The following is a 178,491-nucleotide window of genomic DNA, read 5'->3' as shown; positions in this document are numbered from 1 at the left end:
CACCCCGCGTCGATCGCCGCGAACACGTACTTCGGCTGGAAATGAATATCCGCGATCACCGGGATCTGCGACTTCCGCGCGATCGTCGCCAACGCGTCCGCGTCATCCTGCGTCGGACACGCCACCCGCACGATCTGACAGCCCGACGCCGTCAGCTCCGCGATCTGCTGCAACGTCGCGCCGATGTCCGACGTACGCGTCGTCGTCATCGACTGCACCGAGACAGGGGCATCCCCGCCGACCGCCACCGACCCGACCTGGATGCGCCGCGAGACGCGACGCATCGCCAGCGGCCGGGCCGGCGGCGTGGGGAGCCCCAGTGAGACCGGCTCTCCGTGCCTGCTCATCACGTCACCCGCGGTTTCCCTGCACGGTCTCGCGGACCGCGCGCAGCGACTCCTTGAGCGAGCCCATCGTCGCGAGGACGGCGGTCGGCTCGTAGCCGCAGTGCGCCATGCAGTTGGCGCACCGCTCGTCCTTGCCGCGGCCGTACTTGCTCCAGTCGGTCTCCTCGACCAGCTGCCGGTACGTCGGCACATACCCGTCGCTCATCAGATAGCAGGGCCGCTGCCAGCCGAAGAGTGAGTAGTTGGGGATCGCCCACGCCGTGCACGGGAAGTCCGCCTTGCCCTCCAGGAAGTCCAGGAAGAGCGGGGAGTGGTTGAGCCGCCAGCGGCGCCGGTTGCCCCCGGAGAACGCCTTCTTGAAGAGCTCGCGGGTCTGCTCGACGCCCAGGAAGTGCTCCTGGTCGGGCGCCTTCTCGTAGGCGTACGCGGGCGAGATCATCATCTCGTCGACCTGGAGGTCGTCGTTGAGGAAGTTGAGCACCTCGATGATGGTCTGCGGGGTGTCGGTGTTGAAGAAGGTGGAGTTGGTGGTGACCCGGAAGCCCGCCTTCTTGGCCGCCTTGATCGCCTCCACCGCCTCGTCGAAGACGCCTTCCTTGGCCACCGACTCGTCGTGCCGCTCGCGCAGCCCGTCGATGTGCACCGCGAACGCGAAGTACGGGGACGGGGTGAACTTCTCCAGCTTCTTGCGCAGCAGCAGTGCGTTGGTGCACAGGAAGACGTACTTCCGCTTTGCCACCAACTGCCGCACGATCTCGTCGATCTGAGGGTGCATCAGCGGCTCGCCGCCCGCGATGGACACCATGGGGGCGCCCGACTCCAGGACCGCCCCCACCGCCTGCGCCACCGGCATGCGCTGCTTCAGGATCCCGGCCGGATGCTGGATCTTCCCGCAGCCCTCGCACTTCAGATTGCAGGCGAAGAGCGGCTCCAGCTCGACGATGAGCGGGAACTTCTCACGCTTGCGGAGCTTCTGTTCAAAAAGATAGGTCCCGACCCTGATGGACTGACGAAGCGGCATGGCCATCTGGCTCACCTCCTGGGGAGCGGCAAAGAACGGTGCCATTCAAAGAAAGCGGGAAGGACGGCACGAAGAACGCGGAAGGCTGATATTCCCCCGCGCACCGTGCCGATCCGGACGAGTTCATGTTCCGGAGCGTCCACGACCACCCGGACGGCCGCAACCGGACGGACTCCGGCCCCGACCGCGCTCCACAGCGTCGCCGCGGACTCCATGTCCACGGCGATCGCCCCGGTCGCGCGCAGCTCCGCCCGTTCGTGGCCACGCACCACGTGGTCGGAGCCGATGAGCGGGCCGGTGTGCACGGTGCGGCCGGGCAGCGCCGAGCTCAGCGCCTTGGCCAGCACCTCCGTACCCACGCAGGCGGTGGTGCCGCGCGGGTCGCGGGTCTCTTCGGCGACGACCAGGTCCCCGGGGTGCATCCCGGGGGCGAGGCCCGCGCAGAAGCCGGAGGCGATCACGGCCGCCTCCCGGTTCGCCGCCGTGCCAAGGCCGCGCAGCACGGCCCGCTCGGCGGCTCTGGGCCCCATGCCGCTGCGCAGCACGGTCACCACCTGGCCGGGGGTGCGGCCCCGGCCGCCGCTGCGCAGCGCCAGTTCCTCGATGGTGAGGGCACAGGCGACCAGCAGCGGTACGGGTTCCGGGGCAGGAGGGCGTACGTCCATCACTTCCCCTTGGGGCCACTGGGGGAGAACGGTTCTCCATGGACATAGCGGCCGAGCGCGGTGAGCGGGAACACCTGGCGGTAGAGGTGGTAGTTGATCGAGAAGTCCCAGGGGAAGCCGGTCCCGGTGAAGTACGGCTCGTCCCAGGAGCCGTCCTCGCGCTGGGTGGTGGCGAGATACGCGATGCCCCGCCGGACCGCCGCGCTCTCCCGCTCCCCCGCCGCGAGCAGCGCCAGCAGCGCCCAGGCGGTCTGGGAGGCGGTCGAGGCGCCGTGCCCGATCCACTTCTCCTCGCGGTAGGAGCGCAGGTCCTCGCCCCAGCCGCCGTCGTCGTTCTGCACCGACTCCAGCCAGCCGACGGCCCGGCGGATCGCGGGGTGCGAGCCGGGCAGTCCGGCGGCCGTGAGCGCCGGCACCACCGAGCCCGTGCCGTAGACGTAGTTGACGCCCCAGCGGCCGAACCAGGCGCCGCCCGCCTCCTGTTCGGCGAGCAGCCATTCCATGCCGCGCCGCGCGCGCGGCTCGTGCGCCTTGCCCTCGACCGCCAGCATCTCCAGCACATGCGCGGTGACGTCGGCCGACGGCGGGTCGATGACCTCGCCGAAGTCGCAGAACGGCAGCCGGTTGGGGAACGGGCTGGTGTTGTCGGCGTCGAAGGCGGCCCACGCGCCGTTCTTCGACTGCATGCCAAGCGTCCAGCGGGCCGCGCGCCGGATCGCACCCTCGACCCGCTCGGGGTCCGGATGGCGCACCCGGCGCAGCGCGAGGATCACCTCGGCGGTGTCGTCGATGTCCGGGTAGTTGTCGTTGTGGAACTCGAACGCCCAGCCGCCGGGCGGCAGTTGCGGCTTGCGCACGGCCCAGTCGCCGGGCCGGACGATCTCCTCGCCGAGCATCCAGTCGACGGCCTTGACCAGGGCCGGATGGTCGGCGGGCAGCCCCGCGTCGGCGAGCGCGATGGTGGCCAGGCAGGTGTCCCAGACCGGCGACTGGCACGCCTCGATCATCCGGGCGCCGTCCTCGCGCCACACGGCGAACCGGTCGAGGGATTCGAGCCCCGCCCGCATCACGGGGTGCTGCAGGTCGTAGCCGAGCAGATGCAGGGCGATCACCGAGTAGACGGCGGGCGGCTGGATCCCGCCCCAGCAGCCGTCGTTCTCCTGGCGCTCGACGATCCAGCGGGCGGCCATGTTCATCGCGGTACGGCGCAGTGCGCGTGGGGCGAGGCGGTGGTAGACGTGCAGCGCCTTGTCCAGCCGCTGGAAGGCGCCGTCCCAACTCGCCACGGGGGCGGGCTTCCTGGCCGGGTTGGGGTCGCGCGCGTCGGTGTGCAGCTCGTCGAGCGCGAAGGGCGCGGGCCGTACCGGCCGCTTGGCGGAGACGACGGTCAGCGGCACGATCGTCTGCCGGGCCCAGCAGCCGAAGTCGTAGATGTTGAGCGGGAACCACTTGGGCAGGAAAAGCAGCTCGGGCGGCAGCTCCGGCAGGTCGTCCCACTTCCACCAGCCGAACAGGGCGAGCCAGATCCGGGTGAAGACCCGGCAGGCGGCGATCCCGCCCTGGTGGCGGATCCACGCCGAGGCCCGGGCCATGTGCGGGTCGTCCGGCCGGTCCCCGGCGAGCCGCAGCGCCACATACGCCTCGACGGTGGCGGAGAGGTCGGGCGGGCCGCCGTAGAAGGTGGCCCAGGTGCCGTCCTCGCCCTGCTCGCCCCGGATGAAGAGCGCGGCCGCGTGCACGGTCTTCTCGTCCTGGATGCCGAGGAACTGACGGAGCAGCAGATCCTCGGCGTCCATGGTGACGTTGGTCTCCAGGTCGCCCTTCCACCAGCCCATGGCGTCCTGGCGGCCGAGCAGATGCTCGGCCCCGCGTTCCGCCGCCCGCCGGGCGGCGTCCCATACCTCGTCCGCGCCGGGGGGTGGATCGGTCCGTTCGCTGGCCGCGGCGGCCCGGGGCGACGGGGCCCCGGTGCTTCCGTCGGTCGTCGCTGTCATGGCTTCCCCTTAATGCAAGTGCAGGTGCTGACTTCTGCTGTGCTGGGGTCTCCGTCGGATGCGCGGCCCGCCGAGGCGGGCCCGATCCGGCGACGTCGCGTCATATGGGAATGGTGATCATCTCTTTCGTACGACGACGAAGTCGGCCAGCGCGGTGAGCTGGGCCCGTACCTGCTCCGGCATGTCCACCCGGCTCAGCGCCTCGATGGCCACGGCGTGCTGGCGGCGGGCCTCCTGCGAGGTCCACTCGCGGCCGCCCGCCTCCTCGATGAGGGCGGCCCGGGTGGCGAACTCCTCCTCGGAGAACGTGTCGAAGTCGTTGCTCTTGGCGTCGGCGGCGAGCAGTTCGCCCAGGCGCTCGGAGGCCGGGCCGCCCGCCGCGAGCGCGGCCACCACCGGCAGGGACTTCTTGCGCTGGCGCAGATCGCTCCAGGTCTGCTTGCCGGTCGCGTCGGGGTCGCCCCAGATGCCGAGCAGGTCGTCGACGGCCTGGAAGGCGAGGCCGAGGTGGTAGCCGTACGCCTCCAGGGTGTCGGCCGTCTCGTCGTCGGCGCCGCCGAGCACCGCGCCGATGGAGCAGGCGCAGGCGAGCAGCGCGCCCGTCTTGTTGCCCTCCATCTCCAGGCACTCCTCGACGGTGACCCGCTCGCGGTGCTCGTAGGAGATGTCCTGGGCCTGGCCGTCGATGAGCTTGCGGCTCGCGGTGGTCAGCCGGCGTGTCGCCCGGCCGGCCTCGACCGTGCCGAGTTCCAGGAGCACCTCGTTGGCCAGCGCGAACAGCGCGTCGCCGACGAGGATCGCCTGCGCCGGGCCGTGCACCTTCCACACCGTGTCGCGGTGGCGGCGCTGCTCGTCGCCGTCCATCAGGTCGTCGTGGAGCAGCGAGAAGTTGTGGACGAGCTCCACGGCGACCGCGCCCGGGATCCCCACCTCGGGCCGGGCCCCGGCCGCCTCGGCGGACAGCAGCGCGAGCGCGGGCCGCACGGCCTTGCCGCCGTCGCCGTCCGCCGGGTTGCCCTGGGCGTCGATCCACCCGAAGTGGTAGGCGGCGACGGTGTCCATGGGGGCCGCGAGCCGGTCCACGGCCGTACGCAGCACCGGTGTGGACAGCGCCCTGCCGCGCTCCAGAAGCGCGGCGACGTCCACGGTGTCGACAGCCGATTTCGCCGAAGGCACAGTCGGCACGGTCTCTCCTCTTGTTCCAGTGCTGCTAACGGTCATGCCGCCTCCTGAAGCGGATGGGCGTGGGAGCGCCCGAGCACGGCGAGGGCCGCGCCGGCGGCGCTGAATCCGCTGCGTACGGCGCCCTCCATCGTCGCGGGCCAGCCGGTGGCGGTCCACGCGCCGGCCAGGTAGAGACCGGGGGCGTTGGTACGCGCCGTCGGCCGCAGCCGTCCGACGCCGGGGGTGGGGGCGAACGTCGCTGTCCGCTCCCGGGTCACGAAGAAGTCCCGCACTTCCGCGCCGCGCGCGGCGGGCAGCAGCCGTTCGAGCTCGGGCAGGTACTTGGCGCGCAGCGCGGCGACCGGCTCGTCGATCTCGTCCTCGGCGGCCGACTGGGAGACCGCCAGGTACTGGCCGCCCTTCCCGTCGGCGCGGCCCCCGAGCCCGGAGGACTCGGTGCGGTCGAAGACCCACTGCACGGGGCTGCCGAGCGCGGCGAAGAACGGCTGCCGCAGCACCTTGCGGTCGTAGACGACGTGCAGGTTGAGGATCGGCGCGGTGCCGATGTCGAGGAGCTTGCCCGGGTCGTCGAGCGCGCCGTAGGGCAGCAGGTCATGGGCCTCGCGCTGCGGTACGGCGAGGACGACGGCCTCGGCGTCCAGCGTCTCGGCGCCGGTGCGCACCTGCCAGGTGCCGCTCTCGGTACGGGTGACGGAGTCGGCCTTGGTGCGGGTCTCGACGCGGACCCCGGCGGCCGCGAGCGCCTTGCGGGCCAGCGTGTCGTGGAGCTCGCCGAGCGGCACATGGGCCCAGCCGATGTCGGCCGCGCCCGGCTCGGAGAGCAGCCCGGTCTTGAAGACCATCGCGGCGAGCCCGAGGGAGGCGTGCGGCGCGGTCGCGTTCAGGGTCGCGACCCCGACCAGGTCCCACAGGGCCTCGATGGCGCGGGGCGACTGGCCGTGGCGGCCCAGCCAAGTGGCGAAGTCCACGCCGTCGAGCGCCGGGTCGGCCGGGTCCAGGCCCTTGAGCGCGAGTGCGGCGCGCCCGACGGAGGCCCGCTCTGCGAGCGAGAGGTGCGGATAGGTGGCGAGGCTGCTCGCCAGGTGCAGCGGCACGGGCAGCGCGGTGCGGCGCAGCCGGCCCAGGCGCGGCCCGCCCGGGCGCGCCACATCGAGGACCGGCACGTCGAGGCGGCGCTGCAGCGGCGCGAGCCCGGCGCCGCCGACCCGGTCGAGGAACCAGCGGTAGGCCGTGCAGCAGCGCAGATACACATGCTGCCCGTTGTCGACGGTGAGCTCGCCGCGCCGGAACGAGAAGGCGAGGCCGCCCAGGCGCGGGCGGCCCTCGACGAGGGTGACGCCGAGTCCGGCGTCGGCCAGTTCGAGCGCGGCGGTGATGCCGGCGAGTCCTCCGCCGACGATCACCGCGCGGTCGGGCTGCGGGGCTGTCATACGCCCTCCCCTCCGGTCGTGCCGGTGTCGTGCGCGCGGCGGACCGTTGCCCTCATGGACGCGGTGGGATAGCGGAGGGTTCCGCACCTTCTGCGCGTAATGCTCCTCGGCCGCACGTCCAGGTGCCCATGGGCCATCAGGCGCGCCTCCTGGCGGTCTGCCGGGAGACGGTACGGGTGTCGAGCCCGGACAGTCCGCGTACGGCGACGTACGCCTTCTCCCGGCCCGGCAGCGAGACCCGGCCGCGCAGCACGGCCTCCGGGTCGCGCTCGATGCGGTCGAGCAGGCGCCGGTAGATGCCGGCCATGGCGGCCACACAGGCCCCGCTGCGCCGGTCGAGCATCGGCAGCAGCCGGTAGCCCTCGGCGAACAGGGCCCGGGCGCGCCGCACTTCGAAGTGGACGAGCCCGGCGAAGTCGGAGCCGGGCGGCGGCACCGGGGTGTGGAAGCCCGCGGCGCAGCCGAACTTGGCCAGGTCGTCGGCGGGCAGATAGGTGCGCCCGTTGCCCGCGTCCTCGCGAACGTCCCGGAGGATGTTGGTGAGTTGGAGCGCGAGCCCCAGCGTGTCGGCGTACTCGGCGGCGCGCTCGGCGCCCGGTGCGCCCGGTTGTGTACCGAACACGCCCAGGGAGAGCCGGCCGATCGCGCCGGCGACACACCGGCAGTAGACCTTCAGGTCGTCCCAGGTCTCATAGCTCTCGCCGCGCACGTCCATCAGGACGCCGTCGATGAGCTCGTCGAGGCCGCCGAGCGGGATCGGGAAGCGGCGCGCCGCGTCGGCGAGCGCCACCGCCACCGGGTCGGTGTCGTCCTCCTCGACCGCGCCTTCGGCGATCTTGCCGAGCAGCGCCCGGGTGTCCTCCAGCCGCTGCTGCTTGGCGTCGGCGGGCAACGTGCCGTCGCCGATGTCGTCGACCCGCCGCGAGAACGCGTAGAGGGCCGACATCGCCTGCCGCTTGTCGGTCGGCAGCAGCCTGATGCCGTACGCGAAATTGCGCGCCTGCTGCCCGGTCACGGCCTCGCAGTAGCTGTACGCGGCCTGTACCGGCGGGGACACGTGTGCGTGTGGATCCACGGTCCGACTCACCCCTCTCTACGCGCTCTACGCAACACGGCTCCCACTTCGCGCAGCAGACTGGACTTGGTGGGCTTGGGCGGTCCAGGGAGTACGTCGTGGCCGGCGGCAGCGACCGCGTCGAGCGCGGCGCGTCCCCCGGCCACGAATCCGGCCAGCAGCAACCTGAGTCTGCCGTGGACGCTACCCACCAGAGAGGTGCCTTCATTCAGCAACTGTCCGGCGCGTTCCGCTTCGAACGCGACCAGGGCGCGCACCGACGCGCTCCCGTGCGCGGCGGCCAGGTCGGCCTCCGTCACATGAAAGCGCCGCATGTCCTCGGCGGGCAGATAGACACGGCCCTGGCCCAGGTCCTCGGACACGTCCTGGAGGTGCTCGACGATCTGCAGCGCGGTGCAGACGGCGTCGGAGCGGCGCACCCGCTCGGGGCTCTCGGTGCCGGTGATCGCGAGGACCAGGCGGCCCACCGGATTGGCCGAGAGCTCGCAGTACGCGAGAAGGTCCTCGTAGGTCTCGTACCGCTTGACCTGCTGGTCCTGCCGGTTCGCGGCGATCAGCCCGAGGAACGGCTCGGGGCTCAGGGCGCGGCGGCGGACGGTCGGCTGGAGGGCGAGCAGCAGCGGGTGCCGCGGCGTGGCGTCGAAGACGCGACGCAGATCGGCCTCGAAGGCGTCCAGCATGACGAGCCGGTCGTCGGCGTCGGCCGGGGCCACGCCCAGGGCACGGGCGTCCGCGCCGCCGGGCGCGAGGTCGCCGTCGCCGATGTCGTCGACCAGGCGGGCATAGCCGTACACGGCCATCAGGTCGTCGCGCCACGCGCGCGGCAGAAAGAAGGGGGCCACCGGGAAGTTCTCCGCCGTGGCCTTGTCGAGCGTGGTGCGCGAGGGGGAGTCGGTGCGCACGTCCCGGACACCTGTCACCGGGGACCGCCCGGTACGGAAACGGCGGAGGTCTCTCGTCGTTGGAGATTTCCCGTAGCCATTGCCGTCACATCTCCCGTTCTACACCGCCGACCCAAAATACCCCATTTCGGACACGCCGCCGAACCTCCCGAGTGGCGGACGGCTCCCGCGAGGGGCGCCCGGGGCACTCCCGCCCCTCCGTCACGATCAACACCGGTACAGCTTACGTTGTACAACGCCTGACAACACGTCGGGGTGTTGCGCGCATTACAAGAACACTTCAATCCACGCCAACCTTCCCCCGACGCAGGCGACTTGACGCAGCCTTGACATTGCCGGCCCGCCCCCCGGGCCACCCCGGGGGACGCGAAGGCCCCCGCCGGGGTTGATCGACGGGGGCCAAGGCCTGTGACCGGGTGTCAGCGACCCGTCTCCTTCTGGTACGCCTTGACGACTTCCTCGGTGGGGCCGTCCATCAGGAGCTCGCCCCGTTCCAGCCACAGCACCCGGTCGCAGGTGTCGCGGATGGAGCCGATGCTGTGGCTGACCAGGAAGACCGTGCCCGCGTGCTTGCGCAGCTCGCGGATGCGCTCCTCGGAGCGGATCTGGAACTTGCGGTCACCGGTGGCCAGCGCCTCGTCGATCATCAGGACGTCGTGGTCCTTGGCCGCGGCGATGGAGAACCGCAGCCGGGCCGCCATGCCGGAGGAGTACGTCCGCATCGGCAGGGTGATGAAGTCGCCCTTCTCGTTGATGCCGGAGAAGTCGACGATCTCCTCGTAGCGCTCCTTGATCTCCTCGCGCGACATGCCCATGGCCAGGCCGCCGAGGATCACGTTGCGCTCACCGGTCAGCTCGTTCATCAGCGCCGCGTTGACGCCGAGCAGCGAGGGCTGGCCGTTGGTGTACACCTTGCCCTTGGCGGGCGGCAGCAGCCCCGCGATGGCCCGCAGCAGGGTCGACTTGCCCGAGCCGTTGGTGCCGATCAGACCGATCGCCTCGCCCCGGTAGGCCGTGAACGAGACACCGCGTACGGCGTGCACCTTCCGCATGCCCCGGGACTCGCCCTTGTCGCGCCCGACCATCCGGCTCAGCGCGGCGGTGGCGCTGCCCCGGCCGCCGCCCGCTCCGTTGACCGTGTACACGATGTGTACGTCGTCGGCGATGACGGTGGGAATGCGCGCGCCGCTGTCGTCGGCGATCCGGTTGTTGTCCTCAGCCACGGCCGTACTGCTCCTCTGCCTTCCAGAAGTACACGAAGCCCACGACACCCACGGCCAGCGCCCAGCCGACCGCCGCCACCCACACGTGCGGCGGCAGGTTGTGGGCGCCGTATCCGTCGATCATGGCGTACCGGGCCAGGTCCATGTAGACCGCGGCCGGGTTCACCTGGAGCACCTGGGCGAGCCAGTGCGGCTTGCCCTGGAGGACCACCTTGATGCTGAACATGACGCCGGACGCGTACATCCAGGTGCGCAGGATGAACGGCATCAGCTGGGCCAGGTCCGGGGTCTTGCTGCCGAGCCGGGCCATGATCAGCGCGAGGCCCGTGTTGAACACGAACTGCAGCCCGAGCACCGGCACCATCAGCAGCCACGACGCCATCGGCTTGGTGCCGGAGGAGACCACCACGAGCACCAGGACGATCATCGAGAACAGCAGCTGCTGGAGCTGCTGGAGCGCGAAGGAGACCGGCAGCGAGGCGCGCGGGAAGTGCAGCGCGCGCACCAGGCCCAGGTTGCCGGAGATCGCCCGCACGCCCGCCATCACCGAGTTCTGCGTGAAGGTGAACACGAACACGCCCGTCACCAGGAACGGGATGTACACGTCGGACGCGATGCCCCGCTTGGCGTTCATCAGGATGCCGAAGATGAAGTAGTAGACCAGCGCGTTGAGCAGCGGGGTGGCCACCTGCCAGATCTGGCCGAGCTTGGCCTGGCTGTACTGGGCGGTCAGCTTCGCCTGCGAGAACGACAGGATGAAGTGGCGCCGGCCCCAGAGCTGGCGGCAGTACTCGGACAGCCCCGGCCGGGCGCCGCTCACCGACAGCCCGTGCTTGGCGGCGAGTTCCGCCGGGGACAGAGTTGTGTCACTCACAAGTGGAAACTTTCGCTTTCAAAGAGGTACGCGCGATGACCCGGTGCGCCCGGGCCCCGGTAGGGCCCGGGCCGGATGTGCTCTGCGGTTCGAGACTGTCAGATCACCGGCGGACGGCACAGCCGGGTCAGCCGCCAGACCGTGCGCCACCGCATGGGGCGGCGCGGTCCGCACGGGGTGGTCCAGCCCTCCTTGAAGCCGCCGAACCACGCCTTGAGCGCGGGCCCCGACGGCTTCCGGGCGAGCGTGAGGAGCAGCCACACGCCGAGGTAGACGGGCACCAGGAGGGCCGGCAGATTGCGCCGGGCCAGCCAGACCCGGTTGCGGGCCACCATCCGGTGGTAGACCGCGTGCCGGGACGGCGCCGTCGTCGGGTGGTGCAGCACCATGTCCGCGCGGTAGTCGATCATCCAGCCGGCGTCGAGGGCCCGCCAGGCCAGATCGGTCTCCTCGTGGGCGTAGAAGAACTCGTCCGGCAGCCCGCCGACCTCGGCGAGGACCTTCGTCCGTACGGCGTTGGCGCCGCCCAGGAAGGTCGTCACGCGCGAGGAGCGCATCGGGTCGGCGGCGCGCAGCCTCGGGACGTGGCGGCGCTGGGTGACCCCGGTCTCCGGGTCGGCGATGCGGAAGCTGATGATGCCGAGCTCGGGGTCCGCCGCGAAGGCCTGACGGCACAGCTCGGCGGTGTCGGTGTTCGGCAGCAGGCCGTCGTCGTCGAGGAAGAGCAGGATGTCGACCTCGGCGCCGGACGGGCCGAACGCCTCGATGCCGACGTTGCGCCCGCCCGGGATGCCCAGGTTCTCGGGCAGCTCCACGGTCCGTACACCGGCCGGGACGTCCGGCACCGGGGCGCCGTTTCCGACCACGACGACCTCGACCGGGTCGCCGTCCTGCTTGGCCACCGAGTCGAGCAGCGCGCGCAGCTCCTCGGGGCGGTTGCCCATGGTGATGACGACCGCGCCGACCTTCAGCGGGGCGCTCACTTGAGCCTGCTGGAGGCGAGGATGGACACCAGGTGCAGCACGCTCTGGAGCAGCGCGATGCCCGCGAGGACGGCGACGCCGAGCCGCGAGAAGAACAGGTCGCCCCGCACGTGGTCCACGATCGCGAGGACCAGGATCAGCAGGGTCGCCTCGATGCCCATGACCAGCCGGTGGAACTTGAGCGCGCCGGCGGCCCGGCGGGCCAGCGCCATGCCGGACGAACGCGGCTCGGACGCCGCCTCCTTGACCGGCGGCATGCCCTGCTGGTGGCGGGCGACGCCGACCAGGTCGGTCTCGGACTTGATCAGCACGGCGCCGAGGGCGGCCAGGGTGCCCAGGAAGGCCCACAGCCAGTCGATGCGGCCGGTGCCCCAGATGTCGGCGGCGCGCAGCCCGAAGCCGACGAGGACGGCGGCGTCGAGCACATAGGCGGCGACCCGGTCCACGTAGACGCCGACCATCGAGTACTGCTTCTTCCAGCGGGCGACCTCGCCGTCGACGCAGTCCAGGAGCAGGTACACCTGCGCCATCACGACGCCGAGCACGGCGCCCCAGATCCCCGGCACGAGCAGGGCCGGGGCCGCGAAGGCGGCGGCGACGGTCATCACGTAGGTCAGCTGGTTGGGCGTGACCCGCGTGTTCACCAGGTGCCGGTCGACGCGCAGGGAGACCTCGCGCATGTAGAGCCGGCCTCCCCAGTGCTCGCCGCTCCGCCGGTCCTTGACGCCCGGAGGGTGCACGACCGGGCGGAGTTCAGCTACCGATGGCTTTTGCATAGTCGGCGTATGCGTCCTTGATCTGGTCTGCGGACAGGTTGAGGTGTTCGAGGACGGTGAAGCGTCCGGGCCGGGTCTGCGGGGCGTACTCGACCGCCCGCACGAACTCCGCGGCCGAGAAGCCGATGTCCTCGGGGCGTACGGGCAGGTGGTGCCGGCGCAGCACCTGGGCGAAGAGACCGGCCTGCTCGGTGGCGCCGCGCAGATGCATGGCGAAGGCGGCGCCCAGGCCCACCTGCTCGCCGTGGAGCGCGGAGCGCTTGGGGTAGAGCAGGTCGAAGGCGTGGCTGATCTCGTGGCAGGCGCCGGACGAGGGGCGGGTGTCCCCGCTGATCGACATGGCGATGCCGGACAGGACCAGCGCCTCGGACAGGACGGTGAGGAACTCGTCGTCGGCGGTGGTGCCCGGGTGGCGCAGCACCGACTCGCCGGCCGTGCGCGCCATGGCGGCCGCGAGGCCGTCCACCGGCTCGCCGGTGACCCGGTGCGACAGCTCCCAGTCGGCGATCGCCGAGATGTTGGAGATCGCGTCGCCGATGCCGGAGCGGACGAACCGGTCCGGGGCCTCCCGGATGACGTCGAGGTCGATGACCATGGCGATCGGCGTGGGCACGCCGTAGGAGCCGCGGCCGTTGTCGTTGTCGAGAATGGAGACCGGCGAGCAGATGCCGTCGTGCGACAGGTTGGTGGCGACGGCCACCATGGGCAGCCCGACCCGCGCCGCGGCGTACTTCGCCACGTCGATGATCTTGCCGCCGCCCAGGCCCACGACCGCGTCGTACCGCTTGCCCTTGATGTCGTCGCCGAGCCGCACCGCCGAGTCGATGGTGCCGTCCGCGACCGGGTACCAGTCGGCGCCCGGCAGCACCAGCGCCAGCTTCTCGCTCAGCGCCTGGCCCGAGCCGCCGCTGACCGCGATCGCCAGCTTGCCGGAGGCCGAGATCCGCTGGTCGGCGAGGAGGCCGGCCAGATCGTCCAGGGCGCCCCGGCTGATGTCGACGACGACCGGCGACGGAATGAGCCGGGTCAGTACCGGCATGCGATCTCACGGCCCTTCGCGAGGTCGTCGTGGTTGTCGATCTCGACCCACGAGACCTCGCCGATGGGCGCCACGTCGACGGTGAAGCCGCGGTTGACGAGCTCCTGGTAGCCGTCCTCGTAGTAGAGGTCGGGGTCGCGCTCGAAGGTGGTCTTCAGCGCGTCGGCCAGCTCCTCGGCGGCCTCCGGCTCGATCAGCGTGACGCCGATGTACTCGCCGGTGGCGGTGGCCGGGTCCATCAGCTTGGTGATGCGGCGCACGCCCTCGCCGTCGGCCGTGATCACCTTCATCTCCTCGTCGGCGAGGTGCTTCACCGTGTCGAGGGCGAGGATGATCTTCCGGCCGTGGCCGCGCGCGGCCAGCAGCGTCTTCTCGACGGAGACCGGGTGCACGGTGTCGCCGTTGGCGAGGATGACGCCCTGCTTCAGGACGTCACGGGCGCACCACAGGGAGTAGGCGTTGTTCCACTCCTCGGCCTTGTCGTTGTCGATCAGCGTGAGCGTGACGCCGTACTTCGCCTCAAGGGCTTCCTTGCGGGCGTACACGGCTTCCTTGCGGTAGCCGACGACGATCGCGACCTCGGTGAGGCCCACCTCGGCGAAGTTGGCGAGCGCGATGTCGAGGACGGTCGTCTCACCGTCGACGGGCACGAGGGCCTTCGGAAGCGTGTCGGTGTAGGGGCGCAGACGCCGTCCTGCACCGGCTGCGAGTACGAGGCCGATCATGCCGTTTCTCCTTCGTCATGTACTGCTGGTGCCCCGGAGGACACCCAGAAGCGGATGGACTCCACGAGCACCACGAGCGCGACGGCCACCGCGAGGGCGGTGAGCGCCAGGGTGAAGTCCGTGCCGCGGGCGGCGAGGGTCGCGGCGAGCACCGCGACCACCAGCGTCCGCCCCTCGTGGCCGCCGGTCAGGCGCACCAGCCAGCGCGGCGGCGCGCCGGAGCCGCCCTTGATGCGGTAGACCGTGTCGTAGTGATGGTAGGCGACCGCCGCCACCAGTCCGAAGGCCGCGGGCAGCGCCCCCTTCACATCGGAGCGGGCGGCGAGGATCAGGACCGTGCCGTATTCGGCGGCCCGGAAGAACGGCGGGACGAGCCAGTCGAGGGCGCCCTTGAGGGGGCTGCTCACGGCGGCGCCGGCGAGGATCGCGTACCCGGCCGCACCGACGATCACGTACGGGCCGTCGAGGTCCGCGGTGAGCGCGGGGACGACCACGGCGGCCGCGCCGAGCAGGGCGAGGACCGGCGAGGTCCACGCGCCACGGAGCCGGAGCACCTTGGCGGACAGCTCGGCGAGCGGTCCGTTGTCGGCGAGCTCCACCAGGGCCTGCGCGGCCCGGTCGGTACGGGTCGCGCGGCGGGTCAGCGAGCGCAGCACGCGCCCGGCCGTGGTGTAGCAGGCCGCGAACGCGCATCCGATGAGCAGCACGTAGAAGACGGTGCGGGGGGTGGTCACGGCGGTCAGGACCGCGATCATCGCCCAGCGCTCGCCGATCGGCAGCACGATCATCCGGCGCACCCAGACCGTCCAGCCGACCGAGTCGAGCTTGTCGGAGAGGGCGGCGGTGGGACTGGTGTTGGCGGTGGCGTCGTGGTTGGACTCGTTGAAGGAGAAGTCCACGACGTGGCGGCAGGTCTGGAGCACCATCGCGCCGAGCGCGAGCGCCCACACGTCATCACTGCCGCCGCCCCGGGCCGCGCCCAGCGCCAGGCCCGCGTAGTACGCGTACTCCTTGGCCCGGTCGAAGGTCGCGTCCAGCCAGGCGCCGAGCGTCGAGTACTGCAGCGAGTAGCGGGCGAGCTGCCCGTCGGTGCAGTCCAGGACGAAGGAGAAGAGCAGCAGGACACCGGCCGCGACGAAGCCGGCCCGGGTCCCGGTCGCCGCGCAGGCGGCCGCGATCAGCGCGGTGAGCAGCGAGGCGGTGGTGACCTGGTTGGGGGTGAGACCCCGGCGGGCGCACCAGCGGGCGATGTAGCGCGAGTACGGGCTGATGAAGAAGGTGGTGAAGAACCCGTCGCGGGACTTCACGGCGTTGCGCAGCCGGACGGCCTCGTCGTCCACGGCGTCCACGGCCTTGCGGGCGGCGAAGGCGGCCTCGGGCCCGGCGGGCACGGTGGCCACCAGCGAGCCGAGCTCGGGGCGGTGCACGGCGACGCCCCCGTCCTCCAGGGCGGCGGCGACGCGGTCGGTGAGGACACCGGACCCGGTGGCCGGGGCGTTCACGGCGACCGAGGCGCCCGAGGCGGCGGGCTCCGGGTGCCCGGCGAGGTCCGCCAGCACGCGCGCGAGCGCGGGGCGGGCCTGGGCCTGGACCGTCATGGCCCCGTCGACCGCCGCCGCCGGGAAGCGCGGGTCGGTCAGGGCGAGGCGCAGGGCGTGCGTGTGCCCCACGAAGTGCGGGTCGACCAGGGCGACCCGCTCACCGGGCGGGACCTCGGCGAGCAGGCCGGGCAGGTCCTCGGGCCGATGGGCGGACCGGACGTCGAAGCCCAGCGAGCGCAGCTCGGGTCCGAGCTGCGACCCGGGGACCATGAATCCGGTCAGGATGGCGGTCGACAGACGAACTCACTCCTTGGAGCTGACATGGCTGACATGGCTGACTGGCACGGCTGATGCCCGGCGGCCCGGCCCGGCACTGGCGGCGGGCGGCACGTCGGCAGAGGCTATCGGGAGGCTATCGGATGCGGGGAACCGGGAGTTCATCGCCTGTTTACGCCCCGATCGGGCCCTGCGGCCGGGGGGCCGGCCGCGTGGATCATCATCGTCGATCAAGAGCGCGGCCCACAAACCGCCCCCCCTCCTCGCGACGGCCGTCGGGCCGACACGCCCGGCGGTCCCGTCCGACACGCCGACCCGCGGCGCCTCGACGCCGTCCACACGTATGACGTTTCCGCAGGTCAGAGCGGATGACAACGGTGTTCAGTGCCGTGTTGCCCGATACCCCCCGCCCGTAGTTCACTGACCTCTCGTAGGCGGATCACACAACCATGCAAAGAGCCTGAGAGGTGGCCTTCCATGGGGACCGGGCACAACCACGGACATGCACATGGCAGACCGGCGCCCACCGGGACGGCCGCCGCCGCCTACAAAGGGCGGCTGCGGATAGCGCTGTGCATCACGCTGGGCGTGATGGTGGTCGAGGTCTCCGGTGGGCTGATGGCCGACTCGCTGGCGCTGGTCGCCGACGCCGCGCACATGGCGACCGACGCCCTGGGCCTCGCGATGGCGCTGCTCGCGATCCACTTCGCCAACCGCCCGGCCGGTCACAACCGGACATTCGGGTACGCCCGCGCCGAGATCCTGGCCGCGCTCGCCAACTGTCTGCTCCTGCTCGGCGTGGGGGGATACGTCCTGTACGAGGCGGTTCAGCGGTTCGTCGAGCCGGCCGACACCTCGGGGCCCACAACCATCGTTTTCGGCCTGATCGGTCTGCTCGCCAACATGGTCTCGCTCGCGCTCCTGAGCCGCGGCCGGCAGGACAGCCTGAATGTGCGCGGCGCCTTCCTTGAGGTCCTGGCGGACGCGCTCGGCTCGGTCGCCGTCCTGGTCTCGGCCGCGATCATCATGACCACCGGCTGGCAGGCCGCCGACCCGATCGCCTCGATCGTGATCGGACTGATGATCGTCCCCCGTACGGTGAAGCTGCTGCGGGAGACGCTGAACGTGCTCCTGGAGGCCGCGCCCAAGGGTGTCGACATGGCCGAGGTGCGGGCGCACCTCGTGGCGCTGCCGGGCGTCGAGGACGTCCATGACCTGCACGCCTGGACGATCACGTCGGGGATGCCGGTGCTCTGCGCACATGTGGTGGTCGACCAGGAGGCGCTGGACACGGTGGGCCACGAGAAGCTGCTGCACGACCTCCAGGGCTGCCTGGGTGATCACTTCGATGTGGAGCACTGCACGTTCCAGCTGGAGCCGGACGGCCACGCGGCCCACGAGGCCGGGCTCTGCCACTGAGCGGTGCGGCCCGCCCGTACCCCCCGGGCGGGTGTTCGATGATTCCGCTTCGGTCCTGCTGGGCACGATTCATTCTTCGACGCGGTGGCGCGCTCGTGACGCGTGCGCGGTGTTCCGATGGACGACGCATTACGGACATGCGGTGCCCGTCGAAGTGCGAAGACGCCGCTTTTGTACGGCAGACTTGGCAGCCGAGGACCGAAGCGAAGGATGGTTATGCCGACCACACCAGCCACTACGGCGAACAGCTCGTCGAACGGGACCGCCGAAGAGATCATGCTCGAACTGGTCGACGAGAGCGGCAATACCATCGGCACCGCGGAGAAGCTCTCCGCCCATCAGGCCCCCGGTCGGCTGCACCGCGCGTTCTCCGTCTTCCTCTTCGACCCGTCGGGCAAGCTGCTGCTCCAGCGCCGCGCGCTCGGCAAGTACCACTCCCCCGGCGTGTGGTCGAACACCTGCTGCGGGCACCCCTACCCCGGCGAGTCCCCGTTCGCCGCGGCCGCCCGGCGCACCTACGAGGAGCTGGGCTTCTCGCCCTCGCTGCTGGCCGAGGCGGGCACGGTCCGCTACAACCACCCCGACCCGGAGTCGGGCCTGGTGGAGCAGGAGTACAACCACCTCTTCGTCGGCCTGGCGCAGTCGCCGCTGCACCCGGACCCGGAGGAGGTCTACGAGACCGCCTTCGTCTCGCCGCAGGAGCTGGCCGCGCTGCACGAGCGGGCCACGTTCTCCGCGTGGTTCATGACCGTCCTGGACGCGGCCCGGCCCGCCGTGCGCGAGCTCACAGGGCCTGCCGCGGGCTGGTGACCCCGCCGGCCACCGGGCCCAGCGGCAGCGCCACCCAGATGATCTTGCCGCCGTTCGCGGTCTGCTCGACGTCGCAGGACCCGCCCGCCTCGTAGGTGATCTCGCGGACCAGGAGCAGCCCGCGCCCGCCCGTCTGCGCGTAGTCGGTCTCCAGCGCCTTGGGGCGGTAGGGGTGGTTGTCCTCCACCGAGACCCGGATCCACTCCGCGCCGATCGCGACCTCGACGGCGACCTGCGGGGAGAGCAGGGCCGCGTGCTTCACCGCGTTGGTGACCAGCTCGGAGACGATCAGCAGCAGCCCCTGCACCAGATCGTCGTGGACCGGGACGCCCTGGCGGTGCAGCAGATCGCGCACGGCATGGCGGGCCTGCGGGACCGAGGCGTCGACCGCGGGTGCCGTGAAACGCCAGACGCCCTCGTACGGGAGCGGCCTGGCCGGCACGGTGTCGGGTGGCACGCTCCCGCGGATCTCCATGTTCCGGCACCACCCTCGCACTCGGCTGTCAGGCTCTTGGTACCGAGTGTTGGGAGTGTCATGGTCCGGACCGGGCGACTGAACTGAAGTCAGCGTCTATCGACGCCTTCTGATCGCCATCGACCGCGGATGTCACTTCTCAAAGCGGCCCTGATCACCGTCTGACGGCTTTGCCATGGCTTGCGGGGGTGTTTGCGGTACGGAATCCGGAGCTTCCACTTCCGCGCCGGAGCGCGCCGGAGCCACCAGGCCCACGATCCGGCGGCCGGTGAGACCGAGCCCCAGCAGCCCCAGACCGTCGAAGAGCAGGGCGAGCGAGAAGAAGCAGCCGATCACATAGCGGCTGCTGCTCGGCCAGTTGCCGAGCACCAGGATTCCCAGCAGCACGTCGAACACGCCCTGCACCAGCGTCCAGCCCATCTGCGGCCCGCGCACCACCACACTGCCCGCGAGCCGGAAGACGCCGCCGGTCAGGAAGAGCAGCGCGGCGAACATCGTCAGCGCCTCGGCGCTGCCCTCGGGGCGGCGGATGACCACCACGCCCGCCGCGATGTTCAGGGCGGCGACCACCACGCCGAGCCAGAAGTAGTTCGTGCCGCGCGACTGGATCGCGTGCAGCAGCCCGATCACCCCGCCGACCAGCAGCAGCCAGCCGAAGAGCAGCATCGAGGTGAGGGTCGCGACCCCGGTGTAGACGAGGCCGACGAGGCCCGCGGCGACCAGGATCGCGCCGAGGACGGTCAGCCGTCCGAAACTGCGGCTGAGCTTTCTGCTCCGGCGTGCGCTCTCCGGTGTGGGCACGGCCATCAGCGTCTCCTTCACGGCTTCACCGGGCGGCCCCCTCTTGATCATAGGAGCGGTACGGCCGGATAGCATCCGGCGCATGGAGCCGCAGCTGGAGCACACCGTGGCGGGCGGCGTGGCCACCGTCGTCATCAGCAACCCCGCCAAGCGCAATGCCATGACGTCCGGGATGTGGCGGGCGCTGCCCCCGCTGCTCGACACCCTGGCCGCCGACCCCGCCGTACGGGCGCTGGTGCTGACCGGGGCCGGGGCCACGTTCTGCGCGGGCGCCGACATCTCCTCGCTGCGTGCGCCCGGGCCCGGCGAGGACCCCCAGTCGCTCGCGGTACGGGCCGAGGAGGCGCTGGCGGCGTTCCCCAAGCCGACGCTGGCGGCCGTGCGCGGCTACTGCGTGGGCGGCGGCTGCCAGCTCGCGGCCGCCTGCGACCTGCGGTTCGCGGAGGAGGGCGCCTCGTTCGGGATCACGCCCGCGAAGCTCGGCATCGTGTACGCGTCGTCCTCGACCCGGCGCCTGGCCGCCCTGGTGGGTCCCGCGACCGCCAAGTACCTGCTGTTCTCGGCCGAGTTGATCGACGCGGAGCGTGCGCTGCGCACGGGTCTGGTGGACGAGGTGCTGCCCGCCGGTGAACTGGACAAGCGCGTCGCCGAGTTCACCCGGATCCTCACCACGCGCTCCCGGCTCACCCAGGCGGCGGCCAAGGAGTTCGCGAACGGCCGGACCGACCGGGACGCGCACTGGACGGAGCAGGCGCGCGGCAGCGGCGACACCGCCGAGGGCGTCGCCGCCTTCCTGGAGCGCAGGACCCCGCGCTTCGAGTGGACCGCCTCGGGCTGAGCCCGTATCTACTTCAGGACCAGGTGGCTCCCGGCCCGCAGCTTCTCCACCAGCTCGGCCGGGGCCTTCTCGGGCGAACCCGCGTCGTACGGCGGCTGCGGGTCGTACTCGGTCAGCAGCTGCACGGCCTGCGCGAACTCGTCGCCCGCGATACGGCCTACCAGGGTGAGCCCCATGTCGATGCCGGAGGAGACCCCGGCCGCGGTGACGTACTTGCCGTCGATGACCACGCGCTCGCCGGTCGGCTCGGCGCCGAGCGCGGCCAGATCGTCGTAGGCGAGCCAGTGGCAGGTGGCCCGGCGGCCGGTCAGGAGCCCGGCCGCGGCGAGCAGCAGCGAGCCGGTGCACACCGACGTCGTCCAGGTGGTGGTCGCGTCGACCGCGCGCAGCCAGCCGGTCAGGGCCGCGTTGTCGATCATGTCCCGGGTGCCCGGGCCGCCGGGGACCACCACGATGTCGGGGCGGGCCACCTCGGCCAGGGTCTTCTCGGCGACCAGGTGGAGGCTGCCCTTGTCGTTGGCGACCGGGCCCGCCTGCTCGGCGACGAAGACGACCTCGGCGCCGGGGAGACGGCACAGCGTCTCGTACGGGCCGATGGCGTCCAGGGCGGTGAAGCGGTCGTAGAGCAGCACGGCGATCTGCATGGGGTTCCTCTCGACGAAGCGGTGGGTCGGAGCCGACCGCGGCGTGAGCCGGGCCGGGGTCGGCCCGGCGACGGGCCGGTCAGCGGGCGGGGTGGAAGCGGCGCCGGTACTCGGCGGGCGCGGTTCCGAGGGTCTTCACGAAGGCGCGGCGCATCGCCTCCGGGGTGCCGTAGCCGGACGCGCGGGAAATCTCCCGCACCCCGTCGGCGGTGTCCTCCAGCAGGCGCCGGGCGTGTTCGACGCGGACGCGCTCCACGTACCGGCCGGGCGTCGTGCCGGTCTCGGCCTGGAAGGCGCGGGCGAAGTGGCGGGGCGAGAGCCGGGCCCGGGCGGCCAGGACGTCGACGGTGAGGTCGGCGTCGGGGTGCTCGCTGATCCACTGCTGCACCTCGCGCAACGGCTCGCGCCGCGCGGTCTGGGCGGCGAGCTGGGCGCTGAACTGGGCCTGGTTTCCCGGGCGCCGCAGGAACACCACCAGATGCCGGGCGACGGTGAGCGCGGCCTCGCGGCCCAGGTCCTCCTCGACGAGGGCGAGCGCGAGATCGATGCCCGCCGTGACGCCCGCCGAGGTGGAGACGTTTCCGTCGCGTACGTAGATGGGGTCCTGCTCGACGGTGACCTTCGGGTGTCTGCGCGCGAGGTCGTCGCAGTACGCCCAGTGCGTGGTCGCCCGGCGCCCGTCGAGCAGCCCCGCCTGCGCGAGGATCTCGGCGCCGGTGCACACGGAGACCAGCCGCTCGGCCCGGGGCCCGTGCTCGCGCAGCCAGGCGACCAGCCGGGGATCCGGGGCGCGGGTGCCCTGGCCGCCCGGCACGAGCAGGGTGTGCGGCACCGGCGCGTCGGCCAGGGAGCCGTCGGGGACGAGGGTGAGCCCGCTGGTGGCGCGGACCGGGGCGCCGTCCAGGGAAGCGGTACGGATCACGTAGTAACCGCTGGCATCCCCGGCGGCGTATCGGTCCGCCCCGGCGAAGACCTCCACCGGGCCGGAGACATCGAGGCTCAGGACGTCCTCGAAGAGGACGACGAGCACGGTTCGCTGCGCCATGCACCTGATTCTTCGCGGTGCCGGTCATGTCCGCAATGACGAACAGTCCACCTTTCCTGCCATGACCCCGCAGGGGTTCACGACGTACCGACCAGTCGGTAACCTGCTGGTATGACGTCTCTCCCGCCGCGCGCCGGCCGCCGCTGTCACCACTTCGTCAACCCGCTGCACTCGACCGTCTACTTCTCCCCCGACTACGACAAGGAGCTCGCGGGGATCGGTGTCGAGGACCCGCGCGCCGCCTACTTCGCGGGCCGCGCCGCCGCGCTCGGCGCGGTCGGCCCCGGCACGGTCACGGCCACCTTCTACAACTTCAACCACGAGCTGGTCGCCCGGCACGTACCGGCGGTGTGGGACATCGCGTCCCCCGAGGACGTGCTCGCCGCCCGGCTGCGGGCCGCCGACAGCACGCTGCGGCGGCTGCTCGGCGAGGAGGCGGTGGCCTCGGACGAGATGGCCGAGGCGGCACGGCTCGCGCTGCGGGCCGCCGAGGGCTGCACCCGGCACGCCCGGCCGCTGTACGCCGCCCACGCCGATCTGCCGGTGCCCGAGGAGCCGCACCTGGCGTACTGGCACGCGGCGACGCTGCTGCGCGAGCACCGGGGCGACGGCCACCTCATGGCGCTGCTCGACGCCGGGCTCGACCCGCTGGAGGCGCTGGTCAGCCACACCGCCACCGGCAAGGGCATGGCGCCGCGCTGGATCCTCGGCACCCGCGGCTGGCGGCGCGCGGACTGGGACGCGGCGGTCGCCCGGCTGCGCGAGCGCGGACTCCTGGACGCCGACGGCGAGTTGACCGGGGCGGGCACGGCGCTGCGGGAGGACGTGGAGGACCGCACGGACCGGCTCGACCTCGCCCCGTACGAACTGCTCGGCGAGGCGGGCGTGACCCGGCTGACGGAGCTGGCCAAGGGTTTCCTGATGACGGCTCTGGCAGCGGGCGCGTTCCCGGCCGACCTGACCGGCAAGGGCTGATCGGCGATTGTCGGTGCCGCCTGCCACAATGGCGCCTCAAGCTCATCGAGAAGGCGGTACGGGATCGTGACGACGTCCATCGAAGGCAGGATCGCCGGGGAACTCGGCGTACGGGAGCGGCAGGTGAAGGCCGCCGTCGAGCTGCTCGACGGCGGGTCGACCGTGCCGTTCATCGCGCGCTACCGCAAGGAAGCGACCGAGATGCTCGACGACGCCCAGCTGCGCACCCTGGAGGAGCGGCTGCGGTATCTGCGCGAGCTGGAGGACCGCCGCACGTCTGTCCTCGATTCCGTACGGGAGCAGGGCAAGCTCACCGAGGAGATCGAGCGCCAGATCCTGGCCGCCGACACCAAGGCCCGCCTGGAGGACATCTATCTGCCCTTCAAGCCCAAGCGGCGCACCAAGGCGCAGATCGCGCGCGAGGCGGGCCTTGAGCCGCTGGCCGACGGGCTGCTCGGCGACCCGTCGGTCGAACCGCTGGCGGCGGCGGCCGCGTTCGTGGACGCGGACAAGGGCGTCGCCGACCCGGCGGCCGCCCTTGAGGGCGCCCGCGCCATCCTCACCGAGCGCTTCTCCGAGGACGCCGACCTGATCGGCGAGGCGCGCGAGCGGATGTGGACCAAGGGCCGGCTCGCGGCGAAGGTGCGCGACGGCAAGGAGGAGGCGGGCGCCAAGTTCGCCGACTACTTCGACTTCACCGAGCCCTTCACCGCGCTTCCCTCGCACCGCGTCCTCGCCATGCTGCGCGGCGAGAAGGAGGAGGTCCTCGATCTCGTCCTGGAGCCGGAGGAGCCGTCCGACACGCCCGGGCCGTCGGCGTACGAGAACATGGTGGCGCGCCGGTTCGGCATCGCCGACCGGGGCCGCCCGGGCGACAAGTGGCTGGCGGACACCGTCCGTTGGGCCTGGCGCACCCGGATCCTGGTCCACCTCGGCATCGACCTGCGGCTGCGGCTTCGGACGGCCGCCGAGGACGAGGCGGTGCGGGTCTTCGCGTCCAACCTGCGCGACCTGCTGCTGGCCGCCCCGGCCGGCACGCGCGCGACGCTGGGCCTGGACCCCGGGTTCCGTACGGGCGTGAAGGTGGCCGTCGTCGACGCGACCGGCAAGGTCGTGGCGACGGACGTCATCCACCCGCACGTCCCGGCGAACCGGTGGGACGAGGCGATCGCCAAGCTGGCGCGGCTCGCCAAGGAGCACGCGGTCGAGCTGGTCGCCATCGGCAACGGCACGGCGTCCCGCGAGACGGACAAGCTCGCGGGTGAACTGATCACCAAGCACCCGGAGTTGAAGCTCACGAAGGTGATGGTCTCCGAGGCGGGCGCCTCGGTGTACTCGGCCTCGGCGTTCGCCTCGCAGGAGCTGCCGGACATGGACGTGTCGCTGCGCGGCGCGGTCTCCATCGCGCGCCGCCTCCAGGATCCACTCGCCGAGCTGGTGAAGATCGACCCCAAGTCGATCGGTGTCGGCCAGTACCAGCACGACCTGTCCGAGGTGAAGCTCTCGCGCTCGCTCGACGCGGTCGTGGAGGACTGTGTGAACGGGGTGGGGGTGGACGTCAACACCGCGTCCGCGCCGCTGCTCTCGCGGGTCTCCGGCATCGGCGCCGGGCTCGCCGAGAACATCGTGGCGCACCGCGACGCCAACGGGCCGTTCCGCTCCCGCAAGGCGCTGAAGGACGTGGCGCGCCTGGGCCCCAAGGCGTACGAGCAGTGCGCGGGCTTCCTGCGGATCCGGGGCGGCGACGACCCGCTGGACGCCTCCAGCGTGCACCCCGAGGCGTACCCGGTGGTGCGGCGGATGGTGAAGACCTCGGGCACCGAGGTCGCGGCGCTGATCGGCAACACGGCGGTGCTGCGGTCGCTGCGGCCGGACGCGTTCGTCGACGAGACCTTCGGTCTGCCGACGGTGACGGACATCCTGCGCGAGCTGGAGAAGCCGGGCCGCGACCCCCGTCCCGCCTTCAAGACGGCCTCCTTCAAGGAGGGCGTCGAGAAGATCGGCGACCTGGAGCCGGGGATGGTGCTTGAGGGCGTGGTGACGAACGTGGCGGCGTTCGGCGCGTTCATCGACATCGGCGTGCACCAGGACGGGCTCGCGCATGTCTCGGCGCTGTCGAACAAGTTCGTGAAGGACCCGCGCGAGGTCGTGAAGCCGGGCGACATCGTCAAGGTGAAGGTCATGGACGTCGACGTCCCGCGCAAGCGGATCTCGCTGACGCTGCGGCTGGACGACGGCGCCTCGGGCGGCGAGCCGAAGCGGGGTGAGCGGCCGCCCCAGCAGCGGCAGCAGCGCCGGGGTGGCGGCGGGGGTGGGGGTGGCGACCGCGGTCGTCAGACACCCCCGCCCGCGAACGGCGCGATGGCGGACGCCCTGCGCAAGGCGGGCCTGCTGGACCCGAAGGGCCGCCGCTGAGCGCTCCGCTGTTGCCGCTGCTGGGCCCGCCCGCACCCCGGCCCAGGGCGGTCGGTCAGCTGCGGACCGTGCGTGACTGGGCGCGCGGTTCCCCGCGCCCCTTGACGGGTGCCCGGCGGGCGCTACGCCTCCAGGGCCACCGGGCCCGACGTCGTCCGTTCCGCGTTGCGGCGTGTCTTGGCCCAGCCGTTGCGGCCTCGGGCCATGCGGACGAAGGCGCGGGCGGAGACGATGAACAGGTGGTACGCGTACAGCCACAGCGCCACGCCCCACAGCAGCGCGGTCAGCCGCGAGGCGTCCGGGGCGTGGTCGCGGCGGTAGACCGGGCCCCACAGCACGAACGGGCCGATCGCCAGCGCCGCCAGGATCAGGGTGAGCGGCCACAGCACCAGTGACCCGAGACCGCCCAGCACCAGCATCGCCACGCTCAGCGCGAGGGTGAGCAGATGCGCGACCGGCTGGCAGAACGTGTACAGCGTCTCCAGCACCCCGCGCCCGCTGTAGTGGCGCGAGGAGATGATGCGCGGGGCGTAGCGCACGCACTGGAAGTTGCCCTGCGCCCAGCGGGTCCGCTGGGTCAGCAGGCGGCGGGCGTGCGGCAGTCCCTCCTGGGAGACCCAGGTGTCCGCGATGTGCGTGATCCGGAAGCCCGCGAGAATCATGTGCAGGCCGAGTTCGTAGTCCTCAAGGAGCGCGCCGCGCTGCCAGGGGCGCCACTCGGCGTCCGCGATCCGGTCGAGCGCGGACAGCCGGGTGAACTGACCGTTCCCGCCGAGCCCCACCGAACCCGTACGGCGGCGCAGCAGCTGCATGCCCGCGTTGGAGACCGCGAACTCCATGTCCTGGACACGGACGAGCAGCCGGGCGAACGCGTTCAGGACGCGCCCGCGCTCCGGCAGCGGGCGCGGGTCGTCGACGTTGCGCATCCGCACGCCGACCTGCACCCCGCCGATCTCCGGGTCCCCGAACGCCTCCGGTCCCGAGACGAGTTCCAGGGCGCGCGGGTCGAGCCGCCCGTCGGCGTCCACCACGCACACGACGACCCTGCCTCGGTCGACCCCCTCCGGCAGGAACTCACCGAGCTGGTCGTACGCCGCGTTGAGCGCGTCCCCCTTGCCGGTACGGGCCTCGGGGCGCACCCGGCGTACGAGATGGACCCGGCGGTCGTCCTCCGCGAGCGCGGCGACGATCAGGCCGGTCCGGTCGTCGCTGTCGTCGTCGATCACCCACACATGGGCAGCGGGGAAGTCGCCTCGCAGCTGACCGACCGTCGCCCCGACAACGGCCTCCTCGTCCCGGCACGGCACGAAGAAGTGCCAGTCCAGGACGGTCGGGTCACCGGCTTGTGTCGCCGGGCGGTTGACGTACGAGCGCCGGGCCCCGGCCCAGTAGAGAAGGAAACAGGCAAGGAGGGCGAAGGGGAAGAGAAATATGAGCAGGCTGTCGAACACGGGGGGCTTTCGGTGTCGGATTCGGAAGACAGGTGCGGCCAGGCGGCCTTCGGGGGTACATCGGGGCGCCCCATAGGGGCGCGGGGCTGTGACATGTGCGGCTCCGCCGCGATGGGGGTCCCCCCTGTTCAAGCGGAGTCGAGAACTTGGGGGAGCGACCAGCCACGGACGGTCCGCAGCCGAACGACCACGCCTCCCAGCGGAGCGTCAGGCCGCCGCCGCGTACGTCGTCGCGCCCGACGACACCAGCCGGGTCAGCAGCGCGACGATCCGTCGCGACGCCAGCCCGTCCCCGAACGGGCTCGGCAGCGCGGCCAGCCGAGCGCGCCCGCCCGCGCCCAGCGCCAGCCGCTCACGCGCGGCGCGCCCGAGCTCGGGGCCGGGCGCGACCAGGGTCGCGAAGTCGGCCATCGCCTCCGGGCGTTCGGTGGAGTTGCGTACCACCACCAGCGGGCGGCCGAGTACGGTGACCTCCTCCTGGACTCCCCCGGAGTCGGAGACGAGCAGGGCCGCGTGCCGGGCCAGGGCCAGGAAGTCGCGGTAGCCGAGCGGCCGGGTCACCCGCAGCGGGGCAAGGAGCGCGTCGAGGCCCGCAGCCTCGATACGGGCCCGGGTGCGCGGGTGGAGCGGGAGCACCACCGGCACGTCGGCGGCGAGCGCGGCCAGCTCGGTGAGGATCGCGCGCAGAGCCACCGCGTCGTCGGTGTTCTCGGGACGGTGGACCGTGGCCAGCACGAAGCCGTCGGGGGTGAGACCCAGGCGCTCCAGGTGCGCGAACCGCTCCTCGGTGTCCGGGAGTTGGCTGTGGACGGCCTCGACCACCGTGTTGCCGGTGATGTCGACGAGGTCGGCGGGGACGCCCTCGGCCAGCAGGTTCTCCCGGTTCTGCGGGGTCGCCGCGCAGAGCACGTCGGCGAGCCGGTCGATCAGGACGCGGTTGTGTTCCTCGGGCATGTTCCGGTCGTGGCTGCGCAGCCCGGCCTCGACGTGCACGAGCGGGATCGAGCGGGCGTTGGCGGCGAGCGCCCCGGCGAGGGCGGCGTTGGTGTCGCCCTGGACGACCACGGCGAGCGGCGGCTCGGCCAGGAACAGCGCGTCGAGCTGGGCGAGGCCCGCGGAGATCTGGACCGCACGGGGCCGGCCGCCGATGCCGGTGAGATAGGTCGGCTCGGGGATGCCCAGATCGGTCAGGAAACGGCCGGACAGTTCCTCGTCGTAGTGCTGCCCGGTGTGCACGACATGCGCGGCGGGCCCGAGGAGGCGGATCAGCTCGGTCAGCTTGACCAGCTCGGGGCGGGTACCGAGGACGACGGCGATGCTGCGGGGCGGCAGGACGGACAAGGAGAGCTCCAGGGGCGGACCGGCGGGGACTCCAGCAGGCTCGCCGCCGACCGTTGCCCGCCCGGCTGGCACTCGGTTGCCCTACGGTTGCGGTTGCCGCCGGAAGAAGGATTCGGGACCTTCGGCCCCACCGACCCGGGACCTGTGCCTGGGACCTTCGCCCGCATCCGGACCGCCGTAGGACCCGTACAACCCGTACGAGCCCTGTGCGGCACCGGGCGGCCCTGCCGGCTCAGACGCCCCCCGGCTCCCGCTCCCCCCGATACCGGTAGCCCATCCCCCGCACCGCCTCGATCGGGTCGGTCTCCAGGCTGCCCGCCGCCTGCTGGAGTTTGCGGCGTACGCGCAGCACCGCGAACTTCACCCGGTCGCGCCCGACGCCCTGCGGGTCGTCCCAGACCTGGTCGAGGAGCTGGTCGGTGGTGACGACGCGGCCCCGGTTGCGGACGAGGACCTGGAGCAGCCGGTACTCGATGTCGCTGAGCCGTACCTCCTCGCCGAGCCAGACCGCCGAGCGCCGCTCGGGCACCAGGCGCAGCGACTCGTCCTGGGCCGTGCCCGCCCAGCGCGAGGTCGAGGCGCGCCTGAGCAGCGCCTCGACCCGGGCCACCAGCTCGTCGTTGCCGAACGGTTTGGGCAGATAGTCGTCGGCCCCGGCCCGCAGCCCCCGTACCCGGTCGCTCTCGGCCCCGCGCGCGGTGAGCAGCAGTACGGGCAGGTCGGTCATGTCCCGGGTGCGCTCCAGGACCTGCCAGCCGTCGAGCCCGGGCAGCCCGATGTCCAGCAGCATCAGGTCCGGCGAGTCCGCGAAGAGGCGCCGCAGCCCCTCCCGGCCGTCGGCGGCGGCCACCACCTCGTATCCGGCCCGGGTGAGCAGCACCCGCAGCGCGGTCGCCACATCGACGTCGTCCTCCACGATCAGGATCCGGGTCATGGCGCCTCCCCGGCGGCCCCGGTGTCCGTGGGGCCCGCGATCGGCAGATGGACGGTGAACAGGGCGCCCCCGCCCGGCGCCTCGGCCACCGACAGCTCGCCGCCGTGGCGGCGCACGATGTCCCGGCTGATGGTGAGGCCGAGGCCGGTGCCGGGGAAGCCGCCCGATGCGGCGTTGGGGGCCCGGACGAAGCCGGAGAAGATCTCCTCGCGGTACTGCTCGGGCACCCCGATCCCGGTGTCCGCGACCGTGATGCGCCACGTGTCGCCCGCCGCCTCGGCCGCGATGCCCACGCGGCCGCCGGGCGGGGTGAACTTGGCGGCGTTCTCCAGGAGGTTGTCGAGCACGTGCTCCAGGCGGTGCTCGTCCCCGTACAGCGGCGGTCCCGGCGTACAGCTGAGCACGGTGAACAGACCGGCCTCGGCCAGCGTGGACATCCGGTCGACGACCGCATGCTCCAGCATCCGCGCGATGTCCACCTCGCCGAACTCCAGGCGCAGTTGGGGCTCACGCATCATCGTGGTGTCCAGCAGCGTGGTGATCACGGTCGCCATGCGGGTGGCGTTGCGGCGGATCGCTTCGAGGAAGGCCAGCTGGTCGGGGTCGAGCGAGCCGGAGGCGGGGTCGGCGAGCAGTTCGCAGAAGCTGATGATGGAGGTGAGCGGGGTGCGCAGATTGTGCGAGGCGGAGGCCAGGAACTCGTTGCGCCGGCGGGCCAGCTCCGCGAGCGCCGCGTTGTCGCGGTGGAGCGCGTGCTCGCGGCGCTTGGCTTCGGTGATGTCCTCGGCGGTCCACAGCGACCCGAAGGGCTCCCCGCCCGCGTCGTACAGCGGCTCCACGTCGCGCCGGATGACCCGGCCGTCGGTGAGCGCGATCTCGGCGGCGCGGTGGACGCGGCGCGCGGCGATGGCGGCGGTGCCCTCCACGATCCAGACCGGGCGCTCGGCGAAGTGGTCGAGGACCGCGTCCACCACGGGCTCCAGCGGAGCGCCGGGCGCGTAGGCGACCCGCCCGGCCAGTGCGAACATCTCGACGAAGCGGCGGTTGACGGCGACCACGTGCTCGTCGCCGCCCTGCACGATCGCCGCCCGGGGCAGTGCCTCCAGGACGGCCTGAAGCCGGTCGCGCTCACGGTCCACGCCAGCACGGTACGCGCGGATCACCGCTGGTCGGCGGCGCCGCGCGTCCATCCGCCGGACACCCCTCCGGTCGGCCGACCGGGACTGCGCCCGTGCCCGCTCTCGCCGCCGTCGGCGGAGGTCAGTGCTCGGTCACCTTGCCGTCCGCCACCTCGATACGCCGGGTGGTGCGCACCGCGTCCAGCATCCGGCGGTCGTGGGTGACAAGCAGCAGCGTGCCGGTGTACGAGTCGAGGGCGGACTCCAGCTGCTCGATCGCCGGGAGGTCGAGGTGGTTGGTCGGCTCGTCGAGGACGAGCAGGTTGACGCCCCGGCCCTGGAGCAGGGCGAGCGCGGCGCGGGTGCGCTCGCCCGGCGAGAGCGAGGTGGCCGGGCGCAGCACATGGTCGGCCCGCAGGCCGAACTTGGCCAGCAGGGTGCGCACCTCGCCCGGCTCGGTGTCCGGGACCGCCGCGCAGAACGCCTCCAGGAGCGATTCCTCGCCGACGAACAGCCCACGGGCCTGGTCCACCTCGCCGACGACGACGCCGGAGCCGAGCGCGGCCTGGCCCGCGTCGAGCGGGAGGCGGCCGAGGAGGGCGGCCAGCAGCGTGGACTTGCCCGCGCCGTTGGCGCCGGTGATGGCGACGCGGTCGGCCCAGTCGATCTGGAGCGAGACCGGGCCGAAGGTGTAGTCGCCGCGCCGGACCTCGGCGTTGTTGAGGGTGGCCACCACCGAGCCGGAGCGCGGCGCGGTCGCGATCTCCATGCGCAGCTCCCACTCCTTGCGGGGCTCCTCGACGGTGTCGAGCCGTTCGATCATGCGCTGGGTCTGGCGGGCCTTGGCGGCCTGCTTCTCGCTGGACTCGCTGCGGAACTTGCGGCCGAGCTTGTCGTTGTCCCCGGCCTTGCGGCGGGCGTTCTTGACGCCCTTGTCCATCCAGCCGCGCTGCATCTGGGCGCGGCCTTCGAGGGCGGCCTTCTTGTCGGCGTACTCCTCGAAGTCCTCGCGCGCGTGCCGGCGGGCGGTGGCGCGCTCTTCGAGGTACGCCTCGTAGCCGCCGCCGTACAGCGTGATCTGCTGCTGGGCGAGATCGAGTTCGAGCACCTTGGTGACGGTGCGGGTGAGGAACTCGCGGTCGTGGCTGATGACCACGGTGCCGGCCCGCAGCCCCCGGACGAAGGACTCCAGGCGCTCCAGACCGTCCAGGTCGAGGTCGTTGGTCGGCTCGTCGAGCAGGAACACGTCGTAGCGCGAGAGCAGCAGCGAGGCGAGGCCCGCGCGGGCGGCCTGGCCGCCGGAGAGCGCGGTCATCGGCTGGTCGAGGCCGACGGTGAGGCCGAGGGAGTCGGCCACCTCCTCGGCGCGCTCGTCGAGGTCGGCGCCGCCGAGGTCGAGCCAGCGCTCCAGGCTCTCCGCGTACGCGTCGTCGGCGCCGGGCGCGCCCTCGACCAGCGCCTCGGTGGCCGCGTCCATGGCGGTCTGGGCGGCGGCGACGCCGGTGCGGCGGGCGAGGAAGGCGCGCACGGTCTCGCCGGGGCGCCGCTCGGGCTCCTGCGGGAGGTGCCCGACGCTGGCGCCCGGCGGGGAGAGCCGCAGCTCGCCCTCCTCCGGCGTGTCGAGCCCGGCCAGCAGCCGGAGCAGGGAGGACTTCCCCGCTCCGTTGGCGCCGACGAGCCCGATGACGTCGCCGGGGGCGACGACGAGGTCGAGCCCGGCGAAGAGCGTGCGGTCGCCGTGTCCGGCGGCGAGGTCCTTGGCGACGAGGGTGGCAGTCATGAGGTCTAGATCCTACTTGCGTGCCAAGGCCGCCACGGCCCGGTTCTCCGCCGCCCCGGTGCGGGCGGCGCGGCGGACCGTTTCAGCGCACGACCGCCGTCGTGATCACTCCGCCCGTGGTCCGCGCCACCAGGAAGGACTCCCCGCGCAGGACGTGCGCGTCCAGCGGCACGTGGTGGGTGCCGGGGTCGAGGGTCGCGTCCAGGACCTCCTCGGTGTGGACGCGGTGCAGCCGGTCCAGGCGGTACGCGGTGAGGCGCACCCGGCAGGTCGCGCCGACGGTGAGGCGGGCCTCGTCGGGGGTGGCGAGCAGCCGGGTGAGCCGGCGCTGGGCGGGCGGGGTGCGGTCCAGGGCCTGTTCCAGCTGGGCGACGAGCAGCGGGGTGATGGGGGCCAGGCCGATCACATACGCCGGGTGCGCGTGGGCCCGGGCGAACGCGGCCCGCACGGCGGCGCGTTCGTCCTGCGGGACTCCGCGCCCGAACGCGACCGCCCCGTACGTCATGAGCTCGTCGGGCATCGCGTCGCTCACGTCGTGCGCGATGTCCGCGCCTATGCCGATGGAGCGCAGGGCCGCCGCGAGCTTGCCGAGGACGGCCGCGCGCGCCCCGATCAGCAGGACCCGGCGCCGGGGCGGCTCGTCGGCGAGCAGCTGCTCCAGGGCCGCCCGGTACTCGTCGGCGCGGAAGCGGAACGGCCCTATCCCGTGGTAGCCGTTGCGCTCCAGGTCGGGCAACGGGGCGGTCTGCCAGGCGAAGTCCCGCCAGATGATGTCGTCGCCGAGCCGCTCGATGACCGCGGTGACCGCGCCGCACGCCAGGTCCTCGCACTCCGGGCAGGCGTACACGACGTAACGCCCGTTCGCGAGCGGCGGGTCGGTCTCCAGGAGCAGGCTGCGCACCTGGGCGCCGAGGATCGCGGGCGGCACATCGGAGGCGAGCGGCGAGACGGCGTCCAGGTCGGCGAGTTGGAGCAGCAGGGGGCGGCCGTTGACGACGAAGTCCATGAAGTCGCGGTGCAGTTGCGGTGATCCGTTGCCACAGACGTCGCCCGCCCGCATCGCGGGGGCCAGTCCGAAGGTCGCGTACGCGGCAGACATATCCCCAGTATTCCCACCTTGTGGCTGTTCCGAGCACGGCATCACCCATTCCGCTACCGTCCCGTCATGAGCGACGAGGCGATCGTGGTGGGTGGCGGGATCATCGGTCTGACGACGGCGGTCGTCCTGGCGGAGTCGGGCCGCGAGGTCCGGGTGTGGAGCCGGGATCCGATCGGCGGGACCACGTCGGCGGTGGCGGGCGCGCTGTGGTGGCCGTACCGGATCGAACCGGCCACGCAGGTCGGCGAGTGGGCGCTCACCTCCCTGCGGGTGTACGAGGAGCTGGCCGCCGAGCCGCAGACGACCGGGGTGCGGCTGGTGGAGGGGCTGCACGCGGGGATCCGGCTCTCCGAACTCGGGCCGTGGGCGGCCGAGGTGGACGGGCTGCGCCAGTCCGCGCACGGCGTGCACGTCCGGGTTCCGCTGATCGACATGCCGACGCACCTGGAGTGGCTGCGCGCGCGTCTGGAGGCCACCGGCACGACGGTCGAGCTCCGCGCGATCGACCGGCTGCCCGACGCCCCGCTCGTGGTCAACTGCACCGGACTCGGCGCCCGCGGCCTGGTACCCGATCCGCGGGTGCGGCCGGTGCGCGGCCAGTTGGTGATCGTGGAGAACCCCGGCATCAACGAGTGGTACACGGCCGTCGACGACTCCGACGCAGGCACCTATTTCTTCCCCCAGCCGTACGGACTGCTGCTCGGCGGCACCGTGCAGGACGACGCGTGGGACCTGGCCCCCGATCCCCGGACCGCCGAGGAGATCGTGGCGCGGTGCGCCCGGGTGCGCCCCGAGATCGGCGGGGCGCGGGTGCTCGCGCACCGGACGGGGCTGCGGCCGGTGCGGGACGGGGGCGTGCGGATCGAGGCCGAGGCGACCAGGTCCGGTGGTGTGCTGGTGCACAACTACGGCCATGGCGGCGCCGGTGTCACCGTCGCCTGGGGGTGTGCGCGGGAGGCGGCCGCGCTGGCCGCCTCCCGCACTCCTCTCCATTGAGAACCCGTATCAGCGGCGCTGAACGGGTTCGGCCGCCGTCAGCCCGTACTGCGCCCGGCCGTCGAGGAGCAGCGGCACGACGCCCCGGTGGCCCCGACGACCAGTGCGCGGGCCCTCATCGGTCCCCCGGGACCCGGCCGACCGAGGGCGGGACGGTGACGCCGGTCGGACGCGCGAGGTGCGGTGCGAGGTGCGGCGGGGTGCCGGTGGTGGCCCGCCTGAACGCTCCCGCACCGCCGACCAGCGGCAGTTTCGCCCAGGTGTGCGCCAGGTCGACAGTGAGCGTCGGGGTGCTCGCGGGCGGGTCGATGAGGTCCTTGTCGGTGCCCGCGACGATCAGCGCGAGCCGGTGTCCGGCCGGGACGACGTGGTCGGTGGCGTGCAGGTCGAGGGTGATCGTGTACGGCCGGCCCGGGGTCAGCGGCTGCCCGGTGCCGCCCGCGTAGTGGCCGAGGTCGGCCCAGCCCCGGCTGAACACGGTGTAGTCGACGGCCTTCTTGTCGGCCGAGGTGACCTTGTAGCAGGCGCTGTCCCCGGTCGTGCTCACGCCCCAGCAGGTGCGGTCGGTGCCGGTGAGGATGCCCTCGCCCGCGCCGCCGTAATTGCGGATGGTGTCGGGGCCGAGGTCGACCAGGACCGCCGAGAGGTGGGCGCTGGTGGTGGTCGGGGTCGCGGTGACGGTCACCTTGGAGGAGCCGGACAGCCGCAGGTCCTGGGTGAGCGGCCCGGTGACGAATCCGGCCTTCTCCGGGGTCGACCGGTCCACGGTCGCGGACCAACCGCTCTCGTCCAGCTGCGGGTTGTCGGTGAACGTCTCGCTCGCACCGGCGGGCGCGGGGCTCAGCCCGAGGCCGCCGACGCCGGGCGCGGAGCCGTTCGCCGGGCGCAGCACGGTGTTCCGGGTGCCCACCGGCGGCCAGACGGCGTCGGTGGACCACTGGTCGGGGTGGCGCTCGACGTCGGCCATCGGCGCGCGCTCGATGCCGTTGTCGTAGCCGAGGAGGTAGTGGTCGAACCACTTGTGCAGGGTGTCGACCCAGTCGGCGCGCCGGTAGTCGAACGGGTCGACGTGCCCGGTCTGGGAGAGCCAGATCTTGCGCTCGACGCCGTTCGCCGCGAGCGCGTCCCACCACTGGCCGAAGTTCTTGGTGCGCACGTTCAGGTCCTGCATGCCGTGCACCACGAACACGCTGGCCTTGACCTTGGAGGCGTCGGCGACGTAGTCGCGCCCGCTCCACAGCGGCGTCCAGTCGCCGTTGCGCGGCGCCCCGTCGACGAGTCTCTGCTGCACGGCGCCGCAGTGGGCCTGCGCCTCGGGGCTCTCCACGTAGTTGGAGAGCCAGTCGGGGCCGGAGTCGTAGAGCGGGGCGCCCTTGGCGAAGTAGTAGTCGTACCAGGAGGAGATGGAGCTGATCGGCACGATGGTCTTCAGGCCGTCGACGCCGGTGGCGGCGACCCCGTTGGCGATGGTGCCGTCCCAGCTCTTGCCGATCATGCCGGTGCGGCCGTTGGTCCAGTCGGCGCCGACCCGCTGGGTACCCGTACGGGTGGTGTAGGCGCGGGCGCGTCCGTTGAGCCAGTCGACGACCGCCTTGGCCGACTGGACGTCCGAGGGGCCGCCGATGTCGACACAGCCGTCCGAGCGATTGGTTCCGGACAGGTCGACGCCGACGAAGGCGTAGCCGCGCGGCACGAAGTAGTTGTCGTAGAACAGCGGCATCTGGACGACGTGCCCTTGCGCGTCGTACGTCTTGAGCTGGCTCTCGTTGCCGCGTCCGCAGCAGGCGTAGTACGGCGAGGCCTCCAGGATGACCGGAACCCTGCGGCCCTGCTGTGCGGCCTCGCGCGGGCGGACGATGTCGACGGCGACCCGGTCGGCCTTGCCGTCGCCGTCCGCGTCGAGCCGGGTGTCGACCCAGACGGACTCACGGATGGCGTTCTCGTACGAGTAGACGGGCCTGCTCTCCTTGGCGCGGGCGGCCTGGGCGCCCACCGGGGAGACGAACAGGGCGGTCAGGGCGGCCGCGACCGCCATCACGAGCAGGCGCCCCCAGTGGGGCGACCGGCGCGAGCTGTTCCTCTGCGATCTGGACCTCATGCGGGTGGACCGCGCAGCAATCGGCATGGGCGGACGGTACTCCCGTCAACTCCCGTGCAAAAGAGGGCAGGCGTGGTCCGAATGAGGGTCGAGTCGAGCAAGTCAACATGTCGGCGCAATGGCGATCGTGTGACAGCAGGGGCCATGGACATGACCGGCGCGACGGGGGCTGAATAGGGTCCCAAGAGATCGTTCACATCGACGACTTGGAGCACTCGTGCACCGCAAAATCATCGCCCCGAGCGTGCTCGCCGCGTCCCTGCTGCTGGCGATCCCGGCATCCGCGACCGACTTCACACCGGGCGCCCCGGGTATCGGCGACCCCTACTACCCGAACAGCGGCAATGGCGGTTACGACGTATCCCACTACGACCTGAGACTGAAGTACCAGCCCACCACCGACCTGCTTGAGGGCACGGCGACGATCCTCGCCACCACCACCCAGAACCTCTCCCGGTTCAACCTCGACTTCGGGCTCCAGGTCAACGAGGTCCTGGTCAACGGCGCCAAGGCGAAGTACGCCAAGTCCGGCACCCAGGAGCTGGAGATCACCCCGGCCGCGCCGCTGGTCAAGGGGAAGTCGATCTCGGTGGTGGTGAAGTACGCGGGCAAGCCGTCCGAGCTGAGCATCGGCGGCTACACGGCCTGGCACCGCACCCCGGACGGCGGTGTGGCCGCGCAGGAGCCAGACTCGGCCGTGTGGTGGTTCCCATCCAACGACCACCCGCTGGACAAGGCCACCTACGACGTCTCGGTGCTCGTGCCGGACGGCACCCAGGCGATCAGCAACGGCACGCTCCAGTCGCAGAGTTCGAAGCTGGGCTGGACGCGGTACAACTGGCGCTCCAACAAGCCGCAGGCCAGCTATCTGGCCACGCTCGCGATCGGCAAGTTCGACATCACGACGGACACCACGGCGAACGGCCTGCCGATCATCAACGCGTACAGCAAGGACCTCGGTGACAACGACGGCGCCGCGCGCGCCAGCGTCGAGCGCACCAAGGAGGTCGTCGAGTGGCTGAGCAGCCTCTACGGCCCCTACCCGTTCAACTCGGTCGGCGGTTACGTCCCCAACGTGACCTCGGGCTTCGCCCTGGAGACGCAGACCCGCCCGTACTACAGCCCCAAGCAGTTCGCGAACGGCGCCAACGTCTCGGTGGTCGTCCATGAGCTGGCCCACCAGTGGTACGGCAACAGCGTCTCGGTGAAGGGCTGGAAGGACATCTGGAACAACGAGGGCTTCGCCCGCTACGCCCAGTGGCTCTGGTCGGAGAAGGAGGGCGAGGGCACCACGCAGGAGCTGGCCGACTACGTCTACGCCCAGCACCCGGCCGACGACCCGTTCTGGCAGGTCAAGCCGGGCGACCCGGGCCCGGACAACCAGTTCGAACTCCCCGTCTACGACCGGGGCGCGCTCGCCATCCAGGCGCTGCGCAACACGGTCGGCGACAAGGCGTTCTTCGCCATCCTCAAGGGCTGGCCGACGGCCCACCAGTACGGCAACGCCAATGTGGGCGACTTCGAGCGGTACGCCGAGCAGATCTCCGGCAAGCCGCTCGCCGGGCTCTTCGACACCTGGCTGTACCAGCCCTCGAAGCCGGCCGTCTCGGCCGCCAAGAAGGCGAACCTCGTGGCCCGGACCGCCGGTACGCCGGTGGCCCAGCCCAAGTCCTGGAAGAAGATCGCGGAGACGAACGACATCCACGCCCACCGCTGAGGCGGGCCCCTGATCCGGTGGGCGGGCGCGGCCGGGAAGCCCGCGCCCGCCCACCCCGCGCGCGGCGAGCACGCCCTGCTCGGCCGGGCGGCGCGCCACTACGCTGTACGCGGCGCCCCGCCCGGCGCCGCCACGCCGCCCGCGAGGAGCCTGTGCCTTGACCGAGCAGCACACCGCACCCCACATCGACCCGCGCCCGGGGCCGAGGCCGACGCTGGAGGCCGTCGCCGCGCGCGCCGGGGTCTCCCGGGCCACGGCGTCCCGGGTCATGAACGGCGGCGCGGGGGTGCGGCCCCCGCTGGTGGACAAGGTGCGCCAGGCGGTCGAGGAGCTGGGGTACGTCCCCAACCACGCGGCCCGCACGCTGGTCACCCGGCGCACCGGCGCGGTCGCCGTGATCATCGCCGAGCCGGAGATCCGGATCTTCTCGGACCCGTTCTTCTCGCAGCAGATCCGGGGCATCAGCAAGGAACTCACCGCCCACGACACCCAGTTGGTGCTGCTCATCGTGGAGGGGCCGGGCGACTACGACCGGATCGCGCGTTATCTGGCGGGCGGACACGTCGACGGCGCGCTGGCCTTCTCGCTGCACACCGACGACCCGTTGCCCGCGATCGCCCGCAGGACCGGGATACCGACCGTGTACGGAGGCCGTCCGGGCTGGCCGACGGCGCCGGGCGAGCGGCCCGTCCCGTATGTCGACGCCGACAACCGCGGCGGTGCCCGCGCGGCTGTGCGCCATCTGCTCGCGCTCGGCCGCACCCGCATCGCCCATATAGCGGGCCCGCGCGACCAGACGTCGGCGACGGACCGGCTCGACGGCTTCCACGACGTGCTGCCCGACACGGACCCGCGCCTGATCGCCGAAGGCGCCTTCACGGTGGAGAGCGGAGCCCGGGCGATGGCCCGACTGCTGGACCGGCGCCCCGACCTGGACGCCGTGTTCGCCGCGAACGACCTGATGGCGTCGGGCGCGCTCGGGGTGCTGCGCGAGCGGGGCCGCCGGGTGCCCGAGGACGTCGCCCTGGTCGGCTTCGACGACATGCGGACAGTCGCCGAGGCGACGGATCCACCGCTGACGACGGTACGTCAGGACATCGAGGGCATGGGCCGCCTCATGGCCCGGCTGCTGCTGAGCGGACTGGACGCGGGCGGCACGACGAGCCCGGAGCCGGTCATCACCCAGACGGCGCTGGTGCGGCGGGCGTCCGCGTGACGGGTCACGCGGGGTGCTTGCGGGCCCGACGGGCCCGCGCCCTGGCCCGGCGGGCGAGCGGCAGATAGCGCAGCCGCTCGGGCAGTACGGGCACGACCGCCCGCACCACGAGGCCGAAGCGGCGCAGTGCGCGCTCCTGGGCGTCGGTCCATTCAAGACCCATCGCCGCGCGCGCGTCCGGCGGCAGGAAGCCGATGGTCACGAACCGTCTGAAGCGCGCGATCGGCGGCAGGAGCAGCGGCCACAGCAGCCGCAGCAACAGCCGTACGGGGAGCGGCCCGAGGGCGGGTGCCGGCACATCCGGATGGAGCGAGACCAGCTCCTCGACCACGGCGTTCGACCCGATCTCGGCGTCGAGCACCTTGCGGTAGTACGGCCAGAACTCCTCGATGCTCTGCGGCATGTCCCGGTCGTGGATGCCCAGGACGCGCCCGACCTGAAGCCACTCCGCGTACATCTGCCGCTCCTGCGCCTCGGTGCAGGGACGGCGCAGGTACTGACGGCTGTAGGCGAAGACCGGGTAGCCGGTGGCGTGCACCCACGCGTAGTTGGCCGGGGTCAGCGCGTGGTAGCGGCGGCCCCGCGCGTCGGTGCCCTGAATGGACCGGTGCAGCTCCCGCAGCCGGCGCCCCTCCTCGGCCGCCGCCTCGCCCCCGTACACCCACAGCTGGAGCGAGCGCAGCGAGCGCTCACCGCGTCCCCAGGGGTCGGTCCGGAACACGGAGTGCTCGTCGACCCCGGCGCCCACGGCGGGATGGGCGACCTGGAGGGCCAGGGCCGCGGGGAGCGTGAGCAGCACCCGCACGTCCCCGGCGAGGCTCCACAGCACTCCGCCCGGCGGGGGCGGGGCGGGGTCGGCGGACGGGCTTTCGATCATGCATCCAGGAATACCAGATGACTATCGGGGCGCGAGTTTCGGATGATCGGTGTCGGGGAGCCAGTCGCGCCCCGGCCGGTACTCCAGCCAGCGCCGGGCCCGACCGGCCTCGGCGAAGCCGCGCAGCAGGGTGTCGAGGCGGGGGTGGCGGGACGACTCCCGCCAGGCCAGCGACCAGGCGTACAGCGGTGTCGGCTCGACGAGCGGGATCGAGCGCAGGCCCGTGTGGTCGGGCAGCGGCGCGTCGGCGGGGAAGACGGTGAAGCCCTCGGGGTCGGCGCTCAGGCCCCGGGCGAGGTGGTCGAGGCCCAGATTGGGGCCGTCGTGGCGCCGCGTGACGCCGAACTCGTCGGCGAAGCGGCGCAGGAAGTCCAGGCGGCTCAGCTCGGCCGGGCACCACAGGACGCTGTCGCGCAGATCGGCCGGGCGCACCGCGTCGGCCCCGGCCAGCGGGTGCGAGGGACCGACGACCACGTCGACCGGTTCCAGACGCACCAGCCGCTGGGTGAGTCCCGCGTCGCGGCCGTCGGGCAGCGGGTGCACCCGGCCGAAGCCCAGGTCCGTGTCCCCGCGCAGCAGCGCCCGCGCGACCGACGGCCAGTCCCGCCCGGGGCCCGGCTCCCACCGCACGGCGTCGAGTGCCTGCACCGCGTCGGCGACCGTGCGCATCGGCGCGTACAGATGCCCCCAGGTGTCGATCCGTACGGCCGGGCCCGCGTCCGTCACCGCCGCGACCGCCCGCTCGCCCGCCGCCAGCGCCTCGCGCGCGGCCGGCAGGAACCGCTCCCCCGCCTCGCTCAGCCGGATGCCGCCCTGCCGCTCGAAGAGCCGTACGCCCAGCAGCTCCTCCAGGCGCGCGATGCGCTTGGACAGCGCCTGCTGACTGGTGTTCAGCTCTTCGGCGGCCCGCCCGAAGTGCAGGGTCCCGGCGGTCGCGGCGAAGGCGCGGACCAGGGCGAGGTCGAGGTCCATGGCGCCGACCTTATGCGACAACCCTTCGTTGTCGATCACGCGGTCCGGTTGTTGGCCGGGCCCCCCGGCCACGCGATCGGATGGTCCCCGACGCCGGAACAGACGGCACAACAGACGCAGGAACAAGAGCCACCGAGGAGCTGACCACGATGAAAGCGTTCGTCGCGACCGGAGACCCCGCAGAGCCCGTCGTGCTCGCCGACGTCCCCGAGCCGACACCGCGCCCCGACGAGGCGCTGGTGAAGGTGGAGGCGTTCTCGGTCAACCGGGGCGAGACGTTCAAGCTGGAGCGGCCCGTCCCCGGCGAGCGCCCCGGCAAGGACATCGCGGGTCTGGTGGTGCAGCCCGCCGCCGACGGCAGCGGACCGTCCGGGATCACGCGGGTCGTCGGCCACCCCATGGCGGGCGGCTGGGCGGAGTACGTGGCGGTGCCGACCGGCGCGCTCGCCGAACTGCCGGACAGCGTCCCGGTGCTCCAGGGCGCGGCTCTGCCGCTGGCCGGGCTCACCGCGCTGCGGCTGCTGCGCGCCGCCGGACCGGTGCTCGGCCGACGGATCCTGCTGACCGGTGCCTCCGGCGGCGTGGGCCACTACGTCACCGAGCTCGCGGCCGCCGCCGGGGCCCGGGTCACCGCCGTGACCAGGGACGCCGAACGCGGCGCCCGGCTCGCCGAACTCGGCGCCGCCGAGATCGTCCACGACGTCGCCGAGGCTCGGGGCCCGTACGACGTCGTCCTTGAGTCGACCGGTGGACCGGCTCTCCCTGCCGCGCTCGCGCGGCTCGCCCGGCGCGGCACGCTGATCTGGTTCGGGCAGGCCAGCCGCACCCCGGTGACGCTCGACTTCTTCGACTTCTTCAGCGGGCCCGAGTCGGCGACCATCCGCCACTTCCACTACCTCGACGCCGACACCCGCCTCGACGACGACTTGGCGGCCCTTGTCCGGCTGACCGCCGAGGGCCGTGTGCACCCCGAGATCGGCCGCGTCACGGACTGGGCCGACACCGCGACCGCCCTCACCGACCTGCGCGAGCGCCGCATCCGCGGCAAGGCCGTCCTCACCCTGTCCTGAAACAGAGCGATCGAAGGAGCACCACCATGACCACCACCGACCCCCGGGCCGTCGTCATCCGCTACGTCGAGGCCGTGCGCGACGGCGACGCCGACGTCATCCGCGACAGCTTCGCCGTGGACGCGACCTGGCACTACCCGGGCGACCTGCCCATCTCCAAGGTGTGGCGCGGCCGCGACGCGATCATCGACGACTTCCTGGGCGGCATGGGCCCGCTCCTCGTCCCCGGCACCATGGAGATCGAGCTGGTCGGCACGATCGCCGAGGGCGAGCGGGTGGTGGCCGAGTGGACCTCCAGGGCCAGGACCGTGCACGGCGGCAGCTACGACAACCGCTGCCTCGGCATCTTCACGGTCCGCGACGGCAAGATCGTCTCGGTCGTCGAGTACGCCGACACCCGGCACGTGGCCGCGACCCTCTTCCCGGACCATGCCGCCCCCGCGGATGGCTCCCGGCCCCTTTCACAACAGTGGTGAGACAGCAATACTGTTGAACCGGATCGACCGCGAACCGGGGAATGAGGCACAGCCATGGCGACCGAGACCGAGGAGCCGACCCTCACGGTCGACGAACTGGCCGCGCGCGCCGGGGTCACCGTGCGCACCATCCGCTTCTACAGCACCAGAGGTCTGCTCCCGCCGCCGTCGATCGGGCCGCGCCGGGTCGGGCACTACGGCCCCGCGCATCTGTCCCGGCTCGCCCTCATCGAGGAGTTGCAGCACCACGGGATGACGCTCGCCGCGATCGAGCGCTACCTCCAGCAGCTGCCGCCCGACCTGAGCGCGCACGACCTGGCGATCCACCGCGCCGTGGTCGCCTCCTGGGCACCGGACACCGCCGAGGAGACGACCCGGGCGGAGCTGGAGCGGCGGGCCGGGCGCGCCCTGTCCGACGTGGACGTCGACCGGCTGGCGGCGATGGACGTCCTGGAGCGCACGCCCGGGGAGAGCGACGCGTTCCTGGTCGACCCCGGGCTGCTCGCGCTGGGGGTGCAGCTCCTCGACGTGCCGATCGCGCACGAGACGATCCTGGCGGCGCGGACCGTGCTCGTGGACCACACGCGCTCGGCCGCGCACGAGCTGACCCGGCTCTTCCGGGACGAGGTGTGGAACCCGTACCGGGAGCGGGAGTCGGACCCGGACCATGTGGCCGCGATGAAGTCGCTGTCGGCACATATGCAGCCGATGGTGGTGCAGGCGCTGGTCACGGCGTTCCAGCGGTCGCTGAAGGAAGAGCTGAGGGCGGCGTTCCGGGCGGAAGGCGAGCAGGGCGAGCAGGGAGCGTGAGCCGAGTGAGGGCCGGGGATCCTCTCCCCGGCCCTCACCCCTCACCCTTTACGCGTCGTCGAACCTCACGCGTCCGCGTAGCCTCACGCGTCCGTGAACTTATCGCCCCGCTCCGCCTTCTCCACCAGCAGCGCCGGCGGCAGGAAGCGGTCGCCGTAGCGCTCGGCCAGTTCGCGGGCGCGGGCCACGAAGCCCGCCGGGCCGCCCTCGTAACCGTTGATGTACTGGATCACGCCGCCCGTCCAGGCCGGGAAGCCGATGCCCATGATGGAGCCGATGTTGGCGTCCGCGACCGAGGTGAGCACGCCCTCCTCGAAGAGGCGGACGGTGTCCAGGGACTCGGCGAAGAGCATCCGCTCCTTCATGTCCTCGAACGGGATCTCCGCGCCCGGCTTGCCGAAGTGCTCGCGCAGCCCCGGCCACAGCCGTACGCGCTTGCCGTCCTCGCCGTACTCGTAGAAGCCCGCGCCGCCGCTGCGCCCGGGGCGGCCGAACTCGTCGACCATGCGGTCGATCACCGCGTCCGCCGGGTGGCCGGGCCAGACGCCGCCCGCCTCCTCGACCGCCCGCCGCGTCTCGTCGCGGATCTTGCGCGGCAGGGTGAGGGTCAGCTCGTCCATCAGGGAGAGGACCTTGGCGGGGTAGCCCGCCTGGCCCGCCGCCTGCTCGACGGACGCGGGCTCGATGCCCTCGCCGACCATCGCGACGCCCTCGTTGATGAACTGGCCGATGACCCGCGAGGTGAAGAAGCCGCGCGAGTCGTTGACGACGATCGGGGTCTTCTTGATCTGGCGGACCAGGTCGAAGGCGCGGGCCAGCGCCTCGTCCCCGGTGCGCTCCCCCTTGATGATCTCGACGAGCGGCATCTTGTCGACCGGCGAGAAGAAGTGCAGGCCGATGAAGTCGTCCTGGCGGGTGACGCCCTCGGCGAGCCGGGTGATCGGCAGCGTCGAGGTGTTGGAGCAGAGCAGCGCGTCCGGCTCGACGATGTCCTGGATCTCCTGGAACACCTTGTGCTTGAGCTCGGTGCTCTCGAAGACCGCCTCGATGACCGCGTCGCAGCCCGCCAGGTCGCGCGGGTCGGCGGTCGGGGTGATGCGGGCGAGCAGTTCGTCGCGCTCGGCCTCGGTGGTGCGGCCCCGCGAGAGCGCCTTGGCGAGCAGCTTCTCCGAGTACGCCTTGCCCTTCTCGGCCGCCTCCGGCGACACGTCCTTCAGGACGACCTCGATGCCGGCCCGAGCGCAGGAGTACGCGATGCCCGCGCCCATCATGCCCGCGCCGAGGACGGCGACCTTGCGGACCGGGCGCGGCTCGATGCCCTTGGGGCGGCTGGCCCCGGAGTTGACGGCCTGGAGGTCGAAGAAGAACGCCTGGATCATGTTCTTCGCGGTCCGGCCGGTGACCAGCTCGGTGAAGTACCGGGCCTCGATGGTCTGCGCGGTCTCGAAGTCGACCTGGGAGCCCTCGACGGCGGCCGCGAGGATGTTGCGCGGGGCCGGGTAGGGAGCGCCGTTGAGCTGCTTCTTCAAGTTGGCCGGGAACGCCGGGAGATTGGCGGCGAACTTCGGGTTCGACGGGGTGCCGCCCGGGATGCGGTAGCCCTTGACGTCCCAGGGCTGCTGGGACTCGGGGTGGGCGTCGATGAACGCGCGCGCCTTGGCCATCATCTCCTCGGGCGTCGCGGCGACCTCGTGGACCAGCCCGTTCTCCAGGGCCCGCCGCGGGGTGTACTGGGTGCCCTGGAGCAGCACCTTCAGGAGCGCGTCCGCGATGCCCATCAGGCGTACGGTCCGGGTCACGCCGCCGCCCGCCGGGAGCAGGCCCAGGGTGACCTCGGGCAGGCCGATCTTGGAGCCGGGCGCGTCGAGCGCGACGCGGTGGTGGCTGGCGAGCGCGATCTCGTAACCGCCGCCCAGTGCCGCGCCGTTGATGGCGGCGACGACCGGCTTGCCCAGGGTCTCGATGCGGCGCAGCGCGTTCTTGATGGCGGTACCGGCCTCGAACGCCTGCCGGGCGTCCTCGGGGCCCACCTGGATCATTTCCTTGAGGTCGCCGCCCGCGAAGAAGGTCTTCTTGGCGGAGGTGTAGACGATGCCCCGGATGGAGTCCTTCTCGGCCTCGGCGCGGTCGGCGATCGCCGCGATGGAGTCCTTGAAGGCCTGGTTCATGGTGTTGGCGGACTGGTTGGGGTCGTCGAGGACGAGGGTGACGACACCGGTCTCGTCCTGTTCCCAGCGGATGGTCGTGCACTCGGTCATTGCTGCTGCTCCGTAAGGGGGTTGGCCAGGAAGAGGACGGTCAGAGACGCTCGACGACGGTGGCGATGCCCATGCCGCCGCCGACGCACAGCGTGGCCAGGCCGTACCGCTGGTCGCGGCGCTCCAGCTCGTCGACGAGCGTGCCGAGGATCATCGCGCCGGTGGCGCCCAGCGGGTGGCCCATGGCGATCGCGCCGCCATTGACGTTGATCTTGTCGAGCGAGAGCCCCATGTCGCGGGCGAATCGCAGCACCACACCGGCGAACGCCTCGTTGATCTCGACGAGGTCGATGTCGTCGATGGTCAGCCCGGCCTTGGCGAGCGCCTTTCGGGTGGCGGGGGCGGGGCCGGTGAGCATGATCGTCGGCTCGGAGCCGGAGACGGCGGCCGAGACGATCCGGGCGCGCGGGGTCATGCCGTAGCGCTCGCCGACCTCGCGCGAGCCGATGGCGACCAGGGCCGCGCCGTCCACGATGCCCGAGGAGTTGCCCGCGTGGTGGACGTGGTCGATCTTCTCCACCCAGTGGTACTTCTGCAGCGCCACCGCGTCGAAGCCGCCCATCTCGCCGATGGCGGCGAACGACGGCTTGAGCGCGGCCAGCGAGTCGGCGGTGGTGCCGGGGCGCATGTGCTCGTCGTGGTCGAGCACGACCAGGCCGTTGCGGTCCTTGACAGGCACGACGGACCGGGCGAAGCGGCCGTCCTTCCACGCCTCGGCGGCCCGTTCCTGCGAGAGCGCCGCGTACTCGTCGACGTCGCGGCGCGAGAAGCCCTCGATCGTGGCGATGAGGTCGGCGCCGATGCCCTGCGGGGCGAAGTTGGTGTCGAAGTTGGTCATCGGGTCGGCGAACCAGGCGCCGCCGTCCGAGGCCATCGGCACCCGCGACATCGACTCGACGCCGCCCGCGAGCACCAGGTCCTCCCAGCCCGAACGGACCTTGGCGGCCGCCAGGTTGACGGCCTCCAGGCCCGAGGCACAGAAGCGGTTCTCCTGGACGCCCGCGACCGTGTCCGGCAGTCCGGCGGCGATGGCCGCGATCCGGGCGATGTCGGAGCCCTGGTCGCCGACCGGGCCGACCACGCCGAGGACGATGTCGTCGACCGCCGCCGGGTCGAGGTCCGGGAAGCGGTCCCTGACCTCGTGGATCAGCCCCACGACCAGGTCGATCGGCTTGGTTCCGTGCAGGGAGCCGTTGGCCTTGCCGCGCCCGCGCGGGGTGCGGATCGCGTCGTACACAAACGCTTCGGTGCTCACTGATAAGCCTTTCAAGAGGGGTTGTCCGAGCGGGGGTCAGCCGAGCAGGGAACGGCCGATGATCTCCTTCATGATCTCCGTGGTCCCGCCGTAGATGGTCTGGATGCGGCCGTCGGTGAACGCCCTGGCGACCCGGTACTCGCTCATGTAGCCGTAGCCGCCGTGCAGTTGGAGGCAGCGGTCGGCGACGCGCTTTTGCAGTTCGGTGGCCCACCATTTGGCCATCGAGGCGTGCACGGCATCGAGTTCCCCGTTCGAGTGATCGACCACGCAGCGGTCGAGGAACGTACGGGTGACGGCGCACTCGGTGGCCATCTCGGCGATCTCGAAGCGGATGTGCTGCTTGGTGGCCAGCGGCCGCCCGAACGCCTCGCGCTCCTTGACGTACGTCGTGGTGATCTCAAGGAGGTGCTCGGCGGCGGCGATCGCGGCGACCGCGATGCTCAGCCGCTCCTGCGCCAGGTTGGTCATCAGGTGGACGAAGGCACCGTTGAGTTCGCCGAGCAGGTTCTCCTTCGGCACGCGTACGTCGGTGAAGAACAGCTCGGCCGTGTCCTGGGACTTCTGGCCGATCTTGTCGAGGTTGCGGCCGCGCTCGAAGCCGGGCGTGCCGCGCTCGACGACCAGCAGCGACAGGCCGTGCGCGCCGCCCTCGGGCGTGGTCTTGGCGACCACGATCACCAGGTCGGCGAGGATGCCGTTGGAGATGAACGTCTTGGAGCCGTTGAGCAGCCAGTGGTCGCCCTTGTCCTCGGCGGTGGTGCGGATGCCCTGGAGGTCGGAGCCCGCGCCCGGCTCGGTCATGGCGATCGCGGTGATCAGCGAGCCGTCGCAGAACCCGGGCAGCCAGCGCCGCTTCTGCTCCTCGGTGGCCAGCGAGGTCAGATAGGGCCCGATGATGTCGTTGTGCAGCCCGATGGCGAGCCCGGCGGCGCCCGCCCGGGTGAACTCCTCGGCCAGCACGGCGCTGTAGCGGAAGTCCGCGTTCCCGCCGCCGCCGTACTCCTCGTCCACGGCGCACCCGAGCAGCCCCTGGCGCCCGGCCGCGAGCCATGCCTCGCGCGAGACGATGCCGTCCTTCTCCCACTGCTCGTAGTGCGGCAGGACCTCCTTGGCGAGGAAGGTACGGACACTCTCGCGGAACGCGTCGTGCTCGGCCGTGAAGATCTGCCGCTTCACCTGTCGTTCTCCTCTGTGGACGGGGTGTTCGGGGAGGGGTCGAGCTCCGGCACGTCCCAGTCGCGGGCGACCTCGGCGGTGTCGGCGCCCGGCAGCGCGGGCGGGCGGCGCAGCGAGCCCGGGGTGCGGGAGAAGCGCGGCGCGGGCGCGGGCTGGGTGATGCCGCCGTGCTCGGCGAAGGTCCCGCGCGCGGCGAGATGCGGATGCGCGGGCGCCTCCCGCATCGAGAGCACGGGCGCCACGCACGCGTCCGAGCCCTCGAACACCGCCGTCCACTCCGCCCGCGTACGGGTGCGGAACCGCTCGGTGACAGCGGTGCGCAGCTCCTCCCAGCGGGCGAGGTCCTTACGGGCCGGGGCCGCCCCCTCGATGCCGAGCAGCCGTACGAACTCGTCGTAGAACTGCTGCTCAAGGGCGCCGACCGCCATGTACTGGCCGTCGGACGTCTCATAGGTGCCGTAGAAGGGGCAGCCGCCGTCGAGCAGGTTGGCGGCGCGCCGGTCCTGCCAGCCGCCGGCCGCCAGCATGCCGTGGATCATGGTGGCGAGATGGGCGGCGCCGTCGACGATCGCGGCGTCCACGACCTGGCCCTCGCCGTGGGCGCGCGCGTGTTGGAGCGCGGCGAGGACGCCGACGACGAGATAGAGCGAGCCGCCCGCGTAGTCGCCGACGAGGTTGGCGGGGACGGTCGGCGCCTCGTCCGCCTTGCCGATCATGCCGAGGGTGCCGGTGACCGCGATGTACGCGATGTCGTGCCCGGCGCGGTGGGCGAGCGGGCCGTCCTGCCCCCAGCCGGTCATCCGCCCGTACACCAGCTTCGGGTTCCGGGCCAGGCACTGATCGGGCCCGACCCCCAGGCGCTCGGCGACGCCGGGGCGGTAGCCCTCGACGAGGATGTCGGCCCGCTCGACCAGGTCGAGGACGCGGCGGGGGCCGTCCTCGGCCTTGAGGTCGATCAGCACGGAGCGTTTGTTGCGGTTGGTGAGGTCGTACGCGGGGTCGATGGCCAGGCCGGGTCCGCCGGGGCGGTCGACGCGGACCACATCGGCGCCGAGGTCGGCCAGGAGCATCGCGGCGAACGGGCCGGGGCCGATCCCGGCCAGCTCGACCACCCGCACACCGGCGAGCGGCCCGTTCCCTGTCGTTGCCATCATGCCCCCAGCACTGTGACACAACTGATGTAACAGCAGTGATGCTAAGAACACGTTCCAGTTCGCACAAGCCCCTGCGCGAGCAAGCGCTTGGTTTTCTCCCGCCTCCTTTGCCCCCTTGATCACCCGCGACGCCTCTTCTCACGCTAGGGTCTGCCACCGACAACGGCGCGGGAGCCCGCGCCGGAGCGAAGCGGAGGATCACCTTGGAGCGGACGGCCAGGCCGTACGACGTCGTGCTGTTCGGGGCGACGGGGTTCGTGGGCACACTGACGGCGGAGTATCTGGCCGCGCACGCGCCGCACGGCTGCCGCTGGGCGCTGGCCGGGCGCTCGCTGCCCAAGCTGGAGCGGCTGCGCGAACGGCTCGCGGCGATCGACCCGGCCTGCGCGACGCTCCCGCTGCTCACCGCCGACTCGGGCGACCCGGACTCGCTGCGCGCCCTCGCCGAGTCCGCCCGCGTGGTGGCGACGACCGTGGGCCCGTACGTCTGGTACGGCGAGGGCCTGGTCGCCGCGTGCGCCGAGGCCGGGACCGACTACCTCGATCTGACCGGCGAGCCGGAGTTCGTGGACACCATGTACGTACGCCATGACGCGCGCGCCCGGGAGACCGGCGCCCGGCTCGTGCACGCGGGCGGGTTCGACTCGGTGCCGTGCGACCTCGGTGTGTACTACACGGTCCAGCAGCTCCCGCAGGACGTGCCGCTGCGCGTCGACGGCTTCCTGCGCACCTCGGCGACCTTCTCCGGCGGCACGCTCGCGTCGGCGCTCAACGCGATGGGGCGCGGCCCGCAGCAGCTGCGGGCGGCCCGCGAGCGCCGGCTGCACGAGCCGCGCCTGGTCGGCCGCCGCGCCCGCGCCCCGCTGGGCACCCCGCACTTCAGCCGCGAGACGGGCGCCTGGGCGCTGCCGCTGCCGGTCCTCGACCCGACCGTGGTGGCCCGCTCGGCCGCCGCGAACGACCGTTACGGCCCGGACTTCCGCTACCGCCACTTCGCGGCCGTGCGCCGACTGCCGCTGGCGCTCGGGGCGGTGGCCGGGGCGGGCGCGGCGTTCGGCGCGGCCCAACTCCCCGCCGTACGGCGGTGGCTGATGAGCCGTTACGAAGCGGGCAGCGGACCGGACAAGGACAAGCGCGACCGCAGCTGGTTCTCGCTGCGCTTCGTCGGCGAGGGCGGCGGACGCCGGGTGTTCACCGAGGTCTCGGGCGGCGACCCGGGCTACGACGAGACGGCCAAGATCCTCGCCGAGGGCGCGCTGTGCCTCGCCTTCGACGAACTGCCGTCGGCGTCGGGCCAGTTGACGACGGTGGCGGCGATGGGCGACCCGCTGCTCGAACGGCTCCAGGCGGCGGGCATCCGCTTCCGGGTGGCGCACACGCGCTGACGCACGACGGGACGGTGACGACAGGCCCTACCCCGCCATGAGCACGGTGCGCAGCGCCTCGCGGCAGAGCGCGTCCGCGCGCCGGGTCGACTCGGGCAGCCGGAAGTGCGGGGTGAGCCGCAGGACGTGGTCGCAGGCGTTGTCCAGGCCCACCCGGTGGCCGACCGAGACGAACACCGGCTTGACGGCGTCCCGGGTGCGCAGCGCCCGCCCGACCTCCTCACCCCGCTCGTCCACCAGCGGCGAGCTGTCGCCGCGCCGGGCGCCGGGCTGCTCGTAGGTGAACGTGAACGGGTTCTTGGCGACGCCGATCACGGGAAGACCGGTGAGGACGCCGAGGTGGGCGGCGAGGCCGAAGCGGCGGGGATGGGCGAGCCCGTACCCGTCGCAGACCACAAGCCCCGGACCCGTGCGCAGCGCGTCCAGGGCCGCGAGGACCGTCGGGATCTCCCGGAAGGCGAGCAGCCCGGGGACGTACGGGAACGCCACCCGGCCGACGGCGGTGGACTCCTCGACCACCTCCAGGGTGGCCGCGTCCAGGGCGACGGCGGCCGCCGCGACGACGTCCCGTTCGTCGTCGTACGCCACGTCGACGCCCGTGACCAGGCCGGCGCCGGGCGGCGGCCCGGGCTCGTCGAGCACGACGCGGCCGCGCAGTTCGTCCTGCACGGCCAGGGCCTGCGACTCGTCCGTGGGCCAGCCCTCGGGGATCTGTGTGAGCGTCACCATGACGCCACCCTAGACACCCGGTGATCGGGGAAGTGCCCCGGAGTAGCCTGGCGATCATGTTCATACTCGACCTGACGTACACCGCCCCCCTCACCCGCGTCGACGAACTGCTCGCCGAGCACGTGGCCTGGCTGAACGAGCAGTACGCGGCCGGTGTCTTCATCGCCTCCGGCCGCAAGGAGCCCCGCGAGGGCGGGGTCATCCTCGCCGTCGGGGACGACCGCGCAGCGATCGAGCGGATCACGGCGACCGACCCCTTCCACGTCAACGGCGTGTGCGCGTACCGGATCACGGAGTTCTTCGCGACGAAGACGGCGCCCGAACTGGCCGTGTACCAGGAGGAGTTGCCCACGATCTGAGCGGGCTTACCGGAGGGCCATTAAGGGGCGCGGGGCAGTGTCATTGTGCGGCTCCGCCGCGATGGGGGTCCCCCCTGTTCGAGCGGAGTCGAGAGCTTCGGGGCGCGACCATCCCCCAAGCTCTCAACTTCGTTCGAGCAGGGGGGACCCCCATCGCACGGTCCGCAGCCAATTGACCGCACTCCCGGGGCGCTCACCGGGCGAGCCGCGCCACCCGCCCCTTCTCGCCCGCGGCCCAGCAGCCGCCGTCGGGGGTGCAGTCGACCGTGTCGTACGAGCCGGTGTCGACGGTCCGCCAGGTGCGGCCGCCGTCCGTGGTCAGGTCGGTGCCGGTGGGGCCGACCGCGAGCGCGGCCGCGCGGCTGTGCGGCAGCCAGGCGACGCCCGAGCGGTAGGCGGCGACCGGGCCCGCCGCCGGTCGCCAGTCCCGACCGCCGTCCCCGGTGAGCGCGGCCGCGCGGGGCGAGGGCTGCCCGGCGCGGTAGTCGCCGCCGACCGCGATCCCATGCCGGCGGTCGCGGAAGGCGAGCCCGAAGACTCCCCGCGCCGGGTCGCCCGCCGGGATCGTCGACTCGGCCGCCGTCCAGGTCAGGCCCCGGTCGGCGGAGTGCAGCACGCGCGCGGTGGCGCCGCCGCCGGTCGCCAGCCACGCGTCGCGCGGCCCGGAGCTCACCAGGCACTGGCCGCTCGCCGCGAAGGCCGCCTCGCCGGGCTGGGCGGCCGGCATCCCTGCGCTCGGCAGCACCTTCCAGGAGCGGCCCCCGTCGGCGGTGGACAGGATCCGGTACTTGCCGTCGACCGGGTCGCCGACCGCCAGGCCGTGGCGGTGGTCGAAGAACGTCAGGCAGTCGTAGAACGCCTTCGGGTCGGTGTTGCGGAACGACTCGGTCCAGGTGGCGCCGCCGTCCTCGGTCCGGTAGACCCGGGACGCCTCGCCGTCGCCGATGGCGAGCACCACGGCCCGCCGGGCGTCGAAGGCCCGTACGTCCCGGAACTCCAGCTGCCCCGCGCCCGGCGGCGAGACGTTCCGCCAGTCGCGGCCGCCGTCCACGGTCCGCAGCACCGTCCCCTTGGATCCCGCCACCCACGCGGTGCTGTGGCTGACCGTCGAGAGCCCGCGGAAGCGGGCGTCGGTTCCGGTCCCGGTGAGCTGCCACGTCGGCGCGGAACGGGCGCTGTCGCGGGCGTCACCGCCGTCGTCGTCCTGGCCGTGCGCGTGGGCGGGCGCGGTCAGCGCGGCCGCCAGGGCCGCTCCGCCCAGCGCCACCGACAGCAGTCGTCTCGTCTTCCCCATGGGCCTCATGGCGCTGGAAGCTAGCCCGCCCGGCGAGGCGGCGTCCAGAGGGCGAAATTCGACCGTATCGCCATCAATCCGGAGCGCGTTAAGCACCCGGTAAAGGCGGACGGTGACGCACCGGCAAGTAACGCGTACGTAGCGATCAGGTGACACAGGTCACCCTTCGTCGGTGTGCACGCAACCGTGTTTTCTGCCGTCTTCGTGAACAGCAGGAAGAGAAGTACCCGGTCGTGAGGTTAGGGGAGCAGGGCGTTGTCCACTGTCATCGAGCAAGCCGTCGAGGCCCGCCTGATCGCTTCCGACCCCCGGGTGCAGATCGTCCCCGCGACGCTCGGCTACGACCGCGAGGACCCCTTCGCCGTACGGATGATCTTCCCCGCACCGGCCACGCTCGAAGGGGTCGAGGTCTCCTGGGCGTTCGCCCGCGAGCTCCTCGAAACGGGCCTGGAGACGTCGGCCGGGATCGGTGACGTCCGGGTGCGGCCGTACGGCTTCGACCGTACGGTCCTGGAGTTCCACGCGGCGGAGGGCACCGCGATGGTGCACATCCGCACCTCCGAGCTGCGCCGCTTCCTCAAGCGCACCCAGCTGCTGGTCCCGGTCGGCCAGGAGCACCACTACCTCGACCTCGACGGGGACCTCACGGAGCTTCTGCGCGACGCCTGTTGAGCCACGTCGGCGCCTTCGGCCTGCTTCCCTCAGCGTCTCGAAATAAATGATTTGCGGGCGCCCGCGCCCTGTCGTAGGTTCGTCATGGCCCTGTTGTCGTCGATCGGAGTAGGACGTTGCTCGTCTGAGGCTTGCTGAGACACCGTTTCGCGCACCCTTCCGTGTAGCGCGCGCGGTGGCCATGCCTCCGAGCCGTCCCCCCGACGACCAGGGCCTTCTTCATGCCTTCATGCCCTGACCGGTGTCTCAGTTCCCCGTTGCCCTGCCTCATGTGCCCTTCCCCGCAACCGGGAGACATTTTGTCTACTTACTCCGCGTCCTCGACGCACATCAGCTGTGCCGACCTCTCCTTCGCCTGGCCCGACGGAACCTCGCTCTTCGACGGCCTCCAGCTGTCGGTCGGCCCGGGCCGCACCGGCCTGATCGGCCTCAACGGATCGGGAAAGTCAACGCTGTTGCGGCTGCTGGCCGGTGAACTGACACCCGCCGACGGCCGGATCTCGGTGGCGGGCGAGATCGGCTATCTGCCGCAGAACGTGACCCTGGCCACCAAACTCCGGGTCGATCAGGCACTCGGTATCGACCGGGTCCGGGCCGCGCTGCACGCCATCGAGTCGGGCGACGTCCGCGACGAGCACTTCGCGACCGTCGGCGACGACTGGGACGTCGAGGAGCGGGCCCGGGCCGCGCTCGGCCAGCTCGGCCTCGACGGGATCGGGCTCGACCGGACCATCGGCGAACTCTCCGGCGGCGAGTCGGTGTTGCTGCGGCTCGCCGCGCTGCTGCTGCGCCGCCCGGACATCCTGCTGCTCGACGAGCCGACCAACAACCTGGACCTGAGCGCCCGCCGACGGCTGTACGAGGCCGTCGAGGCGTGGCCCAAGGTGATGGTCGTGGTCAGCCACGACCGCGAACTGCTCGAACGCGTCGACCAGATCGCCGATCTGCACGACGGCGAGGTCGCCTGGTACGGCGGCAACTTCTCGGCGTACGAGGAGGCGCTGGCGGTGGAGCAGGAGGCGGCCGAGCGCACGGTCCGCAACGCCGAGGCCGACGTACAGCGCCAGAAGCGCGAACTGGCGGACGCGAACGTCAAGTTGGCGCGGCGCAAGCGCTTCGGCCAGAAGAGCTACGAGAACAAGCGGGTGCCGAAGATCGTCGCCAACGGCCGCAGGAGCGAGGCCCAGGTGTCGGCGGGCAAGCACCGCATCCTGCAGACCGAACGGCTCGCCCAGGCCCGGGAACGGCTGGGCGACGCGGTGGAGGCGGTGCGGGACGACGACGAGATCCGCGTGGAGCTCCCGTACACCAAGGTCCACCCGGGCCGGACCGTCCTGACCCTGCGGGGCCTGCGACTCCCGTACTCGCAGCGGCTGTTGAGCGATCTGGACATCCACGGCCCGGAGCGGATCGCGCTGGTGGGCCGCAACGGCGCGGGCAAGACGACGCTGCTGCGCGCGCTCGCCGGGCAGCTGGAGCCGGCGGCGGGCGAGGCGGTGACGCATGTGCCGATGCGGTTCCTGCCGCAACGGCTGGACGTACTGGACGACGAGCTGAGCGTGGCGCAGAACGTGGCGCGGTTCGCGCCCGGCGCCACCGACAACGCCATCCGGGCACGGCTCGCCCGCTTCCTGTTCAAGGGAGCCCGGGCCGACCGCCCGGCCGGAACGCTGTCGGGCGGCGAACGCTTCCGGGTGTCGCTCGCCGCGCTGCTCCTCGCGGAGCCCGCACCGCAGCTGCTGATGCTGGACGAGCCGACGAACAACCTGGACATGGCCAGCGTGCGCCGCCTCACCGACGCCCTGTCCGCGTTCGAGGGCGCGCTGATCGTGGCCAGCCATGACATCCCCTTCCTGGAATCCATCGGCGTCACCCGCTGGCTCCTCCTGGACGACGACCTCACGGACACGACGGCTCAGGAGGTACGCGAACGGGACTGACGCCGCCGGAGGCGGCCGGAAGCTCCGCGCAGGCCGATTTCCGGCCTGCGCGGAGGTGAAGCGGTAGCAGACATTCCCCTCTGTAAGGGCGTCTGACCTGCATACATAACGGAGGGTAGTTGACCGGAAAAGGGACGGGACTTGGCTAGGGCTTACCCCGCACTTAACCTACGGTCTCGTAACCTACGTAGGCGTAGGTAACGCCCGTCCCCTTCCCCGTCCCTCCTGGAGCACCCGTGACGATCACCTCTCCCCACCTCGGCAGTTCGGCAGCGTGGACCGATGCCCGACTGCTGTACGCGCTGGAGGAGGTTGTCGAGAAGGAGCTCAACCGGCATCTCAAGGTGGCCAAGGACTGGATGCCGCACGAGTACGTGCCCTGGTCGGACGCGCGCAACTTCCCGGGGCTCTTCGAGGACGGCGAGGCGTGGGAGCCGCAGCAGTCCAAGGTCACGGACATAGGCAAGATCGCGCTCGTGGTGAACCTGCTGACCGAGGACAACCTCCCCAGCTACCACCACGAGATCGCCAGCCTCTTCGGCCGTGACGGCGCCTGGGGCACCTGGGTGCACCGGTGGACCGCCGAGGAGGGCCGGCACGGCATCGTGATGCGCGACTACCTGCTGGCCTCGCGCGCCGTCGACCCGGACAAGCTGGAGCAGTTCCGGATGGCGCACATGTCGGAGGGGTTCGAGTCCGACAACCGGCACTCGATGCTGCACTCGGTCGCGTACGTCGCCTTCCAGGAGCTCGCGACCCGCATCTCGCACCGCAACACCGGCCACCAGTCGGGCGACCCGGTCTGCGACCGCATGCTGGCGCGGATCGCGACCGACGAGAACCTGCACATGGTCTTCTACCGCAATCTGCTCGGCGCCGCCTTCGAGCTCGCCCCCGACCTGACCATGCAGGCCGTACGGGACGTCGTCGTCGGGTTCCGGATGCCCGGGCACGGCATGCCCGGCTTCGAGCGGGCGGCGGCCCAGATGGCCATAGGCGAGATCTACAACCTGCGCATCCACCACGACGACGTGCTCCAGCCCGTCCTGCGCTTCCTGAAGGTCCTGGAGATCGACGGCCTCGGCCCCGAGGGCCTCAAGGCCCAGGAAGAGCTCGGCATGTACATGGGCGGCCTGGACGCCGAGGCGAGCAAGTTCGACGCGAAGCTGGCGGCCCGCAAGGCCCGGGTGGAGGCGCGGGGCCGCGCGTAGCCGCGCGTTCAGGGGCACGGGAGGGCCCGAAGGGCCATTAAGGGGCGCGGGGCAGTGTCATTGTGCGGCTCCGCCGCGATGGGGGTCCCCCCTGTTCGAGCGGATTCGAGAACTTGGGGGAGCGACCATCCCCCAAGCTCTCAACTTCGTTCGAGCAGGGGGGACCCCCATCGCACGGTCCGCAGCCGATAACCGCACTCCTCGCGGAGCGTCTACGCGTCCTCGCGAATCAGCTCCGCCGCCTTCTCCGCCAGCGCCACCGTCGGCGCATGCGTATGCCCGCGGGTGATGCGCGGCATGACCGAGGCGTCGACGACACGCAGGCCCTCGACCCCCCGGACCCGAAGCCGGGGGTCGGTGACCGAGCCGTCGTCGGCGCCCATCCGGCACGTCCCCACCGGGTGGTACAGCGACTCGGCCGAGCCGCGGACCGCCGCCGCGAGCTGGTCGTCGTCGACCCGCCCCGGATAGGGCGCCAGCGGTCCGGCCGTGTACGGGGCGAGGGCCGCGGCGCCGAGCAGCTCCTCCGCCCGGCGCACCCCGGCCATCAGCCGGCGCAGGTCGTCCTCGGCCGTGAGGTAACCGGGGTCGATCCGGGGCGGGGTGGTCACCGCCGTACCGCCGAGTTCGATGCTGCCCTCGCTCGCGGGCTGGAGCAGGACCACCCCGACGGTGACGCCGTGCTCGGTCGGCGGGGTGAGTCCGTGGTCCACGAACGGCGCCGGGGCGAAGATCAACTCGATGTCCGGCGCGGCCAGTTCGGGCCGGGTGCGGATGAAGGCGACCGCCTCCCCCAGGTTCGAGGTGAGCGGGCCCCGGCCGCGCAGCAGGAAGCGGCCGATGTTGGACAGCGTGTCGGCGCCGGTGAGCGTGACGGGCTGCGGGCAGCGCATGATCACCGCGTACGAGAGGTGGTCCTGGAGGTGGCGGCCGACGTCCGGCGACGCGACGCGCACCTCGACACCGGCCGCGCGCAGCCGCTCCGGGTCGCCGATGCCGGAGAGCATCAGCAGCTGCGGTGAGCCGATGGCGCCCGCACTGAGGATGACCTCGCGCCGGGCGGCGAGGACGTCCGGGACCCGGTCGGCCACGACTCCGGTGACCCGGTTGCCGTCGAACTCCAGCCTGCGGACGCGTGCTTCGGTGAGGATGTCGAGGTTGGGGCGGCGCGCGGCGGGCTTCAGATATCCGTCGGCGGCGCTCCAGCGGCGCCCCTTGCGCTGGTTGACGGGCGTACGGGCGCAGCCGGAGTGGTCGGGGGCGTTCAGCTCCGGCAGCTCGGCGATACCGGCGTCCCGGCAGGCGGCCAGGAAGGCGGAGGTGACGGGGTTGGGGTCGCGGGGCGGCGCGATGTACAGCGGCCCGTCCGTGCCGTACACCGAGTCCGCCCGGGCGGGCCCCGTCCAGTGCTCGGCGCGCCGGAAGTACGGGACGAGCCGGTCGTGCGTCCACTCGGGCCCGCCCGCCGCGCCCCACGCGTCGTAGTCCTCACGGTGGCCCCGGATCCACATCATCGCGTTGATGGAGGACGAGCCGCCGAGGGTGTGGCCGCGCGGCCAGTACAGCTCGCGGCCGCCCAGCGCCTCCTGCTTCGCCGTGCTGAAGGCCCAGTCGTACGGCGTCTTGAAGAGCTTCGGGAAGGCGGCGGGGATCTTGATCTCCGGCTTGCGGTCGCGTGGCCCGGACTCGATGAGCGCGACCCGGACCGAGGGGTCCTCGGAGAGCCGCGCCGCGAGCACACAGCCGGCCGAGCCGGCTCCCACGACTATGTAGTCGTAGTACGTGGTCCCTCGCTCGCCGCGTCGCCGGGTGCCGTTACCGTCCGCTGTCCTCAACACGCCCCCCGGGCCTGGATCTTGGGTGATCGCTGATGCTGTTCCGGTCGCGGTCCAGCATGGCCTGCGGGGGTGGGGCGTACCAGGGCGCCCGCGGTCGCGAGGCGTGGGGATGGCCGGGATGTCCGGTACCGGGCATCGGTCGGCATCGGTCCGTCGCCGGACATGCCGAGTGCGGACGCGCGGCCCGCCCCCGAAACGGGCACGCGCGTCCGCTCGGCGGAACCCGGCCACTCCTGAGACGGCCGGGCTCGTGGCTCGGACTCTCAGCGCCGGCTGCGCCGCAGCTGGAGTCTCTCCTGCTCGGAGAGACCGCCCCAGACGCCGAACCGCTCGTCGTTGGCCAGCGCGTACTCCAGGCACGCCTGCCGTCCCTCGCAGCTCCCGCAGAGGAGCTTGGCCTCCCGCGTAGAGCTGCCGGGGGCGGGGAAGAAGAACTCGGGCCCCGCCTGGGCGCACAATGCGGTCTCCTGCCAGGCGAGTTCCGGCCCGGCGGTGATGGTGTTGATCGACATACGTACAGCCTGGACCGGCGGGATCAACGTCCGGTCAATGATCGTTGAACGTCGCGGTCGCGTGACGTCAAGCGTTCACACGCGATCACCCCGCATCGCACGGTAATTGGCCGATTACCGCTGCTCACGAGGGTGCGCCGGGGCCGTCCCCCTCCCCCGCGTCGGACGGGGCCATCCGCCCAGTCCTCCACCGGCCGCCGACAACGCGAGCCGGATTGATTTCAGGGCAGGTCCAGGGCGCTTCCGGCCGCATTGGCCGTCGCCCCGAGCGACCATCAGCGGCGGCCGTAGTGTGGAGCCCTTCGTCGATCACCACCCGGCAGGGAGCGGACATGACCGAGGCCACCACGGTGCGCACACCCACCGGCGCGCAGGCGGTGCAGCGCGCCCTGGAGGTGCTGCACGCCTTCCACGACAACGGCCCGGACCTGAGCGCGTCCGATCTCTCCCGGCGGCTGGGGTTACCCGTCTCCACCGCGCACCGGCTGGCCCGTACGCTCGTGGGCGCGGGGTTCCTGGAGCAGGACGCGCGGACCTCGCGCTACCGTCTGGGCCCCGCCATGACGGAGCTGGGCCGGCTCGCGTACCACCAGCGCGGGCTGCATCTGGCCGCGCCGGAACTGGCGGACCTGGCCGCGCGGACCGGCACCGCCGCGGACCTCGCCCTGCGCAGCGGCCGGCACGCGGTGATCGTCGCGGGCGGCGCGGTCACTCCGATGACCGGACTGCGCCATCCTTTGCGTACGACGGCCCCCGGCAAAGTGCTCCTGGCCTGGCCGGGACCCGACGAACCGACGGCGCTGGACGACGAGTTGACGTCCATACGCGCCAACGGCCACGCGCGCGACGCGCCTCCCGGCACCCGTGCGCTGGCCGTCCCGGTCCTGGACCGAACCGCCCACGCCCGCTTCGCCCTCACCCTGCGAGGCGCCCCCACGCTCCTCACCGACGAACGCCTCCCCTGGTTCCTCTCCCACGCCCGCGCCTGCGCCCAGGCCCTGGAAATCCTGCTGCTGCCGCCGGCGGAGCGCCGCCTGCCGACGCCGTAGCGTCCGGTGGTGTGGTGAAGTGGGCGCCATGACCGACATCGAGACGATCACGGTGCCCGGCCATCTGCGGGGGTATCCCGGGGTGGCGTTCGGCGGTTTTGTAGCGGGGGTGCTCGCCGGGCAGGCGGCTGCCAAGACCGTACGGGTGGACTTCCGGCGGCCGACCCCGGTGGAGGTGCCGGTGGAGCTCGCGGAGACCGCTGGTGGTGGAGCCGTGCTGACCGGCGCGGACGGGGTGCTCGCGGTGGCCACGCCCGACGAGCTGGACCTCGAAGTCCCCGAACCGCCTTCCTGGGCCCAGGCGTCGGCGGCGGCCGAGGCGTACCGCGCGGCTCCGCCGGAGGGCGCCGTGGACTGCTTCGGCTGCGGCCTGGACCGCACGCCCGACACGGGGTTGCGCCAGCACTGCGGCACCGTTCCGGGGAGGGATCTGGTCGCCACGGCCTGGACGGCCGGACCCGCGCTCGCCGACCCCGAGGGAATACTGCGCCCGGAGCTGGTGTGGGGCGCCCTCGACTGCCCCGGAAACGCGGCGGGCCGCCTGCGGGGTGCGATGCGGCCGGGCGCGGTGACCGCCTCACTCACGGCCCGCCTGCTCCAGCCGGTCCCGGTCTCCTCGCGTCTGGTGTCCTACGCGTGGATCCTCTCGGAAGAAGGCCGCAAGCACCGCATGGGAGTCGCCCTGTCCACGGCCGACGGCGACCTCTGCGCGCTCGCTTCGGCGCTGTGGGTGGACCCCAGATAGCGCGCTCGCGGCGTCGGCCGGATGAGCTGACCAGCGGGAGCGGCAGACCGGAGCGCCGGTGAACCGTTCGGGGCCGGAGCCCTAGGGCCTGTCCTCCCCCGCCCCCTTCTTCGCCCGGCTCGGCTGTACCCGCTTCGGTTCGCCCGGCATCTTCGGGTAGTCCGGTGGGTAGGGCATGTCGCCCAGTTCGCGGTCGTGTTCGTCGCGGGCGGCCAGCTCCAGCAAGGGGTCCAGGCTGTACGCGTGGTCGTCCATGTCCGCGTGGACGTCGCCCAGTTCGGCGTAGCGCGTGGGCATCGTGCGCAGGTCGAAGTCCTTGGGGTGAACGTCGTCCAACTCGTCCCAGCGCAGTGGGGCCGAGACCGGGGCGTGCGGCTTGGGGCGGATCGAGTAGGCCGAGGCGATCGTGCGGTCGCGGGCCGTCTGGTTGTAGTCGACGAAGATCCGCTCGCCGCGCTCCTCCTTCCACCACGCCGTGGTGACCCGGCCATCCATCCGCCGCTCCAGCTCGCGGCCGATCGCGATGGCGCAGCGCCGCACCTCGGTGAAGGTCCAGCGGGGTTCGATGGGGACGAAGACGTGGATCCCCCGGCCGCCGGACGTCTTGGGCCAGCCCCGCATCCCCACCTCGTCGAGGAGCGCGCGCAGTTCGTGCGCCACGGGCACCGCGTCGTCGAAGTCCGTCCCCGGCTGCGGGTCCAGGTCGATGCGGAGTTCGTCGGGGTGGTCGGTGGCCTCGCGGCGTACCGGCCAGGGGTGGAAGGTCAGACAGCCCAGATTCGCGGCCCACAGGACGGCGGCCGGCTCGGTCGGGCAGATCTCGTCGGCGTGGCGGCCGCTGGGGAAGGAGATCCGGGCGGTCGGGATCCACTCGGGGAGGTTCTTGGGCGCCCGCTTCTGGAAGAAGGACTCGCCGTCGACCCCGTCGGGGTAGCGCTCCAGCGTGGTCGGGCGGTCGCGCAGGGCGCGGGTGATCCCGTCGGCGACGGCGATGTAGTACTCGGCCACGTCCAGCTTGGTGTATCCGGCCCCGCCACCGCCCGTGCCGCCCTCCGGGAAGTACACCTTGTGCGGGTTCGACAGCCTCACCGTCCGCCCGGCCACCTCCAGCTCGACCGCCTCGCTCTTGCTCGTGCCCATGTCCGCCACGGTAGGCCGCCACCACATGACACGCATATCGTAAATGGCGGACATAATGCCAATACGGCGAGAATCTGTACATGGACCTGCCCGTCATGCCGCCCATGAAGCCCATGCTCGCCAAATCCGTCGCGAAGATTCCGCCCGGTATGCAGTACGAGGCGAAGTGGGACGGGTTCCGGGCGATCGTGCACCGCGACGGGCCCGAGATCGTCATCGGCAGCCGCAACGGCAAGCCGCTGACCCGCTACTTCCCCGAACTCGCCGAGGCCCTGACCGAGCGCCTGCCCCAGCGCTGCGTCGTCGACGGCGAGATCGTCATCGTCCACGACGGCCGCCTCGACTTCGACCGGCTCACCGAGCGCATCCACCCCGCCGCCTCCCGCGTGAAACTGCTCGCCGAGCAGACCCCCGCCAGCTTCGTCGCCTTCGATCTGCTGGCCCTGGGCGACGAGTCGCTGCTCGACACCCCGCTGGCCGAGCGCCGCGCCGCGCTGGTCGAGGCGCTGAACGGCGTCACCGCCCCCGTGCACATCGCGCCCGCCACCACGGACGCCGCCCAGGCGCAGGAGTGGTTCGAGCGGTACGAGGGCGCCGGGCTCGACGGCATCGTGGCCAAGCCGCTCGATCTGCTGTACCGGCCGGACGCCCGGCTGATGTTCAAGATCAAGCATGAGCGTACGGCCGATGTGGTGGTCGCGGGCTACCGCTTCCACAAGAGCGGACCGGTCGTGGGTTCCCTGCTCCTCGGCCTGTACGACGACTCGGGCGCGCTCCAGCACATCGGCGTCTGCGCCGCCTTCCCCATGAAGCGGCGGGCCGAACTGGTGGAGGAGCTGGCTCCGCTGCTCATGGACGACCCGGTGGGCGACGGCCACCCCTGGGCGGCCTGGCTGGAGGCGGCCGCCCACGAGAGCGCCCGGCTGCCCGGCGCGCAGAGCCGGTGGACCGGCAAGAAGGATCTGTCGTGGGTGGCGGTGCGGCCGTCCCGGGTCTGCGAGGTGGCGTACGACCACATGGAGGGCGACCGCTTCCGGCACACGGCCCAGTTCCGCCGCTGGCGCCCGGACCGGGACCCCGAGAGCTGTACGTACGCCCAGCTGGAGGAGCCGGTCCGCTACGACCTGTCCGAGGTCCTGTCGGGCCGGTAACTCTCCGCTGCCCCGCCCTCCGCCAGCCGCCCCGCCCCCCCTTCAGCCGTCCCGCCGCGCGATCACCCGGTACGCGTTGGAGAACCGGGTACGCCTCAGCAGCGGGTTCAGCAGCTGGTCGATGCCGTACACCGCGAGCAGGAACGGCAGCGCGGTCCACACCATCGCCGAGCGCACCACCCGGCTGACCCGGCCGGGGCGCTTCGGCCGCCAGGGGACGTCGTCCGGCGGCAGCAGACGGCTGAACAGGAACCACGTGGCGCAGACCAGATCCGCCGGGATGTGGGCGTCGCGCCGCTCGGCCACCACGACGGTGAAGCCGAGGTTGCGCAGCCGGGTGCAGAGGTTGCTCATCGGGATGAGGTTGAGGTGCTGGGGCTGGAACCACGGCAGCCAGAGCCGCCCGAGCAGCCGCCCGCAGAGCGACTGCGGGTCGGGCACCTCGATCATCAGATGCCCGCCGGGCGCCAACGCCGTGTGCGCTGCGGTGAGTTCGCGGTGCGGGTCGAGGGTGTGCTCCAGGTAGTGGAACATGCTGACCACGTCGTACCGGCCCGGCATCGAGTCCGCCAGATCCACGAACAGACCACGGTACGCCTGCTCGACACGCCCCTCCTTCGCCGCGTGCTCGACGCCCTCACCCATGTCCAGGCCGTCGAACGCCGTGTCCGGCAGCACCTCCTTGGCGGCCGCGCAGAAGTGGCCGAGCGAGGTGCCGACGTCCAGCCAGCGGCCGGGCAGGGCGACCCGCCGCAGCGCCCGCGCGCTGCGGCGGAACCGCTTCCTGCTGCCGTTGCCCTCGAACATCTTGGCCGTCGTCTCGGCGCCCAGGCCGTCGTAGAAGTCCCGGTAGTAGAAGTCCAGGCCCTCCTGGCTGAGGCGCGGGTTCTGGAAGATGTGGCCGCAGCCGAGACATTCGTCGAGCACGAACTCCCCCGGCTTGTCCTGGATGAGGTCGCCGGTACGGAACTTGCGCCGCAGGTCGGGCCCCAGGCACCAGGGGCAGTTGGTGCGCGCCGGGAGGAAGAACCGGGCTATGCCCTTGGCCAGCTCTTCGCGGTACGCCGGGCGGAGTGCGGCGATCTGTTCTCGGCTTGGCATGTCCGGTCCTTCTCTCTGCTCTCTGGCCTGCGTCCTGTGTGTCTCTGCTCTCCGGCTTGCGTTCTGCGTCCGGTCGGGGGCTCTGTCGGCGCCGGTCCTATCGGGGTGCACGCGCCGCGCCGGGCGCGACCGCCGACGCGAGCTCCTCCAGATGCGTGGCGGCCGCCGACTCACCGCCCGCCTTGCGGAACGCGTCCCGCAGACGGTGGGCCGCCTCCCGGTACCGGGGTTCGCTCACCACGGCGTCGAGCGCCGCGCCGATCTGCTCGCGCCCCGCCCGGCCGAACCTGACCCGCAACCCGGCTCCGGCGCCCACCACTTGGGCCGCCACCACCGGCTGGTCGTCCCGGATCGGCGCCACGACCAGCGGCACGCCGTGCCACAGCGCCTCCGTGACTGTGTTGTGCCCGGCGTGGCAGACGACCGCCGACATCCGCTCCAGGAGCGCGACTTGGGGCAGCGACGCCCGCACCAGCACATCGGGCCCGGACGCGACGGGCCCGAGCAGCCCGCCGGGGTCGCAGACCACCGCGCGCAGCCGCCCGGTCCGGGCGCGTACGGCCGCCACGCTCTCGGCGAGGAAACGGCCGCCCGCGTCCGGGTTCGCCGTGCCGAGCGTGATCAGGACCGGCGGGGTCCCGGGCGCGAGATCGAGCCACTGCCAGGGGAAGTCCCCGGCGCCGGAGCGCCTGAAGGCGGACAGCGCCGGGCCGACAAACCGCAGGTCGGTGGCGGGGGCGGGATAGGAGCCGACCAGCTCGGGGGTGGTGAAGGCCAGCGTCAGCAGCGGCGAGAAGCGCGGATCGCCGGTGGCCGCCGGGTCACCGATGCGCCGGCGCAGCCGCCCGAGCAGCGCGGTGAGCCAGCCTTCGACACCCGGCAGTCCGGCCATGCTGTCGGCGAGCTCGGCGGAAGTGGTGGACGAGGTCGCGTACGGGACGCCGAGCCGTTCGGCGACCAGCGCGCCCGCCACCGTCTGCTGGTCGCCGACCACGATGTCCGGGCGGAAGGCGCCGATCGCGGCCGCGACCCCGGGTGCCATCGCCTCGGCGAGCGGGCCCAGGAAGTCGTCCCAGAGGAACTTCAGCGCCGCGACCCCGCGCAGCCGCGGCGGCCGCAGCCCCTCGATGCTGTCGGGCCCGGCGCACTCGTACACCTTTGGTCGTCCGTCCACCAGCCGCCCGACGACCTCGGGCCGCCCCGCCCAGGCCACCTCGTGCCCACGGGCGCCCAGCTCGGCGGCGACGGCGGCGGCCGGGTTGATGTGCCCGGTCAGCGGCGGCACGACGAAGAGGAACCGGCTCACCGTGCCGACCCCGTCTCGCTCGGCTCAGCCAACTCCCTCACGTCTGCCGCATGTTGACGGATCCAGCCGAGCGCCAGCTCGCCCACCGTGTCGGCGGCCTCGACCAGGACCGAGTGCTTCTGCCCCGGCACGACGGCGACCCGGCAGCGCGGCAGCAGCGACCGCAGCCGGGCGGCCTCGGCGGCCACCAGGCCCTCCTGCCCGTTGATGAGCAGCACCGGGCAGCGCACCCGCCTCAGCTGCGCGTCGCTGAGGACCCGGCCGGCCGGGATGTCCCGGGCGATCGTCGTGGACCGCACCAGACGTCCGGCGGCCAGGCCGAGCCGGCGGATGTGCGCGTCGTGCCGGGGGTCGCCGGTCCGGGTGGAGGAGAGCGTTCCGTACTGCTCGGTGAACCAGATCAGGGCGTCGTCGTCGGGCATGTCCCCGGCCTGGCGCAGGGCCGCCGACATGGTCTCGGACCAGGCCCGGTTGGCCGGGCCCGACTCGATCACGGTGACGGTGGCGACGCGTTCGGGCCGGTGCACGACATAGTCGAGGGCGACCGTGCCGCCGAAGGAGTTGCCGACCAGGTGGGCGGGTCCGGCGACGTCCAGCTCGTCGAGCAGGCCGTCGAGATCGGCCGTGAAGTGTTCCAGGGCGTAGCCGGTCGGGGGGCGTTCGCTGCGGCCGTGGCCGCGCAGGTCGTACATCACGGCGTCGAACCCGGCGGCGGCGAACGCCGGGCCGAGGGTGAAGTAGAAGCTGGCGAGGCTGTCGATGAAGGCGCCGTGGATGAACACGACGGTGCCGTACGGGTGGTGGCGCCGGGGAGCCAGTCGCTGTACGTGCAGCCCGAGCCCGTTCGCCCGGATCATGACCATCGGACGGCTCCCGGTCCGGGCGCCGCCGCCGGTTCCGCGCCCAGGCACGCCACGACGTGGTCGACGAGGCGTCCGACGGAGAGCGCGATGACCTCGTCGATCTCCAGACCGGCCACGAACTCGGCGAAGTTGACGCGCTCGCCGTACCACTCCTGGAGCTGCGCGGAGAGCATGACGAGGTCGATGCTCTCCAGCTCCAGGTCGTCGCCGAACAGGGTGTCCGGGCGGATGTCGGCGGGATCGGGGGCGTACTCCCCGAGCACCGTCACGATCAGCCCGGCGATCTCGGCCAGCACGGTCTTCTCGTCCGGAACGGGCAACCGGTCGGGAGCGGTCTTCTGGTCCGGCGCTGCGAGCGGGGCGGCGCCGGTCGGCAGTTCGCTGGTGGTCACTGAGCACTCTCCTTGGGGGGCACTAAGGACGTGGTCCAGGCCACGACGTAGGCGGGGTCGAGCAGGGTGCAACGGACCTGGTGGTGGCGGTCGTCGACGGTGACGACCAGGTCCTCGGGGGTCGCGTGCGTCACCGCGAAGGCGTGTGGGCGGCCGCCGAATCCGGTGCCCTCCGCCTTGGCGACCGCTTCCTTGGCCGCCCAGAAGCGGGTGAACCACAGGGCTTCGGAGTCGTCCGTGGCGGCGGTGAGCCGTGCGAGGAGCGCGAGCTCGGCGGGGCCGAGGGCGACGCGGTGGGTGTCGGGGGCGCGGTCGGTGACGTGCTCGATGTCGATGCCGACGGCGCTCGGGCCGGGTCGGACGATCGCCACCGCCAGCTCGCCCCGATGGGCCAGCGACAGCTCCAGCGGCGGCAGCACCCGGCCGTGCACGCCGACGGCGTACGGGCGGCCCGACTCCTCGTTCTCGATCGCGATCTCGGCCGGGAACACCGCGCCCTCGCCGCGCTCCCACAGCCACCGCCGTACCGCGTCCTTGGCCGCGATCCGGCCGAGCAGCCACTGCCGCCGTCCACGCGGCGGCCGCGCCTCGTACACCTCCCGCTCGGCGGCGCCCAGTTGCGTACGCATCAGCAGATCGCGGGAGGCCAGGTCCGGCCAGACGTCCCGGAGCAGGCACCAGCCGCCGGGCCGGGGTTCGGACAGGGCGCGGCGCTCCGGGTATCCCCCGGTCCTGCGCGCGTCGAGCCCCGAGAAGCGGCGGTCGCGCCAGCCCGAGATCTCCGCCCACACCGTGCCGTCGGGGAGTGTGAGGCGGACATCGGCGAGGAGGGTGTCCTCGGTGAGCGAGGTGATGGTGGCGTGGCAGTCGACGGGGGTGCCGGTGCGCGGCTGCGGCCCGTACAGACGCACTTCGCCGATCGCCACCGGGAAGACGACCGTCCGTTCGGGGTGGGTCGACATCAGCCAGTAGCCGAGGAGCTGGCCGACGTTGTCGAGCAGCGCTCCCGGGGCGGGCGGCGCGGTGATCGTGCCCCGCACGTGCGCCGGGCCGACGCCGGTGAGCGCGGTCACGCCCTGGAAGGCGGGGCCGTGGAACATCCACCGGTCCTCGTACAGCTGCGCCGCGCGGATCTCCGCCGGACGCTCGCCGACGGTGTCGAGGGGCGGCGCGGGCGGGGGCGGCGGCCAGGCGGCGGCGAGGTGCACGGTCGCGCGGGCGTACGGGCCGAACGCGACCGCCATCCGGCCGGGGCCCTGCGGGCGGGCGGTGACGGTGACGTCCACGGCCGCAGCCGCGCTGACCCACTTCTCCAGCCGTACGTCGCGTACGGCGACGGCCCGGTGCCCCGGCGCGGCCTCCTCGGCGGCGGCCATGAGGTGGTGCAGGACGGTGGTGGCCGGGACTACGGGATACCGGTCGGCCGCCTCCGGCCAGCCGGGCCGCTGCGGGAAGAAGCAGTGGTCGAGGAGGTGGGGCATCGCCTCCGTGGACACCCGCAGCCGCGTGTGCCGCTCGGCGGGCACCGGCGGGGCGGGCGGATCGACAGGCGCACGCGCCGCCTCCAGCACGGCGGTGACGCTCTCGGCCGTCTCCCTCAGCAACGCGTCGAGCTCGGCGGCGACGGGGTGGCGGCGTACGACCTCCGCGCCCAACGATGGTGCCGGGTACGGCTGTTCACCGTTCGTACGGGGTACGAGCCCGGCCCGGAGCGCGTCGCGGCGGCCGGGGTCGAGGGGGATGAGCGCGGCGCCGAGGTCGAGAGGGGTGGCGGGGCGCGTGCGAACGCCGGACGCGCGAGGCCGTCGGGGCATCGGCTCGTACCCCTCCGCCCACAACCCCGTCTCCACCCGGAGCAGTTGGGCGAGCCCGCCGCGCTGGGGCGAGTTGGCCGACAGGGTGAGGTGGTCGCGCGACCTGAGCGTGTCGTCGATCAGCGAGGTGAGCCGTCCCGTCCCCATCTGGATGAACGCGCGGAACCCGGCCGCGTACATCGCGTCGACGAGTGGGCGGAACCGTACCGGCTCCAGCAGATGGCGTACGAACAGGGCCCGGACCTGGTCGGGGGCGGCCGGGAACGGGGCCGCCGTGGTGCCGGACCAGACCGGGACGCGCGGCGCGAGGATCCGAGCCGCGTTCAGGCCCTGCGTCAGCGGGCCCAGATACGGCGCGAGCATCGGGGTGTGGAAGCCGGAGCGGAACGGGAGCACCTGGCACAGCACCTGCTCGGCCCGCAGCTTCGCCACGAACTCCGCGACCGGCCGCTCGGGGCCGCAGACCATCGACTGGCTCGGGGAGTTGTCGTGCGAGAGCACCACGTCCGCGCGGCCCGCGAGCGCTTCGGTCACTCTGGCCGCCGAGGCGCCGATCGCCGCGAACGCCAGGCCCGGCACCCGCAGCGAGTCGGGGTCGAAGGCCGCGAAGAAGTCGTCGGTGCTGTCGGCGGGGAACAGCCCGCCCGCGATCATCGCCATCCACTCGCCGACGCTGTGTCCGGCCACACCGTCCGGCTCGACGCCCATCGCGCGCAGGGCCGCGTCGAGGACCCGCCCGACCCGCAGCACACCGAGCCCGTGCCGGGCCACGTCCGTCGCCTCGGTGTACGCACGGCCCGGCAGCCGCAGCCCGTAGTGCTCGACCACCTCGTCCACGCGAGGAGCGAACTCCGCTTCGAGGCCCGGGAAGACGAAGGCGACCTTGCCTCCGCCCCCGCTACCGCCGCCGAGGAGCGGGCGCGGGGCGAACCACACGTCACCCCGGCCGCGCCAGGGGCGGCCCGTGGCCACCGCCCTGCGGGCGAGCGCGAGACGCTTGGCGGTCGGATCGACGATCCCGAGCCGGGCGCCGGCACCGGGCGCGGCGGCCGAGGTGTCGCTCCTCGCCAGTACGGTCGCGTCGTCCGCGTCCAGGAGCCGCGCGAGGCCGTCGGCCGACTCCGCGCCCATCCGCAGCACCCGCTCCGGCTCGCGCACGTCCGCACGGGATCGCGTGAGCGCAGCGCGGAGCGGCATGGGCGCGGCTGCCGCCGACTCCCGTACGCCCGGGGCCTGTTCCAGCACCACATGCGCGTTGATCCCGCCGAAGCCGAACGCGTTGACGGCGGCCCGGCGCAGGGGCGCGTCCCAGGGGCGGGCTTCGGCCGCCGGGCGGAAGCGGGTGCGGTCGAGCGCGGGGTGCGGGTCGTCGCAGTGCAGGGTGGGCAGCAGGGTCGCGTGGTGCACGGCGAGCGCCGCCTTCACCAGACCGGCGACGCCCGCGGCGGGCATGCAGTGGCCGATCATCGACTTCACCGAGCCGATGACCGCGCTCCCGCCGACCGCGGAGGGACCGAACACCTCTGCCAGGGTGGCGAGTTCGGCGGCGTCACCCGCCGGAGTGCCCGTGCCGTGGGCCTCCAGGAGTCCGATCGCGTCCGGGGTGCGCGGATCGAGCCCGGCCGCCCGCCAGGCCTGCCGGACCGCACGGGTCTGGCCGCCCGGGTCGGGGTTCATCAGACCGGTGCCGCGGCCGTCGCTGGCCACACCCGTGCCGCGGATCACCGCGTACACCCGGTCGCCGTCGCGTTCGGCGTCGGCGAGCCGCTTCAGGACGACGACGCCGGTGCCCTCGCCGATGAGGATCCCGTCGGCCGCCGTGTGGAACGGGCGGCTGCGCTGGCTCGGCGAGAGCGCGCGCAACTGGGCGAAGACGCTCCACAGGGTGATGTCGTGGCAGTGGTGGACCCCGCCCGCGAGCATCATGTCGCAACGCCCGGCGGACAGTTCGTCGATCGCGCGGTCGACCGCGATGAGCGAGGAGGCGCAGGCCGCGTCGACGGTGTACGCCGGGCCCCGCAGGTCCAGCCGGTCGGCGATGCGGGAGGCCGCCAGATTGGGGACCAGGCCGATCGCCGACTCGGGGTGCTCGGGCCCCAGCTTCTCGGTGAACGCGGCCCGTACGAGGTCGAGTTGGCCGGGGCCGAGCTGGGGCAGCAGTTCACCGAGCGTACGGGTCAACTGGTGTGCCGTCCGCACCCGTTGGTCGAGGCGGACCAGGCCGGGGGTGAGATAGCCGCCCCGGCCGAGGACGACGCCGACGCGGTCGCGGGCGGGCAGCCTGTCCTCGCCGCCCGCGTCGGCGACGGCCCGGTCGGCGACGGAGAGCGCGATGAGCTGGTCGGGCTCGGTGCCCGCGACCGAGTTCGGCATGATGCCGAAGCGCGTGGCGTCGATCGCGGCGAGCCCGTCGACGAAGCCGCCGCGCCGGCAGTACACGCGGTCGGCGGCGGTCTTCTCCTCACCGGGCCGGTAGTAGACCGGGTCCCAGCGCCCGTCGGGCACCTCGCGGATGGCGTCCACGCCGTCGACGAGGTTGCGCCAGTAGGCGTCCAGGTCGGCGGCGCCGGGCAGCAGGACGGACATCCCGACAATGGCGACGGGCACGTGACGCCCCGCCGTGTTCATCGACTCCGCCATGTCACAGGGCCGATGCCGTGTAGACGACGGACCGGGTCGACTCGTCGCCCCACGCCAGCTCCCGCAGCAGGGCGAGCGTGCCCTCCTCGCGGTCGATGAGGGACACCCCGCGCCGGGCGTACTCGCGGGCGAGGTGCGGGGTGACCATGCCGCCGTGCGCGCCGGACGGCGCCCACGGCCCCCAGTGCACGGTGAGCGCCCGGCGCCCGGTGCGCCGGGCCCAGCGCTCCCCGAGTCCCGCGAGGGCGTCGTTGGCGGCGGCGTAGTCGCTCTGGCCGCGGTTGCCCAGTACGGCGGACACGCTGCCGAACAGTACGGCGAGCGGTGGCCCGCTCGGCAGTTGCGCCATGGCGTCCAGGAGCGCGCGGGCGCCGTCGACCTTCGTGCCGTACACCCTGCGGAACGACTCGGGGTCCTTCTCCGCGATGAGCCGGTCCTCGATCACACCCGCCGCGTACACCACCGCGTCGATGTGCCCGTGCTCCGCCTGGATCTCCTTGACCGTCTGCGTCACGGCGGCGGTGTCGCACATGTCGACGACGCGGTAGGCGGGGCGCGCGCCGCACCGGCTCAACCGGTCCATGGTGTCGGCCACTTCGCGCCCGGCGAGTATCGTCCTCACCTCGTGTTCGATCGCGGCGGGCGCGAGCTCGCGCCGGGCCACCAGGAGCGCACGCAGCGCCGCCTCGTCACCGGCGGCCGCGACGTCCGGGTCCGCGGGCCCGGTGGGCAGCGGGGTGCGGCCCAGGAGCTCGATCCGGCAGCGGGCGGCGGAGGCGAAGGCCAGGGCGAGGTCGGCGGTGATCCCCCGGGCGCCCCCGGCGAGCACGACCACCGACTCGCGGTCGAGTCCGAGAGCCGCCACCTCGGCGACCCCGTCCCCGGCGGGTCCGGCGCCGGTGCGGGCGAGCCCGGTGAGCGGATCCTCGACGAGCACGGTCCCGTACCGCCCGGCGGCGGTCCGCAGGACGACGGGGGCACGGTCGGGCGCCGCCAGCTCCGCCACCAGGAACTCGGCCCACCGCGCGGCGGGCGCGGCCGGGTCCAGATCGACGACGCGGGCGGTGACGTCCTCGTACTCCCGTCCGACGGTCCGGAACAGCCCGGGCAACCCCGCTCCCACCTCCTCCCCGGCGCCGGGTGCGGTCCTGGCGCAGATCAGCCACTCGGGCGCGAGCCGCAGGGCGGCCCGGAAGACCTCGAAGGCCCCGGGGAGCAGTGCCCCGCCCCCGTCGGGCGGTGTGTCGCGCACGAGGGCCCCGAGGTGGAACACCCCGTCGAGCGGACCGTCCGTCGCGTCGAGCCGTCGGTCCATGTCGTACGTGACGACCTCGGCGCCACGGCGTACCAACTGGGCCGCCAGTTCCTCGGTGGTCTCGGCACCGCCGCCGAGCAGGGCGAACCGCTTGCCGTGGAGGGAGGGGGCCCGGTCCGCGGCGGGAGGCAGGTCGAGGGGAGTCTGCCGGAGGGTCAGGCGACGGGGGGCGATGCCGGTGATGAGGCCCGGGGTGGACGGGGTGGAAGGGGGCGCGGCATCGGGCGGCGCCGCTTCGGTCCCGGCGTCGTGTGCGGCCGCGGTGTCATGTGCGGTCCCGGTGTCGTGTGCGGTGATCCAGGAGGTGATCGCCGCGACCGTCCGCGCCCGGGACAGCTCCTCCATCTCCGCGTCGTCGAACGTACGGGTCCCCGCGAGATGGCGGGCCAGTTCGCCGACGATCTCGGTGCGTTTGATCGAGTCGATGCTCAGGTCGGCTTCGAGGTCGAGATCGGGCTCGATCATGTCGGCGGGGTAGCCGGTGCGTTCGCTGATGACGGTGAGCACGGCCTGCTCGATGTCGACGACGGGCGGGCGGGGTGCTTCGGCCGTGGCGACGGGTTCCGCCGCGACCCCTGCGGGAAGCGGCGCCGACGGCACGGGCACCGGCGGCAGCGAGGCACCGTTCGACCCCAAGTAGGTGAGGAGCACGTCCCGTTGAGCGGCGACCAGCTCCCTCGTCGTCCGCAGGAAGTCCGAGATGAGCCCCTGCTCCGACGAGTCCCGCTCGGGGGCACGCGCCTCCCCCGCGCTCTCCAGGCCGACCCGCCGAGCCGGTTGCAGGGCTCCCGGCAGCAGCTCGCCGCAGCGGGTGCGGACCAGATGGCCGTCCACCGTCCAGCCGGGCGGCTCCGGCGGTGCCGTCAGCGCGCCCCGGCCCTGGAGGAGCCGTCCCGTACGTACCGGCACACCGGCGACCGCGAGGCGGCCGAGCGATTCCAGGAAGCCGCGCAGCCCGGCGCCGGAGCCCGGCTCGCAGGCGACGGCCAGATGCGGGCGGTCGCCGAGGATCTTGCCGACCAGACCGGTGAGCACCGCGCCCGGGCCCGCCTCGACGAAGATCCGGGCCCCCGCCTCGTACATCGCCTCGATCTGCTCGGCGAACCGCACCGGAGAGCCGATCTGCGCGGCGAGTTCGGCGCGTACGGCGTCGGGGCGGGCCGGATAGACACCGGCGGTCCGGTTGCTCCAGACGGGGAACTCCGCTGCCCGGACGGCGTGTTCGGCCACGTCCGACGCGAACCGCTCGCCCGCGCCCGAGACCAGCGGGCTGTGGAACGCGCAGGCCACCGGAATCCGTTGGGCCCCGAACCCGGCGTCGCGCAGGCGCCCGATCGCCTCGTCCACCGCTTCGGTGGCGCCGGAGACGACGGTCTGGCGCGGCGCGTTGCGGTTCGCGGCCACGACCCGGTCCGCGAGCCCGGCCCCGGCCAGCACCTCTTCGACCTCGACGGGGCTCGCGGCGACCGCCGCCATCGCGCCCGGGTCGTCCCCGAGCGAGCCGAGGATCGCCTGCGCGCGGCGGGCGCTGAGGTCGAGCAGCGTCCCGGGCGACAGGGCCCCGGCGGCGGCGAGCGCCACCAGTTCGCCGTAGGAGTGCCCGGCGGCCATGTCCGGACGTACGCCCGCTTCAGCGAGGATGTGATGCACTGTCAATCCAGCTATTCCCAATGCTGGTTGGGCCATCCGCGTGTCCGTGAGGGTCTGCCGCTGACGTTCCCTGGCCGCCTGGTCAAAGGCTTTCGGCGGGTAGAGGGCGGAAGCATACGCCCGTCCCTCCTCCACATAGCGGGCCGCCTCCGGGAACGCCACCAGCAGATCGGCGAGCATGCCGGGCCGCTGGCTGCCCTGCCCGGGGAAGAGGAACGCCACTTTCCGCTCATCGCCTTCGAAACGTCCCTCCGCCCGGAAGACACCTCGCGCCGACTCGCCCGCCGACGCCTTCGCCAGCAGTTCCCGCAGCTCGTCGACACCGTCGGCCACGACCGCGATCCGTACCGGCGCACTGCGCGTCCCGGCCCGGCGGGCCGCCATGAGGGCGGCGTCCCGCAGGCGTACGCCCTCACCGAGTTCGCCGAGCAGCCACTGCGCCTCCCGCCCGGCCGCCGCCTCGTCCGCGCCCCGGAACAGGAACAGCTCGGCGGGCCAGGCGTCGTACCCCCGCAGCGGCGGCACACTCGCCCCGTGGGCGGTGAGCACCGCGTGGAAGTTGGTGCCGCCGAAGCCGAAGGCGCTGACCCCGGCGACGCGTTCGGCCGCCGGTGTGGCCCAGGGCCGAGCCTCGGCGTGGAAGGCGAAGGGGCTGGTGTCGGCGTCCCAGGCCGCGTTCGGCTCCTGGAGGTGGATCGTCGGCGGAGTGACGCCCGTGTGCAGGGCCAGCGACGCCTTGATCAGTCCGGCCAGACCCGCCGCGCACTTCGTGTGGCCGATCTGCGACTTGACCGACCCGAGCGCGCAACTGCCCGGCGCCGCGCCGGACTCGGTGAACACGGCCGTCAGCGTGGCGAGTTCGGTGCGGTCGCCGACCACCGTGCCCGTGCCGTGCGCCTCGACCAGGCCCACCTGCGCGGGCGAGAGACCGGCGATCGAGTACGCCCGTTCCAGCGCGGCCCGCTGACCTTCGGGCCGGGGTGCGGTGAGCCCGAGCGAGCGGCCGTCGCTCGCGCTGCCGATGCCCTTGATCACGGCGTACACCCGGTCGCCGTCCCGCTCCGCGTCGGCCAGGCGCTTCAGCGCGACACAGGCGACGCCCTCGCCGAGGACCGTGCCGTCGGCGGCCGCGTCGAACGTACGGGAGCGCCCGCTCGGGGAGAGCGCGCGGACGGACGAGAAGAGCAGGAAGTCGTTGACGCCGTTGTGCAGGTCCGCGCCGCCGCACAGCACCAACTCGCTGCCGCCGGAGGCGAGTTCCTTGCAGGCGACGTCGAGCGCGGCGAGCGAGGAGGCGCAGGCGGCGTCGACGGTGTAGTTGGCGCCGCCGAGGTCGAGGCGGTTGGCGATCCGGCCCGCGATGACATTGGCGAGCATGCCGGGGAACGAGTCCTCGGTGAGCTTCGGCAGCTGCTCCTCGATCGCCGCCGGGATCTCGCCCACATACGCGGGCAGCACGGTGCGCAGCGTGGTCGCGCCGGACAGGTCGCTGCCGGACTCGGCGCCGAAGACCACCGACGTACGGGAGCGGTCGAACGGCCGGTCGCCGTACCCGGCGTCCTCAAGGGCCCGCCGGGCGGCTTCGAGGGCGAGCAGCTGCACCGGTTCGACGCTGCCGAGCGAGGCGGGTGGAATGCCGTACGCGAACGGGTCGAAGGGGATCCTCGGCAGGAACCCGCCCCACCGCGACGGGGTCGTGTCGGCGCGCTCGCCCGTCGGGTCGTGGTAGACCGCCGGGTCCCAGCGCTCGGCGGGCACCTCGGTCACCGCGTCGACGGCGCCCACGATGTTCGCCCAGTACGTCGCCAGATCGGGGGCCTGCGGAAACATGCAGGCCATGCCCACGACAGCGATGTCGAGCGGCGCCGGGGCCACGACGCTCTCCTCGACCGCCACCGGTTCCGGGGACAACTGCCGGGCGCGCCGCCGTGCGAACGCGGCGGCGCCCCGGGTCACGGCCTCGTGCAGCGCGCCGACGGTCGTCGCCGCCGAGCGCAGCACGGCGACCTGCCCGGCCATGAACATCCCCTCGCCCAGCTGGCGCCGCTCGTCGACCGGCCGCAACCCGCCGTCGCCGCGCTCCACGCCCTTGCTGGCGATCCGCAGCCGCCCGATGTTCAGCCGCTCCAGCTCGGCCCACGCCTCGCGGTCGGGCACGCCGTCCGCCCGCAGGCGTTCGCGTACGGTCGCGTAGTCGTCGGTGTACGGGCTGGTGACACAGCGGGTCGCATGGCCCGGCGCGCTCTCCAGGAGGGCGGTCGCGCCCGCTTCGATCACCTGGCGCTGGAAGAGCGGCTGGATGGCCCCGCACTCCACGGCCTCGGCGGTGAAGAGGTAGGCGGTGCCCATGAGGACGCCGACCGCGACCCCGCGCGCGGCCAGCGGGGCGGCGAGGGCCGCGGCCATCGCGGCGGAGCGCTCGTCGTGGATGCCGCCGGCGAGCAGCACTTCGAAGTCGCCTGCGGCACCGGGCGAACCGGCCACGTACTCCTCGATGACCGCGAGCTGCGCCTCCCAGAGGGGAAAGCTGTTGCGCGGCCCTACGTGACCGCCGCATTCGGCGCCTTCGAAGACAAATCTACGCATGCCCATGTCAATGAATTGGCCGAGAAGCGTCGCCGAGGGCACATGCAGGAACGTCCGGATGCCCGCCGCCTCCAACTCGGCCGCCTGGGACGGACGGCCGCCCGCGACGATCGCGTGGGTCGGGCGGACGGCTCGCACGGCCTCCAGTTGCTCCGCCCTGATCCGACCGTCGGTGAAGCCGAGGATGCCCACACCCCAGGGCTGTTCGCCCAGCTCGGCGCGGGTGCGCTCCAGGAGGGCGCGGCTCTGCTCCCCGTCCGACAGGGCGAGCGCCAGCATCGGCAGTGCCCCCTCGCGGGCCACGGCCGCCGCGAAGCCCGCCTGGTCGCTGACCCGGGTCATGGGGCCCTGCACGAGCGGCAGCCGGGTGCCGAGGGCGGCCGCCATGGGCGAGCCGGGATCCAGCACGCGAGCGGCGTCCGGCTCGTCCACGACGGCCCCGATCGCGTCGCGCACCCCGCGCACCGCGCCCGCCACCGTGCCCCACCGCTCCGCGAACCGGGCCGCGAGGAACCCGTCCTGCCCGATGGGGAGTCGCAGACCGGTACGTTCGCGCCGCAGCGCCCGGACGCCGTCGACCACGGTCGTGTCGGAACCGTCCGTGGTGCGCAGCGCCGCCGCGAGCTCGTCCGGCAGCCCCGACTCGTCGAGGAGCGCCAGCTGGACATCGAGGACGACCCCGGCCGCCCCGCCGACGACGGCCGCCGCGGCCGTCCGTGGACCGATGCCCCCGCACGCCCATACGGGCAGGTCGTACGCCGGGTCGGACAGCAGTGCCTGGAGCAGTACGAAGGTGCTCAGCTCGCCGGTCCGGCCACCGCACTCTCCGCCGCGCGCGACGAGCCCGTACACACCCTCGGTCGCGGCGGAACGGGCTTGCGCCTGGTCGTGGACCTCCACCAACGTGCGGGTGCCTGCGGGCAGTTGACCCACTCGCCATGACGATGACGCGTCGGCGGCGAGCATCACCACGGCCGGGAACACGACACCGCACTCCTCGGCCAGCTCCGCCGGAGTGAGCGCGCAGGTCGGCCCGACCCGGACGCCGAAGCCGTCGGGCGTCCAGCGCCGCAGCAGGGCGAGCGCGTCGCGGGCACTACGGTCACCCGCACCCAGGTCGAGCACGCCCAGTCCGCCGGCCCGGCGGACGGCGGCGACGAGGCGTGGGTCCGGCAGACCCAACGGGCTTAATCCGACGACGAGTTCACGGTTCTGCGCGACGGGCGTCATGGAGACTCCGAATCAGACCTGTGGGGAGATGAGGGGGGTGGCGGCGACGGCGGGCCGGCGTGCTCGGGGCGGCGTGGCCCGCCGGGCAGCCGGAGGCCTGGCTGCCCGAGGGCGACCGGCCGCCGGGGCGGGACTCGTACCGTTGCCGGGAGGTGCGGTGGGTCCGGGGCTCGGGCTGGGGCGTGCGGGACGGGGAGGGGTCGCCCGTGGCCGGTCCGGTGGTCGGGCCGGTGGCCGGTGCGGGCGTGGTGCCGTGCGCGTCGACGCGGCCATCCGCCGGACGGCCGGAGCCGACCATACCCATCGGGACGGACAGCTGCCAGGGCGCCTGGCGACGGGTAGCGGCGCGCGTGCAGGTATCAGTGACGTGCCGCCGGGTCGTCGCGCTGCCTCGCTCTCCCATGGGTGCGTCACCCTCCCTGACGACTCGTCATATCTGGCACTTCGTCATGTTGCAATGAGGCGTCGATGGTCGATTTCGGTGTATCGGGCAGCGAGACGGCGCCCCGCACGGGCCGTACCGCCCGGAGCGAACCCCCGGCCACGGAACTCCCGCACAAGGGCAAATTACACGCACGTGAATTCTCGAATTCGACTGCCGCGCAACGAGGCAGGCGTGCTCGGTACCCGCGAATTTTTGTGCGCCGGAGACAAGAAATACGGTGGCGGCACTCATCGCGGTGACAAGAAGCGGGGATTCTCCGAACCCTTCGACAGCCTTGCATATCCACGCCTTGACCGGCCACCTACTCGCAAGTAGTTTACGCATCCGAAACGCGGAACTTTCCGCCCTTCACACGCCCTAGGCCCAAGTGTTCGCGCCAGTTCCGCACTGTCCGTACAACACGAGAGGTGGCTCATGGGAGCTTTGGAGAGAAAGGCCGGGGCGCGATCCGTGCTGGCCGTCGCGGCAGCGGGCGGCGTGGTCGCGGGACTGCTCGGCTTCGCGGGCGCCGGGAGCGCACAAGCGGCTCCCGCAAAGCTTGTTCAGCAGTACGACTGTGTATTCCCGCTGATCGGCAATGACCCGATCGAGGCGACGATCACGGCCGACATTCCGACCCAGATCGAGGCGGGAACGCCGTCACCGGCGTTCGAGGTCAACGCGGCCACGAAGGTCAGCTCGCGCGCGGCGCAGGGGCTCGGGCTCGTCGGCGGCAAGACGCTGGAGGGAAAGGCGACGGCGAGCGTCACCGTCTACACACCGGACGGGCCGCTCTCCGGGATCGGCGTCGAGAACACGGTCGCGAAGACCAACATCCCGAGCCCGCCCGCCGACTTCACGGTCAACGCGAAGGGCAACGCGCCCTCCCTCACCTTCAACACGCCCGGCGACGCGCGCATCGAGGTGGACGGCATCAATCTGCACGACATGATCGTGCGGGACGCCAACGGCAAGCCGATCCAACTCGTCACGGGCAAGGACACCTTCGACGCGCCCTGCACGCTCAAGTCGACGGGCAAGGTCCTGGCGGCGTTCAAGGTCGTACCGAAGAACCCGACGAACCCCACCAACCCCACGAATCCAACGAACCCGACCAACCCTACGAACCCCACCAACCCGACCAATCCAACGAACCCTACGAACCCAACCAATCCCACCAACCCCACCTCGCCCGGTGGTTCGACCGCTCAGCAGAATCTGACGGCGCAGGTGAAGGCCGTGGCCGGGACGCTCTCCATGACCCAGCCCGGTGACAGCGTGGCCCTGTCCTCGGTGAACCAGGGTGCGGGCGGTGTCTCCAGCGGCAATCTGCAGACGGTCACCGTCAAGGACGGCCGCAACGGCGCCACCGGCTGGTCGCTCACCGGCAAGGTCAGCGACTTCACCGGTACGGCCGGGTCGATCGGCGCGGACAAGCTGAGCTGGAAGCCCGCCTGTGTGACGGCCCCCGGCTCCAAGAGCAACTGCGTGGCGGGCTCCGAGGGCACCGTCGGGACCGTCGGCGCGACGCTGGCCAGTGCTCCGGACGCGGCGGCGACCGGCGGCCAGTTCGCCGTGGACGGCGGGCTGTCCCTGAACATCCCCGCGACCGCGGCGGCGGGCGACTACAAGGCCGTGCTCACGCTGACCCTGACGTGAGTCACGCCTCCCCATGGGCCGGCCGCACACCGCGACCGGCCCACCTCACGTCCCCGGCTCCCCTCCCTCCGCCCCCTCCACAGGTGAGATACGTGGGTGAGATACGTATGAGACAACCGCATGCGAGACCCGTCCTCCTCGTCGTCCTCGGTCTGCTCGCGGTGTGCGCGTTCGCCGCGCTGCCCGGCACCGCCGCGCGAGCCGCCGACAACGGCCGCTGGTCCGTCTTCCCGGTCGCGCAGGGCGCGAAGAACGCGCAGCCACGGGCGTACTTCCGGATGACGGCCGACCGTGGCGCGACCGTCCGCGACCAGGTGACGGTCAGGAACCTCGGCGCCCGTGAGACGACCTTCCAGCTGTACGGGACGGACGGCTACAACACCCCGCGCGACGGCGGCTTCGCGGTGCGCGGCAGGAACGAGCGGATGAACGGCGTCGGGGCCTGGACGCGGCTCGACCGCTCCGAGGTCACCATCGCGGCGGGCGGTGAGGTCACCGTCCCCTTCACCCTCACGGTGCCCAAGGACGCCGAACCGGGCGACCACCCGGGCGCGATCGTCGCCCTCGATCCGCACCTCGGCGCGTCCGGCGGCAACGGGGTCGCGGTCCAGCAGGCCGTCGGGGCCCGGGTCTACCTGAAGGTCAACGGCGCGCGCGTGCAGAGGCTGCGCATCGAGGACGTGCGGTTCCGCTACACCGCGCCGCTCGTTCCCGGCGCGAAACGCGCGGCGACCATCTCGTACGCGCTGGTCAACAGCGGCAACGTGATGCTGTCCCCGCAGGTGAGCCTGCGGGCGAAGGGGATGTTCGGACGCACCTCGTTCGAGCCGCCGGGGCGACGGCTGCCCGCCGAACTGCTGCCGGGCCAGCGCGTCGAGGTCACTCAGCGGTGGGTGAGTCCCCCGCTCGTGGACTGGGGGAACGTAGAGGTCACGGCCAGTGACACGGCCGGGAACCTGGTGGAGAGCGCGGAGGTCGACTACGCGACGGTGAACTGGACGGTTGTCGCCCTGGTCGGCATGGTGGCGGCGGGGCTAGTGGTGTGGCTGGTACTGCGGCGCCGGGCGGCGGCCGGGCGGGTCGAGCTGGTTGCCTGAGCGGGTTCATGGATGCCCGATGCGGTTCCGCGCACCTGCAGGGGCGCGGGGAACTGCGCGACAAGCCACGCACGGTCCGCAGCCGAATGACCACACTCCCGCGGAGCGCTCAGTCGGCGTCCCCTCGAATACGACGCGGCAGATAGTGCGCGCCCGCGATACCCGCCGCGCCCAGCAGTCCCGCGCCGGTGAGCAGCGCGCCGACGGTGGTGGCTCCGGTACCGGCGAGGCTGCCGCCGCCGTGGCTGCCGGCCGACCCCTCGCCGGGTCCGTTGACGTGGGTGGTCAGGTCGGTGCCGCCACCGCCGCCGCCCGTGGTGCCCGCGCCGGGCGTGGTGGCCGTGCCGCTGGGGCTCGGGGTGCCGCCCGGGCCGGTCGGGGCGGGGCCGGTCGGGGTCGGGCCCGACGGGGTGGGGCCGGCCGTCGACGTCGGGGTCGGCGCGGGTCCCGTGGGCGTCGGGGCGGTGGGCGTCGGGCCCGTCGGGTCGGCGCCGGTGATGGTGAACCGGTGCAGTGTCTTGTTCTGGTCGGTCGGCTTGAGCGCGCACGTCGCCTCGAACACGTCGCCGAAGGGCGGGAGTTGGACGACCTTGCCCGCCGCGTCCCGGGCCGTCAGCCTCAGCGTGATGCTGTTGACGTCGATGGTGGCGGCGCCGGGTCGGCGAAAGGAGAGCGAAGGCGCCGAGCCCGACGCCTTGACCTCGAAATCCTTCGGCGGGCTCGGCACCCCGGCCTTTTCGACGGTGTTGTCGATGCCGACGTCGAGCTGTTCCCCGCCCGGCAGATTCACCGTGGCACTCGCGGACGCGACCCCTTCCACCGTCTTCGCGCCCACCAGGCCGAGTCCCTGCGCGGCCCGCGCGCTCACCGTGGACAACGCGTCGATCCTTATCGCGCCCGTCTGCGTGTTGACCGGAATCGCAGCGGGCAGATCGGCGCTGATCGCGACTTTCAGCGAATCGGCCCCGATCAACGGGAACTTGCACTCGTACGTCTGCGAAAGCTTCGCCTCCACGGCGGCCGCACTGCCCGTTCCGCACGTCAGAAGCGCGGCACCCGTGGCACCGACGACTCCCGCGACCACCAGCGCGGCGGAGCCGCAGCGCACACGTCGCACCCTCGTCCCGCATTCAGGAACTCCCATACTCCGGGGAAGATAATGAAGGGCCGGAGGGTGGTCAACAGCCGTTACACGCAAAAGCCGAATCGGGCCTCCATGCCGCCGAGAACACGCACCTCGCGACGGAAAAAGACCGCGTGATTCGTCATTCGATGCCAATTCCCCATTCCCTGCCGCTCGATGGCGAATTTTGCCTTGACCCTCACCTTACTCCCCAGTAGTTTCCCGAGCCGAAAGACGAGAGTATCGCTCCCTTTGCACCGGGGGCCCCGCATCCGTTCGCGCCCGTAGCACGCAACGCGAGAGGCAGCTCATGGGAATTCAGAGAAAACGGCCCAGAAGGACCCTGCCCACGTTGGCCGTCGTCACCGCCACCGGCGTGGTCGCCGCCGTGGTGTCCGTCACCGCCGCCGGGACCGCAACCGCCGTACCGGCCAAGCTGGTTCAGGACTACTCGTGCGTATTCCCGCTGATCAACGCCGACCCGATCAAGATCACCATTACGGCGGACATCCCGGCGGAGATCCAGAAGGGCCAGGCGACCCCGGCGTTCGAGATCACCTCGGCCACCCTGGTGAGCTCCCGCGCCGCACAGGGCCTCGGCCTGGTCGGGGCGAAGACGCTGGAGGGCAAGGCGACCGCCGACGTCACGGTGAACACGCCGTCGGGACCGCTCTCCGGCATCAAGGTCGAGAACGACGTGGCCAAGGGCGACATCCCCAGCCCACCGGCCGACTTCACCGTCGTCGCCACGGGGCACGCCCCCTCGCTCACCTTCGACCAGGTGGGCGACGGCAGCATCGACGTCAACAACATCTCCCTACACGACATGATCGCGCGGGACGCCAACGGCAAGCCGGTTCAACTGGTCGCGGGCAAGGACACGTTCGACGCCGCCTGCACCCTGACGTCGACCGACAAGACCCTGCACCGCTTCAAGGTCGTGGACAACAACCCGACGAATCCAACGAACCCCACGAACCCCACGGATCCGACCAGCCCTACCGACCCCACGAACCCCACCAGCCCGACGAATCCAACGAACCCGACCAACCCAACGAGCCCTACCAACCCCACCAGTCCAACCAACCCTACGAACCCCACCAATCCAACCGACCCCACCACCCCTCACCCGCCCATACACCTCAGCTACGGCCTCACCGGTAGCTCCTCCATCAAGGCCGCCAACGGGACCGCGACGCTCGGGGGCGGTATCGAGGCCGACTTCGACCTCGCGTCAGGCTCGTACAAGGCGGACCTGACGCTCGACCCGACCACCGGCAAGTTCTCGATCCTCGGCTTCCTCCCCGCGACCGCGAAGATCGAGTTCCAGCAAGTGGAGCGGACGACCGGCACACTGAACGCCGCCGGTGACCTCACCGCCAAGTCGCGTATGTACGTGAAGCTCCCCGAGATCGCGATCTTCGGCATCCCGCTGGGCGGCGGCGCGAACTGCGGGACCGGTACCCCGGCCGACGTCAACCTCACGTCGGACGGCCGGTTCGACCCGCTGGGCGGCGGCAAGCTCAAGGGCGTGTACACCCTGCCCGCCCTCAAGAACTGCGGCGCGTTCAACGACATCCTGAGCGCCTTCACCGCCGGGCCCGGCAACGCCATCGGCATGACGCTGGCCAAGAAGGGCTGACCCAACCTCAAGGACCGGAAGGGCTACGAAGGGCTGACCTGCCCCGCCGAGTCGGACTCATGGGCCGGTTCCCGCGCCCCGGGCGTCGGGAGCCGGTCACTCGTCGCCCTCGGCGCGGCGAGGGCCGCCGTCAGCCTCCCTCGCAGCCCCACGACCCGCGCCCCCGCCCCGCGCAGGAACCCGGTCGGCAGGAACACCAGGTCGGCCACGACCATCGAGAGCGAGAAATACGGCAGGCCGAGCAGCAGCCCGATGCCGATGTGCTCGGCGAAGAGCAGTGCGAGCAGCACGTTCTTGGCCCGTCGGTCCAGGACGCTGAAGGGGAAGGCGACCTGGACGAGCACCGTCCCGTACGTCAGCGCGAGAACGATCAGGGGGTGCGAGGTGAGCGCGTGGGAGAGCGCGGGATACGGTTCCAGCCAGTCGAGCCCCGCCGACCAGTACACCGCCGTACCGTCCTGCCAGGACGCGCCCTGGATCTTGTACCAGCCGGCCGACGCGTACAGCAGACAGACCTGGATCATCAGCATCAGCACTCCGCCGTTGTGCAGCAGATGCCCGATGAGTTCCAGCGTGCGGCGTGGGCCCGGGCGCTCCCGGAGCCCCCGCCACACCGCCTGGCCCGCCCAGCACCCCCACAGCAGCAGCGCCCAACCGCCGGTGAGCTGCGCCGCGAGCGTGGCCCAGGCGAGGGCCAGACCGCAGACGGACCACAGGATCACACCCGTACGGTCCCGCGCATCCTTGAGGCTCCGTCGCCCGCCCCGTGCGTCCAGTGACCACACCTGCCCGCAGCGCGTGAAGGCCAAGTAGATCGCGGTGATACGGAAGATGGTGTCCCCCGCGTTCAGCACGTTCTCGTTGCGGTGGTCCAGGGACAGGACGCTGATGACGAACAGCAGCGAGGCCGTGCGAGTGCGCCAGCCCACCAGGAGCGCCGCCGCGACCGCCGCCGAGAGCAGATAGAACACCTCGAACCACACCTGGCCGCCCGACCAGCGCAGCACACTGAAAGCGTGGCTCTGGTCGAGCGCGTGCTCGGCGAGCCGCCGACTCCATGGGGCGTCCGGCCCCCACATCCGCTCGCGGCGCGGGAACTCATGGACCAGCAGGAGCAGCCAGACCCCGCCCATACCGATCCGTACGGCCGCGCTCTGATACGCCCACACCCGCGCGTCACACGCCCGCGCCAGCGCCCTGTCGAACGTCAATCTGCCTCGCACCTCGGCCAGTTGGTCCGTCATGACGTACGCCCTTCCGCGAAGTCATCCGCACCCACCGGCCACCACGGATAGGTGCGCACGACCGGCGCGGGGGTGGCTCCGCCGCGCTTCCAGGGCGGCGGCGGGACGGTGGTGTCGGTCGAGCGGAACTGGATGCGTTCGAGGCGCGCGCCCTTCGGGGTCGCGGGCAGCCGGGACAGCGCGAGGCGCTTGAGGTACTGCTCGCTGTCCAGGCCGCGCGGGCCGACCGGCCGCTGCTCGGCGTCGTGCGAGGTGAGCAACGCCGCCCAGGCGGTGGTGAGTTGCTGCCGGATGCGGCTCGGCAGCGGGTTGCCGCGCAGCTCCGCGAGATCCTGGGCGGTCAGGTCCTGCCAGTTGCCGGTCCGGGTCGTGCCGTCCGCCATCCGCAGCTCCGTGCGGGCGCCGACGGCCGTCATGGTCCGGGTGATCTCCGGCGCGAACAGCTGCCAGCTCTGTACGAACTCCGGTGCCATATAACTGTTGAGCCCGGTGCCCAGGGAGTCGGTGGCCGCGTTGTGCGGGGCGAGGTAGAGGAAGGTCGCTCCGGTGTGGACGAGCAGGCCCACCGCGACGGCGGCCGCCGCGACGAGGACGGCCGCCCGCTGCCGCCGCGAGAGCGGGCCGGGGCCCTCCGCGGTTCCGGAGTCAGGAGCCATCGCCCGCTCCCTGTCCGCCCGGAGCCGCGTTGTCGGCCGCCGCGCAGCCCGGGTTCTCGTCGAACGCCGCCTTCAGCTTCGGGTCCGTCCGCAGATCGTCCGCCGGGCCCTTGTACGAGCCCACCGCCCGCAGGGACGTGCCCGCCGCGTCCAGCGCCGAGTTCAGCGACTTCTGGTCCGTGACCTTCGCTCGGGAGAGCGTGGCCGCCGCCACCCCCACCGACGCACGGGCCCGGTCGAGACGGGCGAGGGCCTTGCCGAACGCGGCCGCCCCGCCGTCCACCGGCGGCGCCCCGTCCTTCCCCATGGCCGTCCGCAACGCCCCCAGCCGGTCGCCGAGCGCGGTGAGGAAGGTGACCATCTGGCGCTGGGCGCGTACCGGCTGCGTGCGGTCCACCGTGGGGACGGCGAGCCGGGCGCCGCTGTCCGTGAGATGCCGGCAGACACCGGCCGCCCAGTCCACCTCCGGCGGCGGCTGGGACGAGGATCCGCAGCCGGTGACCGCCAGACAGACGGCCGCGAGCAGCGCGGCCGGTGCGGCCGCTCCCGCCGTACATCGTCGCACCACGTGTCTCACCTCTCGCTGCTCGGGGCGCGGTCGAACGTGTCGATGGACGCGATCCGCCAAGTGCCGTCCCGGCGGACCGCGTCGACGGCGAACATCGCGGCCGCGACCGTGGTGCCGCCGCCCTTGCCGGTCCGGGTGCTGCTCTGGTCGGCGAAGACCAGGACCCGCGCCCGGTCGCCGTCGACGACCTCCACGCCGCTGTCGGTGACCGTCGTGGTGAGCACCAGCTTCTGCGCCGGTCCCTGCTCCCGGACCGGCGCGATCATCGCCCGGTACTGCCCGACGGCCGCACCGGTCAGCGAGGTCTTCGCCGCGGCCTCGCTCCTGGCCGGGTTCATGTGGTCGTACGAGAAGATCCCCTGCACGGCGTCGTCGACGACGCCCTTCACCTCGCTCGTACGGGCGGTGTCGGCCAGCGCCGTGTTGTGCCCGGCGGAGTCCGCCCGCCGGTCCTGGCCCTGGACGTACGCCACGACGGAGAAGGCGGTGAGCGCCGTCGTCAGCACGGCGAGCAGGAGCGGCCGCAGGAGCGTGAGCGGCTTCGCCGTGCGGCCGGACGCACGTGCGCTCGCACCCCGTTGCCGGACCGGGCGCGCGACGGTCGGGCGTGCGACGGGCAGGCGCGCGACGGATGGGCGGGCGGCCGCCAGGCGGCGCTGCCGGTTGACGAGATGGCGGGTGGTCGACATCGGGGCCTCCGGGTCAGCTGCCGCTGGGGGTGGACGGGCCGGTGGAAGGCGTAGGGGCGTCGCCGACCGGCGCCTGGCCGAGTCGGCTGAGCTTCCAGCCCGCCGAAGTGCGGGTCAGTTCGCCGAGCATCCGGCTGTCCTTGGTGGTGCTCTTCTTGTCCGCCGTCACGACGGTGATCCGGATCGCGACCATCACCCGCGCCCGCCCGGCCCGTTCGTCGAGCTCGGTGACCGCGCCCGAGAGCACCTTGGCCGTGGTCGCCGTTCTGGCGTCCCGGACCTGCTGCTCGAACTGTGTTCTGCTGCCCTTGAGTTCACCGAGCAGATCGCCGGTGGCGGACCGCTCCCACACATCGAGGCCGCGCGCCAGGTCTCCGTAATCGAGGGTGTTCATGTTCTGTACGGCCTGCTCCCCGGCCCGGAGCGCCGCGTCGCGGGTGCGTGCGAACGCGGCCTGCTCGTCGTGCGCCGACGCGTACCAGGAGCCGCCCGTCCAGACCGCGCACGCCAGCGCCAGTGCGGCCACCAGGAGCATCACCGCCGTGCGCGACGGCCGTCCACGCGCCGCCCGTTCCCTCGTCATACGTGCCATGGGCACCTCCTCACTCGCCCTAGCGGGCCTTGATCGCGGTGATCCGCCAGTGCCCGCCGTCGAGTTCGGCGGTCACCGAGAGCTGCGCGGCCACCGTGGTGGCCTTCTGTCCAGGTCGCCTGCTGGTCTGGTCGAGGAAGAGCAGCAGCTCGGCACGGGACGCGGTGAGCGCGCCCACCCCGGCCCGCGCGACACGCGTGGTGAGCGTCAACCGCTGTTCCGCGACACGCTGTTGGACCTGCGCGATCAGCCCGTCGTACTCCTTCGCCGCCTGCCCGGCCAGCAGCGAGCGGGCATCCTGGCGGGTACGGGCGAGCGTCGCCGGGTCGTACGTGAAGACCCGGCCCACAGCGGTGCTCACCTCGTCCAGGACCTCGCCGGTGGCCGCGCTGTCGGTGAGCGCGCGGTTCGAGGATGCTGCTGTATCTCTCAACTCCCACTCCAGCAGCAGAAATACGGCACTCGCCGCCACCAGAACCGCGATCAGCGACGGCAGCAGGAGACGCCGAAGCCGCGCACGGGTAGCCGCTTCCCCGACGTCGGGAACCGCTTCAACCGTCCCATCGGTCGTCGTCATACGCCCCTCACCCCGCCCCCTGCGCCGTGACCGCGACCGCCGTCAGCGCGTTCAGCTTCCAGCCGTCGCCCGTCCGGGCCAGCCCCGCCTCGAAGCGCTTGCGGTCGGTGGTCGGCGCGCCGGTGCGCGGCCGGGCCTCGATCCGTACGGTCGCGATGAGCCGGGCGGTGCCCGCGCGGTCGTCGAGCTGGGTGACGGCCGCGTCGGTGACCTCGGCGCTCGTGGTGGCGCCCTGTTCCTTCAGCACGTCGGCGCTCTTGGCCCGGGTGTCCCGCAGCTCGTCGTGGAGCGCGCCGGTGGTCACCGCGAGCCAGCCGTCGAGGCCCTTGTCGACATCGCGGCCGTCGATCGAGCCCAGCCGGGCGACATACGTCCGTCCGGCGGCGAGCACCGCGTCGCGGCTCCTGGCGTACGCCAGGTCGCCGTCGCCGCGCGCCCTCGCGTACGTCCACGCGGAGGCGCCGCACAGGGCCATGGCGAGCACCAGCCCGACCAGCGTGATCACCCGTCCTCGTCTCATACGCTCACTCCCCGAGACCCAGCAGCCCGGCGAGGTCCACCGGGCTCCGCGACGACTCCGAGGCCACACCGGGCAGCGGCGCCGGACCGACGCCCGTCGACGAACCGGGCACGGCGGGCACCGGTATCGGCCCTCTTGGCGCATGGCCCGAACCGCGTACGTTCTGTCCGCTGCCCGGCGGCGCGGTGCAGCGCGCCGCCGTGTTCACCGTCGAACTGCCGGTCGTGTCAAGGCCGTTGCGGTAGGCCGTGCCCTCGTATCCGGCCGTACAGGGCAGCGGTTTGAAGAAGGTGGTGACCATGCCGAAGGCGGCGCCGCCCGGGCCGACCGCGGTGGAGCCCGCCGCCGCCACCCGGGGCAGCCGCACCATCAGCTCCTCCAGGCCGTGCTGCCGGGTGACCAGGAGTTCGGAGGTGGTGGTGAGATTGGCGAGGAGCACGCTCAGGCCGGGGTCGGTGTCCCGCAGCAACGCCGTGAACTCGTCGGCGGCTTGCGGGGTTTCGTCGATGACCCGGCGCAGGTCGGAGTCGGAGTCCTTGAGCTGCCGGGCGATCCGGCGCGCCCCCGTGGCGAAGGACGTGAGCGCCTCGGTGCTGTCGGCCTGGGTCCGGAGCACGGTCTCGCCGTCGACGAGCAACCGGGTGGTGGCGGGCAGCGCCTGGTCGGCGGCGTTGATGAACTGGGTGCCCGTGTCCAGGAGCACCTGGAGGTTGGAGCCCTGGTTGGCGAATGCCCGGCCGAGTTCGTCCACGGCCGTGCGCAGTTCGTCGGTGGGCACGGAGGCCGCCAAGTCGTTGATCCCGGTGAGGAGCCGGGTGATCGGCGCGGGGGTGCTGGTCCGGGTCCGGGGCACGATCGAGCCGTCGGCGAGGAACGGGCCCTTGTCGGTGCGGGGCGCGAGGTCGATGTACTGCTCGCCGACCGCTGAAAGACCTGCCACCTTCGCCTCCAGGTCGGCGGGGATCGGCGCGGTGCCCTTCTTGATGGCGAGGCGCGCCTCGACCCCGTCGTCGGTGAGCCCGATGCTCCGGACCCGGCCGACGTCCACACCCCTATAGGTGACGCCGGAGCCGGTGAAAAGACCGCCGGTCTCGGCGAGTTCGACACGTACGGTGTACGAGCCGGGCGCGCCCACGAACCGGCCCAGGTCCGCGTACGCCATGCCGATGTAGCCGAGCACCAGCGCGCCGAGCAGCAGGAAGGCGAGGTTCTTGAGGTGGGTGCCGAGGGTGATCACCGGGCGCCGCCTTCCCGTGGCACGGACGGCAGCGGCAGCGGTGGTGCGCCGCCCGCCGAGGCGCCCTCGCCCGCCGACTGCGACGGGGTGCCCGCCGGGCGGACCATCGTTCCCGGTGCGGCCGCGACCTTGAGATAGACGTTGAGGTAGTCGCCCTTGACCCCCGTCAGCACCTCGTCCGTGAACGGGTACGTCATCAGCACCTGGAGCGAGGCGGGCAGGTTCCGGCCCGCGTCGGCCAGGCCCTTGAGGGTGGGGGCGAGTGCGCGCAGGTCGGCGACGATGTCGTCCTTGGTGCGGTCGACCGTGTCGACGGCCACCGACGACAGCGCGTCCAGGGACTTCAGCATGGTGACGAGCGAACCGCGCTGCTCCTGGAGCACCTTGAGCCCCGGACCGAGCCCGTCCAGGACCGCGCCGACCCGGCTGTCCCGGGCGGCCACCGTGGACGACAGCTTGTTCAGACCGTCCAGCGCGTCCGTGATGTCGCTCCTGTGGGCGTCGAGGTTCCTGGTGAACGTGCCGATCTCGGTGAGCACCGAGCGCGCCGCCGACTCCCGGCCGCCGAGGGCCCGGTTCAGCTCCCGGGTGATCGTGTTGATCTGCTGGACGCCACCGCCGTTGAGCAGCATGGACAGCGCGCCGAAGACCTCCTCGACGTCGGCGTTGCGGTTGGTGCGGCTGACGGGGATCACCGCGCCGTAGCGCAGCGGCCGGGGGTTCGGACCGGGGACCTGGGAACCGGCGGGTTCCTTCGGCGCCACCAGCTGGATGTACTTCTCCCCCAGCAGGCTGGACTGCGCCACATTCGCGTACGCGTCGGCCGGCAGCCGCACCTTGCCGTTGACCTTCATCGTCACCCGGGCCAGCCAGTCGTCCCGGCTCACCTCGATCTTCTCGACCCGTCCCACGGGCACGTCGTTGACCTTGACCGCCGACTGCGGGAACAGGCTGGTGACGTCCTTGAAGACGGCCGTGACCCGGTACGGATGGCTGCCGAGGGCCGCGCCGCCGGGCAGCGGAAGGTCCTCGATGCCGTGGAACGACGGCACCCCGCAGCCGCCGGGCAGCAGCGCCAGACCGGTGACGACCAGCGCGGCGCACAGCGCCATCCCGGCCCGCGCGACCCCGCGTCTCATCGCCCGCCTCCGGGCTGCCGCTGGAACGTCTCGGCGGCGGGGAGCGGCAGCAGCGCGATCTCGTTGAGGTCGGCGCGGCCGTCGATGGTGCGGGTCGCCGGGTCGTACGCGTTCTCCAGGTTGGCGGCGGCCAGCGGCAGGGTGTCCAACGCCTCCCCCAGAGAGGCCCGTTGGTCGACCAGCGACCGGGTGAGCACGGCGAGCCGGTCGACGTCCTTCCGGAACGCTCCCCGGTTGTCCCGGATGAACGTCTTCACCTGCCCGAGGGCCGTCCCGAGCTGCCGCAGCGCGGCGGCGAGGTCGCCCTTCTCCCCGGCGAGGAAGGTGGTCACATCGGCGAGCCGCTGCTCGGTGGTGCGTACCGTCCCGTCGCTGTCCTTCAACACGGTTACGAACGACTGGAGTTGGCGCACCGTACGGACGAGGTCGGCGCTCGATCCGCCGAGGACCTTGGAGGCGCCGCCGAGCTGCTGGATCGTACGGCCGATGTCGTCGCCGTTGCCCCGCAGGTTCTTCGCGCCGGTGTCGATGAGGTCCGAGAGCGCGCCCTTCTTGTTGGCGCCCTCGGGACCGAGCGCGGTGACGAGGTCGCCGACGCTCTTGGCCAGCTCGTCCACCTCCATCGGGGTCGCGGTCCGCTCCTCGGGGATTTCGTCGCCGTCCCGCAGCGTCGGACCACTGCCGCTGTAGGCGGGGCTGAGCTGCACGAACCGGCCGGAGACCACGCTCGGCGCGATGACCACGGCCCGCACCAGCCGCGGCACCCGCACGCCGTCGCGCACCTTGAGCGTGACCCGCACCCGCCGCCCCTCCGGGTGGATGCGGGTCACGCTGCCGACCCGTACGCCCAGCACCCGTAGATCCGACCCTTCGTGCACACCCACCGTGCGGTCGAAGTACGCGGTGATCCGCATCGAGCCGCTGTCGCCCAGCACCCGTACGGCGACGACCGAGGCGGCGGCCGTGACGACGAGCGCGAGGGCGATACCGAGGGCGAGGAACCTGCGCGCCCGGAGCCTGTCCGGCAGGGTTCGCATCACCGTCCGCCTCCCTTACCGGACTTGGGTGGCATGCAGCCGTTCGGCGGCGTGCCGCCCGGGGGCACATACGTCTTCGGGACGAGTCCGCAGAGATAGCTGTCCAGCCAGTGGCCGTTGCCGAGGGTGTTGCCGACCAGGCGGTAGTAGGGGCCCGCCTGCGCCAGGATCCGGTCGAGGCCCGCCTTGTTCCGGGTCAGGATCTCGGTGACGTGGTCGAGGGCGGCCAGCACGGGGCCGATCCGGGCGCGGTTGTCGGCCACGACCCCGCTCAGCCGGTCGCTCAGGTCACGGGCGCCGGTGAGCAGGCCGTGGATCGCGGCGCGCCGGCGGCCGACCTCGTCGAGCAGCAGACCGCCGTTCTCCAGCAGACCGCGCAGCCGGTCCTTCTTGGCGTCCAGCGTCCGCGTGACCTGGTCGGTGCCCTTGAGCAGCCGGGTGATCTGCTCGTCGCGGCTCGCGATGGCCAGCGACAGATCGGCGAGCCCGGTGACGGCCTTGTGCACGCCCGGCCCGGTGGTGCCGAAGGTGGCCGAGATGGCCGCGAAGCTCTTCGCGATGGCCTCGGTGTCGAGCTCGCCCACGGTCTCGCCGAGCCCGTCGAGCGCGTCCAGTACGTCGTACGGGGAGGTCGTGCGGGTGATCGGGATCCGCCGGGCGGGGTCCTGGGCGGCGGTGCCGCGCGGGTCGACGGCGAGGTACTTCGAGCCGAGCAGGGTCTTGATGGCGATGCCGACCGTACTGGCGTCGCCGATCCAGGCGTCCTTCACGGTGAACGTCACCGCCACCTTCGGCCCGTCGAGGCGGACCTTGTCGACCTCGCCGACCTTCACCCCGGCCACCCGGACGTCGTCGCCGGGGTGGAGTCCGGCGGACTCCTTGAAGTCGGCGGTGTAGCGGGTGCCGCCGCCGATCAGGGGCAGGGACTTGACGTTGTGGACGAGCAGCCCGAGCAGGGTCATGGTGAGCAGCCCGACGACGGCGATGGCCACGGGATGCCGCTCGTGCAGTGGTCTGCGCGGCTTTCGCGGCGTGCGCCGCCCTCGTGACGCGGTCATCGTCGGCACCTCTGGTCCTTGACGGCGAGGCCCGTGGGGGCCGGGCTGCCGTCGTCCGTGGTGACCCCGGTGACCTTGGCCTCGCAGAGATAGAGGTTGAGCCAGGAGCCGTACGAGGCGAGGCGGGTGAGGGCCCGCATCTTGTCCGGGGTGCGCCGCAGGAACTGGTCGAGGAGTGTGCCGTTGTCGGCGAGGTTCGCCGAGACGCGGCCCAGCTGGTCGATGCCGCTCTTGAGCGGCGCCCGGCCGTCGTCGAGCAGCCCGGCCGTGCTGGTGGTCAGCGACGACAGGGCGCTGATCGCCTGCCCGATGGGCCTGCGGTCCGCCGAGAGCCCGGCCACCAGCTCGTCGAGGGTGTCGACGAGCGCGGTGACGTGCGCCTCGCGTGTGTTGACCGTACGCAGCACGGTGTTGAGGTTGTCGACGACCGACCCGATCACCGCGTCCTTGGCGGCGAGTGTGCTGGTGACCGAGCCGATGGTGGCGACCAGGCTCTCCACCGTGGGGCCCTCGCCCTGGAGCACCTGGACGACCGAGCCGGCCAGTTTGTTGGTGTCGGCCGGGGAGAGCCCCTGGAACAGCGGCTGGAAGCCGTTGAACAGCTGGGTGAGGTCGAGGGCGGGCGAGGTGCGGCGCAGCGGGATCGTCGCGCCGGGCCGCAGTGGGGGCTGCCCGGCCGGGTCCGTGCCGCGCTCAAGGGCGAGATAGCGCTGTCCGACCATGTTGAGATATCTGACGGACGCGGTGCTGGTGGCGGGCAGCGCTCTGCCCTTGGTCACGGAGAACTTCACCTGGGCGTACCGCCGTTGGACGATCTCGACCGACTCGACCTGACCGACCCGGACGCCCGCGATCCGTACCGAGTCGCCCTTGACGAGTCCGGTGGCGTCGGTGAACCACGCCTTGTACGCGTCCTTGTCGCCCAGGCCCGTGTTGCTGACGCTGAGCGCGAGCACCGTGGTGGCGACCACGGTGACCAGGACGAAGACGGCCGACTTGATGATCGGCCCGGTCAGGGAGGCGCGGTTCACCGCAGTCTCACCTCCGTCCCCCGCAGCAGCGGGCCGGCGAGCACGCTCGACCAGTCGGGCAGGGCGTCCGGCGCCGCCTTGCCCCCCGCCGCCAGCACCTCGTTCACCAGGGCGTTCTCCTGCGGCGAGTTGGCCACGCCGAGTCCGCCGCCGACCGTCGTGACCGGGAACGCGGTCGCGGGGGCCCGGCCGGACGCGGGGGCGCCGCCATACGGCACCGGGTAGCAGGCCGGGCCGCCGGTGGCGGTGTAGCGGGGGGTGTCGTGGCCGGGCAGATAGGCGCCCCGGTCCTGGACCACCGTGACGTCGACGTGCAGCCCGGGCTCGTCGGTGCCCTTGCCGAGCACGCGGTCCATCGCGGGCACGAAGTCGGCGAGCGTTTGCAGGGTGCAGGGGAAGGCCGGGGCGTAGCGGCCGAAGATCTGGAGCGGGGGGCGGCTCGCCGCGCTCACCCGGATGAGATTGGACCGGTTCTGCCGGATCCAGGGGGTCAGGTTCTGCGCCGACGTCGTCACGGACGCGTACGCGGCGGAGAGTCTCCGCTGTTCGGCGGCGAGCGTCGCGCTGGTGGTGGTCGCGTCGTACAGTGCGTCGACGATGTCCGGCGCCGCGTCCGCGTACCCGCCGCTCACCTTCACGAACGCTTCGACGTCCCGGTTGAGGGTGGGCAGGTCGGGGTTGAACTTCCGTAAATACACGTCCAGTCGGGCCATCGTCGCGCCGATCAGGTCGCCGCGTCCGCGCAGCGCGTCCGACACGGCGGTGAGCGTCGCCGACAGTTTCTGCGGCTGTACGGCGGTGAGCAGCGGCAGCAGGTTGTCCAGGGCGTTCTCCAGCTCGACGGCGTTGTGGCCGCGGTCGCGCGGGATGACACTGCCCGCCGCCAGGGGTTGCGGCGAGGGCCGTGCGGGCGGGACGAGCGCGACGTACCGCTGGCCGAAGAGGGTGGTGGGCAGCAGCTGGGCGGTGACGTCCGAGGGCACGCGGCGCAGCCGGTCCGGCTTGATGGCGAGGGTGAGCCGGGCGGTCTCGCCGTCCGTGTCGATCCTCTCGACCCGCCCGACGACCACCCCGCGCAGCTTCACCTCGGCGTCCGGGCGCATCTCGCTGCCGACCGAGCCGGTCTCCACGACCACCCGGGCGGTGTCCTCGAAGTCATGGCGGTAGACGGCGAGCGAGAGCCACACCAGGGCGAGCGGAAGCAGCAGGCAGAGCAGCCCGGCCAGTCTGCGGCGGCGGGCGAGCACCCGGTCCGCCGGGCGCGCCCTCACCGTGCGCCGCCGGGCCGTCCGCTCCCGCACCGGCGCGCTCATCCCGCCACCTTCACCGTGGTCGTGGCGCCCCACAGGGCCAGGCTGAGGAAGAAGTCGGTGACGCTGATCAGCACGATCGCGGTCCGCACCGAGCGGCCCACGGCTACCCCGACGCCCGCCGGGCCGCCGCTGGCGCGGAAGCCGTAGTAGCAGTGCGCCATGATCACCAGAACGCTGAAGACCAGCACCTTGAGGAAGGACAGCAGGACGTCGGTCGGGGAGAGGAAGAGCGCGAAGTAGTGGTCGTAGGTGCCGGTGGACTGGTTGTTGAAGAAGACCGTCACCATTCGGGACGCCAGATACGACCCCAGCAGCCCGATCCCGTACAGCGGGACGATCGCCACGGCCCCGGCGACGATCCGGGTGGAGACGAGGTACGGCATCGGGCGCACGCCCATGCTCTCCAGCGCGTCCACCTCTTCGTTGACACGCATCGCGCCGAGCTGCGCGGTGAAGCCCGCGCCGACCGTGGTGGACAGCGACAGGGCGGCGACCAGCGGGGCGATCTCGCGGGTGTTGAAGTACGCGGAGACGAAGCCGGTGAAGGCGTCGGTGCCGATCTGGCTGAGCGCCGCGTACCCCTGAAGGCCGACGACGGTGCCGGTGAAGACGGTGATGCCGATCATCACGCCGACCGTGCCGCCGATCACGCTCAACCCGCCGGTGCCGAAGGAGACCTCGGCGAGCAGGCGCTGGACCTCCTTGGGGTAGCGGCGGATCGCGCGCGGGATCGAGAGGAGGGCGCGCAGATAGAAGAGGAGTTCGTCGCCGGGGCGGTCGAGCCAGGCGAACAGGCGGCTCGGCTCACCGCCGGGACGGCCGCCTCGGTCCAGGAGCGCCATGTCACAGCCCCTTCGACGGAACCAGCTGGAGATAGAAGGCCGTCAACACCATGTTGACGAAGAACAGGATCAGGAAGGTGAACACCACCGACTGGTTCACCGCGTCGCCGACGCCCTTCGGGCCGCCCTTGGGGTTCAGGCCCCGGTAGGCGGCGACGACACCGGCGATGAACCCGAAGACCACCGCCTTGAACTCACCGATCAGCAGATCGGAGAGCTGGGCGAGCGAGGAGAAGCTGGCCAGATACGCGCCGGGGGTGCCGTGCTGCATGATCACGTTGAAGAAGTAGCCGCCGAGCGTGCCGACGACCGAGACGAGGCCGTTCAGGAGCAGCCCGACCGACATCACCGCCAGCACCCTCGGCACGACGAGCCGCTGGACCGGGGAGACGCCCATGACCTCCATGGCGTCCAGCTCCTCGCGGATCGTCCGCGAGCCGAGGTCCGCGCAGATCGCCGAGCCCGCGACGCCCGAGATCAGCAGGGACACGATGAGCGGACTGGCCTGCTGGACCAGGACCAGCACGCTGGCGCCGCCGGTGAACGACTGGGCGCCGAACTGCTCGATCAGCGAGCCCACTTGGAGCGCGATGACCGCGCCGAACGGGATCGTGACCAGCATCGCGGGCAGGATGGTCACACTGGCGATGAACCAGAACTGCTCGATGAACTCGCGTACCTGGAACGGCCGCCGGAACGTCAGCCGCACCACGGTCCAGCCGAGCGCGAAGAGCCTGCCCGTCTCGCGCAACGGGTCGAGGATCCGCAGCGGCGGCCGGGGCGCGGGCGCGCCGGTCCCGCCGACCGGCTCGGCCGGGGCGCTCACGCCGATGCCCCGCCGTCGTACGCGGGCAGCGGCCGGGTCCGTACGAGCGTGTCGGCGTCCGGTGCCCCGCGCAGATCCGCCTCTACGGCCGCGCGGGCCGCGGGCGACAGGGTGTCGAGCAGCGCGCGCACCCGCTCGCGGCGGCGCCGGACCGCGCGGCGGACCGGAAGGCCGGGGGTGGGCTGGAGTTGCGGGGCGACCGGGCGCCGGGTCGGCGGGCCCGCGACCAGGCCGTGCGAGGCCTCGCGGGCGATGGTCGCCCGGTCCTTCTCCTCGGACATCCCGATCGGCCCGGCCCGGTGTCCGCCCAGGAACTGCTCGACCACCGGCTCCTCGCTGGTCAGCAGCACCTCACGGGGCCCGAAGGCGACGAGGTCGCGGCAGAACAGCATCCCCATGTTGTCCGGGACGGTGGTGGCGATGTCGAGGTTGTGGGTGACGATCAGCATGGTCGCGTCGAGCTCGGTGTTGATGTCGATGAGCAGCTGCGAGAGATAGGACGTGCGGACCGGGTCGAGGCCGGAGTCCGGTTCGTCGCAGAGGATGATCTGCGGGTCGAGCACCAGGGCCCGGGCGAGCCCGGCCCGCTTGCGCATCCCGCCGGAGATCTCGCCGGGCAGCTTCCGCTCCGCGCCCGCGAGCCCGACGGTGTCCATCCGCTCCATCACGATCCGGCGGATCTCCGACTCCTTCTTGCGGGTGTGCTCGCGCAGTGGGAAGGCGATGTTGTCGAAGAGCGTCATCGAGCCGAACAGGGCCCCGTCCTGGAAGAGCAGGCCGAAGAGCTTGCGGGCCTCGTAGACGTCCCGTTCGCGGCTGTTGGCCATGTCGACCCCGTCGACCAGCACCCGCCCGGCGTCCGGGCGCAGCAGTCCGACGATCGCCTTGAGGAAGACCGTCTTGCCGGTGCCGGAGGGCCCGAGCATCACGCTGATCTCCCCGGCGGGCAGGGTGAGGGTGACGTCCTGCCAGATGGTCTGCCGTCCGAAGGTCTTGGTCAGCCCCTCGACGACCACGTCGATTCCCATGGCCAGTCGGCTCCTCAGCGCTTGGGCAGTTCGGGGACGGGCGGGGCGCTGCCGGCCCCCGCCAGCCGCCCCTGCCGGATCCGGACGGGGTTGCCCGGACCGGAGAGGGTGGCGGTGAACAGCGGTGACAGGTCCTCGCCCCGGCTGACGCAGCCGGCGAAGGGCGGGATGGCGATCTTCCCGTCGAGGACCCCGCCGGTGAGGAAGTCGTACGCCCCGGCGAGGACCGTGTCGATCGGCCGCGAGGTCCGGCAGCGCGGGCCGACGTCCATCGGGACGCCGTTTACGCGCAGGTCGTACAGGCGCAGGTACTGGCGGTAGGCGATGGCGGTGGTGAAGGCCGTGCCGCGCCGGATGTTGACGACGGTGACCGGCTCCGGTTCGAAGTGGACCTTCGCGGTGGTGGGCTGGAAGCCGAAGGCGAGGAAGGTGGCCTCGGCGTCGGGGAAGCCCAGGATGCCGACGGAGTCCGACTCGTCGTAGTCGGGGGCGCTCACCGTGCGCTTGCCGAGGTCTAGGTGGAGCAGCCCGGGGGTGCCGTGCGGATCGTTGATGACCAGCGCGCTGCCGAGCTTGGCGACGGTGGCGTAGCCGACGGCCACCACGCAGAGCGAGGCGTCGAGCCGGCTCTCGGTGGCGCCGGGCGGTGGCTGCGGCAGCCGCGTCCGGTCGAGCTCGCCGGGCGGGAGGTCGGCGGGGCAGACGGGTGCCTGGCCGAGCCCGCCGGGGCCGACCTGGATGGGGGGTGCGGGGGGCTTGGGCGCGGACGGGAGCTGTGCGGGGGTGGCGGTGGGTGCGTCCGGGGGGCCGCTGTTCGCGGATTCGGCCACCGGCCAGGCGGCGAGCCGGGGGCCGGGCGCGGCCTCGGGCGAGCAGCGCAGCTCCACCGGGCCGGGCGCCGGGGACGGTCCGGCGGAGGGGGTGGAAGCACCGGACGGGGTGGGAGCATCAGGCGTCCCGGACGCGGGTGCAGACGTCGCCCCCGCCGAGGGAAGCAGCGTGAGCGCCAACTCCCCTGCCGTCAGCGATACTTCACCCGCCCCCGCGACCGTCACCGTCGGCACCTCACCTGCGAAGACCGGCCGCGGGGCACCCGCGTCCGGGACCACGCGGGGTGCGACCAGCCCCGGCCAGTCGGCCTCGGCCATGCGGCCGTTCTGGGCGACCTCGACGGCGAGGCGGGCCGTGCCGGAGAGCTCCGTGGTGCCCGCGGGCAGCAGCGCCGCGACCGCCTCGGAGGTGAGCTCGGGACGTACCGCGAACCCCTCGGCCCACAACGGCTGTCCGGGGCGGCCGCCCTGCGGGTAGGCGGCGGTGAAGTCCACAATGACCCGACTGCGTACGGCCCCTGACATACAGTCATACATGGCCTGAACGCCCGTCTCGCGGTCCCGCGCGAGCGTCCCGGACGCCGGAACGAGGCCGAGGAGAAGCGCGAGCGTGCCCAGGGCGGCGGCCAGGGCCGCGCGGTGCCGGTCGAATGCACCACTCATGGCACTTCTCCCCTGCTTCTCCCCTGGTTCACCCCGGAATAGCGGTTGCGCCGCCGCGAACGAGCCGTGACGCCGTGACGTTACGTACGGGTAACCCTCGGTCGCAATACCGGTTCCGCGCGAATCTTCGATCTCCTCGCGCCGGGCACCGTATTTGTCACCGGCGCCACAATTCCGGTCGCTCGCTTTATCAACGGCGACACACATCCCGGGCACGGAAAATGGGCGGGGCCCCGCGACCCGGGGGGACGGATCGCGGGGCCCCGCCTGGGGGCCGCTTCCTGGGGCAGGGGCCGCGGCCTCTGGAACGGACGTCGCAGGCTCGCCGAGAGGGGTGGCGAGGGCGCCGGCCCGTAGCAGCGCCGACGCTATGCGGGGGTAATACCGCCGTGCAATAGCGGACGGTCGAATCCGGCCGTCACGCCATGCGTACGGGCGTTATGCCACGGGCACGGACAACGCTCCGGAATTTCGTACACGAGTCAACGGCCCCGCCTTTGTGTCCGGCCGGAACGCGCACTCGATGCCGCCCGCACATTTCCCCGTCCGCACGGGTGCCTTCGGGCCCGGGCTGGTCTATGTTGCAGATGTTGTGAGTTGACTGTGTGTCGACGGCGGCCCGTGACCGGGGCCGGCGGTGCGTCACCCACTCGCGCCGACCGTCGAGCCGAACGTCGCGGCCAGCGAAAGGGACCCGCATGCCGAACGCCCTCCACAGCTCGGCCTCCGGCGAGCAACTGGGACCGATCCCCCGGGAGCTCGCCACCATCATGCGGCCCGAACTCCCGTCGCTGCTCGACGAGATCAAGGCGGAGGTGCTGCGCGCGTATCCGGAGTACGCGGACGTCTTCGCGGGCCCGCACGGCCGGTTCGTGCACTCGGCGATCGAGCAGAGTCTGACCATCTTCGTCGACCAGGTGGTGCGGCCGTCGGCGCCGTCGCCGCTGCGGGACGAGATGATCCGCACCTTCGGCCGGTACGCCGCCGTCGAGGGCCGCAGCCTGGACACCCTGCGCGGCACCTTCCGGGTGGGCGCCCGCGTCGCGCTGCGCCACACCAAGAAGCTGGGCAAGCGCTACAAACTCTCCCCCGTCTTCATGCTGTCGTTCGCCGACACCCTCTTCGCGTACATGGACCAGTTGGAGGCGCTGGCCAGCGAGGGCTATCTGGCGGCCAGGTCGTCGGCCGGGGACGGCCCGGACGAGTTACGAAGAAAGATCCTGCGGCTGATCGTGTCCGGGAACGCGACGCCGCGGGCGACCCTCGTCGAGCTCGCCGACCGGGCGGGCTGGCGGCTTCCCGAGGAGCTGTGCCTGGTCGCCCTGAGCGCGGGGGCCCGCCCGGCCCGCACCGCCCTGCACGGCGACATGCTGATGGATTCCGGCGACCCCCAGCCGTACCTCCTGGTGCCGGGCGCCATGGACAGCGGCCGCCATCAGGCGCTGGCGCAGGCGCTCGCGGGGGCGCGGGCCGCGGTGGGTCCCACGGTGGCGCTCGCGGGCGCGGGCGACTCGCTGCGCTGGGCGCGCCAGACGCTCGGGCTCGCCCGGGCCGGGATCATCGAGGACGCACCGGTCATCCACTGCGCCGACCATCTGGTCACGCTGCTCCTGATGTCCGACCCGGCGCTCGTCGAGCAGCTCGCGGCCCGGGAACTGGCGCCGCTCCAGGGCCAGACGGCGACCCGCCGCGCCCGGCTCACCGAGACGTTGCGCACCTGGCTCGCCACCCGGGGGACCGCCGCCCAGATCGGCGAGGCCCTGCACATCCACCCGCAGACCGTCCGCTACCGCATGCGCAACCTGGACGCGGCGTTCGGCCCCCGGCTGACCGATCCCGACCACCGGTTCGCCACCGAGATCGTGCTGCGCGCGATGCATCTGCGCGAGTCCGCCGCCCCCGCGTCCCGGCCGGCCCCCGCTCCCCGGGCCACCCGCTCCCCCGCCCGGTCGCGCTGAGCGCATCGCGCACCACGAGCCGCCGGTCGTGCGTTGCGTGGCTGCGGCCCGGCGATTGTGGGAGGTTCCGACCAGGCGGAACATCTGCCGCCGCCCGGCCCCTCGCCCGTACAGTGCCCTGGGCCCGTCGCGAGGCCCTCGAACGGGCGTTACCGGTGGGGCGGGAGAGATCGGATGAGGCAGTCGCGTGCCGGGCGTTGGAGCCGGTTCGCCGTTCATGTCCTGCGCGGCCAGGCCCAGGTCGACTTCGTACCGAGCGCGGTGACCGGTGCCGTCTTCTCGGTGGGACTGTTCGTGGCGGGCTGGCCGTACGGCCTCTACGGGCTGCTCGGCACCGCCGTCGGCACCGCCACCGCCCAGCTCCTCGGGGTGGAGCGGGGCCGGGTCGCCGCCGGGCTCGAAGGGTTCAACGCCACGCTGGTCGCGGTCGGCTTCGCGGTCAGCCTCGGCGCCGGACATCTGTCCACCGCGCTGCTCGCGGCGGGCGGCTGCGCCGTGGTCACGGTGGTCGCCGGGGGCACCGCCACGGTGCTGCGCACCTGGGGGCTGCCCACGCTGACCCTCCCCTTCTGCCTGACGGCGAGCGCCATGACGATCGCGGCGCCGGGCTTTCGCAAGGTCTGGCACCACGGCGACGGCCCGGCCGCGCTCGCCCGGGCCGCCGAGGGACCGGTCGCGCTGGGGCTGCGCGATGTGGTGCACGGCTTCTTCGCGAATGTCGCGCAGATCTTCCTGATGCCCCAGTGGTACGTGGGGCTGATCTTCCTCGCCGGGATCTTCGCCGCCGACCGGCTCGCGGGCGCGATGGCGTGCGCGGGCAGCGCCGTCGGGATCCTCACCGCGTGGGCGCTGGGCGCCCCGGCCGAGCGGATCGCGGACGGCACGATGGGCTACAACGCCGTACTGGTGGCGATCGCGCTGTGCGGGGTGCTGCTCGCGGCCGACCGGTGGAGCCTGGGCTTCGCGGTGGTGGGCGCGGCGGCCGCGACCGTGCTCGGCCCGGCGCTGAGCGCGCTGTTGGCCCCGGCCGGGGGCCAGGCGTTCACCTGGCCGTTCGTCCTGACCACGTTGGTCTTCGTGGCCTCGGTCCCGGCGCTGCCGAGGCTGCGGCGCACGGGCGCGCCACTGCCCGGCGAGGCCGCCCCGGTTCGGCCGGGCGCAGGCGCGTAACCCCGTAGCACCGGCCCCGTACCGGTTCATCCGCACGGCCTACAGGGCATGCGCCCCACCTGCGGCGGTGTGAGGGTGCAAGGGTGAGCACTGCCAGCGAGACCGCACCACCGGCACCCGCCGCCGCGCCGCCCGTGCTGGACGTCCGCCAGCGGAACATCGTCTTCGGCACGATCATGCTCGGGATGCTGCTGGCCGCGCTCGACCAGACCATCGTCGGCACCGCTCTGCCGACCATCGTCTCCGACCTCGGCGGCGCGGCCCATATGTCCTGGGTGGTCACCTCGTATCTGCTCGCGGAAACGGTCGCGACCGCGCTCGTCGGCAAGTTCGGCGACCTCTTCGGCCGCAAGGTGGTCTTCCAGGTCTCGGCGGTCGTCTTCATCACCGGCTCGTTCCTGTGCGGGCTCGCGACCAACATGTCCCTGCTCATCGCCTGGCGGGCGCTGCAGGGCATCGGCGCGGGCGGACTCATGGTCACCGCGATGGCGCTGATCGCCGATGTGATCCCGCTGCGCGACCGGGGCAAGTACCAGGGCGCGATCGGCGCCGTGTTCGGCGTCGCGACGGTCATCGGGCCGCTGCTCGGCGGGCTGTTCACGGACCATCTGAGCTGGCGCTGGGCGTTCTACGTCAACGTCCCCATCGCCGTCCTCGTGGTGATCGCCGCCGCCCGCACCATCCCGGCGGTCCGCTCGGTGGCCAAGCCGGTGATCGACTACCTCGGCATCGGCCTGGTCGCGGCCGGTGCGAGCGCCCTGATCCTGGCGACGAGCTGGGGCGGCAACGAGTACGCCTGGTCCTCGCCCACCATCCTCGCGCTCTTCGTGGGCGGGGTGCTGGCCCTCGCCCTGTTCTGCTGGGCCGAGACCCGGGCCGTCGAACCGATGCTGCCGATGCGGCTGTTCCGCAACCCCGTCTTCACCGTCTGCTCGGTCCTCAGCTTCATCGTCGGCTTCGCGATGCTGGGCGCGATGACCTTCCTGCCGACCTATCTCCAGTACGTGGACGGCGACTCGGCCACCGTCTCGGGCGTGCGCACCCTGCCGATGGTGATCGGCCTGCTCATCGCCTCGATCTTCAGCGGCAACGTGGTCAGCAAGACCGGCCAGTACCGGATCTTCCCGATCGTCGGCGCCCTGGTGATGGGCGTCGGGCTGTATCTGCTCTCCCTGATGGGGCCGGACAGCGGCGCCTGGCTGGAGTCGCTGTACATGCTGGTGCTCGGCCTCGGCATCGGGCTGTGCATGCAGGTCCTGACGATCGCCGTACAGAACACCGTCGACTACGCGGACCTGGGCACCGCCACCTCCGGCGTCACCTTCTTCCGTACGCTCGGCAGCTCGTTCGGCACCGCGGTCTTCGGCACGATCTACGCCAACACCCTCAAGCCCCGGCTCGCCGACGGGGTGGCCGCCGCCGCGAAGGCGAGCGGCCTGGCCCCGGCGCAGCTCGGGCAGGCGGCGCAGTCGCCCGGCGGGCTGCACAAGCTGCCCGCGGCCGCGTCCGGGCCGATCGTGGACGCGTACGCCGACTCGCTGCACACGGTGTTCCTGTGGACGGTGCCGGTGGCGGCCGTCGGGTTCGTGGTGGCGCTCTTCCTCAAGCAGGTGGAGCTGCGCGACACCGCGCGGTCCTCCTCCACCGACATGGGCGAGGGCTTCGCGCAGCCGTCCACCGGCGACTCGCAGAAGCTCCTCGAACTGTCGGTCGGCAAGATCGTCCGCAGCGCGGGCATCGACACGGCCCGCCAGGTGGTGACCCGCTCGGACTCCCGGCTCGACATGGCGGGCGCCTGGGCCGTGATGCAGGTGGAGCTGTTCACCAGGATGGTCGGCCACGCGAGCCTCGGGCTGATCGCGGCCCGCCGCCATGTGCCGCCGGAGGTGCTGGTGCCGGTCTTCCAGCGGATGGTCGACGAGGGCTTCCTGACCCGCGAGGGCACCTACTTCATGCTCACCGAGGGCGGCCGGCGCGAGGTGGGTGCCATCGCCACGTCCTGGTCCGACTGGCTCAACGAGCAGCTGGAGAAGGACCGGGGGCGGCCGCGCAGCGCGGAGTTGCGAGCCGCCGCCGATGCCATCGCCAAGCGGCTGCTCGCCGAGGACCTGGCCAACGGCCTGCCGCCGGCCGACCGCGAGAAGGCGGGCGCGGCGGTGCGCTGACCAGGTCCCTCAACGAACGGTCTGCTCAGCCACGTGGCTGCTCAACCACCGTGGCCCTCATGGCCGTTGTGCCCGTCGTGGCCGCCGTGCCCGGCCATGTGGTCGAACTTCAGCGCCTGCGCCGGGGCGACCACATACGGCCGCATCATGCCCATGTCCTCGTGCTCCAGCAGATGGCAGTGGTACATGAACCGCCCGTACGCGCCGTTGAACCGGCCCAGTACGCGGACCAGTTGACCGGGCGGGATCCGGAACACGTCCTTGAAGCCGCGCTCGTTGGGCGCGAGCGGGATGACCCGGGTCGGGTCGTACGCCACCGGTGTGCGGGTGCCGCCGAGCTTCAGGTCGAAGCCGTCGACGGTGTACGCGTCCCGGCCCATCACCTGGAAGTCGGCGAGGTGGATGTGCATCGGGTGGACCGGGCCGCCCAGGTTGAGGAAGCTCCACTGCTCGTAGGCGCCCTCGGCGACGGTGAAGCCCAGCGCGTCGTTCATGGTGCGGGAGATCCGGCGGTAGGTCTTCACCGTGCCGTCGGCGCCCTTCAGCTGGATGACGCCGTCGGCGGGCAACTCCGCCTGCCCGTCCATGACTTCGGCCATCTCCCAGATCTCCGGGTGGCCGCCGCCCCCGACCGTGCCGGGCGTGGTCAGCACGATCAGGCGGTGCCCGTGCTGGATCTGCCCGTGCTCGTAGGGCCGGAAGGAGCCGGAGAGCACCCGGGGCAGCACGAAGTCGTCGGGCTCGGCGCACTCGCGCACCCGGAACTCCATCACCTGCGGATAGCGGACGTTGTTGACCGGGTCGGGCACCCCGGCCGCCTGGCCGGCCCCCTTGTTGACCAGGCGCAGGCTGCGCCCCGCCAGCCCCCGCAGGTCGAGCAGCAGGTCCATGCGCTCGGCGGGCGCGACGGTGAGCGCGGGCAGCGCCGCGTCGAAGTCGACCGGCACCGGGGCGGGCAGCAGCCCCCCGTCACTGCCGATCTGATGGAGCACGCCCGGCACCGGGGTGTCGTCCTCGTCGAGGAGCACCAGGTCGTAGATGCGCGCGTTGGAGGCGTTGACCAGCCGGAAGCGGTACCAGGCGGCCTCGGCGTCGAGATACGGCCAGATGACCCCGTTGACCGTGGTGAACGGGCCGGTGAACGGGAGCGTCACCGGCATGCCGGACTCCGCGTTCTTCGGGTCGATGACGACCGTCTTGTGCAGCAGCCGCCCGTTGAGCCGCCCGTCCTCGTCGGTGTCGATGTTCCGGTCGGCGAGGATCAGCGGCATCTCCCGCTCCCCGCCGGGCAGTCGCAGGGCGTCCTCCTCGTCGTCGCGCAGCAGATACGTGCCGACGAGCCCGGAGTACACGTTGAACCGGGTGATGTTCATGGCGTGGTCGTGGTACCACCACTGCACCGCCCGGTGGTCGTTCGGGTACTCGGACAGCTGGGCGTCGCCGTGGCCCACCGCGTTGTCGGCCCAGCCGTCGTTGCCGGCGCCGGTGCGGGCGCCGTGCAGATGCGTCACCACCCAGGCGGGCAGCGCGGCCACGTCCGGGTCGGCCACGACGCCCTCGCGGCCGGGCTCGGTGCTGGCGGGCGGTGTGCCCGGCGGACGCCCCGGCACCTGGACGGAGGTGACCGGATACTCACTGCCGTCCGGCACGCGGTTGGTCCAGGCGAGCCGGATCCGCTGCCCGCGCCGCACCTCGACGGTGGGCCCGGGCACGGTGCCGTCGTAACCCCACATCAGGGTGGGCGGCAGTTGGCTGTGCAGCCGCACCCAGGTGGGGCGGATGGCGATCTCGGTCTCCCGCAGCACGTCGGCCGACGCGGGCCGCAGCACTTTGGGAACCGGCAACGGGTCGATGTACGGGACGAGTTCGTCCCCTGCGGTGTGGTCGTTCACCTCGGACATACTTCCCCCTGATCCCGGCCGTCACGGCCGCGCTCGCGGGAAAAGACGCCAGATGGCCCTTTGGGGTTCAGTCCATGAAGACCGTGCGGTTCAGTCCGTGAACACCGCGTCCAGATACACCCACGCGCCCTCGTACCGCACGAACCGGCTCTGCTCGTGCAGCGAGTCCGTCGCGCCGTCGTGGGTGTAGTGGGCGCGGAAGGTGACCGTACCGGTGGTGTGGAAGGCGCTGCCGTCCGTGGTGTCCAGGATCTCCAGGCGGGTCCAGCGCATGGCGGGGTCGAGGTCGAGGCTCGCGGGGCGGTGGTCCGGGTGCCAGGTGCGCAGCAGATACGGCTCGTCGCCGACCGCGAACGCGCTGAAGCGGGAGCGCATCAGGGCCTCGGCGGTGGGCGCGGCCGCCTGCCCCGAGTGGTAGCGCCCACAGCACTCGGCATAGGGCGCGGGCAGCCCGCAGGGGCAGTCCTTGGGGGCGGTGGGGCGGGCGGGGCGGGAAGTGCGTCGAGCCATGCCCCTATCTGACCACACGGGAAACAGCCGCAGGGGAAACGGCCGGAGGGGAAACGGCCGGAGGGGAAGCGGTCGGAGGGGAAGCGGTCGGCCACACCCGCGACACCGGGCCCGAATACGTCTTCCGGCTTCGCCGCCACGACCGTATGCTCCTGCGCCGACATCACTGTTACCACCGGTAATAGGGGGCACCATGGAGCGAACGGGCAGTACGAGACGCACGTTTGTCGCGGGGACGGCGGTGGCGGGCGCGGCGACCGCCCTGGGCATCGTGGCGGCGGTGCCCGCCGTGGCCGCCGGGCGTTCCGCGGCCGCACCGCAGGCCGGACAGTCGGTCGTTGTGCTCGGCGGCGGGGTCGCCGGGCTGACCGCCGCCCATGAACTCGCCGAACGCGGCTTCCGCGTCACCCTCTACGAGCGGCGGGCGCTCGGCGGCAAGGCGCGCAGCATGGACGTGCCGGACAGCGCCCGCGGCGGCCGCGCCCCGCTCCCCGCCGAGCACGGCTTCCGCTTCATCCCCGGCATCTACCACAACCTGCCGGACACGATGCGGCGGATCCCGTTCCCGGGCAACGCCAACGGCGTCTGGGACAACCTGGTCGCGCCCAAGGAGATGATGTTCGCCCGCACCGGCTACGAGGACCTGCGTCTTCCGCTGCCCTGGTCGGGCACGCCGCAGCAGCTCACCCCGGACGCGCTGCGGCGCGCGCTCACCGGGGTGCTCGGCACCTTCCAGCGGCTGCCCGCGCGCGAGGTCGCGTACTTCGCGGACCGCCTGGTCACCTTCCTGACCAGCTGCGACGAGCGCCGCAACGACCAGTGGGAGGCCACGCCCTGGTGGACGTTCACCCGGGCCGGGCAGATGTCGTACGAGTACCAGCGCATCCTCGCCGTCGGCGTCACCCGCAACATCGTGGCGACCAAGGCGGAGGAGGCGAGCACCCGCACGGTCGGCTCACTCCTTGAGGCCTTCGTCTTCAACGCGCTCGGCCGGGGCGCGGACGGCCCGCTCGACCGGATCCTGAACGCCCCCACCAACGAGGCGTGGATCGACCCGTGGGTGACCCGACTGCGGGCGCTGGGCGTCGACTTCAACGTCGGCTGGACGCTGCGGGACTTCGCGTACGACGGGTCGAAGGTGACGGCGGCGGTGGTCGAGGACCCGGACGGCGTGCGCCGCACGGTCGGCGCCGACCACTTCGTCTGCGCGCTGCCGGTCGAGCACGCCCGGCTCACCTGGAATGCCGCCCTGCGCGCCGCCGACCCGCAGCTGGCCCGCTGCGACAAGCTGCGCACGGACTGGATGACGGGCATCCAGTTCTATCTCACCGAACGCCCGGACGCCGTCCACGGCCACTTCGACTGCATCGACTCCCCGTGGTCGCTGACCGCGATCGCCCAGGCCGAGCACTGGCCGCACCACAACTTCCCGGCCGACTTCGGCGACGGGGCGGTGGTGGACTGCCTCTCGGTGGACATCTCCGAATGGGACAAGCCCGGGATGCTGTACGGGAAGACGGCCAAGCAGTGCACCCGCGAGGAGGTCGCGCGCGAGGTGTGGGCGCAGCTGAAGGCGGCGGTCAACGACACCGGCAGGCAGGTGCTCAGCGACGGCAAGCTGCACTCGTGGTTCCTGGACCCGGGCGTCTCCGGAATCGGCACACCCCAGCCCAGGAACGAGGACGAGCTCCTGATCCACCCGGTGGGCACGTTCCACAACCGCCCGTCGGCGGGCACCAGGATCCCCAACTTCTTCCTGGCGGGCGACTATGTGGCCGTCCCCATCGACCTGGCGACGATGGAGGGCGCCAACACCTCGGGCCGCCTGGCCGTCAACGCCCTTCTCGACCGTACGGGTTCGGCCGCGCCGCGCTGCGCGGTCACCCCGCTCTACAGCGCGCCGGAGCTGGATCTGCTCAGGCGCGACGACCGGTTCCGCTACCGGCTGGGCCTGCCCAACGTGTTCGACGTGGGGTGAGGCGCGGGGCGGCAGGCGAGGTGGGACGCGGGGTGCGGTGCCGTGAGAGGCGTCCGCAGAATCGTTACTCCTAAGAGAGGGGACAGGGAGTGGATCACGTCAGCAGGAAGTCGGCCTTGCCCGACTTGGCGCCCAGGATGAACGCGGCGATCTCGTTGCTGGTGTAGATCAGAGCGGGGCCCTCCGGGTCGGCCGACTGGCGCACCGCGACCCGGCCGTCGGCCAGCTTCATGGCCTCGACGCAGTTGCCGCCGTTGCCGCCGCTCCACGGCTTGTGCCAGCCCTCGGTCCCGAGATCGCGGGCCGGCATGCCGTTGTAGATGTGATCCATTCACAGCTCCTCGCGGAGATCCGCCAGGATCTCCTTCGTGCGTTGTGCAGTCGCGGCCTGGGCCGCCATGCGATCCATGACTTCGAGGTGGGTCGCCACCTCGGGACGCGCGTCGAGATAGACGGCGCCCGTCAGGTACTCGCTGTAGACCATGTCCGGCAGCTCCGGCACGGCGAATCTGAACAGGACGAAAGGCCCGTACGTCCCGGGGTGGTGCCCGGTCGCGAACTCCGCCATCTGGAGCGTCACATGAGGCAGTTCGGCCGCCTCAAGAAGACGGTCGAGCTGCCCGCGCAGCACCGCCCGGCTGCCGACCGGGCGGCGCACCACGGTCTCGTCCATGATCGCCCAGAACCTCGGGGCGTCCGGCCGGGTGAGCAGCGACTGGCGCTCCATGCGCAGCGCCACATGCCGGTCTATGTCGGCGGGCCTGGTGGCCCCGAGCGCGCCGCTGATCATCACGGACCGCGCGTACTCCTCGGTCTGGAGCAGCCCCGGAACGAAGTGCGGCTCATACGTCCGGATGAGCGACGCGGCCCCCTCCAGGCTCACGTACATGCTGAACCAGTCGGGCAGGATGTCGTGGAAGCGCTGCCACCACCCCGGCTTGTTGGCCTCCTCGGCGAGCTCGACGAACCCGTCCGTCTCCTCGTCGCCGATGCCGTACGCCTTCAGGAGAAGCTGTACGTACGGGATCTTCAGCGAGACCTCGGCCGTCTCCATCCGGCGGATCGTGGCCGGGGCGACGCGCAGCACCTTGGCCGCCTCTTCGCGCTTGAGACCGGCTCGCTCCCGCAGGTCCTGCAGGCGTCTGCCCAGCACGACCTGCCCCACGGTCGGGGCGGACCGGGGTTCACTCACGTCTTCCTCCCCTAACCCTGTTGCCGAGCAGTGTGCCATGCCACCTCAGCGCAGAAAACAGCACTCTGCATTTTTCAGAGTGCCCCTTGCCAAGTGTCACGGATGGGTGGAAGGTAGGTCGGTGAACGCCAGCACATGCGGCTGTCGCGCGCGACGCCGCTTCCCCACTGTGAGGAACCGGTCGTGGCACTTGGTAACGCGCTCGTCCCGCAGCTCATAGCCGCGGCCCCCGCTGTGTCCGTCGCCGATGTCCGCCGGTACTCGTTCGAGCTGACCGCTCGCCCCGAGTCCGCCGCCCTGGCCCGCCGCCACACGGCGGAACTCGTGACCCGGTGGGGCCTGGGCGACGACCTGGGCGACGAGGCGGCGCTCGTCATCTCCGAACTCGTCACCAACGCCGTCGTACACACCGCGGGCACCCGCGTGGCCTGCGAACTCTGCTTCACCGACGGCCACTTGACACTCGCGGTCCGCGACCAGGGATACGGGGCCTGCGGGCCCGCCCTGTGCGACGCGGCCGCCGACGAGGAGCGCGGGCGCGGACTGCTGCTGGTCGACGCGCTCAGCGTGGCGTGGGGCGCGCACGACGTTCCGCACGGCCCGGGACGCGTCGTCTGGGCCCGGCTCGGGGCGGGCCGAGCGTGTTGAGAGGTTCACGAACTCTTCTGTCCAGAGGCGGCCAGGAACAGGCTGGGGGGCCTTGGGGGCCTGGCTCGCACGGGGGCGCCGGAGCGATCGGCGGCGGCATACTGGTGCCGCCGCCGTCGCTCCCGGCGCTCCAGGGCTGTGACGCGGTGGGGGTGCCCGCGGCGTACGGCTTCCGGGTGCTGTCGCGGCTGCCCCGCCCGGGCTGCGTGTTCGCCGACCCGGACTACTGGTGGTGGCTGGTCCCCGCGGGCTCCGACCATGAGCTCACCTGGCCGCGTCCGGCCCATTACGCCCCGGGCGCCCGCGTCCCTGAGCCCGCACCGGGGACAGCGGTCCGCCGGCTGATCCACACCCCGGACGGCCCGACCCCGTACACCCCTCCGATCCCGCTGTACCTGGTGGTTTGCCAGCTGACTGGAACGGCACCGGCATGGAACTGACGCGCGCACTCGCCGACCCGGGCTGGGACGTCCTGCCCCGCCCCGTCACACCGTCTCCCCGGCGCGGGCTCAGCCCGTCGTCAATCCCTGCGCCGCCCTGACCAGCGCGTCCAGGACCGGCCTGAGCAGCGGATGGTGCTCGGCGCCGCTGCGTACGGCCGCGAAGACCCGGCGGGTGGCGGCCGGGCCCGCCACCGGGCGCACCACCGTGTTCGCCTGCTCCATGCCGCGCAGCGCCGAGCGGGGCACCAGGGCCACGCCCGCGCCCGCCCCGGCCAGCGCCGCCACCGCGCGGAAGTCGTCCGAGGAGTGGATCAACTTCGGTTCGAACCCGGCGAGTTCACAGGCCAGGAGCACCACGTCGTGGCACGGGTTGCCGGGGTAGGGGCCGATCCAGTCGTCCTCGGACAGGGCCGAGAGCCGCACCTCGGGCGCGTGCGCCAGCGGGTGCCCGGCGGGGAGCACCGCGTCGAAGGGCTCGGCGTAGAGCGGCACCCGGACCAGGCGCCGGTCGTCCTCGCGGGGGGCGCCCCGGTACTCGACCGCGAGCGCGAGATCCGCCTCCCCGTCCAGGACCATCGGCAGCGACTCGTCCCCCTCCACGTCCCGCACCCGGACCCGGATCGCGGGGTGTGTCTCGCGCAGCCGGGCCACGGCCGGGGCCAGCACCTCCGCGATACCGGTCGCGAAGGCCGTCACGGTCACGTCTCCGGCCTCGCCGCCCGCGTAGGCGGCCAGCTCCGCCTCGGCCCGCTCCAGCTGCGCGAGGACCGCGTTGGCGTGATCGAGCAGGATCTCGCCGGCCGCGGTGAGCCGTACGCCCTTGCCACTGCGGATCAGCAGCGTGTGGCCGGTCTCCTGCTCCAGGGCGGCGAGCTGCTGGGAGACGGCCGAGGGGGTCAGATACAGCGCTGCGGCCGCGGCGGTCACCGTACGGTGGTCCGCCGCGGCGCGCAGAATGCGGAGCCGGCGCGGGTCGATCACCCGGCCATTGTCGCCCGGGCGTCGACGAACGCCGCCACGGCCCGCTCCACGTCCGCCGTGGAGTGGGCGGCGGAGAGCTGGACCCGGATGCGGGCCTGGCCCATCGGGACGACCGGGTACGAGAAGCCGATCACGTACACACCGCGCTCAAGCAGCAGCTCGGCCATGCGGGCGGCCTCGGCGGCGTCGCCGATCATGACGGGCGCGATGGCGTGGTCGCCGGGCAGGATCTCGAAGCCCGCCTCGGTCATCTTCGTACGGAAGAGCGAGGTGTTGGCGGCGAGCTTGTCGCGCAGGTCGCCCGCCGACTCCAGCAGGTCCAGGACCTTGAGCGAGGCGGCCGCGATCACCGGGGCCAGCGAGTTCGAGAACAGGTACGGGCGCGAGCGCTGGCGCAGCAGGGCGACGATCTCGGCGCGGGCCGCGACATAGCCGCCGGAGGCGCCGCCCAGCGCCTTGCCGAGGGTGCCGGTGATGATGTCGACGCGGTCCATCACGCCGTGCAGCTCGGGGGTGCCGCGGCCGCCGGGGCCGACGAAGCCCACCGCGTGCGAGTCGTCGACCATGACCATCGCGTCATAGCGGTCGGCGAGGTCGCAGATCTCCTGGAGCGGGGCGACATAGCCGTCCATCGAGAAGACACCGTCGGTGACGATGAGGCGACGGCGCGCGCCCGCGGCCTCCTTGAGCTTGGCCTCCAGCTCGGCCATGTCGCGGTTGGCGTAGCGGTAGCGGGCGGCCTTGGACAGGCGGATCCCGTCGATGATCGAGGCGTGGTTGAGGGCGTCGGAGATCACCGCGTCCTCGGCGCCGAGCAGGGTCTCGAAGACACCGCCGTTGGCGTCGAAGCAGGACGAGTAGAGGATCGTGTCCTCCTGGCCGAGGAACGCCGACAGACGCGCCTCCAGCTCCTTGTGGACGTCCTGGGTGCCGCAGATGAAGCGGACCGAGGCCATGCCGTAGCCCCAGCGGTCCAGCGCCTCCTTGGCGGCGGCGATCACCTCGGGGTGGTCGGCCAGGCCCAGGTAGTTGTTGGCGCAGAAGTTCAGGACCTCGCCGGTGGGGACGCCGACCGAGGCGCTCTGCGGGGTGGAGATCACCCGCTCGGGCTTGAAGAGGCCGGCCTCGCGGATCTCGTCGAGGGTGTTCTTGAGGTCGTCGCGGACGGACGCGTACATGCTCAGGCTCCTAGATGCCGAGTGGCTGCGCGGTGGCTGCCGAGAAGGGGACTCAGACGGTCCAGTCGAGGATGATCTTGCCACTGCGGGCGGTGGCGGCCTCGTCGAAGGCCGCGTCGAAGTCCTGGTAGCCGTAGCTGCCGGTGATCACGGGGCTGAGGTCGAGGCCGCCTTCGAGCAGGACCGTCATCGCGTACCACGTCTCGAACATCTCACGGCCGTAGATGCCCTTGACCGTGATCATCGAGGTGACGATCTTCGACCAGTCGACCGCGAACTCCTGGGCGGGCAGGCCGAGCATCGCGATGCGGCCGCCGTGCGTCATATTGTCGATCATGTCGCGCATGGCCTCGGCGCGGCCGGACATCTCCAGGCCGATGTCGAAGCCCTCGCGCAGGCCGAGCTGACGCTGCGCGTCCGCGATCGAGGACTGCGCCACGTTCACGGCCAGCGTCGCACCGGCCTTGCGGGCCAGCTCCAGGCGCTCGGGGCTGACGTCGGTGATCACGACGTTACGGGCGCCGGCGTGCCGCGCGACGGCGGCGGCCATGATGCCGATCGGGCCCGCGCCGGTGATCAGGACGTCCTCGCCGACCAGCGGGAAGGAGAGCGCGGTGTGCACGGCGTTGCCGAACGGGTCGAAGATCGCGGCGACGTCGAGGTCGACCGGGGTGCGGTGCACCCACACGTTGGAGGCGGGCAGCGCCACGAACTCAGCGAACGCGCCGTTGCGCCCGACACCCAGGCCGATGGTGGAGCGGCACAGGTGGCGCCGGCCCGCGAGGCAGTTGCGGCACTTGCCGCAGACCAGGTGGCCCTCGCCGCTGACCAGGTCGCCGACCGCGATGTCCTGGACGTCCGCGCCGACGGCCGCGACCTCGCCGACGAACTCGTGGCCGATGACCAGCGGGGTCTTGACCGCGCCCTGCGCCCAGCCGTCCCAGGAGCGGATGTGCAGGTCGGTGCCGCAGATGCCGGTGCGCAGCACCTTGATCAGCACATCGCCGGGGCCGGTCTCCGGCTCCGGGACGTCCATGAGCCACAGTCCGGGTTCGGCGTGCTGCTTGACAAGGGCCTTCATGGGCGGGGCTCCCGGGCGCGTACAAAGGGGGCGAAAGGCCATGGATCCATGGCTGATCACTAATCTGCCGAGCGGGAGCGTTCCCGTCCATCGAGGATTTCTTAAACGGGGCAACAGCCGAGCTTCACGCGCGCCCCTCGCGCGCTCCTTCTTCACTCGCGTCAACAGAGGTTTCACCCGCGTCACCGGCCACGTCGGCTTGACGGACCGCCCTGTACGGGGTCGTCCGCGTTCAGGCCGGGCTCACGTCGGCAACAGGCGGCGCGGCAGACGGAGTTCGGCGTAGGTGACTGCCGGTCAGCTTTCGGTTCGGCCGGGCCCCGGAACAAGGCGTCAGTTCTCGGTGCCCGGTCCCGTCGCGGCCACGACCTTCAGGTGGCCCCGGCCCCGCCAGGCGGCCAGTGGCCGGGCGCGGCGCTTGCGGGCGCCCGGCCCGCGCAGCACCAGCGTCACCCGCCGCAGCCCCAGCTTCCCCAGCTTCCCCGACGACTCGTCGACGATCCGGCACTCCACCACGTCCCAGCCCGGGTCCGGGTGGCGCAGCGCGCGCACGGAGCCGTCGTGGTCCACCGCGGCCGGGCCGACCATGCGCATCCAGTGCGGCAGGCCCTGCTGGTAGGCCGCGCTCATCAGCGGGTCGTCGGCGATCTCGCTGCGGACCGCGCTCAGTTCGGGGTGGTCGGGGTCCTGCTCCAGGGCCGACGAGAGGTGCGCGAGCATCGGCAGACACCAACCCGTCTCGTGCTGCGCGAGCACGGAACCCGCGTTGGGGTGGAAGAGGACGAACCGGAGGAAGTTGTCCCGCGGCATGGCCGTCGCATGCGGGCCGACCGCACGGAACAGCGTGTGGTACGCGGTGTTGGCGTGCAGGACGTTCCAGCCCCGGTCGACCAGGAACGACGGTAAGTTCGTGGCGTCCATCATCGCGATGTGGTCGTCCACATACGCGCGCGTATCGGCGTCCCACTCCTCGGCTGCGGTGCCGCCCCGTACGTTCTGCGGTACCGGGCCGACCGACCTGTTCGCCAACGGTTCTTCCACCATCGAGAACGCGACTCCTCTTGCAGGCACGCGGTGCGCCTGCCGTCCTCCACGTCCTCGTGCCACAGAGGTCGATCTTCGCACCGTGTTGCGATCCTGCTCCCGTCGGCAGGACAATGTCAACCATCGTGGCATTCCAGCCCGAGAACGCCTCAAATACGCCACAGCTGTGGCAAGTTCTGGTTGTATAGACCGAGAACAAGTAGCCTCCGGGCAGCTTCGCTCTGTGTTCGAACTGTGCGGAGCAACTCGTGTGATCTAGGAGAATTACTGGTGACGGACGGCTTCTCGGATCCGGGACCAGCGGCCACGGGCCCCCTGGGGGCCATCGCCGCCCGCGTCGACGAACTGGCCCGCAAGCTCGGAATGAGCCAGGCCGAGGTCTTCGACGTCCACCAACTCTCCGACGCCTCGGGCGTTCCGTCCGATGTCGTCGAGGCCCTGCTCGACGGCCGCCCGGCCGGTGAGCCGGACCTCCAGGCCCGCTTCCTCCAGCGGTTCTCCCTGCTGCGCGGCTCCCGGCTGAAACCCAACGGGCGCCCGTACACCCAGCAGGAGATCGCCGACGGCGCGGGCATGTCCCGGCAGCAGGCGGGCGCGCTCATCAACGGCGACCGGCGCCCCACCATGGAGCACTGCGACGCCATCCAGCGGTTCTTCAAGGTGCACGCGGGCTATCTCACCGCCGACGACGCCGAGGCGCTGGCCGACGCCCTGCTCCGCACCGAACAGGACCTGCTGCACACCTTCGCCGCCCGCGAGCAGGAACGCGCGCAGGAGCGGGAACGCGAGCGCGAGCTCGACGCGCCCGCCCCGGCCGGCGAGGACCCGCTGGAGAAGCTGCTCCAGGACCACGGGGTGCGCGGCATCGCCTGGCGGGCCGCCCAACTGCCCACGGACAAGCACCGGGACAAGGTCGCCGAGTGGCTGGACATGCTCCTGGAGAACGTGAAGCGCACGGATCCCTGAGCGCGCGCCGTCCCGGTCCCCGGGCGCGCCCCGCCCAGGATTTGGGCGGGGAATGCGATCTTCCATAGGATCCGGCGATGATCACCAGAAAACGGCTGGCGGCCGGGGTGTGCGCGCTGCTCGCCACCCTCGCCACCGGTATCCTCCCGGCCGACGCGGTCGCGGACGACGGACCGCCCGCGCAGAAGGCCGCCCCGAAGGTCGAGCTGGTGCTCGACGTCAGCGGGTCCATGCGGGCCCGTGACATCGACGGCCAGTCCCGGATCGCCGTCGCCAAGCAGGCGTTCAACGACGTACTGGACTCGACCCCGCCCGAGGTCCAGCTCGGTATACGCACACTCGGCGCCAACTACCCCGGCGACGACCGCCAAGTGGGCTGCAAGGACACCCGCCAGCTGTACCCGGTCGGCCCGCTCGACCGCACCGAGGCCAAGACCGCCGTCGCCACCCTCGCCCCGACCGGCTGGACACCGATCGGCCCGGCACTCCAGGGCGCGGCGCAGGACCTCAAGGGCGGCGACGCGACCCGCCGGATCGTGCTCATCACGGACGGCGAGGACACCTGCGCCCCGCTCGACCCGTGCGAAGTGGCCCGCGACATCGCGGCGCAGGGCATCCACCTGGTCATCGACACGCTCGGCCTCAACCCGGACGCCAAGACCCGCGACCAGCTGACCTGCATCGCCCAGGCCACCGGCGGTACGTACACCTCGGTGCAGCACAAGGACGAGCTCAAGGACCGCGTCAAGCAGTCGGTGGACCGCGCGGCCGACCCCGTGGTCGTCCCGGTCGCCACCAGCGGCGCCACCAGCTGCGAGAGCGCGCCCGCACTGAAGTCCGGCCTCTACACCGACCGGGAGACCTTCGGCGAGCACCGCTGGTACAAGGTCGACGTCAAGCCCGGCCAGGAGCTGCGCGCCTCGGTGAGCGTCGGCGCCGACCGCCCGGTCGACAACGACTACGGCGTCCTGATGAGAGCCGTCACCCAGCACGGCCGCGAGATCGTGCGGGGCTCCGAGGCGGGCGACGGCCGCACCGACCTCATCTCCACCGGACTGCGCTACGCCAAGGCGAAGGCCAAGGACGACGGCGACAAGAACACCGCCGAGACCGTCTGCCTCCAGGTCAGCAACTCCTTCGCGGCGCCCGCGTCGGTGAAGACCACGCCGGGCATGCCGGTCGAGCTGGCTGTCGACGTGGTGGACGGCCCCGACCAGGCGTCCGACGTCGCCGCCTTCGGCCTCGGCCGCGGCTGGTGGCTGCTCGGCGTCCTGGTGCTCACCGGCTTCGTCGCCGGTCTGCTCTGGGGCTGGATCTCGCGCTGGCGTGTGGCTGTCTGGAGGACCAACTGATGCGTACGACAAGGATGGTGGCGGCCGCGCTGCTCACCGGCGCGGCCCTGCTGACCACGGCGGCCCCGGCCCTGGCCGACTCGCCGTCACCCAGCCCGAGCAAGAGCAAGAACGCGGGCGCGCCGACGGTGGCGGGCACCACGTTCCGTACCGCGACGACCGTCAAGCAGGGCCAGAAGGCCACGGCCGACGCCTCCAGCGGTGACTACCTGTACTGGGTCTTCCCCGCCGACGCCGGCCAGCGGCCCACCGTGGACGCCACGGTGACCCTGCCCTCGACCGGCCGCCACGAGACGACGACCTGGCGGATCGACGTGTACGACGGGCTGCGCCGCCGCCAGCCGTGCATGTACGGCATGCAGACGCGCTCGGCCGCGCCGGATGCCACATCTGTGGCACTGTCCTGCACCCTGCGCCCGGTACGGGCCTGGGCGGACACCTGGTCCACCGACCCGCTGCCGGGCAGCTACTACGTACGGCTCACCGCCGTCGGACTGCCCGCCGCCGACCGGGGTCTGCCGGTCAAGGCGGAGATGACCCCCACCACGGTGAAGGCGGGCGGCGCCCACGCGGTCGACGGCAGCCTCTCCACCCCGCTGGGGGCCGGCGGGCCGAAGGTCGAGCCGGACGACGGCTGGTCGTCGGGCTGGTGGACCGACCGCTGGATCTGGACGGCCGTCGGCGGCGTGCTCGGCGCCCTCGCCGGTGTCGCGGGTTACGCCCTGACGCGCGGCCGGGGCCGCCCGTCGTACGTGCCCCGCGCCTGACACACCCTCACTCCGCCCGCGCCAGGTGGCGCGGGCGGAGTGCGTCGCGGTCAGTGGAACGCGAGAAACACCGTCTCGCCCTCGCCCTGGAGGCGGACGTCGAAGCGGTAGCCGCCCGCGTCGGGATCCGGCGCCGCCAGCAGGGTCCGGCGCCGCTCGGGCTCCAGCGCGTCGAGCAGCGGGTCGGCCGCCTCCCGCAGATACACCCGGGTGAACAGGTGGTGCGGCAGCCCGCGCGCGAAGACCGCCACCGCGAGATACGGGACGGATCCCGGCGCCAGCGTGCGGATGGCCCAGTGGCCCGCCGCGTCGGTGGGCACCCGGCCGAAACCGGTGAAGTCGACCCCGTTGCGGGCCAGCGAGCCGGGCCGCCCCGTCCGCGAGCCGTCGGGGGCGGGCTGCCAGAACTCCAGGAGCGCGTCCGGTACGGGATCGCCCGCGCCGTCGTACACATGGCCGTGCAGCGTGATCGCGTCCGGGTGGCCCGGCGGGGCCAGCGCGGCGCCGCCCTCGAACGGCAGGGCCTCGCCGTAGAACGGGCCGATGGTCTGGAACGGCGTGGGCAGCACGGACATCACCGGCCCTCCCCCTCGGACCAGGTGGCCGAAGGACCGTCGAGCACGATGTCCCAGCGGTACCCCAACGACCAGTGCGGAACCGAGCGTTCGGGGTCGTACGCCGCCACCAGACGCTCCCGCGCGGCCTCGCCGCCGACCGAGTGGAGGATCGGGTCGAGGGCCAGCAGCGGGTCGCCGGGGAAGTACATCTGGGTGATCAGCCGCTGGGCGAAGGCGGTGCCGAAGAGCGAGAAGTGGATGTGCGCGGGGCGCCAGGCGTTGTGGTGGTGCTCCCAGGGGTAGGCGCCCGGTTTGATGGTGGTGAAGCCGTACCGGCCGTCGGCGTCGGTGAGACAGCGGCCGTATCCGGTGAAGTTGGGGTCGAGCGGCGCGCGGTGCTTGTCGAGCTGATGGGCGTACCGCCCCGACGCGTTGGCCTGCCAGATCTCCACCAGCTGCCCGGCCACGGCCCGGCCTCGGCGGTCGGTGACGCGGCCGCCGACGGTGATGCGCTCACCCAGCGGCTCGCCCGCGTGCCGGACGGTCAGATCGTCGTCGCTCTCGCGGACGTCCGTGTCACCGAAGACCGGCCCGTACAGCTCGACGGCCTCGGGGTCGCGCACCGGCAGTGGCGCCCGGTGCGGATACCGCAGCAAAACGCCCCGGTAGGGCGGGATCTCCCGCCGCACAGCGCCCGCAGGGTCCTGACGCAATGTCATGTATACCTCTTTCAGGCCGACTTCAGAGCGTTCAGCTCCACCAGCTCGGTCTCGGTGGGCGGCTCCGTCACTTCCACCCGGTCGGCCGTGCGCAGCGGCCACCCGGTCGCCTCGCGCACCTGCTCCACGCTCACCCCGGGGTGCACCTGCGTCAGGACCAGTTCGGCGGTCGCCGGGTCCGGGCGCAGGACGCCCAGGTCGGTGATGACGGCGGTCGGGCCCCGGCCGCGCATCCCGTGCCGGGCGCGGTCGCCCGGGCCGCTGCCGTGGCCGAGCGTGGTGACGAAGTCGAGGTGCTCGACGAGGGCGCGCGGCGAGTGCCGCAGCACGATCAGCACCTCGCCGCAGTGCGCGGCGATCTCGGGCGCCCCGCCCGCGCCGGGCAGCCGCCCGGGCGGGCGGCCGGGGCCCCGGTCCACCTCGGTCGTGTTGATGTTCGCGTGCCGGTCCAGCTGGGCCGCGCTCAGGAAGCCGACGTCGACGCGCCCGCCCTGGAGCCAGTACGCGAACATCTCCGGCACGGAGACGAGCGTGTCGGCGGTGTCGGCGAGTTCGCCGTCGCCGATGGAGAGCGGCAGCCGGGTCGGTCTGGCGCCGATGACACCGGACTCGTAGATCAGCACCAGGCCGGGGTTGTGCAGGCGGCGGGCGAGGTTGGCCGCCGTGGACGGCAGGCCGATCCCGACGAAACACGTCCTCGTCCCCGCCAGCGCCCGCGCCGCGTTGATCTCCATCAGCACGGTGCCGCCCGGCCCGTCGCTCATCCCGTCACACACTCCTTGAGCCATTGGCAGAACACCTCACGGTCGCGGGATACCCGGTCCCACTCCCGGTAGTAGTCGTTGTCCCGTTCCGAGTACCCCGCCGCGTACGAGGGATGGGCCCCGCCCGGCACCACGGCCACCGCGTCGACGACCCAGCCGGGCAGCACCACCGCGCCCGGGCGCGGCTCCAGCTCGCGGACCAGCTCCTCGACGGTGACCAGGACCCGGTCGGCCGCGAGCACGGCCTCCTTCTGCACCCCGGCGAGCCCCCACAGCTGGACGTTGCCTTCGAGGTCGGCCTGCTGGGCGTGGATGACCGTGACGTCCGGGTTGACCGCCGCCACCGCCGCCAGCTCCTCGCCGGTGAAGGGGCAGTTGACCGTTGACACCGTTGTCGTACGCCGGTCGTGACCGGTGCCGCGATAGCCGCGCAACAGCGCGAACGGCATCCGCGAGGCGCCCGCCGTGTAGCGGTTGGCCATGCCCGCGTGGCTGTGCTCGTCCAGCTCCAGCGGGCGGGGCCAGCCGTTCTCGACGGCGTCGCGGAAGCGGTGCAGCGAGCCGACGCCCGGGTTGCCGCCCCAGGAGAACACCAGCTTCCTGGCAAGGCCCGCGCCGATCAGCTGGTCGTAGATGACATCGGGAGTCATCCGTACCAGAGTGAGATCGGTGATGCCCTGCCGGATGACCTCGTGCCCCGCGGCGAACGGAATCAGATGGGTGAACCCCTCCATCGCGACGGTGTCCCCGTCGTGGATCAGGTCGGCCACGGCGTCCCGCAGCCCTCGGATCTCGGCCATTGCTTCCCCCTGCCCTTCAACTCCCCGTAGCGGTAGGCTCAGTGTTTAGTCAGTGCACTGAGCACATACCGGTTCCGAAGCTAACCGGGTGGGTCCGACGGGTCAACACCCCCAGTACGCTGAACACTTGACCGCACGTGGTTGACCGAAAGCGCTCGCCCCGGGCGGCCGTACGAGAGGAACACGCCGTGTCCGCAGTCGACTTGAGCGGCCACCCCGGACATCTGGCCCGGCGGCTCCAGCAGGCCCACCATCTGCTCTGGACGACGATGGTCTCCGAGCAGACCACTTCGCCCCAGTTCGCCGTCCTCAACACCCTGGTCGCCGACCCCGGCCTGGACCAGCGGACCGTGGGCGAGCGGGTCGGCCTGGACCGCTCCACCATCGCCGAGGTGGTCAGCCGGCTCACCCGGCGCGGGCTGCTGCGCAAGCGGCGCGACCCGCACGACGGCCGGCGCTCCCTGCTCGCCGTCACCGACGAGGGCCGCGCCCTGCACCGGGAACTGACCGACCGTACGGCCCGGATGAACCAGGTCTTCCTCGCCCCGCTGGCCCCCGCCGAACAGTCCGTCTTCCTCGACCTGCTGCGCCGGGTCGCCGCCGCGGCCGACGGACTGAGCGCCGCCGACGAGCAGGCCGAGGCGAGCTGACGGGCGAGGCGGTCCGCCCGCCGGACCGCCCGGGGCGTCAAACTGGTCGCGTACGTACGGGAGTCCGCCCCGCCGAAGGAGAACGCCATGTCCACCGCCCCGCAGCACCCCACCGTCGCCGTCCTCGGCACCGGCATCATGGGCGCGGCCATGGCCCGCAATCTGCTGCGGGCCGATCTGCCGGTGCGCGTCTGGAACCGTACGCACGCCAAGGCCGCGCCGCTCGCCGACGACGGGGCGAGCGTGTGCGCGAGCCCCGAGGAGGCGGTGCGCGGGGCCGACGTCGTGCTGACGATGCTGAACGACGGCCCCTCGGTCGCCGAGACGATCGAGGCGGCGGCGCCGGGCCTGACCCCCGCCGCCGTGTGGCTCCAGTGCGCTACGGTCGGCCCCGAGGCCACCGCCGAACTTGCCGGACGCGCGGCCGGATTGGGGCTCGTGTATCTGGACGCGCCGGTGATGGGCACGCGGCTCCCGGCCGAGCAGGGCGAGCTCACCGTGTTCGTCGCCGGGCCGTCCACCGCCCGCGCGGCCGTCGCGCCCGTGCTCGACGCCGTCGGGCAGCGCACGGTCTGGGCGGGCGAGGAGCCGGGCGCGGCCTCCCGGCTGAAGCTGGTCGTCAACACCTGGGTGATCAACCTGGTCAACGGCATCGCCGAGTGTCTGAACCTGGCCGAGGGGCTTGACCTGGACCCGAAGGTGTTCCTGGACACGATGGCGGGCGGCCCGCTGGACAGCCCGTATCTCCAGGGCAAGTCGGCGGCGCTGCTCTCCGGCGATCTGACCCCGAGCTTCGCGCTCACGACCGCGCTCAAGGACGCCCGGCTGATCCTGGAGGCGGCCGAACAGACCGGTGTACGGCTGGACTTGATCGCCGCATCCGCGGCCCGGTTCACCCGGGCGCGGGCGGCCGGGCACGGTGACGAGGACGTGATCGCGACGTTCTACGCGGGCCGCCCCGAGCAGCCCTGACCGGCGGGGCCCCCCGACCGGGGCCCCACGGGTCCGTGAAGCCGCCCGCTACCCGCGCGACTCCCGCCGCATCGGCGGCTCCTGCGGGGCCGGGCGCACCGGGCCGAACAGCACCGCCTTCGCGATGCGCGGCGCGAACAGCGCGGACACCGGCGCGCTCAGATACAGCACGTCGCGGAAGACCTTGCTGATCACCGGGTCACCGGTGGCCCGGGCCTCCACGCGCCCGAGGTACCACCCGGAGAACCGGTCGGCCACGGTGCTGCGCGCCGCGCTGCCCGACGCGGTCGGCATGTTCTTGTCCGATCCGGCCGAGATGTCCCACGCCTGCCGCGACGCCGCGAACATCGCCTTCTGGACGCGCCGCGTCGTCGGCGTACGGCTGTCGGCGAGCGCGTCCCGCAGCGCGAGGGCGCTGAACGCGGCGACCGTCATGCCCTGGCCGTAGATCGGGTTGAAGACGCACTGCGCGTCGCCGGTGGCCAGGAACCCGGCGGGGCGGCGGCCCGGGCGGTCGTAGCGGCGGCGGATGTTCGCGGTGGTGCGGTAGGCGAGCGCGGTCGAGTCGGCCTTGGCCGCGTCCAGCCACTTGCGGACGATCGGGTGCGGCAGCCGGTCCGCGTACTCGGTGAACCCCCGGTCGTCCAGCGGCGGTTCGGCGCCGCGCAGCCCCCAGAGCGTCACGTTCCACCGCTCGCCCTCGACGGGCAGCACGACCGCGCCGAACGTCTGGCCGGGGTTGGGCACGATGAAGTGGCCCCGCGCGTCGCTGTCGCCGGATCCGTCCTCGTCCGTGCGGTAGAGGCGGGTGGCGTAGGACAGGCCGGTCTCCAGGGTCTCCTCGACGGGTGGTTCGGCGCCGATGGCGGTCAGCCAGTCGGCGGCCTTGCTGCCGCGCCCGGAGGCGTCGACCACGAGGTCGGCGGCGAGCCGCTGCGGCTCCCGGCCCACGGCGGCGGCCGCCGCGCCGCGTTCGCGCAGCAGCACACCGCGTACGCGTACGCAATCGCCGACCAGGCCCACGGTCTCGGTGCCCTCGACGACCTCGATCCGGGGGTTGGCCAGCACCCGGCGGCGCACCAGCCACTCCAGGAGCGGCCGCGTCGGCGTGATGAAGTGGGCGGTCTCCTCGGTGCGGCGGAACCAACGCCCGCCCTGCCACTGCACGATGTCGTTGGGCGCGCCGACGCGGGGCGCGCCGTGCGCCAGCAGCTCGTCGGTGAAGCCGGGCAGCAGGGTGTCGTACGCCCCCTGGCCGCCCGGGATCAGCACATGGGTGTGGCGGCTCTGCGGCACCCCACCGCGCGGCTCCGGTCCGTCGGGCAGCCGGTCGCGCTCGACGATCGTCACCCGCTCCGCGTGGTCCGCGAGCACATGGGCCGCGAGCAGCCCCGCCAGACTTCCCCCGATGACGACCGCGTGCCGTGCCCCGCTCCGGCCCGCGCCCCTCCCGATCACCGTGTCCACCAACGTACGTCCCCTTGCTCGGCGCGATCTCCGGCCGACCAGTATGACGCGCCGCACGGCCCGGAACCTGCCTGAGCCATACGATTTGGCCCGATCCGACCGCTCGCTCGGCAAAGGTCAGGCCCCATGGAACGCACGGACCACATGGACCGCACGCAACCCCCGCAGCCCGGGATCGGCGGCTTCTCCTACCACCGGGTGCCGGTGGCCGAGGCGGTGTCGCTGCTGGCGGCCGTCGGCGGCTCGGGGCCGCCCGTGGTGCTGCTCCACGGCTTTCCGCAGACGCATCTGATGTGGCGTCATGTCGCCCCGGAGCTGGCGGCCGACCACACCGTGATCTGCCCCGATCTGCGCGGCTACGGCGACAGCGACAAGCCGCTCGACACCGACGGCCTGACGTACGCGAAGCGGACCATGGCCGCCGACATCGTCACCCTCGCCCGCGCGCTCGGCCACGACCGGTTCGCGCTCGCCGGGCACGACCGGGGCGCGCTCGTCGCCGTCCGCGCCGGGCTCGACCATCCGGGCGCCGTCACCCATCTCGCCTCGCTCGACGTGGTGCCGACCCTGGACACCTGGGAGGTGCTGCGCGGCACGCCCGGCGCGGTCGGCTTCCCGCTCTATCTGATGGCCCAGCCGCCGGGCCTGCCGGAGCGGATGATCGCGGCCACCGCCGACGACTTCTTCGGCCACTACCTGGATCTGTGGACCCGCGACCCGGACGCGATCCCCGCCGAGGTGCGCGCCGCCTATCTGCGGGCCTGCCGGGCCGCCGTCCCGTCGATCGTCGCCGACTACCGGGCCTCGGCGCACATCGACGTGGAGCACGACGCCGCCGACCGCCGCACGGGCAACCGGCTGCGCATGCCGGTGACGGTCATCCAGCAGGACTGGGGCGCGCCCGGCGTGGACGCCGCCGAACTCTGGCGCGACTGGGCCCCCGATCTGGTCCACCGGACCGTCTCCTGCGGCCACTTCATGGCGGAGGAGTCCCCCGCCGAGGTCGTCCGCGCCCTGCGCGAACTCCTGGCACGCTGACCGGGCCGCCCCCTCACGAGGACGGCCCGGTCATCTGCGCACCAGGATCAGGCGGTCAGGATCGCCGGGTCGCTGACGCCCTCCGCGCCCGTCTCCACATGCCCGGCGAACCGCCGAAGGAACGTGCTGTCGGTGCCGGAGACCACCGACACGTCGTACCAGCGCTTGCTCGCCGCCAGGTCGACGCAGTACGTGACGGTCGCGCCCGGCTGGACGGTGAGCGCCCGGGACGCCCCGCCGTAGGCGTTGGTGACCGTCAGACGCGCGCTCGCCGAGCCCGCGTTGGTGAAGGTCAGATCCAGGTTTCCGGTGGCCGCGTTGTGACGCGCGGTCACCTCCGGGCCCGCGGTCTTCCCCGCGTTGCGGAAGGTCCGCAGGAAGCCGTTGGGGCCGAACACGCTGAGGTTGGTGGTGCCCTTGGAGTACGCGGTGTTCCAGGTGTCCGAGAGCGACTTGCCCGCCTCGGTCGTGTACGTCCAGGGCCCGTCCGTACGGTTGGCGGAGGTGACCAGGAACTGCGCGCCCGAGGCCGTGCCGCCGCTGAACTTCAGGGTGAACCTGCCGGTGCTCGCGTTCGCCGAGCCGTCCACGTACGGCGCGTACCGCAGCGGCCGCGTCGGGCGCGAGCCCGGCTCCTGCGTGGGCATGGTGCCGGTCGCGGGCGGGACCGGCACGAAGTCCGGGTGCCGGTTGTGGTCCGGCGGCACATACGCGGCCGTGGACGGCAGGGCGGCCGGCGCCGTGGTCGAGCGGCTGAAGTCGAACGCGGACGTCAGGTCACCGCAGACCGCGCGGCGCCAGGGCGAGATGTTGGGCTCCTGGACACCGAAGCGGCGCTCCATGAACCGGATGATCGAGGTGTGGTCGAACGTCTCCGAGCAGCTGTAACCGCCGGTGGACCAGGGCGAGACGACGAGCATCGGCACCCGCTGGCCAAGGCCGTAGGGACCGGCGGCGTGCAGGAGGTCGCCGCCGTAGTAGTCGGCCGAGGTGGCGACCGTGGACAGGCCCTGGTTCGCCGAGGAGGGCGGGAACGGCGGCACGATGTGGTCGAAGAAGCCGTCGTTCTCGTCGTACGTGATGAACAGCGCGGTCTTCGCCCACACATCGGGGTCGGAGGTGAGCGCGTCGAGCACCTGGGAGATGTACCAGGCGCCGTAGTTCGCGGGCCAGTTGGGGTGCTCGGTGAACGCCTCGGGCGCCACGACCCAGGAGACCTTGGGCAGCGTGCCGGCCTTGACGTCGGCCTTCAGGACGTCGAAGAAGCCCTCGCCCGCCTTGGCGTTGGTGCCGGTGCGGGCCTTGTCGTAGAGCGGGTCGCCGGGCTTGGCGTTGCGGTAGTTGTTGAAGTACAGCAGCGAGTTGTCGCCGTAGTTGCCGCGGTAGGCGTCGTTGATCCAGCCCCAGCCGCCGGCCGCGTCCAGGCCGTCGCCGACGTCCTGGTAGATCTTCCAGGACACCCCGGCCTGCTCCAGGCGCTCGGGGTAGGTCGTCCAGCCGTACCCCTTCTCGTCGTTGCCGAGGACGGGCCCGCCGCCGGTGCCGTCGTTGCCGGTGAACCCGGTCCACATGTAGTAGCGGTTCGGGTCGGTGGAGCCGATGAACGAGCAGTGGTAGGCGTCGCAGATGGTGAAGGCGTCGGCCAGCGCGTAGTGGAAGGGGATGTCCTCGCGCGTCAGGTACGCCATGGTGGTGGACGTCTTGGCGGGCACCCACTGGTCGTACTTGCCGTTGTTGAACGCCTGGTGGCTGCCGGCCCAGTCGTGGTTGAGGTCCTGGATGAACTGCAGCCCGAGGTTGTCGGCCTTGGGCCGGAACGGCAGCACCTCCTTGCCGTTGCCCTGCTGGTGCCAGACCGACTTGCCGCTCGGCAGCGTCACGGGACGCGGGTCGCCGAAGCCGCGTACGCCCTTGAGCGAGCCGAAGTAGTGGTCGAAGGAACGGTTCTCCTGCATCAGCACGACGATGTGCTCGACGTCCTGGATGCTGCCCGTGGTGCCCTGAGCGGGGATGGCGGCGGCGCGGGCGATGCTGTCGGACAGCATCGTGAGGGCCGCGGTGCCGCCGGCGAGCTGGAGGAACCGGCGCCGATTGAGTTCAGCCATGAGTGAGGAGACCTCTGCAAGCGTGTGGGGACAGAAGCGACTGGAGTGTTCCAAGAACAGCGAGGGTTACGGAAGGGCCAGTGGCGAATCCATGGCGCGCGGCGGTACGGAAGACGAACAGGCCCCGCCGGACGCGGCGGAGCCTGTATCGGTCATGTCCGGACTTGTCCGGCGCCAGGTGTCTCAGTGGTGCTGGTGCTCCTGGTCGTGCTCGGCGCTGTTGAGCTGCTTGTACTCCTCGACGGTCGCCTTGGGTACGTACGCGCCCTCGCCGTACAGGGCGCCTGCGAGCTTGGCCCGCAGTCGCTCGGAGCGCTTGACCTTGCGGCGTACGCCGTTCTCGTCGACCTCCGGGCCGATCTGGAAGGGCTTGGGCTGCTCGTGCTGGGTGAGCTTGTAGAGCTCTGCCTGGTCGAGCGGTTCATGGACCTCGACGAACTCGCCGTGCGGCAGCTTCTTGATGATGCCGCTCTCCCGGCCGTGCAGCGCCTTGTCCCGGTCGCGCAGTTGGAGTCCCTGGCAGATCCGCTTGGTGACGATGAAGGTGAGCGCCGGCACGAGGAAGAAGCCGATCCGCACGAACCAGGTGATCGAGTTGATGGAGAGGTGGAAGTGCGTGGCCCACAGGTCGTTGCCGCCGCCGACCAGGCACACGAAGTACATGGCCAGCCACGCCGTGCCCAGGCCCGTGCGGACGGGGTGGTTGCGCGGCCGGTCCGCGATGTGGTGCTCGCGTTTGTCCCCGGTGATCCAGTTCTCGATGAACGGATACGCGCCGATCGCCGCCAGCAGAAGCGGGAAGAGCGTGAACGGGATGAGGACGCCGAGGGCGAGCGTATGGCCCCAGGCGTTGATCTCCCATCCCGGCATCACCCGGATCAGTCCCTCGGAGAAGCCCAGATACCAGTCGGGTTGGGCGCCGGTGGAGACCATGTCGGGCCGGTAGGGGCCCATCGCCCAGACCGGGTTGATGCTCGCCACCGCGCCCATGATCGTCAGCAGCCCGAAGACCAGGAAGAAGAAGCCGCCCGCCTTCGCGGTGTAGATCGGCATCAGCGGCGCGCCCACCACGTTCTTCTCGGTCCGCCCGGCCCCGGCGAACTGGGTGTGCTTGTGGTAGAAGACCAGGATCAGATGGGTCACCACCAGACCCAGGATCAGCCCCGGCAGCAGCAGGATGTGCACCGAGTAGAGCCGCGGAATGATGTCGTGGCCCGGGAACTCCCCGCCGAACAGGAAGAACGAGAGATACGTGCCGATCACCGGGATCGACAGGATGGCGCCGTCCGCGAACCGGATGCCCGTGCCGGACAGCAGGTCGTCGGGGAGCGAGTAGCCGGTGAGGCCGGTGATCAGTGCGGTGAACAGGATCGTCCAGCCGAACAGCCAGTTGAGCTCGCGCGGCTTGCGGTAGGCCCCGGTGAAGAACACCCGCATCATGTGCACCAGCAGTCCGGCGCAGAAGACGAGCGCCGCCCAGTGGTGCACCTGCCGGATGAGCAGACCGCCGCGGACCTCGAAGCTGAGGTCGAGCGTCGACTCATAGGCCCGGGTCATCCGGACACCGTTCAACGGCGTGTACGCGCCGTGGTAGACGACCTCCACACCGCTCGGCTCGAAGAACAGCGTCAGATAGATACCGGTGAGAATCAGGACGATAAAGCTGTAAAGGCAGATCTCGCCGAACATGAAGGACCAGTGGTCCGGGAAAATCTTGCGCATCTGGGTCTTGGCGAGTGAGTAGATGCCCAGGCGCCCGTCCGCCCAGTCGGCCAGCTTCTCGCCCTTGCCCGGCTCCGCCGGCCGTGCAGTGTTCTCCGTGCCGCTCCGAGTACTGCTGCTCATGCGTCTCCCCCTAAAGGCAATGCTGTCCCTTCGAGGCCTGTAACAGGGTAGACATCCGCATGCGCAACCCAACAGCCCTTACCCGGACGTGAGTTGAGTGACGCGGCCCACTCGCAGCGGCGGGCGTGGCTCAGTGAGCGGAGGCGACGGGCTCCTCCACGGGGTGCGCCGGGCCTTCCACCTCGACGTATGCCTCGCCCTCGGGCCACGGCACATCGGTGTAGGCGACCAGCACCTCGGGCAGCCCCTGATCCTCGTGTGCCATGAGTTCCAGCCGGTGGTCGCTGCCCCGGAAGTGGCAGCGGTGGACCCGGGTGCGCACCTTGCCGGGTCCGGGCGTGACGCTGAGGCGCAGCTGGCGCGGGCGCAGCAGTACCGGACCCCGGCGCGCCGCACCGGCGTTGACGGTGAGCTTCAGGATGCCGAACGCGGTGTCGGCCCGCAGACCGTCCAGCTGGGCCGCGACGATGTTGGCCTCGCCGAGGAACCCGGCGACCGAGGCGTCGGCCGGTTCGCGGTAGAGCACCTGGGGCGTGGCCTGCTGGACGATCCGGCCCGCCCGCATCACCGCGATGGTGTCCGCGAACGAGATCGCCTCGTCCTGGTCGTGGGTGACCAGGACGGCGGTGGCCCCGGCCGCGCGCAGGGTGGCGGCGACCTCGGCGCGCAGCTCGGTGCGCAGGGCCGCGTCCAGGGCGGCGAACGGCTCGTCCAGGAGCAGCAGTTCGGGCCTGGGGGCGAGGGCCCGGGCCAGCGCGACCCGCTGCTGCTGGCCGCCGGAGAGCTGATGCGGATGGCGGCCGCCGAGCCCGGGCAGCCCGATCAGGTCCAGGAGTTCGGCGACCCGCTCGCGGCGCTGCGACCGGGGCAGGCCGAAGCCTATGTTCGCGGCGACGCTCAAGTGCGGGAAGAGGGCGCCGTCCTGGGGTACGTAACCGATCCGGCGGCGCTCGGCGGGCAGCCGGCGCCGTCCGTCGTCGAGCAGGGTGCCGCCGAGCGCGACCTCGCCGCGCAGCGCGGGGTGGAACCCGGCGACGACGCGCAGCAGGGTGGACTTGCCACACCCCGACGGGCCGAGGACGCAGGCGAGGGCGCCGTTCGGTACGGCGAGGTCGACGCCGTCGAGGATCGGGGTGCGGCCGTGGGCCGCGTGCAGGGCGGTGATCGCGAGGCCGCTCATCGGGAGGACTCCGGGGTGGGGTGGGAGTTAGGGCCTGTCCGGTGGATCTGGCCTGGGACGCGTGGGTCTGGCACGCACATCTGCCGCGTTGTCGTCGGTTGCCGACGCTCCGCGTCGCCGCCCTCCTCCGCCTTGCAGCTGCACGCACCAGACCCACGCTCACCAGGACCGAAAAGGGTGTCCCGGGCCGAGGGCGGCCAGATCCACCGGACAGGCCCTAGCGCGCGCCGGGTCAGGAGCAGCACCGGGGGCACGGACATGAGGACCATCAGCGCCGCGTACGGGGCGGCGGCGCCGTACGCCAGACCGCTGGTGTAGATCCAGAACTGGGTGGCCAGGGTCTGGGTGCCGGTGGGGCGCAGCAGCAGGGTGGCGGTGAGTTCGGTGCTCGCCGTCAGGAGCACCATCGCGGCGGCCGCCCCGAGCCCGGGCAGCACCAGCGGGAGAGTGACCCGGGCGAAGACGGCGAGGGGGCGCGTGCCCAGCGAGCGGGCGACCTCCTCGACGCCCGGCGGCACATGGGCGAGGGCCGCGCGCACGGCGGTGAGGGCGAGCGGGAAGAAGAGGATCACATAGCCGGTGACCAGCATCGGGGGCTGCTGGTAGAGGGGTTGGGCATAACGGATGGCGAAGAACACCACGGAGAGGGCCACCGCGATGCCCGGCAGCGCGCGGGTGAGGTACGCGGCACGCTCGGCGGTCCGGGCGAGCCGGGTGCCGCGCCGCCAGCCGTAGAGCGCCACCGGCACGGCGGCGGCGGTGGACACGGCGGCCGCCGCCGAGGCGTAGCCGAGGGTGGTAAGCGCGGAGGACCACACGGAGGCCGACGGCAGCGTGGTCGAATCGCCCTTCACCAGCCAGTAGCCGAGCGCGTAGAGCGGAACGCCGAGCGACACGGCGACGACCGCCGCCAGCGCGCCGCACGCGGGCAGCTTCCAGCGGCCGAGCGGGGCGGGCGCGGCGCGACGGGCGCCGCCGCCGGGGCGGGTGACCCGGCCCCGGCGGCCTGCCCAGGCGTCCAGGCCGACCAGCAGCAGCGCGAGCAGGACGAGCACCAGGGTGAGCAGCGAGGCCGACGCGGCGTCGAAGCCGAGCTTGTACTCGGTGAAGATGGCGGTGGCGAAGGTGGTGTAGCGCAGCATCGCGAACGCGCCGTACTCGCCGAGCAGATAGAGCGAGACCAGCAGCGCGCCACCGGCGAGCGCGGGGCGCGTCAGCGGCACGGTGACCCGCCACAGCGTGGCCCACGGCCCGCGCCCCAGGCTGCGCGACACCTCCTCGGCGGCCCCGTCCGTACGCCGCAGGGTGGCCGCGACCGGGAGCAGGACCAGCGGGTAGAGCGAGCAGGTCATCACCAGGACCGCGCCCCAGTAGCCGTGCACGGACGGGTAGAGCGAGACCCAGGAGTAGCCGCGGACGAACTCGGGGACGGCGAGCGGCAGCGCGAGCAGCACCGTCCACCAGCGCCGTCCGGGCAGATCCGTGCGCTCGATGAGATAGGCGGCGCCGAAGCCGATGACGGCGGTGCCCAGGGTCACGGCGGCGGACAGGGCCAGGGTGTGCTGGACGAGGGTGGCGATCACCGGCCGCCCGAGCAGCCGGTGCGCCTGGTCCCAACCGGCCTGGCTCGCCTGCATCCCGACGAAGACGAGCGGCGAGACGACCACGGCGACGACGCCGAAGGCGAGCAGGGGCAGCGGCGAGAGCAGACCGGCGGCCCGCCGCAGCCGCAGCGGGGCGGGGCCGTCCCCGGTGAGCGGGGTGATCACTGGAGGAGGCCGGTGTCCTGGAGGAGTTGCAGGGCTTCCTTGCCGTCACCGAGCTCGGCGACGGAGGCGACGGTTCCGACCGAGCCGAGCGGTGCGAGCTCGGGCTTGCCCGGCACGCCCGCGACCAGCGGGTACTCATAGCTCTGGGACCCGGCGATCAGCTTCTGGGCGTCCTTGCCGTCGAGGTAGGCGAGGAACGCCTGGGCCGCGGCCCGGTGCTTGCTGGTCTTGAGGATGCCCGCGCCGGAGACGTCGACGAGCGCGCCGGGGTCGCCCTTGGCGAAGTAGTGCAGCTTACTGTGGGTGCCGGCCGCGCTCTTCTCGTCGCGCAGGCGGTACCAGTAGTAGTGGTCCACGACCCCGCCCTGCACCTCGCCGCTGTTGACGGCCACCGACAGGTCCTCGTTGCTGTTGTAGACCTTGGCGTTGGCCTTCAGTCCCTCCAGCCACTTCTTGGCGCCGTCGGCGCCGTCGGTCTTGATCATGCGGGTGACGATCGGGGCGAAGTCGGTCTCGCCGGGGGCGATGCCGAGCCGCCCCTTCCAGGCCGGCGAGGCGAGATCGCGTACGGAGGCGGGCGGTGCGCTGTCGGCCGGAGTGCCGGTACGCGCGACGAACGCGGCGGTGCGCGCGGACACCCCGACCCAGCCGCCCTTGGGCGAACTGTCGGCCGCGGCCACGGACTTGAGGGTCGCCGGTGCGACGTCCGCCAGCAGCCCCTTCTCTTCGAGAACGGTCAGCGCCGGCGGGTTCTCCGCGTAGAAGACATCGGCCGGGGAGGCGGGTCCCTCCTGAAGGATCTGGTTGGCGAGCTCGGCCTCGTCGCCCGAGCGCAGCTTGACCTTCACCCCGGTGCGCTTCTCGAAGTCCGCGGTCAGTGCCTTGACGGTCTGCTCGTGCTGCCCGCTGTAGACGGTGATCGACTGCCCTGCGAGCGACCCACCGGTCGCCGTCGGCGCTGCGTCGGCGCCCTTGCCGCTGTCGGAGCTGGAGCACCCCGTCACGAGAAGCAGGGAGGCGGCGGCCACGGTCGACAGGGCCGCGAGCGGCCGTGCGGTCTTGGGCACGATGGAGTCCTTACGGGCGATGGGTACGGAACCAGAAGCCCACCCCGACGGGATGCGGCCCGGCGTGGTTAGCTGAGGCATACCTTATGGAGAAACAGCCGTGCCGTCTACATGGCTGTAGACACTTGATCGACTGGGGCGCGCGGGGGCTTCGCGGCGATCCCGCGGCGGGCCCGGAAAACGCAAAAAACCCCAGGTGAACTGGGGTTTTTACGGGTGTTGCTGGTGTCCGAGGGGGGACTTGAACCCCCACGCCCGATAAAGGGCACTAGCACCTCAAGCTAGCGCGTCTGCCATTCCGCCACCCGGACCAGGTGTTTTGTCTCGCGGGCTTGTTCCCCGCGGCGACAGAGATAACTCTACCAGGGGTTTGAGGTGCCGTTCACCCGCATATCGCGTGGTCAGGCGAGCGCGGGCGGACGGCGGCACAGATGAGCACGTCGGCCCGCGCGTCCCCGGCGAGATCCGCCGAGCAGGCTCTAGCCTCGGCGGGTGGGCAAGGGCGAGCGTTATCGGCGGCCTCGGATGCTGTCGCCGCTGCGGGAGCATCTGCGGGACACCTTCTGGTTCGCGCCGAGCGCGGCGCTGGCGCTGGTGTGTCTGCTGTGGCTGCTGGCGCACTGGCTGGACACGGCGATCGTCGACGAGCTGCACCGGCAGGGCGAGAACGAGGCGATCAGCGATCTCATCGGTCTTGTCGACGACCTGAAGACCGTGGTCACCACCGTCAGCTCGGCGATGATGACCTTCATCGGTGTGGTCTTCAGCATCTCGCTGGTCGCCGTGCAGATGGCCAGCGGGCTCACCCCGCGGGTGGTGCGGATCTTCGTACGCTCCCGGATCACCAAGCTGACCTTCGCCGTCTTCCTCTCCACCTTCGCGCTCTCGCTGCTCGTCCTCACCTCGTACAGCGGCGAGACCGATCCGGGGCGCGTCGACAGCGTGCCGGTCACCCAGAGCGTGCTCACGATCGTGCTGGTCGCGCTGAGCCTGCTCCTGTTCATCGCGTACGTGAACGCGACGCTGCGGCTGATGCGGGTCGGGCACGTCGTCGAGCGGATCGCCGCCGAGGCGTTCCGGGTGCTGCACAAGATGCCCCGGGGCGGGATCGACGGGGACGAGCTGCCCGGGGAGAGCGGACAGGTCGGGCACAGCGGGCGAGCCGGGTTGCTGCGGGACGTGAACATCGCCCGGCTCGTACGCGCCGCCCGCCGCCAGGGCGTGGTGCTGCGCCTCATTCCGCGCATCGGGGACTTCGTGGTGCCCGGCACCCCCATGCTGGCGGTGCACGGCGGGCGGGCGCCGTCGCGCCGGGCGCTCGGGTACACGGTGTCGGTGGGGGTGGAGCGCACGTTCCACCAGGACCTCGGCTTCGGGCTGCGCCAGCTCTGCGACATCGCGCTACGGGCGCTCTCCCCGGCCGTGAACGATCCGACCACGGCGGTGCAGTGCCTGGACCGGATCGTGCAGCTGCTCGCCGCGCTCGCCCCCCTGCCCCTGGGGAACGTGGGCCACCGGGACCGCCGGGGCGCGGTGCGGCTCGTCCAGCCCGTACCGTCGTGGGGCGACTTCGTGGACCTCGGCCTCGCCGAGATCCGTACGTACGCGATCGGCAGCCCCCAGGTCACCCGGCGGCTGATGGCCGCCCTGGACGAGCTCCTGCGGCTGGCTCCCCCGGAGCGCGCCGAGCCGCTGCTGCGCCATCGGGCCCTGCTCGTACAAGCGGTGGAGCGGAGCGTCCCGGAGTCGGCCGAGCGGGCGTTCGCGCTGGAGGCGGACCGCCAGGGGATCGGCTAGGACAGGAGTGGTTGACTGCCTCCATGAGAATTGGCGACACGGTCGACGACTTCGAGCTCCCCGACGAGACCGGCACCCCGCGCAGCCTGTCGGGGCTGCTGGCCCAGGGCCCCGCCGTGCTGTTCTTCTACCCGGCGGCCCTCACCCCCGGCTGCACCGCTCAGGCCTGCCATTTCCGCGACATCGCCGGGGAGTTCCGGGCCCTCGGGGCGCAGCCGGTCGGCATCAGCGCCGACTCCGTCGAGCGGCAGGCCGAGTTCACCGAGAAGCACTCGTTCGGCTATCCGCTGCTCTCGGACCCGGACGGCGGCGTACGGGAACGCTTCGGCGTCAAGCGGGGGTTCAGCATGGCCCCGACCAAGCGCGTCACGTTCGTCATAGACACCGACCGCCGCGTCCTGGAGATCGTCAAGAGCGAGATCCGCATGAACGTGCATGCCGACCGCGCTCTCGACGTCCTGCGCAAGCGCGCCCGATAGGACGCGCGCCCTTACGCGTACGACTGAGGGAAGTTCCCCGGCAGCCGCTCCCCCGCCGGTCCCTCCGTGACCGCGCGGACCAGCAGCTCGCCGCCGACGAACGCGCCGCGCCAGGACGCGCCGAAGCCGCCGAACAGCTCCTCGCGGTCGCCGCGTGAACGCGCCTTGCCGCGGCCGACCTTGAAGGCCCGTATCTGCGGGGCCAGCCGTGCGTAGGTCTCCGGGTCGTCGGTCGACAGGCTGGCGACCAGCGCCCCGTTCGAGGCGTTCATGGCGGCCAGGAGCTCCGCCTCCGTGTCGACCAGGACGATGGTGTCGACCGGGCCGAACGGCTCCGCGTGGAACAGCGGTGACGACGGCGGCGGGTTGAGCAGCGTCACCGGCGGCAGATACGCGCCGGTGTCCTGGCCCGCCAGGAAGCGGCCGTCGGCGAGGCTGCCCCGGTGCAGCGGGACGGCGCCGCGGTCGATCGCCTCGGTGACCTGGTCACCCAGCTCCTTGGCCTTGGCCGCGTTGATGAGCGGCCCGAAGTCCAGCTCGGGCAGGGCGTCTTCGGGATGCTCCACCGCGAGGGGGTGGCCCGTGCGGACCTTGCGGACCGCCGGGAGGTACGCGGCGAGGAACTGGTCGAAGAGCGCGCGCTGCACGACGAACCTCGGGTACGCGGTACACCGCTGCTTGCCGTAGTCGTACAGCTTGGGAATGACGGTGGACAGGGCGTCCCAGTCCGAATAGTTCCAGATTCCCCAGGTGTTGAGCCCTTCCTGTTCGAGGATGTGCCGCTTGCCGATGTCGGTGACGGCCGTGGCGATGCGCGCGCCGGTGTCGCGGCCGCCGACGAACGACACACAGCCGATCTCCGGCGAGCGCACCAGCGCCTCGGAGAGCTCGCCGCCGCTGCCGCTGACGAGGGTGACGGGGATGCCCTCGCGCACGGCCAGCGCACTGGCCAGGGTGAGGCAGGCGACGCCGCCGTCCGTCGGGGTCTTGGCGATGACGGCGTTGCCGGCCAGTGCCTGTACCAGCATCGCGTGAACGAGCACGCTCATCGGATAGTTCCAGCTCGCGATGTTGGAGACGGGACCGGCCAGCGGGGTGCGGCCGTCGACCATCGCGTCGATGTTCTCCACGTACCAGCGCACTCCGTCGATCGCGCGGTCGACGTCCGCCTGGGCGAGCCGCCAGGGCTTGCCGATCTCCCAGACGAGGAGCAGGGCGAGCAGTTCGCGGTGTTCGGTGAGCGCGTCGAGGGTGGCGCCGACGCGGGCCCCGCGCTCGGCGAGCGGGGTGTGCCGCCAGGCGCGGTGCTGGTCGAGCGAGGCGCGGACCGCCTGTTGGGCGGTGGGCGCGTCCAGCCGCGGCGGGCCCGCGATGGGAGTGCCGTCGACGGGACTGGTGGCGGGCAGGGCGCGGCCGTCGGGCCGCCACTGCGCGGCCCAGAGGTTGAGGACGCGGTCGTCCCGGAACGCCTCGGGCGCGATCGCCCGGCAGCGCTGCCAGGCGTCGGCCCAGGCGGTGCCGGGCTTGAGGGTGAGGGTGGGTGCCATCTGTGGGTCTCCGCTCAGGTCGGGCGGGGCAGGAGGTGGCGCTACGGCCGCCTTCGCACGGGGCGGCCGTACGGCGAAGGTAGTGACCGGGGACCGGTCGCGGTACGCACCCACGGTCAATTATGAGTGACATCACGTGAGTGGGGACCGCATGCTGAGACGGGCGGGGGTGCTTCGTATACAGGGTGCACGTGACGGTGCCGGTCCAAGTGGCCGCCCCCGCCCCGGTTATGGTGTGCGCCGCACGATCGGCACAGGCATGCGAGACAGGGGGACCACATGGCGGACGCGGACGGCGCCACCGGAGCGCCACGGGCGGCAGAGGCGTCCGGCACTGCCACAGGGGTGTCCGGCGCCCACACGTCCGGCACCGAGGACCGGCGGGTCTCCACCCTGGAGCTCTTCTTCGACCTGGTCTTCGTCTTCACCCTGACCCAGCTGACCGTACTGCTCACCCATGACCTGTCGTTCGCCCAGGCCGGGCGGGTGCTGCTGATCTTCGTGGTGCTGTTCTGGATGTACGGGGCGTACGCCTATCTCACCAACCAGGTACCGCCCGAGACCAACGCCCGGCGCCTCCCGCTCGTCCTCGGCATGAGCGGATTTCTCACCTGCGCCCTGGCGATCCCCGGGGTGTTCAAGGACGACGGTGTGGCGTTCGGCCTCGGCTATCTGCTGGTCACCGTGGTGCACAGCGCGCTGTACGCCCTGATCCACGGCCGGTACGTGCTCAGTTTCGCGCTGCCCAATGTGGCGGCCGCGCTCTGTGTCACCGCCGCCGGTACGGTCGGCGGCCGCGCCACCGAGGCGTGGTGGCTGGCGGCGATCGTGATCCAGACGGTCACACCGGGCATCTCGGGCCGGATCACCGGCCGGTACACCGACACCAGCGAGCCGGTGACCAGCCGGGTCGGGGCGCTGGACCCGGCGCACTTCGTGGAGCGCCACGGGCTGCTGCTGATCGTCGCGTTCGGCGAGTCCGTCATCGCGATCGGGGTCGGCTCCGGCGACCTCCGGCTCGATCTGGGCCTGTTCGGCGGAGTGGTCATCGCCCTCGCGCTGGCGACCGCGCTGTGGTGGACCTACTTCATCCGGGACGAGGCGGCGGCCGAGGCGGCGCTGCGCCGGGTCACGGGGATCACCCGCTTCCGGACCACCATGCGGGCGTACTTCTACTGCTTCGTGCCGATGCTGCTCGGGGTCGCCGTGCTCGCGGCCGGGGTGAAGAAGTCCATCGGGCATCTGCCGGACCAGCTGCCGACCGCGCCCGCCGTGGCGCTCGCGGGCGGTGTGGCGCTCTTCCTCGCGGGCAACGTCGCCTTCCGCGCGTCGCTGCGGATCGCGCCGCTGGGCTACCGCGCGGCCGCCACCGCGGCCGCGCTGGCCACCGCGCTGCTCGGCGTCCAGGTGGACGCGCTCGCCGAGCTGTTCGCGCTGGTGCTGGTCCTGGTCGCGATGCTGCTCGCGGAGGCGCGGTGGGGCGAGTGCGCGGACGCGGAGGCCGCAGCGGCGGCGGTCGGCTGAGCTCGCGGTGCCTGTCGCTCAGGGGCAGCGGATGACCTGGCCCGCGTACGAGAGGTTGCCGCCGAAGCCGAAGAGCAGGACCGGGTCGCCGGTGCCGATCTCGCCGCGCTCGACCAGCTTGGACAGGGCCATCGGGATGCTCGCGGCGGAGGTGTTGCCGGAGTCGACGACATCGCGGGCGATGACCGCGTTGACCGCGCCGATCTTGCGGGCGACCGGTTCGATGATGCGGAGGTTGGCCTGGTGCAGGACGACGGCGGCCAGGTCCTCGGGGGTGAGCCCGGCCCGCTCGCACACCTGGCGGGCGATCGGCGGGAGTTGGGTGGTGGCCCAGCGGTAGACGGCCTGGCCCTCCTGCGCGAAGACCGGCGGGGTGCCCTCGATGCGCACGGCATGGCCCATCTCGGGGACCGAGCCCCACAGCACCGGGCCGATCAGCTCCTCGTCCGACGCCTCGACCACGGCGGCGCCCGCGCCGTCGCCGACCAGGACGCAGGTGGTGCGGTCGGTCCAGTCGGTGATGCCGGTCATCTTGTCCGCGCCGATGACCAGGGCCCGCTTGGACGAGCCGGCCCGTACGGCGTGGTCGGCGGTGGCCAGGGCGTGGGTGAACCCGGCGCAGACGACGTTGAGGTCCAGCACGGCGGGCGCGCCCATGCCGAGCCGGGCGGCGACCCGGGCCGCGGTGTTCGGGGAGCGGTCGACCGCGGTGGAGGTGGCGACCAGGACAAGGTCGATGTCGGCGGGGGTGAGCCCGGCGGTGGCCAGCGCCTTGGCGGCGGCGTGCGCGGCCAGCTCGTCGACGGGCTCGTCGGGACCCGCCACATGGCGGGTGCGGATGCCGACCCGGCTGCTGATCCACTCGTCGCTGGTCTCGACCATGGCGGCAAGGTCTTCGTTGGTGAGCACCTTCGCGGGCTGGTAGTGCCCGAGCGCGACGACGCGTGAGCCTCGCATGCCGGTCATGCCTCGATTCCCCTCGTAGGACATCAGGAGCCATCCAGTCTTCGTGGCTACCGACCGGTACAGGGGCAAGAGATCCAACAGGCTTCGCGCCATGCCTTTGGAGCCTTGTGTCAGCTCCGCGGCCAACCTCACCCTCCGGGTGCAGGACAATGAGTTCGTCAAGGTCACGTACAGAATCGGGAACAGTCGTATGGGACGGGTCACCGAGCGCCGCCGCGTCATCCGCATCCGGGACGGCGCGGTCTCCGCCAGGCCGGACACGCTGGTGGCCGAGGAGCCACTGGAGATCCGGCTGAACGGCAGGCCGCTCGCGATCACCATGCGCACCCCGGGCGACGACTTCGCGCTCGCGGCCGGGTTCCTGGTCAGCGAGGGCGTGATCGCGGCCGCCGACGACATACGGTCGATCGTGTACTGCGCGGGGGCGACGGCCGAGGGCGTCAACACGTACAACGTGGTGGACGTCCAGCTCGCACCGGGCGTCGAGGTCCCCGACATCACCCTGGAGCGCAACGTCTACACGACGTCGTCGTGCGGGCTGTGCGGCAAGGCCAGCCTCGACGCCGTCCGCACCAACGCCCGCTTCCCGATCGCCGACACTCCCCCGGTCCGCGTCACGCCCGAGCTCCTGGCGAGCCTGCCCGAGCGGCTGCGGGCCTCGCAGCGGGTCTTCGAGCGGACCGGCGGTCTGCACGCGGCCGCGCTCTTCTCGGACCAGGGCGAACTGCTGGACATCCGCGAGGACGTCGGCCGCCACAACGCGGTGGACAAGCTGGTGGGCCGCGCCGTGCAGGCCGGGGGGCTGCCGCTGTCGCGGGCGGTCCTGCTGGTGTCCGGCCGGGCTTCGTTCGAGCTGGCCCAGAAGGCGGTCATGGCCGGGATCCCGGTGCTCGCGGCGGTCTCGGCGCCCTCCTCGCTCGCGGTCGACCTGGCCGCCGAGAGCGGTCTGACGCTGGTCGGCTTCCTGCGGGGCGCGTCCATGAACGTGTACGCGGGCGAGCACCGCGTAGGCCTGTCGGCCCCGGCAGCGCGGGACTGACGGGCCGGCTCGCCGCCGCGGCTCTTCGGCTGCGGACCGTGCGTGGCTGGTCGCGCAGTTCCCCGCGCCCCTTTGGGGCACGGGGTGCCGCAGCGAATGTGCACCAGCCCGCTCAGCCGACCTCAGCGCCCCCGATCCTGCGCAGCAGGTCCATCAGCTGCTCGCGCTCGGCCGCGCTCAGCGGGGCGAGGAGTTCCGCGTTGGCCCGGTCCGCCGCCGCCGAGCAGCGCGCGAGCATCCGCTCGCCCGCCGGCGTCACCGACACCGCGTTCTTGCGGCGGTCCTTCGGGTCCGGCTCGCGCAACACATATCCCTCGGCCTGAAGGTCGTTGAGGAAGCCGACCAGGTCCTTGGGGTCGAGGGAGATCCGCCGCCCGAGCTCGGCCTGCGCGATGGGCCCGTACTCGCAGACGGCGGCGAGCACCGCGTGGTGCCACATCTTGGCGCCCTCACCAGCGACGGCGTCGGCGACGAGGGCCCGGCCCCGGGTGGCGACGTGGCCGAGCAGCCAGCTCGGCAGGGCCTGGATGCGCTGGAGCGCGGGGAGCGAGGCGGCGGAGTCAGCACGTTGGGTCACTCTTCGACCATACCCAAAAACCATTGGACTTCCCAACGACTTCACTATACCGTTGGGACTCCCAACGAGTTCTCCACCAACCCCGGGAGGGTCCATGCGTCGTGTTCGCTTCGAGGTCAACGGCGGCCCCGAGGTCCTGTTCGTCGAGGACGTCGCGGCCCCCGCGCCCGGCCCCGGCGAACTCCTCGTGGCCACCGACGCCATCGGCATCACCCTGCCCGTCGTCCGCAAGGTCCGCGAGGGCAGCGCGCCGTTCCCGCTCGGCGGCGAGCTCGCCGGGACGGTGACGGCGGTCGGCGAGGGCGTCACCGCCTTCGCCCCCGGCGACCGGGTGACCGGCCTCTGCTTCTCGCACGGGTACGCCGACAGCGCCGTCCTCCACGAGTCCATGGCCTCGCACATCCCCGACCACGCGTCCGCCGTGGAAGCGGTCGCGCTGGTGCGCAGCGGCCTGGTGGCACGCGGCGCGTACGAGGCGGCGCGGCCGCGGCCGGGCGAGTCCGTGCTGGTGACGGCGGCGGCGAGCGCGGTCGGCCAGATCGCGCTCCAACTGGCGAAGGCGGGCGGCGCACGCCGGGTCGTCGCCGCCGTGAGCTCGGCCGACAAGGCGGACTTCGTACGGGAGTCGGGCGCCGACGAGGTCGTGGTGTACGGCGACGAGTCCTGGGGCGAGCCGGTCGACATCGTCCTCGACGGCGTCGGCGGCGATCTGCTCACCCCGGCGGTGAAGGCGCTCGCGCCCGGCGGCCGGCTGGTCGCGTTCAGCTCGGGCGGCGGCACGGTCGCGGCCTACGACCTGCTGGTGGGCGCCAAGTCGGTGATCGGGTTCCAGATGGCGCTGATCGCCCGCAACCGGCCCGAGCTGTACGCGGCCTGGCGCGAGGAGCTGTGGGACCTGCACCGCTCGGGCGGCATCCGCGCGGCCGTCCACGCCGAGCTGCCGCTGGAGGAGGCCGCCCGGGCCCATGAACTCATCGACTCCCGCCGGAACTTGGGGAAGGTCGTGCTGGTCACCGGCAGGGCGTGAGGGTGGGGGGGCGGGTCGTACTGGTCACGCGCGCGGCATGCTGGTCACGCGCGCGGCGTGAGAACCGGCGCGGGGCGCACCTCCCGCGCGCTCCGCTCGGCCGCGCGCCGCTTCGCCAGCACCGCGCACACCATCAGCTGCATCTGGTGGAACAGCATCAACGGCAGCACCGCGAGCGAGGCCTGGGCGCCGAACAGGACGCTGGCCATGGGCAGTCCCGACGCCAGGCTCTTCTTCGAACCGGCGAACTGGATCGCGATCCGGTCGCCCCTGTCGAAGCCGAGCCGCTTCGCCCCGTACCAGCTGACCGCCAGCATCACGGCGAGCAGCACCGCCTCGGTGAGCAGCAGCACGCCGAGACGGGCCGGGCTCACCTGGTGCCAGATGCCCCGGACCATCCCCTCGCTGAACGCCGTGTAGACGACGAGCAGGATCGAGCCCCGGTCCACCAGGCCCAGGACCTTCTTGTGCCGGGTGAGGAAGCCGCCCACCCAGCGGCGCAGCAGCTGCCCCGCCACGAACGGCGCCAGCAGCTGGAGCGCGATCTTCACCATGGAGTCCGCCGAGACCCCTCCCCCGCCGCCGCCCAGCAGCAGCGCCGCAAGCAGCGGGGTCACGAAGATCCCGGCGAGGCTGGAGAACGAGCCGGCGCAGATCGCCGCGGGCACGTTGCCGCCCGCGATCGAGGTGAAGGCGATCGAGGACTGGATGGTCGACGGGACCAGGCACAGGAACAGGAACCCGTGGTAGAGGTCCGGGGTCAGCACGCCGGGCACCAGGCCGCGCGCGGCCAGCCCGAGCAGCGGGAAGAGCACGAACGTGCAGGCGAGGACGGTCACATGGAGCCGCCAGTGGCGCAGGCCGTCCATCGCCTCACGGGTGGAGAGCCGGGCCCCGTACAGGAAGAAGAGCAGCGAGACCGCCCCGGTCGAGGCGCCGCTCGCCACGTGCGCGGCCCCTCCGGAGACGGGCAGCAGCGCCGCCAGGGCCACGGTGGCGATCAGCGACAGGATGAACGGGTCGATCGGCAGCCAGGACGGCAACTGCGGGGTGCGGCGCTTCATGGCTCCACTTCGGGTCGGATTGCGGGCGGCGGGTCGGCTCAGGTCGTACGGCGTACCGCGAGCGGTCGGGATCATGTCCTCCCGATCATTCACCCCACCACCGCGATCGGGAATCCCGTACACCACTCTGACTGTCATCACATTCCGCGATAACGTTTCCTCCGTGTACGAGCCCCAGCAGCTGCGGACCTTTCTGGCCGTCGCGCAGACCCTGAGCTTCACGCAGGCTGCGCGGCGGCTCGGGGTGCGCCAGTCCACCGTCAGCCAGCATGTGCGGCGCCTGGAGGACGCGACCGGGCGGCCGCTGTTCAGCCGGGACACCCACAGCGTGCGGCTGACCGAGGACGGCGAGGCGATGCTCGGCTTCGCCCGGACGATCCTGGCCGCCAACGAGCGCGCGGCCGCCTACTTCACCGGCACCCGGCTGCGCGGCCGACTCCGGTTCGGCGCGTCCGAGGACTTCGTGCTCACCCGGCTCCCCGAGATCCTGGAGGCGTTCCGCCGCGAGCACCCGGAGGTCGACCTGGAGCTGACGGTGGAGCTCTCCGGCACCCTGCACCGCCGCCTTGAGGCGGGCCGCCTCGACCTCGTCCTGGCCAAGCGCCGCCCGGGCGACACCCACGGCGAACTGGTCTGGCAGGACACCCTGTGCTGGATCGGCGCGCCCGGGCTGCGCCTCGACCCCGACCGTCCGGTGCCGCTGATCCTCTTCCCGCCGCCCGGCATCACCCGGGCCCGCGCCCTTGAGGTCCTGGAGGAGCACGGCCGCGCCTGGCGCATCGCCTGCACCAGCGGCAGCCTCAGCGGACTCGTCGCGGCGGCCCGCGCGGGGCTCGGCGTGATGGCCCACACGCGCGGCCTGCTTCCGCCGGGCCTGGTGCCGCTGCCGCCGAGGTCGGGGCTGCCGGAGCTCGGCGGGGTGGACTTCGTGCTGCTGCACGGACGGCGCCGCCCGGCGGCCCAGGAGGCGGCGGACGCGCTGGCGGCGGCGATCCTGGCGGGCGGGGTCAGCCCGCGTACGTCAGCCGCTTGACCTGGCGCAGCAGCGGCGCCGTCTCGACGTGCTGGACCCCCTCCAGGGTGCCGAGCTTCTCGCTGAGATACGTGTAGAGCTCGGCGGGTTCGCGGCAGATGACGACGGCGACGATGTTGGAGGGACCCGAGGTCGCGGCGGCGAACGGGATCTCGGGGTGCGAGGCGAGGGCGGCGCCCACCGAGGCGAGCGCCGCGGGCGCGACCGTGATCCACAGCATCGCCTTGCTGCGGTAGCCGAACCGGGCCGAGTCGAACTCGACGTCGATGAACAGGGCGCCGGAGCTCAGGAGTTGGTCGAGGCGGCGCTTGACGGCCGACTCGGAGCGGCCGGTGGCCTTCTGGAGCTCGGGGTAGCCCGCGCGGCCGTTCTGCTCCAGGGCCGCGATCAGCGCCTCGTCCGCCGCGTCGAGCCGGAGCGGGCCCACGTGTCTCTCGGCCGGTGCCACGGGCGCGGGCCGCAGCGCCGCGCTCTCCTCGGCCGTCAGCGCCGGGCCCTTGGTGAACCAGCCGAGCTGGCCGCCGTAGAAGGTGTGGAGCAGCTGGTGGGCGCCGATCTCGACGATGCTCGGGGTGCGCGGCAGCTTGCCGAGCAGCAGCGCCTCGTGGTCCTCGGGCCTGCGGGACTCGGTCGTGCACACCACCTCGGTGCCGCCGGAGGTGAGCCCGATCCACTTGGTGTCGGGGCGGCGGGCCAGCGCCGTGGCGATGGAGACGGACGCGTCCGGGGTGCAGCGCAACCGCAGCATCCAGTGGGCGTGGCCGAACCGTTCGAGGTCGCGGACCGCGACGACCCGCAGCTCGCCCTCGGCGTAAAGCCGCCGGTAGCGGCGGGCCACGGTCTGGTCGGAGACGCCGAGCACGGCGGCGATCCGACTGAAGGGGGCCCGGCCGTCCAGTTGCAGCGCGTTGACGATACGCAGATCCAGCTCGTCGAACTCGGGTGAATCCACCGGTCCAGCCCCTCCAGATGTCGGATTCCTGCGCGATCGACGAACTGGGTGGCAATTCCGTTCGACCGGAATCGATCGTACGGGACGTCAACGAAAGAGTCGGAGGGTCACACATGCGCAAGTGGGGGCCGCTGGTCGCGGTCTGTCTGGGAACGTTCATGCTCCTCCTGGACGTCACAATCGTCACGGTGGCGCTCCCGGACATGGCGAGTTCGCTGGACGCCTCGCTGTCGAGCCTGCAGTGGGTGATCGACGTGTACGCGCTGGCGCTCGCCGCGCTGCTGCTCGGCGCGGGCGCGGGCGCCGATGTGGCCGGGCGGCGGAAGTTCTACGCGGCGGGCACGGTCCTGTTCGCGCTCTCCTCGCTGGCCTGCGGCCTCGCGAACAGCTCCGGGGTGCTGATCGCCATGCGGGCGCTCCAGGGCGTCGGCGCGGCCGCGATGTTCGCCACCACGCTGCCGCTGCTCGGCGCCGCCTACCAGGGCCGCGACCGGTCGGTCGCGCTCGGCGTGTGGGGCGCGGTCAACGGCGCGGCTGCCGCGCTCGGCCCGATCCTGGGCGGGCTGCTCACCGAGGGGTTCGGCTGGCGCTGGATATTCTTCGTCAACCTTCCGGTGAGCGCGGCCGCGGTGTGGCTGACGATCCGGGTGGTGCCCGAGTCCAGGAACCCGGCGGGCGGCCGCATCGACTGGGCGGGCACGGTGCTCTTCGCCCTCTTCGCCGGGTCGCTCACCTACGGGGCGGTCAACGCGGGGACCGACGGCTGGGGGGCCACCCGCACGCTGGTGTCCTTCGCCGTCTCGGCGCTCGCCCTGCTCGTCTTCGTGGTGGCCGAGCGCCGCGCGGCCCGGCCGCTGATGGATCTGTCGCTGCTGCGGCGCCCGGCGTTCGTGGGTGTCCTGGTGGCGGCGCTCGCCCTGAACGCGGCGGCGTTCGGTGTGCTGCCGTACACCTCGATCTGGCTCCAGACGCTGCTCGGGATGAGCCCGGTGACCGGCGGTCTCGCGCTGGTGCCGCTGGCGCTGGCGTCGTTCGCGACCTCGGCGCTCGGCGGACGGTTCCTGCACGGTGTCTCGCAGCGGCTGCTGATCTGCCTCGGGCTGCTGCTCATCGGCCTCGGCATGTTCGGCCAGGCGCTGCTCGACGCGGACTCCGACTGGAAGAGTCTGGTGGCCGGTCTCGTGGTGACCGGCGTCGGCGTCGGCCTGGTCAGCCCGGCACTCGCCTCCGCCACGCTCGCCTCGGTGCCGCAGCGCAGCAGCGGTATGGCGGCGGGAGCCATGAACTCGGTGCGCCAGCTCGGCTACGCGGTGAGCATCGCGGTCTTCGGCACCCTCGTCACCAGCCGTATGACCGACTCGCTGCACAGCGCCGAGCAGGCCCGCGCGCTCGCGGGCGGCGCGGCGGGCGCGCTGCGCGGCAGGGTCCCGGACGAGGCCCTGCACACCGCGTTCGCGACCGGTCTGAACTGGGGCGCGGTGGCGGCGGGCGGACTCGCCCTGGTGGCCGCCCTCGCGGTGTTCGCCCTGGTGCGCACCCCGTCGGCCCCGCCGGTGCAAGTCCGTACCAATGCTCCGGTCCCGGTAGAGCGGGCGTGACCAGCTCGTACAGATTCGGTGGAGAAAAACTCGCCCGAACCTGACCCCAGGGTCAGAAATGGGCCGGAGCGGGCCCGACGCGGGCCCGCTCCCTGTGTTGACCTGTGGTGATACCGGACACACCCGCACTTGCGCGCTTTCCTCGACGCCCCTCCCGTCTCCACCCCGGGTGGGGTACCGTCACCGGCGCTGTGCGGAGCGCCACAAGGAGCAAGGTATTGCGCGAGTTCACTGTCCCACCCATGGCGACGGCGCCTCACGTCGGCGGGCTGGCGGATGTCGTGTACGACCATGCGCTGGACGACCCGCACCGGGTCGCGCTGGCGCGCAAGGACGCCTCGGGCCAGTGGCAGGACGTGACCTCCGGACAGTTCCGCGACGAGGTGTTCGCGCTCGCCAAAGGCCTGATCGCGGACGGGGTCCGGTTCGCCGACCGGGTCGCGATCATGGCCCGTACCCGGTACGAGTGGACGCTGTTCGACTTCGCGCTCTGGTCCATCGGCGCCCAGCCGGTGCCCATCTATCCGACGTCATCCGCCGAGCAGGTCTTCTGGATGCTCCATGACTCCGAGGTCACGGCGTGTGTGGTGGAGCACGAGGACCACGCCATGACCATCGGCTCGGTGGTCGACCGGCTGCCGCACCTCAAACGGCTGTGGCAGCTGGACGCGGGCGCGCTGCCCGAACTCCTCGCGCTGGGCGCGCAGATCGACGACGACGTGGTCCACCGCCATCGGCGCGCGGTGACGCCCGAGTCGACCGCGACCGTCATCTACACCTCCGGCACGACCGGCCGCCCCAAGGGCTGTGTGATCACCCACGCCAACTTCATGTTCGAGGCGGACACGGTGATCGCCCGCTGGGAGCCGGTCTTCCACTCCCGGCCCGGCGACGAGGCCGCGACGCTGCTCTTCCTGCCGCTGGCGCACGTCTTCGGGCGGATGGTGGAGATCGCGGCGATCCGCGGCCGGGTCAAGCTCGGCCATCAGCCGGCGCTCTCCGCGTCCGCGCTGCTCCCCGACCTCCAGTCACTGCGGCCCACCTTCATCCTGGCGGTCCCGTACATCTTCGAGAAGGTCTTCAACGCGGCCCGCCGCAAGGCGGAGGCGGAGGGCCGGACCGGGCCGTTCGACAAGGCCGTCGACATCGCCGTGAAGTACGCGGAGGCGATGGAGCAGAAGGCGTTCGGTCTGGGGCCCGGGCCGTCGGCCGCGCTGCGGATGCAGCACCAGTTCTTCGAGAAGGTCGTGTACGGCCGGGTCCGGGAGGCGATGGGCGGGCGGGTGCGGCACGCGATGTCCGGCGGCTCCAGCATGGGCCGCCGCCTCGGCCTGTTCTTCGCCGGCGCGGGCGTCACGATCTACGAGGGGTACGGGCTGACCGAGTCCACGGCCGCCGCCACCGCCAACCCGCCCGAGCGCACCCGGTTCGGCACCGTGGGGCAGCCGGTGCCGGGCACCACCGTGCACATCGCGGAGGACGGAGAGGTGTGGCTGCACGGCGGCCAGGTGTTCTCCGGGTACCTCAACGAGCCCAAGGCCACCGAGCGGGTGCTCAAGGACGGCTGGCTGGCCACCGGCGACATCGGCGCCCTCGACGAGGACGGGTATCTGACCATCACCGGCCGCAAGAAGGAGATCCTGGTGACCTCCGGCGGCAAGAGCGTCTCGCCGGTGGCCCTGGAGGAGCGGGTGCGGGCGCATCCGCTGGTGGCCCAGTGCATCGTCGTCGGCAACGACCGCCCCTACATCGCGGCCCTGGTCACCCTCGACCAGGAGGGCGTGGACCACTGGCTCTCGCTGCGCGGCAAACCGTCGCTGACCCCCTCCGAGCTGGTCCGGGACCCGGATCTGGAGATGGAGGTGCGGCGTGCGGTGGTGGCCGCCAACACGCTGGTCTCGCAAGCCGAGTCGATCCGGACGTTCCGGATCCTCGCCCATCAGTTCACCGAGGAGCACGGTCTGCTCACCCCGTCGCTGAAACTCAAGCGGCGCGCGATCGAGGAGGCCTACACGGTGGAGGTGGACGCCTTGTACCGCTGAGCCGTCGCGGTACAGGGCGTCCCGTAAATCTCTCCCCTCTCCCATCAACCGGTGTACCGGCCGACGAGCGCCGATCGGGTCGGCGTCGCGATCGGGAATGGTTCGGTCGCCTTGATCGTTGAGCAGTGAGTACCAGACCGACGACGTAAGGATCGACCGCTCGTGAGCAAGGTCCCCTCCATCACCCTCAACAACGGCGTCGAGATGCCGCAGCTCGGTTTCGGTGTCTGGCAGGTGCCGGACGACGAGGCCGCGCAGGCGGTGAGCACCGCGATCGAGGCCGGATACCGGTCGATCGACACCGCCGCCATCTACGAGAACGAAGTGGGCACCGGAAAGGCGATCGCGTCGGCCGGTGTGGCGCGCGAGGAGCTGTTCGTCACCACGAAGCTGTGGAACAGCGCGAACGAGACGTGGACGCGCGACGGTGTGCTGCGCGAGTTCGACGCCTCCCTGTCGAAGCTCGGCCTCGACTACGTCGACCTGTATCTGATCCACTGGCCGCGCGCGATGCGCGAGGACTACGTGACGATCTGGAACGCGTTCGGCGAGATCGCCAAGAGCGGCCGCGCCAAGGCGATCGGCGTCTCCAACTTCAAGGAGCCGCAGCTGCGCCGCGTCATCGACGAGTCGGGCGTCGTCCCGGCCGTCAACCAGGTGGAGCTCCACCCGCAGCTCGCCCAGGACGAGCTCCGCGCCTTCCACGCCGAGCACGGCATCGCCACCGAGGCCTGGTCGCCGCTGGGCCAGGGCAAGGACCTCCTTCAGGTCCCGACGATCGTTGCGATCGCACAGAAGTACGCGAAGACCCCGGCCCAGGTCGTGCTGCGCTGGCACCTCCAGCTCGGCACCATCGCCATCCCCAAGTCGGTGACGCCCTCGCGCATCGCCGAGAACTTCGACGTGTTCGGCTTCGAGCTCGACACGGAGGACATGACGGCGATCGCCGCCCTCAACGAGTCCAAGCGGCTGGGTCCGGACCCGGACGACTTCGACTGGAACTGAGCCCGGCCGCAGCCGAGTACGCAGTCGGGAAGTGACGCGGTACGCCGATGCCGCCGACCGGGACAGCCCGGGCGGCGGCATCGGTGCGTTCGGAGGGACCTATCCGTCCCGCCTCGCCGTATGGATCGAGCGCGCGGCCAGCATGAACACATCCTGGCGCCGCGCCAGAGACGCCTCGTCCGCCGGGTCGAGCAGCCGCCGCACCACCGCCTGGTCCTCCGGCGCCAGCTCCTGGCCGACCGCCTCCCACGCCCAGCTGAAGTCGTTCACGACCTGCTCGCGCACCTCCGGCTCCAGCGGCGCCGGGCGGTCGATGAGGAAGGTGCGGGTGCCCGTCGGCGTCAGGCCGGCCGACGCGAGCAGCGCCGCCCAGTCCTCGGTCTCCTCCTTGGCCCCGGGCAGCTCCGCCCGCATCCGGCTGAACCACTCGTCCACCACGACGTCGAACCGCGCCTGGAGTCCGGGCCGCCCCATCCCGATGTCGCGCGGCAGATACCGGCTCGGCAGGCCACCCTCGACGAGCGCCATGGTGCCGCCGGGCCGCAGCAGTTCGGCGAACCGCGCGAGCGCCGCGCGCTGGTCGCCGATGTGGTGCAGCGAGTTGCCCGCCCAGATGAGATCGGCCTCGCCCAACTCCCCGATGCCGTCCGGGAGTTCGGCCTCGATCGTGCTGAACCGGTCCGCCAGACCGAGGCGTTCCGCCCGCGCCCGCGCATGGTCCAGGAGCGGGCGTGCGGCGTCGACCGCGACGACCTCCGCCGCCGGGAACACCTCGGCGAGCAGGCAGGTCACCACGCCCGGGCCGCTGCCGATGTCGAGGATGCGGCGCACCTCGCCCAGCGGCCGCCGCTCACCGATCCAGGCCGCGGCCTGCCGGTAGACGGGCGAGTACAGCTCGCCGCTGCGCACCAGCATCGGCGCCATGGACGCCCAGTCGAGGTCGCTGTGGTCGTGGCCATGCGCATGCCCGTGGCGGTGCGCACCGCGACCGCCGTGGCCGCCGTGGCCGCCGTCCGCACCGTGGCCGCCGCTCGCATCGCTGTCGTGGCCGTCGTGGCCGTGAATGTCGCTCATGGCTCCACCCTGCCCTCGTACGCCACCGATCCGGGAGATTCCTTGCCGTTCCGGCAAAACGCGCGGTGATCCTGGGGGCTGATTCCCCGTACCCGTTTGAAGGCGGCACTCAGCGCGAAGGCCCCGCCGTATCCCACCCGGCGGGCGATCGCCTCGACGGTGGCGTCCGTCTCCCGCAGCAGATCGGCGGCCAGCGCGAGCCGCCACCCCGTGAGGTACGCCATCGGCGGCTCTCCCACCAGCTCGCCGAACCGCCGCGCGAGCCCGGCCTGCTGGTGACGTACGGGCTCGCCGAGCCGGAGGCCGAGTGGCTGGCGGGCCTGTTCACGACCCTGCTCGACGGCCACAACTCCTCGACCACGGACGGCGTCCAGCGCGTCCTCGGCCGCGAACCCAAGGCGTTCGCGGACTTCGTGCGGGACGCCGCGGCGGCCGGCGACTGGCAGCTCCCGGAGGGACGATGAGTGGTGGAAAAACTCCTGGACAGTGACTCTCCAGCCATATGACCGAAACCAGCCGTGATCAAAACCACACCCATAGTGAGCACCTGATTACGGCATAAGGGGCTTGTCGTTCGCCCCTAAGTCATTCCTTCGGACTAGGTTCTTGTCTGTCACTGCATTCTTGACGACGCGCGCTACAAAGGACCTGACCGATGGACGATAACGAATCCCTGGCAGAGCGATTCGAGGAGAACCGGCCGCGCCTGCGGGCGGTCGCCTACCGGATGCTCGGCTCACTGAGCGAAGCCGAGGACGCCGTCCAGGAAGCCTGGTTGCGGGCCGACAGCTCCAGCGCGGGCGTGGAGAACCTGAACGGCTGGCTGACGACGGTCGTCTCCCGGGTCTGCCTGGACATGCTGCGCTCGCGCCAGGCCCGGCGCGAGGACCCGCTGGACGTCCATGTGCCCGACCCGATCGTCAGCCGGCCCGACCGGATCGACCCCGAGCACGAGGCGCTGCTCGCCGACTCGGTGGGGCTGGCGCTGCTGGTCGTGCTGGACACGCTGGCCCCGGCCGAGCGGCTGGCGTTCGTGCTGCACGACATGTTCGGCGTGCCGTTCGAGGAGATCGCCACGATCGTGGACCGCACCCCGGCCGCGACCCGGCAGCTGGCGAGCCGGGCGCGCCGCCGGGTGCAGGGCACGGCCGCCCCGGACCCGGACCTCAACCGGCAGCGGAAGGTGGTCGACGCGTTCCTCACGGCCGCGCGCGGCGGCGACTTCGACGCGCTGCTCGCCACCCTCGACCCGGACATCGTGCTGCGCGCCGACTACGGCCGCGGCTCGCTCACCCCGAACAAGACGGTGCTGGGCGCGCACGCGGTGGTCCAGAACGCGCTCTCGTTCAAGCAGTACTCCCAGTACGCCCAGCTGGCCCTGGTCAACGGCGCGATGGGCGTGGTCAACGCACCGCAGGGCACGCCGATGGCGGTGCTCGGCTTCACCGTCCGGGACGACCGGATCGTCGAGATCAACATCCTCGCGGACCTGGAGCGGCTGCGCCGGGTCGACGTCTCGGTGCTCGACGCCTGACCCGACGCGCTCCCCGAGCCACGGCCGCGGGCGTCAGCCCGCGCCGTGGCCGGCGGCGATCGCCTCGACGCGGTGCGCCAGCTCGAAGTCCTTCTCGGTGACCGCGCCGCCCGCGTCGTGCGAGTTCACGGTGAGGGCCACCGTGTTGTAGCCGAGGGTCAGATCCGAGTGGTGGTTCAGCTCGTCCTGGATCTGGGCGATGTGGATCACCATCGCGGTGGCCGCGAAGTGCGAGGCGAGTGAAAAGGTGCGGCCGATGCGGTCCCGGCCGTCCGAGAGCGACCAGCCCGGCAGTTCGCGCAGGCGGTCCTCGATGTCCTTCTGCGACAGCGGCTCAACGGGCATGACCGGACTCCTTACGAGGCGATGACGGTGCGGTGTGGGACGCGGCGTCCGCGACTGTGTCTCCGTAGCGTCGCCCCTATGCGTGTACTTGTCACGGGAGGCGCGGGCTTCATCGGCTCGCAGATCGTCTCGGCCCTCTCCTCCCGGGGCCATGAACCGGTCGTCCTCGACCGCGCGGTCCACCCGGCCGACGACGTCCGCGACCCGGCGGCGGTCGCCCGCGCGCTGCGCGGTGTCGACGCCGTCTGCCACCAGGCAGCCATGGTGGGCCTGGGCGCCGACTTCGCCGACGCGCCCGACTACGTGTCCCACAACGACCTGGGCACGGCGGTGCTGCTGGCCGCCATGGCCGAGGCACAGGTGCGCGACCTCGTCCTCGCCGGGTCGATGGTGGTGTACGGGGAGGGGCGCTACGACTGTGTGCGTCACGGGCCCGTACGCCCCGGGCCCCGGCCGTACGAGGAGCTGGCGGCGGGCCGGTTCGAGCCGCTCTGCCCGCACTGCGCGGCGCCGCTGACGCCGGGTCTGGTCTCGGAGAACGCGCCCGTCGACCCGCGCAACGTGTACGCGACGACCAAGCTGGCGCAGGAGCACCTGGCGGCTGCCTGGGCGCGGGCGACCGGGGGCCGGGCGGTGTCGCTGCGCTACCACAATGTGTACGGGCCGGGGATGCCGCGCGACACGCCGTACGCGGGCGTCGCGTCCTTCTTCCGCTCGGCGCTCGCGCGCGGCGAGGCGCCCCGGGTCTTCGAGGACGGCCGCCAGCGCCGTGACTTCGTGCACGTACGCGATGTGGCGGCGGCGAACGCGGTGGCCCTGGAGGCCGTACGGGACCGGGCCCCGGGCGCCCTCACCGCGTACAACACGGGCAGCGGGACCCCGCACACGGTCGGCGAGATGGCCGGGGCGCTGGCCGACGCGTACGGCGGTCCGGCGCCGGTGGTGACCGGCGAGTACCGGCTCGGCGACGTCCGGCACATCACCGCCGACTCGGCCCGGCTGCGCGAGGAGCTGGGCTGGCGCCCGGCGGTGGGGTTCGCCGAGGGGATGACGGAGTTCGCGCGGGCCGAGCTGCGGCCGGTGGCACCCGTGACCTGATCCGGCGGACCGTTGGGCGACAGAACAGTCAGGCTGTCAGGCCGTCAGGAGCGGGCCGCCGGGAGTATCAGCTCGAAGCGGCAGCCGCCGTGCACATTGTGGACGGCGGCGCTGCCCGCGTGGGCCTCGACGATGCCCCGCACGATCGCCAGGCCCAGACCCGCGCCGCCCGGCGGGGTACGGGCCTCGGTGCCGCGCCAGCCGGTGTCGAAGACGCGGGTCAGATCGTCGTCCGGGATGCCGCCGCAGCCGTCGGTCACCGAGAGCACCACCGACTCCGCGCGGGCCTCGGCGGCGACCGCGACCGTGCCGTCGGCCGGGGTGTGCCGGATCGCGTTGACCAGCAGGTTGGCCAGGACCCGGGTCATCTCCTTGCCGTCGACCTCGACCGGGACGGGCTCGACGCGTTCGCCCACCAGCCGTACGCCGTGCTCGCGGGCGAGCGGGTCGGCGCCCGCCAGCGCGTCGCCGACCAGGTCGTGCACGGACATCCGGGCCGGGTTGAGGGCGAGCGCGCCGGCGTGGATGCGGGAGAGCTCGAAGAGGTCGCCGACCATGCCGTTGAGCCGTTCGACCTCGGTGCGGATCTGCCGGAAGTAGCGGTCGGGGTCCTTGGCCATGCCGTCCTCCAGGGCCTCGGCCATGGCCCGCAGCCCCGCGAGCGGGGTGCGCAGATCGTGCGAGATCCAGGCGACGAGCTCGCGGCGGGAGGTCTCAAGGGCGCGTTCGCGCTCGCGGGAGGCGGACAGTTTGGCGCTGGTGGCGGCGAGCTCGCGGCTGAGCGCGGCGAGTTCGGCGGTGGCCGGCCCCTCGGGTGCGGCGAAGCTGCCGCCGTCGCCGAACGAGCGTGCGGCCAGGGCGAGTTGGCGGCTGCTGGCGACGACCCGGCGGCCCAGGATGAGCGCGGTGGCGAGCGAGACGGCCGCGGCCATGGCGATGACGAGGGTGACGACCTTCAGGTCGTGCGAGGACAGGAACATCTCCCAGGCCACCGCGAGCGTCCCGGCGAGCATCGCGGTGACGGCGACGGCCGCCACGACGGCGAGGGACGCGGTGACGGAACGGTGGCGCAGCAGCCGCAGCGCGAGCGCCCCGAGCAGGCCCGCGGCCCCGGCGCCGAGGAAGGCGTAGACGGCGATGAGGAGGATGTCGCGCACGTCAGCCCTCCGCCCCGGCGCCGGGGGCGTCCGCCTCGGCGCCGGACGCCTGCGTTCCGGCTTGGCTCTGCTCGGGCGGCGCCTCCTGGACCGGCTCCCCCTCGAACCGGTACCCCACCCCCCACACCGTCTGGATCAGCCGCGGTTTGGCCGGGTCGTCCTCGATCTTGCCGCGCAGCCGTCGCACATGGACCGTGACCGTCGACAGATCGCCGAACTCCCAGCCCCACACGTCGTGCATCAGCCGTTCCCGGGTGATCGCCTCGCCCGGGTGGCCGACCAGATACGCCAGCAGGTCGAACTCCCGCAGGGTCAGGGCGAGTTCGCGGCCCTGCTTGGAGGCGCGGCGGGCGGCCGGGTCCAGGACGATGCCCGCGCGGCTGATCCGCGGCCCCGGCAGCGCGGCGGCGCGACTGCGGCGCAGCACGGAGTCCACGCGCAGCACCAGCTCGCGCGGACTGAACGGCTTGGTCACGTAGTCGTCCGCCCCTATCTCCAGGCCGAGCACCCGGTCGCCCTCGTCGCCGCGCGCGGTGAGCATGATCACCGGTACCGGCCCGGTGCCCCGCAGCGTACGGCAGACCTCCAGGCCGTCCATACCGGGAAGCATGAGGTCGAGGACGACCAGGTCGGGCCAGCGCGCGGCGGCCGTGCGCAGGGCGGCGGGCCCGTCGGCCGCGTGGTCGACCTGGTACCCGGCGCGTTCCAGATAGCCGGTGACGACCTCGGCCACGGTCGGGTCGTCGTCGACGACGAGGATGCGGTGCTGAGCGTTCTGCATGGCCCAAGCGTCGCACCCGCCGGGAGGCGGTGTCTGTGCCCGGATGGCGGACCGATACGGACGTCCGTGTTTCGTAAGAAGCCGATGTCCCGATTTGTCCGCTTCAACTTCGTACCGTGTGGGACGTGACCGACTCGATCCCCACGACGGTGGACGTCGTACTCCCCTGCCTCGACGAAGCCGAGGCACTGCCCTGGGTGCTGGCCCGGATCCCCGACGGCTGGCGGGCCCTGGTCGTCGACAACGGCTCGACCGACGGCTCGGCCGACATCGCCCGCGCGCTCGGCGCGACCGTCGTGCACGAGGCCCGGCGCGGCTTCGGCGCGGCCTGCCACGCCGGGCTGCTCGCGGCCGAGGCCGAGTACGTCTGCTTCTGCGACTGCGACGGCTCGCTCGATCCCGCCCTCCTCGATTCCTTCGTACGGGAAGTGGCCCGCGGTGACGCCGATCTCGTCCTCGGCCGGCGTCGGCCCACCGCGCGCGGGGCCTGGCCGCCGCACGCGCGGGCCGGGAACCTGGCCCTGGCCCGGATGCTGCGCCGGCGCACCGGGATGCGCCTGCACGACCTCGGCCCGCTGCGGGCGGCCCGCCGCGCCGCACTGCTCGACCTGGGCATCGCCGACCGGCGCAGCGGCTATCCGCTGGAGATGGTGGTGCGCGCCTCGGACGCCGGGTGGCGGGTGCGCGAGCGGGACGTGCCGTATCTGCCGCGTACGGGAAAGTCGAAGGTGACCGGCACCTGGCGGGGCACCTGGCACGCGGTGCGGGACATGCGGGCGGTGCTCGCCCTGCCGGCCGGGCCCGGCCGGACGGCCACCGCGGCGAGCGCCCGGTGACGGCCCGCAGCGCGCCGGTCGCCCTCCTGGTGATCGCCAAGGCGCCGGTGCCGGGCCGGGTCAAGACCCGGCTGACCCCGCCGTACTCGCCCGAGGAGGCCGCCCGGCTCGCCGAGGCGGCGCTCGCCGACACGCTCGACGCGGTGCTCGCGGCCCCGGCGCGCCGCCGGATCCTGGTCCTCGACGGCGCCCCCGGCCGCTGGCTCCCGCCGGGCATCGAGGTCGTCCCGCAGTGCGCGGGGGGCCTGGACGAACGGCTGGCGGCGGCCTTCGCGCTCGACCCGGGCCCTACCCTGCTGATCGGGATGGACACCCCGCAGGTGACCCCGGCGCTGCTGGCCCCGGCGCTGTGCGAGCGGCCGCCGGGCGAGGCGTGGTTCGGCCCGGCGGCCGACGGCGGCTTCTGGTCCCTCGGCCTGACCTCCCCCGACCCGGCGCTGCTGCGCGGGGTGCCCATGTCCGTACCCCACACGGGCGCGGTCCAGCGGCGGCGGCTGCTCGACGCGGGTCTGACGGTCCGTGATCTGCCGCCGCTGCGCGATGTCGACACGGCGGACGACGTACGGGAGGTGACGGCCCGGGCGCCGCACGGACGGTTCGCGCGGGCGGTCGCCGAGGCCGGGGCCCGGCGGCGGGACTTCGCCCGATGACCACGACCGCCGCGGCCGTGACGCCCGCGGCCCTCGCCTGGCGGGCCGACCCGTACACGGACGCGATCCGCAGCGGGCGCGGGCCGCTGTTCCTGCACCGGCACGACGGCTGGCTGCTGCCGCTGGAGGTGGAGCGGTGGTGCGCCGCGCCGGACGCGGCCGATCTGACCGTGCTGCGGCGATGTCGCGGCGCCGTGCTCGACATCGGGTGCGGTCCCGGGCGTCTGGTGGTGGCGCTCGCGGCGCTCGGCACGGCCGCGCTGGGCGTCGACGTGAGCCCCGAGGCCGTCCGGCGCACCCAGCGCTCGGGCGGCAGCGCCCTGTGCCGGTCGGTCTTCGACCCGCTGCCGGGCGAGGGCCGCTGGCAGACCGCACTGCTCGTCGACGGCAATGTCGGCATCGGCGGCGACCCGGCCGCGCTGCTCGCCCGCGCGGCCCAACTGGTCGAGCGCAAGGGCCAGTTGATTGTGGAGGTGGCGCCGTTCGACGTGGACGAGAGCGTCGAGGTGCGGGTCGCCGACGGCCGGGGCGCCTTCGGGTCCGGCTTCCCCTGGTCCCGGCTCGGCACCGCCGCCCTGCTCCGCTACGCGCACGCCACCGGCTGGTACGCGGCGCACCGCTGGACGTCGTCCGGACGCCCTTTCGTCGCGCTGCGCAGACGGTGAACGCGACGGAAAGGGCCCGGACTCGGCGTCGCCGCCAGGTCCGGGCCCACCCCCGTCACCCCGTGGTGGGGGGCATCAACTGATGTTCAGCGCCGTGTCGTCGACGACGAACGACGTCTGCAGGCTGACGTCCTCGGTGCCGTTGAACTTGATGGTCACCGTGGACCCCGCGAGCGAGGACAGGTCGAACGTCTTCAGCGCGTAACCGGTGTTCTTGTTGAGGTTGGAGTAGGTCGCCAGGGTGGTCGAGCCGGCCGTCACCGTCAGCTTGTCGTAGGCGGTGTTGGCGGTCGTCTCGCTGGTGTCGATGTGCAGGTAGAAGCTGAGGCTCGCGTGGCAGCCGGCCGGGATGGACACGGTCTGCGAGAGCGTGTCGGTGTGGGTGGTGCCGTAGCCGTCCAGCCACGCCTTCCACGAGCCGGAGTGCGCGGGCTCGCTGCTGCTGTTGTCGATCACACCGGCCGTGGCGGACCAGGGGGCCGCGGAGCCGGTCTCGAAGCCGGGGTTGCCGAGCAGCTGGGCGGGCTGGCAGCCGCCGCCGGGCTGGTTGACGGTCCAGCTGAACGAGGTGCTGCCGGAGGCCTGGGTGGCGTCCTTGACGGTGACGCTCACGTTGGAGGTGCCGGCGGCCGTCGGGGTGCCGGAGATCAGACCGGTCGAGGAGTTGATGGACAGACCGGCCGGCAGACCCGAGGCGCTGTAGGTCAGGGTCTGGCTGGTGTCCGAGTCGGTGGCCTTGATCTGGAGCGATACGGCGGTGTTGATCTGGGAGCTCTGGTTGCCCGGGTTGCTCACCGTGATGGTGTTGCCGGTGCTGGTGCCGCCGGTGAACGCCGCGGCGCCGTTCGGGGTGCCGAGGCCCGTCGGGCCGTCGTAGCCGGTGCCCGCCTGGCAGAGGTAGTTGCCGCAGGAGCCGTTGGCGCCGGACGTCACGTCGTTGAGCGACGAGGCGTGGGCGTACGGGTAGGAGGCCGGGTAGCTGCCCGAGGCCGGGGTGCCCGCCAGGGCGTAGACGCCCGCGATGATCGGCGAGGAGGCGCTGGTGCCGCCGTACACGTTCCAGCCGGTGGCCTGGTAACTGTCGTACACCGCGAGGCCGGTGGCCGGGTCGGCGACGGCCGAGACGTCGGCGACAGTGCGCTTCTGGCAGCCGCTGTCCGACTGCCAGGACGGCTTGGGGTCGTACGCGGAGCAGCCGGAGCCCGCGCCCTGGCCGCCGGAGCTGGTGCCCCAGACGGACTCGGACCAGCCGCGCGCGTTGCTCGCGCGGCTCAGCGAGGTGCCGCCGACCGAGGTCACGTACTGGGAGGCGGCCGGGTACTCGACGCCGTAGCCGCTGTCACCGGAGGAGACGGTGATGGCGACGCCGGGGTGGTTGAAGTACGAGGAGTCCGACGACGGGTCGGTGGCGTCCTCGCTGCCGCCGTAGCTGTTGGAGACGTACTTGGCGCCCATGGTGACCGCGCGGTTCACCGCGGTACCCAGGTCGGCCATCGAGGGCTGGTTCGCCTCGACGAGCAGGATGTGGCACGACGGGCAGACGGCGCTGACCATGTCGACGTCGAGGGAGATCTCACCGGCCCAGCCGGAGTCGGCCGTGGGGTAGCTGGTGCCGCCGTTCTGGTCCACCTTCTTGAAGCAGCCGTTGGCCGTGGTGCAGGCGGGCAGACCGTACTGCGAGCGGTAAGTGGCCAGGTCCGACTCGGCGTTGGGGTCGTCGTAGGCGTCGACGATCGCCACGGTGGCGCCGGAGCCGCCCGACGGCAGGGCGTAGGCGCTCTGGAGGTCGGAGGGGCCGTAGCCGGACGGCGCGGCGTTCGGCACGATGCCGAGGTGGTGCTTCACATCGGTACGGGCCAGGGCCAGGCAGGACATCCGGCCCGGCTTGGTGGCCTGGGCGCACAGCCGCTGGGTGGGGGCGGCAGTGGTCTGGGCGGCGGTAGAAGTGGCGGCGGTCGAGGTGGCGGCACTGTGCGCGGGCGCCGACGGGGCGGCGGAGACGGACGGGGCGGCGGCTATGAGCCCACCGGTGGCGAACGCGGCGAGGGACAGCAGCGCGGTGGTGGCTCGGCCGGTCGGTCTTCTGAGTCCGAAGGGTCTCTTCGCGTACATGGAACTGCCCTCCATGGGGGGTTGGCTCGCCGGGATGAGGGCGAGCGGAGGCGACTGCCCGGGGATCAATGTCGCGTGCATGACAAGATCGCCTCTGAGAAAGTGCCACCCTGCTGAGTGGTGGCATCGTTGACCGTAGGACACCCGCCCGTCGCCGACAACTCTCCTACGGCAAAGCAAAAGGCAAGGATTCTCGTCGGATTCGGCTGGATCACGCTTCACTGATCGCGCTATACCGTGGTTGACCATGGAGCCGGAACAGGAGTCGGTCAACGACCTCGTCGCCCTCGGACTGTCGCGCTACGAGGCGCGGGTCTATCTCGCGCTGGTGCGGCGCGACTCGTATACGGCCGCGCAGGTCGCCAGGGAGGCGGAGGTGCCGCGGCAGCGCGTCTACGACGTGCTGGACGGGCTCGTGCGGGCCCAGCTGGCCGTCGCGCACGGCGGGAAGGTCGCCACCTTCGGGGCGGTGGCCCCGGAGCTCGCGCTCGCCCGGCTGATGACCCGGCAGCGCGAGACCCTCGAACGGCTGGAACATGTCTCCACCGGGCTCACGGCGGCGCTGCTGCCGCTCTGGTCGGCCGGGCGCTCGCACACCGACCCGCTGGACTACATCCAGGTGCTGCGCGACCCCAAGACCATCGCCGAGCGCTTCGCGGACATCCAGGACCAGGCCGACACCGAACTCCTCACGTTCTGCCGCCCGCCGTTCGTGGCCCCCGCCGCCAACCTCCCGGGCCTCAAGGCCGCCCGGCGGCTGCGGCGGGGCGGCGGCACCGTGCGCGCCCTGTACACCTACGACGCGCTGAGCGACGACGAGGTCCTGGAGAACGTCGCCCGCTTCGGCGAGGCGGGCGAGGAGGCCCGCTTCACCGAGGAACTGCCGCTCAAACTCGTCATCGCGGACGCGTCGCTGGTGCTGTGCGACATGCCGGACCCGGTCGCGGGCACGGGCGCGACGACCGCGCTCTACATCGAGCACCCGGCCCTCGCGGCCTGCCTGCGCCTCGCGTTCCAGACGCTGTGGGACAGCGCGGAGCCGATCCAGCGCGTACGGGAGGGGGGCGCGGCGCGGCGGGGGGTGGGCACCGGCTGAGCGGTGCCGCGCGCCCCAAAGGGGCGCGGGGAACTGCGCGGCCGGCCACGCACGGTCCGCAGCCGAAAGGTCGCGTAAATCCAGCGGACCGCTCAGGACTGCACCTCGGGCGGTGGCGCCTTGGGCGGTGCGGCAGGGCCGGGCTTCGGGGCAACCGGGCCGGGGCCGGGCTTCGGTGCCACAGGACCCGGCTTGGGGGGCACAGGCGCGGGACCCGGCTTCGGCGCCACCGGCCCGGGCCGACGCGCCCGCGCGCCGGGCCCGCCCCTTCCCCGCTTCCCCACCATCACCAGCACCGTCACGACCACCACCACTCCCAGCAGCACCAGCCAGTTCCGTACGTAATCCAGCGGCAGGACCGTCACATTGACCACCGGGCCCGGTCGCAGGATGTCCGGCAGGGCGATCACCGTCAGGCAGCCCGCGGTGAGCAGCGCCGCGCGCAGCGGGCCGCGCACGCCGGGCCGCGTCGCCGCCACCCCGAGGCCCACCAGCAGCACCAGCGGGGTGATCAGACCGTCGTGCAGCACCACCGCCCCCACCAGCCACACCACCACGTCCCATGGCTGCTGCGACCAGGCGAGAAACGCCCCGAGGCCCATCAGGCCGACCCCGATCGCACCCACCGCGTACCGCGTCACCATCACCGCACCTCCAGTCGCGTGACCCACTTGGTCTGCAGCACCCCGGGCCGGTTCGGGGCGATGATGCGGGCGGGGTAGCCGTGGTCGGCGGTGAGGGTGTGACCGTTGAGCCGCAGCGCCAGCAGGGTGCGCGGGTCGCGCGCGTAGGTGCGCCCCATGTCCATCACGCGGTAGGCCCCGTGCGGCTCCAGCGAGGTCACCCGCAGCGCGGCGCCGGGCGCCCCGGCCCGCTCGGTGAGGTCCTTGATGCGCACCCCGGTCCAGTGCGCGTTCTTGCTCCACCCCTCGACGCACGCGATCGGCAGTTCCACCTCGTACTGCGCCATCGCGGCCAGCTCGTCGAGGGTCAGCTCGTACGGACGCGGCCCGACCACCGTGAGGCGCCAGGCGACCGCGTCCACGTGCGTCAGGCCCGCCTGCGCCGCCGTGCGGTTGACCGGCACGCCCAGCGGGCCGTGGTCGGGGTGGCGGGGCGCCAGCAGGTCGACGTCTTTCAGCGGGGTGACACTCTGGCCGACCGTCGTGACCGTGACCGCGCCGACCGCCACCGCGAGCCCGGTGAGCAGCGAGCGCCGGTCGGGCCCGTTCTCCGCTTCGGCCGGCAACGCGCGCGTGGCGGCCGACCGCTGCCACCAGTACGCCTTGATGTCCGGCCACTTGACCGACAGATGCAGCAGCAGAGCCCCGGTGAGCAGCCAGGCCACGGCGAAGTGCACCGGCACGAAGCTGAACGGCCAGGGATACCACTGCACCGTGTTCAGGAGGCCGGTCAGCAGCTCGAACACCGCGCCCGCCACCAGCACCGCGACCGACAGCCGCTCCAGCGCGTGCCGCACGTTCTTCAGCGCGGGCCACACGAACAGCCTCGGGTAGACCGTCCACAGCTTGCCGAAGAGCAGCGGGATCGCCGCGATCCCCACGCCGACGTGCAGGCCCTGGTTGAGCCGGTACCCCCAGCTCGGCTCGCTGGGCAGCGCATCGGCCAGCCAGCTCGGCGGATGCTGGAGGTAGTGGCTGATCACACCAGTGACCATGCAGACGAGCATGGCCACGCCGAGCAGGCGGCCGATCGCCGTCGCGGTGCGCTTGTCGTGCAGCCTGCCCCGGAACCTCGGGAGCAGCGCCGTCGGCGGCGGGGGAAGCGGAAGTCGTGACCTCATGGCTCTATGACATCCCCCACAGGGCCCTGAACAGGGCTCCCGACACCTTACGGTTCTCGGACGCGTGGTGCGCTGGGCCGTCCGGACGCGCCCCGGGCTGCGAATGTGGACGGGTGATCGCTCCGCGTACCGCCACCGCCCCGCCCGCCGACGCCCCGGCGGCCGCACCGACCGCCGTCCGCCGCACCGCGCTGACCGCCGCCCTGCTGGTCGCGCTGGCCGCCGTGCTGGCCCTGACGTTTGTCGAGGACGGCTACTACGGCCATCCCGGCGCGCTGTCGTGGTGGTACCTGGCCTGCTGGCTGCTCTTCGCGGCCGCCGCCTGGTCGCTGCGCCGGGTCCCGGCCGCGCACCGCACGGGCCTGATCCTGGCGGGCGGTGTGCTGGTCGCGGCGACCGGCCTGGCCGCACCTCCGACCACCAGCACGGACATGTTCCGCTACGCCTGGGACGGCCGGGTGCAGGCCGCCGGGATCTCCCCGTACGACCACGTCCCGGCGGACCGGGAGCTGGCGGGGCTGCGCGACTCCTGGCTCTTCCCGTCGGGCGCGGCCTGCAAGGGCCCGGACCGCGCCGGGATCGGCGAGGCGGACCGCTGCACCCGTCTCAACCGCCCCAAGGTGCACACGATTTACCCGCCGGTGGCCGAGGTGTACTTCCTCGGCGTCCATGAGCTCTCGCCCCCCGGCGCCCGCCACAAGCCGCTCCAGGTGGGCGGCGCCCTGCTGGCGGTGGCCACCACGGGCGTCCTGCTGCTGATCCTGCGCCGACGCGGGGACGTGCGCGGGGCCGCGTACTGGGCGTGGTGCCCGGCGGTGCCGATCGAGGCGGTGAACAACGCGCATGTGGACGGGCTCGCGGTGCTGTTCACGGTGGCGGGCCTCGGGGCGGTGGCGGGCGTCTGGCCGAGGCTGCGCGGGGCGCGCGGCAACGCCGTCGGGGGTCTGCTCATCGGGGCCGGGGTCGCCGCCAAGATGCTCCCGGCCGTGGTGCTGCCCGGCGCGCTCTCGGGTGTGCTCGCCGGGCGGCGCCCCAACTGGCGGCGCGCCGCGAGCGTCCTCGTCCCCACGGCCGGATGCGTCGCGCTCTCCTACCTCCCGTACGTCCTTGTCTCGCACGCGTCCGTCTTCGGCTATCTCGGCGGGTACGCGGAGGAGGAGGGGTACGACGACGCCTCGGCCCGCAGCCGGTACGGGCTGGTCCGGCTTGTGCTGCCGGACGGCTGGGCGCTGCCCGGCGCCCTCGTCGTGGTGGCGCTCGTCGTGCTGTACGTGCTGCGCCGGGGCGATCCGCGACGCCCGTGGAGCGGCGCCCTGCTGGTGCTCGGCTGGGCCTTCCTGCTGATGACGCCGGGCTACTCCTGGTACGCGCTGCTGCTGGTCGCCCTGGTCGCCCTGGACGGCCGGTGGGAATGGCTGGCGGTCGCGGCCGCCGGCGCCGTCTGCTACGTCACCGCGCGGGCGATGCCGCACTCCTTCGACCTCGTCCGCACCTCGGCCTACGCGGTCGCGGCGGCGATCGCGCTCGCCGGGTGGGTGCTGCGGCGCCGGGCGTTGTCAGTGGCCCGGGTTACTGTCTGAACCATGACGACAACTGCCGTGATCGACACCGGAGTCGGACCGATGCTGCGCGGCTGGCGCGAGCAGCGCCGGATCAGCCAGTTGGAACTGGCCCTGCGCGCGGACTCGTCGGCGCGGCACATCAGCTTCATAGAGACCGGCAGGTCACGGCCGAGCGAGGAGATGATCCTGCGCCTCGCCGAGCACCTTGAGGTCCCGGTGCGCGAGCGCAACGCCCTGCTCCTGGCGGCCGGTTACGCCCCGCAGTTCACCGAGACACCGCTGGACGACCCGTCGATGGACGCCCTGCGCGAGGGCATGGAGCGGCTGCTGCGGGGGTACGAGCCGTTCCCGGCGCTGATAGTCGACGGGACGTACACCGTCCTGGCCGCCAACCGGGGCATCGCGATGCTCCTGGAAGGCGTCCCGGAGCGGCTGCTCGCTCCCCCGCTGAACGCGATGCGCCTGACCCTCCACCCGGAGGGCCTGGCGCCGCGCATCCGCAACATCCGCCAGTGGCGCGGACATCTGCTGGAACAGATGGAGCGCCAGATAGCCCTGATGCGCTCGGACGCGCTCCGTGCGCTGTACGAGGAGGTCGCCGCGCACCCCGTGCCGGACACGGCGGACGACGACACCCCGGACCACGCCCTGTTCCCCTTCGCGCTGCCGCTGCGCGTCGAACACCGGGGGACGGTCCTGTCGTTCATCTCGACGATCGCCACGTTCAACACCCCGATGGATGTGACCGTGTCGGAGCTGGCCATCGAGACGTTCCTGCCCGCCGACAAGCAGACGGCGGCCTACCTCCAGACGACCCTGGCGTAGCCTCCCCGCCTGACAGGCGGGCGGGCACCCGTCCCGGTCAGGCCGTGGGCGGGACCCGGTCCAGGAAGCCGTGCACGGTGCGGATGCGGCCGTCCGCCGCGAGCGCGATCACATCGGACCCGGCGACGGGCGCCGAGCCGTCCGCCACCGACACCAGCTCCCAGCGGAACCGCGCCACGTCGTGGTGCCCGTCCACGCCCCCGTCGAGGCGGAACTCGAAGCCCGGGAACTGCTGGTGGGCCCCGGCGATGAGGGCCGCTATGCCGTCGTGGCCGGTGACGTCGGCGAGCGGGTCGGTGTAGCCGCCGTCCTCGCTCCAGGCGGCGCCGACCGCCTTGGCCAGCTCCTCGGCGGAGCCGGTGGCGTTCCACGCCTCGAAGTAGCGGGCGACGGCGGTCTCGTAACGGTTGTCGGACATGGGGAATCAGCCTCCATCAAGGACGGGAGAGAACACTGGTCGGACCGGGCCCCGACCGGAGTGCGCCGCCCGGGACCCGATGGCTCAACCTTGCCGCCGGGGCCCACCCCGGGTCGATTACCGCCGAGGTAATGCCGTACGCCACCCAATTACCCTTCCCCGCCGACCCCTTGTAGCGGGCACGATCACCGCCGTAGCCTCCGGACCGTGTCCCTCCGCGCCTTGGACGTCACGGACGTCCACTACGTCGAATCCCTCTCCCCCGGCGGCGGACGAGCGCTGCTGCCGCCTCGTGCCTGGTACGCCGCCTCGGACGCCGCCCGGCTCTCGCTGAACGGCCGGTGGCGCTTCCGGCTCGCGGCGGCCGCCGACGCCCACGACGACGCCTTCGCCGCCCCCGGGTACGACACCGAGGGCTGGGACGAGGTGCGGGTGCCCGGGCACTGGGTGCTCCAGGGCGACGGGGCCTTCGGCGGGCCGATCTACACCAACCACCTCTATCCGTTCCCGGTCGACCCGCCCCGCGTACCGACCGAGAACCCGACCGGCGACCATCTGCGGGTCTTCGATCTGCCGGGCGACTGGCCGCCCGCCGGTGACGGCGAGGCCGTGCTGCGCTTCGACGGCGTCGAGTCGTGCGCGCGGGTGTGGCTGAACGGCGAGGAGCTCGGCCACTTCAAGGGCAGCAGGCTCGCGCACGAGTTCGCGGTCGGGCCGCTGCTCAGGGCGCGCGGGAACGTGCTGGCGGTGCGGGTGCACCAGTGGTCGGCGGGCTCGTATCTGGAGGACCAGGACCAGTGGTGGCTGCCCGGCATCTTCCGGGACGTCACCCTGCTGCACCGGCCCGAGGGGTGCGTCGCGGACTTCTTCGTGCACGCCGGGTACGACCACCGCACCGGCGAGGGCACCGTGCGGGTCGACTCCGAGGTCCCCGGGCGCGTCATGGTGGCAGAGCTCGGCATCGACATCGCCACCGGCGACGCGGTGAGCCTGCCGGTCGAGCCGTGGACGGCCGAGACCCCGCGCCTGTACGACGGGGTGCTTGCCACGGCGGGCGAGCGCGTCCCGCTGCGGATCGGCTTCCGTACGGTCGCCGTTGAGGACGGTCTGCTCCGGGTCAACGGGCGCCCGCTGCTGTTCCGAGGCGTCAACCGGCACGAGTTCCATCCCACGAACGGCCGCGCCCTCGATCTGGAGACCATGCGCCGCGATGTGGTCCTGATGAAGCGTCACCACATCAACGCCGTGCGCACCAGCCACTATCCGCCGCACCCCGCCTTCCTCGACCTCTGCGACGAGCTCGGGCTGTGGGTCGTGGACGAGTGCGATCTGGAGACCCATGGCTTTGTCGAGCAGGAGTGGCGCGACAACCCGGTCGACGACGACCGCTGGACCCCGGCGCTGCTCGACCGCGCCACCCGGATGGTCGAACGCGACAAGAACCACCCGTCGGTCGTCGTCTGGTCGCTCGGCAACGAGTGCGGCACCGGACGCGGCCTGACCGCCATGGCCGCCGCGATCCGCGCCCGCGACACCTCCCGCCCGCTGCACTACGAGGGCGACCCCGACTGCCGCGACACCGACCTGTACTCCCGCATGTACGCCTCGCACGCCGAGGTCGAGCGGATCGGCCGACGCCTGGACGGCGGCACTCTGAAGCGCCGTCAACTGCCCTTCATCCTCTGCGAGTACGCCCACGCCATGGGCAACGGACCCGGCGGCCTCGCCGACTACCAGCGTCTTTTCGACACCTACGAGCGCTGCCAGGGCGGTTTCGTCTGGGAGTGGATCGACCACGCCCTCGCCCACCCGGCGTACGGCTACGCCTACGGCGGCGACTTCGGCGAGGAACTGCACGACGGCAACTTCGTCTGCGACGGGCTCGTCTTCGCCGACCGCACACCGTCGCCCGGACTGATCGAGTACATGAAGGCGATCGAGCCGGTGCGCATCGAGGGCGACGCCATCGAGGGCACGGCCCGGATCACCAACCGGTACGACTTCGCGGACCTGCGCGGCCTCGCCTTCACCTGGTCGTACGAGGTGGACGGCGAGCCCGTGGCGACCGGCACCCTCGCGGTGCCCGCGCTCGACCCGGGCGAGTGGGTCGAGGTGAAACTCCCCGAACCGCCGGCCGGGGCGGCCGGGACCGCCGAGACCCGGTGGACGATACGGGCGGTCCTCGCGGACGGGACGGCGTGGGGGCCGCCGGGCCATGTGATGGCATGGGCCCAACTACCCGTATCCGGCGCCCGGTTGACGTCACCTGCGACAGGCGCCCGCCCCGTCCGGTCCGGCGCACTGATCACGCTCGGCCCGGCCGTCTTCGACGCCCGTAGCGGTGCGCTCAGGTCCGTAGGTGAGGTGGCGGTCGCCGGGCCGCGCCTCGATGTGTGGCGCGCGCCCACCGACAACGACAACGGCGCGTCCTGGCAGCCGGATCCGCGCTACGGGCCGCTCTGGCGCGAGCTGGGGCTGCACCGGATGCAACACCGGCTCGACGCCGTGGAGTTGCTGGACGACGCGCTTGTCGTACGCACCCGGGTGGCGCCCGCCGCCCGCGAGGTGGGGTTCGCCACCGCGTACCGCTGGACGTCGGACGGAACCCGGCTGCGACTGACGGTCTCGGTCGTCCCGGAGGGCGACTGGAAGGTGCCGCTGCCCCGGCTCGGCATTCGGCTCGGCCTGCCGGGCGCCGCGTCCGGCGACGGCGGGCCCGTGCCGGTGAGGTGGTTCGGCGGCGGTCCGGGCGAGGCGTATCCGGACACCGCGACCGCCTCGGCTATCGGCCTGTGGCACTCGGATGTGGACGCGCTCCAGACCCCCTACGTACGACCGCAGGAGAACGGCGCCCGCGCCGACGTGCGCTGGGCGGAGGTGGGCGGGCTGCGCGTCGAGGGAGAGCCGCCGTTCTGGTTCACGGCCCGGCGGTGGACGACCGAACAGCTCGACGCCGCAGGGCACTTGACGGACCTGGCGCCCGGCGACACCGTCTGGCTCAACCTCGACCACCGCCAGCAGGGCATCGGCTCGCAGTCCTGCGGCCCGGGCCCACTGCCGCAGTACCAACTGCACGCGGATGAAGCGGAGTTCACCTTCACCTTCGCGCAACTCCCGCGCTGAGACGGGACGTGCCGCTCGCGGGCCCCGGGGAGTCCCGCGAGCCGCCCCTACCCCGTTCGGCCTCATCCCGCAACCGGGCGCGGGCCCCCGTCTCCGGGGTCCGCAGGGCGGTCACCACCGGTCCCGGCCACCCGGGTGAGCTGCCCGTATCGGAATATCCCTCTAATCGGTTAAATGCCCTTTTCGGGGACATGTCGCCGACGATGCCCGGGGATACCTGACACGGACACGACCGCACACCCTGGGGCACCCGCGTGGGAACCGCGGGCGGCTGCCCGGCAGGAGACAAGGAAGTCCCATGGCCACCCTGTGCCGACCCGCAGTAGCCGTACCCGAGCATGTGATCACACAGGAGGAGACGCTCGCGCTGGCCCGCGAGACGCATGCCGACCATCCGCAGCGGGACCTCGTCCTGCGGCTCATCAAGAACACCGGGGTCCGCACCCGCCATATCGTCCAGCCCATCGAGGCCACCCTGCGCCATCCCGGCTTCGAGGAACGGAACCTGCTGTACGAGGCCGAGGCCAAGGCGCGGGTGCCCGATGTCGTACGGCAGGCGCTGGCCCACGCCGAGGTGGAGCCCGCCGACATCGACCTGATCGTCTACGTCTCGTGCACCGGCTTCATGATGCCGTCGCTGACCGCCTGGCTGATCAACAGCATGGGGTTCAGGACCGAGACCCGGCAGCTGCCCATCGCCCAGCTCGGCTGCGCGGGCGGCGGCGCGGCGATCAACCGGGCGCACGACTTCTGCACGGCGTATCCGCGCTCCAATGTGCTGATCGTGTCGTGCGAGTTCTGCTCGCTCTGCTACCAGCCGACCGACATCGGCGTCGGCTCGCTGCTCTCCAACGGTCTGTTCGGCGACGCGATCTCGGCGGCCGTGGTGCGCGGCGAGGGCGGCACCGGGATGCGGATCGAGCGCAACGGCTCGCATCTGGTGCCGCACACCGAGGACTGGATCTCGTACGCCGTCCGCGACACCGGCTTCCACTTCCTGCTCGACAAGCGCGTCCCGGGCACCATGGAGATGCTGGCGCCCGCGCTCAAGACGCTGGTGGCGCAGCACAGTTGGGAGATCCCGCAGATGGATTTCTTCATCATCCACGCGGGCGGGCCGCGCATTCTGGACGACCTGTGCCACTTCCTGGACCTGCCGCCGGAGATGTTCCGCTTCAGCCGGGCCACACTGACCGAGCGCGGCAACATCGCCAGCTCCGTGGTCTTCGACGCGCTGGCCCGGCTCTTCGCCGACGGCGGCGCGGCGGACGGCGCGGGCGGCATGATCGCGGGGTTCGGCCCGGGCATCACGGCCGAGACGGCGATCGGGCGCTGGTCCTGCGCGGCCCCGGTCGCGGCGATGAGCAACTGATCCGCGGCAACCGGCTCAGTGCTCCGGGGGCGCCTGGCGGGCGCACGACGTCCCCTCGTCCGGCAGGGTGCCGTCGAGCAGGAACGCGTCCGCGTGCTCCCGTACGCACCGGGAGGCCGTGTACCCGCCGTGCCCCTCGCCCTCGTAGGTGAGCACCACGCCCTTGCCGAGGCGCCGGGCGGTCTCCGCCGCCCACTGGTACGGGGTGGCGGGGTCGCCCCTGGTGCCGATCAGCAGGACGGGCGGCGCGCCGGTCCGGTCGATGCGGCGGATGTAGTCCGTGCCGGCGGGCCAGCCGGTGCAGGAGACGGCCGCGCCGACCTGCTCCGGGCCGAACATCGGGGACGCCTTGGCGAACTTGCGCTCCAGCGAGGCGAGTTCGGCGGCCGGGTCCTTGGGACGCTTGGGCTCGTCGGCGCAGTTGACGGCGAGCAGCGCCTCCTTGCCGTTGTCGTCGGCGGCGCGCCTGCCCTGCGCGTCCTCGCCCGCGAACGACTTGTTGATCCGGTCGAGCGCGGCCGGGTCGCCCTTGTCGCGTAGGGTCGAGATGCCGTACGCGAGGGTCGGCCACAGCTGCTCGGCGTAGAGCGAGTCGGTGACGGCGGTGCGCAGGTCGGCCGAGGTGAACTCGGCCCCGGACGCGGTGCTGGCGGGCTGCCGGTCCAGCTGGGCGACGGTCGCGTCCAGCGTCTTGGTCGCGGCCGCGGTCGTCGCGCCGAGCGGGCAGCCGGCGCCCTGGCGGGCGCAGTCGGACAGGAAGGTGTCCAGGCCGCGCTGGAACGCGGTGGCCTGGGCGAGCGCCGACTGTTCGGCGTCGGCCGTCAGCGAGTCCACGGCGTCGAGCACCATGCGCCCGGTCCGGTGGGGGAACTGGGCCGCGTACACCGCGCCGAGCCGGGTGCCGTACGAGATGCCGAAGTAGTTCAGCTTCTCGTCGCCGAGCGCCTGGCGCAGGACGTCCAGGTCGCGCGAGGCGTTGATGGTGCCCACGTGCGGCAGCAGCTTGCCGGTGGCCTTGCGGCACTCCTGGGCCATCGACCGCAGATCGGCGACGAGCTGCTTGCGGCCCTCGGCGTCGTCCGCCGGGGCGGAGCTCTCGATCTCCCGCTCCGCCGCCGTCCCGCAGCGCACGGGGGCGCTGCGGCCGACGCCCCGGGGGTCGAAGCTCACCAGGTCGTACTGGTCCGCCAGACCTTCTGTGTCGGCGAGGAAGCCGCCGAGGTCCTTGAGGCCGGACTCGCCGGGGCCGCCGAAGTTGAAGACGAGCGAGCCCTTGGGCGCGGTGGCCTCGGGCGCGGCTCCGCTCGGCCCCGCATCCGTGCCCGTACCGCCCGAGCCCGAGCCGGCCGCCCGTATGCGGGCCACCGCCAGCTTGATCGTGCCGTCGGCGGGCCGGGCGTAGTCGATCGGCACGGTGAGCTCGGCGCACCGCATGCCCTGGGGCGCGTCCTTGACCGTGCAGGCGCCCCAGACCGGCCGCTGGGCGTAGAAGCGGGTCAGGTCGGGCTGCGCGCTGTCCGCCAGGGCCGGGACCGCGAGGGCGAGCAGCGCCATCGCGGTCCCGGCGGCGCCCGCTGTCGTACGTCCGCGCATGGCAGACCTTTCGGTCGGGGAGCCCCCGCAGCAAACGTAAGCCGCCGAACGGAGTACCGCACGACAGCTCGCGCGCAGCCGTCACCGACCGTGAGACCCGCAGGTCAGCGCAGCGCCGATGCCTTGGGGGCGACCGGCTCGGCCACGACGGCCGCGTCGGCCTCGCCCGCGTCCGGGGTGGCCGCGTCCGGGCGCTCCTTGCGGGCCGCGAGCACCGCGTACACGAGGACACCCGCGAAGAGGAAGAGCACGCCCTGGTAGACCGCCTCGTAGCCGGAGCCCGCGACCAGCCACAGGGAGAACCCGGCGGCGAGCGAGGCGAGGACGAAGTCGCGGACCAGCCGGGCGCGGTGGACGCGGTGGGACTGGCCGGACGCGAGGAAGTAGAGCTGCGCGGCGGTCGACAGGAGATAGGGGACCGTGGCCGTGAACGTGGTGACCAGGACCAGCATCTCGAAGACGCCCTTCGAGCCGACCGTGTAGTTGTAGACGGTCAGCGACGAGGCGAGGACGACCGTGACCACGACACCCGCCGTCGGCACACCCCGGTTCTTGCGGGCGAAGACCTGCGGGAACAGTCCGTCCTTGGCCGCCGCGTACGGGGTCTGGGCGCTCAGCAGGGTCCAGCCGTTGAGGGCGCCGACCATGGAGACGAGGGCGGCGAGCGCCACCGCGGTGCCGCCCCAGGAGCCGCCGAACATCGCGTTCACCGAGTCCGTGAAGGGCGCGGTGGAGTCCACGAGCTTGTTGTGCGGGACGGTGCCGAAGACCGAGAGGGTGCCCAGGAGATAGATCAGCGCCGCGCCGATGGTGCCGAGGATGGTGGCGCGGCCCACGTTGCGGCGCGGGTCGCGGACCTCGCCCGCGCTGACCGCGGCCGACTCGACGCCGAGGTAGCTGAAGAGCAGGATCGCCGCCGACGCGGAGACCGCGCCCATCGCGCTGTGGTCGTCGGCCTGGAACGGGCCGAGGTTGGCCGGGTCGAAGAAGAACAGACCGCCGACGGCGACGAGCAGCAGGGGCGCGAACTTCAGGACCGTGGAGACCAGTTGGACCGCGCCCACATAGCGGGTGCCCGCGAAGTTGGCGAGCGCCGGGAGCCACTGGAGCGCCAGGGCCGCCGCGATGGTCGCCGCCTTGGACTCGTGGATCGGTATCAGGACGTCGAGGTAGCCCACGGCCGCCACGGCGAGCGCCGCGTTGGAGACCCAGGTGGTGATCCAGTACGACCAGGCGGCGAGGAAGCCGGCGAAGTCGCCGAACGCCTCGCGGGTGTAGACGTACGGGCCGCCGGTCTGCGGCAGCCGCTCGGCGAGCCGGCCGAAGACGAGCGCCAGCGCGATCGCGCCGACCGTCAGGACGACGAAGGCGAGCAGGCTGATGGTGCCGAACGGGGCGACCGACGCCGGCAGCAGGAAGATCCCGCCGCCGATGATGTTGCCCATGACCAGAGCGGTCGCCACCGGCAATCCGAATTGCCGGGCATGCTTGCTCTGGGAATCTTGTGTGGTCATGGGGTGGTGCGCCTCTCTCCGTGCCAAAACCTGACCATGGTCGGGTACGGCGAACGCGGCGCAAAATCAGGCGGATTTGTCCTGCACGGCCCGGTCGTCCACCGGAAATGATCCTTCCGCTTCCGGTCGGCGCAGGGATTCCTCCTGACGCCGGGATTCCTGCCGACGCGCGGATTCCTGGTGACGTACGGGTTCCTGCTGAAGCACGGATTCCTCCTGGCGCCGGGAGATCTCCAGCGGCACCTGCGGCCCCGCGCACTCGCGCAGCCAGCGCCGCAGCACCCGGTGCACCTGCTCGGCGCCGGCCAGCTCCGCGCCGTCGGCCACCGGCGCCGACAGGTCGCGCGGCGAGAGCAGGAAGGGGTGGCCCTGCTCGCCGCCGAGGCCGCCGTGCGAGCCGATCTGCTCCTCGAAGGCGTGCACCTCGCCGGTCACCGGGTCGTACATCGAGTTGACCATGATGTCGGCGGTGTGCGGAAAGGTGTCGGTGCGCCGCACCGCGTCGGCGGCGCCCGGCGCGAATCCGGCCAACGGTCCCTGACCGTCGGCGAGTTCCGCGAGCGGGACCTCCACCACCTCGTCCGCCGCCCGGCCGCCGATGACCACCGCGCCGTGCTCCTCGCTGCGCACCAGCAGGAACCCGATGCCGGGATGCCCGGCGAGGGTGCGCAGCAGCGCCGGGTGGCGGCGGTCGATCTCCTCGCGGGAGAGCCGCCCCTCGGTGTCCGGGAAGGAGACGAGCCCGAGGTTCCCGGAGGCGAGCACGATCGGGTCGGAGGCGGGCCCCGGCTCCCCGTTCTCCGCGACCGGCCGGTGCAGCGCGACCCGGACCGCGTCACGCGCCTCGGCGCCGCTCTTGGTGCGCCCGGCGCCGCGCGGCACCGAAAGCCCGCACCCGGCCCGCACCAGGTCCTTCAGGGTCAGCCCGTACGCCCCCGCGAAGGTCTCCCCCGGGCTCTGCCCGTGGTCGGAGAGCAGCACGATCCGGTACGCGCGCGGGGCGTGCTCGGCGACCTTGGCGATCAGCGCAAGGGACCGGTCGAGGCGGTCCAGGACCTTGTCGGCGTCCCGGCTGCGCGGCCCGGAGTGGTGCGCCACCTCGTCGTACGCCACGAGGTCGGCGTAGACGGCGGTGCGCCCGGCGAGCATGTCGCCTATCACCGCCGCGACCACCACATCGCGCTCCACGACGGTCGCGAACGCCCTGATGAACGGGTAGAGCCCGCCGCGCCGCACGCGCGGCGCGTCCCCGCGCAGCCGCGCGCGGGTGGACTGGCCGATCTCCCGGCCGACCTCGGCGACGAAGGAGAGCGCGGTGCGCACGGAGTTGGCCGGGTCCGAGAAGTACGCGAAGTAGCCCGCCCGGGAGCGGTTGCGGCGGCCCCGCCGGGCGGCCATCGACAGGACCAGGGCAAGCTGGTCGGCGCCGCCGGAGAAGAGGTTGCCCCGGCTGGCGCCGTCGAGGGTGAGAAGGCCGCCGTCGCCGGTGCGCTCCACGGCCCGGCGCTGGAGCTCCACGGCGCTGGCGGGCCGGTTGGAGACCATCAGCTCGCCGGTGTCCTTCTCGTACCACCGGAAGGCGGGCACGTCGAAGGTGCAGCCGTGCAGGATGCCGAGCTGGCTGGCGCCGGTCTGGCTGGACCAGTCGGTACGCCAGGGGGTGAGCCGGTGGGTCTCCTCCAGCCAGCCCGCGACGGTCGGCATCAGACCCGCGCCGACCGCGTGGCACAGCACGTCGTGGCCGACGCCGTCGAGTTGCAGGAAGACCGTGCCGGGCGGCTCCGAGCCCCGGTCGTCGTCGCCGCGCCGCCGTCTGCGCCGGTCGGCGAGGCGCGAGAGCCTGCGCCGGTAGGCGTTGTCGTCCCGGACCGCCAGCGCGGTCGAGGTGGCCGAGGCCACCGCCGACATCACGGCGGCCACCACCACCGCGGTCTCCGGCTTGGCCGCGCCGCGCCCGCTGGGGATCAGGCTCAGCGCGATCAGGAGCAGCGAGCCGTTGAGGAAGAACACCAGCAGGCCCAGGACCAGCGCCGGGACCAGCAGGAACGCCCGTACGACCAGCGGCCACACCAGCACGCTGAGCAGCCCGAAGGCGCCCGCGCCCCAGGCGGCGGTGAGCGCGACGCGGGTGACGCTGTCGCCGCCGGCGGACTTGAGCTGGAAGTCGGGCAGGATCCCGGCCAGCGCCATCATGGTGAGCGTGGAGACCGCCCACACCACGACCACCCGCATCAGGGCGCTGCCCGCCGTCCGCCATCGCCCTGTGTGCACGCCGCTCGTCACTGCCTCTCGCCTAGCCGTTCCCTCCCAGCGTGTCACAGCGACGGAAACCGGCCAGGGACATTGTTTGCGGGCACCCAGGGGCGCGAGGCTGTGTCGATATGCGGCTCCGCCGCGGCCCGCAGACGAAAGACCACACTCCCAGCGGAGCGCTCAGCAGCCGTCGTACCCCGCCGTAGGCATCGACAGCCTGCGGTGGATGTGCGCCTTCTTGGCCGCGTCGTAGGACGGTTCGTCGAGCCCGGCCGTCTCCAGCCGGACCCCCCGGCGCTCGCACTCGGCGGAGAACTCCGGCACCGACGTCAACGCCCGGGCCAGCACCCGCTCGTTGGGCGCGACGAACACGTCCACCTGGCCCGCGTCCACGTCCGCCCACAGACCGACGTGGTCGGGACGCAGACCGTAGAAGAGCAACTGCCGGGTGACGACGTACCCCTTGTCGGCGGCCCAGCGCGCGCACATCTCGTGCTGGCTGCGGGTGTCGACCAGGAAGGGGTCCAGGTCCAGTTCCTCAAGCGGCGTCAGACTGGCGATCGCCGCCACTCGCACGTCACTCATGCCCGTCCCCCATGCTTGGTCGTGGTGGTGACCCTACTCCTGGATCACGGTGGCGAGGAGTATCCGCACGAGTGGCAGATCTTCCAGCCGTCCTGGGTCACCGCGAGGATCCCACCGCACCGCGGACACTGCTCGGAGTGCATGATCATGCCGGGCCGTCCCTTCGTGGACCCGATGCCTACCCCGGGTCCCCTCCATTGCGCCCCACGACACTTAGGCTCGTACCCAACAGCGCGCGTGGTGGGTTTCGAGCGGAGGAGTTTTCCCGGTGCCGGTGGAGATCACCTGGTGGGGTCATGCCACCTGCACGGTCGAGGACTCCGGCGTACGGGTGCTCACCGATCCGCTCTTTGCGCGGCGCCTGGCGCATCTGCGCCGCCGCCGGGGCGCGGTGCCGCCGCCCGAGGCGACCGCGGCCGAGATCGCCCTCGTCTCGCATCTGCACTCCGACCATCTGCATCTGCCGTCGCTGGCCCGCCTGGCGCCCGGCACCCGCCTCGTCGTGCCGCACGGCGCGGTCCGGGCCGTGCCGGGCCTGGCCAGGCTCGGCCTGCGGATCACCGAGGTGCGGCCCGGGGACCTGGTCGAGGCCGGGGACCTGCGGATACGGGTGGTGAGCGCGCACCACGACGGGCGACGGCTGCCGTTCGGGCCGCATCGCTCGCCCGCGCTCGGCTATGTGATCGAGGGCCGGGCCCGCACCTACTTCGCCGGGGACACCGGGCTCTTCGACGAGATGGCGGCCGAGGTCGGCCCGGTCGACGTGGCGCTGCTGCCGGTCGGCGGCTGGGGACCCTTCCTCGGCCCGGGCCATCTGGACCCGGGCCGGGCCGCACAGGCACTGGTCCGGCTCGCGCCGCGCTCGGCGGTACCGGTGCACTACGGCACGTACTGGCCGATCGGGCTCGACGGGGTCCGCCCGCATGAGTTCCACGCGCCCGGCGACGACTTCGTGCGCCATGCGGCTCGACTGGCGCCCGGCGTGGCGGTGCACCGGCTGCTGCACGGCGAGAGCGTACGGCCCGAGGTCGCCCGGTGATCGCCGCGTTCATGGCCCGGGCGGCGGGCCAGGTGCCGCCGGAGTCGACCCAGCAGGCGCTCGGCTATCCGTCCCTGTTCATCCTGGTCGTGCTCGGCTCGCTGGTACCCGTGGTGCCGACGGGGGCGCTGGTGTCGACGGC

151 protein-coding genes, 1 tRNA gene and 1 pseudogene (1 of these 153 only partly in view) are annotated in these 178,491 nt (G+C 72.3%); 55 read left to right on the top strand and 98 right to left on the bottom strand.

The genetic code is table 11. The features are described 5' to 3' along the window. The 15 genes from ACGFRG_RS16270 to ACGFRG_RS16200 form a co-directional block, all read right to left on the bottom strand. Positions 1–347: flavodoxin-dependent (E)-4-hydroxy-3-methylbut-2-enyl-diphosphate synthase (locus ACGFRG_RS16270; protein ID WP_393264392.1), on the bottom strand; the 347-nt coding region annotated here is incomplete at its 3' end. Between the two features lie 4 nt (positions 348–351). After that, the gene (hpnH, locus tag ACGFRG_RS16265; RefSeq protein WP_188278638.1) at positions 352–1,374 is read right to left on the bottom strand and encodes an adenosyl-hopene transferase HpnH; all 1,023 of its coding nucleotides are present in this window, start codon (positions 1,372–1,374) and stop codon (positions 352–354) included. A gap of 5 nt (positions 1,375–1,379) precedes the next feature. Further along, entirely contained in the window at positions 1,380–2,033 is a 654-nt protein-coding gene (locus tag ACGFRG_RS16260) for a 1-hydroxy-2-methyl-2-butenyl 4-diphosphate reductase (protein ID WP_361419097.1), read from the bottom strand. After that, complete coding sequence (gene shc / locus ACGFRG_RS16255) at positions 2,033–4,027, bottom strand: squalene--hopene cyclase (protein WP_393264389.1); 1,995 nt, start codon at positions 4,025–4,027, stop codon at positions 2,033–2,035. Before shc ends, ACGFRG_RS16260 begins: the two co-directional genes overlap by 1 nt. Positions 4,028–4,144: 117 nt before the next feature. Then, positions 4,145–5,248, bottom strand: coding sequence for a polyprenyl synthetase family protein (locus ACGFRG_RS16250; RefSeq protein WP_361419103.1), 1,104 nt, complete (start codon positions 5,246–5,248; stop codon positions 4,145–4,147). After that, entirely contained in the window at positions 5,245–6,642 is a 1,398-nt protein-coding gene (hpnE, locus tag ACGFRG_RS16245; RefSeq protein ID WP_361419106.1) for a hydroxysqualene dehydroxylase HpnE, read from the bottom strand. Before hpnE ends, ACGFRG_RS16250 begins: the two co-directional genes overlap by 4 nt. 136 nt (positions 6,643–6,778) lie before the next feature. Continuing rightward, positions 6,779–7,729 (bottom strand): presqualene diphosphate synthase HpnD, encoded by a 951-nt coding sequence (hpnD, locus tag ACGFRG_RS16240; protein ID WP_361419109.1) that lies wholly within the window; start codon positions 7,727–7,729, stop codon positions 6,779–6,781. Next, entirely contained in the window at positions 7,726–8,619 is an 894-nt protein-coding gene (gene hpnC / locus ACGFRG_RS16235; RefSeq protein ID WP_361419112.1) for a squalene synthase HpnC, read from the bottom strand. The genes hpnD and hpnC overlap by 4 nt, the downstream gene beginning before the upstream one ends. Positions 8,620–9,038: 419 nt before the next feature. Continuing rightward, positions 9,039–9,821 carry an ABC transporter ATP-binding protein gene (locus ACGFRG_RS16230; protein ID WP_393264441.1) on the bottom strand — a complete coding sequence of 261 codons (783 nt, stop codon included), beginning with the start codon at positions 9,819–9,821 and terminating at the stop codon, positions 9,039–9,041. A gap of 13 nt (positions 9,822–9,834) precedes the next feature. Then, the gene (locus tag ACGFRG_RS16225; protein WP_361419118.1) at positions 9,835–10,716 is read right to left on the bottom strand and encodes an ABC transporter permease; all 882 of its coding nucleotides are present in this window, start codon (positions 10,714–10,716) and stop codon (positions 9,835–9,837) included. 98 nt (positions 10,717–10,814) lie between these two features. Then, positions 10,815–11,699 carry a glycosyltransferase family 2 protein gene (locus ACGFRG_RS16220; protein ID WP_393264384.1) on the bottom strand — a complete coding sequence of 295 codons (885 nt, stop codon included), beginning with the start codon at positions 11,697–11,699 and terminating at the stop codon, positions 10,815–10,817. Beyond that, positions 11,696–12,475 (bottom strand): CDP-alcohol phosphatidyltransferase family protein, encoded by a 780-nt coding sequence (locus ACGFRG_RS16215; RefSeq protein WP_361419124.1) that lies wholly within the window; start codon positions 12,473–12,475, stop codon positions 11,696–11,698. The genes ACGFRG_RS16220 and ACGFRG_RS16215 overlap by 4 nt, the downstream gene beginning before the upstream one ends. After that, positions 12,453–13,514 (bottom strand): iron-containing alcohol dehydrogenase family protein, encoded by a 1,062-nt coding sequence (locus ACGFRG_RS16210; RefSeq protein ID WP_393264380.1) that lies wholly within the window; start codon positions 13,512–13,514, stop codon positions 12,453–12,455. Before ACGFRG_RS16210 ends, ACGFRG_RS16215 begins: the two co-directional genes overlap by 23 nt. Continuing rightward, positions 13,502–14,239 (bottom strand): phosphocholine cytidylyltransferase family protein, encoded by a 738-nt coding sequence (locus tag ACGFRG_RS16205; protein ID WP_361419130.1) that lies wholly within the window; start codon positions 14,237–14,239, stop codon positions 13,502–13,504. The genes ACGFRG_RS16210 and ACGFRG_RS16205 overlap by 13 nt, the downstream gene beginning before the upstream one ends. Beyond that, positions 14,236–16,077, bottom strand: coding sequence for a DUF5941 domain-containing protein (locus ACGFRG_RS16200; protein WP_361420036.1), 1,842 nt, complete (start codon positions 16,075–16,077; stop codon positions 14,236–14,238). Before ACGFRG_RS16200 ends, ACGFRG_RS16205 begins: the two co-directional genes overlap by 4 nt. A gap of 456 nt (positions 16,078–16,533) precedes the next feature. On the opposite strand from ACGFRG_RS16200, the gene ACGFRG_RS16195 reads away from it, so the two are divergent. Continuing rightward, the gene (locus ACGFRG_RS16195; protein WP_361419133.1) at positions 16,534–17,475 is read left to right on the top strand and encodes a cation diffusion facilitator family transporter; all 942 of its coding nucleotides are present in this window, start codon (positions 16,534–16,536) and stop codon (positions 17,473–17,475) included. A gap of 216 nt (positions 17,476–17,691) precedes the next feature. After that, positions 17,692–18,285, top strand: coding sequence for an isopentenyl-diphosphate Delta-isomerase (idi, locus tag ACGFRG_RS16190; protein WP_361419136.1), 594 nt, complete (start codon positions 17,692–17,694; stop codon positions 18,283–18,285). Here the strand turns inward: idi and ACGFRG_RS16185 are convergent. Continuing rightward, complete coding sequence (locus tag ACGFRG_RS16185) at positions 18,260–18,760, bottom strand: ATP-binding protein (protein WP_361419139.1); 501 nt, start codon at positions 18,758–18,760, stop codon at positions 18,260–18,262. The two genes, idi and ACGFRG_RS16185, sit on opposite strands and share 26 nt — an antisense overlap. A 132-nt stretch (positions 18,761–18,892) precedes the next feature. After that, positions 18,893–19,567 (bottom strand): HdeD family acid-resistance protein, encoded by a 675-nt coding sequence (locus tag ACGFRG_RS16180; protein WP_393264377.1) that lies wholly within the window; start codon positions 19,565–19,567, stop codon positions 18,893–18,895. Between the two features lie 76 nt (positions 19,568–19,643). Here ACGFRG_RS16180 and ACGFRG_RS16175 point away from each other — a divergent pair, with 76 nt between their 5' ends. Next, positions 19,644–20,399, top strand: a complete 756-nt coding sequence (locus ACGFRG_RS16175; protein ID WP_361419145.1) for an enoyl-CoA hydratase/isomerase family protein — start codon at positions 19,644–19,646, stop codon at positions 20,397–20,399. A gap of 8 nt (positions 20,400–20,407) precedes the next feature. Here the strand turns inward: ACGFRG_RS16175 and ACGFRG_RS16170 are convergent, their stop codons facing one another. Continuing rightward, positions 20,408–21,043 (bottom strand): DJ-1/PfpI family protein, encoded by a 636-nt coding sequence (locus ACGFRG_RS16170; RefSeq protein WP_361419148.1) that lies wholly within the window; start codon positions 21,041–21,043, stop codon positions 20,408–20,410. Positions 21,044–21,122: 79 nt separating this feature from the next. Continuing rightward, positions 21,123–22,088 carry a GlxA family transcriptional regulator gene (locus ACGFRG_RS16165; protein WP_393264374.1) on the bottom strand — a complete coding sequence of 322 codons (966 nt, stop codon included), beginning with the start codon at positions 22,086–22,088 and terminating at the stop codon, positions 21,123–21,125. Positions 22,089–22,199: 111 nt separating this feature from the next. Here ACGFRG_RS16165 and ACGFRG_RS16160 point away from each other — a divergent pair, with 111 nt between their 5' ends. Then, positions 22,200–23,063: a hypothetical protein gene (locus tag ACGFRG_RS16160; RefSeq protein WP_393264372.1), complete on the top strand. Its 864-nt coding sequence runs from the start codon at positions 22,200–22,202 to the stop codon at positions 23,061–23,063. Positions 23,064–23,129: 66 nt separating this feature from the next. After that, the gene (locus ACGFRG_RS16155) at positions 23,130–25,478 is read left to right on the top strand and encodes a Tex family protein (RefSeq protein WP_393264370.1); all 2,349 of its coding nucleotides are present in this window, start codon (positions 23,130–23,132) and stop codon (positions 25,476–25,478) included. A 122-nt stretch (positions 25,479–25,600) separates the two neighbouring features. Here the strand turns inward: ACGFRG_RS16155 and ACGFRG_RS16150 are convergent, their stop codons facing one another. The 6 genes from ACGFRG_RS16150 to ACGFRG_RS16125 all read right to left on the bottom strand — a co-directional run bounded on the left by ACGFRG_RS16150 (position 25,601) and on the right by ACGFRG_RS16125 (position 33,201). Then, positions 25,601–26,929, bottom strand: coding sequence for a glycosyltransferase family 2 protein (locus ACGFRG_RS16150; protein ID WP_393264367.1), 1,329 nt, complete (start codon positions 26,927–26,929; stop codon positions 25,601–25,603). 207 nt (positions 26,930–27,136) lie between these two features. After that, on the bottom strand, positions 27,137–28,270 hold the full coding sequence (gene wecB, locus ACGFRG_RS16145) for a non-hydrolyzing UDP-N-acetylglucosamine 2-epimerase (protein ID WP_361419168.1): 1,134 nt from the start codon (positions 28,268–28,270) through the stop codon (positions 27,137–27,139). A 232-nt stretch (positions 28,271–28,502) separates the two neighbouring features. Then, positions 28,503–29,204, bottom strand: a complete 702-nt coding sequence (locus ACGFRG_RS16140; protein WP_361419171.1) for a response regulator transcription factor — start codon at positions 29,202–29,204, stop codon at positions 28,503–28,505. Beyond that, positions 29,201–30,343, bottom strand: coding sequence for an ATP-binding protein (locus ACGFRG_RS16135; RefSeq protein ID WP_393264363.1), 1,143 nt, complete (start codon positions 30,341–30,343; stop codon positions 29,201–29,203). The genes ACGFRG_RS16140 and ACGFRG_RS16135 overlap by 4 nt, the downstream gene beginning before the upstream one ends. 121 nt (positions 30,344–30,464) lie before the next feature. After that, the gene (locus tag ACGFRG_RS16130) at positions 30,465–32,102 is read right to left on the bottom strand and encodes an ABC-F family ATP-binding cassette domain-containing protein (RefSeq protein WP_393264361.1); all 1,638 of its coding nucleotides are present in this window, start codon (positions 32,100–32,102) and stop codon (positions 30,465–30,467) included. Positions 32,103–32,184: 82 nt separating this feature from the next. Next, a complete protein-coding gene (locus tag ACGFRG_RS16125; RefSeq protein ID WP_393264359.1) occupies positions 32,185–33,201 on the bottom strand; it encodes an oxidoreductase in 1,017 nt (338 codons plus the stop codon). A gap of 66 nt (positions 33,202–33,267) precedes the next feature. Between ACGFRG_RS16125 and ACGFRG_RS16120 the strand changes: the two genes are divergently transcribed. After that, a complete protein-coding gene (locus ACGFRG_RS16120; RefSeq protein WP_393264356.1) occupies positions 33,268–34,197 on the top strand; it encodes an NAD(P)/FAD-dependent oxidoreductase in 930 nt (309 codons plus the stop codon). A gap of 115 nt (positions 34,198–34,312) precedes the next feature. Here ACGFRG_RS16120 and ACGFRG_RS16115 read toward each other — a convergent pair whose 3' ends face one another. Continuing rightward, positions 34,313–36,232 carry a Xaa-Pro dipeptidyl-peptidase gene (locus ACGFRG_RS16115; protein WP_393264353.1) on the bottom strand — a complete coding sequence of 640 codons (1,920 nt, stop codon included), beginning with the start codon at positions 36,230–36,232 and terminating at the stop codon, positions 34,313–34,315. Positions 36,233–36,512: 280 nt separating this feature from the next. Here ACGFRG_RS16115 and ACGFRG_RS16110 point away from each other — a divergent pair, with 280 nt between their 5' ends. Both ACGFRG_RS16110 and ACGFRG_RS16105 read left to right on the top strand, forming a co-directional pair. Then, a complete protein-coding gene (locus ACGFRG_RS16110) occupies positions 36,513–38,012 on the top strand; it encodes a M1 family metallopeptidase (RefSeq protein ID WP_361419186.1) in 1,500 nt (499 codons plus the stop codon). Between the two features lie 184 nt (positions 38,013–38,196). Beyond that, positions 38,197–39,228 (top strand): LacI family DNA-binding transcriptional regulator, encoded by a 1,032-nt coding sequence (locus ACGFRG_RS16105; RefSeq protein WP_361420041.1) that lies wholly within the window; start codon positions 38,197–38,199, stop codon positions 39,226–39,228. A gap of 4 nt (positions 39,229–39,232) precedes the next feature. Here the strand turns inward: ACGFRG_RS16105 and ACGFRG_RS16100 are convergent, their stop codons facing one another. Continuing rightward, entirely contained in the window at positions 39,233–40,105 is an 873-nt protein-coding gene (locus ACGFRG_RS16100) for an oxygenase MpaB family protein (protein ID WP_361419189.1), read from the bottom strand. A gap of 21 nt (positions 40,106–40,126) precedes the next feature. Next, on the bottom strand, positions 40,127–41,077 hold the full coding sequence (locus tag ACGFRG_RS16095; RefSeq protein WP_361419192.1) for a LysR family transcriptional regulator: 951 nt from the start codon (positions 41,075–41,077) through the stop codon (positions 40,127–40,129). A gap of 149 nt (positions 41,078–41,226) precedes the next feature. Here ACGFRG_RS16095 and ACGFRG_RS16090 point away from each other — a divergent pair, with 149 nt between their 5' ends. Genes ACGFRG_RS16090 through ACGFRG_RS16080 form a run of 3 tightly spaced genes read left to right on the top strand, consistent with a single transcriptional unit; the run spans position 41,227 to position 43,433 of the window. Beyond that, positions 41,227–42,147: a zinc-binding dehydrogenase gene (locus tag ACGFRG_RS16090; RefSeq protein WP_393264349.1), complete on the top strand. Its 921-nt coding sequence runs from the start codon at positions 41,227–41,229 to the stop codon at positions 42,145–42,147. Between the two features lie 26 nt (positions 42,148–42,173). Beyond that, complete coding sequence (locus ACGFRG_RS16085; protein ID WP_393264347.1) at positions 42,174–42,623, top strand: nuclear transport factor 2 family protein; 450 nt, start codon at positions 42,174–42,176, stop codon at positions 42,621–42,623. Positions 42,624–42,677: 54 nt separating this feature from the next. Then, the gene (locus ACGFRG_RS16080) at positions 42,678–43,433 is read left to right on the top strand and encodes a MerR family transcriptional regulator (RefSeq protein ID WP_361419201.1); all 756 of its coding nucleotides are present in this window, start codon (positions 42,678–42,680) and stop codon (positions 43,431–43,433) included. Positions 43,434–43,516: 83 nt separating this feature from the next. Here the strand turns inward: ACGFRG_RS16080 and ACGFRG_RS16075 are convergent, their stop codons facing one another. The 4 genes from ACGFRG_RS16075 to ACGFRG_RS16060 are packed head-to-tail and all read right to left on the bottom strand — an operon-like array spanning position 43,517 to position 49,279. Continuing rightward, entirely contained in the window at positions 43,517–45,691 is a 2,175-nt protein-coding gene (locus ACGFRG_RS16075; protein WP_393264344.1) for a 3-hydroxyacyl-CoA dehydrogenase NAD-binding domain-containing protein, read from the bottom strand. Between the two features lie 40 nt (positions 45,692–45,731). Further along, a complete protein-coding gene (locus ACGFRG_RS16070; protein WP_361419207.1) occupies positions 45,732–46,946 on the bottom strand; it encodes an acetyl-CoA C-acetyltransferase in 1,215 nt (404 codons plus the stop codon). Between the two features lie 36 nt (positions 46,947–46,982). Beyond that, positions 46,983–48,125 (bottom strand): acyl-CoA dehydrogenase family protein, encoded by a 1,143-nt coding sequence (locus tag ACGFRG_RS16065; RefSeq protein ID WP_393264341.1) that lies wholly within the window; start codon positions 48,123–48,125, stop codon positions 46,983–46,985. Next, a complete protein-coding gene (locus tag ACGFRG_RS16060) occupies positions 48,122–49,279 on the bottom strand; it encodes a CaiB/BaiF CoA transferase family protein (RefSeq protein ID WP_393264338.1) in 1,158 nt (385 codons plus the stop codon). The genes ACGFRG_RS16065 and ACGFRG_RS16060 overlap by 4 nt, the downstream gene beginning before the upstream one ends. A gap of 203 nt (positions 49,280–49,482) precedes the next feature. Here ACGFRG_RS16060 and ACGFRG_RS16055 point away from each other — a divergent pair, with 203 nt between their 5' ends. Further along, complete coding sequence (locus tag ACGFRG_RS16055; protein WP_361419213.1) at positions 49,483–50,664, top strand: saccharopine dehydrogenase NADP-binding domain-containing protein; 1,182 nt, start codon at positions 49,483–49,485, stop codon at positions 50,662–50,664. 27 nt (positions 50,665–50,691) lie between these two features. Here the strand turns inward: ACGFRG_RS16055 and ACGFRG_RS16050 are convergent, their stop codons facing one another. Next, entirely contained in the window at positions 50,692–51,393 is a 702-nt protein-coding gene (locus ACGFRG_RS16050) for an endonuclease V (RefSeq protein WP_393264335.1), read from the bottom strand. Between the two features lie 56 nt (positions 51,394–51,449). On the opposite strand from ACGFRG_RS16050, the gene ACGFRG_RS16045 reads away from it, so the two are divergent. Further along, positions 51,450–51,752 (top strand): YciI family protein, encoded by a 303-nt coding sequence (locus ACGFRG_RS16045; RefSeq protein ID WP_361419219.1) that lies wholly within the window; start codon positions 51,450–51,452, stop codon positions 51,750–51,752. Between the two features lie 193 nt (positions 51,753–51,945). Here the strand turns inward: ACGFRG_RS16045 and ACGFRG_RS16040 are convergent, their stop codons facing one another. Further along, complete coding sequence (locus ACGFRG_RS16040; RefSeq protein ID WP_393264332.1) at positions 51,946–53,055, bottom strand: WD40/YVTN/BNR-like repeat-containing protein; 1,110 nt, start codon at positions 53,053–53,055, stop codon at positions 51,946–51,948. Between the two features lie 246 nt (positions 53,056–53,301). Between ACGFRG_RS16040 and ACGFRG_RS16035 the strand changes: the two genes are divergently transcribed. From ACGFRG_RS16035 to ACGFRG_RS16025, 3 genes are all read left to right on the top strand, one after another. Beyond that, the gene (locus tag ACGFRG_RS16035) at positions 53,302–53,718 is read left to right on the top strand and encodes an SsgA family sporulation/cell division regulator (RefSeq protein ID WP_361419225.1); all 417 of its coding nucleotides are present in this window, start codon (positions 53,302–53,304) and stop codon (positions 53,716–53,718) included. 329 nt (positions 53,719–54,047) lie between these two features. Further along, complete coding sequence (locus tag ACGFRG_RS16030; protein WP_393264437.1) at positions 54,048–55,658, top strand: ABC-F family ATP-binding cassette domain-containing protein; 1,611 nt, start codon at positions 54,048–54,050, stop codon at positions 55,656–55,658. A gap of 236 nt (positions 55,659–55,894) precedes the next feature. Beyond that, the gene (locus ACGFRG_RS16025; protein WP_361419228.1) at positions 55,895–56,869 is read left to right on the top strand and encodes an acyl-ACP desaturase; all 975 of its coding nucleotides are present in this window, start codon (positions 55,895–55,897) and stop codon (positions 56,867–56,869) included. Between the two features lie 212 nt (positions 56,870–57,081). On the opposite strand, the gene ACGFRG_RS16020 is transcribed toward ACGFRG_RS16025, so the two are convergent. Next, on the bottom strand, positions 57,082–58,707 hold the full coding sequence (locus ACGFRG_RS16020) for a GMC family oxidoreductase (protein ID WP_393264329.1): 1,626 nt from the start codon (positions 58,705–58,707) through the stop codon (positions 57,082–57,084). Positions 58,708–58,970: 263 nt separating this feature from the next. After that, entirely contained in the window at positions 58,971–59,219 is a 249-nt protein-coding gene (locus tag ACGFRG_RS16015; RefSeq protein ID WP_361419234.1) for a WhiB family transcriptional regulator, read from the bottom strand. A 332-nt stretch (positions 59,220–59,551) separates the two neighbouring features. Between ACGFRG_RS16015 and ACGFRG_RS16010 the strand changes: the two genes are divergently transcribed. Next, on the top strand, positions 59,552–60,268 hold the full coding sequence (locus ACGFRG_RS16010) for an IclR family transcriptional regulator (RefSeq protein ID WP_361419237.1): 717 nt from the start codon (positions 59,552–59,554) through the stop codon (positions 60,266–60,268). A 28-nt stretch (positions 60,269–60,296) separates the two neighbouring features. Further along, positions 60,297–61,013, top strand: a complete 717-nt coding sequence (locus tag ACGFRG_RS16005) for a hypothetical protein (protein WP_393264325.1) — start codon at positions 60,297–60,299, stop codon at positions 61,011–61,013. A gap of 81 nt (positions 61,014–61,094) precedes the next feature. Here the strand turns inward: ACGFRG_RS16005 and ligD are convergent, their stop codons facing one another. Continuing rightward, complete coding sequence (gene ligD, locus ACGFRG_RS16000) at positions 61,095–62,153, bottom strand: non-homologous end-joining DNA ligase (protein ID WP_393264322.1); 1,059 nt, start codon at positions 62,151–62,153, stop codon at positions 61,095–61,097. A gap of 80 nt (positions 62,154–62,233) precedes the next feature. On the opposite strand from ligD, the gene ACGFRG_RS15995 reads away from it, so the two are divergent. Next, entirely contained in the window at positions 62,234–63,304 is a 1,071-nt protein-coding gene (locus tag ACGFRG_RS15995) for an ATP-dependent DNA ligase (RefSeq protein WP_393264319.1), read from the top strand. Positions 63,305–63,346: 42 nt separating this feature from the next. On the opposite strand, the gene ACGFRG_RS15990 is transcribed toward ACGFRG_RS15995, so the two are convergent. The 6 genes from ACGFRG_RS15990 to ACGFRG_RS15965 form a co-directional block, all read right to left on the bottom strand. Further along, positions 63,347–64,405 (bottom strand): class I SAM-dependent methyltransferase, encoded by a 1,059-nt coding sequence (locus ACGFRG_RS15990; RefSeq protein ID WP_393264316.1) that lies wholly within the window; start codon positions 64,403–64,405, stop codon positions 63,347–63,349. Between the two features lie 97 nt (positions 64,406–64,502). After that, positions 64,503–65,711 carry a glycosyltransferase gene (locus ACGFRG_RS15985; RefSeq protein ID WP_393264314.1) on the bottom strand — a complete coding sequence of 403 codons (1,209 nt, stop codon included), beginning with the start codon at positions 65,709–65,711 and terminating at the stop codon, positions 64,503–64,505. Continuing rightward, complete coding sequence (locus ACGFRG_RS15980; RefSeq protein WP_361419255.1) at positions 65,708–66,574, bottom strand: alpha/beta hydrolase; 867 nt, start codon at positions 66,572–66,574, stop codon at positions 65,708–65,710. Before ACGFRG_RS15980 ends, ACGFRG_RS15985 begins: the two co-directional genes overlap by 4 nt. Next, positions 66,565–66,966, bottom strand: coding sequence for an acyl carrier protein (locus tag ACGFRG_RS15975; protein ID WP_393264311.1), 402 nt, complete (start codon positions 66,964–66,966; stop codon positions 66,565–66,567). Before ACGFRG_RS15975 ends, ACGFRG_RS15980 begins: the two co-directional genes overlap by 10 nt. Beyond that, complete coding sequence (locus ACGFRG_RS15970) at positions 66,963–71,420, bottom strand: beta-ketoacyl synthase N-terminal-like domain-containing protein (protein WP_393264308.1); 4,458 nt, start codon at positions 71,418–71,420, stop codon at positions 66,963–66,965. The genes ACGFRG_RS15975 and ACGFRG_RS15970 overlap by 4 nt, the downstream gene beginning before the upstream one ends. A 1-nt stretch (position 71,421) precedes the next feature. Then, positions 71,422–78,201: an SDR family oxidoreductase gene (locus ACGFRG_RS15965; RefSeq protein WP_393264305.1), complete on the bottom strand. Its 6,780-nt coding sequence runs from the start codon at positions 78,199–78,201 to the stop codon at positions 71,422–71,424. An 859-nt stretch (positions 78,202–79,060) separates the two neighbouring features. Between ACGFRG_RS15965 and ACGFRG_RS15960 the strand changes: the two genes are divergently transcribed. Both ACGFRG_RS15960 and ACGFRG_RS15955 read left to right on the top strand, forming a co-directional pair. After that, positions 79,061–80,284, top strand: a complete 1,224-nt coding sequence (locus ACGFRG_RS15960; protein ID WP_393264302.1) for a DUF6801 domain-containing protein — start codon at positions 79,061–79,063, stop codon at positions 80,282–80,284. Between the two features lie 107 nt (positions 80,285–80,391). Next, positions 80,392–81,381, top strand: coding sequence for a DUF916 domain-containing protein (locus ACGFRG_RS15955; RefSeq protein ID WP_393264299.1), 990 nt, complete (start codon positions 80,392–80,394; stop codon positions 81,379–81,381). Between the two features lie 109 nt (positions 81,382–81,490). On the opposite strand, the gene ACGFRG_RS15950 is transcribed toward ACGFRG_RS15955, so the two are convergent. Then, complete coding sequence (locus tag ACGFRG_RS15950) at positions 81,491–82,489, bottom strand: DUF6801 domain-containing protein (RefSeq protein WP_393264296.1); 999 nt, start codon at positions 82,487–82,489, stop codon at positions 81,491–81,493. Between the two features lie 367 nt (positions 82,490–82,856). Here ACGFRG_RS15950 and ACGFRG_RS15945 point away from each other — a divergent pair, with 367 nt between their 5' ends. Continuing rightward, positions 82,857–84,146 (top strand): DUF6801 domain-containing protein, encoded by a 1,290-nt coding sequence (locus tag ACGFRG_RS15945; protein WP_393264293.1) that lies wholly within the window; start codon positions 82,857–82,859, stop codon positions 84,144–84,146. Positions 84,147–84,169: 23 nt separating this feature from the next. On the opposite strand, the gene ACGFRG_RS15940 is transcribed toward ACGFRG_RS15945, so the two are convergent. The 17 genes from ACGFRG_RS15940 to ACGFRG_RS15860 are packed head-to-tail and all read right to left on the bottom strand — an operon-like array spanning position 84,170 to position 99,996. Continuing rightward, positions 84,170–85,390 carry an HTTM domain-containing protein gene (locus ACGFRG_RS15940; protein WP_361419279.1) on the bottom strand — a complete coding sequence of 407 codons (1,221 nt, stop codon included), beginning with the start codon at positions 85,388–85,390 and terminating at the stop codon, positions 84,170–84,172. Beyond that, a complete protein-coding gene (locus ACGFRG_RS15935; RefSeq protein ID WP_393264290.1) occupies positions 85,387–86,046 on the bottom strand; it encodes a DUF5819 family protein in 660 nt (219 codons plus the stop codon). Before ACGFRG_RS15935 ends, ACGFRG_RS15940 begins: the two co-directional genes overlap by 4 nt. Then, the gene (locus ACGFRG_RS15930) at positions 86,036–86,611 is read right to left on the bottom strand and encodes a hypothetical protein (protein ID WP_393264288.1); all 576 of its coding nucleotides are present in this window, start codon (positions 86,609–86,611) and stop codon (positions 86,036–86,038) included. The genes ACGFRG_RS15935 and ACGFRG_RS15930 overlap by 11 nt, the downstream gene beginning before the upstream one ends. An 8-nt stretch (positions 86,612–86,619) precedes the next feature. Then, the gene (locus tag ACGFRG_RS15925) at positions 86,620–87,303 is read right to left on the bottom strand and encodes a hypothetical protein (RefSeq protein ID WP_393264285.1); all 684 of its coding nucleotides are present in this window, start codon (positions 87,301–87,303) and stop codon (positions 86,620–86,622) included. Between the two features lie 13 nt (positions 87,304–87,316). Further along, positions 87,317–87,895: a hypothetical protein gene (locus ACGFRG_RS15920; RefSeq protein WP_393264282.1), complete on the bottom strand. Its 579-nt coding sequence runs from the start codon at positions 87,893–87,895 to the stop codon at positions 87,317–87,319. A gap of 19 nt (positions 87,896–87,914) precedes the next feature. Beyond that, entirely contained in the window at positions 87,915–88,472 is a 558-nt protein-coding gene (locus ACGFRG_RS15915; RefSeq protein WP_393264280.1) for a hypothetical protein, read from the bottom strand. Between the two features lie 7 nt (positions 88,473–88,479). Next, positions 88,480–88,992, bottom strand: a complete 513-nt coding sequence (locus ACGFRG_RS15910; RefSeq protein WP_393264277.1) for a hypothetical protein — start codon at positions 88,990–88,992, stop codon at positions 88,480–88,482. Positions 88,993–88,996: 4 nt separating this feature from the next. Beyond that, positions 88,997–90,229: an MCE family protein gene (locus ACGFRG_RS15905; RefSeq protein ID WP_393264275.1), complete on the bottom strand. Its 1,233-nt coding sequence runs from the start codon at positions 90,227–90,229 to the stop codon at positions 88,997–88,999. Beyond that, positions 90,226–91,368, bottom strand: coding sequence for an MCE family protein (locus tag ACGFRG_RS15900; RefSeq protein WP_393264272.1), 1,143 nt, complete (start codon positions 91,366–91,368; stop codon positions 90,226–90,228). Before ACGFRG_RS15900 ends, ACGFRG_RS15905 begins: the two co-directional genes overlap by 4 nt. Next, positions 91,365–92,405 (bottom strand): MCE family protein, encoded by a 1,041-nt coding sequence (locus ACGFRG_RS15895; RefSeq protein WP_361420053.1) that lies wholly within the window; start codon positions 92,403–92,405, stop codon positions 91,365–91,367. Before ACGFRG_RS15895 ends, ACGFRG_RS15900 begins: the two co-directional genes overlap by 4 nt. After that, positions 92,405–93,463: an MCE family protein gene (locus tag ACGFRG_RS15890; protein ID WP_393264270.1), complete on the bottom strand. Its 1,059-nt coding sequence runs from the start codon at positions 93,461–93,463 to the stop codon at positions 92,405–92,407. The genes ACGFRG_RS15895 and ACGFRG_RS15890 overlap by 1 nt, the downstream gene beginning before the upstream one ends. Next, the gene (locus tag ACGFRG_RS15885) at positions 93,460–94,494 is read right to left on the bottom strand and encodes an MCE family protein (RefSeq protein ID WP_361419305.1); all 1,035 of its coding nucleotides are present in this window, start codon (positions 94,492–94,494) and stop codon (positions 93,460–93,462) included. The genes ACGFRG_RS15890 and ACGFRG_RS15885 overlap by 4 nt, the downstream gene beginning before the upstream one ends. Then, positions 94,491–95,807 (bottom strand): MCE family protein, encoded by a 1,317-nt coding sequence (locus ACGFRG_RS15880; RefSeq protein ID WP_393264267.1) that lies wholly within the window; start codon positions 95,805–95,807, stop codon positions 94,491–94,493. The genes ACGFRG_RS15885 and ACGFRG_RS15880 overlap by 4 nt, the downstream gene beginning before the upstream one ends. After that, entirely contained in the window at positions 95,804–96,649 is an 846-nt protein-coding gene (locus ACGFRG_RS15875) for an MlaE family ABC transporter permease (RefSeq protein ID WP_393264264.1), read from the bottom strand. Before ACGFRG_RS15875 ends, ACGFRG_RS15880 begins: the two co-directional genes overlap by 4 nt. Before the next feature lies 1 nt (position 96,650). Beyond that, on the bottom strand, positions 96,651–97,481 hold the full coding sequence (locus ACGFRG_RS15870) for an MlaE family ABC transporter permease (RefSeq protein WP_393264434.1): 831 nt from the start codon (positions 97,479–97,481) through the stop codon (positions 96,651–96,653). Next, complete coding sequence (locus ACGFRG_RS15865; protein ID WP_393264262.1) at positions 97,472–98,503, bottom strand: ABC transporter ATP-binding protein; 1,032 nt, start codon at positions 98,501–98,503, stop codon at positions 97,472–97,474. Before ACGFRG_RS15865 ends, ACGFRG_RS15870 begins: the two co-directional genes overlap by 10 nt. 14 nt (positions 98,504–98,517) lie before the next feature. Further along, a complete protein-coding gene (locus ACGFRG_RS15860) occupies positions 98,518–99,996 on the bottom strand; it encodes a DUF6801 domain-containing protein (protein ID WP_393264259.1) in 1,479 nt (492 codons plus the stop codon). A 698-nt stretch (positions 99,997–100,694) separates the two neighbouring features. Between ACGFRG_RS15860 and ACGFRG_RS15855 the strand changes: the two genes are divergently transcribed. The 3 genes from ACGFRG_RS15855 (at position 100,695) to ACGFRG_RS15845 (ending at position 105,289) form a co-directional block, all read left to right on the top strand. Continuing rightward, positions 100,695–101,954, top strand: a complete 1,260-nt coding sequence (locus ACGFRG_RS15855) for a helix-turn-helix domain-containing protein (protein WP_361419323.1) — start codon at positions 100,695–100,697, stop codon at positions 101,952–101,954. Positions 101,955–102,128: 174 nt separating this feature from the next. Beyond that, positions 102,129–103,124 carry an urea transporter gene (locus ACGFRG_RS15850; RefSeq protein ID WP_393264256.1) on the top strand — a complete coding sequence of 332 codons (996 nt, stop codon included), beginning with the start codon at positions 102,129–102,131 and terminating at the stop codon, positions 103,122–103,124. Positions 103,125–103,207: 83 nt separating this feature from the next. Continuing rightward, positions 103,208–105,289, top strand: a complete 2,082-nt coding sequence (locus ACGFRG_RS15845; RefSeq protein ID WP_393264254.1) for an MDR family MFS transporter — start codon at positions 103,208–103,210, stop codon at positions 105,287–105,289. A 41-nt stretch (positions 105,290–105,330) separates the two neighbouring features. Here ACGFRG_RS15845 and phsA read toward each other — a convergent pair whose 3' ends face one another. After that, positions 105,331–107,190: an O-aminophenol oxidase PhsA gene (phsA, locus tag ACGFRG_RS15840; protein ID WP_361419332.1), complete on the bottom strand. Its 1,860-nt coding sequence runs from the start codon at positions 107,188–107,190 to the stop codon at positions 105,331–105,333. Positions 107,191–107,280: 90 nt separating this feature from the next. After that, positions 107,281–107,700: a YchJ family metal-binding protein gene (locus ACGFRG_RS15835; RefSeq protein WP_361419335.1), complete on the bottom strand. Its 420-nt coding sequence runs from the start codon at positions 107,698–107,700 to the stop codon at positions 107,281–107,283. 193 nt (positions 107,701–107,893) lie between these two features. On the opposite strand from ACGFRG_RS15835, the gene ACGFRG_RS15830 reads away from it, so the two are divergent. Then, positions 107,894–109,678: an FAD-dependent oxidoreductase gene (locus tag ACGFRG_RS15830; RefSeq protein ID WP_393264249.1), complete on the top strand. Its 1,785-nt coding sequence runs from the start codon at positions 107,894–107,896 to the stop codon at positions 109,676–109,678. A 94-nt stretch (positions 109,679–109,772) separates the two neighbouring features. Here ACGFRG_RS15830 and ACGFRG_RS15825 read toward each other — a convergent pair whose 3' ends face one another. Together ACGFRG_RS15825 and ACGFRG_RS15820 are read right to left on the bottom strand one after the other, a co-directional pair. Then, complete coding sequence (locus ACGFRG_RS15825) at positions 109,773–110,009, bottom strand: DUF397 domain-containing protein (protein WP_188278551.1); 237 nt, start codon at positions 110,007–110,009, stop codon at positions 109,773–109,775. Further along, entirely contained in the window at positions 110,010–110,870 is an 861-nt protein-coding gene (locus ACGFRG_RS15820) for a helix-turn-helix transcriptional regulator (RefSeq protein WP_361419341.1), read from the bottom strand. A gap of 183 nt (positions 110,871–111,053) precedes the next feature. On the opposite strand from ACGFRG_RS15820, the gene ACGFRG_RS15815 reads away from it, so the two are divergent. Further along, a complete protein-coding gene (locus tag ACGFRG_RS15815) occupies positions 111,054–111,518 on the top strand; it encodes an ATP-binding protein (protein ID WP_393264245.1) in 465 nt (154 codons plus the stop codon). Positions 111,519–111,535: 17 nt separating this feature from the next. After that, positions 111,536–111,958: a hypothetical protein gene (locus ACGFRG_RS15810; protein ID WP_393264432.1), complete on the top strand. Its 423-nt coding sequence runs from the start codon at positions 111,536–111,538 to the stop codon at positions 111,956–111,958. A 69-nt stretch (positions 111,959–112,027) separates the two neighbouring features. Here the strand turns inward: ACGFRG_RS15810 and ACGFRG_RS15805 are convergent, their stop codons facing one another. The 4 genes from ACGFRG_RS15805 to ACGFRG_RS15790 all read right to left on the bottom strand — a co-directional run bounded on the left by ACGFRG_RS15805 (position 112,028) and on the right by ACGFRG_RS15790 (position 116,245). Then, positions 112,028–112,942: a LysR family transcriptional regulator gene (locus ACGFRG_RS15805; RefSeq protein ID WP_361419347.1), complete on the bottom strand. Its 915-nt coding sequence runs from the start codon at positions 112,940–112,942 to the stop codon at positions 112,028–112,030. After that, the gene (locus ACGFRG_RS15800) at positions 112,939–114,120 is read right to left on the bottom strand and encodes a glycine C-acetyltransferase (RefSeq protein WP_361419350.1); all 1,182 of its coding nucleotides are present in this window, start codon (positions 114,118–114,120) and stop codon (positions 112,939–112,941) included. The genes ACGFRG_RS15805 and ACGFRG_RS15800 overlap by 4 nt, the downstream gene beginning before the upstream one ends. Positions 114,121–114,172: 52 nt before the next feature. Beyond that, complete coding sequence (gene tdh / locus ACGFRG_RS15795; protein ID WP_361419353.1) at positions 114,173–115,201, bottom strand: L-threonine 3-dehydrogenase; 1,029 nt, start codon at positions 115,199–115,201, stop codon at positions 114,173–114,175. 333 nt (positions 115,202–115,534) lie between these two features. Next, a complete protein-coding gene (locus tag ACGFRG_RS15790) occupies positions 115,535–116,245 on the bottom strand; it encodes a hypothetical protein (protein WP_361419356.1) in 711 nt (236 codons plus the stop codon). Between the two features lie 270 nt (positions 116,246–116,515). On the opposite strand from ACGFRG_RS15790, the gene ACGFRG_RS15785 reads away from it, so the two are divergent. The 3 genes from ACGFRG_RS15785 (at position 116,516) to ACGFRG_RS15775 (ending at position 119,330) form a co-directional block, all read left to right on the top strand. Further along, positions 116,516–117,211: a helix-turn-helix domain-containing protein gene (locus tag ACGFRG_RS15785; RefSeq protein WP_393264241.1), complete on the top strand. Its 696-nt coding sequence runs from the start codon at positions 116,516–116,518 to the stop codon at positions 117,209–117,211. 77 nt (positions 117,212–117,288) lie between these two features. Next, on the top strand, positions 117,289–118,563 hold the full coding sequence (locus ACGFRG_RS15780) for a VWA domain-containing protein (RefSeq protein WP_361419362.1): 1,275 nt from the start codon (positions 117,289–117,291) through the stop codon (positions 118,561–118,563). Continuing rightward, positions 118,563–119,330, top strand: coding sequence for a hypothetical protein (locus tag ACGFRG_RS15775; RefSeq protein WP_393264238.1), 768 nt, complete (start codon positions 118,563–118,565; stop codon positions 119,328–119,330). The genes ACGFRG_RS15780 and ACGFRG_RS15775 overlap by 1 nt, the downstream gene beginning before the upstream one ends. A 50-nt stretch (positions 119,331–119,380) precedes the next feature. On the opposite strand, the gene pcaG is transcribed toward ACGFRG_RS15775, so the two are convergent. Genes pcaG through ACGFRG_RS15755 form a run of 4 tightly spaced genes read right to left on the bottom strand, consistent with a single transcriptional unit; the run spans position 119,381 to position 122,170 of the window. After that, complete coding sequence (gene pcaG / locus ACGFRG_RS15770) at positions 119,381–119,905, bottom strand: protocatechuate 3,4-dioxygenase subunit alpha (RefSeq protein ID WP_393264235.1); 525 nt, start codon at positions 119,903–119,905, stop codon at positions 119,381–119,383. Then, positions 119,905–120,606, bottom strand: coding sequence for a protocatechuate 3,4-dioxygenase subunit beta (gene pcaH / locus ACGFRG_RS15765; protein ID WP_393264233.1), 702 nt, complete (start codon positions 120,604–120,606; stop codon positions 119,905–119,907). Before pcaH ends, pcaG begins: the two co-directional genes overlap by 1 nt. Positions 120,607–120,617: 11 nt before the next feature. Next, positions 120,618–121,370: a CoA-transferase subunit beta gene (locus tag ACGFRG_RS15760; protein WP_393264230.1), complete on the bottom strand. Its 753-nt coding sequence runs from the start codon at positions 121,368–121,370 to the stop codon at positions 120,618–120,620. Then, complete coding sequence (locus ACGFRG_RS15755) at positions 121,367–122,170, bottom strand: CoA-transferase (protein WP_361419374.1); 804 nt, start codon at positions 122,168–122,170, stop codon at positions 121,367–121,369. Before ACGFRG_RS15755 ends, ACGFRG_RS15760 begins: the two co-directional genes overlap by 4 nt. A gap of 188 nt (positions 122,171–122,358) precedes the next feature. Between ACGFRG_RS15755 and ACGFRG_RS15750 the strand changes: the two genes are divergently transcribed. Together ACGFRG_RS15750 and ACGFRG_RS15745 are read left to right on the top strand one after the other, a co-directional pair. After that, entirely contained in the window at positions 122,359–122,820 is a 462-nt protein-coding gene (locus tag ACGFRG_RS15750; protein WP_393264227.1) for a MarR family winged helix-turn-helix transcriptional regulator, read from the top strand. A 42-nt stretch (positions 122,821–122,862) separates the two neighbouring features. Next, positions 122,863–123,792, top strand: coding sequence for an NAD(P)-dependent oxidoreductase (locus ACGFRG_RS15745; protein ID WP_393264429.1), 930 nt, complete (start codon positions 122,863–122,865; stop codon positions 123,790–123,792). Positions 123,793–123,840: 48 nt separating this feature from the next. On the opposite strand, the gene ACGFRG_RS15740 is transcribed toward ACGFRG_RS15745, so the two are convergent. Further along, on the bottom strand, positions 123,841–125,262 hold the full coding sequence (locus ACGFRG_RS15740) for an FAD-dependent oxidoreductase (RefSeq protein ID WP_393264224.1): 1,422 nt from the start codon (positions 125,260–125,262) through the stop codon (positions 123,841–123,843). Positions 125,263–125,385: 123 nt separating this feature from the next. On the opposite strand from ACGFRG_RS15740, the gene ACGFRG_RS15735 reads away from it, so the two are divergent. Beyond that, positions 125,386–126,297, top strand: coding sequence for an alpha/beta fold hydrolase (locus ACGFRG_RS15735; protein WP_393264221.1), 912 nt, complete (start codon positions 125,386–125,388; stop codon positions 126,295–126,297). Positions 126,298–126,344: 47 nt separating this feature from the next. Here the strand turns inward: ACGFRG_RS15735 and ACGFRG_RS15730 are convergent, their stop codons facing one another. The 6 genes from ACGFRG_RS15730 to ACGFRG_RS15705 all read right to left on the bottom strand — a co-directional run bounded on the left by ACGFRG_RS15730 (position 126,345) and on the right by ACGFRG_RS15705 (position 134,574). Continuing rightward, positions 126,345–128,402, bottom strand: coding sequence for a phosphocholine-specific phospholipase C (locus tag ACGFRG_RS15730; RefSeq protein ID WP_393264218.1), 2,058 nt, complete (start codon positions 128,400–128,402; stop codon positions 126,345–126,347). A gap of 183 nt (positions 128,403–128,585) precedes the next feature. After that, positions 128,586–130,247, bottom strand: coding sequence for a cytochrome bc complex cytochrome b subunit (locus tag ACGFRG_RS15725; protein WP_393264215.1), 1,662 nt, complete (start codon positions 130,245–130,247; stop codon positions 128,586–128,588). Between the two features lie 130 nt (positions 130,248–130,377). Continuing rightward, on the bottom strand, positions 130,378–131,427 hold the full coding sequence (locus ACGFRG_RS15720) for an ABC transporter ATP-binding protein (RefSeq protein WP_361419392.1): 1,050 nt from the start codon (positions 131,425–131,427) through the stop codon (positions 130,378–130,380). Continuing rightward, complete coding sequence (locus ACGFRG_RS15715; protein ID WP_393264212.1) at positions 131,424–133,196, bottom strand: ABC transporter permease; 1,773 nt, start codon at positions 133,194–133,196, stop codon at positions 131,424–131,426. The genes ACGFRG_RS15720 and ACGFRG_RS15715 overlap by 4 nt, the downstream gene beginning before the upstream one ends. Continuing rightward, positions 133,193–134,263, bottom strand: coding sequence for an extracellular solute-binding protein (locus ACGFRG_RS15710; protein ID WP_361419398.1), 1,071 nt, complete (start codon positions 134,261–134,263; stop codon positions 133,193–133,195). Before ACGFRG_RS15710 ends, ACGFRG_RS15715 begins: the two co-directional genes overlap by 4 nt. A 223-nt stretch (positions 134,264–134,486) precedes the next feature. Further along, a tRNA-Leu gene (locus ACGFRG_RS15705) sits at positions 134,487–134,574 on the bottom strand. A gap of 214 nt (positions 134,575–134,788) precedes the next feature. Between ACGFRG_RS15705 and ACGFRG_RS15700 the strand changes: the two genes are divergently transcribed. Then, entirely contained in the window at positions 134,789–136,060 is a 1,272-nt protein-coding gene (locus ACGFRG_RS15700; RefSeq protein WP_393264426.1) for a DUF2254 domain-containing protein, read from the top strand. A gap of 23 nt (positions 136,061–136,083) precedes the next feature. Then, entirely contained in the window at positions 136,084–136,539 is a 456-nt protein-coding gene (locus ACGFRG_RS15695) for a peroxiredoxin (protein ID WP_361419401.1), read from the top strand. Between the two features lie 11 nt (positions 136,540–136,550). Here ACGFRG_RS15695 and ACGFRG_RS15690 read toward each other — a convergent pair whose 3' ends face one another. Next, on the bottom strand, positions 136,551–138,086 hold the full coding sequence (locus ACGFRG_RS15690; RefSeq protein ID WP_393264208.1) for an aldehyde dehydrogenase family protein: 1,536 nt from the start codon (positions 138,084–138,086) through the stop codon (positions 136,551–136,553). Positions 138,087–138,365: 279 nt separating this feature from the next. Here ACGFRG_RS15690 and ACGFRG_RS15685 point away from each other — a divergent pair, with 279 nt between their 5' ends. Further along, positions 138,366–139,610: a low temperature requirement protein A gene (locus ACGFRG_RS15685; RefSeq protein WP_393264205.1), complete on the top strand. Its 1,245-nt coding sequence runs from the start codon at positions 138,366–138,368 to the stop codon at positions 139,608–139,610. Positions 139,611–139,628: 18 nt separating this feature from the next. Here the strand turns inward: ACGFRG_RS15685 and ACGFRG_RS15680 are convergent, their stop codons facing one another. Next, positions 139,629–140,567, bottom strand: coding sequence for a beta-ketoacyl-ACP synthase III (locus tag ACGFRG_RS15680; protein ID WP_361420068.1), 939 nt, complete (start codon positions 140,565–140,567; stop codon positions 139,629–139,631). Between the two features lie 199 nt (positions 140,568–140,766). On the opposite strand from ACGFRG_RS15680, the gene fdhD reads away from it, so the two are divergent. Continuing rightward, the gene (gene fdhD / locus ACGFRG_RS15675; RefSeq protein ID WP_393264203.1) at positions 140,767–141,615 is read left to right on the top strand and encodes a formate dehydrogenase accessory sulfurtransferase FdhD; all 849 of its coding nucleotides are present in this window, start codon (positions 140,767–140,769) and stop codon (positions 141,613–141,615) included. Between the two features lie 112 nt (positions 141,616–141,727). Here the strand turns inward: fdhD and ACGFRG_RS15670 are convergent, their stop codons facing one another. Next, complete coding sequence (locus tag ACGFRG_RS15670) at positions 141,728–142,192, bottom strand: MarR family winged helix-turn-helix transcriptional regulator (protein ID WP_393264200.1); 465 nt, start codon at positions 142,190–142,192, stop codon at positions 141,728–141,730. A gap of 94 nt (positions 142,193–142,286) precedes the next feature. Here ACGFRG_RS15670 and ACGFRG_RS15665 point away from each other — a divergent pair, with 94 nt between their 5' ends. Then, on the top strand, positions 142,287–143,219 hold the full coding sequence (locus tag ACGFRG_RS15665) for a zinc-binding dehydrogenase (protein WP_361419416.1): 933 nt from the start codon (positions 142,287–142,289) through the stop codon (positions 143,217–143,219). 44 nt (positions 143,220–143,263) lie between these two features. Here the strand turns inward: ACGFRG_RS15665 and ACGFRG_RS15660 are convergent, their stop codons facing one another. Further along, the gene (locus ACGFRG_RS15660; RefSeq protein ID WP_361419419.1) at positions 143,264–144,283 is read right to left on the bottom strand and encodes a bile acid:sodium symporter family protein; all 1,020 of its coding nucleotides are present in this window, start codon (positions 144,281–144,283) and stop codon (positions 143,264–143,266) included. 163 nt (positions 144,284–144,446) lie between these two features. Between ACGFRG_RS15660 and ACGFRG_RS15655 the strand changes: the two genes are divergently transcribed. Next, positions 144,447–145,316: a LysR substrate-binding domain-containing protein gene (locus tag ACGFRG_RS15655; protein ID WP_393264196.1), complete on the top strand. Its 870-nt coding sequence runs from the start codon at positions 144,447–144,449 to the stop codon at positions 145,314–145,316. Here the strand turns inward: ACGFRG_RS15655 and ACGFRG_RS15650 are convergent. Beyond that, positions 145,291–146,268: an AsnC family transcriptional regulator gene (locus tag ACGFRG_RS15650; protein WP_361419425.1), complete on the bottom strand. Its 978-nt coding sequence runs from the start codon at positions 146,266–146,268 to the stop codon at positions 145,291–145,293. The genes ACGFRG_RS15655 and ACGFRG_RS15650 overlap by 26 nt on opposite strands. Before the next feature lie 113 nt (positions 146,269–146,381). Between ACGFRG_RS15650 and ACGFRG_RS15645 the strand changes: the two genes are divergently transcribed. The 3 genes from ACGFRG_RS15645 to ACGFRG_RS15635 all read left to right on the top strand — a co-directional run bounded on the left by ACGFRG_RS15645 (position 146,382) and on the right by ACGFRG_RS15635 (position 150,913). Beyond that, on the top strand, positions 146,382–147,866 hold the full coding sequence (locus tag ACGFRG_RS15645; RefSeq protein ID WP_361419428.1) for a DHA2 family efflux MFS transporter permease subunit: 1,485 nt from the start codon (positions 146,382–146,384) through the stop codon (positions 147,864–147,866). Between the two features lie 242 nt (positions 147,867–148,108). Further along, complete coding sequence (locus ACGFRG_RS15640; RefSeq protein WP_361419431.1) at positions 148,109–149,908, top strand: AMP-binding protein; 1,800 nt, start codon at positions 148,109–148,111, stop codon at positions 149,906–149,908. Between the two features lie 162 nt (positions 149,909–150,070). Then, the gene (locus ACGFRG_RS15635) at positions 150,071–150,913 is read left to right on the top strand and encodes an aldo/keto reductase (protein ID WP_361419434.1); all 843 of its coding nucleotides are present in this window, start codon (positions 150,071–150,073) and stop codon (positions 150,911–150,913) included. Between the two features lie 99 nt (positions 150,914–151,012). Here the strand turns inward: ACGFRG_RS15635 and ACGFRG_RS15630 are convergent, their stop codons facing one another. Both ACGFRG_RS15630 and ACGFRG_RS15625 read right to left on the bottom strand, forming a co-directional pair. Continuing rightward, entirely contained in the window at positions 151,013–151,987 is a 975-nt protein-coding gene (locus tag ACGFRG_RS15630; RefSeq protein WP_393264192.1) for a class I SAM-dependent methyltransferase, read from the bottom strand. A gap of 62 nt (positions 151,988–152,049) precedes the next feature. After that, positions 152,050–152,259: pseudogene (locus ACGFRG_RS15625) on the bottom strand (helix-turn-helix transcriptional regulator); the annotation flags it as partial. Between the two features lie 383 nt (positions 152,260–152,642). Here ACGFRG_RS15625 and ACGFRG_RS15620 point away from each other — a divergent pair. Beyond that, a complete protein-coding gene (locus tag ACGFRG_RS15620) occupies positions 152,643–153,521 on the top strand; it encodes a sigma-70 family RNA polymerase sigma factor (protein ID WP_361419437.1) in 879 nt (292 codons plus the stop codon). A 33-nt stretch (positions 153,522–153,554) separates the two neighbouring features. On the opposite strand, the gene ACGFRG_RS15615 is transcribed toward ACGFRG_RS15620, so the two are convergent. After that, positions 153,555–153,866, bottom strand: coding sequence for a 4a-hydroxytetrahydrobiopterin dehydratase (locus ACGFRG_RS15615; protein WP_361419440.1), 312 nt, complete (start codon positions 153,864–153,866; stop codon positions 153,555–153,557). A gap of 78 nt (positions 153,867–153,944) precedes the next feature. Between ACGFRG_RS15615 and ACGFRG_RS15610 the strand changes: the two genes are divergently transcribed. Further along, a complete protein-coding gene (locus ACGFRG_RS15610) occupies positions 153,945–154,964 on the top strand; it encodes an NAD-dependent epimerase/dehydratase family protein (protein ID WP_361419443.1) in 1,020 nt (339 codons plus the stop codon). 44 nt (positions 154,965–155,008) lie between these two features. Here ACGFRG_RS15610 and ACGFRG_RS15605 read toward each other — a convergent pair whose 3' ends face one another. Continuing rightward, positions 155,009–156,121 (bottom strand): HAMP domain-containing sensor histidine kinase, encoded by a 1,113-nt coding sequence (locus ACGFRG_RS15605; protein WP_361419446.1) that lies wholly within the window; start codon positions 156,119–156,121, stop codon positions 155,009–155,011. Position 156,122: 1 nt separating this feature from the next. Then, entirely contained in the window at positions 156,123–156,902 is a 780-nt protein-coding gene (locus tag ACGFRG_RS15600) for a response regulator transcription factor (RefSeq protein ID WP_361419449.1), read from the bottom strand. Positions 156,903–157,027: 125 nt separating this feature from the next. Here ACGFRG_RS15600 and ACGFRG_RS15595 point away from each other — a divergent pair, with 125 nt between their 5' ends. The 3 genes from ACGFRG_RS15595 to ACGFRG_RS15585 are packed head-to-tail and all read left to right on the top strand — an operon-like array spanning position 157,028 to position 159,053. After that, a complete protein-coding gene (locus ACGFRG_RS15595; protein WP_393264187.1) occupies positions 157,028–157,738 on the top strand; it encodes a glycosyltransferase family 2 protein in 711 nt (236 codons plus the stop codon). After that, positions 157,735–158,388 carry a DUF2064 domain-containing protein gene (locus ACGFRG_RS15590; protein ID WP_393264185.1) on the top strand — a complete coding sequence of 218 codons (654 nt, stop codon included), beginning with the start codon at positions 157,735–157,737 and terminating at the stop codon, positions 158,386–158,388. The genes ACGFRG_RS15595 and ACGFRG_RS15590 overlap by 4 nt, the downstream gene beginning before the upstream one ends. Beyond that, entirely contained in the window at positions 158,385–159,053 is a 669-nt protein-coding gene (locus ACGFRG_RS15585) for a methyltransferase domain-containing protein (protein WP_393264182.1), read from the top strand. The genes ACGFRG_RS15590 and ACGFRG_RS15585 overlap by 4 nt, the downstream gene beginning before the upstream one ends. Positions 159,054–159,128: 75 nt before the next feature. Here ACGFRG_RS15585 and ACGFRG_RS15580 read toward each other — a convergent pair whose 3' ends face one another. Further along, a complete protein-coding gene (locus tag ACGFRG_RS15580) occupies positions 159,129–161,165 on the bottom strand; it encodes a putative Ig domain-containing protein (protein WP_361419461.1) in 2,037 nt (678 codons plus the stop codon). A 247-nt stretch (positions 161,166–161,412) separates the two neighbouring features. On the opposite strand from ACGFRG_RS15580, the gene ACGFRG_RS15575 reads away from it, so the two are divergent. Then, positions 161,413–162,261: a helix-turn-helix domain-containing protein gene (locus tag ACGFRG_RS15575; RefSeq protein ID WP_361419464.1), complete on the top strand. Its 849-nt coding sequence runs from the start codon at positions 161,413–161,415 to the stop codon at positions 162,259–162,261. A 92-nt stretch (positions 162,262–162,353) separates the two neighbouring features. Here the strand turns inward: ACGFRG_RS15575 and ACGFRG_RS15570 are convergent, their stop codons facing one another. Together ACGFRG_RS15570 and ACGFRG_RS15565 are read right to left on the bottom strand one after the other, a co-directional pair. Continuing rightward, positions 162,354–162,905, bottom strand: coding sequence for a hypothetical protein (locus ACGFRG_RS15570; RefSeq protein ID WP_393264179.1), 552 nt, complete (start codon positions 162,903–162,905; stop codon positions 162,354–162,356). After that, the gene (locus ACGFRG_RS15565) at positions 162,905–164,065 is read right to left on the bottom strand and encodes a molybdopterin-dependent oxidoreductase (RefSeq protein ID WP_361419470.1); all 1,161 of its coding nucleotides are present in this window, start codon (positions 164,063–164,065) and stop codon (positions 162,905–162,907) included. The genes ACGFRG_RS15570 and ACGFRG_RS15565 overlap by 1 nt, the downstream gene beginning before the upstream one ends. 113 nt (positions 164,066–164,178) lie before the next feature. Here ACGFRG_RS15565 and ACGFRG_RS15560 point away from each other — a divergent pair, with 113 nt between their 5' ends. Then, positions 164,179–165,645 (top strand): glycosyltransferase family 87 protein, encoded by a 1,467-nt coding sequence (locus ACGFRG_RS15560; RefSeq protein WP_361419473.1) that lies wholly within the window; start codon positions 164,179–164,181, stop codon positions 165,643–165,645. Positions 165,646–165,648: 3 nt separating this feature from the next. Further along, positions 165,649–166,452 carry a helix-turn-helix transcriptional regulator gene (locus ACGFRG_RS15555; RefSeq protein WP_361419476.1) on the top strand — a complete coding sequence of 268 codons (804 nt, stop codon included), beginning with the start codon at positions 165,649–165,651 and terminating at the stop codon, positions 166,450–166,452. A gap of 37 nt (positions 166,453–166,489) precedes the next feature. On the opposite strand, the gene ACGFRG_RS15550 is transcribed toward ACGFRG_RS15555, so the two are convergent. Beyond that, a complete protein-coding gene (locus ACGFRG_RS15550; RefSeq protein WP_361419479.1) occupies positions 166,490–166,870 on the bottom strand; it encodes a nuclear transport factor 2 family protein in 381 nt (126 codons plus the stop codon). Between the two features lie 207 nt (positions 166,871–167,077). On the opposite strand from ACGFRG_RS15550, the gene ACGFRG_RS15545 reads away from it, so the two are divergent. Together ACGFRG_RS15545 and ACGFRG_RS15540 are read left to right on the top strand one after the other, a co-directional pair. Beyond that, on the top strand, positions 167,078–169,993 hold the full coding sequence (locus tag ACGFRG_RS15545; RefSeq protein WP_393264174.1) for a glycoside hydrolase family 2 TIM barrel-domain containing protein: 2,916 nt from the start codon (positions 167,078–167,080) through the stop codon (positions 169,991–169,993). Between the two features lie 298 nt (positions 169,994–170,291). Next, on the top strand, positions 170,292–171,365 hold the full coding sequence (locus ACGFRG_RS15540) for a type III polyketide synthase (protein WP_361419485.1): 1,074 nt from the start codon (positions 170,292–170,294) through the stop codon (positions 171,363–171,365). 15 nt (positions 171,366–171,380) lie between these two features. Here ACGFRG_RS15540 and ACGFRG_RS15535 read toward each other — a convergent pair whose 3' ends face one another. From ACGFRG_RS15535 to ACGFRG_RS15520, 4 genes are all read right to left on the bottom strand, one after another. Further along, a complete protein-coding gene (locus ACGFRG_RS15535) occupies positions 171,381–172,958 on the bottom strand; it encodes an alpha/beta hydrolase (protein ID WP_393264171.1) in 1,578 nt (525 codons plus the stop codon). Between the two features lie 104 nt (positions 172,959–173,062). Continuing rightward, positions 173,063–174,472 carry an amino acid permease gene (locus ACGFRG_RS15530; RefSeq protein ID WP_393264169.1) on the bottom strand — a complete coding sequence of 470 codons (1,410 nt, stop codon included), beginning with the start codon at positions 174,470–174,472 and terminating at the stop codon, positions 173,063–173,065. A gap of 66 nt (positions 174,473–174,538) precedes the next feature. Continuing rightward, positions 174,539–176,704 carry a phage holin family protein gene (locus ACGFRG_RS15525; protein ID WP_393264423.1) on the bottom strand — a complete coding sequence of 722 codons (2,166 nt, stop codon included), beginning with the start codon at positions 176,702–176,704 and terminating at the stop codon, positions 174,539–174,541. A gap of 201 nt (positions 176,705–176,905) precedes the next feature. After that, positions 176,906–177,310 (bottom strand): hypothetical protein, encoded by a 405-nt coding sequence (locus ACGFRG_RS15520; protein ID WP_361419494.1) that lies wholly within the window; start codon positions 177,308–177,310, stop codon positions 176,906–176,908. A 268-nt stretch (positions 177,311–177,578) separates the two neighbouring features. On the opposite strand from ACGFRG_RS15520, the gene ACGFRG_RS15515 reads away from it, so the two are divergent. Both ACGFRG_RS15515 and ACGFRG_RS15510 read left to right on the top strand, forming a co-directional pair. Continuing rightward, a complete protein-coding gene (locus tag ACGFRG_RS15515) occupies positions 177,579–178,349 on the top strand; it encodes an MBL fold metallo-hydrolase (RefSeq protein WP_393264166.1) in 771 nt (256 codons plus the stop codon). An 11-nt stretch (positions 178,350–178,360) separates the two neighbouring features. Continuing rightward, positions 178,361–178,491 carry the 5' portion of a DedA family protein gene (locus tag ACGFRG_RS15510; protein ID WP_361420077.1) on the top strand. The gene runs 520 nt beyond the window's last position, so the window shows 131 of its 651 coding nt (coding positions 1–131); it begins with the start codon at positions 178,361–178,363; its stop codon lies off the right edge, out of view.

This window comes from Streptomyces sp. NPDC048696 (assembly GCF_043198895.1).
Lineage (GTDB): Bacteria > Actinomycetota > Actinomycetes > Streptomycetales > Streptomycetaceae > Streptomyces.
The sequence above is the reverse complement of the archived record's forward strand: the minus strand, read 5'-3'. Positions and strand labels throughout refer to the sequence as shown.

Excerpts from the sequence above, each read along its gene's own strand:
- hpnH (WP_188278638.1), bottom strand. The coding sequence starts at position 1,374 with ATGGCCATGCCGCTTCGTCAGTCCATCAGGGTCGGGACCTATCTTTTT.
- ACGFRG_RS16260 (WP_361419097.1), bottom strand. The coding sequence starts at position 2,033 with ATGGACGTACGCCCTCCTGCCCCGGAACCCGTACCGCTGCTGGTCGCC.
- shc (WP_393264389.1), bottom strand. The coding sequence starts at position 4,027 with ATGACAGCGACGACCGACGGAAGCACCGGGGCCCCGTCGCCCCGGGCC.
- ACGFRG_RS16250 (WP_361419103.1), bottom strand. The coding sequence starts at position 5,248 with ATGACCGTTAGCAGCACTGGAACAAGAGGAGAGACCGTGCCGACTGTG.
- hpnE (WP_361419106.1), bottom strand. The coding sequence starts at position 6,642 with ATGACAGCCCCGCAGCCCGACCGCGCGGTGATCGTCGGCGGAGGACTC.
- ACGFRG_RS16215 (WP_361419124.1), bottom strand. The coding sequence starts at position 12,475 with ATGCAAAAGCCATCGGTAGCTGAACTCCGCCCGGTCGTGCACCCTCCG.
- ACGFRG_RS16210 (WP_393264380.1), bottom strand. The coding sequence starts at position 13,514 with ATGCCGGTACTGACCCGGCTCATTCCGTCGCCGGTCGTCGTCGACATC.
- ACGFRG_RS16205 (WP_361419130.1), bottom strand. The coding sequence starts at position 14,239 with ATGATCGGCCTCGTACTCGCAGCCGGTGCAGGACGGCGTCTGCGCCCC.
- ACGFRG_RS16195 (WP_361419133.1), top strand. The coding sequence starts at position 16,534 with ATGGGGACCGGGCACAACCACGGACATGCACATGGCAGACCGGCGCCC.
- idi (WP_361419136.1), top strand. The coding sequence starts at position 17,692 with ATGCCGACCACACCAGCCACTACGGCGAACAGCTCGTCGAACGGGACC.
- ACGFRG_RS16185 (WP_361419139.1), bottom strand. The coding sequence starts at position 18,760 with ATGGAGATCCGCGGGAGCGTGCCACCCGACACCGTGCCGGCCAGGCCG.
- ACGFRG_RS16180 (WP_393264377.1), bottom strand. The coding sequence starts at position 19,567 with ATGGCCGTGCCCACACCGGAGAGCGCACGCCGGAGCAGAAAGCTCAGC.
- ACGFRG_RS16175 (WP_361419145.1), top strand. The coding sequence starts at position 19,644 with ATGGAGCCGCAGCTGGAGCACACCGTGGCGGGCGGCGTGGCCACCGTC.
- ACGFRG_RS16170 (WP_361419148.1), bottom strand. The coding sequence starts at position 21,043 with ATGCAGATCGCCGTGCTGCTCTACGACCGCTTCACCGCCCTGGACGCC.
- ACGFRG_RS16165 (WP_393264374.1), bottom strand. The coding sequence starts at position 22,088 with ATGGCGCAGCGAACCGTGCTCGTCGTCCTCTTCGAGGACGTCCTGAGC.
- ACGFRG_RS16160 (WP_393264372.1), top strand. The coding sequence starts at position 22,200 with ATGACGTCTCTCCCGCCGCGCGCCGGCCGCCGCTGTCACCACTTCGTC.
- ACGFRG_RS16140 (WP_361419171.1), bottom strand. The coding sequence starts at position 29,204 with ATGACCCGGATCCTGATCGTGGAGGACGACGTCGATGTGGCGACCGCG.
- ACGFRG_RS16130 (WP_393264361.1), bottom strand. The coding sequence starts at position 32,102 with ATGACTGCCACCCTCGTCGCCAAGGACCTCGCCGCCGGACACGGCGAC.
- ACGFRG_RS16125 (WP_393264359.1), bottom strand. The coding sequence starts at position 33,201 with ATGTCTGCCGCGTACGCGACCTTCGGACTGGCCCCCGCGATGCGGGCG.
- ACGFRG_RS16120 (WP_393264356.1), top strand. The coding sequence starts at position 33,268 with ATGAGCGACGAGGCGATCGTGGTGGGTGGCGGGATCATCGGTCTGACG.
- ACGFRG_RS16115 (WP_393264353.1), bottom strand. The coding sequence starts at position 36,232 with ATGGCGGTCGCGGCCGCCCTGACCGCCCTGTTCGTCTCCCCGGTGGGC.
- ACGFRG_RS16100 (WP_361419189.1), bottom strand. The coding sequence starts at position 40,105 with ATGATCGAAAGCCCGTCCGCCGACCCCGCCCCGCCCCCGCCGGGCGGA.
- ACGFRG_RS16095 (WP_361419192.1), bottom strand. The coding sequence starts at position 41,077 with ATGGACCTCGACCTCGCCCTGGTCCGCGCCTTCGCCGCGACCGCCGGG.
- ACGFRG_RS16090 (WP_393264349.1), top strand. The coding sequence starts at position 41,227 with ATGAAAGCGTTCGTCGCGACCGGAGACCCCGCAGAGCCCGTCGTGCTC.
- ACGFRG_RS16085 (WP_393264347.1), top strand. The coding sequence starts at position 42,174 with ATGACCACCACCGACCCCCGGGCCGTCGTCATCCGCTACGTCGAGGCC.
- ACGFRG_RS16080 (WP_361419201.1), top strand. The coding sequence starts at position 42,678 with ATGGCGACCGAGACCGAGGAGCCGACCCTCACGGTCGACGAACTGGCC.
- ACGFRG_RS16075 (WP_393264344.1), bottom strand. The coding sequence starts at position 45,691 with ATGACCGAGTGCACGACCATCCGCTGGGAACAGGACGAGACCGGTGTC.
- ACGFRG_RS16060 (WP_393264338.1), bottom strand. The coding sequence starts at position 49,279 with ATGATGGCAACGACAGGGAACGGGCCGCTCGCCGGTGTGCGGGTGGTC.
- ACGFRG_RS16050 (WP_393264335.1), bottom strand. The coding sequence starts at position 51,393 with ATGGTGACGCTCACACAGATCCCCGAGGGCTGGCCCACGGACGAGTCG.
- ACGFRG_RS16045 (WP_361419219.1), top strand. The coding sequence starts at position 51,450 with ATGTTCATACTCGACCTGACGTACACCGCCCCCCTCACCCGCGTCGAC.
- ACGFRG_RS16040 (WP_393264332.1), bottom strand. The coding sequence starts at position 53,055 with ATGAGGCCCATGGGGAAGACGAGACGACTGCTGTCGGTGGCGCTGGGC.
- ACGFRG_RS16015 (WP_361419234.1), bottom strand. The coding sequence starts at position 59,219 with ATGTCGATCAACACCATCACCGCCGGGCCGGAACTCGCCTGGCAGGAG.
- ACGFRG_RS16010 (WP_361419237.1), top strand. The coding sequence starts at position 59,552 with ATGACCGAGGCCACCACGGTGCGCACACCCACCGGCGCGCAGGCGGTG.
- ACGFRG_RS16005 (WP_393264325.1), top strand. The coding sequence starts at position 60,297 with ATGACCGACATCGAGACGATCACGGTGCCCGGCCATCTGCGGGGGTAT.
- ligD (WP_393264322.1), bottom strand. The coding sequence starts at position 62,153 with ATGGGCACGAGCAAGAGCGAGGCGGTCGAGCTGGAGGTGGCCGGGCGG.
- ACGFRG_RS15995 (WP_393264319.1), top strand. The coding sequence starts at position 62,234 with ATGGACCTGCCCGTCATGCCGCCCATGAAGCCCATGCTCGCCAAATCC.
- ACGFRG_RS15990 (WP_393264316.1), bottom strand. The coding sequence starts at position 64,405 with ATGCCAAGCCGAGAACAGATCGCCGCACTCCGCCCGGCGTACCGCGAA.
- ACGFRG_RS15980 (WP_361419255.1), bottom strand. The coding sequence starts at position 66,574 with ATGGTCATGATCCGGGCGAACGGGCTCGGGCTGCACGTACAGCGACTG.
- ACGFRG_RS15970 (WP_393264308.1), bottom strand. The coding sequence starts at position 71,420 with ATGGCGGAGTCGATGAACACGGCGGGGCGTCACGTGCCCGTCGCCATT.
- ACGFRG_RS15965 (WP_393264305.1), bottom strand. The coding sequence starts at position 78,201 with ATGACGCCCGTCGCGCAGAACCGTGAACTCGTCGTCGGATTAAGCCCG.
- ACGFRG_RS15960 (WP_393264302.1), top strand. The coding sequence starts at position 79,061 with ATGGGAGCTTTGGAGAGAAAGGCCGGGGCGCGATCCGTGCTGGCCGTC.
- ACGFRG_RS15955 (WP_393264299.1), top strand. The coding sequence starts at position 80,392 with ATGAGACAACCGCATGCGAGACCCGTCCTCCTCGTCGTCCTCGGTCTG.
- ACGFRG_RS15940 (WP_361419279.1), bottom strand. The coding sequence starts at position 85,390 with ATGACGGACCAACTGGCCGAGGTGCGAGGCAGATTGACGTTCGACAGG.
- ACGFRG_RS15935 (WP_393264290.1), bottom strand. The coding sequence starts at position 86,046 with ATGGCTCCTGACTCCGGAACCGCGGAGGGCCCCGGCCCGCTCTCGCGG.
- ACGFRG_RS15925 (WP_393264285.1), bottom strand. The coding sequence starts at position 87,303 with ATGTCGACCACCCGCCATCTCGTCAACCGGCAGCGCCGCCTGGCGGCC.
- ACGFRG_RS15920 (WP_393264282.1), bottom strand. The coding sequence starts at position 87,895 with ATGGCACGTATGACGAGGGAACGGGCGGCGCGTGGACGGCCGTCGCGC.
- ACGFRG_RS15915 (WP_393264280.1), bottom strand. The coding sequence starts at position 88,472 with ATGACGACGACCGATGGGACGGTTGAAGCGGTTCCCGACGTCGGGGAA.
- ACGFRG_RS15910 (WP_393264277.1), bottom strand. The coding sequence starts at position 88,992 with ATGAGACGAGGACGGGTGATCACGCTGGTCGGGCTGGTGCTCGCCATG.
- ACGFRG_RS15900 (WP_393264272.1), bottom strand. The coding sequence starts at position 91,368 with ATGAGACGCGGGGTCGCGCGGGCCGGGATGGCGCTGTGCGCCGCGCTG.
- ACGFRG_RS15895 (WP_361420053.1), bottom strand. The coding sequence starts at position 92,405 with ATGCGAACCCTGCCGGACAGGCTCCGGGCGCGCAGGTTCCTCGCCCTC.
- ACGFRG_RS15890 (WP_393264270.1), bottom strand. The coding sequence starts at position 93,463 with ATGACCGCGTCACGAGGGCGGCGCACGCCGCGAAAGCCGCGCAGACCA.
- ACGFRG_RS15880 (WP_393264267.1), bottom strand. The coding sequence starts at position 95,807 with ATGAGCGCGCCGGTGCGGGAGCGGACGGCCCGGCGGCGCACGGTGAGG.
- ACGFRG_RS15875 (WP_393264264.1), bottom strand. The coding sequence starts at position 96,649 with ATGGCGCTCCTGGACCGAGGCGGCCGTCCCGGCGGTGAGCCGAGCCGC.
- ACGFRG_RS15865 (WP_393264262.1), bottom strand. The coding sequence starts at position 98,503 with ATGGGAATCGACGTGGTCGTCGAGGGGCTGACCAAGACCTTCGGACGG.
- ACGFRG_RS15860 (WP_393264259.1), bottom strand. The coding sequence starts at position 99,996 with ATGAGTGGTGCATTCGACCGGCACCGCGCGGCCCTGGCCGCCGCCCTG.
- ACGFRG_RS15855 (WP_361419323.1), top strand. The coding sequence starts at position 100,695 with ATGCCGAACGCCCTCCACAGCTCGGCCTCCGGCGAGCAACTGGGACCG.
- ACGFRG_RS15850 (WP_393264256.1), top strand. The coding sequence starts at position 102,129 with ATGAGGCAGTCGCGTGCCGGGCGTTGGAGCCGGTTCGCCGTTCATGTC.
- phsA (WP_361419332.1), bottom strand. The coding sequence starts at position 107,190 with ATGTCCGAGGTGAACGACCACACCGCAGGGGACGAACTCGTCCCGTAC.
- ACGFRG_RS15835 (WP_361419335.1), bottom strand. The coding sequence starts at position 107,700 with ATGGCTCGACGCACTTCCCGCCCCGCCCGCCCCACCGCCCCCAAGGAC.
- ACGFRG_RS15830 (WP_393264249.1), top strand. The coding sequence starts at position 107,894 with ATGGAGCGAACGGGCAGTACGAGACGCACGTTTGTCGCGGGGACGGCG.
- ACGFRG_RS15825 (WP_188278551.1), bottom strand. The coding sequence starts at position 110,009 with ATGGATCACATCTACAACGGCATGCCGGCCCGCGATCTCGGGACCGAG.
- ACGFRG_RS15800 (WP_361419350.1), bottom strand. The coding sequence starts at position 114,120 with ATGTACGCGTCCGTCCGCGACGACCTCAAGAACACCCTCGACGAGATC.
- tdh (WP_361419353.1), bottom strand. The coding sequence starts at position 115,201 with ATGAAGGCCCTTGTCAAGCAGCACGCCGAACCCGGACTGTGGCTCATG.
- ACGFRG_RS15790 (WP_361419356.1), bottom strand. The coding sequence starts at position 116,245 with ATGGTGGAAGAACCGTTGGCGAACAGGTCGGTCGGCCCGGTACCGCAG.
- ACGFRG_RS15780 (WP_361419362.1), top strand. The coding sequence starts at position 117,289 with ATGATCACCAGAAAACGGCTGGCGGCCGGGGTGTGCGCGCTGCTCGCC.
- ACGFRG_RS15775 (WP_393264238.1), top strand. The coding sequence starts at position 118,563 with ATGCGTACGACAAGGATGGTGGCGGCCGCGCTGCTCACCGGCGCGGCC.
- pcaG (WP_393264235.1), bottom strand. The coding sequence starts at position 119,905 with ATGTCCGTGCTGCCCACGCCGTTCCAGACCATCGGCCCGTTCTACGGC.
- pcaH (WP_393264233.1), bottom strand. The coding sequence starts at position 120,606 with ATGACATTGCGTCAGGACCCTGCGGGCGCTGTGCGGCGGGAGATCCCG.
- ACGFRG_RS15760 (WP_393264230.1), bottom strand. The coding sequence starts at position 121,370 with ATGAGCGACGGGCCGGGCGGCACCGTGCTGATGGAGATCAACGCGGCG.
- ACGFRG_RS15755 (WP_361419374.1), bottom strand. The coding sequence starts at position 122,170 with ATGGCCGAGATCCGAGGGCTGCGGGACGCCGTGGCCGACCTGATCCAC.
- ACGFRG_RS15735 (WP_393264221.1), top strand. The coding sequence starts at position 125,386 with ATGGAACGCACGGACCACATGGACCGCACGCAACCCCCGCAGCCCGGG.
- ACGFRG_RS15730 (WP_393264218.1), bottom strand. The coding sequence starts at position 128,402 with ATGGCTGAACTCAATCGGCGCCGGTTCCTCCAGCTCGCCGGCGGCACC.
- ACGFRG_RS15725 (WP_393264215.1), bottom strand. The coding sequence starts at position 130,247 with ATGAGCAGCAGTACTCGGAGCGGCACGGAGAACACTGCACGGCCGGCG.
- ACGFRG_RS15720 (WP_361419392.1), bottom strand. The coding sequence starts at position 131,427 with ATGAGCGGCCTCGCGATCACCGCCCTGCACGCGGCCCACGGCCGCACC.
- ACGFRG_RS15700 (WP_393264426.1), top strand. The coding sequence starts at position 134,789 with ATGCTGTCGCCGCTGCGGGAGCATCTGCGGGACACCTTCTGGTTCGCG.
- ACGFRG_RS15695 (WP_361419401.1), top strand. The coding sequence starts at position 136,084 with ATGAGAATTGGCGACACGGTCGACGACTTCGAGCTCCCCGACGAGACC.
- ACGFRG_RS15690 (WP_393264208.1), bottom strand. The coding sequence starts at position 138,086 with ATGGCACCCACCCTCACCCTCAAGCCCGGCACCGCCTGGGCCGACGCC.
- ACGFRG_RS15685 (WP_393264205.1), top strand. The coding sequence starts at position 138,366 with ATGGCGGACGCGGACGGCGCCACCGGAGCGCCACGGGCGGCAGAGGCG.
- ACGFRG_RS15680 (WP_361420068.1), bottom strand. The coding sequence starts at position 140,567 with ATGCGAGGCTCACGCGTCGTCGCGCTCGGGCACTACCAGCCCGCGAAG.
- fdhD (WP_393264203.1), top strand. The coding sequence starts at position 140,767 with ATGGGACGGGTCACCGAGCGCCGCCGCGTCATCCGCATCCGGGACGGC.
- ACGFRG_RS15665 (WP_361419416.1), top strand. The coding sequence starts at position 142,287 with ATGCGTCGTGTTCGCTTCGAGGTCAACGGCGGCCCCGAGGTCCTGTTC.
- ACGFRG_RS15660 (WP_361419419.1), bottom strand. The coding sequence starts at position 144,283 with ATGAAGCGCCGCACCCCGCAGTTGCCGTCCTGGCTGCCGATCGACCCG.
- ACGFRG_RS15645 (WP_361419428.1), top strand. The coding sequence starts at position 146,382 with ATGCGCAAGTGGGGGCCGCTGGTCGCGGTCTGTCTGGGAACGTTCATG.
- ACGFRG_RS15640 (WP_361419431.1), top strand. The coding sequence starts at position 148,109 with ATGGCGACGGCGCCTCACGTCGGCGGGCTGGCGGATGTCGTGTACGAC.
- ACGFRG_RS15630 (WP_393264192.1), bottom strand. The coding sequence starts at position 151,987 with ATGAGCGACATTCACGGCCACGACGGCCACGACAGCGATGCGAGCGGC.
- ACGFRG_RS15620 (WP_361419437.1), top strand. The coding sequence starts at position 152,643 with ATGGACGATAACGAATCCCTGGCAGAGCGATTCGAGGAGAACCGGCCG.
- ACGFRG_RS15615 (WP_361419440.1), bottom strand. The coding sequence starts at position 153,866 with ATGCCCGTTGAGCCGCTGTCGCAGAAGGACATCGAGGACCGCCTGCGC.
- ACGFRG_RS15610 (WP_361419443.1), top strand. The coding sequence starts at position 153,945 with ATGCGTGTACTTGTCACGGGAGGCGCGGGCTTCATCGGCTCGCAGATC.
- ACGFRG_RS15600 (WP_361419449.1), bottom strand. The coding sequence starts at position 156,902 with ATGCAGAACGCTCAGCACCGCATCCTCGTCGTCGACGACGACCCGACC.
- ACGFRG_RS15585 (WP_393264182.1), top strand. The coding sequence starts at position 158,385 with ATGACCACGACCGCCGCGGCCGTGACGCCCGCGGCCCTCGCCTGGCGG.
- ACGFRG_RS15580 (WP_361419461.1), bottom strand. The coding sequence starts at position 161,165 with ATGTACGCGAAGAGACCCTTCGGACTCAGAAGACCGACCGGCCGAGCC.
- ACGFRG_RS15575 (WP_361419464.1), top strand. The coding sequence starts at position 161,413 with ATGGAGCCGGAACAGGAGTCGGTCAACGACCTCGTCGCCCTCGGACTG.
- ACGFRG_RS15570 (WP_393264179.1), bottom strand. The coding sequence starts at position 162,905 with ATGGTGACGCGGTACGCGGTGGGTGCGATCGGGGTCGGCCTGATGGGC.
- ACGFRG_RS15565 (WP_361419470.1), bottom strand. The coding sequence starts at position 164,065 with ATGAGGTCACGACTTCCGCTTCCCCCGCCGCCGACGGCGCTGCTCCCG.
- ACGFRG_RS15555 (WP_361419476.1), top strand. The coding sequence starts at position 165,649 with ATGACGACAACTGCCGTGATCGACACCGGAGTCGGACCGATGCTGCGC.
- ACGFRG_RS15550 (WP_361419479.1), bottom strand. The coding sequence starts at position 166,870 with ATGTCCGACAACCGTTACGAGACCGCCGTCGCCCGCTACTTCGAGGCG.
- ACGFRG_RS15540 (WP_361419485.1), top strand. The coding sequence starts at position 170,292 with ATGGCCACCCTGTGCCGACCCGCAGTAGCCGTACCCGAGCATGTGATC.
- ACGFRG_RS15535 (WP_393264171.1), bottom strand. The coding sequence starts at position 172,958 with ATGCGCGGACGTACGACAGCGGGCGCCGCCGGGACCGCGATGGCGCTG.
- ACGFRG_RS15530 (WP_393264169.1), bottom strand. The coding sequence starts at position 174,472 with ATGACCACACAAGATTCCCAGAGCAAGCATGCCCGGCAATTCGGATTG.
- ACGFRG_RS15525 (WP_393264423.1), bottom strand. The coding sequence starts at position 176,704 with ATGCGGGTGGTCGTGGTGTGGGCGGTCTCCACGCTCACCATGATGGCG.
- ACGFRG_RS15520 (WP_361419494.1), bottom strand. The coding sequence starts at position 177,310 with ATGAGTGACGTGCGAGTGGCGGCGATCGCCAGTCTGACGCCGCTTGAG.